This window comes from Streptomyces winkii (assembly GCF_032248595.1).
Lineage (GTDB): Bacteria > Actinomycetota > Actinomycetes > Streptomycetales > Streptomycetaceae > Streptomyces > Streptomyces winkii.
Genome location: NZ_JASTTH010000011.1, coordinates 56575 through 233687, shown reverse-complemented (window position 1 = coordinate 233687; position 177113 = coordinate 56575). Strand labels below are relative to the sequence as shown.

General features: G+C 70.2%; 155 protein-coding genes, 4 tRNA genes, 1 other RNA gene and 6 pseudogenes. 87 read left to right on the top strand and 79 right to left on the bottom strand.

Annotated features, from left to right (window positions below; translation table 11 throughout):
• The coding region (locus QQM67_RS29075) for a tetratricopeptide repeat protein (RefSeq protein WP_314178113.1) at nucleotides 1-634 on the top strand (634 nt) is incomplete at its 5' end.
• Between the two features lie 398 nt (nucleotides 635-1032).
• On the opposite strand, the gene QQM67_RS29070 is transcribed toward QQM67_RS29075, so the two are convergent.
• Nucleotides 1033-1668: a DUF3987 domain-containing protein gene (locus QQM67_RS29070; RefSeq protein ID WP_314178132.1), complete on the bottom strand. Its 636-nt coding sequence runs from the start codon at nucleotides 1666-1668 to the stop codon at nucleotides 1033-1035.
• A gap of 79 nt (nucleotides 1669-1747) precedes the next feature.
• Between QQM67_RS29070 and QQM67_RS29065 the strand changes: the two genes are divergently transcribed.
• Entirely contained in the window at nucleotides 1748-1960 is a 213-nt protein-coding gene (locus QQM67_RS29065; protein ID WP_314178112.1) for a hypothetical protein, read from the top strand.
• 457 nt (nucleotides 1961-2417) lie between these two features.
• On the opposite strand, the gene QQM67_RS29060 is transcribed toward QQM67_RS29065, so the two are convergent.
• Together QQM67_RS29060 and QQM67_RS29055 are read right to left on the bottom strand one after the other, a co-directional pair.
• Complete coding sequence (locus QQM67_RS29060; protein WP_314178110.1) at nucleotides 2418-2978, bottom strand: hypothetical protein; 561 nt, start codon at nucleotides 2976-2978, stop codon at nucleotides 2418-2420.
• Between the two features lie 9 nt (nucleotides 2979-2987).
• Entirely contained in the window at nucleotides 2988-3998 is a 1011-nt protein-coding gene (locus QQM67_RS29055; protein WP_314178109.1) for a hypothetical protein, read from the bottom strand.
• A 435-nt stretch (nucleotides 3999-4433) separates the two neighbouring features.
• On the opposite strand from QQM67_RS29055, the gene QQM67_RS29050 reads away from it, so the two are divergent.
• Entirely contained in the window at nucleotides 4434-4784 is a 351-nt protein-coding gene (locus QQM67_RS29050) for a hypothetical protein (RefSeq protein WP_314178107.1), read from the top strand.
• A gap of 312 nt (nucleotides 4785-5096) precedes the next feature.
• Here the strand turns inward: QQM67_RS29050 and QQM67_RS29045 are convergent, their stop codons facing one another.
• Both QQM67_RS29045 and QQM67_RS29040 read right to left on the bottom strand, forming a co-directional pair.
• Entirely contained in the window at nucleotides 5097-6089 is a 993-nt protein-coding gene (locus QQM67_RS29045; RefSeq protein ID WP_314178105.1) for a zinc-binding dehydrogenase, read from the bottom strand.
• A 402-nt stretch (nucleotides 6090-6491) separates the two neighbouring features.
• Nucleotides 6492-7013, bottom strand: coding sequence for a GNAT family N-acetyltransferase (locus QQM67_RS29040; protein ID WP_314178103.1), 522 nt, complete (start codon nucleotides 7011-7013; stop codon nucleotides 6492-6494).
• A 253-nt stretch (nucleotides 7014-7266) separates the two neighbouring features.
• Here QQM67_RS29040 and QQM67_RS30795 point away from each other — a divergent pair.
• From QQM67_RS30795 to QQM67_RS29025, 4 genes and pseudogenes are all read left to right on the top strand, one after another.
• Nucleotides 7267-7471 (top strand): annotated as a pseudogene (locus QQM67_RS30795) (transposase); the annotation flags it as partial.
• A gap of 115 nt (nucleotides 7472-7586) precedes the next feature.
• Complete coding sequence (locus QQM67_RS29035; protein WP_314178101.1) at nucleotides 7587-8828, top strand: ATP-grasp domain-containing protein; 1242 nt, start codon at nucleotides 7587-7589, stop codon at nucleotides 8826-8828.
• Nucleotides 8829-8866: 38 nt separating this feature from the next.
• Nucleotides 8867-10897, top strand: coding sequence for a hypothetical protein (locus tag QQM67_RS29030; protein ID WP_314178099.1), 2031 nt, complete (start codon nucleotides 8867-8869; stop codon nucleotides 10895-10897).
• Between the two features lie 979 nt (nucleotides 10898-11876).
• On the top strand, nucleotides 11877-12230 hold the full coding sequence (locus tag QQM67_RS29025; protein WP_399067862.1) for a MerR family transcriptional regulator: 354 nt from the start codon (nucleotides 11877-11879) through the stop codon (nucleotides 12228-12230).
• Between the two features lie 537 nt (nucleotides 12231-12767).
• Here QQM67_RS29025 and QQM67_RS29020 read toward each other — a convergent pair.
• A complete protein-coding gene (locus QQM67_RS29020; RefSeq protein ID WP_314178097.1) occupies nucleotides 12768-14531 on the bottom strand; it encodes a LamG domain-containing protein in 1764 nt (587 codons plus the stop codon).
• 709 nt (nucleotides 14532-15240) lie between these two features.
• On the opposite strand from QQM67_RS29020, the gene QQM67_RS29015 reads away from it, so the two are divergent.
• A complete protein-coding gene (locus QQM67_RS29015) occupies nucleotides 15241-16263 on the top strand; it encodes a D-alanyl-D-alanine carboxypeptidase family protein (protein ID WP_314178095.1) in 1023 nt (340 codons plus the stop codon).
• Nucleotides 16264-16341: 78 nt separating this feature from the next.
• Here QQM67_RS29015 and QQM67_RS29010 read toward each other — a convergent pair whose 3' ends face one another.
• The 4 genes from QQM67_RS29010 to QQM67_RS28995 form a co-directional block, all read right to left on the bottom strand.
• Nucleotides 16342-17589, bottom strand: a complete 1248-nt coding sequence (locus QQM67_RS29010) for an RNA polymerase sigma factor (RefSeq protein ID WP_314178093.1) — start codon at nucleotides 17587-17589, stop codon at nucleotides 16342-16344.
• Nucleotides 17586-17939, bottom strand: coding sequence for a YciI family protein (locus QQM67_RS29005; RefSeq protein ID WP_314178128.1), 354 nt, complete (start codon nucleotides 17937-17939; stop codon nucleotides 17586-17588). Before QQM67_RS29005 ends, QQM67_RS29010 begins: the two co-directional genes overlap by 4 nt.
• A gap of 51 nt (nucleotides 17940-17990) precedes the next feature.
• Nucleotides 17991-18719: a dihydrofolate reductase family protein gene (locus QQM67_RS29000; protein WP_314178091.1), complete on the bottom strand. Its 729-nt coding sequence runs from the start codon at nucleotides 18717-18719 to the stop codon at nucleotides 17991-17993.
• Nucleotides 18720-19248: 529 nt separating this feature from the next.
• Complete coding sequence (locus QQM67_RS28995) at nucleotides 19249-19983, bottom strand: phosphotransferase (protein WP_314178089.1); 735 nt, start codon at nucleotides 19981-19983, stop codon at nucleotides 19249-19251.
• A gap of 172 nt (nucleotides 19984-20155) precedes the next feature.
• Between QQM67_RS28995 and QQM67_RS28990 the strand changes: the two genes are divergently transcribed.
• Nucleotides 20156-20728 carry a hypothetical protein gene (locus QQM67_RS28990; RefSeq protein WP_314178087.1) on the top strand — a complete coding sequence of 191 codons (573 nt, stop codon included), beginning with the start codon at nucleotides 20156-20158 and terminating at the stop codon, nucleotides 20726-20728.
• Between the two features lie 165 nt (nucleotides 20729-20893).
• Here the strand turns inward: QQM67_RS28990 and QQM67_RS28985 are convergent, their stop codons facing one another.
• Nucleotides 20894-21460 (bottom strand): beta-ketoacyl-[acyl-carrier-protein] synthase family protein, encoded by a 567-nt coding sequence (locus tag QQM67_RS28985; protein WP_314178085.1) that lies wholly within the window; start codon nucleotides 21458-21460, stop codon nucleotides 20894-20896.
• Nucleotides 21461-21543: 83 nt separating this feature from the next.
• On the opposite strand from QQM67_RS28985, the gene QQM67_RS28980 reads away from it, so the two are divergent.
• From QQM67_RS28980 to QQM67_RS28965, 4 genes are all read left to right on the top strand, one after another.
• Nucleotides 21544-22071: a hypothetical protein gene (locus QQM67_RS28980; protein ID WP_314178083.1), complete on the top strand. Its 528-nt coding sequence runs from the start codon at nucleotides 21544-21546 to the stop codon at nucleotides 22069-22071.
• Nucleotides 22058-22408 (top strand): winged helix-turn-helix domain-containing protein, encoded by a 351-nt coding sequence (locus QQM67_RS28975; protein WP_314178081.1) that lies wholly within the window; start codon nucleotides 22058-22060, stop codon nucleotides 22406-22408. Before QQM67_RS28980 ends, QQM67_RS28975 begins: the two co-directional genes overlap by 14 nt.
• A 139-nt stretch (nucleotides 22409-22547) precedes the next feature.
• A complete protein-coding gene (locus QQM67_RS28970; protein WP_314178079.1) occupies nucleotides 22548-24056 on the top strand; it encodes a hypothetical protein in 1509 nt (502 codons plus the stop codon).
• A gap of 189 nt (nucleotides 24057-24245) precedes the next feature.
• Nucleotides 24246-24530, top strand: a complete 285-nt coding sequence (locus tag QQM67_RS28965) for a hypothetical protein (protein ID WP_314178077.1) — start codon at nucleotides 24246-24248, stop codon at nucleotides 24528-24530.
• Here QQM67_RS28965 and QQM67_RS28960 read toward each other — a convergent pair.
• Complete coding sequence (locus QQM67_RS28960) at nucleotides 24491-27688, bottom strand: tetratricopeptide repeat protein (RefSeq protein WP_314178075.1); 3198 nt, start codon at nucleotides 27686-27688, stop codon at nucleotides 24491-24493. The genes QQM67_RS28965 and QQM67_RS28960 overlap by 40 nt on opposite strands.
• A gap of 184 nt (nucleotides 27689-27872) precedes the next feature.
• Between QQM67_RS28960 and QQM67_RS28955 the strand changes: the two genes are divergently transcribed.
• Nucleotides 27873-28499, top strand: coding sequence for a dihydrofolate reductase family protein (locus QQM67_RS28955; RefSeq protein WP_314178073.1), 627 nt, complete (start codon nucleotides 27873-27875; stop codon nucleotides 28497-28499).
• Between the two features lie 86 nt (nucleotides 28500-28585).
• Here the strand turns inward: QQM67_RS28955 and QQM67_RS28950 are convergent, their stop codons facing one another.
• Complete coding sequence (locus QQM67_RS28950) at nucleotides 28586-29485, bottom strand: alpha/beta hydrolase family protein (RefSeq protein ID WP_314178071.1); 900 nt, start codon at nucleotides 29483-29485, stop codon at nucleotides 28586-28588.
• 151 nt (nucleotides 29486-29636) lie between these two features.
• On the opposite strand from QQM67_RS28950, the gene QQM67_RS28945 reads away from it, so the two are divergent.
• A complete protein-coding gene (locus tag QQM67_RS28945; protein ID WP_314178069.1) occupies nucleotides 29637-30593 on the top strand; it encodes a TIGR03621 family F420-dependent LLM class oxidoreductase in 957 nt (318 codons plus the stop codon).
• A gap of 80 nt (nucleotides 30594-30673) precedes the next feature.
• Here QQM67_RS28945 and QQM67_RS28940 read toward each other — a convergent pair whose 3' ends face one another.
• Entirely contained in the window at nucleotides 30674-32008 is a 1335-nt protein-coding gene (locus tag QQM67_RS28940; protein ID WP_314178068.1) for an SPFH domain-containing protein, read from the bottom strand.
• Entirely contained in the window at nucleotides 32005-33744 is a 1740-nt protein-coding gene (locus QQM67_RS28935; RefSeq protein ID WP_399067852.1) for an SPFH domain-containing protein, read from the bottom strand. Before QQM67_RS28935 ends, QQM67_RS28940 begins: the two co-directional genes overlap by 4 nt.
• Before the next feature lie 835 nt (nucleotides 33745-34579).
• Between QQM67_RS28935 and QQM67_RS28930 the strand changes: the two genes are divergently transcribed.
• The 7 genes from QQM67_RS28930 (at nucleotide 34580) to QQM67_RS28900 (ending at nucleotide 42289) form a co-directional block, all read left to right on the top strand.
• Nucleotides 34580-36334: an ATP-binding protein gene (locus tag QQM67_RS28930; protein WP_314178066.1), complete on the top strand. Its 1755-nt coding sequence runs from the start codon at nucleotides 34580-34582 to the stop codon at nucleotides 36332-36334.
• A 3-nt stretch (nucleotides 36335-36337) separates the two neighbouring features.
• Complete coding sequence (locus QQM67_RS28925; RefSeq protein ID WP_314178064.1) at nucleotides 36338-36742, top strand: roadblock/LC7 domain-containing protein; 405 nt, start codon at nucleotides 36338-36340, stop codon at nucleotides 36740-36742.
• Nucleotides 36739-37092, top strand: coding sequence for a DUF742 domain-containing protein (locus QQM67_RS28920; RefSeq protein ID WP_314178062.1), 354 nt, complete (start codon nucleotides 36739-36741; stop codon nucleotides 37090-37092). Before QQM67_RS28925 ends, QQM67_RS28920 begins: the two co-directional genes overlap by 4 nt.
• Complete coding sequence (locus QQM67_RS28915) at nucleotides 37073-37693, top strand: GTP-binding protein (RefSeq protein WP_314178061.1); 621 nt, start codon at nucleotides 37073-37075, stop codon at nucleotides 37691-37693. Before QQM67_RS28920 ends, QQM67_RS28915 begins: the two co-directional genes overlap by 20 nt.
• A 254-nt stretch (nucleotides 37694-37947) precedes the next feature.
• The gene (locus QQM67_RS28910) at nucleotides 37948-39291 is read left to right on the top strand and encodes a cytochrome P450 (protein ID WP_314178124.1); all 1344 of its coding nucleotides are present in this window, start codon (nucleotides 37948-37950) and stop codon (nucleotides 39289-39291) included.
• A 382-nt stretch (nucleotides 39292-39673) separates the two neighbouring features.
• Nucleotides 39674-40777 carry a selina-4(15),7(11)-diene synthase gene (locus tag QQM67_RS28905; protein WP_314178059.1) on the top strand — a complete coding sequence of 368 codons (1104 nt, stop codon included), beginning with the start codon at nucleotides 39674-39676 and terminating at the stop codon, nucleotides 40775-40777.
• Nucleotides 40778-40945: 168 nt separating this feature from the next.
• Nucleotides 40946-42289 (top strand): cytochrome P450, encoded by a 1344-nt coding sequence (locus QQM67_RS28900; protein ID WP_314178057.1) that lies wholly within the window; start codon nucleotides 40946-40948, stop codon nucleotides 42287-42289.
• A gap of 37 nt (nucleotides 42290-42326) precedes the next feature.
• On the opposite strand, the gene QQM67_RS28895 is transcribed toward QQM67_RS28900, so the two are convergent.
• Complete coding sequence (locus QQM67_RS28895) at nucleotides 42327-43325, bottom strand: hypothetical protein (protein ID WP_314178055.1); 999 nt, start codon at nucleotides 43323-43325, stop codon at nucleotides 42327-42329.
• A 439-nt stretch (nucleotides 43326-43764) separates the two neighbouring features.
• On the opposite strand from QQM67_RS28895, the gene QQM67_RS28890 reads away from it, so the two are divergent.
• Nucleotides 43765-45654 (top strand): S9 family peptidase, encoded by a 1890-nt coding sequence (locus tag QQM67_RS28890; protein WP_314178053.1) that lies wholly within the window; start codon nucleotides 43765-43767, stop codon nucleotides 45652-45654.
• Here the strand turns inward: QQM67_RS28890 and QQM67_RS28885 are convergent.
• The 3 genes from QQM67_RS28885 to QQM67_RS28875 form a co-directional block, all read right to left on the bottom strand.
• Complete coding sequence (locus QQM67_RS28885) at nucleotides 45572-46474, bottom strand: SURF1 family protein (protein WP_314178051.1); 903 nt, start codon at nucleotides 46472-46474, stop codon at nucleotides 45572-45574. The two genes, QQM67_RS28890 and QQM67_RS28885, sit on opposite strands and share 83 nt — an antisense overlap.
• A 164-nt stretch (nucleotides 46475-46638) precedes the next feature.
• Nucleotides 46639-48801, bottom strand: a complete 2163-nt coding sequence (locus tag QQM67_RS28880) for a hypothetical protein (protein ID WP_314178049.1) — start codon at nucleotides 48799-48801, stop codon at nucleotides 46639-46641.
• Entirely contained in the window at nucleotides 48798-49373 is a 576-nt protein-coding gene (locus QQM67_RS28875; RefSeq protein ID WP_314178123.1) for a SigE family RNA polymerase sigma factor, read from the bottom strand. The genes QQM67_RS28880 and QQM67_RS28875 overlap by 4 nt, the downstream gene beginning before the upstream one ends.
• 436 nt (nucleotides 49374-49809) lie before the next feature.
• On the opposite strand from QQM67_RS28875, the gene QQM67_RS28870 reads away from it, so the two are divergent.
• Nucleotides 49810-50745 (top strand): aminoglycoside phosphotransferase family protein, encoded by a 936-nt coding sequence (locus tag QQM67_RS28870; protein WP_314178047.1) that lies wholly within the window; start codon nucleotides 49810-49812, stop codon nucleotides 50743-50745.
• Between the two features lie 210 nt (nucleotides 50746-50955).
• On the opposite strand, the gene QQM67_RS28865 is transcribed toward QQM67_RS28870, so the two are convergent.
• Both QQM67_RS28865 and QQM67_RS28860 read right to left on the bottom strand, forming a co-directional pair.
• Nucleotides 50956-52128: an aspartate-semialdehyde dehydrogenase gene (locus tag QQM67_RS28865; protein ID WP_314178044.1), complete on the bottom strand. Its 1173-nt coding sequence runs from the start codon at nucleotides 52126-52128 to the stop codon at nucleotides 50956-50958.
• Nucleotides 52125-53477, bottom strand: a complete 1353-nt coding sequence (locus QQM67_RS28860; RefSeq protein WP_314178042.1) for an aspartate kinase — start codon at nucleotides 53475-53477, stop codon at nucleotides 52125-52127. Before QQM67_RS28860 ends, QQM67_RS28865 begins: the two co-directional genes overlap by 4 nt.
• A gap of 440 nt (nucleotides 53478-53917) precedes the next feature.
• Between QQM67_RS28860 and QQM67_RS28855 the strand changes: the two genes are divergently transcribed.
• The 4 genes from QQM67_RS28855 (at nucleotide 53918) to QQM67_RS28840 (ending at nucleotide 56624) form a co-directional block, all read left to right on the top strand.
• A complete protein-coding gene (locus QQM67_RS28855; protein ID WP_314178122.1) occupies nucleotides 53918-54292 on the top strand; it encodes an ArsR/SmtB family transcription factor in 375 nt (124 codons plus the stop codon).
• Nucleotides 54292-54936 carry an SRPBCC family protein gene (locus QQM67_RS28850; RefSeq protein ID WP_314178041.1) on the top strand — a complete coding sequence of 215 codons (645 nt, stop codon included), beginning with the start codon at nucleotides 54292-54294 and terminating at the stop codon, nucleotides 54934-54936. The genes QQM67_RS28855 and QQM67_RS28850 overlap by 1 nt, the downstream gene beginning before the upstream one ends.
• Before the next feature lie 278 nt (nucleotides 54937-55214).
• Entirely contained in the window at nucleotides 55215-55712 is a 498-nt protein-coding gene (locus QQM67_RS28845; protein ID WP_314178039.1) for an SRPBCC family protein, read from the top strand.
• 135 nt (nucleotides 55713-55847) lie between these two features.
• Nucleotides 55848-56624, top strand: a complete 777-nt coding sequence (locus QQM67_RS28840) for a vWA domain-containing protein (RefSeq protein ID WP_314178037.1) — start codon at nucleotides 55848-55850, stop codon at nucleotides 56622-56624.
• A gap of 55 nt (nucleotides 56625-56679) precedes the next feature.
• Here the strand turns inward: QQM67_RS28840 and QQM67_RS28835 are convergent, their stop codons facing one another.
• The 10 genes from QQM67_RS28835 to ffs all read right to left on the bottom strand — a co-directional run bounded on the left by QQM67_RS28835 (nucleotide 56680) and on the right by ffs (nucleotide 65566).
• Nucleotides 56680-59052, bottom strand: coding sequence for an ATP-binding protein (locus QQM67_RS28835; protein WP_314178034.1), 2373 nt, complete (start codon nucleotides 59050-59052; stop codon nucleotides 56680-56682).
• 67 nt (nucleotides 59053-59119) lie between these two features.
• The gene (locus QQM67_RS28830) at nucleotides 59120-59764 is read right to left on the bottom strand and encodes a DUF6879 family protein (RefSeq protein WP_314178032.1); all 645 of its coding nucleotides are present in this window, start codon (nucleotides 59762-59764) and stop codon (nucleotides 59120-59122) included.
• Nucleotides 59757-60026, bottom strand: coding sequence for a hypothetical protein (locus QQM67_RS28825; protein ID WP_314178031.1), 270 nt, complete (start codon nucleotides 60024-60026; stop codon nucleotides 59757-59759). Before QQM67_RS28825 ends, QQM67_RS28830 begins: the two co-directional genes overlap by 8 nt.
• A gap of 124 nt (nucleotides 60027-60150) precedes the next feature.
• Complete coding sequence (locus QQM67_RS28820) at nucleotides 60151-60426, bottom strand: DUF1905 domain-containing protein (protein ID WP_314178029.1); 276 nt, start codon at nucleotides 60424-60426, stop codon at nucleotides 60151-60153.
• Between the two features lie 185 nt (nucleotides 60427-60611).
• The gene (locus QQM67_RS28815; protein ID WP_314178027.1) at nucleotides 60612-61286 is read right to left on the bottom strand and encodes a DUF5063 domain-containing protein; all 675 of its coding nucleotides are present in this window, start codon (nucleotides 61284-61286) and stop codon (nucleotides 60612-60614) included.
• Entirely contained in the window at nucleotides 61279-61878 is a 600-nt protein-coding gene (gene recR, locus QQM67_RS28810) for a recombination mediator RecR (RefSeq protein WP_314178025.1), read from the bottom strand. The genes QQM67_RS28815 and recR overlap by 8 nt, the downstream gene beginning before the upstream one ends.
• Before the next feature lie 191 nt (nucleotides 61879-62069).
• Entirely contained in the window at nucleotides 62070-62417 is a 348-nt protein-coding gene (locus QQM67_RS28805; RefSeq protein ID WP_314178023.1) for a YbaB/EbfC family nucleoid-associated protein, read from the bottom strand.
• The gene (locus QQM67_RS28800) at nucleotides 62414-62572 is read right to left on the bottom strand and encodes a hypothetical protein (RefSeq protein ID WP_314178021.1); all 159 of its coding nucleotides are present in this window, start codon (nucleotides 62570-62572) and stop codon (nucleotides 62414-62416) included. Before QQM67_RS28800 ends, QQM67_RS28805 begins: the two co-directional genes overlap by 4 nt.
• Nucleotides 62573-62763: 191 nt before the next feature.
• Nucleotides 62764-65370, bottom strand: a complete 2607-nt coding sequence (locus tag QQM67_RS28795; RefSeq protein WP_314178019.1) for a DNA polymerase III subunit gamma and tau — start codon at nucleotides 65368-65370, stop codon at nucleotides 62764-62766.
• 101 nt (nucleotides 65371-65471) lie between these two features.
• An RNA gene (ffs, locus tag QQM67_RS28790) (signal recognition particle sRNA small type) lies at nucleotides 65472-65566 on the bottom strand.
• Nucleotides 65567-65639: 73 nt separating this feature from the next.
• Between ffs and QQM67_RS28785 the strand changes: the two genes are divergently transcribed.
• Nucleotides 65640-65724, top strand: a tRNA-Ser gene (locus QQM67_RS28785).
• Nucleotides 65725-65804: 80 nt separating this feature from the next.
• Here the strand turns inward: QQM67_RS28785 and QQM67_RS28780 are convergent.
• Both QQM67_RS28780 and QQM67_RS28775 read right to left on the bottom strand, forming a co-directional pair.
• Nucleotides 65805-66050 (bottom strand): annotated as a pseudogene (locus QQM67_RS28780) (site-specific integrase); the annotation flags it as partial.
• Between the two features lie 439 nt (nucleotides 66051-66489).
• Nucleotides 66490-67128, bottom strand: coding sequence for a response regulator (locus QQM67_RS28775; RefSeq protein ID WP_314178017.1), 639 nt, complete (start codon nucleotides 67126-67128; stop codon nucleotides 66490-66492).
• Nucleotides 67129-67765: 637 nt separating this feature from the next.
• Between QQM67_RS28775 and QQM67_RS28770 the strand changes: the two genes are divergently transcribed.
• Nucleotides 67766-68365 (top strand): hypothetical protein, encoded by a 600-nt coding sequence (locus QQM67_RS28770; protein WP_314178015.1) that lies wholly within the window; start codon nucleotides 67766-67768, stop codon nucleotides 68363-68365.
• Between the two features lie 602 nt (nucleotides 68366-68967).
• Here QQM67_RS28770 and QQM67_RS28765 read toward each other — a convergent pair.
• Entirely contained in the window at nucleotides 68968-69483 is a 516-nt protein-coding gene (locus tag QQM67_RS28765) for a MarR family winged helix-turn-helix transcriptional regulator (protein ID WP_314178013.1), read from the bottom strand.
• 226 nt (nucleotides 69484-69709) lie between these two features.
• Between QQM67_RS28765 and QQM67_RS28760 the strand changes: the two genes are divergently transcribed.
• Complete coding sequence (locus tag QQM67_RS28760) at nucleotides 69710-71635, top strand: AfsR/SARP family transcriptional regulator (protein WP_314178012.1); 1926 nt, start codon at nucleotides 69710-69712, stop codon at nucleotides 71633-71635.
• Here the strand turns inward: QQM67_RS28760 and QQM67_RS28755 are convergent.
• Both QQM67_RS28755 and QQM67_RS28750 read right to left on the bottom strand, forming a co-directional pair.
• Nucleotides 71536-73122, bottom strand: a complete 1587-nt coding sequence (locus QQM67_RS28755; protein WP_314178010.1) for a cation:proton antiporter — start codon at nucleotides 73120-73122, stop codon at nucleotides 71536-71538. The genes QQM67_RS28760 and QQM67_RS28755 overlap by 100 nt on opposite strands.
• A 10-nt stretch (nucleotides 73123-73132) precedes the next feature.
• Nucleotides 73133-74542, bottom strand: coding sequence for an NAD(P)/FAD-dependent oxidoreductase (locus tag QQM67_RS28750; RefSeq protein ID WP_314178008.1), 1410 nt, complete (start codon nucleotides 74540-74542; stop codon nucleotides 73133-73135).
• A 215-nt stretch (nucleotides 74543-74757) separates the two neighbouring features.
• On the opposite strand from QQM67_RS28750, the gene QQM67_RS28745 reads away from it, so the two are divergent.
• Nucleotides 74758-75807, top strand: coding sequence for a methyltransferase (locus tag QQM67_RS28745; protein ID WP_314178007.1), 1050 nt, complete (start codon nucleotides 74758-74760; stop codon nucleotides 75805-75807).
• A gap of 109 nt (nucleotides 75808-75916) precedes the next feature.
• Here the strand turns inward: QQM67_RS28745 and QQM67_RS28740 are convergent, their stop codons facing one another.
• The 10 genes and pseudogenes from QQM67_RS28740 to QQM67_RS28695 all read right to left on the bottom strand — a co-directional run bounded on the left by QQM67_RS28740 (nucleotide 75917) and on the right by QQM67_RS28695 (nucleotide 82104).
• Nucleotides 75917-76666, bottom strand: coding sequence for an SDR family NAD(P)-dependent oxidoreductase (locus QQM67_RS28740; RefSeq protein WP_314178005.1), 750 nt, complete (start codon nucleotides 76664-76666; stop codon nucleotides 75917-75919).
• Nucleotides 76663-76995, bottom strand: coding sequence for an antibiotic biosynthesis monooxygenase family protein (locus tag QQM67_RS28735; RefSeq protein WP_314178004.1), 333 nt, complete (start codon nucleotides 76993-76995; stop codon nucleotides 76663-76665). The genes QQM67_RS28740 and QQM67_RS28735 overlap by 4 nt, the downstream gene beginning before the upstream one ends.
• A complete protein-coding gene (locus tag QQM67_RS28730; RefSeq protein ID WP_314178002.1) occupies nucleotides 76992-77327 on the bottom strand; it encodes an antibiotic biosynthesis monooxygenase family protein in 336 nt (111 codons plus the stop codon). Before QQM67_RS28730 ends, QQM67_RS28735 begins: the two co-directional genes overlap by 4 nt.
• Before the next feature lies 1 nt (nucleotide 77328).
• Nucleotides 77329-78027, bottom strand: a pseudogene (locus QQM67_RS28725) (SDR family NAD(P)-dependent oxidoreductase); the annotation flags it as partial.
• 33 nt (nucleotides 78028-78060) lie between these two features.
• Nucleotides 78061-78513, bottom strand: a pseudogene (locus QQM67_RS28720) (SRPBCC family protein); the annotation flags it as partial.
• 28 nt (nucleotides 78514-78541) lie between these two features.
• The gene (locus QQM67_RS28715) at nucleotides 78542-78793 is read right to left on the bottom strand and encodes an acyl carrier protein (RefSeq protein WP_314178000.1); all 252 of its coding nucleotides are present in this window, start codon (nucleotides 78791-78793) and stop codon (nucleotides 78542-78544) included.
• A gap of 42 nt (nucleotides 78794-78835) precedes the next feature.
• On the bottom strand, nucleotides 78836-80065 hold the full coding sequence (locus QQM67_RS28710) for a ketosynthase chain-length factor (protein ID WP_314177998.1): 1230 nt from the start codon (nucleotides 80063-80065) through the stop codon (nucleotides 78836-78838).
• Nucleotides 80062-81345 (bottom strand): beta-ketoacyl-[acyl-carrier-protein] synthase family protein, encoded by a 1284-nt coding sequence (locus QQM67_RS28705; RefSeq protein ID WP_314177997.1) that lies wholly within the window; start codon nucleotides 81343-81345, stop codon nucleotides 80062-80064. The genes QQM67_RS28710 and QQM67_RS28705 overlap by 4 nt, the downstream gene beginning before the upstream one ends.
• Complete coding sequence (locus QQM67_RS28700; protein ID WP_314177994.1) at nucleotides 81342-81773, bottom strand: cupin domain-containing protein; 432 nt, start codon at nucleotides 81771-81773, stop codon at nucleotides 81342-81344. The genes QQM67_RS28705 and QQM67_RS28700 overlap by 4 nt, the downstream gene beginning before the upstream one ends.
• Nucleotides 81766-82104 carry a TcmI family type II polyketide cyclase gene (locus QQM67_RS28695; RefSeq protein WP_314177992.1) on the bottom strand — a complete coding sequence of 113 codons (339 nt, stop codon included), beginning with the start codon at nucleotides 82102-82104 and terminating at the stop codon, nucleotides 81766-81768. The genes QQM67_RS28700 and QQM67_RS28695 overlap by 8 nt, the downstream gene beginning before the upstream one ends.
• Before the next feature lie 274 nt (nucleotides 82105-82378).
• Here QQM67_RS28695 and QQM67_RS28690 point away from each other — a divergent pair, with 274 nt between their 5' ends.
• From QQM67_RS28690 to QQM67_RS28680, 3 genes are all read left to right on the top strand, one after another.
• The gene (locus QQM67_RS28690; RefSeq protein WP_314177991.1) at nucleotides 82379-83455 is read left to right on the top strand and encodes a methyltransferase; all 1077 of its coding nucleotides are present in this window, start codon (nucleotides 82379-82381) and stop codon (nucleotides 83453-83455) included.
• Nucleotides 83456-83479: 24 nt separating this feature from the next.
• Nucleotides 83480-85348 (top strand): asparagine synthase (glutamine-hydrolyzing), encoded by a 1869-nt coding sequence (gene asnB / locus QQM67_RS28685; protein WP_314177989.1) that lies wholly within the window; start codon nucleotides 83480-83482, stop codon nucleotides 85346-85348.
• A 67-nt stretch (nucleotides 85349-85415) separates the two neighbouring features.
• Nucleotides 85416-85880, top strand: coding sequence for a DUF1772 domain-containing protein (locus tag QQM67_RS28680; protein WP_314177987.1), 465 nt, complete (start codon nucleotides 85416-85418; stop codon nucleotides 85878-85880).
• Between the two features lie 48 nt (nucleotides 85881-85928).
• Here QQM67_RS28680 and QQM67_RS28675 read toward each other — a convergent pair whose 3' ends face one another.
• From QQM67_RS28675 to QQM67_RS28665, 3 genes are all read right to left on the bottom strand, one after another.
• Entirely contained in the window at nucleotides 85929-87509 is a 1581-nt protein-coding gene (locus QQM67_RS28675; RefSeq protein WP_314177985.1) for an FAD-dependent monooxygenase, read from the bottom strand.
• A 140-nt stretch (nucleotides 87510-87649) separates the two neighbouring features.
• Entirely contained in the window at nucleotides 87650-88327 is a 678-nt protein-coding gene (locus QQM67_RS28670) for a PEP/pyruvate-binding domain-containing protein (RefSeq protein WP_314177984.1), read from the bottom strand.
• A gap of 164 nt (nucleotides 88328-88491) precedes the next feature.
• A complete protein-coding gene (locus tag QQM67_RS28665; RefSeq protein ID WP_314177981.1) occupies nucleotides 88492-88701 on the bottom strand; it encodes a helix-turn-helix domain-containing protein in 210 nt (69 codons plus the stop codon).
• A gap of 152 nt (nucleotides 88702-88853) precedes the next feature.
• Between QQM67_RS28665 and QQM67_RS28660 the strand changes: the two genes are divergently transcribed.
• Nucleotides 88854-90419, top strand: a complete 1566-nt coding sequence (locus QQM67_RS28660) for an MDR family MFS transporter (protein ID WP_314177979.1) — start codon at nucleotides 88854-88856, stop codon at nucleotides 90417-90419.
• 82 nt (nucleotides 90420-90501) lie between these two features.
• Here QQM67_RS28660 and QQM67_RS28655 read toward each other — a convergent pair whose 3' ends face one another.
• The gene (locus QQM67_RS28655; RefSeq protein WP_314177978.1) at nucleotides 90502-91533 is read right to left on the bottom strand and encodes a methyltransferase; all 1032 of its coding nucleotides are present in this window, start codon (nucleotides 91531-91533) and stop codon (nucleotides 90502-90504) included.
• 486 nt (nucleotides 91534-92019) lie between these two features.
• Between QQM67_RS28655 and QQM67_RS28650 the strand changes: the two genes are divergently transcribed.
• The gene (locus QQM67_RS28650) at nucleotides 92020-92616 is read left to right on the top strand and encodes a DinB family protein (protein WP_314177976.1); all 597 of its coding nucleotides are present in this window, start codon (nucleotides 92020-92022) and stop codon (nucleotides 92614-92616) included.
• Nucleotides 92617-92670: 54 nt separating this feature from the next.
• Here the strand turns inward: QQM67_RS28650 and QQM67_RS28645 are convergent, their stop codons facing one another.
• Entirely contained in the window at nucleotides 92671-94362 is a 1692-nt protein-coding gene (locus tag QQM67_RS28645; protein ID WP_314177974.1) for a serine/threonine-protein kinase, read from the bottom strand.
• Nucleotides 94363-94708: 346 nt separating this feature from the next.
• Here QQM67_RS28645 and QQM67_RS28640 point away from each other — a divergent pair, with 346 nt between their 5' ends.
• Nucleotides 94709-94933, top strand: a complete 225-nt coding sequence (locus QQM67_RS28640) for a hypothetical protein (protein ID WP_314177972.1) — start codon at nucleotides 94709-94711, stop codon at nucleotides 94931-94933.
• 41 nt (nucleotides 94934-94974) lie between these two features.
• Here QQM67_RS28640 and QQM67_RS28635 read toward each other — a convergent pair whose 3' ends face one another.
• Together QQM67_RS28635 and QQM67_RS28630 are read right to left on the bottom strand one after the other, a co-directional pair.
• Nucleotides 94975-95205 carry a hypothetical protein gene (locus QQM67_RS28635; RefSeq protein ID WP_314177970.1) on the bottom strand — a complete coding sequence of 77 codons (231 nt, stop codon included), beginning with the start codon at nucleotides 95203-95205 and terminating at the stop codon, nucleotides 94975-94977.
• 81 nt (nucleotides 95206-95286) lie between these two features.
• Entirely contained in the window at nucleotides 95287-96918 is a 1632-nt protein-coding gene (locus tag QQM67_RS28630) for an alpha/beta hydrolase (protein ID WP_314177968.1), read from the bottom strand.
• 761 nt (nucleotides 96919-97679) lie between these two features.
• On the opposite strand from QQM67_RS28630, the gene QQM67_RS28625 reads away from it, so the two are divergent.
• The 5 genes from QQM67_RS28625 (at nucleotide 97680) to QQM67_RS28605 (ending at nucleotide 100346) form a co-directional block, all read left to right on the top strand.
• Entirely contained in the window at nucleotides 97680-98003 is a 324-nt protein-coding gene (locus QQM67_RS28625) for a hypothetical protein (RefSeq protein WP_314177966.1), read from the top strand.
• A gap of 325 nt (nucleotides 98004-98328) precedes the next feature.
• Nucleotides 98329-98640: a hypothetical protein gene (locus QQM67_RS28620; protein ID WP_314177964.1), complete on the top strand. Its 312-nt coding sequence runs from the start codon at nucleotides 98329-98331 to the stop codon at nucleotides 98638-98640.
• A gap of 294 nt (nucleotides 98641-98934) precedes the next feature.
• Nucleotides 98935-99306, top strand: coding sequence for a hypothetical protein (locus tag QQM67_RS28615; protein WP_314177961.1), 372 nt, complete (start codon nucleotides 98935-98937; stop codon nucleotides 99304-99306).
• A gap of 198 nt (nucleotides 99307-99504) precedes the next feature.
• Nucleotides 99505-99822 carry a hypothetical protein gene (locus QQM67_RS28610; RefSeq protein ID WP_314177959.1) on the top strand — a complete coding sequence of 106 codons (318 nt, stop codon included), beginning with the start codon at nucleotides 99505-99507 and terminating at the stop codon, nucleotides 99820-99822.
• Between the two features lie 206 nt (nucleotides 99823-100028).
• Nucleotides 100029-100346, top strand: coding sequence for a hypothetical protein (locus QQM67_RS28605; protein ID WP_314177958.1), 318 nt, complete (start codon nucleotides 100029-100031; stop codon nucleotides 100344-100346).
• Between the two features lie 139 nt (nucleotides 100347-100485).
• Here QQM67_RS28605 and fdhA read toward each other — a convergent pair whose 3' ends face one another.
• The 6 genes from fdhA to glgC all read right to left on the bottom strand — a co-directional run bounded on the left by fdhA (nucleotide 100486) and on the right by glgC (nucleotide 108683).
• Complete coding sequence (gene fdhA, locus QQM67_RS28600) at nucleotides 100486-101715, bottom strand: formaldehyde dehydrogenase, glutathione-independent (protein WP_314177956.1); 1230 nt, start codon at nucleotides 101713-101715, stop codon at nucleotides 100486-100488.
• Between the two features lie 156 nt (nucleotides 101716-101871).
• Entirely contained in the window at nucleotides 101872-102657 is a 786-nt protein-coding gene (locus tag QQM67_RS28595; protein ID WP_314177954.1) for an Fpg/Nei family DNA glycosylase, read from the bottom strand.
• A gap of 261 nt (nucleotides 102658-102918) precedes the next feature.
• The gene (locus QQM67_RS28590; protein ID WP_314177952.1) at nucleotides 102919-104331 is read right to left on the bottom strand and encodes an FAD-binding oxidoreductase; all 1413 of its coding nucleotides are present in this window, start codon (nucleotides 104329-104331) and stop codon (nucleotides 102919-102921) included.
• 543 nt (nucleotides 104332-104874) lie between these two features.
• Complete coding sequence (locus tag QQM67_RS28585; RefSeq protein WP_314177951.1) at nucleotides 104875-106518, bottom strand: sodium:solute symporter family transporter; 1644 nt, start codon at nucleotides 106516-106518, stop codon at nucleotides 104875-104877.
• Entirely contained in the window at nucleotides 106515-107009 is a 495-nt protein-coding gene (locus tag QQM67_RS28580) for a DUF485 domain-containing protein (RefSeq protein WP_314177949.1), read from the bottom strand. Before QQM67_RS28580 ends, QQM67_RS28585 begins: the two co-directional genes overlap by 4 nt.
• A 453-nt stretch (nucleotides 107010-107462) precedes the next feature.
• Nucleotides 107463-108683 (bottom strand): glucose-1-phosphate adenylyltransferase, encoded by a 1221-nt coding sequence (gene glgC, locus QQM67_RS28575; protein ID WP_314177947.1) that lies wholly within the window; start codon nucleotides 108681-108683, stop codon nucleotides 107463-107465.
• Nucleotides 108684-109271: 588 nt separating this feature from the next.
• Here glgC and QQM67_RS28570 point away from each other — a divergent pair.
• The 3 genes from QQM67_RS28570 to QQM67_RS28560 are packed head-to-tail and all read left to right on the top strand — an operon-like array spanning nucleotide 109272 to nucleotide 112191.
• Nucleotides 109272-110018 (top strand): response regulator, encoded by a 747-nt coding sequence (locus tag QQM67_RS28570; RefSeq protein ID WP_399067871.1) that lies wholly within the window; start codon nucleotides 109272-109274, stop codon nucleotides 110016-110018.
• Between the two features lie 17 nt (nucleotides 110019-110035).
• The gene (locus tag QQM67_RS28565) at nucleotides 110036-111607 is read left to right on the top strand and encodes a sensor histidine kinase (RefSeq protein WP_314178119.1); all 1572 of its coding nucleotides are present in this window, start codon (nucleotides 110036-110038) and stop codon (nucleotides 111605-111607) included.
• Nucleotides 111608-111666: 59 nt separating this feature from the next.
• Entirely contained in the window at nucleotides 111667-112191 is a 525-nt protein-coding gene (locus QQM67_RS28560; RefSeq protein WP_314177944.1) for a hypothetical protein, read from the top strand.
• A 104-nt stretch (nucleotides 112192-112295) separates the two neighbouring features.
• Here QQM67_RS28560 and QQM67_RS28555 read toward each other — a convergent pair whose 3' ends face one another.
• Nucleotides 112296-114539 carry a terpene synthase family protein gene (locus QQM67_RS28555; RefSeq protein WP_314178118.1) on the bottom strand — a complete coding sequence of 748 codons (2244 nt, stop codon included), beginning with the start codon at nucleotides 114537-114539 and terminating at the stop codon, nucleotides 112296-112298.
• Between the two features lie 418 nt (nucleotides 114540-114957).
• On the opposite strand from QQM67_RS28555, the gene QQM67_RS28550 reads away from it, so the two are divergent.
• The 4 genes from QQM67_RS28550 (at nucleotide 114958) to QQM67_RS28535 (ending at nucleotide 119256) form a co-directional block, all read left to right on the top strand.
• A complete protein-coding gene (locus QQM67_RS28550) occupies nucleotides 114958-116100 on the top strand; it encodes a tetratricopeptide repeat protein (protein WP_314177942.1) in 1143 nt (380 codons plus the stop codon).
• A 204-nt stretch (nucleotides 116101-116304) separates the two neighbouring features.
• Nucleotides 116305-117903: a M28 family peptidase gene (locus QQM67_RS28545; protein ID WP_314177940.1), complete on the top strand. Its 1599-nt coding sequence runs from the start codon at nucleotides 116305-116307 to the stop codon at nucleotides 117901-117903.
• A 292-nt stretch (nucleotides 117904-118195) separates the two neighbouring features.
• Entirely contained in the window at nucleotides 118196-118492 is a 297-nt protein-coding gene (locus QQM67_RS28540) for a type II toxin-antitoxin system VapB family antitoxin (protein WP_028438603.1), read from the top strand.
• 95 nt (nucleotides 118493-118587) lie between these two features.
• Nucleotides 118588-119256: a LytR C-terminal domain-containing protein gene (locus QQM67_RS28535; protein ID WP_314177938.1), complete on the top strand. Its 669-nt coding sequence runs from the start codon at nucleotides 118588-118590 to the stop codon at nucleotides 119254-119256.
• Between the two features lie 52 nt (nucleotides 119257-119308).
• On the opposite strand, the gene upp is transcribed toward QQM67_RS28535, so the two are convergent.
• Nucleotides 119309-119944, bottom strand: coding sequence for a uracil phosphoribosyltransferase (upp, locus tag QQM67_RS28530; protein ID WP_314177937.1), 636 nt, complete (start codon nucleotides 119942-119944; stop codon nucleotides 119309-119311).
• 92 nt (nucleotides 119945-120036) lie between these two features.
• Between upp and QQM67_RS28525 the strand changes: the two genes are divergently transcribed.
• From QQM67_RS28525 to QQM67_RS28500, 6 genes are all read left to right on the top strand, one after another.
• Nucleotides 120037-120330, top strand: coding sequence for a hypothetical protein (locus QQM67_RS28525; protein ID WP_314177936.1), 294 nt, complete (start codon nucleotides 120037-120039; stop codon nucleotides 120328-120330).
• Nucleotides 120331-120588: 258 nt separating this feature from the next.
• Complete coding sequence (locus QQM67_RS28520) at nucleotides 120589-121134, top strand: tRNA adenosine deaminase-associated protein (RefSeq protein WP_314177934.1); 546 nt, start codon at nucleotides 120589-120591, stop codon at nucleotides 121132-121134.
• Nucleotides 121135-121193: 59 nt separating this feature from the next.
• Nucleotides 121194-121691, top strand: a complete 498-nt coding sequence (gene tadA, locus QQM67_RS28515; protein ID WP_314177933.1) for a tRNA adenosine(34) deaminase TadA — start codon at nucleotides 121194-121196, stop codon at nucleotides 121689-121691.
• A 100-nt stretch (nucleotides 121692-121791) separates the two neighbouring features.
• Nucleotides 121792-121876, top strand: a tRNA-Ser gene (locus QQM67_RS28510).
• A gap of 332 nt (nucleotides 121877-122208) precedes the next feature.
• On the top strand, nucleotides 122209-122448 hold the full coding sequence (locus tag QQM67_RS28505; RefSeq protein WP_314177931.1) for a hypothetical protein: 240 nt from the start codon (nucleotides 122209-122211) through the stop codon (nucleotides 122446-122448).
• Between the two features lie 171 nt (nucleotides 122449-122619).
• Nucleotides 122620-123879, top strand: coding sequence for an MFS transporter (locus tag QQM67_RS28500; protein WP_314177929.1), 1260 nt, complete (start codon nucleotides 122620-122622; stop codon nucleotides 123877-123879).
• Between the two features lie 90 nt (nucleotides 123880-123969).
• Here QQM67_RS28500 and QQM67_RS28495 read toward each other — a convergent pair whose 3' ends face one another.
• A complete protein-coding gene (locus QQM67_RS28495) occupies nucleotides 123970-124860 on the bottom strand; it encodes a saccharopine dehydrogenase family protein (protein ID WP_314177926.1) in 891 nt (296 codons plus the stop codon).
• A gap of 42 nt (nucleotides 124861-124902) precedes the next feature.
• Here QQM67_RS28495 and QQM67_RS28490 point away from each other — a divergent pair, with 42 nt between their 5' ends.
• From QQM67_RS28490 to QQM67_RS28480, 3 genes are all read left to right on the top strand, one after another.
• Complete coding sequence (locus tag QQM67_RS28490) at nucleotides 124903-125490, top strand: TetR/AcrR family transcriptional regulator (protein ID WP_314177924.1); 588 nt, start codon at nucleotides 124903-124905, stop codon at nucleotides 125488-125490.
• A 210-nt stretch (nucleotides 125491-125700) separates the two neighbouring features.
• A complete protein-coding gene (locus QQM67_RS28485; RefSeq protein WP_314178115.1) occupies nucleotides 125701-126345 on the top strand; it encodes a dihydrofolate reductase family protein in 645 nt (214 codons plus the stop codon).
• Between the two features lie 223 nt (nucleotides 126346-126568).
• Nucleotides 126569-127231, top strand: coding sequence for a class I SAM-dependent DNA methyltransferase (locus QQM67_RS28480; RefSeq protein WP_314177922.1), 663 nt, complete (start codon nucleotides 126569-126571; stop codon nucleotides 127229-127231).
• Here the strand turns inward: QQM67_RS28480 and QQM67_RS28475 are convergent.
• The 3 genes from QQM67_RS28475 to QQM67_RS28465 all read right to left on the bottom strand — a co-directional run bounded on the left by QQM67_RS28475 (nucleotide 127224) and on the right by QQM67_RS28465 (nucleotide 128788).
• Nucleotides 127224-127655, bottom strand: a complete 432-nt coding sequence (locus QQM67_RS28475; RefSeq protein WP_314177920.1) for a hypothetical protein — start codon at nucleotides 127653-127655, stop codon at nucleotides 127224-127226. The genes QQM67_RS28480 and QQM67_RS28475 overlap by 8 nt on opposite strands.
• Nucleotides 127656-127669: 14 nt before the next feature.
• On the bottom strand, nucleotides 127670-127873 hold the full coding sequence (locus tag QQM67_RS28470; RefSeq protein ID WP_314177918.1) for a hypothetical protein: 204 nt from the start codon (nucleotides 127871-127873) through the stop codon (nucleotides 127670-127672).
• A gap of 81 nt (nucleotides 127874-127954) precedes the next feature.
• Nucleotides 127955-128788 carry a helix-turn-helix transcriptional regulator gene (locus QQM67_RS28465; RefSeq protein ID WP_314177917.1) on the bottom strand — a complete coding sequence of 278 codons (834 nt, stop codon included), beginning with the start codon at nucleotides 128786-128788 and terminating at the stop codon, nucleotides 127955-127957.
• 101 nt (nucleotides 128789-128889) lie between these two features.
• Between QQM67_RS28465 and QQM67_RS28460 the strand changes: the two genes are divergently transcribed.
• The 6 genes from QQM67_RS28460 to QQM67_RS28435 all read left to right on the top strand — a co-directional run bounded on the left by QQM67_RS28460 (nucleotide 128890) and on the right by QQM67_RS28435 (nucleotide 134165).
• The gene (locus QQM67_RS28460; RefSeq protein ID WP_314177915.1) at nucleotides 128890-129600 is read left to right on the top strand and encodes an SDR family NAD(P)-dependent oxidoreductase; all 711 of its coding nucleotides are present in this window, start codon (nucleotides 128890-128892) and stop codon (nucleotides 129598-129600) included.
• A 172-nt stretch (nucleotides 129601-129772) separates the two neighbouring features.
• Nucleotides 129773-130633, top strand: a complete 861-nt coding sequence (locus tag QQM67_RS28455) for an LLM class flavin-dependent oxidoreductase (protein WP_314177914.1) — start codon at nucleotides 129773-129775, stop codon at nucleotides 130631-130633.
• Nucleotides 130634-130785: 152 nt separating this feature from the next.
• On the top strand, nucleotides 130786-131376 hold the full coding sequence (locus QQM67_RS28450; RefSeq protein ID WP_314177912.1) for a hemerythrin domain-containing protein: 591 nt from the start codon (nucleotides 130786-130788) through the stop codon (nucleotides 131374-131376).
• Between the two features lie 384 nt (nucleotides 131377-131760).
• On the top strand, nucleotides 131761-131922 hold the full coding sequence (locus tag QQM67_RS28445) for a hypothetical protein (protein ID WP_314177910.1): 162 nt from the start codon (nucleotides 131761-131763) through the stop codon (nucleotides 131920-131922).
• Nucleotides 131923-132314: 392 nt separating this feature from the next.
• Entirely contained in the window at nucleotides 132315-133106 is a 792-nt protein-coding gene (locus tag QQM67_RS28440) for an RNA polymerase sigma factor SigF (protein WP_314177908.1), read from the top strand.
• A gap of 198 nt (nucleotides 133107-133304) precedes the next feature.
• Complete coding sequence (locus QQM67_RS28435; protein ID WP_314177906.1) at nucleotides 133305-134165, top strand: RNA polymerase sigma factor SigF; 861 nt, start codon at nucleotides 133305-133307, stop codon at nucleotides 134163-134165.
• 112 nt (nucleotides 134166-134277) lie between these two features.
• On the opposite strand, the gene QQM67_RS28430 is transcribed toward QQM67_RS28435, so the two are convergent.
• Nucleotides 134278-134502, bottom strand: a complete 225-nt coding sequence (locus QQM67_RS28430; protein WP_314177905.1) for a hypothetical protein — start codon at nucleotides 134500-134502, stop codon at nucleotides 134278-134280.
• A gap of 184 nt (nucleotides 134503-134686) precedes the next feature.
• Between QQM67_RS28430 and QQM67_RS28425 the strand changes: the two genes are divergently transcribed.
• The 3 genes from QQM67_RS28425 to QQM67_RS28415 all read left to right on the top strand — a co-directional run bounded on the left by QQM67_RS28425 (nucleotide 134687) and on the right by QQM67_RS28415 (nucleotide 139092).
• Nucleotides 134687-135250: a MarR family winged helix-turn-helix transcriptional regulator gene (locus QQM67_RS28425; protein WP_314177903.1), complete on the top strand. Its 564-nt coding sequence runs from the start codon at nucleotides 134687-134689 to the stop codon at nucleotides 135248-135250.
• Between the two features lie 107 nt (nucleotides 135251-135357).
• A complete protein-coding gene (locus QQM67_RS28420; protein ID WP_314177901.1) occupies nucleotides 135358-137958 on the top strand; it encodes an MFS transporter in 2601 nt (866 codons plus the stop codon).
• Nucleotides 137959-138261: 303 nt separating this feature from the next.
• Entirely contained in the window at nucleotides 138262-139092 is an 831-nt protein-coding gene (locus tag QQM67_RS28415) for a YceI family protein (protein WP_314177899.1), read from the top strand.
• A 171-nt stretch (nucleotides 139093-139263) separates the two neighbouring features.
• Here QQM67_RS28415 and QQM67_RS28410 read toward each other — a convergent pair whose 3' ends face one another.
• A complete protein-coding gene (locus QQM67_RS28410) occupies nucleotides 139264-140352 on the bottom strand; it encodes an N-acetylmuramoyl-L-alanine amidase (RefSeq protein WP_399067817.1) in 1089 nt (362 codons plus the stop codon).
• A 336-nt stretch (nucleotides 140353-140688) separates the two neighbouring features.
• Complete coding sequence (locus tag QQM67_RS28405; RefSeq protein WP_314177898.1) at nucleotides 140689-141210, bottom strand: M23 family metallopeptidase; 522 nt, start codon at nucleotides 141208-141210, stop codon at nucleotides 140689-140691.
• A gap of 491 nt (nucleotides 141211-141701) precedes the next feature.
• Between QQM67_RS28405 and QQM67_RS28400 the strand changes: the two genes are divergently transcribed.
• The 8 genes and pseudogenes from QQM67_RS28400 to QQM67_RS28365 form a co-directional block, all read left to right on the top strand.
• Nucleotides 141702-142439: a class I SAM-dependent methyltransferase gene (locus QQM67_RS28400; RefSeq protein WP_314177896.1), complete on the top strand. Its 738-nt coding sequence runs from the start codon at nucleotides 141702-141704 to the stop codon at nucleotides 142437-142439.
• A 530-nt stretch (nucleotides 142440-142969) separates the two neighbouring features.
• Entirely contained in the window at nucleotides 142970-144067 is a 1098-nt protein-coding gene (locus tag QQM67_RS28395; protein WP_314177893.1) for a right-handed parallel beta-helix repeat-containing protein, read from the top strand.
• Nucleotides 144068-144537: 470 nt separating this feature from the next.
• On the top strand, nucleotides 144538-145152 hold the full coding sequence (locus QQM67_RS28390) for a dihydrofolate reductase family protein (RefSeq protein WP_314177891.1): 615 nt from the start codon (nucleotides 144538-144540) through the stop codon (nucleotides 145150-145152).
• A gap of 169 nt (nucleotides 145153-145321) precedes the next feature.
• Nucleotides 145322-145891, top strand: coding sequence for a 2Fe-2S iron-sulfur cluster-binding protein (locus QQM67_RS28385; protein ID WP_314177889.1), 570 nt, complete (start codon nucleotides 145322-145324; stop codon nucleotides 145889-145891).
• Nucleotides 145888-146871 (top strand): FAD binding domain-containing protein, encoded by a 984-nt coding sequence (locus tag QQM67_RS28380; protein ID WP_314177887.1) that lies wholly within the window; start codon nucleotides 145888-145890, stop codon nucleotides 146869-146871. The genes QQM67_RS28385 and QQM67_RS28380 overlap by 4 nt, the downstream gene beginning before the upstream one ends.
• 10 nt (nucleotides 146872-146881) lie before the next feature.
• Nucleotides 146882-149110, top strand: coding sequence for a xanthine dehydrogenase family protein molybdopterin-binding subunit (locus QQM67_RS28375; protein ID WP_314177885.1), 2229 nt, complete (start codon nucleotides 146882-146884; stop codon nucleotides 149108-149110).
• A gap of 398 nt (nucleotides 149111-149508) precedes the next feature.
• Entirely contained in the window at nucleotides 149509-150423 is a 915-nt protein-coding gene (locus tag QQM67_RS28370; protein ID WP_399067868.1) for a helix-turn-helix domain-containing protein, read from the top strand.
• Nucleotides 150374-150481 (top strand): annotated as a pseudogene (locus QQM67_RS28365) (hypothetical protein); the annotation flags it as partial. The gene QQM67_RS28370 and the pseudogene QQM67_RS28365, both read left to right, overlap by 50 nt.
• Nucleotides 150482-150585: 104 nt before the next feature.
• Here QQM67_RS28365 and QQM67_RS28360 read toward each other — a convergent pair.
• Nucleotides 150586-150658, bottom strand: a tRNA-Arg gene (locus QQM67_RS28360).
• Between the two features lie 230 nt (nucleotides 150659-150888).
• Nucleotides 150889-150979: transfer RNA gene (locus tag QQM67_RS28355), tRNA-Ser, on the bottom strand.
• Nucleotides 150980-151443: 464 nt separating this feature from the next.
• Between QQM67_RS28355 and QQM67_RS28350 the strand changes: the two genes are divergently transcribed.
• Entirely contained in the window at nucleotides 151444-155373 is a 3930-nt protein-coding gene (locus QQM67_RS28350) for a response regulator (protein WP_314177882.1), read from the top strand.
• A 428-nt stretch (nucleotides 155374-155801) separates the two neighbouring features.
• Here QQM67_RS28350 and QQM67_RS28345 read toward each other — a convergent pair whose 3' ends face one another.
• From QQM67_RS28345 to QQM67_RS28330, 4 genes are all read right to left on the bottom strand, one after another.
• Complete coding sequence (locus tag QQM67_RS28345) at nucleotides 155802-157454, bottom strand: long-chain fatty acid--CoA ligase (protein ID WP_314177878.1); 1653 nt, start codon at nucleotides 157452-157454, stop codon at nucleotides 155802-155804.
• Nucleotides 157455-157566: 112 nt separating this feature from the next.
• Complete coding sequence (locus QQM67_RS28340) at nucleotides 157567-158220, bottom strand: SigE family RNA polymerase sigma factor (RefSeq protein ID WP_314177877.1); 654 nt, start codon at nucleotides 158218-158220, stop codon at nucleotides 157567-157569.
• A 234-nt stretch (nucleotides 158221-158454) separates the two neighbouring features.
• Nucleotides 158455-159372, bottom strand: coding sequence for a glycoside hydrolase domain-containing protein (locus tag QQM67_RS28335; protein ID WP_314177876.1), 918 nt, complete (start codon nucleotides 159370-159372; stop codon nucleotides 158455-158457).
• A 176-nt stretch (nucleotides 159373-159548) separates the two neighbouring features.
• A complete protein-coding gene (locus QQM67_RS28330; RefSeq protein ID WP_314177875.1) occupies nucleotides 159549-160379 on the bottom strand; it encodes a helix-turn-helix domain-containing protein in 831 nt (276 codons plus the stop codon).
• Between the two features lie 282 nt (nucleotides 160380-160661).
• Here QQM67_RS28330 and QQM67_RS28325 point away from each other — a divergent pair, with 282 nt between their 5' ends.
• On the top strand, nucleotides 160662-161351 hold the full coding sequence (locus QQM67_RS28325; protein ID WP_314177874.1) for a hypothetical protein: 690 nt from the start codon (nucleotides 160662-160664) through the stop codon (nucleotides 161349-161351).
• Between the two features lie 67 nt (nucleotides 161352-161418).
• On the opposite strand, the gene QQM67_RS28320 is transcribed toward QQM67_RS28325, so the two are convergent.
• Complete coding sequence (locus tag QQM67_RS28320) at nucleotides 161419-162540, bottom strand: LacI family DNA-binding transcriptional regulator (RefSeq protein ID WP_314177873.1); 1122 nt, start codon at nucleotides 162538-162540, stop codon at nucleotides 161419-161421.
• A 678-nt stretch (nucleotides 162541-163218) separates the two neighbouring features.
• Between QQM67_RS28320 and QQM67_RS28315 the strand changes: the two genes are divergently transcribed.
• The 5 genes from QQM67_RS28315 to QQM67_RS28295 all read left to right on the top strand — a co-directional run bounded on the left by QQM67_RS28315 (nucleotide 163219) and on the right by QQM67_RS28295 (nucleotide 169937).
• Nucleotides 163219-164529 carry an ABC transporter substrate-binding protein gene (locus QQM67_RS28315; protein ID WP_314177872.1) on the top strand — a complete coding sequence of 437 codons (1311 nt, stop codon included), beginning with the start codon at nucleotides 163219-163221 and terminating at the stop codon, nucleotides 164527-164529.
• A gap of 14 nt (nucleotides 164530-164543) precedes the next feature.
• Nucleotides 164544-165611 (top strand): carbohydrate ABC transporter permease, encoded by a 1068-nt coding sequence (locus tag QQM67_RS28310; RefSeq protein WP_314177871.1) that lies wholly within the window; start codon nucleotides 164544-164546, stop codon nucleotides 165609-165611.
• Nucleotides 165608-166441 carry a carbohydrate ABC transporter permease gene (locus tag QQM67_RS28305; protein WP_314177870.1) on the top strand — a complete coding sequence of 278 codons (834 nt, stop codon included), beginning with the start codon at nucleotides 165608-165610 and terminating at the stop codon, nucleotides 166439-166441. Before QQM67_RS28310 ends, QQM67_RS28305 begins: the two co-directional genes overlap by 4 nt.
• A gap of 46 nt (nucleotides 166442-166487) precedes the next feature.
• Nucleotides 166488-168128 (top strand): glycoside hydrolase family 13 protein, encoded by a 1641-nt coding sequence (locus QQM67_RS28300; RefSeq protein ID WP_314177868.1) that lies wholly within the window; start codon nucleotides 166488-166490, stop codon nucleotides 168126-168128.
• A 123-nt stretch (nucleotides 168129-168251) separates the two neighbouring features.
• Nucleotides 168252-169937: a glycoside hydrolase family 13 protein gene (locus tag QQM67_RS28295; protein ID WP_314177867.1), complete on the top strand. Its 1686-nt coding sequence runs from the start codon at nucleotides 168252-168254 to the stop codon at nucleotides 169935-169937.
• Between the two features lie 131 nt (nucleotides 169938-170068).
• Here QQM67_RS28295 and QQM67_RS28290 read toward each other — a convergent pair whose 3' ends face one another.
• A complete protein-coding gene (locus QQM67_RS28290; RefSeq protein ID WP_314177866.1) occupies nucleotides 170069-170551 on the bottom strand; it encodes a cupin domain-containing protein in 483 nt (160 codons plus the stop codon).
• A 165-nt stretch (nucleotides 170552-170716) separates the two neighbouring features.
• On the opposite strand from QQM67_RS28290, the gene QQM67_RS28285 reads away from it, so the two are divergent.
• From QQM67_RS28285 to QQM67_RS28275, 3 genes are all read left to right on the top strand, one after another.
• The gene (locus QQM67_RS28285) at nucleotides 170717-171079 is read left to right on the top strand and encodes a PadR family transcriptional regulator (protein ID WP_314177864.1); all 363 of its coding nucleotides are present in this window, start codon (nucleotides 170717-170719) and stop codon (nucleotides 171077-171079) included.
• Entirely contained in the window at nucleotides 171076-172194 is a 1119-nt protein-coding gene (locus QQM67_RS28280; protein WP_314177862.1) for a hypothetical protein, read from the top strand. Before QQM67_RS28285 ends, QQM67_RS28280 begins: the two co-directional genes overlap by 4 nt.
• Nucleotides 172195-172407: 213 nt before the next feature.
• Nucleotides 172408-172995 (top strand): GNAT family N-acetyltransferase, encoded by a 588-nt coding sequence (locus QQM67_RS28275; protein ID WP_314177861.1) that lies wholly within the window; start codon nucleotides 172408-172410, stop codon nucleotides 172993-172995.
• Here QQM67_RS28275 and QQM67_RS28270 read toward each other — a convergent pair.
• Nucleotides 172973-174271, bottom strand: coding sequence for a hydroxyacid-oxoacid transhydrogenase (locus QQM67_RS28270; RefSeq protein WP_314177859.1), 1299 nt, complete (start codon nucleotides 174269-174271; stop codon nucleotides 172973-172975). The two genes, QQM67_RS28275 and QQM67_RS28270, sit on opposite strands and share 23 nt — an antisense overlap.
• A gap of 118 nt (nucleotides 174272-174389) precedes the next feature.
• Nucleotides 174390-174686, bottom strand: coding sequence for an isocitrate/isopropylmalate family dehydrogenase (locus QQM67_RS28265; protein ID WP_314177856.1), 297 nt, complete (start codon nucleotides 174684-174686; stop codon nucleotides 174390-174392).
• 56 nt (nucleotides 174687-174742) lie between these two features.
• Between QQM67_RS28265 and QQM67_RS28260 the strand changes: the two are divergent.
• Nucleotides 174743-174991, top strand: a pseudogene (locus QQM67_RS28260) (LysR substrate-binding domain-containing protein); the annotation flags it as partial.
• 127 nt (nucleotides 174992-175118) lie between these two features.
• Here the strand turns inward: QQM67_RS28260 and QQM67_RS28255 are convergent.
• A complete protein-coding gene (locus QQM67_RS28255) occupies nucleotides 175119-175964 on the bottom strand; it encodes an SAM-dependent methyltransferase (RefSeq protein WP_314177853.1) in 846 nt (281 codons plus the stop codon).
• Between the last annotated feature and the right edge of the window lie 1149 nt (nucleotides 175965-177113).

The window sequence follows — 177113 nt, the reverse complement described above, 5'->3', positions numbered from 1 at the left end:
CGCCGAAACAGACGACACCAGCGCCATGAAAAACCTCAGCACACTCGCGGTGAAACAGGGGAACACAGACGAAGCCCGTAAATGGATGACCCGCGCCGCCGAAACAGGCGACACCAACGCCATGAACGAGCTCGGCGTTCACTCGGCAGAGAACGGAGACTTTAACGAAGCCCGTAAATGGTTCACCCGCGCCGCCGAAACAGACGACACCAGCGCCATGAAAAACCTCAGCACACTCGCGGTGAAACAGGGGAACACAGACGAAGCCCGTAAATGGATGACCCGCGCCGCCGAAACAGGCGACACCAACGCCATGAACAAGCTCGGCAAGCTCCAAGCAGACGAGGGAGACCTCGAAGGCGCCCGCACCTGGTGGACCCGCGCCGCCGAAGCAGGCGACACGCACGCCATGTTCAGTCTCGGCGCCCTCGCGGGGCAGGAGAAGGAGAGGGACTTGCCGACGGTGCTTGAATGGTGGCTACGTGCCGCCGAAGAAGGCGACACCACGGCTGCGGACTTTCTAGCCAGGATGCTAAATCTGCTGATACGCGCCGCCAAAGAAGATGGCACCACGGCTGCGGACCTTCTGGCCAACACGCTAAAAGAGCTAAGATCGGAGGATTTCAGTGACTAATTGAACTGGCGTGAAAGACACGAGGCGTTGGGGTGCAGCGGTGGTCACTGTGTTCTCCTTCTCGTCGTGGCCGTGGTCCCCTCCGAGCGGCCGGGGCGGGGTCCCCGCCGCAGAAACCGCAAAACTCCCCGAACTTGCCTCCTGAGCTGGGAAGTTGATGCATCGTGCCGCCACGCCGCAGAAATTGTGAGAACTGCCGCGCAAATCGAGGACCGAGGCGTGGCCGGCGGAACCGCACGAGGACCACTCCGGTTTCTGCGGAGGTTTCGCAGCTTTCTGCGGCACCTCCTCCCAACGGCTCAGAGGGGCACTTCGTCGCTCGTCAGCGCCGTTGAGCCTGGCATTGTGCGAATTCTGCGGTTTCTGCGTAAGGGGCTTTGCCCTCATCGCGGTGCCGCTCATGCCTGTCCCTCCCTCACCTGCGGGTGGATGAGGTAGCGCGGGGCCGGCGGGCGCCCGCGCTTGCCCGTCCGCGGCGGGATGTGGCTGCGCACGTAGCCGTGCTCTTCGAGGAGCGCGACGGCGGGCTCCAGCTCTGCGATGGTCGGGAATTCGGATCGCGACAGCTTGGCGAACAGGTCGCGGCGGGTGACCGTCTCCCAGCCGTTCGCGGCCAGGACGTCCAGGAGCGAACGGGCCCGCGCCTGGGCGGCGTCGGCGCCCATGAGGTCGAAGACCGTCAGCGCGTGGTCCGCGAAGTAGTCGGCGATCTCGATCTCGGCCTTCATGGTGTCGACGTCGACGGGCTTGGCGTAGCCGTCCGACAAGTGGCGGGCAAGGTGCAGCAGTCCGGCGATACGGGCCGCAGCGCCGATCAGCTTCCCCGCCCATTTCCCGACGTGGCCCAGCCTGCCGCCCTTGACTCGCAGTTGCGGCTCAACACGCTCCTCGAACGCAGTGAGTACGGCGGAAGCTTCGGACGTCAGGGTGAGCACGACGGGGTCGGTCCAGTCAGCCAACGACAGAGTGAGAGCAATAACGTTGCGCTCGTACGCCGCTGTCGTCTGCTCCGGAACGGGCGCAGGGCCGACCAGACAAGGCCCGCCGCTCCCGTCCCAACCAGGAAGCAGGAATCAGACGCGTGCAACTGCCTGTGCCACAAGGGGGCACGCCATGGCTCGAACTGAGAAGGAAGTCGCCATCGATATCACCGTCACGACGATCAGACGTGGGGACGTGATCACCATCGGCGGGCAGCCCATGACCGTACAGAGCCTGTTCAACCTGCCTGGCGGCGGGAAGCGCATAGGGTTCGCTGGCGGCGCCGTGCTCACGCTCTGGCCGGGCACCACGCTCACCGCCCTCCGAATTGTCACGGGGTGGTGACGATGTGGCCCGAGAGCGCACGGTGCCTGATCTGTGGCGAGAACCGAGCCGACCTGATGCTGGTTCAGGTCATCGAAACTGGATCCGGGCCAAGCAGAGGATTGTACGCGTGCCCCGAACCCTGTGCGCAGCAGTGCGCTCGAAGCGTGACCTCCCCTGACTGGCTCAGGGCTGACCTGCGCGCGCGAAATCTATGGCCGGACCAGGAGCCGGTCGATACCAAGTAGCCCACAGCCTTACCGCGCTCTCTACGAGAGCTTCCGGTGGGGGCTCCCGTAAAGACTTAGACGAAAGAGCCTCGGCATGAGCGTCGATTGAGATCGCGGTAAAGCATGACATTGAGGCCAACGCGTGCCCCTCCCGGAGCTGATTATCCACGAACGCCTGGAGCGCCAGATGGGTGGCACATAGTCAGCGCGAGACGTTTCAGAATCCACCTCGCATCAGGAAACCGAGTCTAATGAAGTGATTTCGTGAATCCGCTTAGCTCTCCCTTTACCCGGTTTATGTCTACGTACGCAGAATAGAGTTTAGGGAGAATCGCCACAAAAACCAAGAAGACGTAGGCACTCAGGCCGCTTGCTAGTGCTGCCCAGAATCCGGTCAATGCCCCATCCTTGCGGAGTGCAATATTCATTCCAATGACGAGTGTAGCCGCATCCAGAATGCACACTAGAGCTCCGGCCAGCAAGTGCGCTGCACTCTCATCGAGACTGTCCTTCTCGGTGGAGAATTCTGGAGTATCCCTCTCAATATTCCATTCGGTGATCTTGAGTCGGAGGGCAGAAAGGTGTGTGAATGCACTTAGCATTCCCCCTGCCAGAAGCGCTACACCTGTCAACAGCGGCGTGGGGGATTTTAATACCCCATCACTGGATAGCATGAAAAGAAACACTGCCGCTGGGGCGACTAGAAGTGCTCTTGAAGTCCTGTCGGGGCGCCATTTGCTGTACTCACCGTCGCTCAGCCCCTTCCAGTGACCTCGGAGAATCGGTGCAACATTGAATCGGCTGAACATCGACTCCCCCTATATGTCGGGCCAGTCAACGACTACTTCTGCCGTCTCTTGAAGACGAAGCGCCGTTGCTCGAACCTCGGTATAGAAGCGAGGCGTATCTGCACGTCCATCGGGTGATTGCTTGTATGTAAAGAATTCACTCATGCGACTAGGGCTGACGCGCCTGGTCCTGTCATCTGCGTCCTTGATGACTACCCATCCGTCATCAACATCAAGATCTTCCACCTTATGACCCACGATCGCAGCCAATAGCTTCGCGGCCTCCCCGTCCGTTGGCGTGACGGGCTCGCGCTCGCGGTCATCGGATGGCATCCACGTCTTGACTAAATCTGCAACTCGCCGCAGCATCCCACGTTCGATAACTGGAGCACTTACCCGAAATTCTTCACGGGAGCGGGCACGGTTGGCGTTGACTGCGTTCTTGACCAGTTCCAACTTTTCGACCTGGCCGTTACGAATCATTTCTTCGAGATGTGCTTCATCTGCGATGTGGCGCACCGTAAGTCGCCAACCTTCGCTGGCGCTTGATGCAGAGTTCTGGTCAGTCTGCGACTGCCACTTTAGCCATCGAATTAGCGGAGTGACAGGGCAAGTTCGACTGATGTCTTCCACAGCCAAAAAGCCCTTTAATCCATTCGATGGTAATGCCATGACAACGCGGAACGACTTTGCTGCCGCTTTATCACTTATATCGGCGTCCTCTGATGGGTCCCCCATGCCGAGAGCTTTCTCATGGGATCCCACACTGCCAAGTAAGATGGTGGCCTGGACAATGTTATCGGACACATTTATGTCGCTGACGCGAAGAGCGGGTTGGCCGTGAAGGCTCTCGTTTTCCGAGTCGGATTCTCCGGGGGCGTCGTTGGCTTTGCCGACCATCGTGCGCGTACTAAGTGCCTTGAGTGATCGTTCGACTATGTCTTGGTAATGCTCACCGTTGCAGTCATTGAAGTTCGTTGGTGTTTTCTTACGACCACGGTGTACTTGCATGATGAAGAGTCGATAACCGAAAGATGGCATACACCCTCCCAACTCCCGCCTGTCACTTACTCTACGTTAAGGGCTGTGAGCGATCGGTAGAACACCATGTTGAGCCACATTTTGACGATCACGCTCGATGGGCGTCACAACTGGGAGATTCACGTGTGGGCGGGTGGTGAGAGTGACTGGAGTGGTAAGCAAGCCATCGGAAGTAGAGGATCTTCAACGCCCGAGCCGCGAGACAGATCGGGATGTCTCCGGGCGCGATCGACTCGGGCGAGTTCGTAGCCGGGGAACATCTACCTGGTGAACCCGCTCTCGTGAGGACCTACGGGGGCCGCGAAGGAGGCCGCGCGTGGAGCCTCGCCCTGCTCGTGAGGGGAGGGCTGCTATTCGTAGGTGAGGTAGCGACACGTACGTGCGCAAGTTCGGCCTGACTCGTCGAGTCGGGAGTCGTCGACTCGCGAAGGAAGGGTGGGGCTCAGCGTCGGCTCTTCGGACAGCGACCTCGACGACGCCAGCGGCACGCGCGACACGGACAGCCCCGACTACCTACAGGGCATGAATCCTGATGACGTCGCCACCGACATGCGCGCCGAGGCCGAAGCCGAGTACGGCGACTACCGGCAGGTCGAGGACACCCCCAACCATGTGTGGTTCGACAAACGAACCGGCAAGCCCTTCCGCTGGGACAAGAAGGCCTACCTCAAAGCGACGAAGGAAGCGGAGCGAGCCGCACGGCACGCGGACAACGTCGCGAGCCCGACGTCCACCGGATCCGCCAGCCCCTTGCGACTAGCCGATCACCGCCGGCCTCGTGAGTGACCAACTGCGTGACAACGACCCCATATTTCAGTGGACTTGCACGGACTCTGGGGCACAGTTCATCCAGGTCAGCACGACAGGCGCCACACGCCAGCGAGTCCGCCGGATTGCTTCGGGACGAAGAGGTCGTGGGTTCAAATCCCGCCACCCCGACAGATGAAATCGCAGGTCAGGGCCGGTGTCTGTGCGTGAGGCACCGGCCCTGACGCGTGTTCAGGGTGCCGCGGAGATCGTTTGGCGAAATCCTGGCGAAGATCGCGAACTCCCGTCAGTTGCAGGGTGACTCTGTTCATGTACGAGTTCCTGCTGATGTCAGCTTTCGGGGAGTAGCACCGTGTAGTCCAGGCCGCTCAGTGAGGCGGCCGTGTTCAGTGCGTCGTCGAAGTGCTCCAAGTCGAAGGAGCAGGCGTTTACCGGGGTCAGGTCAATCGTCCCGGAGCGTACGAGTTGCCAGACTTCCAGTGCGGTGGCGGAGTCGAACATGAACGAGCCCGTCACGGTGAGCTGTTGCCGCTGGATGCGCTGGTAGGGCAGGGCGAGCTCGTGGCGTACCCCTCCGACCAGGACTGCGGTGCCTCGTATGCGCAGAGCGTCCAGGCAGGCCAGAGTGGGGTCGGTGGTCGGGGTGTGGGCGATGACGTCCAGCAGCAGGTCGGCCCCGGCGTCGGTCTTGGCGCGGATGGCCTCACCGTCCCGTGCGCGGTCGCCGGTCAGCACGACTGGCCTCACTCGTGAGTCCAATTTCTCCAGCGTGGCCAGGGACTCTCGTCTGCGTCCGGTGGCGATCACCTGGGTGGCGCCCCGTGCGAGAGCCGCGAGTACAGCCGCTCCTCCAAGGTTCCCGGTGGCTCCGTTCACGATGACGCTCTGACCGCCGCGCAGGCCGCCGCGGCGCAGGCCACCGTCCGCGATGGCCAGCGACGCGAGAAAGGGCAGAAGTTCCGGTCGCGTCCACTGGTCCGCTCCGGGGAGGACCGTTACGCAGGGGGCGGGATAGCAAGCCCTCTGGGCAAAGCTGCCGTGCCGCCACGTGCGTTGCATACGCGCGGAACGTGCGCTGCCTGTGCCGGTCCACCCGATGAGAATCTCGTCCGGTGAACCGGCCGTCTCACCCGAGGAATACAGCGAGTTGCACAAAGCCACCTCGCCCACGTCGACGCCGAACACGTCGTCCGCCACCGCCCGTATCCGTCCGATGCACGTCGGTCCCGGGACGAGTGGGGCCGGCAGGTCGTAGTGCAGTTCACCAGTGAGCACCTGACGGGTGTAAGAGGGCACGCGCACAGCAACGACGTCGACCAGCACACCACCTGCCTGCACCTCCCGGTCAGCCACATCCTGAACTGCCCACCGCCCACCGGCCTGTTCGAGCCATACTCCGCGCATACCGTCAGCCTAAGAGCGGTTTCCTTCGTCAGTCGCGATGCAAGATGGGGCCTTGGCCGGATCGCCTGTGCACCATGCCGGGCATCCACGCAGTCGCCGGGCGGGGTTTCTCCCGCAAACAACCCGCCAGTTGAGAGTTCGGATCGCTCCTCCCGGTCAGTCCTCACTGACGCGATCACCGCTCATGCAGGTCAGAAACCGGGCGGCGGCAGCACCGTGAATTGCCCACTTGCGGGGCCACCTCCGGATGTTCTGGTCCGGCCAATGGGACTTGACTCGCCGTTGAGACGCCACCGGCCTAGCGAGCCGACGAACCTTGCATCAGGACGCTGCGAGATCACGGTTGGGAAGGGTGATCCAGAATCGGTCTTCGCCACGTGCCTGGCCGTCACGCACACCGCCGTTGGCTTGAACTACCCGGCGTGACGCCTCGTTGTCAGTTGCGCAGGTCAACAGGACTCGGTCAAGGCCGATGTTGACGCATTCATCTAGCCCGGCTGCGAGCATTCTCTTCGCGTGACCCTGCCGGCGCCACGGCGTGACCACGTGATAGCCGACATGACCACCAACCTCCGCCAGTTCTTCTGTGAGGCAGTGCCGAACGACAAGCGTGCCGAGGTAATGCTCACCCGAGACGTACCAGAAGACGGTGGAAGGGACGGACCACCGAATCTGGATGCCCCGGCGTTCGGCGACGAAGGCGTCGAAGTCGTCGTCTGCCGTGCCAAGCCAGTCGACAGGCTTTCCTTCCGCCAAACAATCGGCGCGCTCACCAGCGAGATACGACTCACGGACCGTGGTCGTCGGCCAAACCAGACGCGGTGGTTCGAGCAGAAGGGTCATGCACTCAGTCTGAGTGCAACCGAGCGGGAACTCCTCTGCTTTTTGGGGCCCACTGCCTTGCCGTCTCGTACGGCCGTCACGCCACCGGCTCAACGGTTCCATCGACCTCAGGCAGTGTTGAAATCATGGTCCCGGTGCGTCGGCGTGAACTCACCGATGACTCATGGGAGTTACCGGCTCCGCTGATACCTCGCCAGACCGGGCGAACAACCAATATCCGGACCGCATAACCGATATGCGCTCCTTCGTGCCTCACCTGGCGAAGCCTTTACGACGGCCCCGCGACGCGGCCCGTGACCTCATCCGCGGCTTCGTCTTCCGGAACTGCAAGACGACGACGCGGTGTTGGTGGTCGACGAGACCGGCGGTCTGAAGAAGGGCAACACACCGTTGGCGTTCACCGTCAGTGTCAGTACACCGGCACCGCCGTGTACATCGAGAACAGCCAGGTCGCCGTGGCGTCGGCTTCGCCACGAAGCCTTCCGCGCGGGGCTGAGGTGCTTGCGCGGCAGATCACCGGGTAGGCGCCAGTCACGCCGTCGATGAGCGCACGCGCCGAAGGAGAAGCTTTCTATGCCACAGGTCGAACCGGCCACCAGGAACCCGGACAAGGGCTATGTAGCGCTTCTTGGCTGGAGTCTCAATGCGGTGGAAGCCCTCGACCGGTTCGACCGGCGATACGTCGTGGTGGCGCCGGAGTGGGCCGAGGAGTACTGCGTCGACCACGACATCCCCTACGTGCCCTGGGATTTCGAACGGCTCAACGACCGCTCCATGGAGATCGCCGAGACTCTTCAGAACGAGGGCGTCGACGTCGCGATCCCGCTGTTCGAGGAAACGGTTGAATGGGCTGGGGCGATCAACTCCGTTCTGCTGGACAACCCGCGTTTGTACGGTCAGGCCATGCTGTTGCGGGACAAGGCACTGATGAAGCGCCGCGCCCAACTCGGCGGCATCCGGGTCGGAATATTCGAGGAAGCCCATGACCGGGACGACGTGATCCGCTTTCTCAGGCGCGTCAATCAGACCCTGCTCAAGCTGGACGGTGACCCGAACGACCCGATCCACCTCAAGGCGTTCGACAAGGCAGGATGCCTCGGGCACCGCGTCATCCGTACCCCGGACGAGGTCGACACGATTCCGGAAGAGGAGTTCCCGGTTCTCATGGAATCCCACCTCGATGGCTGGGAGTTCGCGGTCGAGGCGTGGGTGCACAACGGGAAGATCAAGTTCCTCAATATCTCCGAATACGTCACGCTGGGGTATTCGGTGTTCGTGCCGGCAACCCCGGAACTGGAGCGGTACCGCCCGCAGATCACGGCGCAGATCGAGAAGCTCATCAAGACGTTCGACATCGAGTTCGGCTTCGTGCACCCGGAGTATTTCGTCACCAGCGACGGCGAGATGTACTTCGGCGAAGTCGCCTACCGGCCGCCGGGCTTCAAGGTATTCGAGCTGCTGGAGCGGGCCTACGGGTTCAACGCCTACCATGGGCTGGTGTTGGCCTTCGACCCGAAGACGACCGAGGAGGAGATCGACGCCTTCTTCCCGCGCGAGGTCGTCGACGCGTCCGGGGTCGCCGGCTGCTTCGGTGTCTACCCGCGCCGCCGCGTCGTCAGCGACCTGGTGATCCCAGAGGAGACCGAGGACGACGACTACTACGAGTCGCACGACCTCTCGACGCCGCTCGAGCAGACTGTCACCAAGAGGACCGCGTTCGGCACTCATTGGGGCCTGGTGTACTTCTTCGGTGATGACCCCTACCGGATGCGCGAGCTGTTGAAGAAGCAGGAAGAGCTCGACTTCTACGTCTGACGACCCGTGGACGCAGGAGACCTACCCAAGGGAAACCTTTGAAACCGACCGTCGACGTCACCGGTGAGGCCACGACGCTGGACAAGCGCGTGACCTCACTCGACGACGCCATCCAGGCCATGGCCGAAACCCGGGACTTCGGCAAGCACACGAAACTGCGGCGAGTCCTGGAAGCACTGCGGCGGGTACTCATGCAGCCGGGCGGCGCCGCGGCGGTCCAGGCGAGGGCGCAGGCCCTTGAGGAAGCCGGGCTGTTCCAGGGGACGGACTGGGCGTCACCGGAGATCCTTGTCCCGTCGCTGGTCGGCCCGGGCCTGCACAGCGGAAACCCGGACACTGTCGTTATGGAGGCGACCAGCGAGTTGCGGCTGCTCGCCGTCGCCCGCGGCGACTTCGCGCACCCGACATTGCCCGCCGAGGACGCCCGCCAGTTCCTGTCCCAGGTACTGGCAACGAACCTGGAGCTGCTGGTCAACCCGCCCAGCGAAGCTGAGCGAACCCAGCAGGGCCGGACCGCACAGCTCATCCGGGACGTGTTCCGCCACCTCGCCGAGGAGATCGGTTACGACACCGTCCTGGACAACCTGGTCGACGAGATCTGGCGGATCCTGCGCCAGCGTCCGATCCAGGTCGAGGCGGTGCACTCCCTGATCACCCGGATCGCGATCTACCGCGACGACCCGGACGTCGCTCTTGGCGCATCGTCAGGCCAGGGCATCGACCGGCTCATCACGAGCCTGTTCGGAACCACCGAGGCGTGCCGGGAGGATCCGGGCATCGACGTCTTCCGCTCGCGGCTAGAGGTGATGGACGACGGCGGCCTGCAGTACGAGGCGACGGGGTTCGCGCGGGCGATGCACGACACCGGCCTGGTGTCGCCGTACCACGCGGAACTGCTCCGGTTCCTCCTGCGCGAGAGCGACTACCTCATCGGTGAGGCGCTCGGGCTGTCCGACACCGGCCGGAACTGCCTGCTGCGCTACAGCCAACTGGTGCACCGGCTCATCGAGGTGGCCGTGCACCCGCAGACCGCGCAGTGCATCTACGGGCTGGCGCTGCTGCTCGACCGCGGCATCCTTTACGAGCCGCCGGTGGTGCCCGCGCTGTGGCGTCAGTTGGCGCTTGAACTCTCCCCGGTCGCGCGGGAGCGGCTGACGACGGTTTTCGGCGAGGTGCCGGGGCCCGAGGCGCGACTGGTCGCGGGGGTGCTCTCGATGCTGGGCCAGCCGCTCGGCGTCGGTCAGGGCGACAACCCCACCTGCCAGTCCGCCCGCGCACTGTCGATGTGGTCCTACAACGACCCGGACTACCTGCTGCAAATGGTGGTCTGGGCGGCCCGCGACGACGAGATCCTCATGCACTTCGAGGGGCAGCCGATCTCGTCCAAGGACAGCGCGACCGGAGTCGCGAGCACGCTGCCGATGGACCTGGACCCCGTGTCGCTGCTCGTGGTCCCTCACTTGGACCGGATCTACGCCGAGATGGGGCGGCGCTGCGCCGCGCGGCCCGGGGACCCGCACCGGTGGGTCAACCCCGAGTTTCACGGCTGGTGGGCGGGCCGTGGGTTCCACATCAACGTCGACGTCGCGACCGGAAACCTGGTCGACCCCGACGAGTTCCTGCGGCAGTTCCACGCCAGCTACCACCCGACCTACAACGGCGAGCAGCCACTGATCCATCCGCAGCCGGCCGGCGTCGCCGTCACCGACAGCGCGGCCCGCTACGTCGGCTGGCACGCGATCACGATCCTGCGGGTCGCACCGGACCCACAGGACGTTATGCGGGTGTATTTCTTCAACCCGAACAACGACAGCGGCCAGGACTGGGGCGACAGCGTCGTCGTCTCCACCGCGGGCAACGGCGAGCGGTTCGGCGAGGCCTCACTGCCGTTCGACCAGTTCGCCTCGCGGCTCTACATCTTCCACGCCGACCCGCTCGAGCGCGGCGAACCGGAGCGTGTGCCCGCCGAAGACATCGCCCGGATCATCGGCTACATCGAGCGCAGCTGGGGCAACGACCGGCTACCCGCCGGGACGCTGCAAGCTCTCGAAAAGCCCAGCAGCCTGTGAGCCTCCCAGGAAGGCAGGCCGCGACTCTGCCGTGGTTCGGTCGGCCTTCTTCGTTCTTCACCCGATGAAGACCTCGATGGTCTTTCCGCCTTGCGGCTCACGACGCACGGTGCCCTCACACGCGTTGGTCACCGACTCCGGTACCACGAGGGGCTTGTCCACGGTTGCTGGAGTACATCCTGTTCGACTGCGCCTGTGAAGTGGCGAGTTCGTGCCCGGGCTGGATCGTGCAGGCCAGAGGTGGCGTCTCCGCAGGCTCGGGCGCTCACTGAACCAATTGCGGTTTGGTCGTGCGGTTTTCAGGCTCCGTGAGGGCGCGATGCCGGGCGGCGAGCTTCTCGTGCGTCCGGTTGTTCTGAGCAGGCAGCGGCCCAGTGAGGCACCCGAGCCGCGGCGGGTCGCCGGCCCTTGCCAGGACCGCCCCGGCCGGTGACGGCAGCGACCGGTGCAGACTTCCGCCATCCGCAGAGACCAGAACCATGGGTACTCAGACTGGAGAAAATCTGTAGTGGCGAGAGTAGACATCGAGACGTGTTGGGGGTAGGTTCTTTCTCGTACTCGCAGAGATCAGAAGGGCGAGGCAGATGACGAACTGCCTCGTATGCAGGTCAAGTAAGTAGTGGACCGGCGGTCGTGTGGTGTGGCTGCATGGTGAAGGCTCCACCACTGGCTGCCGGGCCAAGCGACTCCAGGAGTCGCACGCAGTTCCGCAAGATCGAGCAGTGCACGACAGATCAGTAGAAAAGGAGGAGAAACACGCCATCAGGATCGCCCGGGAAGGAAGTCCGCCCGGGTACCGCAGACCCCGGATTGGAAGGTGGTCCTCGGTCACGCAGCTGCGATCCCCGCACCCGTCCCTCCGGACGGTGGTGCGGCAAACGGAAGCCGGCGCAAATAGCCGGTAGATGGTGTTGATCCCCTCGGGGCCCTGGTGCCGCACGGCGCCAGGGCCCCTCGACGCGTCTCCCGAGAGGTGCCAGTGGCCGCAGACAATCTTTCCACCCCGTCGAGCAACCTCGACGACGACGATTACCCCGCCTACACCATGGGGCGGGCCGCCGAAATGCTCGGCACAACGCCCGCCTTCCTGCGAGCCATCGGCGACGCAAACCTGATCGTCCCGCTCCGCTCGGACGGTGGGCACCGCCGCTACTCCCGCTACCAACTGAGGCTCGCCGCCCGGGCGCGCGAGCTGGTCGACCAGGGGACCTCCGTTGAGGCCGCCTGCCGCATCATCATCCTTGAAGACCAGCTCGAGGAAGCCAAGCGCATCAACGAACAGCTGCGCTCGCGCACCCCGGAGGCCTCCCCGGAATCGAAAGCCGACGCCTGACACGGGCAGACCGATCCGGTCGCCTAGCGGGTCATCAGGGGATCGCCCGTCCCGGAAACCAGAGGACGAGGCTCGTATCGTCAGCACGAACGGCTGAATCGCCGCAGGCCACGCCGGCTTCGGCGGCGCACAGTCAGCACTCGCCTGTGCGCGTTGGGCCATGCCGCAGGAAAGCGGAAGCACGTGGAGATGCTTCCGCATGACAGCAGACTCGATGCCCCTCCGGCGCACGACCTGCGACGGTTCCGGTGACGGCTAGACCGTCATGCACGGCCGCGGCAGCTACGTCGAGGCGCGCCGCCTGTGTGAGGAGCGGGACGAATGACCCGACGCGACGGGACCGCCGACGACTCTCTCAACCTTGAGCAAGCCGGAAGAAACAACGGCCATCTGCCAGTTCGGAGGCCTGACCCGCACTGTTGATCAGGCCTCCGAGGCGTTCCTGGGTGCCAGTTGTGAGTAACCAAGCGGATGCCGGAGCGGGGTGCGGTCATCGGCTGGTGATCCACGTGATCGCGTTCGATCGGTTCGCCAGGGTCATGCCGTACGGGCCAGGGTGGCGATCTCGGACGAGGAGAGCGCGCGGGGGAACACGCTGACCGCGTCGATACCGCCGCGGAAGCGGTCGGCGACCTCGCCCTCCCATTTGGACCGCCCCACCGCGAACTTGCCCTGAGCCGAGAACACCGGGGCGTGCCGGGTGGTGTCCTGGAGCTGTCCGTCCACGTACAGCCGGATCTCCTCGGCGGGCGCGTCGTAGACCCCTACGACGTGCTGCCACGTGCCGAGCACGGGACTGGCGGCCGATACCGCTTCGTCCTCCTCCGATTCGGAGGAGTCGCGGTCGTCGATCGCCAGCCGCCAGCGGTCGATGGAGTTGTCGTACTGGAGGAAGAAGCCGCTGATCTCCTGGCCGTCCTGGCTGATCGCGGTGGAGAAGTCCTGCTTGGAGGCGAGGTTGAGCCAGGCGGAGACGGTGTAGCTCCCCGTGGTGTCGATCATTCCCGGGGGCCCTTCGACGTACTGGGACCCGTTCAGGGAGAGCGACCCGCCGTGGCTCCGGCTCCGGGCGCCGCTTCCCGTCAGCGTGCCGTTGTTGCCGCGTCCGGAAGTGTCGCGAACGGTCGCGCCGGAATCCTCGTCGAAGTCCCACTGGAGGACGGAGCCGCTCACAGGCGGCTTCGCGGGTTTCGACGGGGACGGGGGCTTCTTCTTCGGCGGCTTCGACGGCCTGGGATGTTCGGAGGAGGGGGAGGCGGACGGGGTACGGGAGGGGGTCGTCACGGACGCCGTCGGAGGGTCCTGCGGCCGGGCCACCTCACGGCTGTCCGCCCCGCTGTCGTGTGTGGCGAAGAGCACCGCGGCGCCGATGATCACCAGGCCGACGGCGGCCGAGGTGAGCGCCACCTGTGTGGTGTGCCGTCTCTGGCTGCCGCCGCGGTCGTCGGGGGCGGGGGTGTGGGACGCCGAGGCGGGCACATCTTGGCCGTACGTCGGTCCGTCCGTCCGCTCCTGCCCGGTCCGCTTCGCGCCGAGCGCCGTGGCGCCGGGCTCCCAGCCCTCATGCCCACGCTCGCGCGCGCCACCGGACGTCGCCGCGAGTGCCGGTCGCTCCGCGACGTAGCGCGCCCCGCCCCACGCCAGCACGCCTTCCGCGAGCAGGGTGCCGCAGTCGTCGTCCATGCGGGACAGGTCGTCGAACGCCCGTCGGCAGTAGGCGCAGCCGGCGAGATGGTCGTCCACGTCGCCGTCGGTGGATGTGCCCCGCGTCTCCGAGGCCGCCTCGACCAGCCGGACGAAAGGACGGCACGCGCTGTCGCCCTCGTCCGCGTACGTCCGGAGGTAGTCGTCCCGGAACTTGGCGCGGGCGCTTCCGCGCCAGCCGCGGACGGCGTCGGGCGATGCGCCCAGAAGACGGCCGACGGCGGCGGGCTCCTCGCACTCGACCACGTCGTGCCACAGCACGGTCTGGAGGTGGACCGGCAGACCGCGAAAGGTGCTGAGCAGCACGGACGGACGTGGGCTGACGTCCTCGCGCGCGCTGCCGGACCGCGCGCCTGCGGGTACGTCATCCGGGCCGCTCTCCAGCCAGTCCCGGAAGTCCGCGCTCAGTTCCTCGCGGCGATCAGAGTGCGTCCACTCCCGCCTGGCCACCTCCGGCACCGCGGCCAGCAGCCTCGGCCGCCACGCCTCGTCCGATGTGGCGTGATCCGTGTCCAGCACGGCCCAGCGGATCGCCTCGGCCGCCAGGGTCCCGGCGCCGCGCGCGGCAGAGACACACAGCGATGCGTAGGCGGTCACCGCCCGGAGATGGCGTGCTCTCAGCTCCTCCACCGCAGGCCCGGCCGATTCGGGTTCCCGCGCCGCTCTGTTGACCAGGGCGGTGTCGCTCAGGTCGGAGAGTGGTCCATCGCCGTCGGCCGGTTCGGAGCCGGTGTCTTGCCATCGTTCGGACAAATCGTCATTCCCGCGATCTGTGGATGTGTGGGGCCAGCCGCGTCGGGTCGGCCCGGCGGTGCGGTGACCGGTCCTCCCTTTCCGACGGGGCCGCTTCCGGCGTGGACGCCGTGTGGCACCAGTGATGCGCTCCAGTGAGATGCAATGACAGCACAGCGGCCTCAACTCCTGGTAGGCCCAGGCAAACACCGTCGTCGACGATGCAGCACAGGACGGTGCCGGCGTCATGCGAGGCGCCCGACCGGCCGGGGAACGCGCGACGGGGAACGCGCGGCGGGAACGCGCGGGCGGGCCGTGACCTGTTGGGAGCCGGATGCGTCTCCGGCTTGCCCCGGCGCGAGCGCCGCAACCGTTCCGTACGGCCGGAGTCGGCCGACGTGCCGGTCGGCGGCCGGTCGGCGGGCCGTCGCCACGCTACGGCTGCCGGGCTGATACAGACCGCATACGCAATCGAGCGGTGGCCGGTTCCCGGGCACGGCCAGCCGGATACCTGCGCCTCCCAGAGTGACCGACGTGCGCACCCCTGCCGTCCGCTCTCTGGAGGTGCTCCGTCATGCGCCCTGCCCACCAACTGCGCGTCCGTGGACTCCGGATCGTCTCCCTGGCGCTGGCCGCCGCCGTGATCGGGCTGTGCGCCCAGCACCCCACCAGCGCCTCCGGCGCTCCCCGCCCCCGCGGCTGCCTGGCGACCACGAAACTGCCGTGGCCGGACGAAGGTCAGGCGACGATGGCGATCGAGGGGATCGGCAACCTGGGTCTGCACGGAGGCCGGACACCCGTACCGATCGCGAGCGTCACCAAGGTGATGACGGCGTACGTGATCCTGCGGAACCACCCGCTCACCGGCGACGATCCGGGCCCGGGCATCACCGTCGACGCGCGGGCCGAGGAGGAGGCGCTGTCCCGGGACGAGTCGAGCGTGCCGGTGCGGCGGGGGCAGCGGTTCGGCGAACGGGAGCTGCTGCAACTGATGTTGATCCCGTCGGGCAACAACATCGCCCGCATGCTGGCCCGTTGGGACGCGGGCAGCGAGCGTGCCTTCGTCGCGAAGATGAACGAGGCCGCCCGCGATCTCGGCATGAACGGCACGACGTACACGGGCGCGAGCGGTTTCGAGCCCACGACGGTGAGCACTGCGGCGGATCAACTGAAGCTGGCCCAGGCGGCCATGCGGGACAGCGTGTTCCGGTCGATCGTGGGCATGCCGAGCGCACGCGTCAGCGGCGTTCCCCACCGGGTCGTCAACACCAACTCCTTGCTGGGCGAGTCCGGCGTCATCGGCGGCAAGACGGGGTCCAGCACGGTGGCGGGCGGCGCCCTGATGTGGGCGGCGGAACGGGAGTTCGCCGGAGAGCGGCGCCTGGTCCTGGGGGTGGTTCTCCGGCAGGCGGCGGCCACATCCTCTGAGGAGGGACTCCGCACTGCCCTCGCCAACAGCCGCCGGCTGATGGACGGCATCCCGAGCACGATCACCCGTACCTGCCCGGACGGCCGCTCCGCTGACGAAGAGGCTCGGGCATCCAAGGAGAGCAAGGCCGATACTCGCCGCCGCACGCTCCAGCGACCGGACCGGTGACTGCTTCGGGCCGCGACCTCACGTACGGGTATTCATGTGACGCCCGCAGAAGGACCTGCCTCGCGCTTCAACGGACCGTCACCCCAGCCGCGCGGCGCGGGTCAGGAGGTGGCGCTTCTCGGGTTCGCTGGTGGTGCGTCGGGCCGCCTCCTGGTAGCCGGCGCGGGCCGCGTCGTGCTCGCCGGCCATCTCCAGCAGGTGCGCCCGTACGGATACGAGGTGGTGGGAGCCGGAGATGCGCTCGTCAGCTGAGAGGGCGTCGAGCAGGGCCAGCCCGGCCGCGGGTCCTCGTACCTTGGCCACCGCCACGGCCCGGTTGAGCGTCACCGTCGGGTTGGGTGCCACGCGCTCCAGAACCGTGTAGAGGGCCAGAATCTGCGGCCAGTCGGTGGCTTCGGCGGTGGGTGCCTCGTCGTGGACGGCGGCGATGGCGGCCTGGAGCTGGTACGGGCCGATCGGGCCCTTCGACAGGGTGTCCGTCACGAGGGCCACGCCCTCGGCGATGGCTTCGGCGTTCCAGAGCGTCCGGTCCTGCTCGCTCAGCGGCACCAGTGACCCGTCCGGGGCGGTGCGGGCCTGGCGGCGGGCGTCGGTCAGCAGCAGAAGGCCCAGGAGCCCGGCCACCTCGCCGTCGCCGGGGACCAGCCGATGGAGCTCGCGGGCAAGACGGATGGCCTCGGCCGTGAGCTCGGCCCGTACCAACTGCGCCCCAGATGTGGCCGTGTAGCCCTCGTTGAAGACGAGGTAGACCACATGGAGCACGACGCCGAGCCGCTCCGCCTGCTCAGCCGGCGGCGGCAGGCCGAAGCTTGCCCCGGCCGCCTTGATGCGTTGCTTCGCCCGGCTGATGCGCTGCGCCATGGTCGCCTCGGGCACGAGGAAGGCCCGGGCGATCTCGGCGGTCGACAGGCCGCCGACAGCCCGCAGAGTCAGCGCGACCTGCGACGGCGGCGTCAGCGACGGGTGACAGCACAGGAAAAGCAGGGTGAGGGTGTCGTCGCCGATGGTGTCGTCGCCGATGACGCCAGGGGCTTCGTCCGGGTACAACTCGCCACCGGCGGGCGGAGGCGGAGTACGGACCGCATCGGCCTCCTCCCGCCGGCGGCGGGCGGCGTCGCTGCGCAGCTGGTCGGCGAGGCGGCGCGACGCCACCGTCACCAACCACGCGCGGGGATTCTCCGGCCACCCCTCCACCGGCCACTGGCCCGTGGCCGCCACGAGCGCCTCCTGGACGGCGTCCTCGCAGGCGTCGAATTGGCCGTAGCGGCGCACGAGCGCACCGAGCACTTCCGGGACCAGTCGCCGGACGTCCCGCCAGTCGGTCACGGCTCGACGTCGGCCTCGTGCATGAGTGGCCGGACCTCGACACCCCAGTGGCGCGCCGCCGGGTTGCGAGCGGCGATCTCCAGGGCCCGTTCCTCGCTGTCGCAGTCGAGGATCGTAAAGCTGCCCAGGTACTCCTTGGCCTCGGCGTAGGGGCCGTCGGTCACCACCGGCGTTCCGCCGCTGACGCGGACCATCTTGGTGTTCACCTGGTCGGCCACGCCATAGGCGCCGACGAGCTCGCCCGACTCGAACAACTCCTGGTTGAGGGCGTCGGTCTCGCGGATGATCTCGGCGAGGCTCTCCTCGCCCACCGAGTTGAAGGCTTGCTCGTTGCCGTAGATCAGCAGCATGTACTTCACAGCTCGCTCCTCTCTCACTGCTCGGGTCTCACTGCTCCGGTCTCACTGCTCCGGCTGGGCGGCCGGTCCGACCAGGTCGCCGCTGGCGCCGCGGTCGTCCAGCACCAGCTTCGATCGCCCGGTCACGGTGTAGCGAATATGGGTGACCTCGGGCGCCTCGACGACCCGGGCCGGGACCAGCTCGATGCCGTCGTCGGCTCCGAGGCCGAGGCTGGGGTCGAACAGGCGCTGGCCGTCGCCCAGCAGCACCGGGGCGATGTGCAACTCGATCTGGTCGAGGAGCCCGGCGGTCAGCACCTGGCGCAGGAGCACGCCGCCGCCGGCCACTGCGACGTCCTTGCTACCGGCGGCTTCCCGGGCCAGCTCGACGGCCCGCCCGACTCCTTCGGTGACAAAGGTGAAGGAGGTGCCACCCTCGCGTTCGAGCACGTCCCGGGGACGGTGGGTGACGACGAACACCGGGGCGTGGAACGGCGGCTCCTCGCCCCAGGGGACCTCGCCGGCGTCGAACATGCGCCGGCCCATGACGTAGGCACCGGCCGCCGTGAACGTCTCCTCGATGATCTCCGAGTCGACTGACTGCTCGCCGCCGGCGAAGCCCTGCCGCTCGCGCCAGGCCATGGCGTCGACGGCCCAGCGGGTGACCCGGAAGAAACCGGGCGCTTCGGGGCCCTGCATCCAGCCGCTCATGTCCTGGGAGCCCCGCGTGTCCCGGGGTCCGGTGTAGAAGCCGTCGAGGGACACCGACATCTGGGCGGTCACCTTGGTCATCGTTCGCGCTCCTCTCGTGTTGGCGGCCTCCTTGGCCGCCCGTGCCCATCAGTCGGAGCCGACCGCCCGTTCTCGACACGAGCCGACGGGAAATCCGGGAAGAAGTCCCGCCTCGGATGGTGGAGAGGGTCCACGACCGGCCGAGGGCGGCCCAGCCGGCGGGGAAGGCACGGCCCAGCGCGTTCGCGTAGACGACGTAGACGGCGTGGACAACGTAGACGGCGTGGACGACGAGTTGCCCGCGATGAAGTATCTCGTGGTTCCACCCCGAGCTCGACCGGGCGGGCCGCGGCTGACGCGGCCTGACCAGGAGCCCAAGGCGCTGCACCTGCGGCGCGGCCTGCACCGGGGGCCGGGCCACGGGCCCCAACAGCCGGTGGTGATCACCGAGGCGCCACCGCCGCGTAACCAACCCACCCGGGAGCCTGCACCCGAGCCGTAACACCGCTCCTGGGAGGTCACCGAGGTCCATGGACGGGCTTCCCCAAGCTCAAGGCGCGGATTCGATGCCCGTCACCCCGGCGCTCCGTCACAGGGCCGCTTGCAACTCGCCTCGGTGCGCGGCCACCCATCGATGCGCAGCTCGTACGGACTCCGCTGCACCCTTGTCCCGCAAGTCCACCATTGCCGGGTCACCCTCAGAAGCGGCGGCCTCGATGCCTCTCCAGCACCGGTCCTGCCACCACAAGATCGTGTCCACAAGCGTGGCTCGCGTGGAGAGGCCGTAGGCGTCGCAGATCGTGCGCATCTTGAGCGCGGTGGCCTTCACATCCGTCACGCCTGAGCCCAAGGCCAAGTACTGCCAGCAGAGGTGAGCGACGTCGTGGATACGCTCACCGGGGGCGGCCAGGTCCCAGTCGATGAGCGCCACAGGCCGCAGGCGCGCCTCCACAGGGGCATAGACGGTGTTCTTGGGCGACAGGTCGTTGTGACACACGACCTCATGCGCCCCGGCCAGCGCGCTGCCGGCCGTCAGGTCGTGAAACTCACGGACGAGCCTGGCCACTCCCGTCAGGCAGGCGTCGGAGCGCACCGCCGACCACCGTACGGAACCCCAACCCACGTATCCCTCCATGTAGTCCAGGATCTCGCGCCCCTGCTCATCCAGACCGCGGAAGCGCGGTGCTCCTGTCCAGCCCTGCTGCTCGAACAAGCCGAGCAGATCATGGGCGAACTCTGCCCGCGCCGGAAGGGGACGCCGCACCGTTGCACCCACGCGGACAACACGATTGATAAAACCGCCGGGCATTCCGAACTCGGCCATCCCACTACCTTGCCGCACACCGGCCACCCCAGATCGCACGAATTGGCAGTGGTCAGCCGTGCCACCCACGAGGTCCCGTCCGCCTGACTCGCTCCTATAAAGCCCTGGTTGCGGGTGCGCGGTGCCGCCGGCAGCTATGTGACGCCCGAAGCGTGTCGGGGAGACTCAACCCATGGATGCAGGGGTGGCAGCCATCTTGGGGGCGGTTGTTGGTGCGTTGGGTACGGGAGGTGCGGCTTTTGTCACTGGCCTCTGGACGGCCAAGACCACCCAGCGGCAGTTGGCGGCTCAGGATGCGCAGCTGCACCGTCAGTTGAGCATCGAGCACGTTCGAGAGCGGCGTGAGCCGCGGAGCAAGGCGTATGCGGACTTCCTTGCGCAGGCCCGCGTGCTTGAGGTAGCGCTCGGCAGGTATCGGGAGATGCACACTCTCGATATGGAGGAGTTCCATCAAGAGCTCCATCACCTGGATTACCTGGGCGTCCAGGTCTGGTTGGAGGGCCCGCCGTCTGTGCTCGCGTCGGCCCAAGAGCTCATGAAGTGTGCTCACCACTGCATCAGACCGCTCCGCCACTCCATCGCGGCACATCAGCGCTTCAGTGAAGGGGCCAGCGAGTACGCCGATGCCAAGGGGCACGTCGCCGATATGGGTCTTGAGTTCACCGCAACTATGAAGAGCTTCGCCGATGCCGCTCGCCGCGCGCTCAACGGTGAAGCAGACGCCCCACTGCCTGATCGATCTTGAGTCCACGGCGACCTCATGGGATGACCATGCTCCGGGCAGCGGGTCGACTGCCGGGGTGACCTCAGAGGCCGCCGTGCCCACGGTCGCAAGGAGTCATGGCTTCAAGCGGGCGCCAGGGGGAAGTACGACCGCCGGTCCCGCCCGATGCGACGGTCGCCACGGCGCCTAAGCCAAGCGCCGGAAGACCAGGACCGCGTTGTGGCCGCCGAAGCCGAAGGCGTTGCTTACCGCCAGGTCGATCCGCTGCGTGCGGGCCGTCCCGGCGACCACGTTCAGCTCGATGTCCGGGGCGATGGCCTCCAGGTTGGCGGTGGGCGGGGCCAGTTGGTGCTGGAGGGTCAGGACCGTGAGTGCCGCCTCCACCGCCGCGCTGGCGCCGAAGGAGTGGCCGAGGGCTCCCTTGGCCGAGGTCACAGTGGGGGCGTGCGGGAACACGCGGGCGACCATGGCCGCCTCGGTGACGTCGTTGAGGCGGGTCGAGGTGCCGTGCGCGTTGACGTGGTCCACGTCCCCGGGGGTGGCTCCGGCCTCGGCGAGCGCGGCCCGCAACGCGACCTCCGCGACGAGGTGTTCGGGGTACGGGGCGGTGGCGTGGAGCGCGTCGTCGGTGGAACCGCAGCCCGCCAGGATCGCGCGGGACCTCGCACCGCGACGCAGAGCGTCGACCGTCCGCTCCAGGACGAGCACGCCTGCTCCCTCGCCGAGGACGAATCCGTGCCGATCACTTTCCATTCAGGAAAGTACTTGCCGCCGCGCCACACCCGCTGCTACTTTCCTATCAGGAAAGTACTTCTCGACGATGAAAGAAGGCAGGCGTGACCAGTCGGCCAACACCGGAAGAAGCAGCTCGTTCCCTGCGGGACGTCGATCAGCGGACGGATCAGGCCATGGAGTCGATGGTCGACAGCAGGTGGGTGTCCGTGTTCTGCGGCCTCGGGGTCTTCGCCACCGCGGCGTCCTTCGACTTCGAGGCCCTGCGCCCCCACTCCTCGTGGATCACGTTCGCCTGGACCGTGCCGCTCACGGCGTACACGCTGTTCAGGAGGTCGCGGCGGGGTTCGCGGTTGGTCGGGCGGCCGACGTACGTCCACAAGGACGCGCTGTCGCCGACGGCGAGGAAGGTCGGGATGCTGTCGATCCTCGCGATCGCGCTGATCCCCTACGTGACGCTCCTGACCGGGGCAGATGTGTCGGTGCACGTCCCGGCGTACACGTCCACGGTCCTGGGCGCGCTCGTGGGAGGTGCGTTCATCGGCTTCGGGCCGAGCATCCAGCGCCGGTGGGGGCAGCTGTTCAAGCGCGCACCCGTCGCCGACCTGCCGCGGACCGATGGCTCACGCTGAGCTGGACCCGGTCCTCCTCGACCCGACGCGGCTGTCCATCGTCTCCCTCCTGGCCTCCACGCGGCATGCGGAGTTCGGCTGGGTCAGGGACCAGGTGGGGCTGTCCGACTCCGCGTTGTCCAAGCAGATCACGACGTTGGGCAAGCACGGATACGTCGAAGCCGAGAAGGGCTACGTCGGCAAACGACCGCGCACCTGGCTCGACTTGAGCCGGGCTGGCCGCAGCGCTCTGGAGGGGCACGTGGCCGCTCTCCAGGGGATCGTCGAGACGTCGCGGCAGGCGAGCGAGGCCCGCACCGCCGGTCTCGACGGAGAACGGGACGACGGCGAGGGGTGACCGGGACGCCGCGGGAACCGGCCGCCACGGCGCCGGGCGGCCCCCGGCGCTCAACTCCCCGTCAGATGAAGGGTGCAACCAAGTCGGTGGCAGGTGTGTCTCCTGTTGGGAATGGCCTAGACGTTTGGAGGACACCCGCATGACACCCCTGAGACGCCGGGACGTTGGAAGAGGACGGGCCGCCCGTGCCGTGGTGCCGGTCGCAGCGGCACTGCTGGCGGCGGGCGGCCTGACCGCGTGGTCGCTCACCTCGGAGGAGGCGCACGCGGCGCCCGCCGAGTCGGCGGCACCCGCGGACGACCTCAACGGCGACGGATACGCCGACCTTGTCTCCGGTGCCCCCGGCGGCACGATCTCCGGCAAGGCGCAGGCGGGCTACGTGGCGGTGACGTACGGCTCGGCGGACGGGATCGATCCGTCCCGTAAGAAGCTGGTGAGCCGTTCCACGAGCGGCGTGCCCGGATCGGCCGCCGCCAAGCAGCAGTTCGGCAAGACGTTCAGCACGGGCGACCTGGACGGCGACGGCTACGGCGACCTCGTGATCGGCTCCGCCGACGCGTCCTCCGGAGGCGTGATCCTGTGGGGTTCGCCGTCCGGGCCGTCCGGCGGCACCGCACTCGACGGGTACGGGCACACGCCGCAGGCAGGGGACTTCGACGGCGACGGCAAGGACGACCTGGCGCTGTTCGGCGACGCCGACGTCGAGGGCGACGACCCCGTGACGCAGCCCGCCGCGCTGTTCAAGGGGCCGGTATCCCGCGACGGCTCCCCCGCCGAACGGCTCGACTTCATGGACAAGTCGGAGTGGTGGGGCTACGGCGACGACGGCCCGGGCTGCGCTGAGGACGACTCGTGCGTCGACGGGCCCTCGTCGATCAGCGGCCCCGTGACGGCCAAGGCGGTCGGGGACGTCAACGGAGACAAGCGCAAGGACATCGCGATCTGGCAGTACGAGGGCGACGGCGTGTGGGGGAACCACGTCCTGCTCGGCGGCAAGGCCGGATTCACGACGACGTCCACGCTGGGCGACGCCGGGTCCGTCGGCGACGAGGACGACAGCGGCGTGGGCGACGTGGACGGCGACGGAAACGACGACGTCGTGCTCGGCACGACCGGCGACAAGGTCACCGTCGTCTTCGGGTCTCCGTCGGGTCCGTCCGGTGACCACGTGCAGTCGTTCGACCAGAGCCTGCCCGGGTTCCCCGGCGCCCAGGAGGACGGCGACCGGACCGGCTCCTGCGTCTCGGTCGCCGACGTCACCGGCGACGGACGCGCGGAGGTCGCGCTCGGCATCAGCGGCGAGGACTTCGGCGGCCTGAAGAACGCCGGCACCGTCGCCCTGCTGCACGGCGGCTCCTCCGGCGTGACCGGCGAGGGCAGCCAGGTCGTGCACCAGAACACGGCGGGCGTGCCCGGAGTCGCCGAGGCGGGCGACGAGTTCGGAGCGGCCTGCGCTCTGAAGGACGTCGACGGAGACGGCCACCGCGACCTCAACGCCTCCTCGACGAAGGAGAACTCCTCGGCCGGAGCGGACTGGTCGCTGCGCGGTACGGACAAGGGCCTGACGACGGAGGGTGCGGCGGCGTTCGGCCCCCTGGACGTCGGCGGTCCCGCGGCCGGCGCGCGCTTCGGCGGCTTCCTGCGCTGAGGCCGCGGCGCCGGGCGGGTGCCGAGCCGGACCCGCCCGGCGCTTCCGTCGCCCGTACTCCCCTCCGTAGACGTTCCCAACGGGCAGGGCACAGCGCTCCGTTGGGCAGTGCACTCCGCTCCCCCGAGGGGCCGGCGTCTGGACGAGGCAGGGACCGCCCTGCTGATTCCGGTCTGGTACCGGTCGGCGGTGACCTCCACCGACGAATGGGCCGCCACCGTACGGGCGTTGGTGAATCCCGGCCGCCGTCCCCTCGCCGGGTCGCTCGGCCTCGTACTGCCCGGAGATCTCGCGAACGAGCGGGCTATGCGGGCGCTGGTCACCAAGCTGTCCCGGCTGCCCTATGACGAACGGGCCTGCGCCCTGGACCGGTGGCGCCTCGATCCCTCGGCACAGGGCTGCCCGCGCTCGACCGCCACCGCGCCTTCTCTCGTTCACTCGCCTCCGAGCGCGTTCTCGAGGCGCCGGCGGTAGGGCAGTACGTGCTCCCTCAGGGACGGGAACAGATGCGTCAGCTCGTCCAGGTCCATGACCGCGTCCCGCAGCAGCTCCCGATCGGGGCCGCTGCCCAGGAAGACCTCCAACGAGTCGCCGGCCAGGTCCCATTGGGACCTCGCGCAGTGCACGATGAATCTGTTGCCCTTCGCCCTGTCCGCCTCCGTCCCCTCCCCGGCTGCCTCCTGCGTCATGAGTTCCGTGGCGCGGTCGAGGTCGGCGGAGGCCTCCTCGTCGCGGCCCATCAGCCGGTAGGTGATTCCCCGGAGGGTGAGACCCCAGGCGTCGTCCGGGTGGAGTCCGAGGACGCGGTCGAAGTCGGCAAGCGCCTCCGGAAGCCGGCCGGCGCGCTGGTGGATCTGGCCCCGGCTGCCGATGGCCCAGTCCAGCTCGGGCTCCAGCTCGACAGCGCGGTCGAAGTCCGCCAGCGCCTCCTCGTCACGGCCCATCAGCCGCTGGACCTCGGCGCGGTGGGCGATGGCCCAGCTGTACTCGGGATCGAGCTCGACGGCCCGGTCGAAGTCCGCCATGGCCGCGTCCAACTGGCCCAGCGACGCGTGGACTTCGGCACGGTTGGCGATGGCCCAGCCGTACTCGGGGTCCAGCTCGACGGCCCGGTCGAAGTCGGCCAGCGCCTCGTCGAAGCGGCCGAGCGAGCGGTAGGTCCTGCCGCGATTGGCGATGGCCCAGTCCAGGTCGGGCTCCAGCTCGACAGCGCGCTCGAAGTCCGCCAGCGCCTCCTCGTAACGGCCCGCCAGCCGGTGGCTCAGGCCGCGGTGGGCGATGGCCCAGCTGTACTCGGGGTCGAGCTCGATGGCCCGGTCGAAGTCGGCCAGCGCCTCGTCGAAGCGGCCGAGCGAGCGGTAGGTCAGCCCTCGGTGGGCGATGGCGAAGCTGTAGTCCGGGTCCAGCCGGATCGCCCGGTCGAAGTCGGGCAGGGCCTGCTCGGGACGGTCCGAGAGGCGGTGGGTGTCGCCGCGGTTGGCGATCGCCCAGTCCAGCTCGGGCTCCAGCTCTACGGCGCGCTCGAAGTCCGCCATGGCCTCCGCGAGACGATTCGACGAACGGTGTGCCAGCCCGCGGAGAGTGATGTTCCAGGCGTCGTCGGGGTCGAGTTCGATGGCGCGGTCGAGATCGGCCACCGCTTCCTCGTTGCGGTCCATGAGGAAGTACGTGCACCCGCGGGAGGCCACGATCCAGTCCTCGTGCGGGCCGAGTTCGACGGCGCGGTCGAGGTCGGCGAGCGCATCGTCGTAGCGGCCCATCAGCCGGTAGGTCTCGCCGCGTCCGTAGCGGGCGCGCGCCGCGTCCGGGTCCAGCGCGAGGGCCGCGTCGTAGTCGGCCAGAGCCTGCTCGTACGCGTCGGCGGTACGGCGGTCGCGGCCCCGGAGCGTGTGCGCGAAGACCCTGCCGCCGACGTCGAGTTCGCCGCGCGCGAGCAGAAGCGTGAGTACGGCGACGCCGGCGCCGGCCTCCTCCTTCAGCGAGGACAGGAGCCGGCGTGCCCAGTCGAGCAGGGCGGGGTCGGCGGTGTCGTCCGCGGCCCGGGAGAGCATGTGGACCCAGCGGCGCAGGGTGGTGAGCCCGTGGTCGTAGGCGTCGAGCAGCTCCCGCAACGCGGCCGGGAGTGCCGGGCGCGGGTCGGCGCACAGCCGGTGGTAGGTCTCCTGGAGCAGATACTCGCGCCACCTCTGGTCGTCCCACCACTTCTCCTCGGCGCGGGCCGGATCGCCGTCCTGGAGCTGCCGGCGCCATGTACGGAAGGCGTCGGCAAGGCGTACGTGCTGCTCCTGCCATCGGCGGGGCGACCGCGTGCGCTGAAGACGGAGCATCGCGGCACGTACCACGTCGTGGTAACGGCAGTGGCCGCTGCGGTTGTTGACGAACGGCAGGGTGCGCAGCCAGTCGAAGGACTCGGCCGCCTCGTGGCCCGCCGCGGCGCGGTAGACGTCCTCGTCGAGCTCCTGCGGCAGGGCGCAGGACAGTGCGACGGCGCGGCGCGCGGGATCGCTCTCCCACTTCAGGAAGCGCTCGACGGCGGTGCCGCTGGGGTCACCGACCTCGTCGACGTCCGCGGGACGGCTCTCCGCCAGGGTCGAGACCAGCACCGGGAGCCTGCCGGAGAGTTGGAGGATGATCTGGACGACCCGTTCCCCGGTGACGCCCTTGCCCGTCAGCAGCTGCCGCGCCTCGGCCTCGGTGAACACCTCCAGCGGCAGATCGGTCACGAACTCCAGGTAGTCGCCCCAGCACCGGGGTTCGAGGGGCGTCTGGCCCGCCAGTACGACGAGCACGTTCGCCGGCAGCGAGCCGTAGCGTTCGCTGAAGAGGATGTCGCGCAGCCACGTGTCGAGGATGGGGCCGGTGCGCTCGTACGTGTCGAAGAACAGCGCCACCCACGGGCAGCGCTGCGCCACCTCGTGCAGGTCCGCCAGGAAGGCGGGCGTGAGGACCTGAAGGGGCGACAGGACGAGCTGGACGTCGTCCTGGTTGCGGAACCTGGAGCTGAGCATCGCCCGCAGCCGGTCCGCACCGACGGCCAGCTGGGTCGGGTCGACCGCCCCCGTGAACGCACCCAGCCCGGGCACCATCCCCAGCCCCACCAGGCCCACCTGCGAGGCGATGACGCTCGACGGCGACGGCGACGGCGGGGAGGGCGACAGGGAGGGAGACGGGGAAGGGGAAGGGGAAAGAGCCGGGACCGCGCCGGTCGCGGTCCCCTGCGGATCGCCCGGGGCTCCGGGTCTGCCGGCGAGAGCGCCCCCCGTGCCGGCCTCGGCCTCGTGACGGCGCTGCCGGTACACGGTCAGCTGCTTGTCGAACGTCTTCAACGCCAGGCCCTGCTGCGCCAGTTGACCGCTGACGGCCTCCATCGCCTCGACGACGCTGACAGCCGACTCGTCGACGCTCGCGGTGGCGATCTGCCGCTCGCGCGCGGACTCGGCCATCTGCCCGAGCAGCGTCGACTTGCCCACCCCTGCCGGTCCGTGCACGTGGAAGAGGAACTCGGCGCCGTCCTCGGGTGAGCGCCCCAGGTTCTCTCTGAACGTCGCCAACTCGCCCCGGCGGCCTACGAATCCGTCGCGCCGTTGCAGCCGGATCAGCTCCTGCCGCGAGAGCCGCCCTCGCCCCGTCATCCCGCTCCCCCCGTCATGGCCCGCATGCTGTGCGCGCTCCACCATGCTGCCCGATGGCGCGCGGGCGCGCCGTACTGCGGAGGGCACAAGTGCCGACCTCCGGGCGAAAGGCGCGTGCGATGAGTTTCCGCGCTCCCGTCCGTCTGACTTGGCAGGCACTCACCAACCAGTCCCGGAGGACGTCATGCGGAAGATCACTGCCGATCTGTTCATCTCCCTGGACGGGGTCGTCGAGGCGCCCGACCAGTGGCACTTCCCGTACTTCAACGACGAGATGGGCGCCGCCGTCGATGCGTCCGTCGGCTCGTCCGACACCCTCCTCCTCGGCCGCACCACCTATGACTCGTTCGCCGGGGCGTGGCCCGGGCGCGAGGCCGCGGGCGGTGAGGACGCCGCCTTCGCCAAGAAGCTCGGAGACGCACGCAAGATCGTCGTATCGAGGCAGCAGCTGGACTTCACGTGGCGCAACTCGGAGCAGCTGCGGGGTGATCTCATCGAGGGCGTCACCGCGTTGAAGAACGAGCCGGGCGGGACGATCGCGATGAGCGGCTCGGTCTCCGTCGTCCGCCGGCTGCTGTCCGCGGGGCTGCTGGACGAGTTGCACCTGCTGGTGCACCCCATCGCCGTCCGCAAGGGGATGCGCCTGTTCGAGGACGCCGACACGTCGGTCCCGCTGCAGCTGATCTCGTCGGAGACGTTCCGTACGGGGGTGCTGAACCTGGTCTACGGCCCGGACGAGGCCCCGGGCGCGCCTGGCGCGGGCGCGACGTACGAGGACGCCAAGGCGCATCTGCCGCAGGAAGAGCGGTAGGGGCGACGGCGGCCCGCTCGGCGCGCCTGTCTCCGGGTCCGTGTCCGGGGCCGTGTCCGTGTTCCGGGGCCGTGTCCGGGTCCGCGTCAGCCGAAGGGGCAGGTGCTGCGCGACTCGGTGATCCTCTCGGTCCGCGGGAGCCGGCAGAGCGTGCCCGCCGACTTGCGGTCGCCGTCGACGAAGTACCTGAACCAGGCCACGACTTGGCGGGAGACCAGCCCGTCCGGCGGAGTGGCGGCGAAGTGATCGCCGTTCAGCTCCAGATACGCCTTCTCCCGTGCTCCGGTGAGGCCCTTGTAGAAGACCTCGGCGTGGTCGGCGACCGGGGCGGTCTCGTCCGCGCTGCCGCCGACGACGAGCGTGGACGCCTTCACACGGCGCCAGTCGCCCCGGCCCGCGTACGGGGTCAGCGGCACCGCGGCCTTGATGTCCGGGTTGCTCGCGGCGGCGAACAGCGCCCCGCCGCCGCCCATCGAGTGGCCCAGCACGCCCAGTCGCCGGGAGTCGGCGCGGTCCTTGGCGGCGCTGCGCCCGGTGGCGTAGTCCAGGGCGCGCAGCAGCTGGCGGCCGCGCTGCGCGGGCGAGTCCTCCCGGGTCCTGGTGTTGAACGTGATCACGACGAAGCCGTGCGAGCTGAGCAGGGCGCCGTAGGGGGCGACCATGGACTCGTCCGCGCCGAGCCCGGGCGAGGCGGCGATCACGCCGTAGTCGCGGCCGCCGTCGGCGGGGTAGTAGACCGTGCCGCTGCTGAAGGCGCCGTCCGCGTCGTCGCGCGAGACGGTCTGTGTACGGACCTCGTACGGGCCCCGCTGCGAGCGGGGGACGCCGCGCTCGGCGCTGGCGCCGGGCCCGCTCGTGGCCGGGCCCTGCTCGGGCGGCTCGCCGGAGCAGGCCGCGGTCGTGACCAGGAGGACGGCGGCGGTGAGGACGGAGGCGAGCTGGCCGGCGGCCGTGCGCCGGGTCGCTCCAGCGGCAACGCGTGCCATGGTCATGACCGTACGAACGGCTCGGCGCACCGGCAACCCCGGCGAGCGGGGACCCCGGCGCCGCGCGCAAGCGCTCTGCTGTCGGCAGAGCGGGGCGCCCGCGGGCGCCGTACCCGCCGTGGCGGGGGCCGGAGGCGGGTAGCTTCGGCGCATGCGGGAGTTTCGGTTCTCACACGGCCTTGTCGGATTCGAGTCGTACGAGGCGGTCGCGGCCGAGTGCCGCCGCGCCGAGCGGGACGGCTACGACGTGGTGTACGCGGCAGACCACCTCGGCATCCCGGCTCCCTTTCCGCTGCTCGTCGCCGCCGCGCAGGCCACCGAGCGGCTGCGGGTGGGCACGCTCGTGCTGAACGCCGCGTTCTGGAACCCGGCGCTGCTGGCGCGGGAGGTCGCGACCGCCGACCTCCTCACGGGCGGCCGTCTCGAACTCGGCCTCGGCGCCGGGCATATGAAGTGGGAGTTCGACGAGGCCGGCATCCCCTGGCGGCCGTTCGGCGAGCGTACGGATCATCTCCGCACCGTGGTACGGGAGTTGGGCCGCCTCTTCGCCTCCGACGGCTATGAGCAGCAGCACGGCATGCGCACCAGGTTCGGCCTGCCGCCGCTGCGTCCCGTCCAGCGGAGCGGCTTCGACGGCGCCGGTCCGCCGCTCATCGTCGGCGGCACGGGCGACCGGGTGCTGGACGTCGCCGCGGAGTACGCGGACATCGTCAGCATCGCCGGTGTCTGCCAGGTCCAGGGCGAGCCGCCCGGGACGTTGCGCCTCGGCACGGCTGCCGAGGCGGATGACCGGGTCCGCTACGCGCGGGAGCGCGCGGGCGAGCGCGCCGGGCGGATCGAGTGGCACGCGCTCGTGCAGACGGTCGTGGCGACGGACGACAGGCGGGAGGAGGCGCGGCGCCTGCTGGATCGCTTCGGCCCGGCCATGGGCCTCGACGAACTGCTGGAGTGCCCGTTCCTGTTCATCGGCACCGTCGACGAGATGGCCGGGCAGGTGATGCGCAACCGGGAGCGCTACGGCTTCACGCACTACACGGTGCACGGCCCGTACGCGGAGGCGTTCGCCCCGGTCATCGCCCGGGTACGGGAGCTGGCCGCCCGCGACTGAACGGGGCGCGCGCCCAGGCCCGCCGGAGACCCGGCACCCGGGCGCGCTTCCCGGCCCTCCCAGTTACGCGTCGGCGCGGCTCAGTCCTCCCCGCCTCCCGGACGGGCGCCGTTCTGAGGACCCCACTCAGCGGCAGCATGGGAAGCCGTCAGGGAGGGGCTCAGCTTCGGCATCAACTGCGCGGTGAGCAGCGTCGAGAGCGCAGAGGTGTCCCCGCTCCCACCGTCCGTACGTACGACCACGGGCTGCGGCGCACGGCCGGCGAGGATCGCGCCCACCTCCAGCCGCCTGCGGGCCAGTTCGTACTGGAGCACGGCCCGGTTGTCGCGGTACGCCTGCGCCAGCCGGCGCTGCGCGCGGGCCTCGTTCTCGGCGGAGATCAGGCCGCTGCGCCCCCGCGTCTCGATCTCGAAGCGGACCTTCTGCGCGTTGGTCTCCTGCTCCTCCAGGAGCTGGGCGACGTCCTCCCGCGCCTTGTTGAGCGCCGCCTTCACCTCGACGATGCGGGCGTCGCGCACCTTCTTCGCGCGCTCGATGTCCATCTGGAGGCTGTCGATCCGGCGCTTGCGCGTCAGGCCCCATTCCTGTTCGTACGCGGTGCGTTCCTTCGCGACCCGCTCCCGCGTCGCCAGGTGCTGCTGGTACTGGGCCGGCAGCTGGACGTCGGGGATGTTGGAGCCGGTGATGCGGACCCCGTACCGCGAGAGCTGGCGGTTGAGCAGCTCCTGCATGTCGGCGACGTCGGAGCCCCGCAGGTCGTACGCCCGCTCCGTCTGCACCAGGCGGGCGCGCTGGCGGATGGCGTCCTGCACCGCCTGGGAGAGGACGAGGTCGAAGTTGCCCGCGCCGATCGTCCTTACGAACAGGACCGCGTCGGTGATGCGGAACTTCAGGAAGAACTCGATGGAGCGCAACGGCACGTTCTCCCGCGTCGGGCAGGCCATCACCGGTGCCGAGTAAGGGATTTCGGTGGCGGTGTCGACCACGAAGTCCACGCGGGACCAGGGGTGCCAGAGGTAGTGCCGCCCGGGGTCGAGGGTGCGGGTGACGGCTCCGTAGCGGGTCAGGACTCCCGCTGTGCCCTGCTCGATCTCGGCGATGGACGAGCGCCACCACCACAGCGCGCCTGCCAGCAGCAGGAAGGCGCCGCCGGCGTAGGAGACCGTGGCGGACGCCGCGTAGGCGACGTCGGCGGCGCGGCCGTCGCCGGACTCGCCCAGCGAGAACATCAGGCCGCTCAGCAGCCCGAACAGCCCCAGCCACATCAGCAGCAGCCACCAGAGCCTGCGGGTGTGCTTGGGGATGATGACGGGGATCAGCTTGTCCGTCTCACCGCCGCGCAGCAGACGGCGGATCTCGCTCCAGGGCGCGACCTCTTCGGAGATGACCGACCTGCGGTTGCGTGTGGCGCTCATTCTGCGGCCTCCTCGGATCCGGTCGTCGCGACGGGTGTCGTGGCTGGTGGCGTGCTGGGTGACGTGGCGGGTGCGGTCCCGGGCGTCGTCGCAGATGCCGTCGCGGTCGTCGTCACGTCTGCCTCGGCTGGTGCCTCCGCGCCGTCGGCCGCCGCCGGCACCGTCGGACGCTCCGTCTCCAGCAGCGCCTCGATCTCCGCCTCGCGCGCGCGGATGCGGTCGGAGACCTCGCCGAGGCGGGTGCGCACGTCCGCCATGTCGTTTTCGGAGAACAGCTCCGTGCCCTGCTCGCCCACCAACTCCCGTGCGAGCGCGAGGAAGTCGACGCCCACGCCGCCGCCGTCGGACTCCGAGGCGCCGCCGATGCGCAGCAGCCGCGGCAGATGGTCCGCGACCTCCTCCAGCGTGTCCAGGACCTGCTGCTGGTAGCGGTACTGAAGGATCTCCGGCGCCTCGGCCGCGGTCACCGCGCGGATGTCCAGGGCCTGCGCCTCCAGCAGCGCCGCGTTGGCCTTCGCCTCCGACTCTGCCTGTACGTAGCGCTGACGGGCCGTGGCCTCGGCCCGGTTGGTCTCGCGCTCGACCGCGGTGTCCATCTGCGCCTGGTACTGCGCGATGTCAGCCATGATCGCCGAGAGCGTCTCCTGACGGGAGGCCAGTTCCTTCGTCAGATCGCCCTCGTCCTGCTCCTTGCGCAGATGCAGCGCGTACTCGTGCGTGTAGGCGTCCTTGGCGACGCGGACCATCTCCGGCGACGCCAGGTCCATGCGGTAGCCGCGGTCGGACGGCTCGGCGTGCGTGATGTTGGCGTTCGTCAGCTCGACCGCGGGACGGAACTGCTGGTTGAGCTGCTCCAGCAGCCGGCCGGTGTCCTCGCCGACCATGTCGTAGATCTCGGCGGCCTCCTGGTCGTAGATGAGGCTCCGGATCGTCTCGCTGACGGCGTTGCTGAGCTTCTCCTCGAATCCCCTGACGGCACCGAGCGTGTAGACGAACTCGACCGGGTCGCTGATGCGGAACTGGATGAACAGGTCGATGGACGCCTTGACTCCGCCCTTCGTGGGGGCCTCGCGCACCGGCGCGTTGAACGGGTACTCGCGAGTGGTGTTGATGATGTACGACACCCGCTTCCACGGGTTCAGCAGGATCACGCGGCCGGGGCCGACCACCTCCTCCAGCTTCCCGAAGCGGGTGATCAGCGCCTGGCAGCCGTCCGGCACCATCACCATGCCCTGCCGCCACCACACGAAGGCGACGGCGGCGACCGACAGCACCCAGTAGTGGATGCCGAAGAGGGGATGGGTGAGGAGCGGGCTGCCCGCGGACGCCACGAGGGCGCTGCCCACGCCGCCGAGCACCAGCAGCAGCGAGGCAGGCAGCATGCTCACGAACGACCTGCCGCGCGGCAGGGCCATCGGGCAGATCGCGTGGACCTTCCGGCCGTCCTCGCGGCGCTGTTCGCTGCGGTTGAGCACCTCCCGCGCCTCGTCCATGGGCACGGTCTGCTGCGTCATCACGGTGTCGATGCCGCCGCCCTGTTCGCGGGCGGCCGGGAAGTCGGCGGGGTCGAGGCCGTCCTCGCCGCGCTCCTCGGACGAACCTCCGCCGTCACGCCGGTCGTTCGGCCGCTGTCGCGCCGCGGAACCGCCGCGGCGGCGCAACTCCCCCTCGGCCGCCTCCCGCAGCTCCGGATTCTCGGCGACCGCCTTCGCGGTCCTCTTCACGCTCTGGCTCACGCAGTTCCCCCTGTTCGCATGCTGCCGCCGCGCCGCCGCCCGGGCGGTCACCGATGCGGGTACGGACGCCGGTGCGGACAGCGGTACGGAAACCCGGCGATGCCGCCGGTCCCGGACCGGACTCCGCGTCGGCCGCGGCACGGTCCCTGCGGCGGCGATGCGCACGCCCACTCAGGAATCCGCGCGAGCACGTGACGAACACGATGCTCTCCCCCGATCGGTGAACCGCGTCGCGGCTGCTCGCCGGCGAGATCTCGGTACACCGTCCGCAAACCTACACAAGCGCCACGGCGGGCTCGCCGCGGCCCCGTGCGCGTACGGCCGCGTGACGCTGTGTCAGCCCCTGCCCTCACACACATGATTGCCGGAGAATCTCCACACAATCTCCACTACTCGCGGGTTAGCGCCGGGTGGCCGCAGCCCACCTGGGACCGCTCACGCTCGGCTGTGCTCTCCGGCACCGCGCAATACGCCCTCCGTGAGAAGCATGGTGACGAGACGGTCTTTTCTCTCCGTCTCCCCTCCTGTCGCCCCATTCCGCTTTCCGTTGCGACGGAGTGCTGCCCGACTGACGCGCATTTGTGGAATCCGGGCAGTTACTGTCCCGACCTGCTCAGTTTCAGCACCAACATGGACTCTCAAAGGCACACGACCGAAGACTCTGCGTCACAAGTGATCGGTTCCGGCTATGCTGCCCGGGGCTCAGTGGACCGGACCAACTTCCCTGCCCTGCCGCTCACTTGACGCCTCAAATGCGGTGAAGGGCGCCGTCGGACCTGTTCTGCTGCCTCTCGCACGCCTGCTCACCAGCTTTTCTATTGATTTGAGGATCCTGATGGTTCGTGCTGGATCGTCACCCGGAAATCAAGGGTCCGGCCCGGTACTCGTCTGGCTGCTGCCCGCCTTCGTCACGGCAGCGGTCGCAGGCATCGCAGTCCCCATCGTCCCCGCGAGCGCCCGGATCGCGGTCGCCGTGTGCGGCCTCGTCGCGACCGTCGCCGTGGCGGTCGCCTCGGCCGAAGTGGCCCGCCGGGGGCGGCTGCTGACGGCGCAGCGGGCCCACCACGCCGAGCAGCTCTCCGTGCTCCAGGCCCGGATGCACCAACAGGAGCTCGCGACGGTGCAGTTGGCCAAGGAGCGGCTGCCCGAGGCCGTGGAGCGCCTCCAGGAGGGCGAGTTCGCCGAGGACGTGCTCCAGTCCATGCCTCGCGCCGAGGGGCTCAGCAGCGAATTCCAGGCCGCACACCAGGAGTTGCTGCGCTCGGTCGTCGAGGCCGTGCATGCCGAGGAGACGCTCCGCGACTCCGCGCAGCGCGGCGTCGTCAACATCGCGCGCCGCGTCCAGGCCATCGTCCACCGGCAGGCGACCGACCTGCGCGGCATGGAGGACCGGCACGGCCAGCAGCCCGACTTCTTCGCCGACCTGCTGCGGCTCGACCACGGCACGGCGCTCATCGGCCGCCTCGCGGACAGCATCGCCGTACTCGGCGGCGCCAGGCCGGGAAGGCAGTGGAGCAAGGCCGTTCCGGTCTACAGCGTGCTGCGCGGCGCGATGTCGCGCGTGCTGGACTACCAGCGCGTCGAGCTGCACTCGGTCGCGGACGTCGCGGTGGTGGGTCCCGCCGTGGAACCGCTCATCCACGCGCTCGCCGAGCTGCTCGACAACGCCACCCGGTACTCGCCCCCGAAGGCCCGCGTCCATCTGACCGCGGGCGAGGTGCACGCGGGCATCGCCATCGAGATCGAGGACGGCGGCGTCGGGCTGAGCGAAGAGGCGCGGGCACGCGCCGAGTTGAGACTGAAGGAAGCCCAGGCGGGCATCGACCTGAACGACCTCGGGGAGTCGCCGCGCCTCGGCCTCGCCGTGGTCGGCCGGCTCGCCCAGGCCTACGACTTCCAGGTCTCGCTGCCGCCGTCGGCGTACGGCGGTGTGCGTGCCGTCCTGGTCGTACCGAAGAAGCTGATCACCACCGCGCCGGCCACGGGCAGGGCACACGGAATCGGCGCGGGCCCCGGCCAGGAGACGCACCAGGACCTCGCGGGACGGGCGACGCCCGCCCAGTCCGCGTCCGCCGGTGACCCGGCCGGGAACGGCGCGCCGTCGCGCGAGGCCGGACCCGCCACCACGCCTGCGGCGTCACGCGCCACGGCGAAGGCCCTGAGCGATGAGGTGCCGCGGACCGCGGCACCGAGCACCCCGGCCACGCCCCCGGCGGGCGCACCGGCGGCGCACGCCTCGGCGGCGACGCCCGCGACCGGGCACCGCCCGGCCCCGCGTCACGAGCCCTGGCTTCCGGAATCCGGCCCCGCACCGCAGGAAGACGAAGTGCAGGACGAGACACCGCCAGTGGTCGAGCGCAACGCCAACGGGCTGCCCCAGCGCCGCCGGCGCACCCCCAGTCCGGACGCCCGGCCCGGCGGCCTTCCCGGCCGCTCCGCCGCGGCACCGAGGCCCCCTGCCCGGCCCGCGGCCGACGAACCGGCCCCCGGCTTGTGGATGGCCGACCTGCAAAGCGGACTGTCGGGCAGGACCGACAAGGACGACCACGCGGACCGTGACGAAGACACGTCGTCAGATGAGGGTGAGTGAACGATGGAACGGCGTGCCGACATGGACTGGATGCTGAAGGATCTGGCGGAGACCGTCCCCCAGACCCGCCACGTGGTCGTGCTCTCCTCCGACGGCCTGTGCATGGCCAAGCACGGCACCGACACCGACACCGCCGACCGGATCGCCGCGATCGGCTCCGGTCTGCAGAGTCTCTCCTCCGCCGTCGCCGCTGAATTCCCGCACAGCGACGGGCGGATGCGGATGGTCGTGATCGAAGTCAACGGCGGCTTCATGTACTTGATGGCGGCCGGCGCCGGCGCGCACCTCGCCGTACTCGCGGACGAGGGCGTGGACGCCGGACTCGTCGGCGGGCGCATGAGGGACCTGGTGGCTCGCATCGGGGAGCATCTGACCAGCCCGCCGCGCGACGGCGGACTGGCTATATGAGTCAGGGGGTACCGGGGTGGGACGAGAGCGGACCGGAACGTCTTTATGTGATCACCGGTGGACGCAGCGACCCCGATGAGCAGACGGGCCTCGACCTGGTCACGTTAATCGTGGCCAGACAGGCCCCGCAGGTGGGAATGCAGCCCGAGCACGCGTCGATTCTACGCGTGTGCAACTCACCGCTCTCCGTGGCGGAGATATCCGCGTATCTGGAACTTCCCGTGAGCGTGATCACCGTACTGCTGGCGGACCTGCTGACCGAAGAACGGGTCGAGGCGCGAGCGCCCGCCCCGTCTCTTCCCGACATCGAATTGATTGAGGCGGTGATCCATGGACTCCGGAATCTCTGATACGGCCGCGGGGCCGCGGAGCGAAGACAGACTGCCCTCCTCTGCCACCTCCGCCGTGAAGATCGTCATCGTCGGCGGCTTCGGTGTCGGCAAGACGACCCTGGTCCGCTCCGTCAGCGAGATCCGTCCGCTGACGACGGAAGAGACGATGACCCAGGCCAGCGAGAACGTCGACGACACCGCGGGCGTGGAGCGCAAGACGGCGACGACCGTCGCGATGGACTTCGGACGCATCAGCCTCAACGAGGAGCTGGTGCTGTACCTGTTCGGGACGCCGGGCCAGCAGCGCTTCTGGTTCCTGTGGAACGGGCTGTTCGACGGCGCTCTGGGCGCCGTCGTCCTCGTCGACACGCGCCGCCTCGAAGTGAGCTTCGACGTCATCGGACGGCTGGAGGAGTCCGCCGTACCGTTCGTCGTCGCCGTCAACGCCTTTCCGGAGGCCCCCAAGTATCCCGTGGACGAGCTGCGCGGCGCCCTGGACCTGGACCCGGGTGTCCCGATCATCGTGTGCGACGCGCGCCAGCGGTCCTCCAGCCAGGACGTCCTGTTGCAGCTGATGCACTACCTGCGCTCCCTTGCTCTGACCTCGGAGGCGAAGTGACCTCTCCACCACCCGACCCGGACGCCCCCGGCGGGGGCGCCCCCGCACGCGATGTCTCCGCGGACGCCGCGGAATCCCCGGCCGCCCCCGGCTCAGAGGACTCCGGCTCCGGCTCCTCCGCCGGCTCCGGCTCTCGTTCCGACTCCGGCTCCGGCGCCGAGAGTTGGGCCTCGGGGAACTTCGGCTCCGAGGGCTTCGGCCCCTCCGCCGCCCCGCCCCCCGGCTGCCCCGCGCACGGCCTCGGCCCGGACGGGGTGCGCCGTCTGTACGGGCCCGAGGCGGACGCCGACCCCGTCGCCCTGTACGAGCGGCTGCGCGACGAGCACGGGCCGGTCGCGCCCGTACTGCTGCCCGGGGACCGTCCCGCGTGGCTGGTGCTGGGGCACCGGGAGAACCTGGAGGTCTCGCGGACGCCCTCGCTCTTCTCCCGCGACTCCCGCCTGTGGCGCGACATGCAGCAGGGCAAGGTGCCGCCGGACCACCCGCTGGCGCCGCTGACGATGTGGCAGCCGCTGTGCGTCTTCGCCGAGGGCGAGGAGCACGAGCGGCTGCGCAGGGCCGTCACCGAGAGCCTCTCGCGCTTCGAGGCGCGCGGCGTCCGCCGGTACGTCACGCGCTTCTCCCACCAGCTGATCGACGAGTTCGAGCCGAAGGGACGCGCCGATCTCGTCGAGCAGTTCGCCGACCAGCTCCCGCTGCGCGTGATCACCCAGCTCTTCGGCATGCCCGAGCACTACGGCCCCCGGCTGACCGACGCCGCCAAGGACATGATCCGCGGCTCCGAGACCGCCGTCGCGAGCAACGACTACATCACCGAGGCGCTGCAGGAGCTGGTGGACCGCAAGCGCGTCGCCCCGGCCCACGACCTGGCGTCCATGCTGCTCGCGCACCCGGCACGGCTGACGAACGACGAAGTACGCGAACACCTCCGGGTGGTGCTCGTCTCCGCGAACGAGCCGACCGTCAACCTGATCGCGAACACGCTCCGCCTCGTCCTGACCGACCAGCGCTTCCGCGCCACTCTGGCCGGCGGGCACATGACGCTGCCCGACGCCCTGGAGCAAGTGCTGTGGGACGAGCCGCCGATGACGACGAATATCGGCCGCTGGGCGACCGGCGACGCGCAGCTCGCGGGCAAGACGATCAAGGCTGGAGACATGCTCCTGCTGGGACTTGCCGCCGGCAACGCCGACCCGCAGATCCGGCCCGACAAGTCCACGCCCATGCACGGCAACCGCTCGCATCTCGCCTTCAGCGGCGGCCCCCACGAGTGCCCGGGGCAGGACCTCGGCAGGGCCATCGTGGACACCGGGATCGACACCCTCCTCACGCGCGTTCCGGATCTGCGCCTCGCCGTGCCCGAGGAGCGCCTGACCTGGGAGACCGCGCTGATGTCGCGCCGGCTCGTCGCGCTCCCCGTGGAGTTCGCGGCGCGCCGCACCAAGAGCAGCGCGCGGCAGGGCCCCGGCGTGCCCTCCGTCGAACTCCCGCCGCTGCAACCGCGGGAGCCGGCGTCCGTACCGATGCCTCCGGTGGCGCCGCCGCCCGTGCACACCTCGTGGTGGACGTCGCTGAAGAACTGGCTTCGGGGACGGTGACGCCCGGACGGAAGTCTCACAGACGCCCGGTATGCCGGTAATGCCCAGCCTTATTCGGCCACTGGCGTCAACTCGCCTCCCGGCAGCGGTAGTTGAACGTGTAATCGCTGGTGACCTGGGGGAAGGCTCCCTGAGGCCGCCCCGGGTCACCAGCGCGCCACGTCTGCTCCTTCGTGGCCGGATTGCCTCTTCCTGAAGTGGTGATGTCCATGTAACAGACGGCGACGATCCAGTCTCCCGCGGTACGGGAGCGCGGCGTCTCCGCAGGCAGTACGTGGTATCGACTGGTTCTGCCCGGGTGCAGGAGGTCATGGAGAGGCCGACTGCCGACAGGGCGAGTGGAAGGCGGCGTCGTGCCGCCGGATGACTGAGGTGATCGACAGTGGAGCACGGCTTGATCGTGCCACCCGTATTTTCTCCCATCCCGTCCGCGATACACCCCCGCCACGAAGCGATCAACGAACGCACGTCGGCATGGGCGCACGCCTTCGCCATCGGCTCGCCCGAACTGCGCGAAAAGCTGGTCGTGCACGACATCGGCACCTTCGCCGCCCGCGTCCTGCCCGAGGGCCGCGAGGAAGTCGTCTCGATACTCGCGGACTTCATCATCTGGCTCTTCGGAGTCGACGACGGTCTCTGCGAGGAAGGCGAACTCGGCGAGGATCCGGCCGAGTTGGTCGGCGAGCTCTCCCGGCTGCTGCGCGTCGCGCAGAACCCGGACGTGCCGATGCTCTCGGAGAACCCCCTGGCGGAGGGATTGAGAGATCTGCGCCACCGCGTCTCGCGGCACGCGACGCCCGGCCAGGAGGCCCGCTGGGTGGACGCGCTGCGCGAGTACTTCCTCTCTGTCGTGTGGGAGGCCTCCCACCGCAGCCAGGAGACCGTCCCGGGCCTCAACGACTACACGCTGATGCGCCTGTACGACGGCGCCACGTCCGTCGTACTGCCGCTGCTGGAGATGGGCCACGGCTACGAGCTGCATCCCAACGAGCGGGACAGCACGGCGGTTCGCGCCGCCGCGGAGATGGCGTACTTCATCATCACGTGGGACAACGACCTGTTCTCCTACCACAAGGAGAGCAGAGGGCAGCGGTTCTTCCTCAACGTGATCCGCGTACTGGAGCACGAGCAACAGCTCACCCCCGCCGAGGCGTTGACTCATGCCGTCGCCCAACGCGACCGCGTCATGTGCCTGTTCCTGCGCCTGCGCGACGGGCTCGCCGCCACGGGGAGCCCGCAGCTGCGCCAATACCTGGAGAATCTCGGGACGTTCATCCGGGGAGCCCAGGACTGGGGCATCAGCTCGCACCGCTACACGACCCCCGACGACCCCGCCGAGCTTCCCTCGACGTTCTGCGACACCCCGACCGACGACCGGGACGAGGCACTGGACATCCCGGCCGTCGCCTGGTGGTGGGACGTACTCGCGGAGAGGGAAACGTTTCAGCCTGCGCGTGGCGAATTCCGTACCTCCGCGGCCGTCTGAGCACGGCCGGACCGCCCGACGGGACATCCCGGCCGGACCCTCCGACCGGAGCGCTTGACCGGACCGCCGACCGATCCACCCCCCACCGGCTCATCACACACAACCGAACACACATCGGCTGCACCTCCACCCCGGACCCCCCACCTCTCGCCCGAAGGAGCTGCGAACGTGAGTGCTGCACTGAAGGCTGTTCCCCGAGCCCCCAAACACCTGCCGCTGATCGGCCACGCACTGTCGCTGCTGCGGCAGCCCCTCGACTTCATGAAGTCCCTCCGGGACACCGGCGATCTGGTACGCGTCGACGTCGGCACCCTGCCGATCTACTTCGTCACCAGCGCGGAGCTCACCCACGAGCTGCTGGTGACCAAGGCGCGCAACTTCGACAAGGGACGCTTCTTCATCAGGGCGCGCACCCTCGTCGGCGACGCCCTCCCCACCGCTCCCTCCGACATCCACAAGCGCCACCGGCGGCTGATGCAGCCGATGTTCCATCACGCGCGCATCGCCGGATACGCCGACGTCATGGCCGCCCGCGCACAGGCTATGGCCGACGCGTGGCAGCCGGGGCAGACCGTCGCCGTCGACGAGGAGCTGGCCCAGTTCTCGGTCGCCACGCTCGCCGAGACCATGTTCTCCGCGGAGATCAGCCGCCCCGCGGCGGAGGCCGTCATCCGCGACGTGCCGATCCTGCTGAAGAACGCGCTCGTACGGGCCGTCACGCCGCGGCTGCTCGACCGGATGCCGATCCCCGCCAACCGCCGCTTCGACACCGCGGCGACGCGGCTGCGCAAGGTCATCGACGACGTCATCGCGATCTCCCATCAGCAGGGCGACGAGGACCACGAGGACCTGCTGTCGCTGCTGATCGCCGCGCGCGACGCAGACACCGGGGACAAGCTCAGCGACCGCGAGGTGCGCGACGAACTCGTCGCGATCATGTTCGCCGGCACCGAGACGACCGCGTCCACGCTCGCCTGGACGTTCCACGAGCTCGCCACGCACCCCGAGGTCGAGGAGAAGCTGCTGGCCGAGGTCGAATCGGTGATCGGAGACCGCCCCGTCACGTTCGAGGACGTCCCCAAGCTCGAATACGCCGACCGCGTGCTGCGCGAGATATCCCGCATGCACTCGGTGCCGCTGCTGATGCGGCAGGCGACCGCGCCCGTCGAACTCGGGGGCGCGCGGCTCCCCGTGGGCACCGAGCTGGCCTTCAGCCTCTACGCGCTCCACCGCGACGCGCGCCTGTACGAGGACCCGGACCGCTTCGACCCGGACCGCTGGCTGCCCGAGCAGGCCGCGAACGTGCCGCGCGAGGGCTACATCCCGTTCGGCTCGGGCAACCGCAAGTGCATCGGCGACGGCTTCGCCTGGACGGAGATCGTGATCACGCTGGCGACCGTCCTGCGGCGCTGGAGGTTCGAGCGCGTGCCGGGTCACACCGTCCGCGAGGTCGCCTCCGCGGTCGCGCACCCCGACAGCCTTCCGATGACGGTCCACCCGAGGGAGGGCTGAGAGCCGGGGCTGGGGCCGGGGGCGGCTCCGGGGCGGCCTACTCGTACATCACGTACTCCGGTTCGGGACGGAGCTTCAGGACCTCCGGAGGCTTCATCAGGCGGGAGCCCTGTGCGTCCTCCTCGTAGAAGAGCTTGAAGCCGGTGTGCAGGCATTCGGGCATGTCGTCGACGAGCCGCCGCCACGTGCCGCGCTTGAGCTCCGGTGAGCCGATGCCGTCGGCGCTCTTTATCAGCGTGACGCCGTCGGCGGGGCGCAGCGCCTTCTCGTCGCTGACGACCGAGGTGGCGACCTGGTGGAAGACGAGCGGCTTGTCCGGCAGGTCGTGCTCGTCGACGAGTTCGGACAAGTAGCCGGCGACGGCGTTGAGTTCGTCGCCGCTGATACGTCCGAAGGTCTCGCCCGGGGTCTGGCCGGGGCCCATGTCCCACTCCGGGTCGAGGGCCACGCCCACGTGCGGGTGCTCCAGCCACTCGCTCAGCGCCCGCACCTCGTCGAGGGCGGCGGCCCGGCCCGGCTGCACGTTCAGCAGCAGCAACGCATCGCGTTCGCGGGCGAGTTCGTGGAAGCGGCGGATCGTCTTGCCCGGGGTGCGGGTGCGGTAGGTGCCGTCCGGCCCCGGGGTGGGGTTGGCCACGGTGGCGAGGAGTTCGAGGACGGGCAGCGGCTCGCGGCCCCCGGCGTAGTCGCGCGCCGTCTTCTCCATCGCGGAGACCTGCTCGCCGGGGTCGCCGGTGCCGAGGCGTCCCAGAGCGGGCGCCCCGGGGAGCCCGCAGTAGCCGACGAGACGGTACTTCGGGAACAACTCCCGCCCGCCCCGGGGAAGTTGCGGCCTCTTCCGCTTTCTGGTCCGCCGTGGCGAGGGCGACCGGGAGGGCTCGCGTCCCGGACTCGCGGCCGAACTCCCGGCGGGCTTGGGGTCGTCGGGACGGGAGGACGGCGCCGTACCGCAGCCCGTGAGCACGACCAGCCCGGCGGCGGCCGAGGCGGCGAGCAGGCCGCGGCGACTCGGCGGCGCCTGCTCCGGCGCGGACATCGGCGACGGGGTCGGAGTCGGCGACGGGTTCGGCGACGGGGTCGGGGTCGGCGACGGCGACGGCGACGGGGTCGGGGTCGGCCACGAGGGCGAGAGCGGCTGCGGCGACGGCAGCTGTAACGGCCGTGCCGGCCGGTTCACGGCCGGATGCGCGGGCTGCTGCGCCCGACTCCCCGCGGCCGCCCGGCCGTTCGCCGCCTCACGAGGCCGGTCCTGCCTCCGCCGCCTGCTCTGCTCCTGCGGCACACCTGCCGTTCCGCCTGCCACGTCGCCTCCGTCCGCGGTCGGTCGCGCTCTGCGAGTTCGCATACGTACGTACGTCCCCGTCCCGTCCGCATGTCCCGTCGCCCCGCGCCCGAAACGATGTTGCTCGGCCGTACCGCGCCCGGTACCGCTGCCCGCGCCCCCGCGGTCCGCGCCCACGTCGCAGAATGGGCACATGACGCAGAACACGGATGGCACACCGGACCCGGCGATGCCGGAATGGGAGAAGCGCTTCCGGGCGCCGCGGGTCTCGCTGCCCGACTGGGCCGAGGACGCACCGGACCGCTCGCTGTACGTCTCCAACGTGACCGGCACGTTCGAGCTCTACGCGTGGGACCGGGCCACGGGCGAGCACCGCCAGGCGACGGACCGGCCCAACGGGACCACCGACGGCGTGCTCACGCCCGGCGGGGACGAGATCTGGTGGTTCTCCGACACGGACGGCGACGAGTTCGGGGTCTGGATGCGGCAGCCCTTCAAGGGCGGCGACGACGAGGCGGCCGTCCCCGGCCTCGCCCCGTCCTTCCCCGCCGGGCTGGCCATCGGGCGCGACGGCACCGCCGTCGTCGGACGCTCGACCGACGAGGACGGCACGACGATCCACCTCTGCCGCCCCGGCGAGGAGCCCGTCGAGATCTACCGGCACCGCGAGTCCGCGGGCGTGGCCGACCTCTCCCACGACGGCACCCTGCTCGTCGTCGAGCACACGGAGCACGGCGACGCGATGCACTCCGCGCTGCGCGTGATGCGCCTCGACGGCACCACCGTCGCCGAGCTCGACGACACCGAGGGCGGCACGAAGGAACTCGGCCTCTCCGCCCTCGGGTTCGCGCCCGTGGCCGGGGACTCGCGGCTGCTCATCGCCCATCAGCGCACCGGCCGCTGGGAGCCGGTGATCTGGGACCCGCTCACCGGCGCCACCACCGAGCTCGCCGTCGATCTGCCCGGGGACGTGAGCGCCGACTGGTATCCGGACGGCACGTCGCTGCTCGTCTCGCACAGCCACCAGGCGCGCAGCGACCTGTGGCGCTACGACATCGGGAGCCGCGAGCTGACCCGCGTCGAGACGCCGCCCGGCTCGGTCGCCGACGCGACGGTACGGCCGTCCGCCGCGGGCGGAACGGAGCGGGAGACCGAGACGGGCACGGAGCCGGCGACGGACGGCGTGAGCGTCGAGTATCTGTGGTCGTCCGCGGCGCAACCGCCGCAGGTGCGCTCCGCCGCGGGAACCGTCGTCCTCGATCCGCCGGGCATGGCGGCCCCGCCGTCCGTCCCCGTCGAGGACGCCTGGGTGGAAGGACCCGCCGGGACGATCCACGCCCTCGTCCAGCGGCCGCAGGGCGAGGGCCCGTTCCCCACGGTCTTCGACGTGCACGGCGGCCCGACCTGGCACGACAGCGACGCCTTCGCCGGGCAGCCCGCCGCGTGGGTCGACCACGGCTTCGCCGTCGTACGCGTCAACTACCGCGGCTCCACCGGTTACGGACGGGCCTGGACGGACGCGCTCAAGCACCGCGTCGGCCTCATCGAGCTGGAGGACATCGCGGCGGTGCGCGAGTGGGCCGTCGCCTCCGGTCTCGCCGATCCGCGGCGACTGGTGCTGGGCGGCGGCTCCTGGGGCGGCTATCTCACGCTGCTGGGGCTGGGCACGCAGCCCGAGGCCTGGGCCGTCGGGCTCGCCGCGGTGCCGGTCGCGGACTATGTGACCGCGTACCACGACGAGATGGAGGCGCTGAAGTCGCTGGACCGCACCCTGCTCGGCGGCTCGCCCCAGGAGGTGCCGGAGCGGTACGAGGTCTCGTCACCGCTGACGTACGTCGACGACGTCCGGGCACCGGTCTTCATCTCCGCCGGCGTCAACGATCCGCGCTGCCCGATCCGCCAGGTCGAGAACTACGTGGAGCGGCTCGAACGGCGCGGCGCACCGCACGAGGTGTACCGCTACGACGCCGGGCACGGCTCGCTCGTCGTGGAGGAGCGGATCAAGCAGTTGAGGCTGGAGATCGACTTTGCGCTGAGGCATCTTCCCGGTCCGGCTCCGGACGGGGCTCCGGCTCCGGCGTGAGCCCGAGCGCCGCGTCCTGGGCCAGCTCCCTGTCCCGGCGGAAGAGGCGGAACCACATGAAGACCACGAAGCCCGCGAAGACGAACCACTCGGCGGTGTAGCCGAGGTTCTGGAACGCCTTCATGTCGAGGCCGGTGTTGTCGGGGCGTACCGGCGGCACCGGCTTCAGCTTCGAACCGGCGGGCATGTGCTGCACGGTGATCCACGCGTCGTGGACGTCGTACGGCACGACGTTGACGAGCGCGGCGGCGCTGATCATGCCGAGCTGGCCCTCGGGCAGGCCGCCGCCCGTCCGCACGCCCGGGCTGCCCTCGGACTCGGACGCCTGGAGCGCGCCGGTCACGCGCACCTCTCCGCGCGGCGGGGGCGGGACGCGGGAGGGGTCGGCGTCGCCGGGCAGCCAGCCCCTGACGACGGGAAGGACCTTGCCCCGGTTGCCCTTCTCCCCGGCGCCGCCGGTCTCGCCCGTCCCGCTCGTTCCGCCCTTCGGCGCGTGCGTACGCAGCAGGGACAGCACGTAGAAGCCCCGCTTGCCGTCGAGGACGCGGCCGGGCACCAGCAGCGGCCGCGAGGTGTCGTAGCGCCCGGTGACCTCGGCCGTGCGCCCGCTGGTCCGCGCGTCGACGGGCAGCAGCCGCGACAGCGGCTCGGGCCTGGCGTGATCCGCGCCGGCGACCGTCCGCTGCTGCTCCTCGTGGCTCTCGACCCGCGCCTCGAAGCGCGAGAGCTGCCAGGTGCCCATGAAGAGGCACACCGGGATCGCCAGCACGGAGAAGAGGTTGATCCCCCACCACCGCGGGGTCAGCAGGAACCGGTACACGCCTCCACGGTACGGGGCCGCGGCACGGCGGTGGTGCGTGGGTCGAGCCGCTGCCCGGCCCACCCGGTCCCGGGCGCAGGCCGGTCCGGGCGGCATCGGCCGCAGCGGACGGCGTGAGCCGGTGCCGGCCGGTATCAGACAGCGCCGGCCGGACTCGGCCGGCGTCAGTCGGCCGCGAGAACGCCCGTGCGGTAGAGCGTGCCCGCGCACGCGCCTTCCAGCTCGGTGCCCGCCGCCGCCGGATCGCCCACGTCCGGGACGTGGGTGAGCACGACGCTGGCCTTCTTGTCCGTCTCGCCTCCACCGCCGCCCGAGTCGCCCTCGTTGCCGCCCGATTCGGGAGTGCCGGAGCCGCCGGAGTCACCCTCGTCGCCGCCGCTGTCGTGCCCGCCCGAGTTGCCGTTGTTGCCGCCCTGGCTGCCCTCCGGGCCGTTGCCCTCCTCGACCTTGGGCTCGGGCGGCCCGTTGCCTTCGCACTGGCTGGGCACCCAGGCCCACTTGACCTCGTAGGCCTCCCCGGGCTTCAACACCAGCTCGCTGGGCGCGAGATCCGGGTCGGGAAGACCGGTGGCGTCGTCGCCCGCGGTGTGTTCGAGGATGTTTATCCGGTCGATGTCGGCCCGGCCGCGCGCGGAGGCGTCCACGGCGCCCTCGCCCTCGACGGTGCAGGCCTCGGACGAGGTGTTGACGACGCGGAAGCTGCCGTAGACCTTGCCGTCGGAGTCGGGGTTGCCCTCGCTCGCCGAGCCGTCGCCGAGCTGCTGCCGTCCGCAGCTGGGAGCGCTCGTCCTGATCTCGTCGTTCGCAGCGCCGCCGGAGGCCTTGCCCTGTGTCGGGGACGGGGACGCCGATCCGTAACCGCCGCGCGAACTGCCGCCGTTGCCGCTCGCGCCGCCCGACACGCTGCCCTGACCCTGCGCGTGGCCGGGGCCGCCGCCACCGCCCGCGCTCTGCGACTGGTCGTGATTGCCTCCCGCGTTGACGGACGAATCGCCCGGGAGGCCGGGCAGCAGGCCGCTGCCCACGATGCCGGGAACGCCCACTCCCGCGATCACGACGGCTGCCGCGGCGCCGACGAGGGCGCGCCGGCGGTGCACACGCCGGGCGGGCACCGCGTGCCGCAAGTAGCTGAGGGACTCGGGGGACGGTTCGATGTCGCGCACGCTCTGGTGGAGCATCCGGCGCAGGGCCGCTTCGATCTCGCTGTCCTCGCCGCCGGCTCCGTCATCGGCGCCGCCATGGGCACGGCCGTGACCGCCGTCGCCACCGCGACCTCCGCCGCCCGTACCGACGAGCCCGCCACCGGAGCCGCCCGCTCCGCCGTGCCCGCCGGGAGCAGCCGGCGGCACCGCGCCTTCTGCGTCGGGCATCTGCCGCCCGTCTCCGCCGTGCAGCTGCGGCTCAGGACGCGCGGCGCCTTCGGACGGCAGCGGCTCATGACCGAACCGCCCCGGTCCGTCCGGGAATTGAGTGTTGTACGAAATGTCGGTGTGGTTCGAATGCATCGCTGTAACCGCGTCTCGGACCGCGTCCGGCCCGGGGGCGGGAGGCGGTGCGTCAGGGAACTCCGGCGGACGCGGCAGGTACGGAGCGTCCGGGAGCGCGGGATCACCCGGTGTGCCCGGGAGTTCGGAAAGTCGGTCGGCTTCCGGCAGCTCCGGATCGTCGATCTGCGGAGGGTCCGGAATCTCCGGCTGATCATAGATGCCGGGGGTCTCGGGGATCTCGGGAGCCTCTGGGAACTCCGGCATATCGGGAAACGCGGGTGGCGGCGGGATGTCCGGCGCCGGCGGGATCTCGGGACTCCGCAGGATGTCCGGCGCGTCGGGGATCGCGGGCATCTCCCCCGGGCCGTGCACGTCCGGGACGTCCGGAACACCGGGCAGATGCGGCAGATCGGGCGCCTCGGGGGACTCGTGGTGCGGCACGTCGGGAGCGTCCGGCGCGTGCGGGGTCTCCGGGGCGTGCGGGGTCTCCGGGGCGTGCGGCCCGTCCGGCAGATCGGGCTCCTCGGGACCGGTGCCCGCATCGCTCTGCGCATACGCGGCGGTCTGCCCGTGCGCTGCCGGAGGCATCGGGCCGTGGGCGTGCTGCTGCTCGCCCGTGCCGTACTGCTCGGCCCAGCCGTAGCCGTACTGCTCGCCCGCACCGAACTGGTCGTGCTCCTCCGCCTGTCCGGCATGGGACCGGCCGCTGAGATGCAGACCCCGCTCGTACGGGCCGCCGGGCTCGCACTCCACGTCCGCCAGCACGCCGGCGCCCGCCAGCCGCACCAGCTCCCGCAAGCGCTCGCTCAGCACGTGGTCCTGCTCGTCGTACGCACTCATGAGGCCGCCTCCATCGCGACCCTGAGCGCGGCGATGCCCCGCGAGCCGTACGCCTTCACGGAGCCGAGCGAGAGACCGAGCACCTCGGCCACCTGCGCCTCGGTCATGTCCGCGAAGTAGCGCAGTACCAGCACCTCGCGCTGGCGGCGCTGGAGGCCGCGCATGGCCTGGATCAGTTCGTCGCGCTCCAGTTGCTCGTACGCGCCCTCTTCGGCGCTCGCCATGTCGGGCATCGGCTTGGAGAGCAGCTTCAGACCGACGATCCGCCTGCGCAGCGCGGAACGCGAGAGGTTGACGACGGTCTGGCGCAGATACGCGAGGGTCTTCTCGGGGTCGCGGACGCGTTTCCGCGCCGAGTGGACACGGATGAAGGCTTCCTGCACGACGTCCTCACAGGAAGCGGTGTCGTCCAGCAGCAGGGCCGCGAGCCCGAGCAGCGACTTGTAGTGGACGCGGTACGTCTCCGTCAGGTGGTCGACTGTCGTGCCCGCTGCCATCGCGTCGTCAGATTCCGCGCCTTGGGCCGGGACGCGCGTGGGACGCGTGGCGGACCACGGCGAGATCACCGGCATGCCTCCGGTGGTGATGCCGGAGGTGCCGGGTGCCGTCGCGAGTGCTCCGAATGCTTCCGCCACGCTTGTTGGACACACACTCCCCCTACAGGGTTGTACGCGTTTGCCATCGCCCTAGACGATCGTTCGAACGCGCTCATGCGTACCAGCTCTTCCCGGATGCCCCTACAGTCACAGCGCCTCACGAATCCAGGCAGTGGACACAAAGACGCCCCACGTCCCGGCCCCGGTTGCACCGGCCGAGGAGGGAAATTCTCGTCGAGGCGTCCCGAGCCCGCCAGTGCAAGAGCCTTACTTGAGCGAGAACTTCGTACAGGGAGGCGTGCATATCGCTGACTGTCGACAGTCCTCACGGCATCGCGCCAACCCCCTGAGAGCACCGCGCCCGCGGGAAATCCGGTTGTCTTCGCCGGACCGTCCCGCGAGCCTGTGCCGGATGAGCGAAACCGCAGCGCCCCCGGCGATCGACTCCGCGCTCGTACGGGCCCTGATCGCGGCGCAGTTCCCGCAGTGGGCGGATCTTCCCGTCGAGCCGGTCGCGGCCGGCGGCGTCGACAACCGCACGTTCCACCTCGGCGACGGGATGACCGTCCGCCTTCCGAGCGCCGCGGGATACGCACCGCAGGCCGAGAAGGAGCAGACGTGGCTGCCGGTGCTCGCGCCGCGGCTGCCGCTGCCGGTGCCGGCCCCGCTCGCCAAGGGCGAGCCCGGCGCGGGCTATCCCTTCCACTGGACGGTCAACCGGTGGATCGAGGGAGAGACCGCGCGCCCCGAACGCATCGGCGATCTCACGGAGTTCGCGCGCGACCTCGCCGGATTCCTCACCGCGCTCCAGCGGACCGACGCGTCCGGCGGGCCGCCCGCCGGAGCGCACAGCTTCTTCCGCGGCGCCTCGCTGACGACGTACGACGCCGAGACGCGCCATGCCGTCGAGACACTCGGCGCGCGCATCCCGGCGAGGACCGCCACGGAGATCTGGGAGACGGCCCTGAGCGCCGCTCATCAGGGCCCGCCGGTCTGGTTCCACGGCGACGTCGCGTACGGGAATCTCCTCGTCAGGGACGGCCGCCTCGCCGCCGTGATCGACTTCGGATGCTCCGGCGTGGGCGACCCCGCCTGCGACTTGACCATCGCCTGGACGCTGCTGTCGGGCGAGAGCCGCGAGGTCTTCCGGGAGGCGATGTTCGCGGGCGGTCACGTCGACTCCGCGACGTGGGCCCGCGGGCGCGGCTGGGCGCTGTGGAAGGCGCTCATCACGCTGGCGGGGTTCATGGGCGACGGCGGCGGCCACGGAGCCGAGGCCTCGGCCACGCTCGACGCGGTGCTGAGCGAGTACGACGAGCAGCGGGCCACCCGCAAGCCCGGAGCCTGAACGGCTGGGCGGCAAGCCCAAGGCCGGAACCCGAAGCCCCGAACCACCGGGGGCCCGAACAACCGGCGCCCGAACACCGATCAAGGCCGGAAGCCGGACCAAGGCCGGGTGGCGCCGATCGCGCCCCCGCAGACCGCCGACGTCCACGAAGCGGATCGCGCCAGAGGCGGCGACCACGCCAAAGGCACCCATCACGCCCGGAGGCCACGCTCACGCCCGAGGCGCGGGCCGCGGCCGCTGGGCCGGGGTCTCCTCCGCCATGGCCCGTTCCGCGATCTGCACCATGTTGAGCGCCGCGCCCTTGCGCAGATTGTCGGCGCACACGAACAGGTCCAGCGTGTGCGGGTCGTCCGGCGACTGCCGTACGCGCCCGGCCCACGCCGGATCCGTCCCGGCGACGTCCGCGGGGGTCGGGAAGTCGCCCTGCGCGGGGTCGTCGCACAGCACCACTCCCGGCGCGTTCGCCAGGATCTCGCGGGCACGCCACACCGACACCTCGGCGCCGAACCGCGCGTGCACGGACGTCGAATGGGCCGTGAGCACCGGCACCCGTACACAGGTCGCCGCGACGGGCAGCTCCGGCAGCCCGAGCACCCTCCGCGTCTCGTCCCGGACTGTCAGCTCCTCGGAGGTCCACCCGCCCTCGCCCATCTCCCCGGTGAACGGCACCACGTTGAGCGCGACGGGCGTGCCGTCCGGATCGCCCGGGCCCGCCGCCGCGCCGAAGGACGACCCGCGCCCCGTGGCCACCGCCCGGCGGATGTCGCCCGGGTGCGTGCCCAGTTCGGCTCCGGCGGCCTCCGCCGACGTCACGGCCGCCAACTGCCCGCGCAGCGCCTCCACTCCGGCGCGCCCCGCCCCGGACGCCGCCTCGTACGAGGAGAGGACCAGCTCCTCCAGGCCCCACTCGGCGTGCAGCGCGCCCACCGTCACGATCATCGAGAGGGTCGTGCAGCCGGGGCTCGCGACGACGCCCCGCGGCCTGTTCCGTACGGCGTCGCCGTTGAGTTCGGGCACCACGAGCGGCACGTCGGGATCCATGCGGAACGCGCGCGAGCCGTCCACCACGACCGCGCCGAGCCTCGCCGCGACCGGCACCCAGCGCGCCGCGGCCTCCTCCGGCACGGCGAAGACCGCCACGTCCACGCCGGTGAGCGCCTCCTCGCTCAGCGCGCGCACCGCGATGCTCTCGGCCCGTACGTCCCGTACGCGCCCCGCGGAGTGCTGCGACGCGAGCAGGCGGATCTCGCCCCAGACGTCGGCCCGTTCGGACAGCAGGGAGAGCAGCACCGTCCCGACGGCACCGGTCGCACCCGCGACCGCCAAGACGGGCTTGCCCGTGCGCCCGCCTCCGGGACGGGCCGCACGGGCGCCGGGCGTCACCGCCCTGTGCCTCCGTAGACGACGGCCTCGTCGCTCTCGCTGTCGAGCCCGAACGCCGAATGCACCGCGCGCACCGACTCGTTGACGTCGTCCTCACGGGTGACGACGGAGATGCGGATCTCCGAGGTGGAGATCAGCTCGATGTTGACCTCGGCCTGGGAGAGCGCCTCGAAGAAGGTCGCCGTCACGCCGGGGTTCGTCTTCATCCCGGCGCCGACGAGCGAGATCTTCGCGATCTGGTCGTCGTAGCGCAGCGAGTCGAATCCGATGGCGCCCTGCGCCTTCTCCAGTGCCGCGATCGCCTTGCGGCCCTCGCTCTTGGGAAGGGTGAAGGAGATGTCGGTGAGGCCCGTCGACGCCGCCGAGACGTTCTGCACGACCATGTCGATGTTGACCTCGGCGTCCGCGATCGCACGGAAGATCACCGCGGCCTCACCCGGCTTGTCCGGCACTCCGACAACCGTGATCTTCGCCTCGGAAGTGTCGTGTGCGACACCGGAGATGATCGCGTGCTCCATCGACTGTTCCCCTTGCCCGCTCTTCTTGCTCTGCCCGCTCTTCAGCGCGGCCTGTGCACCCGGGGTGCCCTCGCCGTGCCCCTCGTACCCGCCCGGTGGCTCGCTGCTGACCCATGTTCCGGGCAGCCCCGAGAAGGACGACCGGACGTGGATCGGAATGTTGTAGCGGCGGGCGTACTCGACGCAGCGGTGCAGGAGCACCTTCGAACCGGAGCTGGCCAGCTCCAGCATGTCTTCGAACGAGATCCAGTCGATCTTGCGGGCCTTCTTCACGACCCTCGGGTCCGCTGTGAAGACGCCGTCGACGTCGGTGAAGATCTCACAGACGTCCGCGTTCAGCGCCGCGGCCAGGGCCACAGCGGTGGTGTCGGAGCCGCCGCGGCCGAGGGTGGTGATGTCCTTGCTGTCCTGTGAGACGCCCTGGAAGCCCGCGACGATGGCGATGTTGCCCTCGTCGACGGAAGTCTGGATACGGCCCGGCGTGACGTCGATGATCCGCGCCTTGTTGTGCGCGGAGTCGGTGATCAGGCCCGCCTGGCTGCCTGTGAACGACTGTGCCTCGTGCCCGAGGGATTTGATCGCCATCGCCAGCAGTGCCATGGAGATGCGCTCTCCGGCGGTCAGCAGCATGTCGAACTCGCGTCCCGTCTGGACGGGGGAGACTTCCTTCGCGAGATCGATCAGCTCGTCCGTCGTGTCACCCATCGCCGAGACCACGACGACAACCTGGTTGCCGTTCTTCTTGGCCTCGACGATCCGCTTGGCAACGCGCTTGATGCCCTCGGCATCGGCAACGGAGGAGCCGCCGTACTTCTGCACGACAAGGCCCACGTGTGCTCGCTCCTCGACTCTCAAGTCCTCGCGCCCTTCCCCCGCCTGCCTGGGGCGGCCGGGGCGACTCCCGTCCGGGAATCCACGGGTCGGCTCATTTTACCGAGAAGGCGTCCCACCCTCTCGTCCAGCGAGCAAACCTGCCCGTTCACGGGACGCCCACACGGGAACGTAAGACAGCTCACACGTGGCGGGCGGCCCCGGGGCCCGGGGCGGGGCCGCCACCAGGGACGACCGGCAGCAGCGCCGCGCGCACGACGGCGCGGGCCCACGTGCCGCGCGCTCCGGAAAGCCCGCTCCCGACTGCGAGTTCGGACGAGGCGGCGGACACCGCTGCCCCCGGTGGCCCGGGGCCCCTCTGCTCAGCCGGCCCGCCCGCCCTCCCGCCCGCCCCGGATTCCCCAGTATCAGCTCTGGCTTATATAAGCTGCTGCTTTTATATTGGGCGCGTGCACGCGTTGGATGTCCTGGGAGACCCGGTGCGCCGGCGGATTCTGGAGCTGCTCGCCGAGGGCGAGCAGGCCTCCGGTGCCGTCAGCGCCGTGATTCAGGCCGAGTTCGGCATCTCCCAGCCCGCCGTCTCCCAGCATCTGCGGGTGCTGCGCGAGACGGGTTTCGCCTCCGTACGGGCCGAGGGCACCCGGCGGCTCTATGCCGTCGAGGCCGCACCCCTGCGCGAGGCCGACGTATGGCTTGAGCGCTTCCGTGGCTTCTGGGAGCAGAGGCTGGACGCGCTCGGCACCGAGCTGGCGCGCGGCAGACGCGAACGCCGCGGAAAGGGCGCCGGCTCGGAGACCGGCAGCGAGGAGCAGTGATGAGTGACATCGTCGACCAGATCAACGACATCCACCGGGAAGTCGGCAGCAGGCGAGTGGGCGAGGAGGAGGCCCGCACGATCCTGTTGCGCCGCACGTACACCGCCGCGATCGAGGACGTCTGGGACGCCTGCACGGACGCGGAACGGCTCAGCCGCTGGTTCCTGCCCGTCAGCGGCGACCTGAAGCCCGGCGGGCACTACCAGCTGGAGGGCAACGCCGGCGGGGAGGTCCTGCGCTGCGAGCCGCCCCGCTTGCTCAAGGTGAGCTGGGTGATGGGCGAGAGCCCCGGCTTCAGCGAGGTCGAGGTGCGGCTGAGCGCCGAGGGCGAGGACGAGACGACCTTCGAGCTGGAGCACGTCGCGGTCGTACCGCCGCAGTTCTGGGACCAGTTCGGCCCCGGAGCGGTCGGCGTCGGCTGGGACCTCATGGTGCTCGGGCTCGGGCTGTATGTGCAGGGCGGCACGGTCGTCGACCACGAGGCGTTCGAAGCGTCGGACGAGGCGCGGGAGTTCATGACGCGCAGCAGCGAGGCGTGGGGCGCGGCGTACGGGGACTCGGGCGCGCCCGCGGACGTCGTCGCGGCGGCCGTCAGCGGTACGACGGCCTTCTACGTCCCGCCGCGCGAGGACGGCGGCGCCTGAGGCCGGGCCCCTGGCCCCTGCCCCGGGGCGCCAACTCCCTTCGTACGACACCGAGTTGACGGGGCGCGTCCGCGAGCCGCGGGCCCGCCGGCGTCTCCGGCCGGGCGGGACAGGGGGAGGCGGGGCCGCCCCGCGTCCCCCGTACGAGCCGGGCGGCCGGGCCCGCGCACCGGTTCCGCCCCCTCGACGCTAGGGGTCCGATGTCGGAGACTGCTGCTGGTCTGATTCCGGCCAAAGGGCTGGATGCCGACGCCGGTCTCCTACGGAAGGGCTCGTTCATGACCACGTGGCAGGTGACGGTGGAGCGTCGCATCGCGGCTCCGGTCGACCGGGTATGGCAAGCGCTGACCGACATCGAAGACTCTCCCCGCGTGATCGGCGAGATCGAGCGCGTCGAGATGCTCAGCGAAGGGCCCTTCGGCATCGGAACCCGCTGGCGGGAGACCCGCCGCATCTTCGGCAAGGAGGCCACCGAGGAGATGTGGGTGACGGCGTCCGAGCCCCCGAAGCGCTACACGGTGGAGTCCGAGTCGCGCGGCGTGCACTACACCTCGCAGTTCACGCTCACCCCCGAGGCGGACGACGCCACCACGGTCCACCTGACGCTCGACTCGGAGACGGAGAAGAAGAGCCTGAGCGGGACGATGGGAAAGTTCCTCGGCGGGATCGGCTCCAAGGCGATCGCCAAGTCCCTGTCCAAGGACCTCGCGGACATCGCCGCTTCCGTGGAGCCGCCCGGGTCCTCCGGACCCCGGCCCGCCTCCGAGGGCGGCTGACGCCGCCCGCACCCTCGGCATACGGCTCGCGTTCGCACACATCAGGTCCGGACGTCTGCCGAACTACGCTCCCACGACGGCCGATTGGCCCGTAATATCCCTGTATCGCACTCGCCGTCCAGCGCAGGGGGTCCCGTGGCCATCGACTATGTGAAGCGGCCGGCCGAATCGGCCGCCCGGCCCGGCCAGGGCCCGGCGGTGAGCCGGGAACGGCTCTCCACAGCGGCTCCCGGCCTGGTCAGCCTCTACAAGAAGGCGCGGGTGTCGCTGGAGAAGGCGGGCCTTCCGGACCAACGGGCCGCCGTCTACCTGGTGTTGGACCGCTCCGGCAGCATGCGCCCGTACTACCGCGACGGTACGGTCCAGCGGCTCGCCGAACAGGTGCTGGGCCTCTCCGCCAACCTCGACGACGACGGCAGGGTTCCCGTCGTCTTCTTCTCCACAGATGTGGACGGCGTCGCCGATGTGAGCCTCGACGCGTACGAGAACCGCATCGCCGCGCTCAGCGACGGCTTCGGGCACATGGGCCGCACCAACTACCACGTGGCCATGCAGGCGGTCGTCGACCACTACACGGCCTCGGGCTCCGCCGACCCGGCATTCGTCGTCTTCCAGACGGACGGCGGCCCCACCTCGCGCGCCGCGGCCGAGCACGTGCTCTGCACGGCGGCGCGGCTGCCGCTGTTCTGGCAGTTCGTGGGATTCGGCGACCCGGACAGCAAGCAGTTCGACTTCCTGCGCAGGCTCGACGAACTGCCCGTGCCCGCCAAGCGCGTCGTGGACAACGCGGGCTTCTTCCCGGCCGGCCGGGATCCGCTCACCGTCCCGGACGACGCCCTCTACGCGGCGCTCATGCGGGAGTTCCCCTCCTGGCTCACCGCGGCACGCGGCGCGGGCATCCTCCCGCGCTGAACTCCGCTGAACTCCGGGTCAGGCGTGCGGAGTTGTACGTACGGAGTGGTACGTGTCACCGCGGCCCGGTCGCCGGCGCGGAGCCCGAGCCCTCCGTGCCGCGCAGCCGCGCCTCGACGTCCTCGCGCATGCGGCGCGCACGCGCGTCGTCGTAACCCGCCAGGAGCCGCAGGCACTCGGTCCAGTGCCCTCGGGAGGCCTCCACGTCCTCGCCGTGCAGCGCGCGGGCCAGCCCGTCGAGCGCCACGGCCTCGCTCCACGCGTCGCCGAGTTCGCGGTGCGCCGCGGCCGCCCTGCGGTGGAAGCCGGCCGCCTCCTCGTCGCGGCCGAGCCGCCGATAGGTCTCGCCCGCCCCGTGCCAGGCCAGCGCCTCGCGGCTGCGGTCGAGCAGCCGCCGGTGGAGCATCGCCGAGCGGTTGTACGAGGTGAGCGCGTCGCCGTGCTCGCCGAGCGCCCGCTGCGCGTCGCCGAGCGCGATCAGCCAGCACCCCTCCGCGACGTGGCTGCGCAGGTCCAGGGCGATCTTCACCGCCTCCTCGGCGGTGTTGAGCGCGTCCCGCGGCTCGCCCCGGTCGAGAAGGATCCCGCTCAGAATCCACAGGGCGTTGCCCGTGCTGCGCGCGTCGTTCCGCCGGCGATGCGCCGCGAGGGCCTGTTCGATGTCCTCGGCGGCACGCTCCAACTCGCCTGCCTGGAACCGCACCTGGGCGAGATTGGCGAGCGCCACCGTCTGCCGGCGGGCCTCGCCCAGCTCCACGAACAGGGCCGAGGCCTCCTCCAGCCGCGTCTCGGCCCGCCGCAGCTCCCGCTTGCGCAGATGGACGAGGCCGAGCGCGTTGAGGGAGGCTGCCTCGCCCGCCCGGTCGCCGGTCTCACGGCGGATGCTCAGCGCCTCCTCGTGCGATTCGAGCGCCTCGGCCGCCCTGTTCAGCTTCGTGTAGCCGAACCCGAGGCTCGCCAGCAGCCTCGCCTGTGCCGGGCGGTCCCCCAGGCGGCGGGCGGCGGCGAGCCCGGTCTGCCCCATGGGCATCCAGTCGGTGGTCAGGGCGGAGGGTGCCTTCGCGTTCCACAGCACCGCGGCCAACTGCCATGCGTGCACGTCGAGTCCGGCCTTCGCCGCAGCGCGCACAGCGGGCAGGAAGGCGGCGTGCTCACGCTCGGCCCAGTCGACGGCCTGGTCGTAGTCGGCGAAGGAGACCGGCGTGACGCCCTCGGCGGGCGGCTGCGACGGCAGATGTTCCTCGTGCGCCTTGATCCATCCCTGCGCGGAGTCCGCCGTGTGCAGATACCAGTCGAGCACCCGGCGCAGCGCGGCCTCCCGCTCCTCCTCGGACTCCTCCTGCTGGGCCTGGTCGCCGGCGTACGCACGCAGCAGATCGTGGAACTCGAAGCGGTCGGGCGCCGTCTGCTCCAGCAGGTGCGCGCCGACGAGCACGTCGAGCAGCTGCCGTGCCCTGCGCACACTCAGCCCGGCCAGCGCCGCCACCGCGCCCAGCCCGAACTCCGGGCCCGGATGCAGGCCCAGCAGGCGGAAGAGGCGGGCGGCCTCCTTCGAGAGCGCGCGGTAGGACCAGGCGAAGACCGCCCGTACGGCTTCGGCCTCTTCCTCGTCGCCCGTACTGAGGGCGTCCCACAGCGCCGACTCGTCGCACAGGTCGTTGATCAGCTCGTCGAGGCTCATATGGGGGTGAGTGGCCGCACGTTCGGCCGCTATGCGCAGCGCGAGCGGCAAGTGGGCGCAGAGGCGGGCGAGTTCGGCGAGCTTTTCGGAGTCGTCGTCCGCGCGGTGGCCCGCCGTGACGGTACGGAGCAGCGCCACCGCCTCCGGTTCGTCCAGGGTGCCGAGCGTCAGCCGGTCGGCACCGTCGCGCACGGCGAGCGGGGAGAGCCGGCTGCGGCTGGTGACGATGGTGAGGCAGTGCGGGTTGCCGGGGAGCAGCGGGCGCACCTGTGCGACAGTCGCGGTGTTGTCGAGGAAGACCAGCATCCGGCGGTCGGCGAGCAGCGTGCGGTAGAGCGCGGCGGCGCTGTCGGGATCGGTGGGGATCGCGTTCGACGCGACGCCGAGTGCGGTGAGGAAGCGGGGCAGCACCTCCTCGGCGGCGACGGGCTCGCCGGGGTCGTAACCCCGCAGATTGACGTACAACTGGCCGTCGGGGAAGCGGTCCTTGACCTGATGTGCCCAGCGCAGGCCCAGCGCGGTCTTGCCTGCTCCTGCCGTACCGGCTATCACGCACACCGGAGGGACGAACGGGTCGCCGCCGGTGGTCAACGTCGCGTCGAGGCTCTGAAGTTCGGCGGTGCGGTTGACGAAGTGACGTAAGTCTCCGGGCAGTTGGCGCGGCGGCGGATGATCGCCCGCCCGCTGACCCGACTCGCCGTGCCGGCCGTGGAAATGGACGCCGCCACTGACCTGCCCTGCTTGCACGACATCGCGCGAGGACCCCGACAGATCCGAGTGGGTGCCGCCGGGGGCCGGTTCGTCTCCGCTGCTGTTACTGATGGCCTGCCACCTCAGTCGTCATCGGGGCAGGCAAGTGTGACACGTACCGGTCGACGTACGAGACGACCTCCTCGCCTTCCGCATAGAGCTGCTTGATGAATCCCTCCCAGCTCGCGATCAGTTCGGGATCCGTGTAGCGGACGCCTCCGTCGAGAACTCCCTCGTCCGTGTAGAGGACCTCGTAAAGCACCTGCCCGCCCAGCGTCACGACCTCCGGCAGCAGGCGCGCGCCCTCCATGAGCCGCAGCCTGTCGGCGTCGACCACCCGGACCGGCATGCCGCTCTCTCCCTGGACGCGCAGAGCGTGCAACTCCCACTGCATGTACGGCGTCAGCGGCTCCTTCACGACGCGCACGCGATGGAAGGCGCCGCCCCGCTCCCTGTCCTGCCGGGCGACGTTCCGCCAGTGGCTGCTCCGTGCGCCGGCCAGCCGCAGCGCCTCCTGCCAGTCGCCCCGCCGGAACGCCTCCCAGCTGGGCGAGGACCGCTCCTGGAAGTGCTGCCGCCGTTCGAACTTCCACCCCGGGCGGCCGGCGGGCGCGGCGTTCCGCCGGACGCGGAAGTCGCGCCTGTACTCGGTGAGTTCGAGCCTGACGCCGAGCGAAGGGTCGAGCGCGAGGCCGCCTGTCTCAACCATCGGAGATATCCGGTTTCGCGGCGCGCAGCGTACTGCCCGGGATGACGACCAGACGTTCGCCGGAGGCGATGGAGGCGTCCGCGGGAAGGCGCGACTCGTATGCCGCGGTGAGGTCGCGGCCGATGACCGCGATGTCGCCGTTGTCCAGCTCCCAGATGTCCGGACAGCCGTCGTCGTCCTCGGTCTTGCCCAGTTCCGCGGCGGACTTCCCCAGCCTCCGCGTGAATAACGCCGAGGGGTCCGCTTCCCACACCCGAGCCATGCGAGTACCTCCGCTGTCGCTTCAGACCTCGTAACGGAGTGTAAGGACGGCACTAACGCACCGCAACGGCACAACCAGCCAGATCAGCGGCCTGAGCAGCCCCCCGGGGCCCTGCGTGCGAGCCTCACTCGCGCCCGTCCACCCGCTCCTCCAGGAACACGGTCACCGTCTCCCCCGCCTGCTTGCCGATCGCCCTGCGCACCTCGGCCTTGACGGGCAGCTTGTGCGTGCCGTCGCCCAGAGCCATGAACGAACTGCGGAACGGATGCCCGTCGATCGTGCCCCGGACCTTCACCAGGCCGCGCGTACCGAAGTACTCGACGGAGTCGGGCCACACCACATACGTCCAGCCGCCCACGTCGGGGCCTCTGCGCAGCTGGGCGGTGAACCGCTTGTCCATGATCGGCAGGCCTCCTCGTCGTCCGCTTCACCGGTCCTGCCAGTGGGGACCGCGGGCGAGGGGCAAACTCATCGCGCGGGATAGCGGAGAACAGCGGGGACGGCACGCCGTACATCGACATCGCGCACCGTCCCGTCGCGCGCCATGCACGCGGCGGCCCCATCAGCCGCCGCGCGCCTGACCGTTCAGCTCCGGCGGCCGTCCGGCTGCATGCCCAGCGGGACGCCGATCTCGGCGGCCATCACCGCGCCCGCCTCCTTCTCCAGCGCGCCGTCGTCCTCGTCGGCGTTGCTGTCCGTGTCCAGGCCGTCGAGCGCGTCGAGCGGGGTGTCGAGACGTACGTGCGCGACCAGGGACTGAAGGGCCCGCAGCGCGGCGGAGGCGGTCGGCCCCCAGTTCGACAGGTACGAGAACTGCCACCACCACAGCGCCTCGCTGACCCGGCCCTCGCTGTAGTGCGCCATGCCGTGCCGGAGATCGGTGATCACGTCGGCGAGGTCGTCGGAGATGCGGCACGCGACGGGTGCGGTGCGCGGCTCGTACGGGTCGAAGACCTCGGAGTAGACGTCCACCGGGTCGAGCAGCGCGGCGAGCTTGAGGCGCATCTCGTCGACGTCCGGCTCGGGGCCGATGTCCGGCTCGTAGCGCTCGACCGGCACGAAGTCCTCATGGGCACCCAACCGGCCGCCCGCGAGCAGGAGTTGGGACAACTCAAGCAGCAGATAGGGGATCGCGCTGTCCGGGTCGTCGCCCTTCGCCACCTCGGTCACCGACACGATGAAGCTCTCGATCTGGTCGGAGATCTGCACGGCGAAGTCGTCGGGATTGTCCGTGATCGCGTTCAGAGTGGACTCAGACATCGAGCAACCTTCTTCCCTCGAAGGCCCGCCCCAGCGTGACCTCGTCCGCGTACTCCAGGTCTCCCCCGACGGGGAGGCCGCTTGCCAGGCGCGTCACCTTCAGCCCCATGCTTGAGACCATACGCGCGAGGTACGTGGCCGTCGCCTCCCCCTCGAGGTTGGGATCAGTGGCCAGGATCAACTCCGTTACGGCGCCGTCCGCGAGGCGTGCCATCAGCTCCCGGATGCGCAGATCGTCGGGCCCCACGCCCTCGATGGGGCTGATCGCGCCGCCCAGTACGTGGTAGCGGCCCCGGAACTCCCGGGTCCGCTCGATCGCGACGACGTCCTTCGGCTCCTCGACCACGCAGATGACGCTGCCGTCACGGCGCGTGTCCAGGCAGACGCGGCACCTCTCCTCCTGCGCGACGTTGCCGCAGACCTCGCAGAACCGGACCTTCTCCTTGACCTCTGTCAGGGCGTGCGCGAGGCGGCGTACGTCGGCGGGCTCGGCCTGGAGGATGTGGAAAGCGATCCGCTGCGCGCTCTTGGGACCGACGCCGGGCAGTCTGCCGAGCTCGTCGATGAGGTCCTGAACCACGCCTTCGTACACGGATTCTCCCGTTTCTGCCGTCGGACTCGTGCCGCCGGACTTCCGCTGTGGACGGGCCGCTCCCGGCCGCCGCGGCCATCGCTCCCGGCACGACTGCACCGGTCAGGGCCGCGCCCGTCACGGTCTTCAACGAGCGGCGACCCCGCGGCCGTTCCATCGGCCGGTGGGCGCGGGCCACCCGCGCACCGGTGTCAGAACGGAAGCCCCGGCATTCCGCCGCCTCCGCCGAGGCCCTGAGCGAGCGGGCCGAGCTTCTGCTGCTGGAGCTCCTCGGCGCCCGCGACCCCGTCCCGTACTGCCGCGAGCACGAGATCGGCGAGCGTCTCGGTGTCCTCCGGGTCCACCGCCTTGGGGTCGATGACGAGGCCCTGGAGCTCGCCGGCGCCGCTCACGGTCGCCTTGACCAGACCGCCGCCCGAGGAGCCCTCGACGGACGTCTCGGCCAGCTCCTGCTGTGCCACGGCGAGGTCCTGCTGCATCTTCTGGGCCTGCTGCAACAGCTGCTGCATGTCGGGCTGGCCCCCACCACCGGGAATCACGACTTGGCTCCTGGCTCGTCGACGACGTCTTGTCCGGCGCACCGCACGCTGTGCCCGCCGTGCGAGGTGCACACGCGGCGCGTGTGCTTCGCGCGGTCCGCGCTGTACGCCTTCTTCACCCGCGGTACGCAGGTGCCGTACGCGTACATCTCCATCTCGTAGACGAGCCTACGTGCTCCGTGCTGAGCCCGCTGACCCTGTCCCCAACCCGCCCGTCAGCGGGCGGGAACGGCGCGGAGGAAGGGGAAGCGACGGTGGCGGCGAGGGGGGATCGACGGACGACGCCGAGTGAGAAGGCCTGGCGGAAGCGGCTGACGGAACACGCCGAACACGCCGACCGAGGCGATCACTCGTGATCGAACTCCTCGATGACGGTCGCCCCCAGCTCCCGCATGATCAAGTCGTGGCCGGAGAGGGCCGATTCGTCGAGGTCGGGGTCGTCCTCCGCCGGCATGTCCTCCTCCAGCGCCCGGTTGTACGCGGCGGCCGCGGAGGCGTTGCCCGCCGGCGCGGACGCGGAGCCGTGCCGCCCCGCGGGGCCCGGCACTCTCGCCGGGGCTCCGGCCGATGCCGCGCCGGACGCGGCGTCGGCCCGCCCGGAACCTCCGGTGGCCTGCGCCGTGACGAGCGCCTGACGCGCACCCGCACCCGCGCCCGGGGAGCCCTGCCCTTGCGGCGGCGCCCCGCCACCACCCTGACCCGGCCCGGACTGCGCGGGCGGCGCGTACGAAGCGGAGGACATGGCAGAGCCCGCGGGGCCGGAGGGACCGCCGCCCGCTCCGCCGCCGAAGCCGCCTCCCGGGGCCGCGCCGCCGCCCGGCGGCCCGCCCGTGGCTCCCGTGCCCGCTCCCCCGCCCCCGGACGGATCGACGATGGCCTCGACCTTCCACTGCACGCCCAGCGCGTCGTTGAGCGCTTGCAGCAGTACGTCCTCGCTGCCGCCGCCGACGAAGCTGTCGCGCGCCCCCGAGTTGGAGAAGCCGAGCTGGAGCGTGGCGCCGTCGAACCCGACGATCTGCGCGTTCTGGCTCAGCAGGATCCAGGTGAAGCGGCGCCGGTTCTTCACGGCCTCCAGGATCTGCGGCCACATCTGCCGCACCTGGGCGGCACCCTGGGACGGGTCCTGCGCGGCCGGTGCCGGCGCGGACTCCGCGTCCACATGCTGCGGCGCTTGGCCGGCCGGGGCTCCGGCCGTCTCCGGGGGCTCCACGGGAGCGCCTCGGTCACCGCCGTCCGCGCCCTGTCCGTCCCGTCCAGCCTGCCCGCCTGCCCAGGCACCGGGAGTACGGGACGACTCCCCGCCGGACACCCCGCTTCGCGCATCCGCGGAGTCCACGGGAGCGCCACGATCGCCACCGCCCGCACCCTGTCCGTCCCGCCCGGCCTGCCCACCCGGCCAAGCACCGGGAGCACGGGACGACTCCCCGCCGGACACCCCGCTTCGCGCATCCCCCGCACCGGACGCGGCCGCGGAGTCCGCGGCTGCCGGCCCGGCCCCGGGGATCCCAGCGGCCCCTGCTCCGGTGCCCGCCGGCCACGCACCGGGCCGCCGTCCGCCGCCGCCCGACGGAGGCGCCGAGGCGGGAGCACCCGCGCCGCCGCTGGCCGACCCCGCGGAGGGCGCAGCCCCCTCGGCCGGCTGCTCGACGGGCCTTCCGGCCGGCTTCGCGGCCTCCCCCGCACCGGACGGGGCGCCGCCCGTACGAGGTGCCTCGGCCGCCTCCGCCGCCGAAGGCGGCCCGTCCGCCCGGGCACCCGGCACGGGCCCCGCCGGCCGCGCCGCCCCCGCGAAGGCCGCGCCACGCTCCAGCCGGTCCAGTCGGGCCTGAACCGAACGCTCGTCCCCGTACGCCGCGGGCAGCAGCACCCGCGCACAGATCAACTCCAGCTGCAACCGCGGCGAGGTCGCCCCGCGCATCTCCGTCAGCCCCGCGTTGACGACGTCCGCCGCGCGGCTCAGCTCCGCCGCCCCGAAGGCACCGGCCTGCGCCCGCATGCCCTCGACGACGTCGTCCGGGGCGTCGATCAGCCCCTTGTCCACCGCGTCCGGAACCGCGGCGATGATCACCAGGTCACGCAGCCGCTCCAGCAGATCCGTCACGAAGCGCCGCGGATCGTGGCCGCCCTCGATGACCCTGTCGACGATCTCGAACGCCCGCGCCCCGTCGCCCACGGAGAAGGCCTCCACGACGCCGTCCAGCAGCGCGCTGTCGGTGTAGCCGAGCAGGGCCGTCGCCATCGCGTACGTCACGCCGCCCTCGCCGGCGCCCGCCAGCAGCTGGTCCATGACCGACATCGCGTCCCGCACCGACCCGGCGCCCGCCCGTACGGCCAGCGGCAGCACCGCCTCCTCGACGGGGATCGACTCGCGCTCACACACCTCGGCCAGATGGTCACGGAGCGTCCCGGGCGGGACGAGCCGGAACGGATAGTGGTGCGTACGCGAACGGATCGTGCCGATGACCTTCTCCGGCTCGGTCGTCGCGAAGATGAACTTCAGGTGCTCGGGCGGCTCTTCGACCACCTTCAGCAGGGCGTTGAAGCCCGCCGAGGTGACCATGTGCGCCTCGTCGACGATGTAGATCTTGTAACGACTGGACGCGGGCCCGAAGAAGGCCTTCTCCCTCAGCTCCCGGGCGTCGTCCACACCGCCGTGCGACGCCGCGTCGATCTCGATCACGTCGATCGAACCCGGGCCGTTCCGCGCGAGATCACGGCACGAGCGGCACTCGCCGCAGGGCGAAGGCGTCGGCCCCTGCTCGCAGTTGAGGCAGCGGGCGAGGATGCGCGCACTGGTCGTCTTGCCGCAGCCGCGCGGGCCGCTGAAGAGATAGGCGTGATTGACGCGGTTGTTACGCAGAGCCTGCTGAAGCGGATCGGTCACGTGCTCTTGCCCGATGACCTCCGCGAAGGTCTCGGGGCGATACCGGCGGTACAGCGCGAGGGACGACACACCCCCGACGATATCGGTGCGGACCGACAAGTCACGCCGCCCTCGGCGCCCGCCGACGGACCCGAACCCCCGCACCCCGCAACGATCTTGACCCTGCGAACGCGGACGCCCCCCACGCACCCGCCAGAGCCCTCCTACCCTTGCTGCCTTCCGGCCCTGGGGGAGTTCAGAGAGATAGCGCCACGTGAGGGGCTGCGCCCACCGTACCCGATCCCGGCCCCGGCGATCGAGTTCGCAAGCACTCCCCGGCGTCTTGTAGTGTTTGCCGCGGAGGATTCGCCTAGTGGCCTAGGGCGCACGCTTGGAAAGCGTGTTGGGGGCAACCCCTCACGAGTTCGAATCTCGTATCCTCCGCCGTGCCTCACCGGGCACAACGAAAGGCCCCGACCGCTCGCCGGTCGGGGCCTTCGTCGTTCTCCGTCTCAGTTCCCGTCTCAGTCGGCCTTCGGCGGCTCCCAGAGCGCGTCGCCGACCTGCTGAGCCACCTTCCGCAGCATCGACCCGGTGACGTGCATGTAGCGGGTGCGCATCCGGACCCGCTCCCCCAGGCTCCCAACCCATGATCGAATCGACCACGACGTCCGGGACTCCGAGGAGGAGCAACACGGTGGGGCCGCCGCGGGGCGAGCATCGTGGAGCCGACCGTCCCGGACGCCGGCGTCCCTCAGCAGCCGCTTCCAGAAAGTCGCCTTCGACGACCCCCTCATCCGATGGGTCCGCGCTGGCCAACTCCTCCTGCGCCTCACCGACTTCCAGCCCATCGACCTCCAGACCGAAACCCGCGTGCGCCCAGTCGGTGAGTAACAACCTTCTCTACTACTTCAAGGGCTCGCTCCGCTCGCCGCGCGGCCCGGCTCGCCGCCGGGCCAGCGCTCATGTCCCCGTCCCGCTCCGGCCCGGTCGCCGGGCCGCGCACGGCAGCGAGCTTGGAGAAGAGGGCGCCGTCGTGGCTGGAACGGCCGGCTTCACGGCTTTGCGGAACCAGCTCGGGGCGAGGCTCGAAGATCATGGCCCACATCGGGCTATTGCGGGCAGGCGAGGAGCCAGCCGATTCGCGGAAGCGTCAGGGCCATGATCTCTCGCTCCAAGCCAGCTCCACCCCAAAGCGCTACACCGACCTCACACTTGCGGTGCACCGAACCTGGCTCGCTCCATGAGATCGATCACGTAGTGCACGACTTCCACCGGCTTGTTGGTTGCGGCGAAAATGCGGCGGTCGACGCCGAGTTCAGGATTGAAGTTCACTGAGTGGACGAGAACCGGAAGCCCGATGACCATGCGCTCCAACTCACGCAGCATGCTGATGCCCGCCTGAGGGTCTCCGTGCCGTTCTATGTCGCTGAGGATGATGTCGTACGAGCCGTGGCCCAGTGCGAGCCTTGCCTCACTGGTCGAATGCACTGTGTCCACGTGCATATCCACAGACCGGAAGAGCCGAATCAGGGCGCCGTTATTCTCCGGATGATCATCGACCCATAGGATCTTCCCGCCGCGCAGTATGTCCGCCGCATGCTCCAGCCTGCCTAGGACTCCACGCCTATCAGCTGGCGTCACTGCGGTATCGCTCTCCTCCGCAGCTTGGTCGATCAGTTGACCTGCCATCTCAACCTCGACTCCGAGGGCCCGGAGTGCGCTAATGCGAGGAACCAGGCTCCGCACAATCGTCCCCCGCAACGACAGGTAGACGACCGTGGCGAACACCACCCAGAGAAGGCTGGGCAACGTGCTAACCAACTTGACCCATATCGCTTCCGGCATCGGACCATGATCAGGCCTGCCTGGTGTAGCTGTACAGCAGTCGCGTGCAACAGCCGGTGCGAGAAAAGCCAGCGACGACCGTACCGGTGGCGCGTTCCGGCTGAGGTACAGCAGCAAAGTACAGCAACCCCGCTGACCGCCAGCAGCCACCAGAATCTGCCATCGTCCCCGCATCTGCCGCCCTGACCGTCTTCAACCGAGCTGTTTGGAGCTACGGATCAGAAGGTTGCAGGTTCGAATCCTGCCGAGCGCGCAGCAGGTCAGGGCCCGTTCCCCAACGCCGTCGCTGACAGGTGCCGTGGTCGCCGTCGTTCAGTCGCTGCTCGAAAGGCGCTGCGCCGGCCACGGTCGTAAGCGCGCATATGGAACGCGATGGCCAGGCATGACCGGCGCTGCACTCGGCGGTCGGCCCAGCCCGCGCCCACAGAGTTGGCGCGTAATGAAGCTCCCTGGCCTTGCTGGGTGGCGTTCGACGAGCACTTCGCGGGGGCTGGGAATGCTGAGGGGAGTCCGCTGCAACTGCACTGAGGAGGACACAGTGAGCACGGTTCCAGAGCCTCGCACGGATCATGGGCACGAAACGGGGGCTGACGAGACGGGAGGTGCGGCACGTCTTCGCCGCCGGTGGTTCGGCCACGTGAACTTAGCCGCGACCACGGTCGCCACAGTCCTGACGGCCTTAGCCACGGCCGCCACTGTCGCCGTCTCCTACTGGGTGGGGAAGGTGACCTATGCCGTCCAGGAGCGCTCCAACGCCATCCAGGACGAGGCCGTCGATCGCCAGGCGATGCGCGACTACTTCGACATGCGCGACCAGGCCGCCAGTGTGAGCTTCGTACGGTTCGGGCCGTCCGGTCCCGACGCCGGAGCGGCGGTCATCACCAACCGCTCCGCCGATCCGCTGCCCCACTGGGGACTCGTCTACAAGGCCGGCGGCGGCGACCGTCTTCTCTTGCAGAGCCACACAGCCATCCGCCCCTGCAACGCCCTCAAGCTGAACAACACTTCGGCATCCGAGGACGCGGCTCGTGCCGCCGGCGCGGGCAGCACGGGCGGTTCCGTCAAGCTCCGGGGCTTCTACTTCCAGGACCGCTACGGGCGCATCTGGGAGCGCAATACCAACGGGCGGATCGTCAGCCGCGACAAGAGGCTTCCCGAAGGGCGTGTGACCGACGTCGACCCGAATAGGTCGGTGACGCCGAAACCTGATGTGGCGAACTGCGGGAACGAGGAGTAGCCGCCGTCGCACCGGTCCTGCCGCCCAGATGCGGCACTGTGACCATCGACAAGTCAGTCGCACAATAAGGGGCCCCGCTCGCTCGCATCAGCGGGTCGAGTTCCTCGGCCGACTCCGGCGACGGCTACCAGATCAGCGCCCCGGGCCACTCAACAGCGCGCTACAGGCGGAGCGTTGCAGGTTCGAACCCTGCCGAGCGCGCAGCAGCTCAAAGCCCCCTCGGAGATCTCCAGAGGGGGCGGCGTCCGTGCCGGGGTGAGCGAGAGGTGAGTCATCCGTCACCGCTCCGCCCGAGTCTGTTCGGCATGTCTACAGACGAGTTGGAACTGATCCCGCTGCGGACGCAGTCGGCCCCGGCCTCACCCGGGGGGCACGGGGAGCGCGAGGACCCACTGATGTACCAGAGCCACCGGGAGCTGTTCGGGAGCATCCTTCGTCTGACACTCGTCGAGGGCCGTGCGCACGTTCGCTCTGCGGACCGAGGATGCGACCCGTGCTGGTGATTCTCTCCGTGGCGACCTTCGTCGTCACCCGCTGGCTGCGGCGCCGGAAGAACGCGGCGGTCGAGCCGGCCGGGACCGCCGAGACCGCGCAGGCGCCCGTCAGTCCGCCGGATCCTGACTCCGGCGGACTGCACGGATACGCGCCATCTCATCGACGTACCGAGTGAACAGCCGGGCGAACTCGTCCCGTTGGCCGGGGGGCCAGTCCTTGGTGACGGTGTCGAAGACAACGCGGGGCTGCCGCCGGAAGCGGTGCAGCAGCACATGACCGGCACGCGTGATGTGCAGCACGCTGCGCCGCCCGTCGATCTTGGAGATACGGCGCACGAGGAGGCCGTCACGGATGGCGCTGGATACCATGCGGCTCGCCGTGGACGGGTCGATGTCGAGTCCTTCGGCCAACGTCCCGACCGTCACTTCACCCTCCGAGGTGCAGATTCCCTCGTCGACGATCTGGAGCACCCAGCCCCGGCTGACCTCGTTCTGCGTCATCAGCGTGCCCAGCGAACTGACCTCTCGTGCCTGTAACTTCCCCCACATTCGGTGCAGACGGAGGAAAGCCAGGGCCGCAGCATTGTGCAACTCATCTGCTTCGTTCAACACTTGACGGTCCATGACGGTAACTTACCCCGCGCATCCGTACTCATGAAACCCGCTGGAGCTCCTCCGAGGGCGCCGGAACTGCCCTATTGGACTTGACCCAATCATGGTCCACCCATGGGTTCCCAATTACGTGGACATGGTCGAGGTTCATCTTTTCAGGCTTGCTCCTCATGTTCGCCACGTCATAGACTGCGGCGAAAGATGCATGCGGTCATACAGATGATCAATTCCATTCGCGATGAAGTGGAATCGTCACTCGCACTTCTCCACGTCAAGAATACGGGGGCCCTGCGTGAAGTACGGAGTGCTAGGTTCGTTCGACGTCACCTTGGGAACGTGCAACATCACGCCAACTGCTCCCAGGCTGCGTCAAATACTTGCGTTGCTGGTGGTCCAAAGCGGCCGGACTGTGACACTCGCCGAGCTCGTTGACGAGATGTGGGGTGACGCTCCGCCCATCAGTGCGCAGTCCACGCTGCAGACGTATATCTACAAGCTCCGGAAATCCCTTGAGGCCAGCGGTCTCGAGTCTGCCGAGGTGCTGCGGACCCGCCCCAACGGATACGCCTTACAGGTGCCGGACGACTGTATCGACCTGCGCCTGTTCGACCGAGCCGTCGCGGAGGGACGCAGGGTCCTGCCCGAGGCGCCGGACAAGGCACTCGAGCACCTCAAGGAGGGGCTCGATCTCTGGCGCGGTCCCGCCCTCACGGACGTGTCCACGGGGGAGGTGCTGGCCGCACACACCGCCCGCCTGCACGCGGACCATCTCAGCGCCCTGGAGCTGAAGATCGAAGCGGATCTGAAGCTCGGCAACCACCGCACCGTCATCCCCGAACTCACCAGCCTGTCCACGGCCCACCCGCTCCACGAGGGCTTCCACTCCCTGCTCATGCACGCCTTGCACTGTTCTGGACGCAGGTCCGAGGCGTTGCAGGTGTACAACCGGCTGCGCCGTGACCTCGTGGAGGAACTCGGGCTCGAACCTTCCCCCTTGCTCCAGCGCGCTCAGCAGGCGATTCTCTCCGGCGAGCCACAACTGGATGCCGGATCCTCGCTCGAGGCTCCGGTGCAGCAGCCGCGCGCTGCGATCGCCCTCAGGCGCGGGCCCACGGTCGTGCGTCCCGCCCAGCTTCCGCCGGATCCCGGGCCGCTGGTCGGCCGCGGCTCACTGATGGAGTCCGCGGTCCGAGTGGCAGAACGTGTGGAAACAGCGGAGGAGAACGTCGCAGTGCTCTTGCTGAACGGAATGCCCGGCGTCGGAAAGAGCGCGTTGGCAGCCCGGATCGCGCACGCCGTGCGGGACCGCTTCAGCGGCGGCCAACTCTATGCCGACCTGCGAGGCTCACGCTCCCGGCCGACCAGCCCTGATGACGCGCTGACCGGGTTTCTGCACGCTGCGGGAATTCCCGAACCCTATCCGCAGAGCCTCGACGAGAAGAGTAGTCTCTTCCGCTCCTGGGCTGTAGAGCGCGACATACTGCTGCTACTCGACGACGCACTGACGCATTCTCAGGTGGACCCGCTGCTGCTGGGCGGAATGCATTCCTTCACGATCATCACGAGCCGGGTGAATCTCTACAACCTCCCGAACGCAGTCACGTTTGAGATAAACTCACTCAGCCCCGCGGAGAGCTTCCAGCTGCTGGCCAAAACGGTGGGCAGGAAAAGAGCCGAAAGAGAACGCGAGTCGCTGGAACTCATCGCCGAAATGTGCGGCCACCTACCGCTCGCCCTCCGGTGCGCAGGAGCGCGGCTCGCGGCTCTGCACGACGTGCCGATAGGACGGTTCGCCGAGCAGATGTACCGCGACAACCGCCGACTCGATCAACTCCAGGGCGCCGACGTCAGTATTCGGGACCGGTATCTCTCCACGTACGACCGGCTTGGCAGCCGGGAGCGCGCCGTGCTCCGGCTGCTGACCCTGCTGCGCCAGCGGGAGTTCACGACTGCCACGCTTATCGGGCTGCTCGGCTGCACCGAGGCGGTCGCGGAATCTGCGCTGTCGAACCTGGTGGAACACCACTTCCTGCGCACCGTCCCGTCCTCCAGTGGAGAGACGGTCTACTCCTTCCATGAGCTGAGCCGGGCCTTCTGCCGCGAGCGGATGGAGTCGGAACTGTCCGCCCCGCCAGCCCGAGAGTCCCTCGCGGACGCGTCATAGCCAACGGAACACCGCGGACGGTCGCCGGCCCCAGGACTGAGGGAATCCCCCCGGTCCGGGGCCGAGTCCGCAGATGATGGAACGGCATCGGACGCGGACGGTTCGTGGTGCTGAGGTCCTCCATCTCGGCCCCCGTCCGACCGGTTCAGCAGCGGGGCCGTGATCAGCGTGGTCGCCAGCGTCATCAGCACCAGCATGGCGAACAACCGCGGCGGGATGAGCCCGAGTTGAAGGCCGGTGGCGAGGACCACCAGTTCGGTCAGTCCGCGGCAACTCATCATCACGCCCAGCCGCGCCGCCGGACGCCGCCGGACCCCCAGAAGCAGCGCAGGCGGTGCCGTGCCGGCCAGTTTGGCCGCGACTGCCAGGACGACGAAGAGCCCGCACAACAGCCAGTCCTTCGTGCCCCCGATCATCCCGAATCCGGTACGCAGCCCCACCGACGCGAAGAACATGGGCAGCAGCAGCCACGACGCCACGGCGTCGGTACGGTCGACGATCTTCTCGATCTGCGGGAGCCGCGGCATGGCCAGGCCAGCCAGGAACCCTCCCAAGACGGGGTGCACACCGATCGCATCGGTGAGGGCCGCCGAGCACAGCAGGGGCGCCTGTACGAACAGCACGGCTGCGTTCTGCGCCCGGCCGGCGCCCCCGCCCTCCCAGATCCGTCGCAGTCCCGCCCGCCCCACGGTGAGCATCAGCACCGCGAACAGGGCGGTCAGCCCCACCGTGCGCAGCGCTCCCAGCGGGGTGCCTCCGTGTGCTACCGCCAAGGCGCACGCGAGCAGCGACCACGCGAGGACGTCCGCCACGCCCGCGGTGGCCATCGCCAGCGACCCCAGAGCGGACTTCAGCATGCCGTTCTCGAGGAGGATCCCGGCGAGCACGGGGAACGCCGTCACGCAGAACGAGACGCCGAGGAAGAGCGCAAACGGCCCGTTCCCGGCCCCCTGCGGCCGGTATTCCGCGGGCAGCAGCAGCGCTGTGCCCACCCCGACCAGCAACGGGGTGCACACCCCCGCTCCCCCCAGCACCAGCGGGGTCGTGCCGTGCCCGGTCAGCTGCGTCGGCGACAGCTCGTACCCGATCTTGAACGAAAAGAACACGATGCCCAGTTGGGCCATCGACTCGACAGGTGCGGTCGTCGTGGGCGGCAGCAACCACTCCTGGGCCGCCGGGGCCAGGGCCCCGAGGAGCGAGGGCCCCAGCAGGATTCCCGCGGTCATCTGCCCGACGACCGTCGGCTGGCCCACGCGCCGGGCGAGCGCACCCAGCACGTGGGCGACCAACACGATCGTGACGATCGCGACCAGCAGCCGATAAGCCTCCGGCGGCGCTCCCGGCAGGGACGCGCCCGCGCCGTCCCGGCGCTCGGCCGACGCCCCGGAGGACGTCCAGCCGTGCCCCCACGCTGCCAGGACGGTTACGGTACCGGCCGCGGGCACGGCTACGAACAGGACCAGTGCGGCAACGAGACGCCTGTTCACAGTCCCGTGGCTACTTCTGGTCCAGGGCGGCGTCCGCGGTGCGCCGCAGACCCAGCGTCGGCCCGAACGACAGGTACACCCCGTCGATGGCGTCGTCCGCGGACAGCGGCTCCTGACGGAGCTTGCCGAGGTTCTCGAAGGGGTTCTTCCCCACTTCCCCCTCGCCCCCGCTGAGATCCTGCAGAACCTTTTCGTAGGCGGCTCCCTTCGCGTCCTCCATGTCCTCGATGCCGGAGATGATGCGCAGGAACGCGAGGTGCAGGTTGAGCTTGTCGACCTCCTGAGAGGAGAGCTGCTGTGCGTGGTAGAAGTGATAATCCCGGCCGCGGTAGCTCTGGTAGAAGACGGATACCAGCAGCAGCATGCGCTCGTACGCCCGGCGGTAGACCTGCTGGTAGAAGCCGAACGCCTCGTCCTCAGTGACCTCTTCGCGCAGCACACTGCCGATCGAGGCGGCCGCCACCATCCCGCTGTAGGTGGCCAGATGGACGCCCGTGGACAGCAGCGGGTCGAGGAAGCAGGCGGCGTCCCCGCTGAGCAGATACCCGGGTCCGGTGAACGTGTCGCTCGTATAGGAGTAGTCCTGCTCGACGCGTACCTCCCCCACCTGCTCGGCGTCGGCCAGCAGTTCGGTCAGCGACGGGCAGGCCGCCACGGCCTCCTCGTACGCCCCCGCCGGTCCGCCCAACTCCTCCCGGCGGGCGTCGAACGCGGTCTTCGTGCACACGAAGCCGACGCTGGTCGTGCCGTCGTGCAGCGGGATGACCCAGAACCAGCCGTTGGGCACCGAGATCACGGCTGTCGATCCCTCCGGGCTCTTCTCCACCGTGCCCACGTTGCGCCAGTACGTCCAGGCGGCGACGTTCTTGAACGCGTCGTGGTGACGGCGGTTCTTCAGATAGCGGTTCGCCATGACGCCGCGGCGGCCGGAGGCGTCGACGAGGTAGTCGAAGGTGATCCGGCCGCTCTCACCGCCGTTCTCACCGGCCGCCCAGCGGGCCGCCACCGGCCGGTCGCCGGCGAACTCGATCTCCCGCACAGTCACGCCCTGGTGCACAGTGGCACCCAGCTCCGCGGCGTGGTCCAGCAGCAGCTTGTCGAAGTCGGCGCGGACCACCTGCCAGGCGTACGGGGTGGTGTCCCCCAGGTCGTTGAAGTTCATCTGCCACTCGTCGGGGCCCCACTCGAAGTACGTGCCCCGCTTCACCTGGAAGCCGTGGGCCTCGATCTTCTGCCGTGCTCCGAGGAGTTCGAGGATGGGCAGGCATGAAGGCAGGATTGACTCGCCGATGTGGTAGCGGGGGAAGGTGTCCCGCTCGATCACGGTGACGTCGAATCCCTGCCGGGCCAGCAGACCTGCCGCGGTCGACCCGGCCGGGCCGCCTCCGATGACCAGGACATGCGTTGCTGTTGCGATCACTGCTGTTCTCCACTTCTTGTGGCGGAGCGGGACATCGGCCGGAGCTTCGCAGCGTGCGATGACCTCTCGGTCCAGATCCGCTGGTAAGCCACCCGGTGGCCAAGTGCGCCCCGGCTTCGGGGTCCGGAACTCGACGAGCGCGCTGCCATCGGATCGCGACTGGGGGCCTGAAGGCTCGGACCGTTCTCGTCCCTACCGAGAGGTGAGTGGTGTCCGTGAAGGCGCAGGACGATCAGGCCGCGGCGATGGAACTCGTGGGCAAGCTGGAGCACTTGGCCGTGGGCGCGGGGGTCGCTGCCGCGTTGCAGGCGGCCGTGAAGCTGGGAGTGCCCGAGGCCGTCGGTGAAGACCCGGTGGGGGTCTCCGAGATCGCGGCCAGGACCGATGCTGTGCCCGGCACCCTCGGTCGCCTCCTCCGCGCCCTGGAGCGGCAAGGCGTGTTCGAGGAGACGTCCGACGGGCTCTACCGGCACAACGCGCTGTCCCGGCTGCTGCGGGACGACTCGCCGTACGGCCTCAAGCACCTGGTGCTGTGGCTGGGTGCGCCTTGGACGTGGCAGGCGTGGCCGCGTCTCGACGAGGCGGTCCGGGACGGCAAGGCCATGGTGCCGAAGATCTTCGGCAAGGACTTCTACAGCTATCTCACCCAGGACGCACCGGAGTCGGCGCGGGTCTTCGACAAGGCGATGACCGCGGTGAGCAGCCTGTCGTCCCGGCAGGTGGCGATGGCCATCGATCTGGAGGGGGTGGGCTCGGTCGCTGACGTCGCCGGCGGGCAGGGGCACCTGCTGCGCACCCTGCTGGCCCGTCACCCCGGGGTGCACGGGACGCTGTTCGACCTGGAGGCGACCGTCGCCGACGCCGTGCCGGAGCTGTGCGCGGGCGGCGAGTTCGGCGAGCGGTGCAGCCTGGTGCCCGGTGACTGCCTCAACGAGGTCCCTGTCAAGGCCGACCTTTACATCCTCAAGAACATCCTTGACTGGCCGGACGAGAACTCCCTGCGGGTGCTCAAGAACATCAGCACCACTGCCGGCCCCGGGGCACGGATCCTGGTGATCGACAGCGTGATGGATGCCGCTCCCGAGGAGATGCGGGTCACCAGCGTGATCGATCTGTTCATGCTGCTCAACGTCGGCGGACAGCGTCACACCCGCAGCGAGTTCGAGGAACTCTTCAGCAAGGCGGGCCTGGATCTCACAGGCACAGAAGCCGTCTCAGGGACGTTCCCGACGCTGCATCTGGTTGAGGCGACCGTCCCCCGCTGAGCGCGGGTACGGCAAACCGAAGGTGTCCCGCGGACGAACCTGTCCGCGGGACACCTTCACTTCCGCCCTCGCCACGGCCGGTCCGCGAACGGCCGGCCGCCGGGTTCGACTAAATGCCTCCGTCGACGCGGAGGGTGAGCCCGTTGACGAAGCTGGCGGAGTCGCTCGCGAGGAAGGCGACGGCGCGGGCCACCTCCGGTGCGGTGCCGAAGCGCCGCAGCGGAATGGCGGACAGCAACCCCTCACGCGCGTGGGGCGGCAGATCGATGCCACGCTCCGTCTCCACCACGCCGGGGGCCACCGTGTTGACCCGGATTGCGCGGCCCCCCAGCTCCTTGCTCAGCGACCGTACGAAACCGGCGAGACCTGCCTTGGCCGCGGTGAAGTGCACATGACCCGGCCTGCCGCGCTCCGCCATACCCGCACCCACATTGACGACCGAGGCGCCGTCGGCGAGCAGCGGCAGGACGGTCCTGGTGAGCTGGACATGGGCCGTCAGGTTCTCGTCCAGGCACTGCGCCACGTCCTCGTCCGACAGTTCCGAGAACGGCTGCGGGGCGTAGGTGCCCATGTTGTTGACCAGTACGTCGATGCCCCCGTACAGCTCACGGCAGGTTTCGGCGGCCGCCGCCCGGCCAACCGGGGTGAACAGGTCGGCACGCAGCGTGCGGTGGCTCGCCGCGTCCCAACCGGGCTCGTTCTCCAGGCGTTTGGCAGAGTCCTCGTCGCCGCGGTAGCAGGCCACCACTCGCGCCCCGCTCCGGGCGAACGCGAGCGACGTCGCGCGGCCGACGCCGCGGGTGCCGCCAGTGACCAGGGCGCGTTTCCCGGCCAGGCCGAGGCTGTCGGGGGCGCTCACCGGCACTCCCCCGCTCCGTATGCGGCCTCGACCTCGTAGACGCCGAACACCCGGCGCTGCTCGTGGTCCTGGAAGGGGCGCAGCGGAGCGGTGGTGTCCCGGTGCTCGGCGCCCTCCTCCCACCTTCGGAAGGCGGCGAGATCCTGCCACTCGCTCATCACCACGAACCGTTCCGGCTCGTGGGCCGAGCGCAGCAGTTCGTTGCCGAGCAGGCCCGGCACCCCGGCCAGGTCCTGGCTGGTGCGGTGGTACGCCTGCCGGACGCCCTCCTCGCCCGACGCGCCGTCGGCGGACGCCGCGTAGACGAGGACGCGTACCCGGCCGCTCACCGCACCGCCCCCTCTCCGGCGCCGACCATCCGCAGGACGGTGTGCATCGTGACCATCGTTCCACCGTCGCGGAACGGGTGCAGCTTGGTGCGGTGCTCCACGTGTTCCGAGCTGCGCTCGAACTCCCGGAACGACGGCTCGTCCACCCAGTCGCTGACGATGTAGTAGACGCCGGGCTCCTCGGCGCTCCTCGACAGCCACTGGCCGAGGTTGGCGGGCTGCCGGGTGATCACCTCGCCGACCTTCGTCCATGTCTCCTCGAACTCGCGCTCCACGCCCTGCTTGATGTTCATGCGCAGCAGGACCCGGAACGTGCCCTGAGCGTCCGCCATGTCAGATACCTCCGTCGACGTCGAGGGTCTGGCCGTTCACGAAGGACGACTGGTCGCTGGCGAGGAAGAGGACGGCACGCGCCACCTCGTCGGCGCGCCCGAGGCGGCCGAGCGGAATCATCCGGCTGTAGCGGGCGACGACCTCCTCGGGGACCTCCGTCTCAGTCGCGGTCGGGCCGGGGGCGACGATGTTGAACCGGATGCCGTCGGGCCCGAACTCCTTGACCAGCGTGCGGGTCAGGCCGATCAGCCCGGCCTTGGAAGCGGTGTAGTGGGCACGCTTGGGGACTCCGACCGTGGCCACCTTCGAGCCGACGAAGATCACGGAGGAGCCCTCGGACAGCAGCGGAAGCACCTTCTGCGTGAGCAGGAACGGCGCGGTGAGGTTGGTGTCCAGGATGCGCCGCCACTCCTCCAACGGGAGTTCGGCGAAGGGCACATGGCTGATGGCGCCCGCGTTGTGCACCACGGCGTCCAGGCTGCCGAAGCGCTCCTTGCACTCCTGTGCCAGGCGTGAGACCTCCTCGGCCTCGCTGAGGTCGGCCTGTACCACGTGGTGGGTGCCATCCGTCGACTTCAGGTCCCGGCTCAGCCGTTCCACGTACTCGCCTGCCTGTCGGTGACAGACGATCAGGTCCGCGCCGCAGGCGGCGAGTGCGAGGCTGATCTCCCGGCCGATGCCCCGCGTGCCGCCGGTGACCAGGACCTTCTTGCCCTGCAGACCCAGGCCGAGCCCGGCGTGTGCCCGCTCCTCGATCTGCCGCTTGATGCGCTTCATCTGCACGGGGGTGTTCGTGTTCAGACGCCGCTCCATGGCCTCGTCGTCGACCGGGGCGGCCGGCTTCATATGGAAGTCCTGCGTCCAGCGCATGCGTACGCCGTCGGGTGTCTGCTCGTACTGCCAGAAGATGTCCATGAACTCGAACGGCCCGGTCTCCACCCGCTTCGCGCGGACGGTGCGGGTCTCGGGGTCCGGTGTGCGCTCCGAGACCCAGCTCCACACGTCGCCGTTCTCGTCGGGGTGCATGGTCAGCCGGAAGACGATGGTCTCGCCCCGCTGTTCCAGGACCTCCGCCGCCGCATACTCGCTGAACAACTGCGGCCAGGACGGCACGTCGTTGGTCATCGCCCAGACCAGGTCCATGGGCGCGTCGATGGTGATCTCGTTGTCAGTGTGACCGGTCATGGTGCTGAGCCTCTCGATCGGTGGTCGGTCAGGCGGCGCGTACGAGGGCATTGACGTGGTCGATGGCCTCGCGAGGCGTACGGACGGAGGTGGCGACGTCCTCCGGCATGGAGATGCCGTACTCGTTCTCGATGCGCGTGGTGATCTCCAGCAGGGCGAGGGAGTCGTAACCGAGCTCGCCGAACGGCATGTCGAGGATGTCGCCGTCCAGCGCCTCACGGTCTTCGCCGCCGCCCGCGCGCATGATCACGACGAGGTCGTCCAGGGTGAAGGTGTTCATGTGCTTCTCCCGTCTTGCGTATCCGGTCTTCCATCGGGTCCTTCAGTGCGCCCGGGAGATCACCAGAGCGGCGTTGAAACCGCCGTGGCCCCGGGCGAGGATCAGTGCGTTACGGAGGGAGGCGGGGCGCGGCTCGTCGCGCACCAGGTCCAGATCGCAGCCGGGCGCGAGCGCCGGAACGTTGATCGTGGGCGGTATGACGCCGTCCCGTATCGCCAGCAGCGCGGTGGCCACATCGAGCGCGGCGCCACCGCCGTAGAGCCGGCCCGTCATGGTCTTGGGGGCGGTAACCGGCACTCCGCGCGGGCCGAACAGCCGGTTCAGCGCCATGGATTCGAGCCGGTCCCGCTCGGGGTCCCCGCTGGCGTCGGCGAAGACGACGTCGATCTCCGCGGGCTCCGACCCGGCGTCGGCGAGTGCCTGTTCGGCGGCTTGCCTCAGCCGTGACCCGCCGTCCGGGTCCTGACCGCCGGGCCGGGGGTCGAAGGTGGCCGCGTAGCCGGTGATCCGGCCGTAGATCCGCTCGGTTCCCCTTGCCTCGGCCATGTCGGCGGATTCGGCCACAAGGATCGCGCCGCCCTCGCCGGGTATGTAGCCGCCGGCGGTCGCGGCGAACGGCTGGAAGGCCCGATCGGGATCGTCGCTGTCGCTCAGCAGCCCGTTCGCGGCCTGAGCGGTGACCCCGTACGGGCACAGGGAGGCGTCCGTACCACCGGTCAGGACGAAGCGCGCACCGCCGTCCGCGAGGAGCCGCCGAGTGCGTCCGGTCGCATCCAGCCCGCCCGCCTGTTCGGTGCACACCACACCGCAGGGGCCGCGCATTCCGTGCCGGATGGAGAGCTGTCCCGTGGTGGCCGCGTAGAACCAGGCGATCGACTGGTACGCGGTCACATAGCGCGAGCCCCGCGACCACAGCCGTTCGATCTCGTGCTGCCCGAACTCCGTGCCGCCCGACGAGCTGGAGGTCAGCACCGCCATGTCGTACTCGGGCAGCCCGGACGGGTCGGCGCCGGCATCCGTCAGCGCCATGTCGGCCGCGTGGAAGGCGAGTTGGGTCCAACGGTCGGTCTGCACCCGCAGCCGCGACGGCACGTGCTCCGCGGCGTCGAACTCGGTGACCTCGCCCGCGACCCGGACCGGGTATCCGGCGGCGTCGAACCGGGTCAGGGGTGCCACACCGCTGCGTCCGGCCAGCACCGACTGCCAGTAGTTCTCCGTCCCGACGCCGTTGGGCGCCACGACTCCGATACCGGTCACCACCGCCGCGGTCACAGTGCCTCCGCCCGTCGCAGGAACATCGCCGACTGGAAGCCGCCGAACCCGCTGCCGACGCTGAGCACCGCGTTCATCGGATGCTCCCGCGCCGTGACCGGCACGTAGTCCAGATCGCATTCGGGGTCGGGGGTGCTGAGGTTGGCCGTGGGCGGCACCACCTGGTGGTGCAGGGCCAGCGCGCTGGCCGCCACCTCGATGGAGCCGATGGCGCCCAGCGAGTGCCCGATCATCGACTTGATCGAGCTGACCGGGACCTCCCGGACCCGCTTCCCCAGGCTGCGCTTGAACGCGGCGGTTTCGTGCCGGTCGTTCTGCCGGGTGCCGGAGCCGTGGGCGTTGATGTAGTCGACCTCCTGGACGGGGGCTTCGGCCTCGTCGAGCGCGGAGGTGATCGCCTCGGCCATCTCCCGGCCGTCCGGCTTGAGTCCGGTCATGTGGAAGGCGTTGCTGCGCCGGGCAAATCCGGAGATCCGCGCGTAGCTCCGAGCACCGCGCCGCCGCGCTGCCGCCTTGTCCTCCAGCACCATCACCGCGGCGCCCTCGCCCAGGACGAAGCCGTCACGGTGCAGGTCAAAGGGGCGGGAGGCGGCCTCTGGCGCCGTGTTGTTGGGAGAGGTGGCACGTATCGCGTCGAAGCACGCCACGGTGATCGGGGACAGCGGCGCGTCCGTGGCGCCGGCCAGCACGATGTCGGCCGAGCCCTCACGGATCAGCTGGGCGCCGTGCCCCATCGAGTCGATTCCGGCGGTGCAGCCGGTGGAGGTGAGCGAGACGGGCCCCTCTGCACCGCATTCCCAGGCGACCTCGACGGCCATGGTGCTGGGCACCATGTAGTCGTAGAGCTGCGGCACCGCGTAGTCGGGGTCGAGCAGCCACCGCCGTCCGCCGTCGCTCAGGACGACGTACTCCTCCTCCAGGCCCGTGGTGCAGCCGACGGCGCTGCCGATGCTCACTCCGATCCGGCCGGGATCCACCCCGCCGAGCCCGGGTCCGAGCCCGCTGTCGGCCATCGCCTCGCGTGCAGCGACCACCGCGAACTGAGCGGCCCGGTCCATACGCCGGACCTCTTGCGGGGAGAGCCCCTCCGCGGCGGGGTCGAAGTCGCACTCCGCCGCGATCCGGGAGCGGAAGTCCGTGGCGTCGAACAACGAGATGGTGCGCGTCGCCGTACGCCCGTCGGTCAGCAGCTCCCAGAACTGCTTGGTGCCGACGCCGCCCGGCGCCACGACGCCGATCCCTGTGATCACCGGCTCCCGCTCGTGGCCCGCGGTGCTCACTGGGCCTCCCCGACTTCCACCACGGGTTCGGCGGCGTGCGGGGTGGCCTCCGTGTCCACATGCCCGAGGTCCGGGCGCGGGGCGAGCGGGGCGAGCTGGAAGACGGCACGCGCCGGGCCGGTCCCGGAATGGGTGACCCGGTGCCGGACCCCGATCGGCACGACCAGGCCCTCTCCGTCAGCCAGTTCGATCTCCTGGTCGCCGTCGAGCAGCACGGTCAGCGCGCCCTCGATGACGAAGAGGTACTCCTCGGAGTACGGGTGGTAGTGCTCGGAGACGAACTCCCCCGCGGCCAGCGTCAGTTCGCCGAAGAAGCCGGTGCCGCAGCCCACGGTCTTGGGGCTCAGCAGCACACGCATCTCACCGCCGCGCCGCCGGTTCACGGCCACCTCGTCGAGGGCCACCTTCTGGATCGGTGCGTCAGCCACGGGTCACTCCCTCCTGCGGAGTCCAGATGTAGAACGGCGACGCCATGGCGTCCTTGGGCTCCTGCCAGTTCGGGTCGTAGGGCCTGATGTGCTCGGCGAGTTCGGCGCTCATGTCCTGGTAGAGGTCGGTCTCGCGGGCCTTGTAGAGCCGCTCGGTGATGCCGTCCTCCGCCTCGACCAGGTGGAAGTACAGGTCGTGGAAGCGGAAGAGGGTACGCCGCGTGACTCCCACCATGCGGGGCAGTTCGGTGGCGTCCGACTTACTGAAGATGTCGGCTACCGCGTCCTTCTCGCTCGGGGCCATCCGCGCCACGATCAGCGTCCGGTGCATCGTGATCTCCCATCGGTTCGTGGGACACCCGTGGTGTCACTGCGGTGACACCGTGCCGGGAGCGGTTCGTAATCGGCTCACCAACCACTGACGCCGCAGACGCCGCCGTCCGTCCGCGCGCCGCGGACGGTTGCGTGCCGCAAGTCGATTCCCACTCGACGGCCACCGGCGCACCGCAGGCTGAGGCCCCGTCCGCCGGGCCGTCGACGTGCCCTGCCGTAGGCCTGGGGGACGGCACTCACCGCGTACTGACGCGCCATCACGAGGAGCTTCCATGGCAGCACCCGCTCGAAAGACCGCCGCGGCTCCCGCCGAGGTGCCGGCCCCCGCGGCCCTCGCCGAGGTCCCGAGCCCGGCGCCGCTGATCGGGCTGAACCTGGCGTTCGCCGCATCCCGGATGCTGATGACCGCGGTCGAACTCGACCTCTTCGGCACCCTCGACGGCGCTCCGGCCACGGAGGCGGAGCTGCGGCGTCGGCTCAACCTGCACCCGCGCTACGCCAGGACCTTCCTGGATGCCCTCCTGGCTCACGGGCTGCTGCGCAGGGAGGACGACCGCTACCACAACACCGAACTCGCCGCGATGTTTCTGGTTCCGGGGAAGCCCCGGTACATCGGCGGGTTCATCGAAGTCGCGACCCGGGTGCAGTGGCAGGCGTGGAGCCGCTTCACCAGGGCGCTGCGCACCGGCGAGCACCAGGACGACTCACCCGTCGACGACGGCAACGAACTCTTCCGCACCCGCCCCGACGAAGACCCCGACCGCATCCGGCGGTTCATGGCCGCGATGGACACGCACACCGGCCGGGCCGGAACCGAGATCGCCGAACGGATCGACTGGAGCGGCTACGAGTCCGTGGCGGACCTGGGCGGCGCGCGCGGCAATCTGCTCGCGCACCTCGTGCGACGGCTGCCCGGGGTGCGTGGCGTCAACGTCGACCGGGCGCCCGCCCGGCCGTTCTTCGACGAGCACGTCGCCGCCCTCGGCGTCGCCGATCGCGTCTCCTTCCTGGAGGCCGACTTCTTCCACGACCCGCTCCCCGCCACGGACGTCCTGGTGTACGGCCACGTCCTGCACGAGTGGAGCCAGGACACTCGCGCGATGCTCGTGCGCCGGGCCTACGAGGCGCTGCCCCCCGCGGGCTCCCTGGTGATCTACGACCGGATGCTGGACGACGAAGCCCCGGACCGGGACGCCCTGTTGCTGAGCCTCACGTTCATGCTCACGTCCCCCGGCGGCGGTGAGTACCGCATCAGCGAATGCGACGAGTGGCTGCGCGAGGCCGGCTTTCAGGACATCTCCTTCACCCCCGTTCTCGACAACCACACGCTGGCGATCGCCCGTAAGTGACCGCCTTCAGGAAAGGAGAGCGCCATGTGCGGAATCACCGGATGGCTCGACTACGCGCGCGACATGACCGCGGAACGCAGCACGATCCAGGCCATGACCCGAACCCTGTTCCACCGCGGCCCCGACGCGTCGGGTCTGTGGCTCGCCTCCGACGTCGCTCTAGGACATCAACGCCTGTCGATCATCGACCCGGCGAACGGAGCCCAGCCGATGCGGACCGAGGACGAGGACCCGGACTCGCCCGTGATCGTGTTCAACGGTGAGATCTACAACTACCGGGAGCTGCGCGAACAACTCGCCCTCGCCGGGCACCGGTTCACCACACGCAGCGACACCGAGGTGCTGCTGCGCGCCTATCTCGAATGGGGACCGGAGTGCGCGAAGCACCTCAACGGCATCTTCGCGTACGCCATCTGGGACCCCCGCCCGCGACGGCTCGTGCTCGCCCGCGACCCCATCGGCGTGAAGCCGCTCTTCTACCACCACACGCCGGACGGCCTGCTCTTCGGCTCCGAGCCCAAGGCGGTCCTCCGCCACCCCCGGGTGGCTCCGGTCGTCGACGCCGACGGGCTGCGCGAACTGCTGTCGCACGCCAGGAACCCCGGAACGGCCATCTTCCGCGACATCCCCGAGCTTCCCCCCGGCCACATCCTGACCGTCGAGCCCGACGGGCACCGGCTCAGCGCCTACTGGGCCCCGACCGCCAACCCGCATCGGCGGGACCTCCATTCCAGCATCGCGGACATCCGGGAGCTGCTGGAGGACATCGTCACCCGGCAGCTCATCGCGGACGTCCCCACCAGTCTGCTGCTTTCCGGCGGCATCGACTCCAGCGCGCTGGCGGCGCTCGCCACCGGCACCGTGGCCCGGGAGGGCGCGGCGCCGGTGCACACGTACTCCATGACCTTCCGCGGCTATACGGAGAACTTCCGGCCGCAGAAACTGCGCGGCACCCCGGACCCGCCGTTCGCCGCACAGGTGGCCGAGCATCTGGGCACCGTCCACACCGACGTCGTGGCGACCCCTGGTCAGCTCACGGACCCACTGACTAAGGCCCGCACCATGCAGGCCCAGGACATGCCGACCCATCACGGCGACATGGACAGCTCCCTGTACCTGACCTTCCGTCACCTGCGCGAGGAATCCCGGGTGGTAACGCTCTCCGGCGAGGGCGCGGACGAGATCTTCGGGGGCTACTTCTGGGCCCACGACCCGGAGTTGACCGACGCGGGCACCTTTCCCTGGGTGGCTTTCGAGCGTCGCAAGGCCGCCTCGGGCGGCCTGGGGCTGCGCCTTTTCGATCCCGCGCTGCGCAAGGAACTCGACCTGTACGGGTACGCCGACCAGCACTACCGGGAGGCGCTCGCCGCGGCCCCGGTCCTGGACGGCGAGAGCGCCGCGGAACGCCGCGCCCGCCAGGTCGGCTACCTCGTCCTGACCCGCTGGCTGCCGACCCTCCTCGATCGTGAGGACAGGCTCAGCATGGCAAACGGCGTGGAGCTGCGGGTGCCCTTCTGCGACCACCGGCTCGCCCAGTATCTGCTGGACGTCCCGGCCCGCATGCAGCGGACCGGCGGCCAGGAGAAGAGCCTGCTCCGGTCTGCCGTGGCCGACTTGCTGCCGTCCGCTGTGGTCAACCGGCCCAAGAGCGCCTACCCGGCGACCCAGGACCCGGTGTACGGGCGCGCCGTACGCGAGCAGTATCTGCGCCTCGCACGCGACCGGCACGCACCTGTGGCTCCGCTGCTGGACGAGCAGGCCACCGCGGCCGTGCTGGACGGGGACGGCACAGACGACGACAAGGCCGGTGCCTGGGTGGATCGGGCGGGCTTCGAGATGGTCCTCCAATTCGACTCCTGGCTGCGGGAGTACGACGTGCGTCTGGACCTCTAGCGGCGTCCTGCGCCCCTTCTTCTTCCGAGCTCGATCACTCTCCCCACAGCGCCCAAGGAGGTGCGAGGTGCCCCTCTCGTTGGAACTGCTCCAATCCCTGGTCATCGTCGCGAGCGGAATCGTCACCGGGACCTTCTTCGCCGTGGCGGTCAGCGTGTTCCCCGTACTGATGGCCATGCCGCCCCAGCAGTACGTGCAGACGCAGCGCAGGCTCGGCGAGGGCTACCACCCGGTGATGCCCGTCATCGTCTCGACTGTGCTCGTCGGGGACGTCCTGCTGGCGGTCTTCGCGGACACCGGCCGGCTGCGCCTGGTGTACATGGCGGCGGCAGTGCTCTTCCTGGCGGTCCCGCTGATCTCGCAGTACGGCAATCTGCCGCTCAACAAGGCCATCCAGACGGCCGACCGGCACGGTGTGCCGGAGGACTGGGCCGATCCGCGCCCCGGCTGGCGCCGCTGGCACCTGATCCGCTCGGTGTTCGCCGTGGTCGCGCTGGTGCTCAACGTACTGGCGGCCGCGGTCCTGGTGTAAGACCAAGGCCGCGGCAGCCACTTGCTCGCCCCGCGTGGGGGCGGCGGGTCACCCGGGTTCGGAGACCGGCGCGCGGGTCCTGCCGCACCCGGCGTCCAGCGCGGCGCCGAGTTCCCTTGCGGCGTCCCGGTCGTGGCCCGGGGCGCGCCAGACGATGTAGCCGTCGGGGCGTACCAGCACCGCACCCTCGGCGGTCACGCCGTAGAGCGCGCGCCAGCGCTCCATGACCGCCGCGTCGGCCGGGAAGTCACCGGCCGCGACGCGGTGCACCGTGAGCGGCACCCCGCGGGCGGCGGCGGCCCGCTCGCCCTCGGCCTGCCAGTCGCCGCCGGCGGCGCCGGTGAGCAGGACGAACTCCCGGCCGAACAGATCGAGAGTGGAGCCGGCTTCGGCGGTCGGGAGCGGTAGGTGCGCTGCCCGGGTACCGGGGCGGCCGGACGGCGTCGTCGGATCCTCCACCCTCTCCTTGTCGCCAGGGTCCTCCTCGACGAAGCCCGGCGAGTGGTAGCGGTAGCCCAGCGAGACCGTGTTGTAGTCCTGCGTCCACGGCTCACCGTGCATCCGCCCAAGCGCGTACTCCATGTTCAGAAAAGCTATCGGCCGTCGTTCCGTCTCGTACGTGTCGAGCAGCCGCTCGTGGCCATGGCCTGCTAGCACGGCCGCGAGCTTCCAAGCCAGGTTATGCGCGTCCTGGATGCCGCCGTTGCCCCCCAGCCCACCGCGGGGAGACGAGACGTGCGCGCTGTCGCCCGCCAGGAATATCCTGCCGTCCCGGAATCGGTCGGCCACCAGGGCGGCGATCTCCCACGACATCACGCTGTCGATCGTCACATCGAGATCGGGCAGCCCTGTCCCGGTACGCACCACCTCACGGCAGTGCTCCTCCGTGAAGTCGGCGGCGCTCTCGCCCTGTTCGGGCTTGTACGGCACGCCCATCTGCCATAGGCCGGAGTCCCGCCGCACCAGCACTCCGGACATGGTCTCCAGGAAGCACGCGAACAGTTCGCGACCTCGCAGCGCCCGGCTGAGATCCGCCCGGAACAGGATGCTGACCTGGTGCTGGAGGGAGCCGGGCCCCGACCTGGTGATGCCCAGCCGTTCCCGGACCGCGCTGCGCCCCCCGTCGGCGGCGATGAGGTAGTCCGCATGCACCGTGTGCTGTGCGCCCGAGTCACGGTCCCGGATCTCCGCGGTGACCCCGTCCAAAGACTGGGCGAAGTCCACGAGTTCCGTGCCGAAGCGGACGTCGGCGCCCAGCTCACGGGCCCGCTTCAGCAGCAGGGGCTCCAGCCGGTCCTGGTCGCACGCGTACAGAGTCGTCGGGCTGACATGGTCCGGCGTCCTGGTCTGCGGCATCACCACGGCCTTGTGGTCGTCGTCCGCCAGCGTCCGGGCGCGTACGAAGACACCGATGTCGTCCTGTCCGTGGGCCCGTACAGCGTCCTCCAGGCCGACCTGGCGGAACAGCTCCATGGAACGGGCCGTGATGCCGCGCGCCCGCGGATGGATCGACGTGCCCGGGTGCCGCTCCACTACTGCGCAGGGCACTCCCTGTTGGGCCAGGAAAACGGCCGTGGAGAGCCCGACCAGGCTCCCGCCCACCACAAGTACCGCGGTGCGCTCTTCCATTGGGGGTCTCACTCTCGCGTCGAGGACAGAGTTGGCCCCGCGCGGCCTCCGGGCGCACCCGGGGAGATGCGCGGGGCACGACCGTCAGCCTGCTGGAGACCGGTCGCAACCGGGTCGACGTCCAGTGGTGGTCACCGCCGCTATGCGACGGCCTCGCACCACAGCACGTAGACCGCGCCGTTCTTCCAAGCCAGTTCCAGGCGGACCGGCAGGCCCAACTCCACCTCCGCGACCAGTGAGATCCGGACCATGTCCCGGATCTGTTCCTCGGTCAGGCAGGGGCGGTTGCGCAGGGCGGCGGGCAGGGGCCGCTCCGTGAGCCCGGAGGGAGTGGGAACGACCTGGCGGTGCTTCTCCGCGATCCACTCGACCAGGATGTTCAGATCGGTACGCCGCACGAGATAGGTGTCCGCCGCGCCCGCGTGGTCCGTGCCGCCGGCGCACACCCCGTGTGCGGCCTTGACCACGGCGACCTTCTCCGCGAAGGGCTCGCGTACACCAGAGACCACCTGCGCGCTGGCGTCCGCCGCGATGAACTCCTCGACGACGACCGCCGTACGCCGGGAGGACCGGAACGCTACGCCGCGAGCGAGGTAGTCGCGGACCACAGCCAGCGCGTCGTTCGGGCCGACCACGTGCCGCGAGACCCTGGGACCCTCGATCCGTCCGGCACCGGCCGTGGCCGGGTCCACGGTGACGGCGCGTACGTCGACCGCCGCGTCCTGTGCACCGTCGCGCTGCGTCAACTCCCTGACGTAGTCGAGGAAACGGTCGTCGCCCGGGGCGGCGTCCAGCACGGCCGACGGAGCGTGTGCCACCCCGCAGACCGAGCGGGGGACCGCGCACCAGTTGCGTAATCCACTCAGAGCCGCGGCTTCCGGTCCCACCACCCGTGCCGGCGGCTGGGCTCCGCGGTGCAGCAGGTACACCCCGGTCCCGCCCCTCCCGCCGGGGTCGCCCGCCGGGCACGGAGAGGGGCCGCTCACTTCGCCCGCCGCCGCGTGTGCTTCTTGTGCGCGGACTGCCGGGAGATACCGAGCGGCTCCGCGATGTCACCCCAGGCCCACCCCAGGTCACGGGCCCGGCGCACCTGCAGCGCCTCGATGTCTTCGACGAGCTTGCGCAGCGCACGTACGGCGATGAGTCCTTCAAGAATGTCGTCGGATGTCGCGACGGCTACGAGATCGTTCACTTCCGCTTTATCCACACCGTCAACCTAGGGTGACATCTCGATCGCGTCAAGCGCACCTTTCAAGCTTCTGTCAGACGAGGTTGACATGAATCTGTTGTAAGCCTAAGTTGACATGGATTCCAAACCGTACGTAACGCTAAGGAGGGGATCGGATGTCGCGCGCTCAGGCAGCCGCCGCCGAACATTCCGGCAAGGCTTCACTGCCGCGCAAGCAGGCGATCCTGGTCTTCGTCGGTCTGATGCTCGCGATGCTTCTCGGCACCCTGGACACCCAGATCGTCGCCACCGCAATGCCTACCATCAGCGGTGATCTCGGCGGAGTCGAGCAGTTCGCCTGGGTCAGCACGGCCTATCTGCTGACCTTCAGTGTGACGACGCCGCTGTACGGCAAGCTCGGCGACCTGCTGGGCCGCAAGCGGGTCTTCATCTTCGCCATTGCCGTCTTCCTGATCGGATCCGTCCTGTGCGGCTCCGCCGGATCGATGACCCAGTTGATTGTCTATCGGGCCGTGCAGGGCGTGGGCGCCGGTGGGCTCACGGTCTCCATTTTCGCCATTCTCGGTGACTTGTTCAGTCCGCGCGAGGGGGCCCGTTACCAGAGTTACGCCACGGGCACTTTTGCCGTCTCCAGCGTCAGCGGCCCCCTGCTCGGTGGCTTGATCACCGATCATCTGGGCTGGCGCTGGGCGTTCTACATCAACATGCCCGTGGGCGCGCTCGCCCTGTTCATGGTCGTCTCGTTCCTGACGCTGCCGGCCCGCCGCGGCACGCCGCGCATCGACTACACCGGCATCATCGCCCTCGGTGGCGCGGTGAGCTGCCTGGTCCTGCTGACCAACTGGGCCGGGAGCGCGTACGCATGGGGCTCCGCCGTCATCGTGGGCCTCGCGGGCGCCACCCTGGCTCTCGGCCTGATCTGGTTCTTCGCGGAGCGCCGGGCGCCCGAACCGGTCGTGCCGCTGCGCATGTTCGGCAGCTCGACGTTCAACATCTCGAACGTGGTGGCGTTCGTCGGCGGGTTCATCTCCATCGGCGCCCTCAACTACCTGGCCCTCTACCTTCAGATGGTCACCGGGACCAGCCCGCAGAACGCGGGGCTGCTGATGCTGCCCATGACCGCCGGCATGCTCTTCGCCACCATGGGGACCGGTCACTTCATGTCCAAAACCGGCCAGTACAAGTGGTATCCGGCCGCCAGCATGGCCGTCTCCGGGCTCGCGCTGTATCTGCTGTCGACCATGACGAACAGCACGAGCTTCGTCCTGGCCTCGGCGTTCATGGCCGTACTCGGCCTGGGCGCCGGTCTGTCCCAGCAAGTCACGGTGGTGGCGTCGCAGAGTGCCGTGGGGTTCCAGGACATCGGTGCGGCCACCTCGACCGTCACCTTCACCAGGATGCTCGGCACCTCTCTCGGGGCCTCGCTGTTCGGCGTCATCCTCAACGAGGATCTCGCGGACCAGGGTTCCAAGCTCAGCAAGGGCGCATCGATCAGTCCGCAGGCCGTACAGCACCTGCCAGAGGCGGTGAAGAACGCCTACACCTCCGCGTACGCTGACGCCCTGTCCACTGTGTTCCTGACCGCGCTGCCGTTCACCCTTGTGGGGCTGGTCGTCGCGCTCTTCCTCAAGAAGGTACCGCTACGTTCTGGGGGCGGGCCCGGCAAGCCGGCCGAAGAGGACCCCGACGCGCCGGACACGGCGCGGGCCGCGACGCGCTGAGCGCAGGCACGACGGTGAACGGCGGGTGCCCCACGAGAGATTCCTGTGGGCACCCGCCGTCCACCATTGCCGATGTCAGCTCCTACTTCCGCCCCACCACTACCGTGTGAGTGTTCAGCAACGGCTCCGCCCAGACCTCCGAGAAGCCCGCCTCACGTAGCCACCCCGCACAGTCCACGGCGCGGTACTCCGAACCCATGGGACTCACCAAACGCATGTAGAGGCTGTACAGCAGGCGCTGCGGATCCCGGCGTTCCTCGTCGATCATGCGGTCGTAGACCAGCAGCATGCCACCGGGGCGCAGCGCCTCGTAGGCCCGTCGCACCAGCGTCCGACGTTCCTCGTCCTCCCAACCGTGCAGCACCTGGCCGTAGATGAGGACGTCGGCCTCCGGGATCGGGTCGGTGAACAGATCACCGCCGACGAACTCCACCCGGCCCGCCTGGCCGAGCTCGGCCATGTGCTCCTCAAGGAACCGCTGCGCCGAGGGGGGCTCGAAGCAGTAGCCGCTCAGATGCGGGTGGGCCTCCAGCAGCACCGCCGTCAGGTGCCCGCGGGCTCCGCCGAGATCGCCGACGTTCTTGAAGGCACTCCAGTCGAAGCGCTCAGCGAACTCCCGGCCCACCCGGGTGCTGAGATGGTCCATCACATCGGCGTACGCCTTGAACCGGGCTTTGTCCTCATGGGACTTGGCCACGAAACCGCCACGCGGTTGAGTCTCCACCTCACCGGTCCGCAGGCCCTTGATCAACTGCCCCCACGCCTGCTGGAAGGAGGCGGTGACCATGCCCGGGTAGTCGCCCAGGTACACGTCCTGACCGGGGACCAGATAATGCCCGGCCACCGGCGAGTTCCGGTACCTGACGCCGGCCCGGACCAGCAGACCGAGGCCGACCAGTGCGTCAAGGAAGTCCTTCGAGTACCGCTCGTGCAGGCCCAACTGCTCCCGCAGCTCCGGCTCGGTCAGCGAGCCTTCGGCCAAGGCGCCGAACACCTCCAGCTCCCGGGCGGTGTGCAGCACCTCCGTCTGACTGACCAGCGTCGCGAGCCGCAGAATCGGCTCCGGGCCCAAGGGGGGCAGCTCAACGATGCCCGGCTGAGGTGCGCTGTCCATGTGCTACTCCCTGCGTATCGGCATTCATGGCAAGCAAATCGTGGGCACTCGGACTTGCATCCCGATGGCAGACGGCTGGTGGCAGGTGCTCTGTGTCACGTGACGGGGTAAGGGGGTCGCCAAGTGAGCAGCGCCCGTCGGCGGCCCGGCCCCGCGATGGCGCCACCGGCAGACGGCACGGTGAAGACCACCACGTGTTCCCACGTGCCTACAGCAATCCGCGGTGCGCTCGGTGGTCGCCGGTGCCGGCTAGTTCGAATCTCGTATCCTCCGCTGCTGCCGACAAGGCAGTACGAGGGCCCCGGCCTGATCTTGGTCGGGGCCCTCGTCGCGCTCAGTCCCAGTCCCCGTCGCCCTCCGACGGCTCCCAGATCAGTCGAAGGGCGACGACCGAGCCGGCTCCCGCAGCTTCGACCCGGCGACGTACACGTCGTGCCGCCGGAAACTCGATTCTCATCGCCAGCCTTGCCGTGCGAGGGTCGGCCGGTGACTGTCCCCCGTGACGAGCCCGCCCCGCGGCACTCGCTCGACCTGCTGCGCTGGCAGTTCGACCTGACCTGGTCGCTGTTCGAGTACCACTTGGAGAGGCTCGAACCCGAGGACTTCCTGTGGGAGCCCACCGCCAACCGCTGGACGGTGCACCGAGCCGACGACGGTACGTGGGTGCCGGACTGGTCGGAGAGCGAGCCCGACCCCGTACCCGTGCCGACCATCGCCTGGCTCAGCTGGCACATCGGCTGGTGGTGGAGCGTGGCCATCGACCACGCCCACGGCAGACAGCCCCGGGAGCGGAGCGACATCAGCTGGCCGGGCGCGGGCAAGCCCGCTGTTGAGTGGCTGCGCGGTCTACGCGAGGACTGGCTGACGGGCCTGGACCGGCTCACCGCCAACGACCTTGCGGCCACCGCCCCGTTCCCGTGGCAGAACGACCCTCAGCACACAGTTGCCCACATGGTCGCCTGGGTGAATGCCGAACTCATGAAGAACGCCGCGGAGATCGGCCAACTCCGCCTCCAACGAGCGTCCACCCGGCCGCCGCAGCGCGACGAACGCACCCCTCACCCACCGACGGCCACGGGATGACCGGCCAGGCCCGCTGGGAGAACACCGGTCACAGCCACGGGTCGACTCGGGTCGTCACGTGGGCTGCCACTGCGTGGCTCGCACCGTGAAGTCCCGCAAGCCGTCCCGTGCGGGCCGGACCTCGTCCTCGGTGAACCACAGCAAGGCCAGGGTCTGATTGCCAGTCAGGACGCACAGACCCATGCCGGAGCGCAGCACCTCGCGCCTCTGGATCTGCTGGACGGTGATGCGCGGCTCGCGCTTCTCGTCCGTCGCGGCGCGCTTGCACTCGGCGGCGGAGATCCCGCGCTTTGAGACCACACCCCAACTGCCGTGTCCGTTGATGATCCGGAAGCCGCTCTTGGGCCCCCAGCCGGACTTGCCCAGCCCGTTGGAGCAGTTGCTGTACTGAAGCGCGTACCGGCCCGGCAGGTCCTTGTCGGCGGCGTCCTTCTGGTTCGCATCCACCTTGAGCTTGTTCAAGTCGACGAAGACGGACGACTTGAAGAGCCGCTTGTCCGCGTTCACGCACTGGCCGGAGGGGAACCAGGTGGCGTCGGACCGGTCGCCGAAGGGCGGGGCGGGGATCGTCAGGGGCACGTCCGTCTTCTGCATCGCCCAGCCCGGCGAGTTCGACGGCTGGTCGCCGTCGCCCTGCCAGTTCACTGTGGCCAGCGTTCCGCCCGCGACCACCGCCAGCGCAACGGCCACCGCGCCTGTGACCTTGGCCCGGCGGTGCGGACCGCGGGACAGCGTCTGCGCGAAAGGGACGGAGCCCTCCGTCTTCCCGCGGTCCCGGCCGAGCAGTCGCACGGTTCGGGTCGAGCTTGGTTCCTGCGTCGCCGGGGCGGTGGGCACGTGCGGCAGCGGCGGGTTCGCGGTGGTACCGGCCCCCGCCCGGGGTGCGTCGGGTGCCGCCGCGTCGGCATACGGTGCGTCCCCCGACGCGAGGTGCGTGACCGCGTGCTGCGGCATCTCTTCCGCGACGCCGGCCGGCAGCCACCAACCCTGGCGGCGAGCGAGCGTGGTGCCTTCCGCCGCCGCGATCCGGTGGCACTCGTCGATGACGTCCGACGGGGTGGGCCGTTCGTCGGGATCCTTGGCGAGGCAGCGCACCAACAGCGGGCGCAATGGCTCCGGGCAGGCCGCCAAGTCCGGCTCCTGGGCGACGATCCGGTACAGCAGCACATGCCCTTCGCCTTCGCCGAAGGGATGCTCGCCGGTGGCGGCGAAGTGCGCGACGAGACCCAGCGTGAACACGTCGAGCGCGGGGCCCGCGGACCTGCCCTCGGCCTGCTCGGGCGCCATGTACGCGGGCGTGCCGAGCAGTACGTTGCTGCCGGTCAGGGCCGTGGCGTCGGTGGCCCGCGCGATGCCGAAGTCGATGACGCGGGGGCCGTCTGCCGCGAGCAGTACGTTGGACGGCTTCAGATCGCGGTGCACCACGTCCACGGCGTGCACGGATTGCAGCGCCTCGGCAACACCGGCCACCAGCGGCAGCACGGTTTCCAGCGGCAACGGCCCGTGCTCCCGCACCGCGTGCGCGAGAGAGGGCCCGGCAACGTACGAACTGGCCAGCCACGGCTGCGGTCCCTCGATGCTGCTGTCCAGCACGGCCGCTGTGTACGCGCCTTGCACGCGGCGAGCCGCCTCCACCTCACGAGTGAAGCGCCGCAGGAACTCCGGATTCTGCGCGAACTCCTGCCGGATCACCTTCAGAGCGACCGGCTGCCCGCCCCGGGTGTGCGAGAGGAACACACTGCTCATTCCCCCCTCGTCATTCCCCCCTCGCCCAGGCGTCCGCGGAGTACGTAACCCGAGATCTCGGCCGGATCCCCCGGCCCCAACGGCGCGACCATACGTACGCTCTCAGCCCCCGCACCTGCTCGCCCAGGTCGGGGCAACAGCGCAGCCGACCCCCCCACTGACTGTGAACTTGGCGCCCTGGCAGGGGAATTGTGGGCGGCTCGCTCCCGGCGCATACGAACTCCGGTCTCATCCGGCCGTTTCTCGCTCCGCACAAAGCCCGATGTGATCACGCGAGTTGAGCTGACCCCTCCTCAAGCGGTGCCGGGCTGACTCCCGTGGGACTCCGTCCTTCTAAACTCCCTCGATGGACACCATGAAGTGCACCCAGTGCGCCACAGCCGGTCTCGAGCCGGGTTTCGTCGAGGACGCCGGAGAACACTCCCGCGGGTACGCGCGATGGATCGCCGGTCCGCTGGAGCGCGGCATGTTCGGTGGCGCCAAGCGCATGGGCCGCCAGCGCTGGCAGATCGAAGCTCACCGCTGCCCCAGCTGCGGGCACTTGGAGCTGTTCGCGTCCAAGCCTGCGTGATGCCCGCCGCGGCCCCGGCTGCCCCTGCCGACGCGTGAGCATCACGGCCGCACTTGGGCGCGGGCGAGCTCCTTCAGCGCTATCCGGGCTTCTGGCGTACCGGCAGGGGTCTGCCAGTACGGGTGGCCAGCGATGAGCCGGGAAAGTTGCTGCAGGCGCCGCCTGTGCTCGGTCGTGCCGTGGCTGGACGCGGCGTTCGCGAGTCGCCAGTACGTGGCGTACCAGGCGGTCTGGGCCTCCAGGAGATCCGTAGGGAAGGCGTCGGCATCCATGACCTCGATTAGATCGTACGTTCGATTCTTTGAGCAACAGGGCACACCGGGATTCGCTCTCTGACGAAAGCGGTCGTGAGCTCAGGCCTCGGGGCAGTTCGCCCCCTCCTGAGGCAGCGTGCCGTCGAGCAGGAACACCTCGACCTTCTCGTCGACGCAGGTGTTGCCGGACCGGTAGAGCGCGTGGTTGCCGCCGTCGACGGTCAGCAGTCGCGAACCCGGGAGCTTCGCCAGCGCACCCTTGGCACTGCTCAGCGGGGTGGCATGGTCCTCCTTCGAGTTGACCAGGAGCATGCCGGGGAGCTCCGCCTTCCCCACATCCGGCAGTGCCTCACCGCGCGGCGCGTCCCAGAACATGCAGGGGCTGAGCGTGGCCCAACCCGCGAACGGGTACTGCTTGGCGGTCTGTTCGGCGATCCCGAGGGCATGGTCGACAGTGGGCACGTCCTTGCCGGTCCTCTCGTCCTCGACCGTCCTGGCCCACTGGGCGTCCTGGCAGCGGATCGCGGACTCGGCCCCCGTGAGCGTGAAGTAGGGCTTGAGCGCGTCGTACGCCTCGACAGTCGCGGCATCCACCTCGGCGGCTCCGCCGACGGCCGCCTTGCGCAGGCCGAGCCACAGCCTCGCCAGGTTCTCCTGCTCGGTGTCCGAGTACATCGCCTGCCTGGTCACCTGGTCGAACATGTACTTCGACATGTCCTTGCCCCCGACCTTCCGCGGCAGGGTCTCGCGGATGGCCTCGTAGCTCTCGAGGACCTCCGCCTTGCTCGTGCCCAGGCTGTCCGCCTGGCCGTCGCCGTCCACATCGCGTACGACGTCGAGTTCGGCCAGCCCGGCGGCGAGGTTGCCCAGGCTGGCCTGCGCCGCCTTGCCGGTCTCGCGGTCTACGGGCCTCTCCCAGGAGCCTTTCGGGTCGACCACGCTGTCCAGGACGAAGCGGCCGACCCGGTTCGGGAAGGCTGCCGCGTAGTAGGCGCCCATCGCGGTCCCGGCCGAGTAGCCGACCCAGCTGATCTCCTCGTAGCCCAGCACCGCCCGGATCAGGTCGACGTCGCGGATCGTCTGCTGGGTGGTGATGTACCGGAGCCCCTTCACCGTCTCCTTGCATTTCTCGGCGAACTGCTTGTAGCTCTCCTTGTACGCGTCCTGCGTGGCCGCCTTCTTCTTTTCATCCGGCGAGGCCAGATCCCGCAGATCGAGATTCGTTTCCTTGAGGATCGGCATGTAGGCGAACTGATTGCCGCAATACCCCACCGCCGGCATACTCGCTCCCGTGCCCCGCGGATCGAAGCCGACGATGTCCATGTTCCTCGGCACCTCGGTCGGGCCGTTCTCCACCCACGTCCTGATGGCACTGACTCTGCCGGCTCCACCTGGGCCGCCCGGATTTTGGAAGACGGCCTTCTTTCCCGCCTTTCTCTGGTCGGAGGCCTTCAGCCGCGAGACCGCGATCGAGGCCTTCTCGCCCGCCGGGTCGGCCCAGTCGAGCGGTACGTCGACCGTGGCGCACTCCGCTCGCTCGTAGTCGTCCCCGTGGCCCTTCAGGTCGAGGTCCGGAGTGCCCTTCTCGAAGGCCCCTTGCTCGTCAGGACCGGGCTTGTAGCACGGTTCCCAGTCGGGTTTCTGCTCCTTGAGCTCCTTGACGACCGCCGTACCGCCGGCGTCCTGACCGTGTGCCGTGGAGACGACCACGGTCCCGGCAGCTACTGCCACCAGGGTCACCACCCCCGCCAGCAGCCGTCGCCCTCTCCCCGTACGAGCGTTCCCCGGTATCCCTCTCATCCCAGCATCCCCCATTTCAACCTCGCCCCCGCCGTCGCATTCCAGATCAACCCAGCTTCCACACCGAGAATTTGGCCGCGCCTTCGCACGGAATACGACCTGCCTCGGGAAGCCCGTAGCCTCGAATGAATTCGTCCGGTGTGAATACCGGAGGCTATGGGCCCGGATTTCCGTCCGTCATGAGTACGGGAGACTCAACTCAGCGGACGGCACCAGCGCGGCCCTCCGACCCAACCGACCGGCAAACCCGCTGATATGTCGCAGACCAGCCCGAAGCGAGAATTCCCTCCTTGCGCGTCGGAGTGGACTGAGCGGCCGCGAACGAGCGCCAGCTCGTCCCAACCAAGCCTGAACCGGGGGGAGCTCAGCACCCACCACTCAGCCGCCTCGAAACTTCATCCACACAACCCGCGGACAAGGAAGGAGAGTTGAGCGGGCGCCCGCCTCGCAAGGCGACCCGAAGCCACTCGGCGAGCAGCCCAGACACTCACCGACCGGGTACGGCATACGCGCACATCCCTTCGGACGACGCGACCGGCTCACCCAGCGGGCAGTAGGGACCGCCCTGCTGACACATAGTCACCGGAGCGGCGTGTTACGGGCGAAATCAACACAACTGCGAATACGGTCAGTGACTACACACGTGCGATCGGTCACTGATCGTGTCAAGCCCTCAGGGAAGTGGAGATGAAATGCGCAAGCTTCGCGAAGCTGCTGTCGTAATCACCATGGTCGGCAGCGTCAGCATGATCGGCGCCGGCGTCGCGGCCGCTCACGGTGAGGAGGAGCCCCCGCCCTCGGTGAGCATCACCTGCGAACAGGACACGGGCAGCAACACCCTCACCACCCAGACCGGCGGTCTGGCCAACATCGCGGACGCCCTCAACGGCGGCGACGCGGACGCGAGCGCCAACCAGCAGCTCTGCGGCCTCGACAACGAAGACGCCGAGAACACCGGCGGCACCGCCACCGGCGGCCTCGGCGGGGTGGCCGGCGACATCGGGCTCGCCGCCTGACGTCAGTCCGAAGCATTCGGGGACCGGGCACACATGCCCGGTCCCCGAGTCGTGTCCGGACCGGTTCCCGAACAGGAGAGGCCGCCTCGGGCTGTTGGCACTCCCGCCCCCCGCCACGTCGGACCGAAGCGCGTACCGCGCGCCCCATCGCGGACCGGACCCGAATTCGCCCCCGTATAGGCAGAACATCCGGACTTACGACCGGACAATCAGCGCAACTCGGCGTGTTGCGGACGCAAGTGACAGTTGAGGGTAATACCGTCTGTCACTGCCTAGATGCGGTCGGTAACCGACCGTGTCAAGCCCTCATGAAAGTGGAGATGAAATGAGCAAGCTTCGCGAAGCTGCCGTCGTAGTCACCCTGGTCGGCAGCGTCGGCATGATCGGCGCCGGTGTCGCCTCCGCGGGCGGGGAGCCCCCGGAGTCGGTGAGCATCACCTGCGAGCAGGACACGGGCGACAACACCCTCACCACCCAGACCGGCGGCACCGCCAACGTCGCGGACGCCCTCAACGGCGGCGACGCGGACGCGAGCGCCAACCAGCAGCTCTGCGGCCTCGACAACGAAGACGCCGAGAACACCGGCGGCACCGCCACCGGCGGCACCGGCGGGATCCTGGGCGACATCACGCTCTGAGCAACGGACGAATCCATCGCACAACTCAGGGACCGGGCACACATGCCCGGTCCCTGAGTCATGCCCGGCCCGAAGCGCACTCCGATTGCTGTCGGGTCTTCGGAAGCCGCACCCCGACTCTTCGGCGGGAAAGCCGGTTCGTGAATTGAACATGCCCACCCATTAGGGCAAGAACAATCATCCTAAAACCGTGTGTTGTGTGCCTGAGGCGGCTTCCCTCGCGAATAGCATCTGTCACTGCCTGTACGTGATCGATTACGGATCGCGTCAAGCCTCATTCGAAGTGGAGATGAAATGCGTAAGTTCCGCAAGGCCGCTGTCGTAGCCACCGTGATCGGCAGCGTCGGCGTGATCGGCGCCGGTGTCGCGTCCGCCTACGGCGAGCCCGAGGACACGGACTCTGTGAGCATCACCTGCGAGCAGGACACGGGCGACAACACCCTCACCACCCAGACCGGCGGCGTCGCCAACGTCTCGGACGCCCTCAACGGCGGCGACGCCAACACCAGCACGAACCAGCAGCTCTGCGGCCTCGACAACGAGGGCGCCGAGAACGGGCCGACTGAGCCGGAGGTCACCGGCGGGACCGAGCCCCCCGCGACCGGGGCGACCGGCGGTGCCGGCGGGATCGGCGGAAGCATCACCCTCGGCGCCGACGGCGCCTGAGCACTCAAGACCGCGACGCAGAACACTCAGGGGCCGGGCCCAGTGCTCGACCCCTGAGTCGCGCGTGCGCAGGGCCACTCGATGAGCAGCACATTACGGCGTGTTGCAGGACAAAAGGGAACTTCGCGAATACTGTCTCTCACTGAGTGTAGTCAACCGATTACTAGACGCCTCACCCCTCACGGAAGTGGAGATGAAATGCGCAAGCTTCGCGAAGCTGCTGTCGTAGTCACCATGGTCGGCAGCGTCAGCATGATCGGCGCCGGCGTCGCGTCCGCCTGCGGCGAGAAGGAGGAGCCGCCGCCCTCCATCAGCATCAACTGCACGCAGGAGACCGGCAGCAACACCGTGACCACCCAGACTGGCGACGTGAACGTCTCCGACGCCCTGAACGGCGGCGACGCAGACGCGAGCGCCAACCAGCAGCTGTGCGGCCTCGACAACGAAGACGCCGAGAACACCGGCGGCACCGCGACCGGCGGCACCGGCGGCGTCCTGGGCGACATCACGCTCTGAATCGGACAGCCGAGACGTAGAGCAGTTCAGGGACCGAGCGCGCAGCAGCTCGGTCCCTGAACTGTGTCTGCTGCGGCGCGACTTCGATAATCCGCACAATACGGCGTGTTGCAGGACCCATTGGGCGCTTTGGGAATACCGTCTGTCACTGCCTATACGCGATCGGTTATCAGGTCGTGTCAAGCCCTCACGGAAGTGGAGATGAAATGGCCAAGCTTCGCGAAGCTGCAATTGTGGCCGCCGTGGTCGGCAGCGTCAGCATGATCGGTGCCGGCGCCGCGTCCGCTCACGACGTCGAGGCCCACGGGCCCGTCTACATCAAGTGCATCCAGAACGTCGGGGACGACAGCAACTCCACGGGAGTTGCTTCCCTGGTCACCATCAACGGCCCGCTCCTTTCCGGCGGCCGTGGGGACGCAGACGCGAACCAGCAGCTCTGCGGCCTCAACAACGAGGACGCCGAGAACACCAGCGGTGAGGGAACCGGCGGTACCGGCGGCGTCCTGGGCGACGTCGGGCTCTGAGCCTCTGAGCACCAAGGCAGCCCTCGGGCAGTTCCGGGACCGAACCCCAAGCTCGGTCCCGGGACTGCCCTTTCTCATGCCCGCCTCCCGGACCACGGGTGGAGGCGATGCACGGCTCCGACGGAGCGTCAGGAGGCCGCTATGCCGCCTTCTGGTAGCGGTTCAGCTCGCCGTGCGGGTTGAGCACGTACTTGCGGCTGGCGCCCCTGTCGAACTCGGCGTAGCCGCTGGGGGCGTCCTCCAGGGAGATGACCTGGGCGTTGACCGCCTTCGCGATCTGGACGCGGTCGTGGAGGATCGCCATCGCCAACTGGCGGTGGTACTTCATCACCGGGCACTGGCCCGTGGTGAAGCTGTGGCTCTTGGCCCAGCCCAGGCCGAGGCGCATCTTGATCGCGCCCGTCTGCGCGTCGCTGTCGACGCCGCCGGGGTCCTCGGTGACGTAGAGGCCGGGGATGCCGAGGGACGCGCCCGCCCTGGCCACGTCCATCAGGGTGTTGAGGACGGTGGCGGGCGCCTCGCCCGCGTCCCTGCCGTGGCCCTTCGCCTCAAAGCCGACGGCGTCGACCGCCGCGTCCACCTCGGGCTCGCCGATGATCTGCTCGATCTGGTCTCGCGGCTCGCCGCGCTTGAGGTCGACGGTCTCGCAGCCGAAGCTGCGGGCCTGGGCGAGGCGCTCCTCGTTGAGGTCGCCGACCATCACGACGGCGGCGCCCAGGAGTTGGGCCGAGGCCGCCGCGGCGAGGCCGACCGGGCCGGCGCCCGCGATGTAGACGGTGCTGCCCGGGCCGACGCCCGCGCTGACGCAGCCGTGGTAGCCCGTCGGGAAGATGTCGGAGAGCATCGTCAGGTCCAGCAGCTTCTCGCGTGCCTGGTCGCGGTCGCGGAAGCGGAGAAGGTTGAAGTCCGCGTAGGGGACCATCACGTACTCGGCCTGGCCGCCGACCCAGCCGCCCATGTCCACGTATCCGTACGCGGATCCGGGACGGGCCGGATTGACGTTGAGGCAGATGCCGGTCTGGCGCTCCTTGCAGTTGCGGCAGCGTCCGCAGGCGATGTTGAAGGGGACGGAGACGATGTCGCCCTTGTTGATGTATTCGACGTCCGGCCCCTTCTCGATCACCTCGCCGGTGATCTCGTGGCCGAGGACGAGGTCCGCGGGCGCCGTGGTGCGGCCCCGCACCATGTGCTGGTCGCTGCCGCAGATGTTGCTCGCGAGGACCTTGACGATCACTCCGTGACGGCACTTGCGGCCGACGTTATGGGGGTCCACTCCGGGACCGTCGTGAAGTTCCAGGTCGGGATAGTCGATCGTCTGCACTTCGACGACGCCGGGTTCTATGTAGGCGACGGCCCTGTTTCCACTCATGAACTGTCCCTCCGACCATGCGTATGGGCGCTGTCCGTCCCCCTTGTGGCAGTTTGAGGCACCTCGGGCACCTCGGCCAGTCCGAGGGAGTAAAGGTCCCATCACCTGCACTTATGTGCCTTTTGCGTGACGGGCAGAGGGACTCGGGCAGAGGGCTCAGGAGGGTTCGGGCTGGCAGTGCGGGCACCAGACGGTGCTGCGGCCCGACGTACGGCCGCGGCTCAGGGCCGTACCGCAGCGGGGGCACGTGGCGTGCGGATCGTCGCGGTGGCCGGTGAGCCAGGAGCTGCGGGGCGGCACGCGGTCCGCACGCACCGAGGAGCGCAGGACGGAGCGCATGTCCCCGTGGAGACGCGCGAGTTCGCCGTCGGTGAGGCCGCCCGCCCGGCGGGACGGGTGCAGGCGGGCCCGCCAGAGGATCTCGTCGGCGAGCAGGTTGCCGATTCCGGCGATCACCGACTGGTCGGTGAGTGCGGACTTGACGCTGCCGCGCCGGCGCCGGAACAGGTCGCCGAATTCCGCGCGTCCGACGTCGGCGGCGTCGGGGCCCTGGGCGTCGAGCGTACGGGCGACGGCCGCCTCGTCGCCGAGCCAGAGGCCCTTGAGCTTCCGCTGGTCGCGGTAGCGGAGCTGGCGGTCGCCGCCGACGGTGAAGACGACGCGGTCGTGCGCGTGCCGCTCGTCCTCGGGGCGGCAGCACAGCAGCTGCCCGGTCATGCCGAAGTGCAGCATCAGGGTCGGCCCGCCGGTACGGGCGAAGAGCCACTTGCCGTGGCGCTCGGGCTCGGTGAAGGTGCGGCCTTCCAGCTCGCGGCGGAGGCGCTCGGCGCTCACGCCGTGCAGCACGCCCGCGTCGTACACCTCGATCCGGCGGATCCGGCGGTCGCGGGCGCAGGAGTCGAGGACCTTGCGGAAGCCTTCGACGTCGGGCAGTTCAGGCATGCCGTACACCGCCAATCCCGGGCGCGGGCCCGCCCCCGGAATCCTGGGCGGATCCGCCCGTGGCCACGAGCGTAGCCGCGAGCGACGAGGGGTGCGCGGGCGAGCGGCGGCGACGGGCGCGCGGGCGCGGCGCTCCGGCCCTCCCCCGGCGTCACCCGGAGCGCCGCGGCCCGTGGACGAGGCTGCCGCGCGGGGACGCCGGAGCACAGCTGTTCCGGGCCTGGCCGAAACAGATTCCGGCTGCGGGGAGGCGTCACGGGGTCACGGCGTGAGGAAGCCGTGGAAGAGGCCCGACGGGTCCCAGCGCTCCCTCAGCCGCTCCAGCCGCTCCCAGTCGGCGGGCGCGAAGGAGCGGCGCGACCGCGAGGGCCCGGCTCCCAGGTCGGCCTCGGCGATGTAGTGGCTGCCGGTGCCCTGCGGGTCCAGCTCGGCCATGCCGTCGCGCAGCCAGCGGGTGTTGGCCTCGTCGGCCGCCGGATCGTCCCAGACCGCGAACGCCGCGAGGTAGGACCGGCCCAGCGCGGAGAAGGCCATGTCGCGCCCTTCGCCGGGGTCCGGGGTCACGGGCTCGAAGGGGATGAGGATGAGAGAGCGCTGCGACGGTGCGCGGCTGATCAGCCGTGCGCCGCGGGCCAGTTGGGTCTCGTACGACTCCGTGGACCAGAGGGTGTCCACCGCGTAACGGTGCTTCTCGGGCCATGATGAACCGGCGCCCTCGTAGAGGGTTCTGAAGGCCGTCGGCTCTGACTGCCGCAGATCGAGGGCGAGTTCGGGGAAGGGGCAGGCGTCGAGCGGCGCGAGGGCGTCCCCGGCCTCCTTCCGCGTGGCGGCGAAGGCGCTCGCCTCGATCCTGATCCCCGGTCCGGAGCCGGCGGTGCCGCCGTCGGGGTCCGACGCCGTCAGTACGAGGCTGGTCTCGACGTTCGGCGGCAGTTCACGCGCGGTACGCAGCGCCCAGCCGCCCGCGCGCTCGGCCTCGGAGAGCGGGAACGCGCAGGACGCCGTCATGATCGAGCCGGGATGCGGAAGCAGCCGGAGCCTGAAGCGGATGGCGACGGCGAAGAAGCCGGGCCCCGCACCGCGCGCCGCCCAGAACAGGTCGGGGTTCTCGGACCCGCTGCAGGTGACGGTGCGGCCGTCGGCGGTGACCGCCTCGATCTCCTCGACGTACTGGCAGGCCGGGCCCAGCTCACGGGAGTTCCAGCCGAGCCCCCCGCTGAGCAGGAAGCCGCCGAGGGCGACGCCCGGGCAGTGGCCCGTGGGGAACGCCAGCCTGTGCCGGGCCAGTTCGGCGGCGAGCATCCGCCCGGTGACGGCGGGGCCGATCACGGCCGTGGACGAGTCGGGATCGACGTCGCAGTGCTGGAGCCGGGAGAGGTCGAGCAGCAGCGCGCCGTCGCGGAGCGGCGAGCCGGACCAGTTGTGCCCGCCGGAGCGCACCGAGACGCGGAGGCCCTGGGCGCGTGCGTAGGCGAGGACTTCGGGGACGTCCCGTTCGCAGGCGGCGCGCACGATCGCCTCGGGAAACCGGTCCGGAGTCAGCCCGTTCCAGACCGCCTCCGCGCGTGCGCGCTCGTACGCGCGCTCGCCGCGCCTGATCAGCTCGCCCTCGATGGTGGTGCCGGTGCGGCTGTCGCGGCTTCCGGTGGGGGTGCGGTGGGGGTGGCTGCTCATCGGGGCCTCGCTTTGCCTTCTACGTACGTCCCTGGAGGCGGAGGTCAGGGGAGACCGCGGAGCAGAGCAACGCCGGGGGCACGCCTGCCGCTTGGGGCGGGAATGTGGGTGCGGGTGGTCAACTCGGCCTGTGCGCACCTCCGGTGAGGTCGTCATGGTGCGGCTCGCCGCCGTGGAACCACCGCTTGCGCGGGAACCCGTTTCAGGTAGCGTAGGCAAATGTGATTTTCCGTGCAACTCGGGCATCACCGTACAGATAGCGGCGGTTACCGAGAGGGAGATTCGGACCAACAAGCCCGCCGGGGACCCTCGTTGAGGGTTCCGGCGTCCGTCCGGAGTCCGTGCGGGCGACCTGTCGTGCACCGCCCGATCAGGCCGCCCGGCGCTCCGGACCCGGCGGCGGACCGGCCCGCGGCCCTTCCGTGACACCGTGGGCCGGCCGCCGTCACCACGTGCTCGTACGTACGGGCACAGGGGCCTGCACAGGCACAGTCATCGCCGCTGAGTCGCAGTTGCCGCCGTGCCTCCGCCGCCGTACCTCTGTCAGGGGCGGGGCGTTCCGCTGCCCGCGAGCAAGTGGGCGGCGCGGCCCGGGCGTTGGGGAGGAGCCGTAGCGGGTGCTTCCGCGCGCGCCGGGGTGAGCCGGGAGCCCGCCCAGGCCAGCAGGAATGCGGCCGGGACGCTGACCACGCCCGGGGCGTGCAGCGGGAAGACGGCCCAGTCTCCGTCCGGGTAGAGGGAGCCGGCGCCGCCGGAGACCGCCGGTGAGAGGGCCAGCAGCCCGAGCGCGACGAGCGTGCCCCCGTACACGCACCAGCGCAGCCCCCGCAGCGTGAAGTTCCGCCAGAGCAGGCAGCATCCGAGCGCGGGGAGCACGACGGTCGCGGCCTCGGTGTAGGTGAGGGTGAGCCAGAACTGGGCGTCGGCGGTGCGTACGAAGACGGCCAGCGCGATGCTCACCGCTCCCACCAGCACGAGCGCGATCCTGGCCCGCAACGGCCGGTGCGGAGCCCCCTGGTCCGCGTTGGCGTGCCGTCCGCGGCCCATGTCGTGGACGATCGCCGCCGAGCCCGCCAGCAGCAGTACGGACGCGGAGGCGAGCACGGCCAGGAAGGCCCCGCAGGCGATGAACGTCAGCAGGGTGCTCGGGGTGTCGGCGCCGTGGGTGTCGCCCGCGTCGAAGCCGGCGGCGAACAGCAGCAGGTTGCCGCCGCCGCGCGTCCCCGCAGCGCCGATCCCCTGAGAACCGGCGAGGGCCTGGGTGCCGTAGCCGACGACCGCCGTCGCCACGCACAGCAGGCAGATCGCGGCGACGGCCCAACTGCTCGCGCGGCGTGCGCCTTCGGCCGTACGGCTCGCGGAGAGCCGCATCACCAGGTGCGGCAGGAAGGCCGTGCCGAGGAGCACGGTGACGGCGAGACTGAGGGTGTCGAGGCGGCCGGCGAAGTCGGCGCCGAAGAGCCGGCCGGGCGCGAGGTAGGCGTGGCCCCCGCCGCTGCCCTGAGCGGCCTGGGAGAGCACTTCGCCGTAGTCCCAGTCGAAGCCGGCGAGCACGACCAGAGCCAACAGCGGTGCGATGAGCAGGAATCCGAGTGCCTTGACGATCTGGAGCAGCGTGGAGCCCCGTACGCCGCCTATCGCCGCGCAGGAGAGCATGAGGACGCCGACCAGCGCGATGCCGGCCATCTCGCCCTGCTGCCCCGGCAGTCCCATCAGGGCGGCGGTGATCTGGCCGATGGGGACGAGCTGCGCGGCGAGGAGCGGCACGCAGACCACGAGCGTCGCGAAACCGGCCGCGCGGCGGGCGGGACCGCCGGGCAGGCGGCGCGCGAGGACGTCGCCGAGGGACCAGCCCGGCCCCTCCGGCACGCGTTCGGCCAGCCACACCTTCAGCAGCAGGGGCGAGAGGGCGGTCGCGGCGATGATGAGGATGCCGTCGTACGAGCCGACGGCGACGATGCCGCAGAGGTAGAGGACGCCGGCCGCGGAGACGAAGTCGCCTGTCAGAGCGAGGCCTTGGCGCAGGGGGCGCGGCGCCGCGGTCCGGGCGGTGCCCCGCTCGGCGAAGAAGTCGTCGGCGCCCTCTTGCAGATCCGGGCTGGTCAGCATGGAGAGGAAGAGGCAGCCGGCGAGGAAGACGAGGAAGACGGAGATCGCGATGGCGCGTTCGTCGGCGAGCGAACTCACGTGGTTGCCCTCGCCGCGCGGTGTGCGCCCCGATCGCCGAACGCCCTTGAGGAGTCGAAGGCGTTGAAGTCCGCGATGTCGCCGGAGGCCGCCGCGGAGGCCGCGGACATGGCCGTGACCGTCGGCGCCGCGGAGGCGGCCGACCCTGCCGATGCGGCCGTGCCGGAGGTGCGGGGCCGGCCGGTCACGTCGGCGTAGAGGCCCGGTTCGCGGGTGGCGACGCGCTGCGCGAGCGGTTCGACGTGCCGCCGCGCGTGGCGGTCATGGCGGAGCACGCCGACGGCGATCACCAACACCTGTGCGGCGGCGGCCAGTTCGCCGACGCGGAAGCCGCCGAAGACCTCCACGGGCAGCACGGCCGGGACGAAGCAGGACGCGAGCGCGTAAAGCAGGAAGACGCCGAGGACGAGACCGAGACCGCGTTGCAGCTGGATGCGCCGGGCGGCGGTCAGGGCCTCGCTGGACGAGCCCGTCCGGTAGGCAGGCCTCATCGAGTCCCGTCGTAGAAACGCCGAACTCCGCAGGTTCACGGGGTCGTTGTGGCGAATCTGGGATTCCCGGCGGTGGGGGCGCGAAGGCATGCCGGGACGACGGGCGAAAGTCAAAGGTGCTCCAGCGGATGAAAACGGGCAGCCTGACGCACCGAGACACGGGACGGCTGCGAAGTCGCCGGTGTTTACCGGGGGTTACAGCAGTTTAGAGCCACGGATGGTGATCGGGGAAGGGCGGTCCGTGAAGGAGGCGGTGAAGGTAACGTGCCCGGGCGCTCACACCCGGGCAGCGGTGTCACCGGGTGGCCGGGCATCAACCTCCGTACGCCCACGCGGAGTTGAGTCCGCTCGGGGTGCCCGCGGCTGCCTCCCGCGACTGCCGCCCGCCGCTTCCGCCTTCCCCCTTGCCTTCCCTGCTTCCCGCCGCCCCGCTTGCTTCCCCGGGACCTCCGCTCAGAGCCGTACCTGCTGCCCCTTGCCGAGCGCGACGATGCCCTCGGCCGACACCGTGCAGTACTCGGCGTCGTGTTCGCTGTTGACCCCGACCGTCGCGCCCTCGGGAACCACGACGTTCTTGTCGAGGATCGACTGCCGGACGACCGCGCCGCGTCCCACCCGTACGCCGGGAAGCAGCACCGCCCCCTGAACGACCGCGCCCTCCTCGACCACGACGCCGGGCGCCAGCACCGAGCCCGTGACCTGGCCGGCGATGATCGCGCCCGTGCTGACCATCGACTCGCTCGCGATGCCGCCCGCCACGAACTTCGCGGGCGGCAGCTGCGCCTGGTTGGTGAAGATGGGCCAGGACCGGTTGTAGAGGTTGAAGACGGGCTCGGGCGAGATGAGGTCCATGTGCGCGTCGTAGTAGGCGTCGAGGGTTCCGACGTCCCGCCAGTAGCCGTGGTCGCGTTCGCTCTCGCCCGGCACCTCGTTCTCGTCGAAGTCGTAGACCTGGGCCTGCCCGCGCTCGGTGAGCAGCGGCAGGATGCTGCCGCCCATGTCGTGCACGGAGTCCTCGTCCTCGGCGTCCCGGCGCAGCGCGTCCAGCAGGACGTCCGTCGAGAAGATGTAGTTGCCCATCGATGCGAAGACGTGGTCGGGGTCGCCCGGCTGCACCGGAGGGTCCTCGGGCTTCTCCAGGAACCGGCTGACGCGCTCGCCGCCCGGCTCCGTACTGATGACGCCGAACGAACTCGCCTGATCCCGCGGCACCTTGATGCCCGCGACCGTCACGCCCGCGCCGCCCGAGATGTGCCGCTGGAGCATCTGGCGCGGGTCCATGCGGTAGACGTGGTCGGCGCCGAAGACGACGACGTAGTCGGGCTGCTCGTCGTGGATGAGGTTGAGCGACTGGTAGATGGCGTCGGCGCTGCCCATGAACCAGCGCGGGCCGAGCCGTTGCTGCGCCGGAACGGGCGTCACGTAGTCGCCCTGGAGGCCCGTGAGCCGCCAGGTCGTGGAGATGTGCCTGTCGAGCGAGTGCGACTTGTACTGGGTGAGGACGGCGATCCGCGTGATCCCGCCGTTGACGAGGTTCGACAGTACGAAGTCCACCAGCCGGTAGACGCCCCCGAAGGGCACCGCGGGCTTGGCGCGGTCCGCCGTGAGCGGCATCAGCCGCTTGCCCTCGCCGCCCGCCAGCACGATGCCCAGTACGCGCGGTCCTGCTGCCATCCCGAAACCTCCGCCGCCTGTCGTTCGCGGCCGGGCCCGCGCCCGGCCGCCGATCCGCCGTCACCCCACCACGGGCCTGCCGCGCGCCTCCGAGGTCGGCTCGCGGTTGCGGGCGGGGCGGTCCCGTAAATCCGTTGTACGCACGATCGTCCAGCGGCAAACGTCGATCAAGGGGAAGGGCGAGGCTACAGGGGCTCGCGGGCCGGAAGGTGCGCACGCCAGACTGCACTGGACCGTACTGGACCGCACGCGCTGCACTGGACCGCACCGCACCGCACCCGCGGAGAGCAGAGAGCGGAGAGCGGAGAGCGGAGAGCGGTATGCACGACGTACGCATGAGGTGGGCGGGAGGCGGAAGGGGAGGGCAGGCCGATGAGCGGAGAGGCAGCGGGGGCGCGGCCGTACGGGCCGTACGGGGCGCGCGGGCAGTACGGGCCGGGCGGAACACCCGGAACGGCCCGCGCGCACGGAACCCCCGGGCCGACGGGGGCACGCGGAGCGCACGCCGGTGCGGCCGGGGCTCCCGGCACGCCCCGAGCCGGCGGCGAAGCCGGCGCCCCCGGACCGGCCGGTGACCGTGGCCGCGTACTGGTCGTCGACGACGACGCGGCGATCCGCCGCTCCCTGCGGCGCGGGCTGCGCCTGAACGGCTTCGCCGTCGAGCTCGCCGAGGGCGGACGGCGCGCCCTGTCCCTGATGCGGGCGCAGCCCGCGGACGTCCTCGTGCTCGACATCTCGATGCCGGACGTGAACGGGATCCAGGTCTGCCAGGCGCTCCGCGACGAGGGTGACGACGTTCCCGTGCTGATGCTCTCGGCGCTCGACGAGACTGCCGACCGCATCGCGGGTCTCCAGGCCGGCGGCGACGACTATCTCGTCAAGCCGTTCGCGCTCCAGGAGTTGGTGCTGCGGCTGGACGCGCTGCTGCGCAGGCGCGCACCGGCCGCCGCGCCCGGTCCGGCAGGCACCACGGCTGCCGCGCCCGCCCCCGGTGCGGCCGCGGCGGCCCCCGCGGCTCCGCCCGGCGCCGCCGACGCCGTCCGCTTCGGCGGCCTCGTGCTGAACCCCGCGACCCGCGAGGCGCACCGCGACGGCGTCCCGCTGCCGCTGACCCGCCGCGAGTTCGAGCTCCTCCTCGTGCTCGCGCGCAACGCGGGCATCGTGCTGACCAGGGACCAGCTTCTTGAGCGCGTCTGGGGCTACGACTTCGAGGTGCGTACGGACGCCGTCGACACCTTCATCAGCTATCTGCGCCGCAAGACCGAGGCCGGCGGACTACCGCGGCTGCTGCACACCGTGCGCGGCGTCGGCTTCGTACTGCGCGAGGAGAAGTGAGGGGCAGCCCCGTGAAGATGAAGCTCTCCACACGCATCGCCCTGGCCATCGGCCTCACCGTGCCGCTGCTCGTACTGGCGTCGGGATGGCTGCTGCTCGCCCTCGTCGCGCGCGACATCCACGCCGAGCAGGACGCGCATCTGCGCGAGCGGGCGGCGGTGGTGAAGAAGGACGCGCGGCGGCTGCTCCGGGTGACCGTCTCGGACCGTCCGCGCGCCGAACAGGTCCGCGAGCGGCGGCTGTACGCGGCGGCCCTGGACGTGGGCATCCGCGTCGTCGGCCCGCAGGGCACGTTCTCGGGCGGGCCGCAGCCAGACGCCCGTACGCGGCTGCCGGACTCCGCGCCCCGGCCCGTCACGGTGCGCGAGCGGGGCAAGGGCACGCCGGAGGGCATGCCGCGCAAGCGCAGGGTGGACAGCTGGCGCGTGCTGTCGGTGCCGGTGCAGGGCAAGCGGCCCGGAGTCGAGGGGACGCTCTGGCTGTTCTCCCCGGACACCACGGGCCGGGACCAACTCGCGTTCGTACGGCGCCGGGTGGCGTTCGTCGCGATCGCCGCCGCGCCGGTCTCGGCGCTGCTCGCGTGGGCCGCGGCCTCGCGGGCGAGCCGTCCGCTGCGCAGGCTCCAGCAGCGCACCAGCGGTCTCGATCCGCGCTCCGACACCTCCCGGCTCGAACACACCCCGACGAGCATCACCGAGGTCGACGACCTCGCCGAGACGCTGCGTACGGTGCTCGCGCGCTACGACGAGCAGGCCGCCCGCACGGCGCAGGCACTGGCGACGGCCCGCTCCTTCTCCTCGGCGGCGGCGCACGAACTGCGCACCCCGCTGATGAGCATGCAGACCAATCTGGAGATCCTCTCCGCACACCCCGAACTGGCCGGGGAGGACCGCGACGAGGTGCTGGAGGACCTTCGGCGGGAGCACTCCCGGCTGCTCGGGCTGCTGGTGATGCTGCGCGAGCTGGGTCAGGGCGACCTCGTCGAGGCGGACGCCTTCGGGCCCCTCGACCTGGGCGAGGTCGTGGAGGCGGCGGTCGCGGACGCGCGGCGACGCGACCGTACGGCGGGGACGGGGGTGCGCCTGGCCGCGGCCGAGCCGGGTCTCACGGTGCACGGGTGGGAGCCGGGGCTGCGCTCCATGCTGGACAACCTCATCGGCAACGCGCTCGCGCACGGGCGGGGCCGGGGGCAGGGAGCCGGACAGGGGCAGCTTCACGGTCCCTCCGTCGATGTCGCGGTGCGCCCGTACGACTCGCCCGCGGGCCCCATCGCCGTGCTCACGGTCGACGACGACGGCCCGGGCATCCCGCCCGAACAGCGCGCCGCTGTCTTCCAGCGCTTCCGGCGCGGCCCGGACAGCAGCGGTTCGGGGCTCGGCCTCACCCTCGTCGCACAGCAGGCTGCGCTGCACCGGGCGACCGTCGAGATACGGGACAGGCCGGACGGCGGCCACGGCACGCGCGTCGAGGTGCGCATCCCGCTCGCCCGCCGCGAGGCGGCCCCGGCGGATCCGGGTCTGCCCGCGCAGCGCGACTGGCTGATCGGAACGGCCTCCGGCTCACAAGGAATTCACAAAGAGGGCCTCTAGCGTCCGGGGCCGCGCGGGGATCCGCACTCGTGCCGTCCCGACAAGGAGGAGACACCGTCATGAGGAAAACGAAGGGCACCGTCGTCGCGCTGTCCACCGTCGCCGCGCTGCTCGCCACGGGAGGCGTCGCCGCAGCGGTCGCCACGACCGGCGGCGACGCGAGCCCCGTATCGGCGGACACCACGCAGACGCAGGCCCAGTCGGAATCGCAGAAGCAGACGGACGGCGACGCACGCGCCAAGTCCCGGCCGGAGGCGAAGCACGCCCCGAAGGGCGACGGCTCGAAGCGGCTGTGCAAGCGCGCCCCGAAGATCGACAAGCGGATCGACCGCCTCCAGCGGCGCCTCGACGGCGGCGTGCGGACGCGGGGGTCGTTCGAGCGCCTGGAGAAGCGCATCGAGAACGCGAAGAAGGAAGGGCACGACGTCATCGCGGACTTCCTCAACGACCGCCTCGACGACCGCCGCGAACTGAAGACCAGGCTCGGCGACCGCGAGGACGGCCTGAAGAAGGTCCGCGCGTGGTGCGCGACGCAGGACTTCGACAAGGGCGACAAGAGCGACAAGAACAGCACGGAGGGCTGACCGGTCCCGGACCTCCTCCCCCCGTCCCGGGGGAGTGGGCCCCGACTCCGGGGGGAGCCGCGGCCGCCCGCCCAGCCGGGCGGGCGGCCGAATCCGCTGGCGCCCTACCTCGCCCGGCCCGCGGCCAGAGGAACGCGGGCAGCCGAGACGCCCAGGCCCGTAAGGGTGCCGGGGCGGCGTTGCGGGTCGGGGGTGTGCCGGAGGTCCTCCTCGCGGTAGCGGCGGCAGCCCTCGTGCCAGACCTTGATGCCGGAGAGCCAGTTCTCCAGCTCCGTCACATACGAGGCGAGCGTGCCGCGGGCTTCCGCGTCGAGCTCGAAGTCGTCGTACACGACGGGCAGTTCGTGGGCCGCGACGTGCTGGAACTGGCGCATGCGCGACGTCATCAAGTCGTTGACGACGCCGAGCGCCGCCGGGTAGTCGCAGTCGAAGAAGTTCTGCACGACGAGGATGCCGTTGTGGATCTCGCCCTCGTACTCGATCTCCTTCTGGTACGAGAAGACGTCGTTGAGCAGTGCCGCGTAGTCGCACGCGGCGTTCTCCAGCGAGCGCATGGGCCCGCTGCGGTAGACCTCCGGCGGGATGCGCTCGCCGTGCGCCAGCCGGCACAGGCTCATCGTCAGCTCCGAACCGAAGGTCAGGCGGCGCATCTCGATGTAGTCGACGGGGTCGGGGATGCGGTTCTGCGCCTGGTTGGCCAGCTCCCACAGCCAACTGCCGGTCATGTCCTCGATGGAGCGGCGCAGCGCGCTGCGCGCGCCGGGGGCCATCGGCCCGGCCGTACGGGCCCACAGATCGGCCAGCGCGCGCTCCAGCGCGGTCGCGGGCTCCGGCGTAGCCGAGGGATCGTCCAGTGGCATGAAGGCCGGGAGCCGCTCGGTGGCGGCCCTGGCTCCGGCGAGGTCGCGGGGGCGTCCGTACACGACGGGGTAGTAGTCGTCGCCGTACGTGCCCCACGCCAACCATGCGGAGCTGAGGTCGAGTTCGCCGGGCGAGGCGTCCGGATGGATGCCCGCGGCGCACAGCGGCAGATCGATGTCGATGAGCCGGCGCTCGTCCCAGACGTGGGAGAAGGGGACGCCGGGCTGCGGCCGCAGGATGCCCATGCGGTGCGCCCACTCCACGACGTTGCGGCGCGCGCTCTCCAGATGCGGGCTGAGCCGCGCGGTGAACGGCATGTGGAATTCCGGCAGTTGTGACGGCCCGACCCGCCGGTGCGGGACGTGCGTGAAGCTCCGGACGCGGGCCGACTCGGCTCGCGGGGTCGTCCGTACGGTGCCCGCGCCCGTGGCACAGCCGGGGATCCGCGCCGCGGACGTTCCCAGCCCGGCGGGCCGCAGCCAGGGTTCGGGCGCGGGGCGCGCCGCTGCGCCCGAACTGCCCCCGGCGCCACGGTCGTTCATATAGCGGCTGGAGCGCATGTGCCACTCGTGCCCGCCCGACTGCCAGTCCTGGAGCCCCTTGACGTACGCCAGCACGCCCGCGCACGTCTGCGGATCGAGGCCCGACTCGGCGAAGAGCGGCGCGAGTTCGGTCAGTGCCGTGTTCTCGAACTGCTGGAGCCGGGAGGTCAGCAGATCGTTGACGGCGTCGGCCGCCTCCTGCGTCGTGCACTCCAGGAAGCGCTCCAGCACGAGCACGCCGTTGCTGTTCTCGCCCTCGTCCTCGACCTCCCGCTGGTACGAGAAGAGGTCGTTGCGCAAGTGCACGGCGTCGGCGAAGGCGTCGCGCAGCACGCGCATCGGCCGGGACGCGGCGATCTGTTCGGGCACCTCCGCGCCCGTCACGTACTCGACGAGGCCCGCGGACCAGGGCGCGCCGCCGACCTTCCGGCGCATCTCGATGTACTCGACGGGGTTGGGGACGCGGTGTGCGCCGATGTTGGACAGCTCCCACAGGGACTCGCCCAGCAGGTTCGCGGTGCTCTCCGCGAACCGCGCCCGCCAGCCGCCGGGCATGCGCGGCACCGTACGCGCCCACAGGTCCGCGAGACCGGCCTCGACGGGGTTGAGCGGCTCGGGCACCGCGGCGGAGTCGTCCATCGGCATGAACTCGGCGAGCCGGTCCAGGTGCGCCTTGCCGCCCTCGCGGTCCGGCGTGCGCTTGAACTTCTCCAGGAAGTAGTCGTCGAAGAAGAAGACCCACACGTACCAGTCGGTGACGAGGGAGAGGTCGCCGGACGAGGCGTCGGGGTGGGTGTACGCGCACAGCAGCGCGTAGTCGTGCGCTTCGAGATCACGCTCGTCCCAGATTCCCGAGCCCTCCAGCATGCCCATCTCGCGGGCCCACGCGGTGGAGTGCTCGCGCGCCTGCCCCAGATGCGGATTGAGCCGCGCCGGATACGGCATGTAGAAGTCCGGCAGTTCGAAGGGGTTTCCCGCCGCTGTCACTGATCCGTACCGGCCCTTCCCATGTCGTACGAGGCTGCACCGCGAGCCGGGCGGGACTCTGCGGGCCGGTGTCAAGTGACCCACGCAGCGCGGCTGTTGTGGCCGTTGCCGCCGCGGTCCCGCCCCCGGTCGGCACAGCACTACCCGACGCCACGGCCACGTATCCGTGCCCGCAAACAGTCATATGAGCCCACAACGAAGCGCGGACTGGCCGTCCCAACTCGCTTACGGGCACCGGGAATTCACCATCCGCCCCACTCAACCCGTCCGCCACACGAGGCGTCTATACATGCGATGTATACCCCCTGTGTATAGACGGCGGCGACGGGCCGAGACCAAGCCCGGAAGCCCCGCACAGAACCGCGGAAGGGAAGGCATGTACGGCAAGGCATTCGCGCCCGAGTACCAGGGCGCACTCGGCTCGCTGTCGGTCAACTCCTCACTGGCCGACGTACTCGCCCGCGCGACCGAGCAGTTGCGCGCCGCCGAGCGGAACGGGACCCCGCGCGAGGCTGCCCGCTGCTCCCTCGCCGTCGCGGAGGCCCACCGGCGCCTCGGCGACACCCGCGAGGCGGACCGGGCGTGGAAGGCGAGCTACCGCACCGCCCGCGGAACCGGCGACCACGCGGCGATGGCGTGGGCGGCGTGGAGCGGGGGCACCCTCGCCCGCCAGCGCGGCGCGATGCCGCTGGCCCGCAGACTGCTCGCGCTCGCCGCCGAGTTGGGCGAACGCGGCGGCGACGTACTCGCCCGCGGCTACGCACTCGCCGGCCTCGCGGAGACCGGCCGCATCCAGGGCGACTACGAGGCCGTCGACGCGCTCCACGAACAGCTGCTCGCGGAGGCACGCGAGCGCGGCGAGGCACGCCACATGGTGTGGGCGCTGGAGGGCATCGCGCAGATGCGGCGCAACACGGGCGCGTACGACTCCGCCCTGGCGATGTTCGAGGAGGCCGCGGCCATCGCCGAGGAGGCGGACGACCGGCGCGGGCGTGCGTGGGCGCTGCGCGGCGTCGCGGATCTGGTGTCCGTACGCGACGGGGACACCGAGCGCGCCCTCGCGCTGCTCTCCGAGGCGGCCGGGCTGTGCACCGCCATGGACCTCACCAGTGCGCTCGCCTACAACCACAAGATGAGGGGCAACGTCCTCTACCGCGCCCGCCGTTACGCCGAGGCACGCAGGTGGTACGAGCGGGCGCGGTCGGAGTTCCGTGCCATCGGCGAGCCGCGGGGCGAGGCGCTGGCCCGGCTCGGGCTGGTCAAGACGCACGCGCGGCTCGGCCGGGAGCCCGCACGCACATCGGCCGACCTCGACGAGCTGCGTCGCGCCCTGGAGGCCATCGGGCTGCGCCACGCCGGGCGGCTCACGGAGGGCGCACGGGAGGAACTCGGCCTCGCCCGGGGGCCGGAGGCGCGGTGCGCGGAGTCCGGCGAGCAGGGCGGGGCCGGGGAGGACGGCGAGGACGGCGAGGGCGGAACCGAGAAGGCCGACGGCGCCGACGAGGCCGTGGCCGCCTGACCGGAGGCGGCGACGAGGCGGCGCCCCCTGCAACACCTCCACGGACGCGACGGTCATCAACTGCTGTACGTCCGTTCCCTGTTGACGCCCGGACCGCTAGCTTTCCGTACGACACGTCCGCAACCCGGACATGGCGCACTTCAGGCCGGACACCCCGGCCGGGGTGCGCCTTCTGCCGCCGTACGCACCGGAAGGAACCCGACAGTGCACGTACCGCCGCGAGCAACCGGTCACCCCGCGAGACCCGTCTCCGGGCCGGGCCGGCTCCTCGGACACCGCTCCCTCGCCGCGCTCGCCGCCACGGCGCTCGCCACACCGCTCCTGCTGGCCGCCGCCCCGCCCGCCGCGGCGGCCTCCCCGGCCACGGGCTCCCCAGACCAGACCGCGGCAGCCAAGGCATCGGCCGCGAAGAAGGGCGACCAGCTGGCGAGGAAGCTCGTCCGGCGTACGGGCGCAAAGGGCGCCATGCGCCACATGAAGGCGCTTCAGGCCATCGCACGGCACAACGACGGGAATCGCGCGGCCGGTTCGCGCGGCCACGAGCTCTCCGCGCGGTACGCGGGCACCCTGCTCAAGGCCGCCGGCTACGAAGTCACCTACCAGGACTTCGACTTCGTCTACCGCGAGACTCTCGCGGAGAAGATGACGGTCACGTCGCCCGACGAGCGCGACATACCGGTCAAGCTGATGACGTACACGAAGAGCACGCCGGAGGGCGGCACGAAGGCCGCCGTGGCACCCGTACCCGAGGACGAGGACCAGACGTCGGGCTGCACCGCGGAGGACTACGCGTCCGGCGACTTCGACGGCAAGATCGCACTGATCCAGCGCGGCGGCTGCACCTTCGCGGAGAAGCAGGCGGCGGCGGCCGGCGCGGGCGCGGTGGCGGCGATCGTCTACAACAACACCGAAGGCGAACTGAGCGGCACCCTGGAGGACCCGTCGAACGGACGCATCCCCACGGGCGGCGTCAGCCAGAAGGACGGCGAAGCGCTCGCGGCCGAGGCCGGCTCCCACGAGGTCACCGCCGACGTGGAGTTGAGGGAGTTCCAGGAGAAGCGCAGCACCCCCAACGTCATCGCCGAGACCCCCGGCGGCGACGAGGACCACGTCGCGATGTTCGGCGCACACCTCGACTCGGTGACCGAGGGCCCCGGCATCAACGACAACGCCTCCGGCTCGGCCGGAATCCTCGAAACCGCGCTCCAGTTCGCGGCCGCGGGCGGCACCAGGCAGCCGGACGGACGCACCGGCCCCGGCACCGGCCCCGCCAACAAGGTGCGCTTCGCGCTCTGGACGGCGGAGGAGGTCGGCCTCAGGGGCGCCGACCACTACGTCTCCGGACTCTCCGGCGCCGAGCGCGACAAGATCTCGCTCTACCTCAACTTCGACATGATCGCCTCGCCCAACTACGGCCTGTTCGTCCACGACGGCGACGACTCCGACGGCGAGGGCTCCGGGCCGGGCCCGGAGGGCTCGGGCCAACTGGAGCGCGGCATCGTCGACTTCATCGAGTCGCGGGGCGAGCAGACGCGGGGCGCGGACTTCGACGGCCGCTCCGACTACGGCCCGTTCATCGAGGCGGACATCCCCGCGGGCGGCTCGAAGACCGGCGCCGAGGGCATCAAGACCGCGGAGGAGCAGAAGCTCTGGGGCGGCGAGGCGGACGCCGCGTACGACGGCTGCTACCACCAGAAGTGCGACGACCTCGACAACGTCAACCTCAAGGCCCTGGACCTGAACGTGAAGGTGATCGCCGACGCGGTCGGCCACTACTCACAGGACGTCAGCGACCTTCCCTGACGTGCGTGCGGGGTGCCGCGCCGCGCCGCCCGTACGTCGCCGCGCCGCCCGCCCTCCGGTGCCCGTCCTCCGGTGCCCGTCCGCGCGATGCTCCGCGCCCCGTCGCGCGGCGCGGGCACCGGGCGCGTGCGCGTCCGCGCGCTCCGGCGCCGCCGCCCGTTTCCGGCCCGCGCCGCGGACTCGCCCGGACCGCCTTCCACGGGCCGTCCGTGCGCCGCCGGCGGGCGTCGGCTGCACCTGTAAGAACCACGGGAAGCTGCGCCCGGAGCGGCTGGCCCGGTAGGCTTTCCGTGTGATCTTCAAGCGAATCGGAAACGGGCGGCCGTACCCCGACCACGGCCGGGAAAGCACCCGCCAGTGGGCGGACGTCGCCCCACGCCCGGTGCGCCTTGACCAGCTCGTCACGACGAAAGGGCAACTCGACCTCGAGACCCTGCTGGCGGAGGACTCGACGTTCTACGGGGATCTCTTCGCCCACGTCGTGAAGTGGAGCGGCGACCTCTATCTGGAGGACGGGCTGCACCGCGCCGTGCGAGCGGCTCTCCAGCAGCGACAGGTGCTCCACGCACGCGTGTTGGAGCTTGACTGAGCGCGCGCTCCCGCCGCTAGCCCTTTCAGGGCCGCCACGTCACAACCATTGATCATCTAGTAGGCATCGCCTTTGTCCCGCACTACTCTGCGCCCATGAGCATGCTGACTCCCCCCGGCATGGGCGGAAAGTACCGCATCACGGGAAATCGCTACCCACGCATGCGCCGCCCCCGTAACCGTCGCAGGATCGTGCTCGCCTCACTCGCCGCCGTCTGCGCTCTGTCGCTCGGCGGCTGGGGAACGCTTCAACTCATCGACATCTTCTCGGGCGGCACCTCCGCGAACGCCGCCGGGAAGAGCGCGAAGGGAAAGGAAGGCGGCGCCGACTGCGCCACCGACGCGAAGGCCACGACGAAGAGCGGCAAGGACTCCGCGGTCCCCGACCCCGACTCGATCAAGGTCAACGTCCTCAACGCCACCGACCGCAGCGGCCTCGCCAAGTCCATCGCCGACGACCTGGAGAAGCGCGGGTTCAAGATCGGCAAGGTGGCCAACGCCCCTGCCGAGTTCGACAAGAAGGTCAAGAACACCGGCGTGCTGCTGGGCGCGCCCGGCAAGGAGGGCGACGCCCGTCTGAAGGTGCTGGGCACTCAGTTCAAGGACGTCGACAGGCGGTTCGACGACCGCAAGGGCAAGGACGTGGACTTCGTCATCGGCAAGGCCTACGACAAGCTCACCGGGAAGAAGGAAGCCGACGCGGCGCTGGCGGCGCTCGCGGACCCGAAGCCCTCCCACGGCGGCGGCAGCCGCTGCAAGGACTGACGACGAGGCGGCCGGCGCCGGTACGTACGGAGCACCGGCGCTGCCGGACGCGTCAGCCGACCGTCCCGTACATGCGGTCGCCCGCGTCGCCGAGCCCCGGAACGATGTAGCCGTTCTCGTTCAGCCGCTCGTCGATCGAGGCCGTCACGACGGTCACCGGAGTCCCCGACAGCTCACGCTCCATCAGACGTACGCCCTCGGGAGCAGTCAGCAGACAGATCGCGGTCACGTCGTCGGCGCCGCGCCGGATCAGCTCGCTGATCGCGGTGACGAGCGTCCCGCCCGTGGCCAGCATGGGATCGAGCACGTACACCTGACGTCCGGAGAGATCGTCCGGCATCCGGTTCGCGTAGGTGGACGCCTGGAGCGTCTCCTCGTCGCGGATCATGCCGAGGAAGCCGACCTCGGCGGTCGGCAGCAGCCGCACCATGCCGTCGAGCATGCCCAGCCCGGCCCGCAGGATCGGCACGACGAGAGGGCGCGGGTGCGACAGGCGCACACCGGTCGTCGCGGTGACGGGTGTACGGATGTCGACCGTCTCGGTACGCACATCCCTCGTCGCCTCGTACGCGAGCAGCGTCACCAACTCGTCCGCGAGGCGCCGGAACGTCGGCGAGTCGGTGCGCTCGTCGCGCAGCGTGGACAGCTTGTGCGCCACCAGCGGGTGGTCGACGGCGTGGATCCGCATGGGCCCGACCCTAGCGGAGGCATGAGTACGGCTCGTACTGGCGTACCCCTGCCCGACGCGGGAAAGTGGTCAGGTATGCCGGAGGTGTACAGATGTCCGACTCGCAGAATCCGAGGAAGGCAAGGAACGCCCGAGCGGCCGGAGACCCCGGCCATGCCCGCGCACGGGAGGTGAGTTCGGCACGGAACGCCGCCAAGTCGCGCGCCGGCGGCGGCACCGCGGGCCGTCCCCGCGATGCGGAGACCGACGCGGACCGGCTCCGCCGCAGGGCCAACTTCCTGCGGGAGCGGAACGAAGCCCGCGAACTGCGCGACCGCGTGCAGCCGCGCCGCAGCCGGACCGCGCGAATGCGCCAGGCGATGCGGATGCGGACGTTCCGTTGGTGAAGTGATGACATCCTCACGGTGACGTCCCCCGACGGACATTCGACGGACAGACGCCGTCAAATCACAACACCTGGTCAAGAAACGGTCACCCTGCGTTCTCATCACACAGTCCGCACAAGAGATCTGCGCAAACACCCGCCCGACGCACTGTCGAAGACCCTTCGCACGGCCGCGGTTTCTGCCACGATTCCGATTGGGGCGGGGCGAAGTCCTCGTCAGCAGCCATCGGGCACCTCAGAAACCAGTGGGAGAGTCACGGTGTATTTCGCCGCACTGCTCGCGCGCACCGAAGACGGGTGGGAAGCGAGCGACACGGAGCTCGACGATGTGGAGACCCTGGCCGACCTGGCCGACCTGGCCCGGGAGTCCGCGACCGACGACGAACCTGTGCTGGCCTGCATCGAGCAGGAGGGCGAGTGGTTCGGGGTCGTAAGGGTCGAGGGGGAGGACGACCCGCGCGTATTCGTCTCGGACGCCGCCGCTGCCATGCGCAGCTCGTACGGCGAGATCCTGCTGTCCGACGAGCTCCTCGGCCGCGAGCCGGAGAACCCCGACGCGCTGGACCAGCTCGTGGACCTGGACGGGACGGAGGACGGCGAGCCGGAGTCCAAGGACACCGCCGACGGCGACGAGGTGAGCACCGAGTCACCGGAGGGCACGCCCATCGGTCCGCTGGGCGACGCAAGCCTCCTCGCCGATCTCGGAATGGAGGACAAGGCCCTGCTCTCGCTCGCTCCCGAGGACGCGCTGAGCGAGATCGCGGACGCGCTGGGCTGCACGGACGTCCTGGAGGCCGTGCGGTAGCCGCGGAGCTCACGGCCGCCGGCGGTGTGGCGGTCCGTGAGCGGTAGGAGACTGGCTGCATGACCGACGCCGCTCCCGTGCCCGACCCCGTCCGCGACCGCTGGCGGGAGCCGATGCGCCGCGCCCTCGACGAGGCCGTACGGGCACGGGAGAGCGGCGACGTACCGGTGGGGGCGCTCGTTCTCGGGCCCGGCGGCGAGGTGATCGGGAGCGGGCACAACGCACGTGAGGCGTGGGGGGATCCGACCGCCCACGCCGAGATCATCGCGATCCGCGCGGCGGCGGCGACCCTTCGCGGCGAGTGGCGGCTGGAGGGCTGCACCCTGCTGGTCACGCTGGAGCCGTGCACGATGTGCGCCGGCGCGGCCGTCCTCTCCCGCGTCGAGCGCGTCGTCTACGGCGCCGTCGACCCGAAAGCCGGCGCCGCGGGCTCGCTGTGGGACGTCGTACGGGACCGGCGCCTCAACCACCGCCCCGAGGTGATCCACGGCGTACTGGCCGACGAGTGCGGGGCCCTGCTCACCGACTTCTTCCGCCGCTCCCCCGGCGCTTCTTGACCAGCCCGGCGAACCCCCGACGATCACGCCGCGGACCGCCCGTTGCCGTGCCCCGGAACGGATTTCGGCCCACGGCACCCGTTGGGCTAGAGTGCCTCTCGGTAGCGTGTCCGAGCGGCCGAAGGAGCTCGCCTCGAAAGCGAGTGAGGGGCAACCCTCCGTGGGTTCAAATCCCACCGCTACCGCAGATCGGAAGGGCCGGATCCCCACGGGGGTCCGGCCCTTCGATGCGTTCCGTCTCAGTTTCGGTTTCAGTTGGACGCCGACTGGCTCACCAACTCCAGCCGGAGGCCGGCCGACATGGAGTCGATAAAGCTCGCTCCGAGGCCCTGTCCACCATGCGATCAACATCAAGACCACGGACCACGCCCTGGCGTTAGCCGAACAGATGATGAGCCGGGGGGGGGAGCAGCGTGTGGACGGCGGTACACGGGCGCTGTTCGTGATCTGCCAGGCGCGGGCTCTGGCGGAGGAAAAGCACTGATCGTGCGCTGAAAGAGTCGTATGGGCACGGGAGTTGGCTTCGGCAGCGGGAGAGTGCGGCGGAGTGCCGGGCTGGTCGGCGCTGTGGGCGTCACCGATGTCGACGGTCAACTCGCATACGGCGAAGATACTTTCGGCCACACGCCGCTACCGGGAAGCGGAGCGCTCCTACAAGGGCGCGGTGCAGCTGCTGTCCGAACAGCGTGCCTACTACGTGCCCTTGCCCCGGACCACCTTGACCAGCTCCTCGATCTTCGCGGCGGTGCCGAGCTGACTGAAGCGCTCGACGCGTACCGGCCGGTGGGCAGCGTCCTGAAACTGCCCTGCGGGCCCGGCACTTGGACCTCTCAGCTGCTCCGCCACGCCGGCGATGTCACCGCCGTCGACAACGACTGGTGAACGTTCCGCCTATCCGTTCGTACTCTGTCGCATTTACAGTCGCCCCATGCCTGTCGACTCAGCGATGCGGCCTGCGCGCGCCGAGCGGCATGCGCGACTCGCGGTGGCCGTGCTGTTCTTCACCAACGGGGCCCTGTTCGCCAATCTCTTGCCGCGGTTTCCGCAGATCAAGGCAGACTTCGGGATCAGCAACGGCACCTACGGTCTGGCGGTCGCGGCGTTCCCGACCGGGGCCATCGCGGCCGGTCTTGCGGCCGGGGTGCTCATTCGCCGGCTCGGCTCGGCCCGGGTGGCGGTCGCGGGCACTCTGCTGACAAGCGTGGGTATCCTCGCGGCCGGCCTGGCCGAGTCGGTAGTGCTGTTCGCGGCCGTACTGTTGCTGGCCGGGGCGACGGACGCGCTCACCGATGTCGCGCAGAACGCGCACGGCCTGCGGGTGCAGCGCCGCTATGGGCGGTCCATCCTCAATTCGTTCCACGCGATCTGGTCCATCGGTGCCGTGACCGGAGGGCTGATGGCAGCCGGTGCCATCGCCATGAACCTGTCGCGCGGGCAGCATCTGACGATCTCGGCGCTCCTGTTCGCTGCCGCCGCCGTGGTCGCCTGGCGGTTCTGTCTGCCCGGCCCCGACGGCGAGCCACAGGACGCCGACGCCCTGCCTCAGCAGCCCCCTAAGGGCACGGGTGGCTCCCTGCGCACCGGGTACGTGCTGGCCGGCCTTGTCGTGATCGGCACAGCCGGCACGCTGGTTGAGGACGCCGGTAACTCTTGGGCCGCCCTCTACCTGTCCGACGCGCTGCACGCCTCAGCGGCGCTCGCGGCTTGCGGCTACGTGGCCCTGGTGGGAACCCAGTTCATCGGCCGCATCATCGGTGACCGGCTCGTCGACCGCTTTGGGCAGCGCACGGTGGCCCGCACCGGCGGCCTCGTCACCGCGGTCGGCATGGGCCTTGCACTGGCCGTACCGACGGTGCCCGGAACGATCCTCGGATTCGCCGCAGCCGGATTCGGGGTGGCGACCCTGGTGCCCGCCGCGATGCACGAAGCCGACGCGCTGCCCGGCCTCAAACCCGGTTCAGGACTGACGATCGTCTCCTGGCTCATGCGCCTGGGCTTTCTGCTCTCGCCACCGGTCGTCGGATTCGTCGCCGACATGACCAGCTTGCGCACGGGCCTGTTGGTTGTGCCCCTGGCGGGGGTGCTCGTGGTCGTCTTCGCGAGGGTGCTGCAGCCCCAGCGGAGCAGAGCTCATCCGGCGCCGCTTGCCGCCGAGTCGCCGTCCGCGGCGATGCAAACTCCTCCCTGACCCGCCTAGTGGGGGCTACGTCTCACAGTGCCGGGGCGGGGATTTCCCTGGACGGTCAACCGCGCGTTGGCGTGAGACACGGGCACCTTGTCAGTCGAGACCCGTCCCGCCCTGAGCGAGACGGGTCTCGTGGGACAGGAGAAACTGTCCGCCTGCCTGCTCGGCGAGGCCGGCACCGAACAGGGCGCCGGGTGTGTAGGCGCCCGGCTGGCCCTCGCCGCGGGCAAGCCTGGCGGCCACTGCGGCTGCCACCGAGGCGGTGTATGCAATGCCGTCGCCGGCGCGCAGCCAGCCCTCGCGGCGGGTGCCGTCAGGCCAGGTGACGACCGCGTGTCCCCAGGAGTGCTGGCGCGGGCGTGGAGTGTCTTTCATCTTGGCTTTGGCCATCTGGCCGAGGACGAAGCGTCGTAGCGGCCCCAGGGACAGCAGCTTTCCAGCCAGAGGGGCCACGGTCCGCAGAACGGGCGAGGTGGGGGCCATGGCGGTGGTCACCGTGACGGACGGAGCCTTGCTGGCCCGGTGGGCCGCGAGGAGGTCGGCGGTGGGAGCGCTCGCGGACTTCGCCTGTTGCCCATCGGGGAGGGTGAGGTTCTGGAGATCGGCGCCGAGGTGTGAGGTGACCATGCGTCCGTCGGAGTAGCGGCGTCCGCCAGTGGTCAGCACGTCGATCATCGAGGCGGCGAAGGCAGCGCCGACGACTCCGGCCTCAAGGGACACGGAGGCCAGGGCGTCGACGCGTACGGCGGCGGGGGTGGGGCGGTCCTCACACAGTTTGATCACGACGGCCTCGGTGGCCAGCACGCCGAATCCGGAGCCGGTCACCAGTGTGCTGCCCGCCTGTTCGGCTTCCTGATGCAAGTCGAGCAGGCGGGGGACGGCTGTCAGATCTGCGGCCAGGTCGAGGTAGTGGCCGCCGGGCATGCAAGCCCGGGCGAGGGTCGGGGCCGTCTCGGCGTAGTTGCCGATGCCGTTGAAGACCACAACAGGTCGCTGCCGGGTGATCTCGGCCGCGATCGTCCGACTATGGCCAGATGGGATCCCGGAACCGCGGAGCGCCTCACACAAGCAGCGCTTGAGCTCTACACGGAGCACGGATACGACAACGTGACCGTGACGCAGATCGCCGAGCGGGCCGGGATCACCCGCCGCTCGTACTTCCGTTACTTCCCCGACAAGCGCGAAGTCCTGTTCGCCGGCTCGGAACGGCTGCCCGCCGCAATCCGCGAGGCAGTCCTCGACGCCCGCCAGACCGGCTCCCCACTATCGGCGACCCTTGAGGCGCTCGCCCAGGTCGGCACTGCCCTCGTCGAGCACATCGACCGCACCGCCGAACGCCGCGCCGTGATCGCCTCCAGCCCGGAACTCCAGGAGCGGGAGCGCACCAAGCTCGCCGCGGTCACCAGCGCGATCCAGGACGCACTCCTGCAGCGAGGCGTCGACGTCAACAGCGCGAAGTTGGTGGCGCAGATCGCCACCATCGCATCCCAGAACGCCTTCGATCGTTGGACTGACGCCCGCGGTCAGAAGGACTTCGCGACCTGCCTCCACACAGTCGCCGCATCGCTCCGAGACACGCTCACCGCAGACATCGACACCGGTCGCCCCGAGTGAGAACTCCACCAACTGCTACTTGCCATCGGGCCCGCACGCGTGCCGTTAACAACTGCTCCCAGACAGGTCCGTCGAGCTGCTCCGCGATGCTGCTGCGCCCCTTGACGGTTCGGTCATCGGACGCGATTCCGGCCCTCGGCGATGAGTCCGGCCATCCCCGCCGGTCGGTCTATGCGCTATCGGATCCACCCGATCCTGGAAGGAATCGTCATGCCCCGCACTCGGATCCACAACATGAACATCTCCCTCGACGGTTATGCCGCCGGCGAGCATGTGACGTTCGACGCCCCGATCGGCGGTGCCGAGCGGCTCTTCACGTGGTTCGACGGCCGGGCCATCCACGGGGTCGACAAGGTGGATGCTCCCATCACTCTGGACCGTGCGTTGACCAGCATGTGGGGCCAGGGCATCGGCGCCGAGATCATGGGACGCCGCAAGTTCGGCCCGCACGTCGGCGATTGGCCCGACGACGGCTGGCGGGGCTGGTGGGGCGACGAGCCGCCATTCCGGACACCGGTGTTCGTCATGAGCCATCATCCACATCCGACGATCGACTTTGCCAACGGGACGAGCTTCCGCTTCGTGAACGGGTCTCCACACGAGGTACTCCGCCAAGCCCAGGAGGCTGCGGACGGTCTCGACGTCCGTCTCGGCGGGGGACCCTCCACCGTGCGTCAGTTCCTCCAAGCCGACCTGGTCGACTTCATGCACCTTGTGATCGTGCCGATCACCCTTGGCCGCGGCGTTTCCTTCTGGGAGGGGTCGAGCGGCGTCCAGGACCGCTTCACCGTCGAGTCGGTCACCGCCCCTGACGGCCTTACCCATCAACTCTGGAACAAGAAGGACGACGTCTGAGTCCGTGTCCTCTCCCCCAACCGGCCTGTCCAGCAGCCTCCTTGGGGAACTCGGCGCTGTGGGCCCGGCCATGGCCGGCCAAGTACCGGTGGATGAGCGCGTGGACGCGTACGACCGTGGACGCGTACGACCAAGGTCTGCCGGTAGGTCTCGGGCGGCAGCACCCTGTCGCCGTCGTGTCAGCACCGACTCGGCAGCATCCTCCACCCGCTACCGTCTCCGGGTGACCGAACTCCCGACCTTGCGCGCCACCCGTGAGTCCTACGACGCCATCGCACCCACCTACGCGCAGCTGTTCCACGACTCCCTGCGCGAACGTCCCCTGGAGCGCGCCCTCCTGAGCGCCTTCGCGGAGCTGGTACGGGCGAACGGCGACGGCGAGGTCGCCGACCTCGGCTGCGGACCGGGATACGTCACAGCTCACCTCGACGGGTTGGGCCTGAACGCCTTCGGTGTCGACGCCTCCCCCGTGATGGTCGAGCTCGCTCGCGAGGCGAACCCCGGACTTCGGTTCGAGGTCGGCTCGATGGCCGCGCTGGACATCGAGGACGGTGCGCTGGGCGGGGTGCTCTCGCGGTGGTCCGTCATCCACACCCCGCCGCAGGACCTGCCCGCTGTCTTGGCCGAGATCGCCCGGGTCCTGGCCCCCGGCGGGCACCTGTTGATCGACTTCCCCGCCACCGACGGCCCCCACCACGAGACGCAGGCCTACGACCATGCGGTGGCAACGGCCTACCGCTGGTCTCCGCACCGTCTCGCCACGCTCCTGCGCGACCACGGATTGGCCGAGGCCGCCCGCACGGTGATCGAGCCGAAGCCCACCGACCGGCGGCAGTTCCAAGAGGTCCAGCTCCTCGCCTGCAAGGCGCAGACCTCGCTCACGTGACGGCGACGGCTCCGATCGAACAGCCCGGGGATCGAACGAGATCGCCCGGGCCGCCGTCAACTCCCGCCTGACACAAGGCTTGTGGGCCCGTGACCGTCCGGGATAACGGGAGCCGGGGCGTGCACGTCTCGCAGGGTTCGATGCGGTGACCCGCGCGGCGCCGTTCGGCCTGGACCGTGCGGGCGTCCATCGGCTCGCCGGTGGCCAGCATGCACTCCGCGACGTGGAGCACGCCGATGCGGGTGGTCTGCCCGGCAGGTGTGCGGCGCCATTCGACGCACCAGCGGCGCGCGGTCTTCGCGCCCCGCGGGCGCGGGTCCTCGGCCTCCTCGATGGCGTTGTTCACCGCGGTGAGCAGGGAGAGCAGCAGCGTCCTGATCGTGTAGAGGCGGGGAAGGTCGTCGGGCAGCGAGAATTCGGACACAGGTTCGAGACTAGCTAGTGCCATACGTCGGGCCCAACCCGGCGCCACTCGATGAACTCCGGGTCGTCGAACCGCACCTCTTCGGGGTCGAGGCCGACCTGACGCAGGAATTCGGCGAGGTCCGCCAGACCGCGGGCGAGGCCGAGGATGCGTCCGTTCGCGGTGACGCGGCGCCCGCCGGACGGGGACGGCGGGTGCACGACGATCGGCGCAGACATGCGACCAGCGTGCGGCCGTGCCGTCGCGTTCGCATCCCGGCCCACGTACACGGGTGGACGGGCGGCAGCCCGGACGGCCCCCTATCCGGTGAGCGTCTGGGTGCCGAGGACGGCGAGGAGCGCGAGCCGTTCGGCGTCCCGCGTGCCGGGCTCAGCCGTGTAGACGACGATGCGCAGGCCGCTGCCCGCGACGTTGAGCACGTCGCAGTCCAGCGTCAACGTGCCCACGTGCGGATGGTCGACGGTCTTGTGCGACACCTCGTACCGGGTCATGGCCGCGGAGTCCCACAGCTCGGCGAACCGCTCGCTGTTCGCGCGGAGTTCGGCGATCAGCCGCCTGAGGCGCTCGTCCGCGGGGTACTTGCTCGCGGTCGTACGCAACTCGGCGACCTGCATGGCTTCGAGGGCTCGCCGGGACTGCGGCGTGTAGCGGATGCGGCCGGTGCCCCTACCGAGGAAGTTGCGCCAGACCGCGTTCCGCTCCTTGCCGTGCATCTCGCCCATCAGCGCCGTGTACAGCGGGTTGGCGAGCAGCAGCGTCCACGTGGCGTCGGAGACCGCCACCGGCGTCCCGGTCAGCCTGTCCAGCATCCGGTGCACGCTCGGCGTGATGTAGGCGGGCACCGTGCCCCGCCCCGGCGGTACGAGCCCCGCGACATGGAACAGATGCTCGCGCTCGGCCCCCGACAGGCGCAGCGCGCGTCCCAGCGCCTCGACGACCTGCTCCGACGGGTGGTTCGCCCGGCCCTGTTCGAGCCGGGTGACGTAGTCGACCGAGATCCCGGCCAAGAGCGCGAGCTCCTCGCGGCGCAGTCCGGCCGCGCGCCGCCGGCCGCCGACAGGCAGCCCCGCGGCCTCCGGGGAGACGCGGTCGCGCCAGCGCCGCACCGTATGCCCGAACTCCGTGGTCGCCATGGTTCAACTGTGCACCGCCCGGCACGGATCTTCCTGGTACTGGCAGTCCCAGGAAGAGGGGACGCCTGGCTGACCGCTCGGCTCCGCAACACCGTGGAGACATGACAGCGACACTGATCACCGGAGCGAACAAGGGTCTCGGTTTCGAGACCGCCCGCCGGCTCGTCGCCGCGGGCCACACCGTCTACGTCGGCAGCCGGGACGCCGCGCGCGGCCGCCGCGCGGCCGAGGAGCTGGGTGCGCGTACGGTCCAGCTCGACTCCACCGACGACGCGTCCGTGGACGCCGCGGTGAAGGCCGTCGAGGCCGGCGGCGGACTGGACGTACTGGTCAACAACGCGGGCGTACAAGAGGAGTTGAGCGACGGCGAGGTCGTGGCGGGCGCCGCGGAGCTGACCGCCGACGTGATGCGGAAGACGTTCGAGACGAACGTGATCGGCACCGTGCGCGTCACCCACGCCTTCCTCCCGCTGCTGCGGCGCTCCAGCGCCCCGGTCGTGGTCAACGTCAGCAGCGGTCTGGCCTCGCTGGCGCGCGTCAGCACGCCCGGCACCCGGGCGTACGAGTACGCGGGCGTCGCCTACCCGGCGTCCAAGACGGCGGTCAACATGATCACCGTGCAGTACGCGAAGGCCTTCCCGGGCATGCGGATCAACGCGGTGGAGCCCGGGTTCACCGCGACCGACCTGAACGGGAACAGGGGCATCCAGACCGTGGAGCAGGGCGCCGAGATCATCGTGCGGATGGCGCAGACCGGTCCGGACGGTCCCACCGGGGGCTACTTCGACGCCGAGGGCGCCTTGCCCTGGTGATCCGGTCGGGGCAGGGCGTCCGGCGCGCACGGCAGGGCGCCCACGAGGCGCCGCGGCCACAGGTCCCGGGGGTCGACTCCCGTGCGGCGGCGGCCGTTTGAGCGAGCCGCTTGACCGATCACCCCCCAGTTAACCGATTGCCCGCCCGGCCAGTGCCGAGCACGATGCCGGGATGCGCTTCTCCGTCAACATTCCGAACTTCGGGGACTTCGCGGACCCGCGCACCGTGGCGAAGGTGGCCACGGCCGCGGAGCAGGCCGGGTGGGACGGGCTGTTCGTCTGGGACCACGTGCTGCACAGACGCCATCCACGCCCCTTCGGCGACCCCTGGATGCTGCTGACCGCCGCCGCGCTGGCCACGTCCAGGATCAGGCTGGGAACGCTGGTCACGCCGGTCGCGCGGCGGCGCCCGCAGCAGCTCGCCCGCCAGGTGGCCACGCTCGACGGTCTCAGCGGCGGCAGGGTGATCTTCACCGCGGGGCTGGGCGGCCCCGCCGAGGACGAGTACGGCAGCTTCGGCGAGGCGACCGATCCGGTCGTACGGGCCGAGCGCCTCGACGAGGGCCTCGACCTGCTCTGCCGGTTCTGGACGGGCGAGCCGGTGAGCCACGACGGGCGGCACCACCGGATCCGGGACGTGACGCTGCTGCCCGCCACGATTCAGCGCCCACGGCCGCCGGTCTGGATCGGGGGCTTCTGGCCGAACCGGCCTCCGATGCGCCGCGCCGCCCGCTGGGACGGCGCCGTACCGCTGTTCGCCTCGGCCAGGCACGGGCATCCGCCGCCCGTCGAGGAGGTGCGGGAGCTGGTCGCGTACGTCGGGCGGCACCGCGGCGGCGAGCCGGAGCGCTCCTTCGAGATCGTCCTCGGCGGCGTCAGCCCCGCCGACCCCGCCCGGGCACGGGACCTGCTGGGGCCGCTGAGCGACGCCGGGGCCACGTGGTGGGACGAGCGGCAGCTCCAGGGGACCGATGACCTCGACCGGCTGGAGCCGGTGCTGCGGCGCGTCGAACAGGGCCCGCCCGCCCTCTAGTTGGGCCCATGGCGCCCGCGCCGGAGACCGTGTTTGCGCGGTGGTGTCCCGGTCACCCGGAAGACGAGCGATGCTGCCCGGCCGACGGCGGCCCGGCCTCCGCCGGTACGGGGCCGGACGGTACGACGAGCGCGCGCTGAGGAGAGAGTCACGTGAGCAACGCAGCACTGGAACGCGAAGAGGCGGCGAAGCTCCCGCAGGACGACATCATCGGCATCCTGCTGACCCAACACGCCCGCGTCCGGGAGCTGTTCGCCGAGGTCCACATGGCGCGGGGCGACGAAAAGAAGGCGAAATTCGACGAGTTGAGGGCTCTGTTGGCGGTTCACGAGGCGGCGGAGGAGATGATCCTGCGGCCCGTCGCGAAGACGGAGGCCGGGGAGGGCGAGGTAACGGCCCGCAACGAGGAAGAGCGGGAGGCCGGCCGGATCCTCGCCGAGCTGGAGCGCATGGGCCCGTCCGATGCCCAATTCGAGCCGAAACTCACGGAGTTCGAGAGGGCGGTCGGCGATCACGCGGACCACGAGGAGCAGGAGGAGTTCCCCGCGATGCGCACCGGCTGCTCGCAGGAACAGCGGCAGAAGATGGGCAGGAGGTTGCTGCGGGCGGAGAGGACGGCGCCCACACACGCGCATCCGGCCGCGGCGCGATCCTCGGCGGTGCGGTGGACAGTGGGCCCGTTCGCCTCGCTCCTGGACCACGCCAGGGACGCGCTGGGCGGCGGTGGCGGATCGCGCCGGTGATTCCCGCCCGGCCCGCGGACGCCCCGCCCGCCCCCGGATTCCGCGGCTGACCGGCAGCTGATCCACCCGGCACCGCCCGGACCCGGGCCGGAACAGCACGGACGGTGACACCGGTCCCGGCACCCGCAGCCTGCGGAGCCCGGCCCGGACGCCTCGTCCTTCCTCGTCCTTCCTCGTCCTTCCTCATCCGTCACGGCTCCCGCCGCGCCCGTCCCATGTGAAGCGGATGCAACGATCGGGGAACGGCGCGTGCCTTCCCGGTCAAAGGGCCCTGTTTGCGGCCACTTTGCCGCCGTACGCATGGACCGGGCCGCCCGCACCCGTGGTTAGACTCACCCGACTGCGACGAGGGGGAGCCCAGGCAGCCGCGGAAGGAGCGACAGGGTGGAGCCGAAGAAGATCTTGATCTATGTCCTCACCGTCTTCGCCCTGTATACGATCATCACCTCCCCCGCCAGGGCCGCGGACCTCGTCCAGATCGGCTTCGAGGGCATATCGAGCGCGGCGCAGGGAGTGGGCCACTTCATGACCGAGGTCGTCCGGTAGAGCCCGGCCCCGCGGCCTCAGCCTCCCTTCCGTCAGGCTCTTCCTCCCTTCCGTAAGGCTCTTCGCCCCACAGGCTCCTCACCTCTCGTTCTCTCGGCATTCGGCCCTCGCCCGTCACCGATGCGAGGGCCGACGTCCTTGCCGGACCGGACCGCGGGCGAACGGGAGGCGCCGCAGGGGACGGGAGTGCCCGGAAGGGCATCGTCCGGCCACTTCGGCGTACCGGCGCACGTGCTCGACGGTGCTTACGCATGCCGCCCGAAGTCCCCAACTCCGCACCAACACGGCAATTTACGGTGCTTGCGCACGTTGCACATGTCTTGTGATGCTATGACCGCTTTTGGCCGATGCGTGGAGCGAGACCGACCCGGACCTGAAGAGGTGGTGGCTGAGTGGCGGCGACCCAGACCCGCGAGAGCCGCAGCGCGGAGGCCCGGGCGCTGACCCAGGAGCTCTTCGAGCAGCTGGCCGAGCAGGAACCCGGCACCGCCGGACACGAACGTGTGCGCACGGCGCTCATCGAGGCCAACCTCCCGCTCGTGCGCTATGTCGCGGCACGCTTCCGCAGCCGCAACGAGCCCATGGAGGACGTCGTCCAGGTCGGCACCATCGGACTCATCAACGCCATCGACCGCTTCGACGCCGAGCGCGGCGTGCAGTTCCCCACCTTCGCGATGCCGACGATCATCGGCGAGATCCGGCGCTACTTCCGCGACAACGTCCGCACTGTGCACGTGCCGAGACGTCTGCACGAGATGTGGGTGCAGGTCAGCAGCGCGACGGAGGACCTGACGACGGCCTTCGGACGCTCGCCCACCACCGCCGAGATCGCGGAGCGCCTCAAGCTCACCGAGGAGGAGGTGCTCGCCTGCATCGAGGCCGGACGCTCCTACCGCGCAACGTCGTTGGAGGCGGCACAGGAGCGCGAGGACGGGCTGCCCGGCCTGCTCGACCGCCTCGGATACGAGGACCCCGAACTGGACGGCGTCGAACACCGCGATCTCGTACGGCACCTGCTCGTACAGCTGCCGGAACGCGAGCAGCGCATCCTGCTGCTGCGCTACTACCGGAATCTGACGCAGTCACAGATCAGTGCCGAGTTGGGTGTGTCCCAAATGCACGTCTCGCGGCTGCTGTCGCGGAGCTTCGCGCGCCTGCGGGCCGCAAATCGAATCGATGCATAACCGGACAGAGTGAGGCAGTACGACGGCTCAACTTCCTCAGCTGTGCAGTTTTATCGACATGGGGCTACGTCGCGTTGCCTACTTGTGACATTCTGCAAGAGCTGCGTTTGCCGCGACGGCGCTTCCGGTATGCAGGGGGAAGTGCTCCCCTCGTACGAGGGCGCCGCTGCGATCCGTCCGCGACCTCAAGGGGGTGGCATGTCCGTAGAACTGGGCAGCTCGAAGGTGCTCACCGAGAACACGACCGACGACGTCGACGCCATGGGAGCCCCCCAAGCCCCCGCAGACCACGATGCCATCGACACGCGCACCCTCTCGCGCTCCCTCTTCCTGCGGCTCGCCACGCTCGGCAAGGACAGCGCGGAACGCACCTACGTGCGTGACACGCTCATCGAGCTCAACCTCCCGCTCGTGCGGTATGCGGCGGCGCGCTTCCGCAGCCGCAACGAGCCGATGGAGGACATCGTCCAGGTCGGCACGATCGGTCTGATCAAGGCGATCGACCGCTTCGACGCCGAGCGGGGCGTGGAGTTCCCGACGTTCGCGATGCCGACGGTGGTCGGCGAGATCAAGCGCTTCTTCCGCGACACCTCGTGGTCGGTGCGGGTTCCGCGGCGCCTTCAGGAGCTGCGTCTCGCGCTCACGAAGGCGAGCGACGAGCTGTCGCAGACGCTGGACCGCTCCCCCACCGTCACCGAACTCGCCCAGTGCCTGGGGGTGTCGGAGGAGGACGTGGTGGACGGGCTCGCCGTCGGCAACGCCTACACCGCCTCCTCGCTCGACTCGCCCGCGCTGGAGGAGGACGGCGGCGAGGGCTCGCTCGCGGACCGGCTCGGCTACGAGGACAGCGCGCTGGAAGGCGTGGAGTACCGCGAGTCCTTGAAGCCGCTGCTGGCCAAACTGCCGCCGCGCGAGCGGCAGATCATCATGCTGCGGTTCTTCGCCAACATGACGCAGTCGCAGATCGGCGAGGAGGTCGGCATCTCGCAGATGCACGTCTCCCGGCTGCTGACGCGCACGCTGGCGCAGCTGCGCGAAGGGCTGATCGCGGAGGAGTGAGCCGGAGCGCCGGCGTGCTCTGCGCCCGTACGCACCAGCGGCGTGCGGGCACCCTTCAAGAAGCACCCGACGCCCGCGCGGCCGGAGATACGGAGCGGCGTCGATCCGCCCGTCAGCTCACGGCGAGCCAGACCGCGGCCGCGACGACGACGATGGCGACGACCACGCCGAGGATCAGACCGACCCGGGGGCCCGACGACTGCGTCTGCGGTGCGGCGGGTCGCTGAGAGCCGGCGGCGCCGCTCTCCTCGTCGACGAAGGCGCGGAACATCTGCGTGCTGCCGGCCGGGTCTTGGGACGGTTCGGGGCCTTGCGGAGCATGCGGGTTGTGAGCCATGGGGCAGGACGATAGCGAACGCCCCGAGGGGGCGGACAGCCCCGTACCGTCGATCGGGCCGTGACCAGCGGCCTCGCATCCGGCTCCCCTTTGCTGATTCTTTGCTCGGGCGGTCCCGCAGTCATTTGCGTACAGCAACTAATGGAATTACGGTTGCCCAAAGCAACGACATCAAGGGACGGGGATGCCCGCGCGAGGCGCACGCAGCAGATATGAGGAACTGGCCCGGCACCTTAGCGGTCTCGGCGCCGTCCGGCGAGAGTTGGTGCGCGCGCTGCCGGTCGACTGTCCGCCGGGCTCCGCAGGCGTGTTGACGCTCCTTCACAAGTACGGCGAGATGCGTATGGGTCGTCTCGCGGAGCTGATGGCGGTAGACATGTCTGTCACCAGTCGCCACGTCACCCACAACGTGGAGCGTGGCTGGGTCGTGCGCGAGCCCGACCCGGAGGACGGGCGCTCCCGGCTGCTGCGCCTCACGGAGCAAGGCGAACGACAACTGAACAGGCTCTCCGAGATCACGACCGGGACCTTGGAGAGCGTTCTTCACGACTGGACCGAAGACGACGTCGCACGGCTGAACGGAATGCTGGAGCGCCTGCGGCAGGACTTCGGCGACTGCCGTGTTCCCGCGCAGGCGGAGCGGCCCGAACCGGGGCCCGCCGCCCGTACGACGGGAGACGGCGAGAAGGGCACGGCAGGCGGGACCGGCACCACGAGCACGGACAGCGCGACCAGCACGACCGGCTAGACCGGCTAGACCGGCTAGACCGGCACGAGCACTGACCACGACGACGACCACGGACCACCGACCACGGCAGAAACACTGCACGGCACCGAAGAAGAGTTAGGGAAAGAATGGCCACGACCACACCGTCCGGTGTGCAGGGCACCGGCTCCGGAGGCGGGACAGGCGACGCGTCGAAGAATCATGCGCCCGCTTCCTCCGGGCCGGGTGGCGCCGCACCCATGACGCACCGGCAGATCATGGAGGCGCTGTCCGGGCTGCTGCTCGGCATGTTCGTCGCCATCCTGTCCTCCACGATCGTCGCCAACGCCCTGCCGAAGATCGTCTCGGATCTCGGCGGCGGGCAGAGCGCGTACACGTGGGTGGTGACGGCGTCGCTGCTGACGATGACCGCATCGACCCCGCTGTGGGGCAAGCTGGCGGACCTGTTCAGCAAGAAGGTGCTGATACAGACGGCGATCATCGTCTTCGTGCTCGCCTCGGCCAGCGCCGGTCTCGCGCAGAACACGAGCATGCTGATCGCGTCGCGCGCCGTGCAGGGCATAGGCATGGGCGGCATCTCCGCCCTGACGCAGACCGTGATCGCCGCGATGATCTCCCCGCGGGAGCGCGGGCGTTACACGGGTTACATCGGTGCGTCGTTCGCCGTCGCGATGGTCAGCGGGCCGCTGCTGGGCGGCGTCATCACCGACACCAGCTGGCTGGGCTGGCGCTGGTGCTTCTACGTCGGCATCCCGTTCGCGGTCATCGCGCTGCTGCTGCTCCAGCAGACGCTGCACCTGCCGCTGCTCAAGCGCCGCGTGAAGATCGACTGGGCCGGTGCCTTCCTCGTCGCGGCCTCCGCGTCGCTGCTGCTGGTCTGGGTGACGTTCGCCGGCGACAAGTACGAGTGGCTCTCGTGGGAGAGCTATGCGATGGTCGGCGGCTCGCTGCTGCTGGCCTTGATCTTCGTCCTCGTCGAGGCCAAGGCGACGGAGCCGATCATCCCGCTGCGGCTCTTCCGCAACCGCACCATCGCGCTGACGTCGCTGGCCTCGATGTTCGTCGGCATCGCGATGTTCGGCGCGACCGTCTACCTCAGCCAGTACTTCCAGCTGGCGCGGGGCGAGTCGCCGACGAAGGCCGGGGTCATGACGATCCCGATGATCGTCGGGATGTTCCTCTCCACCACCCTCTCCGGGTTGATCATCAGCCGTACGGGCAAGTGGAAGATCTGGCTCTGCTCCGGCGGCGTGCTGCTGACCGCGGGCCTCGGCCTGCTGGGCACCATGCGGCACGACACCGAGTACTGGCACCTGGCCCTCTTCATGGGCGGCGTCGGCATCGGCGTCGGCATGATGATGCAGAACCTGGTGCTGGCCACCCAGAACCAGGTGGAGGCGACGGACCTCGGTGCCGCCAGCTCCACGGTGAACTTCTTCCGCTCCCTCGGCGGCGCCGTCGGCGTCTCCGTTCTCGGCGCGGTGCTCGCCCACCGCATCTCGGACTACGTCGAGGACGGCCTGGCCAAGCTGGGCGTCCAGCACGGCGGGCCGACGGGCGGTGCCGGCAGCGAGATCCCGGATCTGGGGAAGCTTCCGGCGCCCATACGGAACGTCATCGAGTCCGCGTACGGACACGGCATAGGGGACATCTACCTCTACGCGGCACCCGTCGCGCTGCTCGCGCTGCTGCTGGTGCTGTGCGTCAAGGAGGTGCCGCTGAAGACGAAGCCGGGCATGGATCAGTCCGGTGACTCGGCCGACGTCCCGGGGCAGGCGTTCCTCCAGCAGGACGGCGCGTACGCGGCCGACGGCGCAGCGGGACGCGCGGCAGCGGCCCACGCCGGCGCGGGCGCCGGGCTCGGCATGGGCTCCGGCCCCGCCGCCGGCTACGGCCACGGCGGATACCCGGCACCGGCCGGCTCGACGGGCGACCCCGACCCGAACGAGCCGCTGACCACCTCGCGGCACTCCGTGCTCGGCACCGTCCGCAACGCGGAGGGCAAGGGCGTGCCCCGGGCCGCCGTGACGCTCATCTCGCTGAGCGGGCGTCAGCTCGGCAGGTCCGTGGCCCGCGTCGACGGCCGCTACGGCATGGACACCCCCGGCCCCGGAAGCTACGTGCTGATCGCCGCCGCCGACGGCCACCAGCCGCAGGCGACGACGGTCACCGTGGGCGAGGAGCCGCTGAGCCACGACGTACTGCTGGCCGCGACCAGCGGGCTCGCGGGACGCGTACGCAGCGCCGGCGACGGCCAGCCCGTGCGGGCGGCGATGGTCGTGGTCACCGACGAGCGGGGGGAGGTGCTCGCGACCGGACGCACCGGTGAGCGGGGCGAGTTCTCGTTCGACGAGCTCGTGACCGGCACCTTCACGATCGCCGTCAACGCGCCCGGCTTCCGGCCCGTGGCGCGGCCGGTGGAGGTCGAGGGACAGGGCATCACCCGCATCGACGTCGAACTGGCGGCGGGCGCGCGCGTGCAGGGCGTCATCCGTGCCGGTGTGGACGCCAGTCCGCTGCCGGACGCGCGGGTCACGCTCGTCGACGCGGCCGGGAACGTGGTCGCCACGGCGACGACCGGTGAGGACGGCGCGTACGGCTTCACCGACCTCGACGCGGGCGACTACTCGATCATCGCCAGCGGCTATCCGCCGGTGGCGACCGCCCTGAACGTCGAGGGCGCGGGACCGGACTCCGTCGACATCGAGCTGCACCACCCGGACGAGTAGGACCCTCTCCGCGTTCGGCGGCTCCCGGGGCACCCGCACCCGCACAGGGTTCGAGCGGGTGCCCACGGGAGACCCCCGGAAGCGAAGCGGACGAGTGGACGCCCGGGACGCCGCCGTACGGCCCCGGAGGACGCGGTGCGCGGAGCGGAACCGGAAGCTTCCGCAGCGCACTTCCCGCGTCCCGGACGCGGAAGGAAGACTGGGTCGGGGGCGTCCGGCGGGACTCCCCCGGCCCCGGGCTGCCGGGCCTGCCACGGGCGGGCCGGACAGACAGGGCCTGAGCGAGAAGGAGCGTATCGACAGATGGCAGGCGCAGGCGTACGGGCGCAGATCCACACCCGTGAGGGGTGGCCGGTACAGCACGCCGTGCTGACCGTCACCGACATGACGGGTGTTCAGGTCCTCCGCGTGGAGGCCGACGACGAAGGCATCGCACAGAGCGAGGAGGCACTTCCCGCGGGGCCTTACACGGTGATCGCCACCGCCCTCGGATATGCGCCCGCCGCGGCCACGGCGCTCGTCACCGCCTCGGGAAGGGCGGACCTGGGGACGCTCGTGCTCGTACGGCAGGGGGGCACCGAACTGCCGCCGCCCGGGCCGTGGACCGTCGACCCGGTCCACTCGACCGTCGGGGCCACGGCACAGCACCTGGGGATCTCCAGCGTCCACGGCCGCTTCACCGACTTCCAGGCCCGCATCGAGATCGACGAGGAGCCGGAGAAGTCCTCGGTGGAGGCCGTCATCGAGGCCGCGAGCATCGAGACGGGCAACAGCATCCGGGACGCGCACCTGCGTTCGGAGGACTTCCTGAACGTCGAGCGGCACCCGCAGCTCACCTACCGCAGCCATGCCGTCGAGCCGGCCGGGACCGATCGTTGGACCGTCCACGGGTGGCTGGCGATGCACGGGGTCGTACGGGACGTCTCGCTGAACCTGACCTACCTCGGCTACGGGCCCGACCCGTGGGGCGGCACACGGGCCGCCTTCCGCGCAACGGCGGAGCTGAAGCGCGAGGAGTTCGCGATGAACTACAACCAGATCCTGGCGGCCGGGATCGCGGCGATCGGGACGACGCTCCGGATCGAGCTGGACGTGCAGGCGGTGCAGGGCGAGGAAGTGCCGGACATCGAGTGACGGCCTGCGCGACGGCCCGGGGAGGGTACCGGGGGCACGGCTGAGGGCCCCCGGGCTCCGGGCCCGGCTCCCGGAGTGCCCCGAGGGCCCTCGTATGGACGATTCGGCGGCCCGTCGTCGCCGGGCCACCGAATCACTTCCCTGTGTGCGCCGGAGCGCTCACCGCACCGGTCAGCTGTTCACGTAGCTCATGTACGTGTCCCAGTTCCAGTGCGGGCCCGGGTCGGTGTGGTCGTTCCCGGGAACCTCGTTGTGGCCGACGATGTGCGCGCGGTCCTTCGGGATGCCGTGCTTGTCGCACAGGTGCTTCGTCAGCGCGGCCGAGGAGCGGTACATGGCGTCGGTGAACCAGGACGGGTCGTCGACGAAGCCCTCGTGCTCGATGCCGAGACCGGAGGCGTTGCCTCCCCTGGCGTGCCAGGCGGTGTCGGCGTCGCGCACCATCTGCGTGATCTCGCCGTCCGAGGAGCGCACCACGTAGTGCGCGCTGACCTCGGCCTCGGGGTTCTTGAACCAGTTGATCGTCCCCGCGTACTCGCCCTGCGTCACGTGGATGATGACCTGCGAAATGGCGGCGTCACGGCCCGTGTTGAAGTTGGCCGGGTCGGCGGGGTTCCAGATCGCCGGCGGGTAGTCGTCGCTCTTGGTGCCCGTGCCGGGCGCCGCGGCCTTCGCGAGCTTCCCGCGCTCGGGCGTGACCTTCTCCGGCGACATGCGGACCTTCGTGCCCTTGGACGGGATGCCCTTGCTCACGAAGTCGTACGCGGCGTCGGCGTAGAGGCGCTTGAGCGACGCGCTCTCGGCGCCTCCGTACGCGGCCACGGCCGGGTACCAGGCCTCGACGCGCTTGCGGTCGGACGCCTTGAGCCCGGCATTGTCGGCCTTGGCGCGGAGCACGGCGGCGCCTCCGCGGATGTTGGCGGCGTCGTTCTTCTTCAGGTCGGCCTTCGACTCGCCGGTGAGCTCGGCGGCCTGCTCCAGCGTCTTGCGCTCCGGGTTGCTGACGAGGTGCATCACGCCGAACCCGTTGTCCTGGCTGGGCTTGCCCTTGTGCCCGTCCAGGTGGGTCTCGGCGTAACCGACGGAGACGAGGAGGTCGCGCGGCACGTCGAACTCCGAAGCTGCCTTGGTGAACGCCTCGTTCATCGTCGGCTCGCTGTCGGACGTGACGGCCGCCGTCGCCTGCTGGCCTGCCACGGCCAGTCCCGCGACGAGCGCACCGCCGAGGGTCGCTGCGAGGACTCTCTTGCGTGTGTTCATCGGCTCAGTTGCCTCTCTGGATACGAACTCCGGCGCGTGGTGGGGGGATCGAGCTCCTGGCGCCGGCCGGCGCGCCGGATCACGGCCGGTGCCAGTGGAGTCGGCGTGGTGCGTCCGTACGCCGTGCGCGGCACTCGGGGCCATCGGCACGGCTGCCTGGTCCTGGGGGACTTGGAAGTGGAAGGTGGGGGCGGAAGTGGCGGGTGGAAGTGGGGGCTGGGGTTCGGATTTCGGGGCGGGGCTCCGGGCCTGCCTGGGACGGCTGCCGACTCAAGGGCCGAAGTGCCCGTGCGGCGGGCGGAGTTGAGCGGCCCCCGGACCCGCCGGTTCAGCCGGTCAGGGCGTGCACGGCAGGGAGACGCCGCGCTCCGACATGTAGGCCAGCGGGTCGTCGCCGACACCGGTGCCGCCGTCGAGGTGGACCTCGAAGTGCAGGTGCGGACCGGTCGACTGGCCCTCGTTGCCGACTGAGGCGATCTTCGCGCCGCCCTCGACGGCGTCGCCGACCTGGACGAACCGCTCGCTCATGTGCCCGTACTCGGAGACCGAGCCGTCCGGGTGCTTGATGCGGATCCACTGGCCGTAGCCGGAGGCGGGGCCGGACTCGGTGACCTCTCCGGGGCCCGCGGCGAAGATCGGCGTACCGATGGGAGCCGCGAGGTCAACGCCGTCGTGGCCGTCGTGGTAGCCCTGGCTGATCTCGGCACCGACGGGGCAGGAGGCCTGGTAGGCCGCCTTCGCGCCGTCCGTCGTGCCCGCGCTCGCCGGCACGGCCACGGCGGTCGCGAGGACGCAGCCGCCGGCGGCGGCGAGTGCGAGCAGTGCGCGCTTGGCACGTCTGCTGTGGGGACGCAGCATGGGGGGTTCCTTCCACGGATGAAGACGGATTCCGTGCGACCGCCAGTAGAAGCACCGGGCCATGTACGCGACAACCCCGTCCGGGCAACACGTGACACTTTTTGTGTCACGTGAAGGATTTCGACTGCATGAATCATCCGCAGCCAAGTCAATTCGGGCTCGTTCTTCCTTGGTCGAACCAGTGAAAGAAGGCCGCGTCTCACGTTCTGGACGAACTGGGGTGTGACGGCGGGCAGATGGAGTACGAAATCCGTAGCCGTCTCTACGTCTTTCTCAAATGGGCCTCAAGCCGACGGCGCAGAACGCCACTTCGGACCCCTCATTCACCGCTTCGACGTCCCGAAGGGCCGTCCGGTCCCGGACGAGACGGGTGATCCAGGTCACACATCGGCGCCCGGCCCTGGCATGGATTCGCCGCCTGGCAGGGCGAGTTGGGCCGCCGGGCGGAAATCCCCTGGCGGCTGCGGGCGAGGGTCCGCTAGAGAGGACGGATGGTGGACCGCCTGTTCTCGGAACCTGAACTCGCCGAGCTGTACGACGCGCTCTGCGCGGGCCGCGACGACTTCGGCTTCTATCTGCCGCTCGTGATGTCCGCCCGTACGGTCCTCGATGTCGGCTGCGGCACGGGCGAGTTGCTGCACTTGGCGCGGGAGGCGGGCCACACCGGCCGCCTGTGCGGCCTCGATCCCGCCGAGGCGATGCTCGCCCGGGCGCGCAGGCGCCGAGCCGACGTCGAGTGGGTGCTCGGCGACCCTGAAAGCACCGCCTGGGACGGCGAGTTCGAGCTGGCCGTCATGACAGGCCACGCCTTCCAGGTCTTCGTCGACGACGACCGGCTGCGCTCTTCGCTGGCTTCCATCCGCTCGGCCCTGACACGGGACGGCCGCTTCGTCTTCGAGACGCGCAATCCGCAGGCCAGGGCGTGGGAGCAGTGGATTCCGGAGAACGAGGTGCAGGTGACCGGCCCGCGCGGCGAAGTGGTGCGGTCCTGGCACCAGGTGGAGGAACCGGTCGTGGGCGACACCGTCACCTTCACCCAGACCCTCACCGGCCCCCGCTGGGATCGGCCGCGGACATCGCGCAGCACGCTGCGGTTCCTCGGCGCCGGGGAACTGGCGTCGTTCCTGTACGAGGCCGGGCTGACGGTCGCCGAGCAGTACGGGGACTGGGAGCGCGGCCCCCTGACGGACGACAGCGCCGAGATCGTCACCGTCGCCGTACGAAGCTGACCCCCTCGCGGTCACCGTCGTCCAACTCGCAAGGGCGCAAGGCATTTTGGCGCGAGGCGACGGATCGTCACCCCCGTCGGCAAACGTACGGGACCGCCGATTCACCATTACGAAGGGGCGCGCGGCGCGTACGAGCGCCGAAAAGAGTCACTCGAACCGCGGGAGTGGCGCTCATATTTGATACTGCACCCTCTCGGCTGCTGATATCCCGCTCCCGCTCTTGTCATTGCTTTTCCGGACCAGGGACCCTTTTCCAGAGGCCGAGAGGACACTTCGCTTCACCTCAGGGCTGCCGGCACCCTGACGTCACGCGGCGCGCACAGCTCGTCTTCGCAGCTGAACTCCCTTGGCGACCAGGCCTGTTGGCCACGTGCGTCTGGATCGCGACGATCATCCGGCCGTACCGACGACGAGAAATCACGCCTCTCGGCTCCGACCCGTCCGATCCGATGAAGCAGGCGATACAGCGACGCCGTCCGGAGTCAGTCAGCACCCGGTCAACGATCCCCAAGAACGACGGGACCCCGCACATGAAGACCGTACTGAAAAAGAGCAGTCTCAGCGCCGCCGCCGGTATGGCGCTCTGCTTCGCACTTCTGCCCGCACAACAGGCCCACGCGACGGCGTTCGTCCCTTGCAACGACATTCAGGCGCTCAAGGACGCCATCACGGATTCCAACACGACCGGGGAGCGCATCAATCTCGCCGCCGGGTGCACGTACACGCTCACCGCGGCGGACAACGACCAGAACGGCCTCCCGGTCATCACCGGCAACGTCCGCATCTCCTCGCAGGGAGCCACCATCCGGCGCTCCCCCGCCGCCACCGACGAGTTCCGCATCTTCCAAGTCGACGGCAGCGGCAGCCTCAGCCTGACCTCCGTCACCGTCTCGGGCGGACGGCTCGGTACCGCGACGGACGACTCGGGCGCCGGCATCCTGAACGAAGGCTCGACCACCCTCACCAGTGCCACCGTGAGCGACAACAGGGCGGGCTTCGGCGGAGGCGGCATCCACAACGACGGAGGCCAGCTCAGCCTGACCAGGACCGTCATCGAGAACAACCGGGCCACGAACGGAGATCTCGGCGGCGGCATCTGGAACGACGCAGCCACACTGACGATGTCCGGCGGGGCCCTGCGCAACAACATCTCGGATTCCGACGGCGCCGGCCTCGAGAACTGGCCCCAGAGCACCGCGACCATCTCGGGCGCCACCGTCAGCGGGAACACCAGCACCCAGGGCAACGGCGGCGGCATCGACAACGACAGCGTGTCCACGCTGAACCTCACCTCCACCACCGTCAGCGGCAACCGGGCGACGGGGGGAGGCGGCCTCAGGAACCGCAGCAGTACAGCGGCCCTCGTAGGCGGCCAGGTCACCGGCAACACCGCGACCGGCGGCCCGGGAAGCGGCGGCGGAATCCTCCAGCAGGGGACCGGCGGGGTGAGCCTCAACGGCACCGTCGTCGCGAACAACACCCCCGACAACTGCGCCCCCGACGGCGTCATCGTCGGCTGCACCAACCCCACGGCCACGACGTCGACGGGGCGCACGCCCCAACCGGAATCCCCCGGGACGAAGGGACACCACCTGAACAAGCAGCTGCGTCACGCCCACGCCTCATAGCGGGAGCGTACGAGCGCCGGACGTCCGGCCGGTACGAGAAGGCGGCGTCGTCGTTCGGCGAGCAACAGAGCAACACCGAAGGGGCCCTTGGGAGTTCGCCTCCCAAGGGCCCCTTCCCGCTCAGCCGGGCACGGTGCACAGTGCACGGTGCCCTACTTGAACAGGCTGTCCGCCCAGCGGATGAAGTAGTAGGGCCCGTAGATCAAGCCCAGCACGAGGACGGCGAGCCCGGCCGTCAGCACGATGACCGTGATCTTCCATCCCCGTGACATGCCCATCCCTCCCCGCCTCCCCCAAGTCCCATTGTGTGGGAGGGACTTGAGGCCCGGAAACGGGATTTCGGCCCGCCCGCCGCCCGGGTCCCGGATGCCGGGGACTGGCGAGCCTCCCGGCACACCAGCACACGCTTCGTGCGTGGACGATTGATGCGTGGACGATGAGTTCGAGCGGTCGGACGGGTCTGCCCCTGCATGACTCGAATCATCGCTGACATCTCGGTCTCTCTCGACGGCTTCGTCACCGGGCCCGATGCCGGCCCGGACAGCGGTCTGGGCACCGGCGGCGAGGCCCTGCACACCTGGGCGTTCTCCGACGATCCCGACGACCGCCGGGTCCTGCGCGAGGCGACCGCCCGCTCGGGCGCCGTCGTCCTCGGCCGCCGGCTCTTCGACGTGGTCGACGGCCCGCACGGCTGGGACGACAAGACCGGCTACGGCGCCGGCGAGGTCGGCAAGCCCGCGTTCGTCGTCGTGACGAGCTCACGACCGGAGTCCGTACGGCTCACCGACCTCGACTGGACGTTCGTCACCACCGGCATGGCCGACGCCGTCGAGGCCGCGCGCGAGCGCGCCGAGGCCGCGTCGTCGAGGAGCGGCAAGGACCTCGACGTCGTCCTCATGGGCGGCGGCGCCACGATCGGCTCGGCACTCGCCGCGGGCCTGGTCGACTCCCTGTCGCTGCACCTCTCACCCGTCGTCCTGGGCTCGGGGACACCACTGTCCACCGGCGGAACACAGCGCACCCTGGTGCAGCGGGACGTGACGCCGACCTCGACGGCGACGCACGTGACCTACGACGTCATGTGACGACGTCCCGTCCGCCCCCTCCCACCGCCGGAGCGCGAGCCGGCCCGTCGCCGCCGCGCCGCTCCGCGAGGCTCCCCGGACAGAACGCCGCGATCGCGACCCCGCTCGGCGTGGCAGCACCGGCACGGCGCGGCCCCCGTCCGATGATCGGCGAGGAAGGTGGGCTGCGATGAGCGATTCAGGAACGGATCCGACGGAGCGGGGCCAGGACGGCGGAGACAGACTCGCCCCGATCAAGTTGAGCGTCAACGGTCAGGTGCGGCAGCTTGAGGTGGACCCGCGCACCTCGCTGCTGGATGCCCTCCGGGAGCATCTGCGGCTGAGCGGGACCAAGAAGGGCTGCGATCACGGACAGTGCGGCGCCTGCACGGTGCTGATCAACGGCCGGCGCGTCTACTCCTGTCTGACGCTCGCCGTGATGCACGAGGACGACGAGATCGTCACGGTCGAGGGCCTCGACGGGGTCAAGGGCCTGCACCCCATGCAGCGGGCCTTCGTCGAACACGACGGCTTCCAGTGCGGCTACTGCACGCCCGGCCAGATCTGTTCGGCCGTCGGCATGCTCTCCGAGGTGGAGGCGGGCTGGCCCAGCCACGCGACCGCTGACGTGGCGTCATCGCGGATCGAGTTGAGCGACGAGGAGATCCGGGAGCGCATGAGCGGCAACATCTGCCGGTGCGCGGCGTATCCGAACATCGTCGCGGCCATCCGCGACGGCGCACAGGGAGGTCCGGCATGAGGTCCTTCACGTACGAGAGAGCGATGACCGCGCAGGCCGCCGTCGACGCGATGTCCAGGACGGACGCGATGTTCATCAGCGGCGGCACCAATCTCCTCGACCTGATGAAGCTCGACATCGAGAAGCCCGGCCATCTCGTCGACATCAGCCGGCTTCCGCTGCGGGACATCGAGGACCTCCCCGACGGCGGGCTGCGCATCGGCGCCCAGACCGCGAACTCCGACCTTGCCGCCCACAGTCACGTGCGAACCCGCTACCCCCTGCTGTCGCAGGCGCTGGTCGCCGGCGCCTCGGGGCAGCTGCGCAACAAGGCGTCCACCGGCGGAAATTTGTTGCAGCGCACCCGCTGCCCGTACTTCTACGACACCGCCGCGGACTGCAACAAGCGGGATCCCGGCTCGGGATGCGCGGCGATCGGTGGCTTCAACCGGATCCACGCGATCCTCGGCACCAGCCACTCCTGCATCGCCACCCACCCCTCGGACATGGCCGTCGCGCTGGCCGCGCTGGCCGCGGAGATCGAACTGCTCGACGCCGAGCAGGCGGTACGCCGCGTGCCGGTCACGGACTTCCACCGGCTGCCGGGCGACACACCGCACATCGAGACGGTGCTGCGGCCGGGCGAGATGATCACCGGCGTGCTCCTGCCCGCGCCCCCTCCGGGCCGGCAGATCTACCGCAAGGTGCGCGACCGGGCGTCGTACGAGTTCGCGCTGGTCTCCGTAGCGGCCGTCCTCTCGACCGAGGACGGGACGATCGGCCAGGCGCGGGTGGCCTTCGGCGGCGTGGCCCACAAGCCGTGGCGATCCGTCGAGGCGGAGGACGCGCTGACGGGCCGTCCCGCCACGATGGCCACCTACCGCGCAGCAGCCGAGGCAGCCATGCAGAACGCGGTGGGACAGGGGCAGAACGACTTCAAGATCGAACTGGCCAGGCGCACGCTGATCCGGACGCTTGCGCAAGCGGCCCAGGCAGGCTGAGGAGACGCAGATGATCGGGCAGGCTCTCAACCGCGTCGACGGCCCGTTGAAGGTCGCCGGCCGCGCCACCTACGCCTACGAGCACTGGGTGGAGGCCCCACCGCTGTACGGATTCATCGTCGGCGCCACCATCGGCAAGGGCCGGATCGCGCGGATCGACACCGACCACGCCGAGAACGCCCCCGGCGTCCGCATGGTGATGACCCATCACAATGCCCCGGCCCAGGGGCCGCGCGACGAGTCCATCGCGGTCGAGTACTGGCGCGCCAAACCGGCTCTGGCCGGGCCGGAGATCCACCACTACGGCGAGCCGGTGGCGCTGGTCGTCGCCGCCACCTTCGAACAGGCCCGGGCGGCCGCCGAGTTGGTCGACGTGGAGTACGCCGCCGAGCCAGGACGGTTCGACTTCGCCGCGCACATGGACGACGCGTACGCCCCGGCGGTGGTCGGCCCCGGTATCCCTGCCGATACCACCGTCGGTGACTTCGACGCGGGGTTCGACGGCTCGGCGGTGAAGATCGATCAGCGCTACACGACGCCGTACGAGCTGTCCATGCCGATGGAGCCACACGCGTGCCTGGTCGAGCCGCAAGGGGAGGACCTGACCGTCTACGTCAGCTCCCAGATCGTCGACGCGGCGCATGCCTCGCTCGCCGCCACCCTCGACATCGACCCCGCGCGCGTCCACATCGTCGCCCCCTACATCGGCGGGGGATTCGGGTCCAAGCTGAACATCCATGCGGAGACGATCCTGGCGGCGATGGCCGCTCGCGCACTGGACCGGCCCGTCAAGGTGGCGTTGACGCGGCAGCAGGTCTTCCACCTCACCGGCCTGCGCCCCACATCCAGCCAGCGGGTCCGGCTGGGCGCGGCGCGAGACGGGCGGCTGGCGGCGATCGCCCACGACGTCACCATGCACACGAGGCCCGACAGGGAATTCGGGGAGCCGACGGCCGCCCCTACCCGCAGCCTCTACGCCGCGCCCAGCCGCTCCACGACCCACCGCCTGGTGCCGCTCGATCTGCCGCAGGGGGAGGACGTCCGCGCTCCCGGCGAGGCCCCGGGGCTGCTCGCGATGGAGTCCGCGATGGACGAGCTGGCCCACGCGCTGGAGATGGACCCCGTCGAGCTGCGCATCCGCAACGAGCCCAGCGTCGACCCCGAGCGGAACGTGCCCTTCAGCGAACGGCGCCTCGTCGAGTGCCTCCGCGAAGGGGCGCGCCGATTCGGCTGGGAGCGTCGCCCCACCAAGCCAGCGAGCGTCCGCGATGGCCGGTGGCTGGTCGGCTACGGCATGGCCGCCGCCATCCGCGGACACTTCCAGGGGCCGACGGCGGTGCGCGTACGGATGGAGGCCGATGGGACCGTCGTGGTGCAGTCGGACATGACCGACCTCGGCACCGGCACATACACCGTCCTCACCCAGGTCGCAGCGGAAGCGCTCGGACTGACGCCGGATCAGGTGCGGGTCGAACTCGGGCACTCCGAATTCCCCGCCAGCTGGGGCTCCGGCGGCTCGTGGGGTGCCTCCAACTCGTGCACCGCGCTCTACCGCGCGTGCCACGCCCTGCGAGAGAAGCTGCTGTCGACGGCCCTCGGCGACACGCGGTCCCCGCTGCACCTCCTGGACCCGGCAGGCGCGTCGTTCTCCGACGGCGACCTCAACGTCGCCGGCAGATCCGAGCCCATGAGCGAGATCGTCGCGCGCAACCATCCCGACGGCATGGAGGCGGACGGCGAGATCCCCTTCATGGCCGACGATCCGAACTACACCGACTACTCGATCCACACCTACGGCGCCCACTTCGCAGAGGTGGGCGTCGACGCCGACACCGCCGAGATCCGGCTGCGCCGGATGCTGGGCGTGTTCTCGGTGGGCCAGGTCCTCAACGCCAAGACGGTCCGCTCGCAACTGCTCGGCGGCATGATCTGGGGCGTCGGCGCGGCCCTGGAGGAAGACGCCTTCATGGACCCCCGGACCGGTGCCTTCGCCACCCGGGACCTCGCGCAGTACCTGGTACCGGTGCACGCCGACATCCCCGACATCGACGTCACTGTGCTCGACGGGTACGACGACAAGGCCAACGTCCTGGGCTCGAAAGGTGCCGGGGAACTGGGCATCTGCGGGGCCGGCGCGGCGGTCGCGAACGCGGTCTTCAACGCCACCGGCACGCGTGTACGCGACTTCCCCATCACGCTCGAAAAGCTGCTGCCCGGCCTGCCTCCGATGGAGGCGTGAGCCGGGGAGACTTCCCCGGCCGGAGCCGGAGTTCACTTCCGGTCCGAGGCTAGGGCGTTTCGTTCCCGTCACCGGCGGACCAGAGGAATGGGGGCCTGTCCGAGTGGTCCGGTCCTCCCCATCTCGCCAGGTGCTCGTCGATCCGTGCCATCAGTGCGTCGGCTCGCTTGTTCAGCTCGTCAGCGAGTGGAACGTCGTTGTCGCAGTCAGGCTCCGGCTCCTCCACTGGGGGCATGCCCATCCTTCGTCCTCACCTGTCAAGAGCCTTGTCCGTCTTGACTTCTATGTACGTCAAGAGTCATGCATCGGACGTATCGTCATAGGGGTCACAGCTTTACGGCGAGATCCGTAAACAGGGAAGTGAACTCATGGCCAACGACCTTGATTCCGCGTCATCCATGGCCGCGCTGTTCGGGGCACGTCTGCGCCGTCTGCGAACGCAAGCAGGGCTGACACAAGCGGAACTGGGCCGGGGCCTTCACGTCGTGGGCGCGCGCATCGCGCAGATCGAGCGCGCGACGGGGCACAAGCCGACGGCCGGGTTCGCGCGGCTGCTGGACGAAAAGCTCGGCACGGACGACCTGTTCACGGATCTGTGGCCGCACGTATCCCGCGAGGCGTTTCCGGACTGGTCACGGCGCTACACGAAGCTGTCCGATCAGGCGACAGCGAAGCGTCAGTACGCCGCGCATGTCGTCCCTGGCCTTCTCCAGACCGAGGACTACGCGCGAGCACTGCTCCAGGTCGGCCGAACACTGACGACACAGGAGCAACTCGACGAGCGTCTGGCCGCGCGAATGAGCCGTCACAGTCTGCTGGACGATCCCGGCGGACTCGATCTGTGGGTGGTGCTGGACGAGTCGGTTCTGCGGCGCGCCATCGGCGGCAAGGCTGTCGTGCGCGCACAATTCACGCGGCTGCTCGAAAAGGTGCAAGGGCAGCATGTGACGGTTCAGGTACTGCCGTTCAGCAGCGGAGAGCACGCGGCGCTGGGAGGGTCGCTGACGCTGCTCACCCTCCCGGACGGTTCGGACGTGGCGTACACCGAAGGCGCCGAGACGGGGCAGCTGGTCGAGGAGCCAGAGGACGTCAGGACGTACTCCGCAACCTATGAACGCCTGAGGGCACTCGCTTTCCCGCCAAGGCAGTCAGCTGAGTTGATCCGAGCTGCGATGCAGGAAATCGACAGTGACTCAGGCATCCCGCCCCGATCTGAGCGCCGCCGTCTGGCGAAAGTCCAGCTACAGCAATCAAGAGGCGGGCAGCTGCGTCGAGTTGGCGTTGGCGGACGGATTTCCCACCGCCTGCCGTAGGTGGGCAGAAGGACCCCCGCTGACCGTGCTCGCCTCACACCGAACGCCGGCTTCCTGAGGGCCGGCACCGACGAGGACGAGGATGACGAACCCGGCGCAGCTCCGGCTGCCTGCGACCAAAGCAAAGGCTCCTTGGAGTAGCCAAGGAGCCTTTGACCTGTGCGCGCTCGGCAGGATTCGAACCTGCAACCTTCTGATCCGTAGTCAGATGCTCTATCCGTTAAGCTACGAGCGCTTGTGAGCGGGCTGTTGATCAACCCTGCGATGTTGCGGGAACAACAGTACATGAACGGCGGCCGGAGGCGAAATCCGTTAGCCGTACCCGTGCTGACCTGCGAAAAGGCTCGCTCAGGGGGCTCGGTGATCATGCCCGCGGCAGGGCCCGTACGAGACACGAAACCCCGGCTGCGAGAGCCGGGGTTTCGGCGATCCTGGAGATCGGATGCGATCTCGGGAGATCGGAAGCGGAGGCTGAGGGATTTGAACCCTCGATGGGGGGTTATCCCCAAACCGCATTAGCAGTGCGGCGCCATAGACCAGACTAGGCGAAGCCTCCAGGCACTTCCGCCTCGGGACGAAGCGGCGCGTGCTGATGATGGCACAGCCTCGCGGGCTGTCTCCAATCGCCCCTACCGTACTCGCTCCCCGCGCCGCCGGGCAAAGCGATTCGCGGCACCCGACCGCCGATGACCGGGAACGATCCGCGCGTTGACCGTACGGCCGGACGACGGCGCGGAGGCGGACGTGATAGAGGACGCCGATCCTCCTCCCCCACGGGCAGTGCGCGACAGGCAGGCGACGGGATGCGGAGCGCGGCGCGGGCCCCGTGTGGCAGGGGCAGCGGCCCCCTTGCCCCTCTCTTGTGCACTCCGCACAGCACTGGCCGCGTATTCGGCCCCTGGCCGTAGACTCCCCTCTGGTGGCATGCCCGGGGTCAGCGGCACACTGGCAGCCGTGACCGGACGCAGAGGACCGGGCGACCGGTCACCGGCACCGTGTTAGCAGGGAGGAAATTCCGTCGTGAGCAGCAGGCCATCCCGAGGCGCTGCTCGTCTCGCCGCCATACTCGACGCGCTGCCTGACGCGTTGCTGCTGGTCAACTGCAACGGCACGGTGGTGAACGCCAACACCATCGCGCTCGAGGCATTCGAGGCCCCCGGCACCGCACTGGTGGGACGAGGGCTGCTCGATCTGCTGCCCGAGTTCGACGCGAAGCGGATTCCGGGGTCGATGCGCAGGCCGGACGAGGCCGCCGCCGAGCTCGAGCAGCGCCAGCGCCCGACCCGCATGGTCGCGAGGCGCACCGACGGCAGCGAGTTCAACGTCGAGGTCACCAGCGCGAACCTGGAGGACGGGCGTACGCCCTACGCCTCCGCCTTCGAGGCGGCGTTCGCGGATCACGGCCCCGGCAGCGGCAACTCCTACACGGGCGACGAACTGCTGATGCTCGTCGTACGGGATCTCACGGGCACGCTCGACACCGAGGCCGAACTCGCCCGCCAGCAGCGGCAGACGGAGATGATCCTGCGCGCCGCGTCCGAGGGCGTCATCGGTGTGGACACCGAGGGGCTGATCGTCCTCGTCAACCCGGCGGCGGCGCAGATCCTCGGCTACCGCGCCGGCGACCTCGGCGGGCAGGAGCTGCATTCGCTGCTGCTGCACTCGCGTCCGGACGGCAGCCAGCTCCCGTACGAGGAGACCACTCTCAGCGACACCCTCAAATCGGGGCGCAAGCACAGAGTGCGCGCAGGCACCGTGCTGTGGGCGAAGGACGGGCAGGCGGTGCCCGTGGACATCACGACGGCGCCGGTGCGCGACGGCGAGCAGCTGGTCGGCGCCGTGGTGACCTTCAGCGACCGCCGCGCGCAGGAGTCGCTGGCCGCGCGCCACGAGCAGCTGCTGGCCGTACTCCAGGACTCGCTGCGGGGGCCGCTGGACCAGCTGCGGGACGAGCTGTCCGGGCTGGCCGCCGACCCCGCGGGGCAGCTGTGGCCCGAGGCCAACCAGATCCTGCACCACCTGGCGGCGGGCTACGCGCGGATGACGACGCTCGTGGACAACGTGCTCGGCTATCAGCGCCTCGACGCGGGCCGCGAGAAGCTGCGGCGCGAGATGACCTCGCTGGACTCGGTCGTGGCCAACGGCGTCGAGGGCGCGGTGGAGCTGATCGGGCCGGGGCGCGCGCAGTTCGCCGTGCACGCGCCGCCGATCGAGGCGGAGGTCGACGGCGAGCGGCTGACGACGGCGCTGGCGCACCTCATCGCGGACGTGGCCGGCGTGGACGCGACGGGCAACAGCCTCGTCGTCAATCCCGGCGTCGACACGACGATCGTGGTCGCGGCGGCGCAGCGAGGTGACGTCGTACGTATCGAGGTGCGCGGGCCGTACGGCGGCGGGGACCCCGTCCATCTGCCGATCGTCCGCGGCACCGTCGAGAAGCACGGCGGCGTGGTGCAGACGCACGAGGTGCCGGGCGCGGGCGGCAGCGCGTACGTGCTCGAAGTGCCACTCAAGGCGGACAGCGCGGGCGGCGACGCCGGGAGCCCGGGTGCCGCGGCCGGCGAGGGCGCGAACGCTCAGCGAGGACGCGAAGGGCGCGAGAACGAGACGACCGTGATGCCGGTGCCCGCACAGCCCGTGCGCGGCACGGAGGCTCCGGAAGGGGCGCAGGCCGGGGCAGCGGGGGCCTGGACGGGCACGGGCGACCTCTCGGGCGCGGTGCCGGCAGCGGGCATCCCGGATCAGTTCCAGGCGCGGCACGCACAGGGGCAACAGCAGCAGCCGGACGGGACGCAGGAGGGGCAGGCCGCGCCCACGGGGCGCCGCCGCGGCCGTCCCAGTCCGGCCGAGGCACAGCAGGACCCGCAGCAGGCACAACAGGCACAGCAGGCCGCCGTCGGGCAGGCCGACGGTTCACCGGAACTGCCTCCTGCCAGCGGTGACGTTTCGGCGGGCGCGGATGCGGCTGGTCCGACGGTGCCGCAGCAGGCGGGCGCGGGGCGAAGGTCGCGGCGCGCGCTCGCGTCCCCGGCGCAGACCGGTACGGACGGCGCCGGCGGGCAGGGCCAGGTCGCGGCCGAACAGGCCCCGCCCGCACAGCAGTTGCCCGCACAGCAGTTGCCCGCACAGCAGCAGCCGGGCACGGGCCGCCGGGGCCGCCGCCCCGTACAGGCACAGCCCGGAGCTGCACAGCCCGAGCCCGCCGCACAGCCCGCCACGGCGCAGCAGGCGCAGCCCGCACAGGGCGACGAGGCCGGCGGCGCGGCGCCCGGCGGCCGCAGGGCGCGCAGGCTCGCGCGGTCGCAGTCGGAGAGCGAAGGGGGCCCGCAGGGCGTCCAGTTCGCGGCCCCGCCCGGCCAGCCGCAGCCCGGCAACGCACCGCAGGCCGCCCAGAACGGCGCGAGTCCCGCGAGCACGGCGAACGCCCCCGCGGCCGCCCCCGGAACCGTGACCGGCGAGGCCGTCGCGCCCGCGCAGCAGAACGGCGCCCAGCCGCAGCCGGTTCCCGCCCAGCAGGTACCGGCCCAGCAGGGTGCGCCGCAGCCCGTCCACAGCGACGGGCAGACGCCGCCGGAGCAGCCCGCCGAGCCGCAGCCCGCGGCCGAGGCCGCCACTCAGGACGCCGAGCAGGAACCCGAGGCGCAGGCGGTGGAGCACACGGTGGTGGCCGCGAGCCCCATCCTCGGCGGCGGCCCGCTGCCGCAGAACCTGCCGCAGCCGCGCGGGCTGCCGATGCCGGGAGCTCCGACGGCCGAGGAGCAGGCCTCGTACGAGACAGGGCATCACCGCGTGCAGACGCTCGGCCAGGGCGTTCCGCTCACGCCGGGAATGGCGGAGCGGCCCAACAGCCCCCAGTCGTACGGCCATTCGGCCACTCACGCGCCGACGCCCTCGCCCCGTCAGGCCCATGCGCCCGCGCCGGCGACGGCCATACCGTCCACTCCGTCGACGCCCCCCGGCTCCGGCAAGCGCCGCAAGCTGGCGGCGCCGGCTCAGGGCGGCGGGCAGCAGGGCCGGCCCGGCGGACAGCAGGCGCACGGCCGTACCGCACGGGCACCGGGGCACGGCGGGGCCGGAAGCGCGCCTCCGGCCCGCGAGTTCACCATCGGAGCGCCGGCGGCAGGCACGGCCGAGGGCCCGGAGCCGCTGGACGGCCCGAACAGCCCGGTCGAGATGAGCGACGGGCGCGGCGTGCCCGTGCCTCCGCAGGCCGTCGACGACGAGCTGCCGCCCGAGCCCCTGGACAACCCGCGCCGGCTGCTGGTGTGGCCGGAGCCGGACGCCGCGACGCAGCAGGCCCTCTCCGAGCAGGGCTACCGGCCCGTCATCGTGCACTCGCGCGAGGAGGTCGACGCGCAGATCGCGGCGTATCCGGCCGCCCTCTTCGTGGACCCGCTCACCGGCCCGATCACGCGCACCGCGCTCCAGTCGCTGCGTACGGCGGCGGTCGCGGCCGAAGTGCCCGTGATGGTCACCTCGGGTCTGGGGCAGGCGACACGTGAGGCGGCGTACGGCGCCGACCCGGCCGTCCTCCTCAAGGCCCTGGCCCCGCGCGACAGCGAGCAGCACCCGCCGCGCGTACTGCTCGTCGAGGAGCGGCCGCCGATCGCGGGCGCGCTGGCGGCGGGCCTGGAGCGGCGCGGCATCCAGGTCGCGCACGCGCAGACGGACGAGGTCGCGGTGAACGTCGCGGCGCAGATGCGGCCCAACCTCGTGGTGATGGACGTGATGCAGGTACGGTCCCGCCGGGCCGGCATCATCGACTGGCTGCGGGTGAACGGGCTGCTCAGCCGCACCCCGTTCGTCATCTACACCTCGACCGACATGAACCCGGCGGACCTGCCGCGGCTGGCCACGGGCGAGACGGTGCTCTTCCTCGCGGAGCGGTCGACGAGTCCCGAGGTGCAGCGGCGCATCGTGGACCTGCTGACGAAGATCGGCACGAACTGAGAGACCCCGACGGCCGCGTGATCTCCGCGCGTTGATCGTTTCCGGCGACCGCCGGGAGGGGGCGTCCGTCGTCCGCCGGCCGTCTCTCCCGTACGACTCTCCCGGCTGGTGCCGGGAGGCGCGTGCGTCGTTACCGGTCGTCGGCGCAGCAAGCTGCGCCTTCTCCCTTTACGCAGTCTCCGCCGTACGACTTCCCTCTGGACTGGCTCGGGGCGTGCCCCGCGCATCTTGCTCTCGGGGCTGCCGAAAGGGCGGAAGGCGTGAAGGAAGGAGGTGCAGCGAAGCTGTGCCGACGACCGGCGACGACCGCACGGGGGAACCCCGGCACGAGCCGGGAGAGCCCCCGAGCCTGGGGAACCCCCGGCGGCAGCCGGCACCGCACAGGGGCATCCCGGCGGCGGCCGAAGTCCCGCCGTCCCGGCGGGACTTCACAGCCGCGTGACGTCCAGCTCTCCCGCCGCGTACTGCCCGCGCAGCACCTTCTTGTCGAACTTGCCCACGCTCGTCTTCGGCACGGCCGGGATGATCGCCCACCGCTCCGGCAGCTGCCAGCGCGCGATGCGCTGCGCGAGGAAGGCCCGCAGATCCTCGTAACCGACCCCGTCCGCGCCCTCCTTGAGGACGACCGTGGCCAGCGGGCGCTCGCCCCACTTCTCGTCCGGGACCGCCACGACCGCCGCCTCGGCGACGGCCTCGTGTGCCATGAGGGCGTTCTCCAGCTCGACGGAGGAGATCCATTCGCCGCCGGACTTGATGACGTCCTTGGCGCGGTCGGTGAGCGTCAGATAGCCGTTCGGGGTGATGACGCCGACGTCGCCCGTACGCAGCCAGCCGTCGGGGCTGAACTTGTCCTCGGGGCGCAGGGGTTCGCCAGCGGCGCCGCCGTAGTAGGCCTGCGCGATCCACGGGCCCCGCACCTCCAGCTCGCCCGGCGACTCCCCGTCCCACGGCGCGAAGGTGCCGTCCGGCGCGGCCAGCCTGGCCTCGACGGAGGCGGGGAAGCGGCCCTGGCTGATGCGGTACGGCCACTCGTCCTCGGCGCTCAGCCCGGCCGGGGGATGGGCGAAGCTGCCCAGCGGCGAGGTCTCCGTCATGCCCCACGCGTGGCAGACCCGCACCCCGTGCCGCTCCTCGAAGGCCCGCATCATCGCGGGCGGACACGCGGAGCCGCCTATGGTGACCAGGCGCAGGGACGATATGTCGCGCGGCTTCTCCGCCAGTTCGTCCAGCAGCCCCTGCCAGATGGTGGGCACGGCCGCCGCGTACGTGGGCCGCTCGGACTCGATCATCTCGGCGAGCGGGCCCGGTTGCAGGAAGCGGTCGGGCATCAGCATGTTCACGCCGGTCATGAAGGTCGCGTGCGGCAGTCCCCAGGCGTTGACGTGGAACATCGGCACGACGGGCAGCGCGGTGTCCGCGTCGGTCAGGCCCATCGACTGCGTCATGTTGACCTGCATGCTGTGCAGGTACATCGAGCGGTGCGAGAAGGCGACGCCCTTCGGGTCGCCGGTGGTGCCGGAGGTGTAGCACATGGCCGCGGCGTCCCGCTCGTTCAGCTCGGGCCAGTCGTACGTGGTGGGGCGGCCGTCGAGCAGCTGCTCGTAGTCGTGTACAGCCTGGGGGCAGCCGTCGAGCACCGAGGTGTCGCCGGGGCCCACGACGACGACGTGCTCGACCGGCTCCAGGGACGGCAGCAGCGGGGCGAGCAGCGGCAGCAGCGAGCCGTTGACCACGATCACGCGGTCCGCGGCGTGGTTGATGATCCACACCAGCTGGTCGGTGGGGAGCCGGAGGTTGAGGGTGTGGAGTATCGCCCCCATCGAGGGGACGGCGAAGTAGGCCTCGACGTGCTCGGCGTTGTTCCACATCAGGGTGCCGACGCGGTCGTCGCGCTCGACGCGCAGCTCGTCTCGGAGCGCGTGGGCGAACCGGGCCGCGCGCTCACCCGTCTTCCCGAAGCTCTGCCTCCGCGGCTCTCCTTCACCGGTCCACGTCGTGATCTGCGACTCGGCATGAACGGTCGAACCGTGACGCAGGATGCGCGAAACGAGCAGCGGTACGTCCTGCATGGTGCTCTGCATCGGGGAAGCCTCCCGGGGCCGGTTACGCCTGGGTAATCGTGGCGCTGATTCTGCGTCCGTACCGGCCGGTATGTCACTACCCCGTTCGCGATCCGGGCCCGCGGCGGCCCGGCTATGCGGCGGCGAGCTCTTCGCCGACGACGTGCTGCCGTGCCTCCGGCGTGCTCGCGTGCTCCGCGGTCTCGCCGCCGAGCACGTCCGTGGCGAGCTGCGGGTCCTCGCGCAGCTTCGACAGGGCTCGCGAGACGGCGCTCTTCACTGTGCCGACGGAGACTCCGAGGATCGCGGCGGTCTGCACCTCGCTCAGGTCCTCGTAGAAGCGCAGCACCACCATCGCCCGCTGCCGCGTGGGCAGTTTGAGGATGGCCTGCCACAGCGCGTCGCGTACGGCCTGCGCCTCCGCGGGGTCGGGTCCCTGCTGCGGCTCCGGCTCGGGCAGCTCGTCGCAGACGACCTCGTCGACGCGGCGCTTGCGCCACTGCGAGGTGCGCGTGTTCAGCAGTGCCTTGCGTACGTAGCCGTCGAGGGCGCGGTGGTCCTCGATGCGCTCCCAGGCCAGATAGGTCTTGGTGAGCGCGGTCTGGAGCAGGTCCTCGGCGTCGCAGGGGTTGGCTGTGAGCGAGCGCGCGGTGCGCAGCAGCACCGGGCCGCGCGCCCGCACGTACGACGTGAACGTCTGCGGCGTCGCGGCCGGAGCCGCGGTCCTCGCGGTCCTCACGGCCGGAGCGGCTGTCCGGGCGCTCCCGGCTGTCCCAGGCGTGGTCATGGCTCAACGCTAGGAGCGGGCGCCCCGATGCGGATCGCCCCGAGGTCCCGAAGGCACCTCCCCCTGTGGGGGGAGAGAGGGTGCGGGCCCCACCTCCGTAGGGTGGACGCCGTACGTCCCGGGAATCAGGGTGCCTCAGGGGCGCGCGTCCGGGTCCGCGCCCTTGAACCCGAGCGGAGAGCGTGCGGCGGCCGCGCCTGCCGGGGCTCCCGGTGCCGCGGCCGCCGCCGGGGTTCAGGGGACGACGGCGACCGGGGCGTCCACCAGATTGCGGTCGATGGAGATGGTGTGCCCGCCGTACGTCCGCGTCACGTTGCCGTCGTACTGGTGGATGCGGCGGTGCGGCTGCCACGCCTTGCGCGCGACGAACCTGTCGTTGTTCAGCGACGGCGCCGTGCGCCAGCGCGCGAACCACAGCGCCTCGGGGAGGTCTTTCCTGCCCGCCTTGCGCGCGCCCTCCATGTGCTCGATGCCGGAGTCGGAGCTGCTGTAGAAGCCGGGGTAGTAACCGGCGCTCCGCACGGCGCGGTTCCAGGCCTGGATGAAGTGGAGCGTCGTGGTGGCGCACCGCGCCGAGGAGTTGTCGTAGGACTCCATGTCGAGGTAGACGGCGCTGTGCTTCGCCATGCCCAGCCTCTTGGCCGCGGCCACCGCGTCGCGTCCCTCGCGCAAACCGCGCTCCGCGGGCGCGCGGTGGCTCATCGCGAACCGGTGCTTGCGCGGGGACTCCACGCAGGGCGACTGCGAGCCGACGTACACGGGAAGCAGCCGCCAGCCCATGCGGTCGACCGACCGCACCCAGGATCTGTCGAGATACGGCTGCTCGGGGCAGGCGCGGGCGCGGCCGCCGATGTAGACGCCGACGGCGCCGAACGGGCTCGTGCCGTCCCAGGCGCGCATGGCGGCTGCCGACGGAGTGTGACAAGTGTCGAAGGCCTGGCCCTGGAAGATCTCGGCTCCGGCCAGGCGGGGGTCTCCCCTCATCAGTCCCGGGTCGGACGAGGACGCCCGTGCGGCCGCGGGGGCGGCGGAGTGCGGCGCGCTGCCGGCGGCCTCCGCGGGATCGGCGTCGGCGACGGTGGGGGCGGTGAGGACGGTGAGGGAGGCGATGGAGACGGCGGCTCGGCGAATGATGTGATTTTTATGCCACATGGGGCCGAGTGAAGAGGTTCGCGCTGGTGACGGCGGTCAGGCTCGCCGCGTCCGCCGCGGTTTCGCCCGTCTGGGCCGCACGCGTGGCGGGTCGCTGTGCGCGCTCGCTGCCCGAACGGGCCGGGCGGACGGGCCCGTTGCTCCCCGGGACGTACGTGACTCTCCGGCGGGCGCCCTCAACCGCCTTCCCCGACGCAGCGGCTGCCGAGCGCCTTGAGCTTGGCCTGGTCGACGTAGCCCTTCGTGTGGCTCCCGGCGACGTGGCCGTAATCGCGGAAGCGGTACGGGCGCCCGGCCGGTGCCGTGTCGAGGCGGAAGACGTCGTCGGCGCGGACGTCGCCGATGTCGTTGTGGCGGGCGTCGAGGATGTCGCCGTCCTCGATGACCCTGTAGACGCGGGTCGTACGGCAACTCGGGCCGCGATCCTGCCTGTCCGTCGCCAGGTTGGCCGAGTTGCCCGGGGCGTGCGAGGCGTCCGGCGTGCCCGAGCCGTCCCACGCGACCACCGCGAACGTGCCCGCGCAGAGCACGGCCACGGCGGCGAGGGCGCCCAGACCCGCCGGTGAGCGGAGCTTCGCCGCCAGGTGCCGGGGGAGCACGAGCGCCGCCGGGCGCCGAGGGCGTACGGCCGCCGGGTCCTCCGCTTCTCCGGTCGCGGACGCGCCGTCGCGTACGGGAGCGTTCGCGGCCTGCTCCTCCGGGGCGTTCCTGGCGCGCTCGGCCGCCTCCGCCGCCCGCTCGCGCAGCCTGCCCAGCCGCTCCCGCTCCCTGGGGGTCAGGCCCGCGATGCCGCACAGCGCCTCGAAGGTGTCCGCCGGGACGACCTCCTGCCCGTTGAGGTAGCGGGAGACCGGGGACTTGGTCAGATGCAGGGCCTCGGCCAGCTCGCGCTGGTTCAGCTCCGTACGGTCGCGGTAGACGGCGCGCAACTGCTCCGTGAACTGTCTGACGGGGCCTCCGAGTTGCGGCGGCAGTGGCTTCAGCGGGCGTCTGCCTGGCTCGGGCACGTCCCTGCCTCCCTCATCCACGTCCCTCTCCGCCGGTCAGCGGCCTGCGCGCGTCCCGGCGTCCCTCGTCGCACGCGGCCCGTGGCGGTGCGGTGCGCCGGACCCAAGAATCGTCCCGGCTCGAACTCGGCCCGCGCTCCGGGCACTTCGGCGCTCGCAGCGGCCGCGCCCCGGGAACGCCCGCATGTTCTCACGCGGCGGGCGGGAGCGGTGCCGGAACGAGGACGCACGGATGCCCGGCACAGAGCCGGACCCTGACACTCGGAGAAGGAACCGACGACCATGAAGAGAAAGCTCCAACTCGCCTTCGCCGGCGCGCTGATCGCCGCCGTCGGAAGCACGCTCACCCTCTGGTCCGCCGACGCGGAGGCGTCCGTGAACCGGTACACGATCCAGGCCGACTCCCCCAAGCCGGAGGCCTGCCAGAACCACGGGACGGTCCCCGCGGGCGCCTGGCTCCAGAACAAGGTGTGCGGCTACTTCGTCGGCACCGCGATGGCCGGCACCGCCTTCGACGTGCACGAGACCGCGCAGAGCGACTACCACTACGGGCACAACTACGGCGGCAACAACCTCTGCGCCTGGGTGCCGCCGGGCGCGCTCAGCTCCTCGCCCTCGGGGAAGGCCGACGAGTCGTGCAGCGCTGAGACGAAGGAGCGGATCGGCCACCGCCGCGCCTTCGGCTCGGACTTCAACGCGGGCGCCCACGACGCGACCGACGGCAGCCCTGTCACTGTCGATCCGGGCTGCGCGGGCGGCGCGTTCCTCAACTACTACAACTCCAGCGACTACAACGGCGGTTCGCTGCGCGACCCGGCGGGCACGCCGTCGGCCGAGGTCCACTACCGCTACACGACCACCGGCTCGAACCCCGCGGTCGTCGTCCGCGACTCGAACCTGGGCTGGGTCTTCATGGACCGCGACTGCGTAACGGACTGGCGGGGCGTGAAGTTCAACAACGAGAACGACTAGCAGCCCTGCGGGCAAGCTCTCCCCTGTCGCGCCGCCGCGTTCGGGCGCCTCGTTCGCCGACCGGCCGTCAGGAGCCGTCGTCGGCGTGGCAGGGGGACGTCGCGTCCGAGGCGTCCGCACCACCGCGTGACAGCGTTTGCTCGTACGGAGACGACGTCTCCTCGCGCGGCAGCGGCGCCGTAGTGGCCCGCGGGATCAGACGTGTGGGCAGGACGATGTGCTGGCCCTGGTCGGCATCGGAGTCGTTGACGAGCGAACGAGCCAGTTCGCCGGCGACACGTCCGATCTCCGCGGGCGACTGGGCGATCGTGGACAGGTCCGACCACCGGGCGATTTCGTGGTCGTCAAAGCCGAGTACGGACATCCGCCCGGGCACGTCGATGCCGCTCTTGCGCAGCGTCCAGAGGACGGAGACGGCGGCCTGGTCCTGTTCGGCGAAGATCGCGGTGGGCGGCTGCCGTTGGCTGAGCAGCTGCCCGACCGCCTCCACGACTCTTCGCTCGTCGCCGAGGCTGGAGGCGGTGACCACGAGATCGTCGTCCAGGGGGATGTCCGCTTCGGTGAGCGCCTGGCGGTAGCCGGTGAGCCGTTCGTTCGAGCTGAAGGTGAACCCGGTGGGGCCGACCGTCTTCACGAAGGCGATACGGCGGTGCCCGAGGTTGAGCAGATACTGCGTGCCGGCGCGCCCTCCGGCCGCATCGTCGACGTAGACGCTCGCTCGCCCCTCGGCGTGCTGACTCACGTAAATGACCGGAATCTCCAGGTCGTCCAGGCGCGCGCCCTCCTCTTCGGTGAGGTCGAAGGAGAACACCAGCAGGGCGTCCGCGTTGCGCCGGGCCGGGAGACGTTCGAAGAAGTCGACGCGTTCGGTCATGTCCGGCGTGACGTAGATGATCAGATCCATGCCCGCCGCGCGCAGTATCGGCGCCAGGCTGTCCAGGGCCGAGCCCATGAACCACGAATTGAGAACGGGCGTCAGCACGGCGACCACCCCCGTCTTGCCGGTGGCCAGGCTGGCGGCCTGCCGGGAGACCGCGAAGTTCAGCTCGCGGGCCGCCTGTTCGACCCGGACGCGGACTTGGGGGGAGACGGTCGAGAGCCCGCGCAGTGTGCGGGAGACGGTGGAAGGGGAGACCCCGGCCCGTTCGGCGACATCGACCATCGTGGGGTGCCGTTGCGCTGGTGGCATGACGGCAAAACTAGCACGGGAAACCCCTTTTGGCGGCTGTCGATGACAGCGCTGCCACGGACCCTCGCGACGGTTCAACCTTTGATTGCTTCCCATTTCTCGTACTAGAGCGGACATAACGGATCAAAAGTCCAAGAGATCCCTGTGTGACACCCATTGACTTCCCGCATATGCATCCATACCTTGAACGCGCTGTCTTGAAGTAGCCGACATCTGCACTCAGGTTGTGAATCTTCATGGCTTTGACCTGCGGCTCCATCGCGCAACACGTCTATGACAGCGCCTCTTTCAGACAGTTTCAGCGTCCATCCATACCGTCTGGCAGTGCCGCCGGTGAAGGGATGGGATCCGCATGGGTCGCAGCGAGTTCCGAGAAGGTCGCCCCGCGCTGCCCGTGGAGTGACCGCCCGGCCGTCGCCGGCCTGTATCCGGACATCGCCGATGGAGATTTCACAGCAGGGGCCCATGCCCACGTGACCCGCCAGGGCAACGGCGACAACGGGACCGCGGTCGCCGCCATCGCCCGTGTCCACCCGCGGAGTTCGCCCCGCCAAGGAGCGGGCGGACACGTACGCGCACTCGTCCCGGCGGGAGTACCCGCCGTTCGCCGCGACCGCCTTGGGACAGCGCGCCGGAACGATTCGGCCGATTCGGTTCCACACCGTTAGGAGAGACAAAGTGAAGACCAGTGCTACCAGGGCGGTTCAGTGTTCGGCCGTCGTTCTTGCCGCCGGGCTCGTCCTCAGCGCCTGCGGTTCATCCGGCGGCGGTGACGACGCCGCGCAGAAGAACCCCTCGTTCAAGGGGCGCGGCCCCATCAAGTACGTGGCCGGCAAGGACGCCGGAGGGTCCGTTCAGAAGGTGCTCGACAAATGGAACAAGGCGCATCCGAAGGAGAAGGTGACCTTCGTCGAGCTGCCTACGGACGCCGACGCGCAACGCCAGCAGATGATCCAGAACGCGCAGACGAAGTCCGACGCGTACACGGTGCTCTCCCTCGACGTCGTGTGGACCTCGGAGTTCGCGGCCCATCAGTGGATCGACCGGCTGCCCGCGGACAAGTTCCCGCTCCAGAAGATGATGAAGCCCGTCGTGGAGACGGGTAAGTACAGGGGCGGGCAGTACTCGATACCGCACGCGTCCGACGGCGGCCTGCTCTACTACCGCAAGGACCTGCTGAAGAAGGCCGGCATCGACAAGGCCCCGTCCACCTGGGCGGAGATGAAGGCCGACTGCAAGAAGGTCGAGAAGCTGCCCGAGGCGAAGGGAGCGTCCTGTTACGCGGGGCAGCACCAGAAGTACGAGGGCCTGACGGTCAACTTCTCCGAGGCCGTGAACTCCGCGGGCGGTGACGTGCTCGACGCGAAGGGCAAGCCGAACGTCGACACCCCGGAAGCGAAGAAGGGCCTGGACTTCCTCGCCGACTCCGTCAAGGACAAGACGATCCCCAAGGAAGCCACCACCTACCAGGAGGAGCAAGGCCGGCAGGCCTTCCAGGGCGGCAAGTTGATCTTCATGCGGAACTGGCCTTACGTGCACTCCCTCGCATCGAAGAAGGACGGTTCCAGCAAGGTCGCGGGGAAGTTCGACGTGGCGCCTCTGCCCGGCCTGAAGGGGCCCGGCACCTCCAGCCTCGGCGGCCACAACGTCGCCCTGTCGTCCTTCGCGAAGAACAAGGCCACGGCGATCGACTTCATGAAGTTCTTCACCAGTGAGGAGAAGGCCCGGTTCGCCCTCGAGGAGGCTTCCCTCGCGCCGCCGTACGAGAGCCTCTACGACGACAAGGCGCTGGAGAAGCAGTTCCCGTACCTGCCCACCCTCAAGAAGTCGATCCTGCACGCCAAGCCGCGTCCCCGCGTCGTCAACTACGGCGACGCGAGCAGTGCCATGCAGCGGGAGGCCTACGCCGCCATGACGGGCACCAAGAGCAGTGCGGAGGCCCTCAAGGACCTCCAGAAGGCCCTTCAGAAGCCCACGGCGCAGCAGTAGAGGACGCCCCCCTCATGGTGAACACGCAGAACACCCCGGGCGGTGCTGAAGACAGCGCGGACCACCCGACGGACCTCCCGCACCAGCGCTCTGGCGGGAGGCCCGTCGGGGCCCCCGGGTCGACGAAGCGACGTGGCCGGTCCCAGGCGGCCTCGACGTCCGCGCGGATGGCCGCGCTGCTGGTCTCCCCCACACTGCTGGTGCTGACGATCGTCGTGCTCTACCCGACGATCGTGGCGTTCAAGGACTCGCTCTACGGCACCGCCGGCCTGGACCCGAAGACGGGCTTCGTCAGCAAGACGGAGCCGTACGTCGGCTTGTCGAACTATGCCGACATCTTCGGGGAGGCGGGCTCCCGCTTCTGGAACGCCTTCTGGAACACCTCGTTCTTCACTGTCACCACGGTCACGCTGGAGACAGTGATCGGTGTGTGCATGGCGCTGATCATGCACAAGGCCTTCAAGGGCCGGTTCCTGGTCCGAGCCAGCATCCTGATCCCCTGGGCGATCCCCACCGCCATCTCCGCGATCCTGTGGCGCTGGATATTCAACAGCAACGGCATAGCCAACGAGGTCATCGGCAAGCAGATCCTGTGGACCACGGAGGGATTCCACGCCCAGGTCGCGGTCATCATCGCCGAGGTGTGGAAGACGGCGCCGTTCATCGGCCTGCTCGTCCTGGCGGGCCTCCAGGTGATCCCCAAGGAGGTCTACGAGGCCGCCCGGATCGACGGAGCCAGCGCAGCGCGCCAGTTCTGGAACATCACCCTGCCCCTGGTGAAGCCCGCGCTGCTGGTGGCCGTGCTGTTCCGGACGCTTGACGCGCTGCGGATGTTCGACCTTCCCTACGTCCTCATCGGCGCGAAGAAGGCGTCGGTGGAGACGTTGTCCATGCTGGCCCAGGACGAGGCGTCGAATGTGCGGTTCGGACCGGCCGCGGCATACGCGGTGGTCCTCTTCATCTACGTCTTCCTCATCGCTACCGCGTTCATCCGGCTGCTGGGCACCGACCTCGTCGGCAGCAGCGACAAGCCCAAGCGCCGCCGACGGCTGACGCGGCGCCGTACGGAGGTGGCGGCATGACCATCCCGGCACCCATCCGCAAGTGGCTTCCGTACGTGGGCGTCGCCGTCGTCGTCGCCTACTGCCTGGCGCCGTTCTACTGGATGGTGACCTCCAGCCTGCGGCGTACCTCGGACCTCTTCGAGAACTCGCCGCTGCCGAGCCACTTCTCCCTTGAGAACTACCTCGCGGTCTTCGACCCCTCCCAGTCGTTCATGAGGTCGATGCTCAACAGCCTCGTCGTGGCGGGCGTCACCACGGCCCTGGCCCTGGTGCTGGCCACCTTCACCGCCTACGCCATGGCCCGGCTCGAGTTCCGCTTCAAGCGTCTGGTCCTCACCGTGATCATCGCCACTTCGATGTTCCCCGTGGTGTCGATCGTGGTCCCGCTGCTGAAGCTGTTCACGGACATCGGCTGGATCAACACCTACCAGGCGATGATCGTGCCCAGCATGTCCTTCGCGCTGCCGCTCGCGGTGTGGAACCTCACCACCTTCTTCCGGCAGATGCCGGAGGAGCTCGAGCACTCGGCCATGGTCGACGGCTGCACGCGGGGCCAGGCGTTCCGCAAGATCATCATTCCGCTCGCCGCGCCCGGCATGTTCACCACCGCGATCATCGTCTTCATCATCGCCTGGAACGAATTCCTCATCGCCCTGACGATGACGAACCAGGAGGACATGCAGACCGCACCTGTCGCCGTCTCCAAGTTCACCGGCGCCTCCGAGTTCCAGGTCCCGTTCGGCAGCCAGATGGCGGCGGGCGTTCTCGTCACCCTCCCGCTCGTCGTGATGGTGATCATCTTCCAGCGCCGGATCGTTTCCGGCCTCACCTCCGGTTCGGCGAAGTAGCCCGAGGTTCCCCGCATTTCACTTACTCGAGGGAGTACGCAGCACCATGTCCAGCACCGCCCCGTGGTGGCGCAGTGCCGTCATCTATCAGGTGTACATCCGCAGCTTCGCCGACGGGAACGGCGACGGAGTCGGTGACATCGCCGGCATCCGCTCCCGCTTGCCGTATCTCAAGTCCCTTGGCGTCGACGCGATTTGGATCAACCCCTGGTACAAGTCGCCGATGGCCGACCACGGTTACGACGTGGCGGACTTCCGCGAGATAGACCCGCAGTTCGGCACCCTGGCCGAGGCCGAGGAGCTCATCGAGGAGGCGCACCGGCACGGCCTCCGCGTCATCCCCGACATCGTGCCCAACCACACCTCCGACCAGCACGACTGGTTCCGGGCCGCGCTCGCCGCCGGGGAGGGCAGCGCGGAGCGGGAACGCTACATCTTCCGGCCCGGCCGGGGCCCCGACGGCGCCGAGCCGCCCAACGACTGGCGGTCCGTCTTCGGCGGTCCGGCCTGGACCCGGGTGCCCGACGGGCAGTGGTATCTGCATCTGTTCGCTCCCGAGCAGCCGGACCTCAACTGGGAACACCCGGAGGTCAGGGCGGAGTTCGAGGACATCCTGCGGTTCTGGTTCAGCCGTGGAGTGGACGGATTCCGCATCGATGTGGCACACGGCCTGGTCAAGCACCCCGAGCTGCCTGATCTCCCGCCCCCCGTCGACCCGGACGGCCCGGCGCCTCAGGAGCGGGTGGCTCACCCGCACTGGGACCGCGACGAGGTGCACGACATCTACCGCGCGTGGCGCCGGGTGGCCGACGAGTTCCCCGGCGACCGGTCGTTCGTCGCCGAGGCCTCGGCGGAGACCCCCGACCGGCTCGCCGCGTACGTACGGCGGGACGGCCTGCACACGACGTTCAACTTCGACTTCGCGATGGCCAGTTGGTGCCCCAAGGAGCTGCGGGCGGTCATCGACGACTCGCTCACCACTCTCGGGAGGGTCGGCGCACCGGCCACCTGGGTGTTCTCCAACCACGACGTCGTGCGCCACCCCAGCCGCTTCGGCCGCGAGACGACGACGAAGCGGGTGCCCCGCGAGCGCTATGTGCCCGACGGCCCCCTCGACCTGGAGCTCGGTCTGCGGCGGGCCCGCGCGGCCGCGCTGCTGCTGCTCTCCCTCCCCGGCGGTGCCTACATCTACCAGGGTGAGGAACTGGGCCTGCCAGAGGTCGAGGACCTGCCCGAAGAGGCGCTCCAGGACCCGATCTGGGAGCGGTCCGGGCACACCGACCGCGGACGGGACGGCTGCCGCGTGCCCATCCCGTGGGACGGGGAGAGCGCGCCGTTCGGCTTCAGCCCCGAAGGCGCGGCCGGCGAGCCCTGGCTCCCCCAGCCTGCGTACTGGAAGGACCACACCGTCGAGAGCCAGACCGGTGACGACGCCTCCATGCTGGAGCTCTACCGCCGGGCCCTGCGTCTGCGCCGCGACCACCCCGCCCTCGGTGACGGCAGCCTGATCTGGCGGGACACCCCCGAGGGTGTGCTCGCCTTCGACCGCGAACCCGGCTTCGCGTGCCTCGTCAACTTCTCTGACGAGCCGTACCGGTTGCCGCGGCACGAGAAGGTACTGCTCGCGAGCAGGGAGCTCGACGACGGTTGTCTGGCTCCGGACGCCGCGGTGTGGCTCGCGCTGTGAGCGCCCTTTCCATGCGGCTTTCGGGTCCCGGGCGCCCGAGCGCGGGAATGCATCCCCCCGGGACCTCCGCCCCATCGACACCTGACAGTTGCTCCGCACAGGACCGTACGAGCGAGGACTGACGTGACCGATCGCACCGCGACCACCCCCCACCGCCAGGACGGCCCCGACTGGTGGCGCCAGGCCGCCGTCTACCAGATCTACCCGCGCAGCTTCGCCGACTCCGACGGCGACGGCCTCGGCGACATACCCGGCATCACCTCCCGGCTGCCCTACCTCGCCGAACTCGGCGTCGACGCCGTCTGGTTGAGCCCCTTCTACCCGTCCGCGCTGGCGGACGGAGGGTACGACGTCGCCGACTACCGGAACGTCGACCCGCGCCTCGGCACGCTCGACGACTTCGACGCGATGGTCGCCGAAGCACACCGCTTCGGCATCAAGGTGATCATCGACATCGTCCCCAACCACACCTCTGAGGACCACGAGTGGTTCCAGCAGGCGCTGCGGGCCGCACCCGGATCGCCCGAGCGCGCGCGCTACGTCTTCCGCAAGGGCAAGGGCGAGAACGGTGAACTGCCGCCCGCCGACTGGGAGTCCGCGTTCGGCGGCCCTGCCTGGACGAGGCTGCCCGACGGCTGGTGGTACCTGCACCTCTTCGCGCCGGAGCAGCCCGACCTCAACTGGGAGAACCCGGAGGTGCGCGCCGACTTCCGCAAGACGCTGCGCTTCTGGTCGGACCGTGGCGTGGACGGCTACCGGATCGACGTGGCCAACGCCCTGATGAAGGACCTCGCCGACCCGCTGCGGGACATGGGCCCGCGCTCGTACGACGAGCAGATGGCGGACCTGGAGGACGGCAGCCACCCGTTCTGGGACCGCGACGAGGTGCACGAGATATACCGGGAGTGGCGCGAGGTCTTCAACGAGTACGACCCGCCGCGCGTCGGCATCGCCGAGGCGTGGGTGAAGCGTCACCGCCTGGTGCTCTACGCACGGCCGGAAGGGCTGGGCCAGGCGTTCAACTTCGAGTATCTGAAGACGGGTTGGGACGCGCAGGAGCTGCGGTCGGTCATCGACGAGTCCCTGCGCACGGCCCAGGACGCGGGCGCCTCCGCGACCTGGGTGCTCTCCAACCACGACGTCGTCAGGCACGCCTCGCGCCTCGCGCTCCCCGACGGCGCCGACAGCAACGCGTGGCTGCTCAGCGGCGGCACACAGCCGCGGGCCGACGCCGAGCGCGGGCTGCGCCGGGCACGGGCCGCCACCATGCTGGAGCTGGCGCTGCCGGGGTCCGCGTACATGTACCAGGGCGAGGAGCTGGGACTGCCCGAGGTCGCCTCTCTCACCGAGGAGGACCTCCAGGACCCGACGTGGGAGCGCAGTTCGCACACCCGCAAGGGGCGCGACGGCTGCCGCGTGCCGCTTCCGTGGCGGCGTACGGGCCCGTCGTTCGGCTTCGGCGGCGACGACCCGTGGCTGCCGCAGCCGGCATACTTCGGCGAGCTGTCGGTCGAGGCCCAGGAGGGGCAGGACGGTTCCACGCTGGAGCTCTACCGGGAGGCGCTGCGGCTGCGGCACAAGCTGGTCGGCACCGACGAGACGCTGGAGTGGCGCAGCGACGAGGAGTCGGAGCGGGAGGGCCTGCTGCACTTCGTACGCCCCGACGGCTGGCACTGCCTGACCAACTTCGGGACGGAGACCAAGCCGCTGCCGGAGGGCGAAGTGCTGCTGAGCAGCGGCCCGTTGACCGGGGACGGGCTTCCGGGTGAGACGACCGTCTGGCTGCGGGACGGAGACGCGCAGGGCTGACGGCCCGCGCAGCGCAGAGGTTCCCGCTGTTCCCCGCCCCTTCCGGCGCACGTGCCGGGAGGGGCGGAGCCGTCGCTCCTCACCCCACGGGGAACGTCACGGCCGTCACCCCACGGGGAACGTCACGGCCGTCACTCCACGAAGAAGCTGTCGTGCTTCACGAGGAAGTCCTCCAGCTCCTTGCCGCCGCGCCGCGTCATCTCCCCGATCCGCTCGAAGTACTCCTCGCGCGGCGCTCCGGGCGAGAAGAGCAAGAGCATCGACGCCGGCCCGTCCGAGGTGTTCTTGAACGCGTGCAGCCCGCCGGCCGGCACGTACAGGAAGTCGCCCGACCGGCCCGTGACCCAGCGCTCGCCGTCGAAGAGCTGCGGCCGTCCGGAGAGGACGTAGAACGACTCCGAGATCGACCGGTGGAAGTGCCTGCTCGGCCCCGGCGACCCGGGTCCCATCTCCACCTTGTAGAGCCCGAACTCCCCGCCCGTGCTCGCGCCGGTGGCGAGGTAGTGCGTGCGGTTGCCCGTCCCGGACTCGAGGTCGGGCCCGGTGTCGGCGGGCCTCAACACCGCGGTGACCTCGCCTCCTTCGCCGAGGTAGCGGGGCTCCGGATACGACATGGCGGCTCTCCTTCCGTGCTTCCCTCCCAGCGTCCGGTCTCCGTGATTGTGGCCGTCCCGGCGGCGGTACGGCATCGCGCGCAGGGCCGGGTGGCCGTACGCACCCGAGAGAAGGAGAACTAGTCGGAATCTTGACTAGTGGCAAAACTGGTCTACTCTCAATCCGTGACCACCGACGCGACGAACGAGGAACCGGCCGCCTGGCTGCGGGGCGTGATCGAGCTGGCGGCCGCGGCGGTGCTCGCCGAGGGCGACAGGCACGGATACGCCGTGGCGCAGCGCCTCGGCGAAGCGGGCTTCGGACGGCTGAAGGGCGGCGTGCTCTATCCCGTCCTGGCACGCCTGGAGTCGGAGGGCGTCCTCAGCTCCACGTGGGCGGCGGGAGAGGGCGGCCCTGGCCGCAAGGTCTACTCGCTCACCGACGACGGCGCCCGCTGGCTTGCCGCACAGAGCACCCGCTGGGGCCGCTTCGCCGAACGCATGGACCAGTTGCTGAGCACCAACGTCCAGAAGGGCCGGGCCAGATGAAGGACACGACGACGGCGGAAGCGGAAGCGGACCGCGGCGACTGGGAGGACGAGTTCACGTTCGCCCTGACGCGGCGCGGGCTGGACCGGGAGACCGCCACGGCCTGCGCGAAGGAGGCGCTCGCCCACTGCGAGGAGTCGGGCGAGAGCCTCCGGGAGGCGTTCGGCGATCCGGAGGAGTACGCGGACACCGTCGCCGTCAGCCGGATTCCCGTCGCGACGCGTGCGAGGACCGACTACGACGACGTCACGATGGACGAGTACTGGGGCGCTCCGCTGACGCTGCCCGCCGTCTTCCTGTTCCTGGGCGGAACCATGGCGTGGATCGGCATGGGGCTGTGGATCGAGGTGACCGTCGCGGGGCTGGCGGGCACGGTGCTGATCGGGGTCGCGTTCGCCGTCGCGGGCGGCGCGCACTCGCTCCGTGCGGCGGGCTTCCGGCGCGCCTCGCTCGTCACCGGATGCGCCGCGCTGGTGCTGTGCGTCCCGGCGGCCGTGGCGCTCCTGGAGCTCCCCCGCAGCGGGTTGGGACGCATACCGTCCCCGGCGCTCATCGCCGCGGCCCTGCTTCTCAACTGGTTCGGCGAGCGCCTGGAGCGCCCGGACGGGGCCGAACGCAGGGCGCTCGGACGCCTGTTGCGACGTACGAGGCATACGAGACGTTCGGGTGGAAGCGGAGACGACTCCGCGGGGCCCGGTGACGACCGCGAGGTCCGCCGCTGGCTGAGCCGCCTCTACGGGCTGCTCCGGGGGCGGCACCGCGTGCGGCGCGACGAGGCGCGGCGCCTGGTGTCCGACGCGCGGCAGCACCTGGAGGCCTCGGGCGCGCGCCCGCAGGAGGAGTTCGGCGACGCCGAGAGGTACGCGCTGAGCCTCGTCGAGGAGGGCGGCGCGAAGCGCCTCACCCGCAAGGAGCTCGCCACGCGACGGGAGTGGATCATCCTCGGAGGCGCCGTCCTGTGGCTGGCCGACGCGGACTGGCCCGACCTGCGATGGCACCAGTGGGGCGTCCTGGTTCTCGCGGTGGTGGAGGGCGCGGCACTGGCGAGGCACTACCTCGCCAAGTCACGGGCGCGCACGGCGACTTCACCACGGGGCGGGCCCGGCGGGAAGTGAGCCGCGGCCGGGCGGAGCGGACTCCCGGAGGCCCCGGGGGCGGCCGTTGGGACGGGCCGCGCGCCTGGCCGACACGGCGCGCCCCGGCGCGAGAAGGCGAAGCAGCGCCCGGCGTCGAGCCCTGAGCCGAGCGCCGTGACGGCGGCGTCCGCTCCTGCCACCGGCCTCCGTAAACGAGTTGTGGCGGGGCTCCCGCGCGGGAAGCATCGACTCATGGACAGACCTGCCGAGCTGGTCCGCCACGAGCGCGTCGAACTGCGCCGCTGGCGAAGCCCGGACGCCGATGTCGCGTACCGGGTCGTCGCCGAGTCCCTGGAGCACCTCACGCCCTGGATGCCGTGGGCGGAGGGCCACAGCCCCGACTCGTCCCTCGAGTTCGTGACGCGCTGCGAGCGTGAGTGGGCGGAGGGGCAGGCGTTCAACTACGCGATATCGGTGGGCGGTTCGACGATCGGCAGCTGCAGTCTGATGCGCCGCATCGGTCCCGGCGCACTGGAGATCGGCTACTGGATCCACCGGTCGTGGACGGGGCAGGGGCTGGCGACCATGGCCGCGGCGGCGCTGCTCCGGCAGGCGTTCGCCCTGCCCGGGATAGAGGTCGTGGAGATCCACCACGACGAGGCCAACGAGGCGAGCGGCGGCGTCGCCAGACGGCTCGGCTTCACCCAGGTCGAACGGCGGCCGGTTCTGGAGGGGCCGGCCGCGCCCGGCGAGGTGGGCGTCGAGGTCGTCTGGCGTATACGGCGCCAGGACGGGCCGCCGCCGGCGCCGGACCGCGCTACCAGTTCTGAACGGAGTTGAGGAGTATCCGCTCGATCTCCTCCTCGCCCACGGGCCGGGGGCAGGTGGACAGCAGCCGCTGCTGCTTCATCGTCCCCGGCACCAGATCCGCCACGTCGCTCTCGCCGTAGCCGACCGCGCCGATGCCGTTCGGAATGCCGATGTCGCGCATCAACTCGATGAGCACCCGCGGCAGTTGCTCGGCGGGATCGGAGAGCAGCTCCTTGTCCGGAGCCAGCAGCTCGGCCGCCCGCAGATGCCGCTCGGGGGCGGACGGGAAGCAGTACCGGAAGGCCTCCGGCGCCGTCAGGGACACCGACTGGCCGTGGGGCACCATGGGTTCGTCCTGCGGATATCCGGCCGGGCGGTACTCCTTGACCATGCCGGCGATCGGATAGGCGTTGGCGTGCGGGATGTGGACCCCGGAGTTCCCGAACCCCATCCCGGCGAAGGTCGCGGCCATGAGCATGTCCGTACGGGCCTCGACGTCCTCGGCTCCTCGGCGCACGGCCCGCCGGAACGACTTCGCGATCAGGCTCATCGCCTTCTCGCACCACAGGTCGGAGACGGGGTTGGAGCCGCAGTACGTCACGCGCTCCTCGGGCCGCCGACGGTCGGAGTCCGCGTACCACTTCGCGGTGTACGACTCCAGGGCGTGGCAGACGATGTCCATCCCCGCCGAAGCCGTGACCTCGGGCGGCAGGGTCATCGTCAGCAGCGGGTCGACCACCGCGAGGGACGGGCGCAGCCGCCAGTGGCTGATGCCCGTCTTGACCTTCATCGACAGGATGTCCAGCACGCACATAGCGGTGCTCTCCGCGCCGGTGCCCGCCGTGGTGGGCACGGCGATCAGCGGCTTGAGCTGCCGCGGCGGAACCTTGGCCCCGCCTATCGGCTTGTTGACGTAGTCCATGAGCTCGCCGGGGCAGGACGTCAGCAGGTTCACGGCCTTCGCGGTGTCGATGGCCGATCCGCCGCCGACGGCCACGAAGCCGTCCCAGGGGCCTCGGGCGCGTGCGTACTCGACGGCGCCGGCGAAGCTGGCGTCGCTCGGCTCGATGTGCACGGCGTCGAAGACCTCGGCGTCGAGGCCGTACTTGGTGAGGTTCTCGGCGACGCGCTGCGGGATTCCCAGCGCGGCGACGCCGGGATCGGTGAGGACCAGCACGCGCCGCGCGCCGTACTGCGCCATGTCGAACCCGATCTCGTCGGCGGCGCCGGCGCCGAACTTCAGCGGGGGCGCGCCCCACGTGAAGACGGTCTCCTCTACCAGGGCGCCGTTGTCTGCGTTGCTCATCGGAAGTGCGCCTCCACGCTCGCGGTCGATGCGGGACCAGTACCCCGGTCTCTCAGTCGTATGAGGCCCGGGGCAACCCCCGGCCGCCGAGCGGCGACCGGTGGCCGGGCCGCCGTGATCACCGCCGCAGCGACTCGCACACGGCCGCTGTGACCGACCGCGTTCCGCCGACGGGCCGTCCCCCCTCGACCACTTCGGCGACGCCGCGCGAGAGCGCGGACTCCACGGCGGCGCTGACGCGTGCGCCCGCCACGGGCAGGTCCGCGTGGTCGAGCAGCAGCGCGAGGCTGAGGATCTGCGAGAGCGGGTTGGCCAGGTCGCGGCCCGCGATGTCCGGTGCGCTGCCGTGCACCGGCTCCGCGTACGCCGCGTCCGTACCGGCGTTGAGCGAGCCGCACATGCCGAGGCCGCCCACGGTGGCGGCGCCCAGGGACGTGCCAGGCGGCCGGTTTCGAACCCGTCGTCGCCTTCGAAGCCCACGACTACCAGGAGGCACAGGCCATGGTCGCCGCGGGGCTCGGCGTCGCGCTGGTGCCGCAGCTGGCGCTCAGCGGAGTACGCGAGGACGTGCGCGTCCTCGACCTCGGCGGCCAGGCGCCGTCGAGACGCATCATGCTCGCCCACTCCGCGGACCGCGCACCGACTCCGGTGGGCACGGCGATGGCGAAGATCCTCCGGCAGGTGGCGCGGGAGGGCGGCGCACAGCGCGAGAAGGCGTGAGGGGTTCGCCGGCCTTCCATGACGGTCTTTGACGGTCTTTCCGGACGGGGGGGGCGTACGAGGGACGGAGGGCCGGGCGGACGACGGACGGCCGGAAACACGATGGACGGCGGTCGTCCGGCGGCCGTCACGGCTTGCGGCCGAGACCGCCCAGCGATGCGATGTCGGCGGCCGAGTCGGTGACGGGCCCGTCGGGACGCCACCGCGGGCCGGGCACCACGCCCGGCTCGACGAGCTCCAACCCCGAGAAGAACTCGCGGACTTGGTCGAAGTTCGACAGGCGGTACGGGATGCCGCCGTGTTCCCCGACGCGCCGCTCGGCCTCGACCAGATCCGGGTCGGCGTCGGTGCCGGTGTACAGAGCGAGATGGCTGCCCGGGGCCAGGCCGTCCATGAGGGTGCGCGCGATCGTCAGCGCCTCGGCGTGCTCGGGCACGTGCCCGATGATGCCGAACATGATCAGCCCCACGGGACGGGACAGGTCGAGCGTCTGCGCCGCCCCTTCCAGGATCGGCTGCGGCTCGTTCACGTCCGCGTGCAGGTAGTCGGTCGCGCCCTCCGCCGTTCCGGCCAGCAGGGTGCGGGCGTGCGTGAGCACCAGCGGGTCGTTGTCCACGTAGACGATGCGGCTCTCGGGCGCCTCACGCTGCGCTATCTCGTGCGTGTTGTCGGCGGTGGGCAGCCCGGTGCCGATGTCGAGGAACTGACGGATGCCCGCCTCGGAGATGAGGTAGCGCACCACGCGGGCGAGCATCGCGCGGCTGGTCCGCGCGATGTCGACGATGCCGGGGTAGGCCTCCCGCGCGGTCTCCCCCGCGCGCCGGTCGACCTCGTAATGGTCCTTGCCGCCCAGCCAGTAGTCCCACATCCGCGCCGAGTGCGGCACGCCGCTGGCGGCCCGCGGGACGTCACGACCGACGATCAGCGGGACGTCGCCCGTAGGGTCGCCAGTCGCACCGGCATCGTCTGCCATGTCCCCACGCTCCTCGCTGTGTTGTCGACCGTCGACCGTCCCGCGATGCTAACGCACCACCGAGCCCGGGCAGTTGGCCGGTGAATATTCACCACGCTGCGCACCCTTCCCGCTCCCGCGGCCCCGCACACGGTCCCGCGCGTCGGGGCGCGCGGTCGCCATACGGGGCAACTCGCCGCCGGAGGTGGCGGGGCCGCCGCGAGCGTTCCCGGCCTTCGCCGGGTGTGTGGGCCGAACCCGCAGCCAGGAAGCCGCGGGGCATGTGCCAAGTCCCCTGGCCCGGGCGGGACTTCGAGCCCCGGGGGGCTGCGCCGGCAACGGATGAGCGCCGCGCGACGCCTTCGCACCCGCGGGCCCGCGCCACGGGCCGTACGCGCCAAGATCCGCCGTCCGAGGGGCGCTTCGCCGGGGGCGGCGAGCTGCGCGGCGGATACGCGGCGTTGGAGGCAGCACCGCGCGCCAAGCCCCACGCCGCGGACGACGTGCCAAGTCCCGCCACCCGCACGGGACTCCGCGCCCCCAGGGGGGCGGGCGAGCTGCGCGCGGACAACGGACACCCGTCGCGCCCCGCGCCACCGGTGTACGTGCCAAATCCCGCCACCCCGCAGGCACTTCGCCGAGGGCGGCTCGCCCAGCCGACAACGGAAACGCGGGCGGCGGCAGCACCCCGCGCACGCGGCTGCGCCGCGGGCGTACGGGCCAAAGTCCCGCCGTCCGGGTGGCACTTCGCCTGTGGCAGCGAGCTGCGCGGCGGATACGCGGCGTTGGAGGCAGCACCGCGCGCCAAGCCCCACGCCGCGGACGACGTGCCAAGTCCCGCCACCCGCACGGGGACTCCGCGCCCCCAGTGGCCGGGCGAGCTGCGGCGGACACCGAACACCCGTCGCGCCCCCGCCACCGGCGTACCTGCCAAGTCCCCTGGCGCTGCTGCGAGTTCGCCTTTGGGGCCTGCGCGGGCAACCGCTTTGCGCCGCAGGACGCTCGCACATGGCCCACGCCCACGGGCGTGCCAGGCTCCCGCCGTCCGAATGCACTTCCCCGAGATCGGCGAGCTCCGCCGACAACGGCAACGCGGGCGGCGGCAGCACCCCGCGCCCGCGGCCCGCGCCGCGGGCGTGCGGCCAAGCCGCGCCGCCCCGGCGGCACTTC

Coding starts and splice junctions, on each gene's coding strand:
- QQM67_RS28405 (WP_314177898.1), bottom strand. CDS start 141,210: ATGCTGCGTCCCCACAGCAGACGTGCCAAGCGCGCACTGCTCGCACTC.
- QQM67_RS28470 (WP_314177918.1), bottom strand. CDS start 127,873: ATGTCTGCGCCGATCGTCGTGCACCCGCCGTCCCCGTCCGGCGGGCGC.
- QQM67_RS28625 (WP_314177966.1), top strand. CDS start 97,680: ATGCGCAAGCTTCGCGAAGCTGCTGTCGTAATCACCATGGTCGGCAGC.
- QQM67_RS28950 (WP_314178071.1), bottom strand. CDS start 29,485: ATGGCACGCGTTGCCGCTGGAGCGACCCGGCGCACGGCCGCCGGCCAG.
- QQM67_RS28415 (WP_314177899.1), top strand. CDS start 138,262: ATGGCAGGCGCAGGCGTACGGGCGCAGATCCACACCCGTGAGGGGTGG.
- QQM67_RS29000 (WP_314178091.1), bottom strand. CDS start 18,719: ATGACCAAGGTGACCGCCCAGATGTCGGTGTCCCTCGACGGCTTCTAC.
- QQM67_RS28605 (WP_314177958.1), top strand. CDS start 100,029: ATGGCCAAGCTTCGCGAAGCTGCAATTGTGGCCGCCGTGGTCGGCAGC.
- QQM67_RS28945 (WP_314178069.1), top strand. CDS start 29,637: ATGCGGGAGTTTCGGTTCTCACACGGCCTTGTCGGATTCGAGTCGTAC.
- QQM67_RS28970 (WP_314178079.1), top strand. CDS start 22,548: ATGACACCCCTGAGACGCCGGGACGTTGGAAGAGGACGGGCCGCCCGT.
- QQM67_RS28395 (WP_314177893.1), top strand. CDS start 142,970: ATGAAGACCGTACTGAAAAAGAGCAGTCTCAGCGCCGCCGCCGGTATG.
- QQM67_RS29055 (WP_314178109.1), bottom strand. CDS start 3,998: ATGCCATCTTTCGGTTATCGACTCTTCATCATGCAAGTACACCGTGGT.
- QQM67_RS28940 (WP_314178068.1), bottom strand. CDS start 32,008: ATGAGCGCCACACGCAACCGCAGGTCGGTCATCTCCGAAGAGGTCGCG.
- QQM67_RS28550 (WP_314177942.1), top strand. CDS start 114,958: ATGTACGGCAAGGCATTCGCGCCCGAGTACCAGGGCGCACTCGGCTCG.
- QQM67_RS28655 (WP_314177978.1), bottom strand. CDS start 91,533: ATGGACAGCGCACCTCAGCCGGGCATCGTTGAGCTGCCCCCCTTGGGC.
- QQM67_RS28765 (WP_314178013.1), bottom strand. CDS start 69,483: ATGGACCGTCAAGTGTTGAACGAAGCAGATGAGTTGCACAATGCTGCG.
- QQM67_RS28730 (WP_314178002.1), bottom strand. CDS start 77,327: ATGGCGGACGCTCAGGGCACGTTCCGGGTCCTGCTGCGCATGAACATC.
- QQM67_RS28385 (WP_314177889.1), top strand. CDS start 145,322: ATGAGCGATTCAGGAACGGATCCGACGGAGCGGGGCCAGGACGGCGGA.
- QQM67_RS28960 (WP_314178075.1), bottom strand. CDS start 27,688: ATGACGGGGCGAGGGCGGCTCTCGCGGCAGGAGCTGATCCGGCTGCAA.
- QQM67_RS28565 (WP_314178119.1), top strand. CDS start 110,036: ATGAAGCTCTCCACACGCATCGCCCTGGCCATCGGCCTCACCGTGCCG.
- QQM67_RS29060 (WP_314178110.1), bottom strand. CDS start 2,978: ATGTTCAGCCGATTCAATGTTGCACCGATTCTCCGAGGTCACTGGAAG.
- QQM67_RS29035 (WP_314178101.1), top strand. CDS start 7,587: ATGCCACAGGTCGAACCGGCCACCAGGAACCCGGACAAGGGCTATGTA.
- QQM67_RS28270 (WP_314177859.1), bottom strand. CDS start 174,271: ATGAGCAACGCAGACAACGGCGCCCTGGTAGAGGAGACCGTCTTCACG.
- QQM67_RS28300 (WP_314177868.1), top strand. CDS start 166,488: ATGTCCAGCACCGCCCCGTGGTGGCGCAGTGCCGTCATCTATCAGGTG.
- QQM67_RS28660 (WP_314177979.1), top strand. CDS start 88,854: ATGTCGCGCGCTCAGGCAGCCGCCGCCGAACATTCCGGCAAGGCTTCA.
- QQM67_RS29040 (WP_314178103.1), bottom strand. CDS start 7,013: ATGACCCTTCTGCTCGAACCACCGCGTCTGGTTTGGCCGACGACCACG.
- QQM67_RS28465 (WP_314177917.1), bottom strand. CDS start 128,788: ATGGCGACCACGGAGTTCGGGCATACGGTGCGGCGCTGGCGCGACCGC.
- glgC (WP_314177947.1), bottom strand. CDS start 108,683: ATGGCAGCAGGACCGCGCGTACTGGGCATCGTGCTGGCGGGCGGCGAG.
- QQM67_RS28830 (WP_314178032.1), bottom strand. CDS start 59,764: ATGGTTGAGACAGGCGGCCTCGCGCTCGACCCTTCGCTCGGCGTCAGG.
- QQM67_RS28370 (WP_399067868.1), top strand. CDS start 149,509: ATGGCCGCGCTGTTCGGGGCACGTCTGCGCCGTCTGCGAACGCAAGCA.
- QQM67_RS28620 (WP_314177964.1), top strand. CDS start 98,329: ATGAGCAAGCTTCGCGAAGCTGCCGTCGTAGTCACCCTGGTCGGCAGC.
- QQM67_RS28675 (WP_314177985.1), bottom strand. CDS start 87,509: ATGGAAGAGCGCACCGCGGTACTTGTGGTGGGCGGGAGCCTGGTCGGG.
- QQM67_RS28590 (WP_314177952.1), bottom strand. CDS start 104,331: ATGAGCAGCCACCCCCACCGCACCCCCACCGGAAGCCGCGACAGCCGC.
- QQM67_RS28425 (WP_314177903.1), top strand. CDS start 134,687: ATGCCCGCGCGAGGCGCACGCAGCAGATATGAGGAACTGGCCCGGCAC.
- QQM67_RS28275 (WP_314177861.1), top strand. CDS start 172,408: ATGGACAGACCTGCCGAGCTGGTCCGCCACGAGCGCGTCGAACTGCGC.
- QQM67_RS28380 (WP_314177887.1), top strand. CDS start 145,888: ATGAGGTCCTTCACGTACGAGAGAGCGATGACCGCGCAGGCCGCCGTC.
- QQM67_RS28280 (WP_314177862.1), top strand. CDS start 171,076: ATGAAGGACACGACGACGGCGGAAGCGGAAGCGGACCGCGGCGACTGG.
- QQM67_RS28535 (WP_314177938.1), top strand. CDS start 118,588: ATGAGCATGCTGACTCCCCCCGGCATGGGCGGAAAGTACCGCATCACG.
- QQM67_RS28930 (WP_314178066.1), top strand. CDS start 34,580: ATGGTTCGTGCTGGATCGTCACCCGGAAATCAAGGGTCCGGCCCGGTA.
- QQM67_RS28340 (WP_314177877.1), bottom strand. CDS start 158,220: ATGACCACGCCTGGGACAGCCGGGAGCGCCCGGACAGCCGCTCCGGCC.
- QQM67_RS28390 (WP_314177891.1), top strand. CDS start 144,538: ATGACTCGAATCATCGCTGACATCTCGGTCTCTCTCGACGGCTTCGTC.
- QQM67_RS29065 (WP_314178112.1), top strand. CDS start 1,748: ATGGCTCGAACTGAGAAGGAAGTCGCCATCGATATCACCGTCACGACG.
- QQM67_RS28760 (WP_314178012.1), top strand. CDS start 69,710: ATGAAGTGGAATCGTCACTCGCACTTCTCCACGTCAAGAATACGGGGG.
- QQM67_RS28335 (WP_314177876.1), bottom strand. CDS start 159,372: ATGTGGCATAAAAATCACATCATTCGCCGAGCCGCCGTCTCCATCGCC.
- QQM67_RS28525 (WP_314177936.1), top strand. CDS start 120,037: ATGTCCGACTCGCAGAATCCGAGGAAGGCAAGGAACGCCCGAGCGGCC.
- QQM67_RS28325 (WP_314177874.1), top strand. CDS start 160,662: ATGAAGAGAAAGCTCCAACTCGCCTTCGCCGGCGCGCTGATCGCCGCC.
- QQM67_RS28995 (WP_314178089.1), bottom strand. CDS start 19,983: ATGGCCGAGTTCGGAATGCCCGGCGGTTTTATCAATCGTGTTGTCCGC.
- QQM67_RS28460 (WP_314177915.1), top strand. CDS start 128,890: ATGACAGCGACACTGATCACCGGAGCGAACAAGGGTCTCGGTTTCGAG.
- QQM67_RS28455 (WP_314177914.1), top strand. CDS start 129,773: ATGCGCTTCTCCGTCAACATTCCGAACTTCGGGGACTTCGCGGACCCG.
- QQM67_RS28895 (WP_314178055.1), bottom strand. CDS start 43,325: ATGTCCGCGCCGGAGCAGGCGCCGCCGAGTCGCCGCGGCCTGCTCGCC.
- QQM67_RS28430 (WP_314177905.1), bottom strand. CDS start 134,502: ATGGCTCACAACCCGCATGCTCCGCAAGGCCCCGAACCGTCCCAAGAC.
- QQM67_RS28420 (WP_314177901.1), top strand. CDS start 135,358: ATGGCCACGACCACACCGTCCGGTGTGCAGGGCACCGGCTCCGGAGGC.
- QQM67_RS28800 (WP_314178021.1), bottom strand. CDS start 62,572: ATGGAGATGTACGCGTACGGCACCTGCGTACCGCGGGTGAAGAAGGCG.
- QQM67_RS28320 (WP_314177873.1), bottom strand. CDS start 162,540: ATGCCACCAGCGCAACGGCACCCCACGATGGTCGATGTCGCCGAACGG.
- QQM67_RS28955 (WP_314178073.1), top strand. CDS start 27,873: ATGCGGAAGATCACTGCCGATCTGTTCATCTCCCTGGACGGGGTCGTC.
- QQM67_RS28305 (WP_314177870.1), top strand. CDS start 165,608: ATGACCATCCCGGCACCCATCCGCAAGTGGCTTCCGTACGTGGGCGTC.
- QQM67_RS28880 (WP_314178049.1), bottom strand. CDS start 48,801: ATGAGTGCGTACGACGAGCAGGACCACGTGCTGAGCGAGCGCTTGCGG.
- QQM67_RS28595 (WP_314177954.1), bottom strand. CDS start 102,657: ATGCCTGAACTGCCCGACGTCGAAGGCTTCCGCAAGGTCCTCGACTCC.
- tadA (WP_314177933.1), top strand. CDS start 121,194: ATGACCGACGCCGCTCCCGTGCCCGACCCCGTCCGCGACCGCTGGCGG.
- QQM67_RS28615 (WP_314177961.1), top strand. CDS start 98,935: ATGCGTAAGTTCCGCAAGGCCGCTGTCGTAGCCACCGTGATCGGCAGC.
- QQM67_RS28375 (WP_314177885.1), top strand. CDS start 146,882: ATGATCGGGCAGGCTCTCAACCGCGTCGACGGCCCGTTGAAGGTCGCC.
- QQM67_RS28645 (WP_314177974.1), bottom strand. CDS start 94,362: ATGAGCAGTGTGTTCCTCTCGCACACCCGGGGCGGGCAGCCGGTCGCT.
- QQM67_RS28870 (WP_314178047.1), top strand. CDS start 49,810: ATGAGCGAAACCGCAGCGCCCCCGGCGATCGACTCCGCGCTCGTACGG.
- QQM67_RS28815 (WP_314178027.1), bottom strand. CDS start 61,286: ATGTCTGAGTCCACTCTGAACGCGATCACGGACAATCCCGACGACTTC.
- QQM67_RS28580 (WP_314177949.1), bottom strand. CDS start 107,009: ATGAGGCCTGCCTACCGGACGGGCTCGTCCAGCGAGGCCCTGACCGCC.
- QQM67_RS28990 (WP_314178087.1), top strand. CDS start 20,156: ATGGATGCAGGGGTGGCAGCCATCTTGGGGGCGGTTGTTGGTGCGTTG.
- QQM67_RS28825 (WP_314178031.1), bottom strand. CDS start 60,026: ATGGCTCGGGTGTGGGAAGCGGACCCCTCGGCGTTATTCACGCGGAGG.
- QQM67_RS28845 (WP_314178039.1), top strand. CDS start 55,215: ATGACCACGTGGCAGGTGACGGTGGAGCGTCGCATCGCGGCTCCGGTC.
- QQM67_RS28695 (WP_314177992.1), bottom strand. CDS start 82,104: ATGCACCGGACGCTGATCGTGGCGCGGATGGCCCCGAGCGAGAAGGAC.
- QQM67_RS28290 (WP_314177866.1), bottom strand. CDS start 170,551: ATGTCGTATCCGGAGCCCCGCTACCTCGGCGAAGGAGGCGAGGTCACC.
- QQM67_RS28485 (WP_314178115.1), top strand. CDS start 125,701: ATGCCCCGCACTCGGATCCACAACATGAACATCTCCCTCGACGGTTAT.
- QQM67_RS28985 (WP_314178085.1), bottom strand. CDS start 21,460: ATGGAAAGTGATCGGCACGGATTCGTCCTCGGCGAGGGAGCAGGCGTG.
- asnB (WP_314177989.1), top strand. CDS start 83,480: ATGTGCGGAATCACCGGATGGCTCGACTACGCGCGCGACATGACCGCG.
- QQM67_RS28400 (WP_314177896.1), top strand. CDS start 141,702: ATGGTGGACCGCCTGTTCTCGGAACCTGAACTCGCCGAGCTGTACGAC.
- QQM67_RS28915 (WP_314178061.1), top strand. CDS start 37,073: ATGGACTCCGGAATCTCTGATACGGCCGCGGGGCCGCGGAGCGAAGAC.
- fdhA (WP_314177956.1), bottom strand. CDS start 101,715: ATGAGTGGAAACAGGGCCGTCGCCTACATAGAACCCGGCGTCGTCGAA.
- QQM67_RS28435 (WP_314177906.1), top strand. CDS start 133,305: ATGTCCGTAGAACTGGGCAGCTCGAAGGTGCTCACCGAGAACACGACC.
- QQM67_RS28920 (WP_314178062.1), top strand. CDS start 36,739: ATGAGTCAGGGGGTACCGGGGTGGGACGAGAGCGGACCGGAACGTCTT.
- QQM67_RS28820 (WP_314178029.1), bottom strand. CDS start 60,426: ATGGACAAGCGGTTCACCGCCCAGCTGCGCAGAGGCCCCGACGTGGGC.
- QQM67_RS28410 (WP_399067817.1), bottom strand. CDS start 140,352: ATGAACACACGCAAGAGAGTCCTCGCAGCGACCCTCGGCGGTGCGCTC.
- QQM67_RS28775 (WP_314178017.1), bottom strand. CDS start 67,128: ATGCCGGAAGCGATATGGGTCAAGTTGGTTAGCACGTTGCCCAGCCTT.
- QQM67_RS28610 (WP_314177959.1), top strand. CDS start 99,505: ATGCGCAAGCTTCGCGAAGCTGCTGTCGTAGTCACCATGGTCGGCAGC.
- QQM67_RS28850 (WP_314178041.1), top strand. CDS start 54,292: ATGAGTGACATCGTCGACCAGATCAACGACATCCACCGGGAAGTCGGC.
- QQM67_RS28890 (WP_314178053.1), top strand. CDS start 43,765: ATGACGCAGAACACGGATGGCACACCGGACCCGGCGATGCCGGAATGG.
- QQM67_RS28875 (WP_314178123.1), bottom strand. CDS start 49,373: ATGCCGGTGATCTCGCCGTGGTCCGCCACGCGTCCCACGCGCGTCCCG.
- QQM67_RS28255 (WP_314177853.1), bottom strand. CDS start 175,964: ATGGCAGACGATGCCGGTGCGACTGGCGACCCTACGGGCGACGTCCCG.
- QQM67_RS28690 (WP_314177991.1), top strand. CDS start 82,379: ATGGCAGCACCCGCTCGAAAGACCGCCGCGGCTCCCGCCGAGGTGCCG.
- QQM67_RS28925 (WP_314178064.1), top strand. CDS start 36,338: ATGGAACGGCGTGCCGACATGGACTGGATGCTGAAGGATCTGGCGGAG.
- QQM67_RS28635 (WP_314177970.1), bottom strand. CDS start 95,205: ATGGATGCCGACGCCTTCCCTACGGATCTCCTGGAGGCCCAGACCGCC.
- QQM67_RS28555 (WP_314178118.1), bottom strand. CDS start 114,539: ATGCCGTATCCGGCGCGGCTCAATCCGCATCTGGGGCAGGCGCGCGAG.
- QQM67_RS29005 (WP_314178128.1), bottom strand. CDS start 17,939: ATGCTGCTGATCTACGGCAACGAGCAAGCCTTCAACTCGGTGGGCGAG.
- QQM67_RS28500 (WP_314177929.1), top strand. CDS start 122,620: ATGCCTGTCGACTCAGCGATGCGGCCTGCGCGCGCCGAGCGGCATGCG.
- QQM67_RS28310 (WP_314177871.1), top strand. CDS start 164,544: ATGGTGAACACGCAGAACACCCCGGGCGGTGCTGAAGACAGCGCGGAC.
- QQM67_RS28640 (WP_314177972.1), top strand. CDS start 94,709: ATGGACACCATGAAGTGCACCCAGTGCGCCACAGCCGGTCTCGAGCCG.
- QQM67_RS28490 (WP_314177924.1), top strand. CDS start 124,903: ATGGCCAGATGGGATCCCGGAACCGCGGAGCGCCTCACACAAGCAGCG.
- QQM67_RS28975 (WP_314178081.1), top strand. CDS start 22,058: ATGGCTCACGCTGAGCTGGACCCGGTCCTCCTCGACCCGACGCGGCTG.
- QQM67_RS29015 (WP_314178095.1), top strand. CDS start 15,241: ATGCGCCCTGCCCACCAACTGCGCGTCCGTGGACTCCGGATCGTCTCC.
- QQM67_RS28345 (WP_314177878.1), bottom strand. CDS start 157,454: ATGCAGAGCACCATGCAGGACGTACCGCTGCTCGTTTCGCGCATCCTG.
- QQM67_RS28715 (WP_314178000.1), bottom strand. CDS start 78,793: ATGAACACCTTCACCCTGGACGACCTCGTCGTGATCATGCGCGCGGGC.
- QQM67_RS28560 (WP_314177944.1), top strand. CDS start 111,667: ATGAGGAAAACGAAGGGCACCGTCGTCGCGCTGTCCACCGTCGCCGCG.
- upp (WP_314177937.1), bottom strand. CDS start 119,944: ATGCGGATCCACGCCGTCGACCACCCGCTGGTGGCGCACAAGCTGTCC.